Here is a 230,686-nt window from a genome sequence, read left to right on the forward strand (position 1 = left end):
TGATAATGGCACCTCAAACACATCAGCCACTTCAAACTCATCAATATTGAGAGTAAACGAAGGTTCCACAAAACCCACAATGGGAACGACTTTAAAATTAGTTACCGTTAAAAAGGGCTCGATAATTCCGGCCACTTCTATTAAGTCCTGTTGAATCCCCACTTCTTCCTCGGTTTCTCGTAACGCCGTCTGTAGTGGCGAAAGATCAATGCTGTCAGCACGTCCTCCAGGAAAACTAACCTGTCCAGCATGATTATTAAGATGTTCGGTACGCTTAGTTAGCAAAACTTGCCATTGATCACGTTCAACCAAAGGAATCAGAACAGCTGCATTACGTAAACCATCTTTACGCTGTTGCTGCGACCAACCTTGAAGGCTGCTTGCCGGCTCTAGGCATTGAATAATCTGTTCTCGTTTCATTTCACACCCATGGCTAAATGGTTAACGAGATAACGGTCTTGTAATATCTGCAGACCTAAACTTAAAACAACCGGACTGTCTATCCTGAAAATAAAACTCTAGCGATTTACGCATGGTTTCAAAAGCCAGCTCATCCCAAGGAATTTCATGCTCCGCAAATAAACGCACCTCTAAACTTTCTTCACCACTTGAAAACTCTGGCTTTAATAATACTGAACGATACATCACATACACTTGGTCAATGTGTGGCAAGTTAAAAACCGCGTATAGCTCTTCAGTTTGGACAACCGCCTCGGCTTCTTCCAAAGTTTCTCGTACAGCCGCCTGCTCGGTCGTTTCACCCAGCTCCATAAAACCTGCTGGCAATGTCCAGAATCCTTTTCTAGGATCAATAGCGCGCTTACATAACAAAATTTTATCTTCCCAAACAGGAATACAGCCGGCAATAATTCGTGGGTTTTGATAATGCACAAGGTCGCAGGCGTCACAAACATCCCGAATCTGGTTATCCCCCTCGGGCGTTTTTGACTCCGTTTTATTACCACATTCAGGGCAATACTTTATCTGTGGTCTAGGCAAGCATTTCGCCTATTAATTGATCTTCTAACTCAATTCGGTTTGCCAGATTTTCACCGACTGAGGATAAGTCGCTAGCCAATTCATTTAAAATCATTGCTGGCGTTAACGTCTGGTACTTGTCATTAAAGTCTAAAACAGTTTCAGTAGCTTTAGAGATACTTGGGTAGATGCGCTCAGCGGCGGCCAGTACAGACTTACGTCTTTCATTACCCGCTAAAATGCGTTGATACACGCCAAAATGTCCTAATGAAATATAATCAACCGTCAACTGACAAAAATCTTGAAGCAGTTCCTCGATTGGTTTTTGGCCTTTATGTTCCTCAATGCCCGATACTGCACAGTAAGAAGACCAGACTTGTTTTCGTTCTTCGAGTAACTCACGGATCAAACCACTTGTTTGGGTTCGTTCCTTCTTTTGAGCCATACTTTCGTTAGACATATCCCTATCCATCATGTTTTTTTTGTAAAGAATACTCTATGCCATTGTTTACTTTTCGACAATATATAATTCCAGTATTTAGCTTTACCGATTTATTCTTTAAAAACCCTATCTGAACTGCTCAGCGTCAGCGTTTTAGTGGCTTGTTATCGCCAATGGTTCTCATAATAGCTAGCCATAACAGCGCTAGAAACGACTACAATGGCATGCGCCTTAATCATTATTTTTCGTTAACCTTAACACTATGAATATTAAATTTCTCTCTAGCATATCTAAGGTATCAGACACACACTGGAACAGTGTATTTGAAACTGATTATCCGTTTATTCAACATGCTTTTTTATCTGCACTTGAACAAAGCGGCTGTACCCAAGCTTCTACCGGCTGGACCCCTCATCATATAATTGTCACCGATAGAGATGACATTATCGCTGCCATGCCTTGTTACCTTAAGACCCACTCGTACGGCGAATACGTTTTTGATTGGGCTTGGGCCAATGCCTATCAGCAACACCAATTACACTATTACCCTAAATTATTATCAGCCATCCCTTTCACACCATCCACAGGCCCTCGTTTAGCTTTTCACAACCGCATTCAATTGACACAAGAAAAACAGACCATCATTAAAAATATCCGACAGGCTGCTCTCGATTCAGTTTCTTCAGTGGGGTTATCGAGTTGGCATGTGCTTTTCCCTGACACCGAAATGTCTTCCTTACTGGAGGACTCCGAGTATAAACAACGCAGTGGCATTCAATACCATTGGTTCAACCATCACTACACGTCTTTCGACGATTTCCTGCAAACATTTAAATCACGTAAACGCAAAACATTACGTAAAGAACGGCTGTCAATTACTCAACAAGGTATTGAAATGACGGTGGTCGATGGTCGTGATATTAGCAAACAATTAATGGCTGAATTTTATCGTTTTTATCATTTCACATACTTAAAGCGTAGCGGGCAACAAGGCTATTTAAATTTAGAATTTTTTAACTTATTACTGTCAACCATGGCTGAGAACTTGGTGATGTTTTGCGCCCAAAAAGACAATAGGCTCATTGGTGCTGCACTGTGTTTTAAAGATCATCAAACACTGTATGGTCGCTATTGGGGCTGTGAGCAAGAATATGAGTTTTTACATTTCGAAGCTTGTTATTACCAAGGCATTGAATACTGTATTAATCATAAACTCATGCGCTTTGACCCGGGCGCTCAAGGCGAACATAAAATCTCACGTGGTTTCAAGCCCGTCAAAACCTTGTCAAACCACATGATATTACATGCCGAATTTCGTCAAGCCATTGAACAGTTTATTGACGATGAAAAAATACAGGTTAACGCACAGATAGACCACCTCACTAGTTTCCTACCTTTTAAATCGGCGTCGTTATAAACAAAACATCAAGCATTATCAATGAAATACGCGCTTTTAAAGAAGGGCTTAAACGTTTATTGCCAACCACCACTAACCTTCAAGACAAACTTGAAGGCACAAATACTGCCAACTACTTATAAATTGTGGCGATAACAAAAACCTTCACGAAAAAATAAACATTCGAGCAGATCTGACAAGCCAACAATTACAAAGAAACTTAATCTATTCTAAAGTCCGGCATATCGCTGTCTAAAAACCACTGTTTTGACTCCTCATCGAACCACCAAACTTGAGTATGTTTTACTTGATAGACACGCCCTGTTTCATTTTGAATATAACCAAATAATGCCTGCGCTATGATGGTGTCATCCTCCTCGTTGGGCACAGAACCTATCAAATCATAAGAAGTCACCGTAATTTTATTAAGCCCATCAATTGGAGCTAATTTGCGCGCTGGATTTCTATAACGAATAACACTTGCCGCCGTTTCATACGACTTCCAGCGTAACGCTTTCATAAACAGTTTTTGTTTAGCATCTAGATGCTCTAACTTTTTTTGCTCTGTTATATGCGCGCAAGCCGACAGCATCAGTATTAGGCCAACACAAACCCATTTTATATTTTTCATTCAACGCCTTACTCTATATCTAACGTCAGTCTATTATGCCTAAATTGTCCTTTTCCTGTTGCAGTCTTAGTCTATTTTTAACGGATAAACAATGTTTTTACATTAAAGAATGCTAATATTCAGTTTGAGAAGCCTTCTTTGACGGCGTATACTTAGGCCGCTAGCAATCAATTCAAGCATCATTACGGAGACCCCCTTGAGTAAAAAAATACTTTTACTAGCCATTATTATTATCGTGATATTTGGTGGCTTATTCGGTTCGAAATTCCTTCAAATCAACAAAGCAATGTCATCCCGCAAAGCACCACCGCCGCCTACAGTAACAACGGTCGAGGTGATTAAAGAGCAGTGGGAAAACACCTTGTCATCAGTCGGCACCATTAACCCTGTACGAGGCATTGTTTTAAGCAATGAAATTGCAGGCATCATTTCCGTTCTGCACGTAGACTCAGGCGCCACTGTGAAAAAAGGCGATTTGATTCTCGAGCTTGATACCTCAACAGATAGAGCAAACCTTGATGGTTTAGTCGCAGCTGAAAAGCTTGCGACAATAAAATTTAAACGTCAGGTCACTTTGTTAAAAAACAAAGCAACCTCCCTATCTAGTCATGATGAGGCCCGTGCTGAATTAGACATCGCAAAAGCGGCCGTTATTTCGCAACAAAGCATTATTAACAAAAAGAAAATACGTGCTCCATTCTCTGGTGAAATAGGTATTCGACTTGTCAGCCTTGGACAATACTTAGACAAAGGCGCTCAAATTGCCCAACTCGTGTCCTTATCGCCCATCATCGCCGATTTTTCATTTCCTGAACGCCACTTTGCACAACTTAAAACAGGGCAATTGGTAAAGGTTAAGGTTCAAGCCTACCCCGACGAAGTCTTTACAGGTAATATCCAAGCGATAAACCCAAGCCTACATCAAGAAACCCGTTCTATTGGCGTTAGAGCCACTATCGACAATCCTGATGAAAAGCTTAGAGCAGGAATGTTTGCTGAAGTAACCGCTATTACCTCAAAAGCCAGTCCCGTTTTAACATTGCCTGAAACCGCTGTTTTATTTAATACCTATGGTGAGAGCGTTTATGTCGTAAAACAACAGGACGGCCAACATAGTGTTGAGCTACGTAATATTGAAACCGGCGCCCATCAAGAAGGCCGCGTTGAAATAGTTAAAGGACTCCAACTAAACGATATAGTCGTTAATGAGGGTCACGTAAAACTCAGAAACGGTCAGGTAGTTACCCTTTCCAATAACCAACAATAGGCATTGCTTTGAACTTTACCAGCATCTTCGTTAAGCGACCTGTATTAGCCAGCGTTGTTAGTTTAATTATTTTGGTGTTGGGCTTGCGCTCAATAGCTTCACTAGAAATACGTGAGTACCCAGAAACCAAAGATACCGTCATCTCTATTACTACGTCTTACCCTGGCGCTAGTAGTGAGCTTATAAAAGGTTTTATTACCACTCCCTTACAGCAGGCCATTGCCCAAGCTGAGGGAATAGACTACCTTTTTTCTTCCAGCACACAAGGTCTCTCATCCATTGAGGCTCATATGCGCCTCAATTATGACGCTAATGCCGCAATAGCAGAAATACAAGCCAAGGTGGCTAGTCAAAGTAGTGTATTACCTCAAGAAGCACTAGACCCTATCATCACCTCCAAAACAGGGTCTACCACTTCGCTGATTTATATCGCTTTTGTTAGTGACACCATGAAAGATATTCAAATCGCCGATTATCTATTGCGTGTCGTTCAACCACGATTACAATCCATTGAAGGTGTTGGCCAAGCAAGCCTCTTAGGCAATAGCACATACGCAATGCGTATTTGGCTAAAGCCAAAAAGGATGGCTGCTTTAGGTGTGAGCGCTGAAGATGTCTCTGCCGCCTTACGCAGAAACAACTACCTTTCCAGTGTTGGTAAAACAAAAGGCACACTGGTCAGTGTTGAGATGGGCGCTACAACCGATGTCGCTAAAGAAGAAGATTTCTTAACACTGGTCGTTGGCAAACAAAACGACACCCTAATTCGTTTATCTGATATAGCCGATGTTGAACTTGGCGCCGAAGGTTACGAAAGCGAAAACCTCTACAGTGGAAAGCCTGCTGTTTTTATGACGGTAGATCAATCGCCCGACGCAAACCCGCTTGATGTAGCTAAACGGGTTAACCTTGCCATGGTAGACATTAATAATAACTTGCCCGAGGGACTTGTGTCTCACATGCCCTATGATGCGAGTAAATTTATCAGCGACTCCATCAACGAGGTAGGAAGAACCTTACTTGAAGCCATCAGCATTGTTATTGTTGTTATTTTCCTATCGCTAGGCACCATGCGTGCTGCGTTTATACCGGCAGTCACCGTTCCTTTATCACTCATTGGTGCAACTTTCATTATGCTAGCGTTTGGTTTTTCATTAAACCTACTGACCTTGCTGGCGATGATCTTAGCAATTGGCTTAGTGGTGGATGATGCTATCGTCATGGTTGAAAATATTCACCGCCATATCGACATGGGAAAACCACGTATTCAAGCAGCCATAGATGCCGCAAAAGAACTCAGCTTGCCTATCATCGCAATGACAACTACCCTTATTGCCGTCTATTTCCCTATAGGCTTTATGGGTGGATTAGTTGGTACATTGTTTACTGAATTTGCTTTTTCTTTAGCTGCTGCTGTCCTTATTTCTGGCATTGTTGCGCTAACACTCGCTCCTATGCTGAGTGCTCGCATTCTAAAAAGCTCTGAAAGTGCCGGCCGATTTGAAAAGTACGCTGAACACTTTTTTGAAAAATTAGCCAGTGGCTACAAAAAAACTGTTTCGCCTTTATTATCAACCCCATCTATTCCCGTTATATTTGGTTTGGTTGTGTTATTAAGCCTTTACCCGATGTACCTGTTATCAAAATCAGAATTAGCTCCCATTGAAGACAGGAATTTGCTTATCGCGATGGGTACGGCACCGCAGACATCTACTCTTGACTTTTTACAACAACAAGGCAAAAAGCTATCAGATATTTTTGAAGCCATGCCTGAGTATGATCATAGCTTCATCTTGCTGGGGCTAGGGAATGATACGACTAAATTACTTGGCGGCCTAAAAATGGGCCATCAATCCACCCGCGAACGTACTCAGATGGAGATACAGCCCGAGCTCCAACAAAAAGTGGCCTCGCTTACAGGTGTGAGAACAGCTGTTGTACAGCCACCAGGTCTTCCAGGCGCAGGCGGTGGATTGCCTGTACAGTTTGTTGTTATTTCTGACGCTGATTATAGTCAAATTAGTGATGTAACAGGTGAGCTGATTGGTAAAGCTATGCAAAGCGGCAACTTTATTTTCTTACAAAAAAGCATAGAATTTGACAGACCTAAGTACAATTTGATGGTTGATAAAGACCGTGCGGCAGATTTAGGGATCAGCATGGAAGAAATAGGCCGTAACTTATCGGTTTATTTTAGTGAAGGTTATGTGAATCGCTTTAGCATGCAAGAGCGAAGCTATAAAGTGATTCCGCAAGTAGCCGATATTAGTCGCTCAGATATTGAAAAACTTGATAACATTTACCTAAAAACCTCATCAGGCAAGAAGGTTCCTATCAGTTCAATCGTCACCGTATCAACGCAAGTTGAACCGGCTAAACGCACACAGTTTCAACAACTTAACAGTATAACTATTGAGGGCTTATTACGCCCAGGTGTGACCATGGGAGATGGCTTAGCTTATCTTGAAGAAGAAGCTCAAAAATCTTTCCCTAGAGGCTTTAAGTGGGACCACACGGGTAGTTCACGACAATACAAACAGCAAGGTAGCGCGCTTGTTCTAACTTTCTTTATGTCATTGTTAATTATCTACTTAGTACTAGCCGCCCAATTTGAAAGTTGGCGTGACCCGCTTATTATTTTAGTGTCGGTGCCTTTATCGTTGGCCAGTGCAATGGCTTTTATTATGCTAGGGGTCGCAACGATGAATATCTATACTCAAGTTGGGCTTATTACCTTAATTGGGCTGGTCGCTAAAAATGGTATCTTAATTGTTGAGTTTGCCAATCAATTACAAATTACGGAAAAGCTTTCTATTCGAAATGCCGTTGAGGAGGCAGCTACAGTACGTTTAAGGCCGATCCTAATGACAACTGCATCGATGATTGTTGCGATGGTTCCGCTGCTACTTGCATCAGGCCCTGGTGCGGTTAGTCGGTTTGATATTGGGTTAGTTATTGCTACTGGCTTAGGTATAGGCACTATATTTACACTTTATATTCTGCCTGCTTTTTACTTGATTTTTGCTAGGGATCACTCAAAAGGCAATGATTAGAGCCATTCTACTGCGTTGCTGGCAAATTCCTCGTCTGGTATATCAGTCGCTGTACCAGCTAAGACGGCCATCGAGCCATTTTTCAATGGCTTAACCCAGCCATGTAAACCGGCATAATGGAAAGGTAGGGTTTTATCTAGACTGATGTCTGGCATATAAATAATCGTTATGGCTTGCTGATGGTATTGATACACCATGTGCAAGCCATAACTATCTCCAATAGGGCACTTTTTTGCAAAGCTAATATTTTTAGCTAACCTCACCCGTATACCAAACTCTTTACTCAACTTTATGAGCTCTTGCTCATTAAGCGGGTAAGCCACATGCGTTGAAGATGCCCCATCGTGTGAAAAGTGTTCGTAAACTAACTGATCTATTGGCAACACTGACTCTTCGTTTTGCGTTGGTATAAACGTTACCAAGCCTACCGCTAATAGTAACGATGCCGCAAAGGCAATCGGCTTCATTTTAGTCGCACTCCAAAAAGGTGCCTTATACACATAGTCTCTTATCGAATGCTTTAAACCGCTTGGAACACCTCGGTTAACAACCTCTTTTAATTGCTGCTCAAACAAGTTTTCTTGCGCTGCAAATATTTGACACTGCTCACAGGATGCTAGGTGCTCTTTGGCCTCTGTCCCAACCTCATTTGCTGCGACTGTATATTCAAATTTAAAATCATCACATTTCATCATTCACCTGCCCGGCCCGCTTCGGGCCTTAAAACACTTCTTAACTTCTGTTTTGCCCTAAACAAACGGGTCATGGTCGCACTTTTAGAAATATGACAAACCGAGGCGATTTCTTCACAGCTTAATCCAACAATTACCTGCAACAACAGCGGCTCTTTATATTCATTCGCAAGCTCATTCAATGCCTGCTTAAGAGCAAACGCGTCAGGACTCGTATCATTGTCTACATCCCTCAAACTCAACATATCTATATCGAAATCAACTATCTCCGGCCGGAAGCGTGCATATTGACGGGCATGTTCATTTCGCAAGATCGTCATCAGCCACGCCTTACTGGATAAACTATCACGTAATTTATCCAATGACTTCCAAGCACGCATACAGGTCTCTTGAAGCAAATCTTCAGCCATGTTTTTATCGTGACATAGCCAAAGCGCGTAACGAAAAAGTTCATCACTATATGCCAACACTAAGCGCTCATATTCCAGTTTTTTACGTTTCTGTTGCAATATTAGACCTCGATAGCACCGGCTATCTTTCAAGTTAAAAAATGATGCCACACCCAGCAGAAAATTCTTCCTGATTAACTATTATCATCTTTGACAACCTTATTCTGGTACACCTACACCAATAACACAACGAATGGTCAATCTCACGCTATGGCTAATAATTAACACATTAAGCTGAACAAAAAGATAGTGATAAACATTGATAGTCTAAACAAATAACAGGAATATAAAGACATTCACGGCAACACTTAACTTGACCTTCTTATTTGTAATAATTTAGCTGAAAGGCGCCTTAAGCCCTATACACAAAGACTTCTTATTCACAAGCTAAAAACACTAGATTAGTCGCCATAAACATATTGCGACGCAATGATTAAAATAACCCTTGCATTATATAACTTGTTGTTTTTTATAGATATGTTAACAATGGTTTATTTTGTTACAATTTGATGTCAGCCCTTTTTGCATGGGCTTTGAGAGCTATTATAAATAGATAATCCACATAGTTATCCACAGAAAATGTGGATAAAATAAAAACCATAGTTAACTCATTAAGTTAGCGATTTATTGTAGATTTTTTTAATCTTTTCAGGCTAACTGATACAAAACAAATAACGCTTTTACTTGATGTCTGATTTTTACCTCAATATTGCTGTCGACACCCCCCTGCACCGTATTTTTGACTATCTCCCGATAAAAAATTCGGCTCGCTCTGATTACCAAATCGGCCAGCGTGTTTTTGTTTCCTTTGGCCGATTAAAAAAAATTGGCGTTATTCTTAACATTTCTTCGTCAACCGAACTTAGCCGAAAACAACTCAAACCCATCTCCCAATTAATTGATAGACAGCCTCTAATATCGCTTGATGACTTAAAACTATATAAATGGGCTGCTAACTACTATCATCACCCTATCGGCGAGGTGCTTGCTCAGGCCTTCCCAAAACAGCTTCGAGCCGGATTAACACCCACTATAGAGCTCACCACGCGATACGCATTATCCAAACATGGCCTGACACTCGATGAAAATTCCTTAAAACGCTCCCCAAGGCAGCTAGGCTTATGGCATCAACTAAAAAACGCCGATGCACCTGTTGATCGTGATTTCTTTTCCACACTTGACTGGAACTGGCGCTCGCCCCTTAAAAGCATGATCGAGAAAGGCTGGGTCACTGCCTCACAAGAACACAACACAGCCACACACTCTCCGACCACACCTTTATTTGACCCAAACCCGGCCCAACAAACTGCCATCGACTCAATTGCTAAGGCACTCGAAGGCTTTCAAGTATTTTTATTAGATGGCGTCACCGGTAGTGGAAAAACAGAAGTTTATCTTCGACTTATTCAGCACGTCATTAGTGCTGGAAAACAGGTGTTAATTTTATTGCCTGAAATCACCCTAACACCTCAATTAGCTCAGCGATTTAGGCAACGCCTAACAGCACAGATGGTCATTTCACATTCCGGCCTTAACGACACTCAACGAGCTCAAGCCTGGCTTAGATTAAAAGAAGGCCTTGCCAATATATTGCTGGGCACCCGCTCGGCAGTATTCACGCCGATGCGTACGCCCGGCCTGATCATTATGGACGAGGAGCATGACATATCATTCAAACAGCAAGAAGGCTTTCGCTATTCCGCTCGAGATATTGCTGTTATGCGTGCAAGAGACTACAGCATCCCTATCGTATTAGGCACTGCAACACCCTCGCTCGAAAGTCTATACAACGTACAACAAGGTCGTTTCAAACAATTAGTGTTGCCCGAGCGTACCGCAGGTGCCTCACACCCTGATATTCGTTTATTAGACTGCCGAAACCAAACGTTAGACAATCATTTAAGCCAATCGCTTTTAAAAGCGATTGGCAAAACACTTGAGCGGAACGAACAAGTCATACTCTTTGTGAATCGCCGAGGCTTTGCACCCGTGTTAATGTGTCATAGCTGTGGTTGGGTTGCACAGTGTCGTCGTTGCGACTCTCGTCTAGTCATTCATAAAAATGCCAATTTACTTCGATGCCATCATTGCGGAGTTGAACATGCCATTCCGAATACCTGCCCATCGTGTCAACAAGCAGAATTATTTCCATTAGGGCTTGGGACTGAGCGCGTTGAAGAAACATTGAGCTCGCACTTTCCTGACACCCCTGTGAGTCGAATTGACCGCGATAGCACACGACAAAAAAATGCCATGCAGTCAGTCATTGACAAAGTACATGAAGGCGGCGCTCAAATTTTAGTCGGCACGCAAATGCTTGCTAAAGGACACCACTTCCCAAATGTGACCTTAGTAGGCATTGTTGATATTGATGCAGGGCTGTTTAGTTGTGATTTCAGAGCTAGCGAACGTATGGCCCAGCTTATTACCCAAGTCGCTGGCCGTGCAGGACGCGAAGAAAAACTCGGCCGGGTACTCATTCAAACCCACCACCCCGAGCACCCCTTATTAAACACCTTAATCACGCACGGCTACACGCGTTTTGCAAAAGAGGCACTGGATGAAAGGCAGCAAGCCCAATTGCCCCCCTACCATTATCAAGCTCTATTACGAGTGAACGCCATCAATGAACAAGCGGTTCTAAACTTCCTAAACGATGCTAAGGAGTTGATCTCTACGATTCAAGCACCGCTGATTCAAATTCTAGGCCCCGTTCCAGCCCCCATGCTAAAAAGGGCGGGACGGTTTCGCTATCAATTATTAATTGAATCGGCCCAGCGAAAACCCCGCCATCAATTTTTACAGCAGCTTTTACCGAAACTTGAAAAACTCAAATCCTCGCGTAAGGTACGTTGGTCCATTGATGTTGATCCCATTGACTTGTTTTAACAGCGTTTAGACTTGCAAGTTTTACCCCACAAGCGATAATACGCAATGACAACGGTGTTCAACACCGAACAGCTATTCAGCGCATCAATCAACGATCTAAATTTACTATGAAAACACGTTTGGCCTCTTTGCTTCAGCAAGCCATTTCATCGCTACAAACTCAAGGCGAATTGCCTGAAGAGTTAACGCCTACTATCAAAATTGAGCATACTCGTGACCCATCTCATGGTGATTACGCCAGTAACGTTGCAATGATGTTGGCAAAGCCTGCAAAAAAGAACCCTCGCCAAATAGCCCAAGCTATTATCAATAGCTTGCCAGAAGACAGCGACGTATTAAGTGTTGATATAGCCGGCCCAGGCTTTATTAATTTTTTCATCAACCCGCTTAGCCAACACGCCGTCATCAAACAGATTCTTGAACAAGGTTCTCGCTTTGGCACCTCCAATATTGCCAAAGGTAAAAAGGTACAAGTTGAATTCGTTTCAGCGAACCCAACCGGGCCCCTTCACGTAGGGCACGGAAGAGGTGCGGCCTACGGTGCAACCGTTGCTAATCTACTGACAGCCATTGGTTACGATGTCCATCGCGAGTATTACGTTAATGATGCTGGCCGCCAAATGGACATCCTAGCTACCAGCGTATGGCTACGATATTTAGAACTTTGTGGTGAAAGCATCCCGTTTCCAAGTAACGGTTACAAAGGTGGCTATATTGCTGACATTGCAACGCTGATTAAACAGTCACATGGCCAAACCTTTAACATGCCTGTCAGTGATGTGTTTCTTGATATCCCCGCCGATGAGCCTGATGGCGGCGACAAGGAAAAACATATTGACGGCCTTATTGCGCGTGCTAAAGAGTCCTTAGGGGATAAAAACTACCGCATTCTTTTTGACGCCGCATTAACATCCATTCTCGGCGATATTCGTCAAGACCTTGAAGACTTTGGCGTTCATTACGACGATTGGTTTTCAGAACGCTCACTTATGGACAAAGGAGCCATTGATCGAGCCATTGAAAAGCTTAAAGCTTCTGGCTATATGTACCAAAAAGAAGGTGCTTGGTGGTTTAAATCAACCGAGTTTGGCGATGAAAAAGACCGTGTTGTTATTCGCGATAATGGCTTAACCACGTACTTTGCCTCCGATATAGCCTATCATTTACACACCCTCGAACGTGGTTACGATATCATCGATGTATGGGGCTCTGACCATCACGGCTATGTGCCACGTGTTAAGGCGGCTTTGCAAGCGATGGGCGCAGACCCCGAGCGTATGAAAGTCTTGCTGGTCCAATTTGCCGTTTTGTATAAAGGTGGCGAAAAAATGCAAATGTCGACCCGTTCTGGTCAATTTGTAACACTTAGGGAGTTACGCGATGAAATCGGCGCTGATGCTGCACGCTATTTTTACGTCATGCGTAAAGCCGAGCAGCACATGGATTTTGACCTTGATTTGGCTACCTCGCAGTCCAATGAAAACCCCTTATATTACGTTCAATATGCTCATGCGCGTGTTTGTAGTGTGATGCGATTACTGACAGAAAAAGGCCTCAGCTATAGTGCACAGGAGGGTTTAAAGCATTTAGATCAATTAGCGCAAACGCACGAAACCAACCTGATTGATACCTTAAACCGTTACCCAGAAAAACTGACGCAAGCCGCTCAGCAATACGAACCACATCAACTTAACCATTATTTACGTGAACTTTCTACGCAGTTTCACAGTTATTACAATTCACACAAATTCATTGTTGATGATGTAGCACTGATGCAAGCTCGCCTAGTTCTTATTAATGCAACAAAGCAAGTCCTAGCCAATGGTTTACAGCTACTGGGCGTTAATGCACCGGAGTCCATGTAGTGCCTAGAGATTACAAAAACCGAATTAACAGCAATAACGCGCGCAAAAAAAAACGCCCTATTCCCGGTTATTGGTGGCTAATTACTGGCCTATTAATTGGCGGTTTTGCGATGTTTTTATCTGACTTGGAAGAAGCGCCAAATAAACCCGTTACTGATGTGAAGCGACCTGTTAGCCAACAAGACGTACGTGATGTAAAAAAGCCCATCGCAACAACTGCAAAACCCATCGACAGCACTAAACCACGTTTTGATTTTTATCAAATATTGCCCGACATGGAAATTGTTATTCCTGAGCATGAAATTGAAGAAAGGCGTCGGCTAGAAGGCACTGGAAAAAGCAAACCTGGCACCTTTATTATTCAAATAGGTTCTTTTAAAAAAGCTCAGCAGGCTGATACTCTTCGCGCCCGCTTAGCATTGTTAGGTATTGAATCGACCGTACAAACAGTAAACCAAAGCGGTAGCATTTGGCACCGAGTTAAATCGGGCCCGTACACTTCCTTTAGAATGGTCGATAAAATTCAAAATCGCTTGCACCGCAACAATATAGACAGTATCGCTATCAAACTAAAATAACGTGTAAATCAATAGACCAGATGCAAGTACATTCATAACATGGATATAACAAAGGTCTTTTATCGACTGTTATTTTCCCTTAGCCTCTGTCTTTTAGGGCTGTTTGCCTTAGTGTGGTTTAGCACATACCACCCACCAGCTCTTCAACAAGAAGCGGTATACTGTGGCGAAAACACACCCCGTTTAACGGCGGGCCAAACCCTTAAGCTGTATAACCAAAATGTTCAATTTATGGCGGGGAAAAACTATGTTTTTTTCTATGACCTGCCTAATAATACCGGTCCCGACGAACGCCCTTCTAGCGACGACATCACAAAAACCCTGAAGGGTTTAGCCAACCTAATTACACAGCAAAATCCGGATATTATCCTCTTACAAGAAGTCGATGAAGGTGCTCAGCGAACAGATCATGCCGATCAATTAGCTCAATTACTTGAGTTGCTTCCCAGCGATTATGCCTGTCATACCAGTAGCTTTTATTGGCAAGCCCGTTATCTCCCTCACCCACGTATCATGGGCGCTGTGGGCACCAAGTTGAGTATTATTTCAAAATACAAAATAACCACGGCTACACGCACTCAACTCAGCCTTATCCCACAAGACCCCATCACGCAATTATTTAACCTTAAGCGTGCCTTACAGGAAGTTCACCTGCCCATAGAGGGTGCAGATAAACTGGTGCTTTTGAACACTCACTTATCCGCCTTTTCCAAAGGCTCCGACACCCTTGAACGGCAAGTAACACAAATTAATCAACAATTACATTCGCTTAACCAGACTCAAACGCCTTGGGTTCTTGCTGGCGATTTTAATTTACTGCCGCCTAATGCCTATCCATTACTCGCACAAGAACAACGTCGCAATTACGATCAACAATCTGCAATAGAAACCTTGTACCAACAACATTTAGCGGTACCCAGCCTTGCAAACACGCAATCCGAGCAACGCAAAGCATGGTTCACCTATGCCCCCAATAGTTCATCAAGCCGAGACCCTGACCGGACAATCGATTATTATTTCTACAGCCCAAATTTATCTGTACAAAATGCGTTTGTAGAACAAGCTCAGTCACTCACTTTATCTGACCACATGCCAGTAATTGCTTCCTTTACCTTGCCGTAAAAACGATTAAAATGCGCATAGCGCTTAAGTTTTTACCGCTAAGGACCCAGCCTTCTTAGTTCGTTGCAAATCAAGCACCACTAGCCGACCCACCTTAAAAAGGATATCCATGCCACAACTCAATAACTATTTCGCGACAACCGCCAAAGGCATGGAGCTGATCTTAGCCGACGAACTGGAACAAATCGGCGCCTTGCAAGTAAAACCAGCTGCCGGTGGAGTTTATTTTGAGGGTGAATTGGAAATGGCTTTACGCGTTTGCCTATGGTCTCGCCTTGCTAATCGCGTCTTAGTGCCCTTGGCTCGATATGCAGCACAAACACCTGAGCAATTGTATGCCGGTGCCTTAAAAATAGATTGGTCCAAGCACTTCGATGTCTACAACACTTTTGCCATTGACGCTTCTATTAGACGTTCAAAAATTAACCACTCGAGATATGCCGAGCAAGTTATCAAAGATGCTATTGTCGACCAATTTAAAGAAGCAACAGACGAGCGGCCAAACGTCCAGCGTGAGCAACCAGACATTCGCATTAACGCATATATCAATGAAGATAAAGTAACGCTTAGCTTAGACTTATCTGGCGACAGCTTACATCGTCGTCATTATCGTACTGAGTCTGTAGAAGCGCCATTAAAAGAGAACCTTGCCGCGGCTATTTTAATTCGCGCAGGCTGGTCAAAAATAGCCGCCGAAGGCGGTGCTTTATACGACCCCATGTGTGGGTCAGGTACCTTTTTAACAGAAGCCGCCATGATGGCCGGCGACATTGCACCTGGCTTGCTGCGTGAGTATTTTGGCTTTCAAGCCTGGAAACACTTTAACCCCACAATATGGCAACGACTGATAAAAGAAGCCGAATATCGCCGAGAAAAAGGCCTACATAACATCCCACCCATCACCGGCTCTGATATCAGCATCAAACACGCTGGCATTGCTAAAGCCAATATTAAAGCGGCTCATCTTACAGACGTTATTAAGGCCACCAGCTTACCGCTTACAAAAGTAGCCCCCGATCCGTCATGGAAACCTGGCTTGTTTATCGTTAACCCACCGTATGGTGAGCGACTCGGCGACATTAAACAACTCAAACCCTTATATCAAGAAATTGGCAGCATCCTAAAGGCCCGCTTTAACGGCTGGCAAGCCTCTGTGTTTACCGGTAATGTTGAACTTGCATTTAATGTTTCATTAAAGTCACATAAGTCGTACCAACTATTTAACGGCGCTATCGCTTGTAAAGTCTTTAACTTTTCGGTGACCCCAGAACGGCACTTTGAAGGACAGCATGCCAGTCAGCAACAACACATTGGCGACAATTTAAAAAAAGCCTTACTACCGACACCCGGTGATTGGAGCGACGGCGCTACCATGCTGGCAAACCGCCTGCGCAAAAACATTAAAAAACTCTCCCCTTGGGTGAAGAAAAACAACATCCATTGTTACCGCTTGTACGATGCAGACTTACCCGAGTACGCATTGGCCATTGATGTTTACCAAGGCGAAAAAAAGTGGGTACATGTACAAGAGTATGAAGCCCCAAAAACCATTGATGAGGCTAAATCTATTCTACGTCTTCGTGATGCCTTAGCCGTTATGCCAGAGGTATTAAACATCCCTCCCCAGCAATTATCACTGAAAATTCGTCGTCGCCAAAAAGGTCACACACAATACGAAAAACAAGGCACCGACGGTGGTTTCCATGAAGTCAGCGAAGGGCAGGCAAAGTTTCTCGTCAACTTCAAAGATTACCTCGATACAGGTTTATTCTTAGACCATCGCCCGATACGTTTTTGGATTGGCGAACACGCCGGCGGTAAACAGTTTTTAAACTTATTTGCCTACACAGGCGCGGCAACTGTACATGCGGCACTGGGCGGTGCCACCACGTCTACAACTGTGGATATGTCAAAAACCTATTTAGATTGGGCAAAAAATAATTTTGAGCTAAACCATTTAAACTTAGACAAGCACCAGCTTATTCGAGCTAACTGCATGGAATGGCTTGATACTGCCGTAGAAGAGCAAAAAAAGTACGAGCTTATCTTCATTGACCCACCCACTTTTTCCAACTCAAAACGGATGGACAATGTGTTTGATATTCAACGTGATCATGTTGAATTAATTAATAAAGCGGCAAAGTTACTAAGCAAAAAAGGCACAATGATCTTTTCAACTAACTTTCGAAAGTTTAAATTAAACGAAGCCTCGCTCACCCACTTGGCTGTTCAAAATATTAGTCAAAAAACAATATCAAAAGACTTTGAACGAAATCCAAAAATACATTATTGCTGGTCACTAACACACCGTTAACCCGTTTTAAATATTCAAAAACGTACACGATAAAACAGCTTGCTTACTCATTTTACTGTTAGGCCAGTTTATTAGTCGCTGGTTTTGGCCTGATTCTCGGTTTATAAGGCCTACTCCCAAATATCGAGTTTTTTCGTTCTTCACAACGCTTTATTCCCTTATGTAACGGTGAATAAAGCCCAGTCTCAGGGTATTTCCTCATTCTTGCGGGCTTTAGTTTATAGGCATATACTGGACAGTCCTACGGGCAAACCATGTAAAAGGTATCGCTATGACAGTTGATGTTATTTTAGATTTACAAGTTAACCCTGAAAACCGAGAAGAGCTATTAAGCGTTTTTATGTCGATCCTACCCGACACACGTGCCTTCAAAGGCTGCAAAAGTGTTTCGGTAACCAGTGATGAGGACGATAGACACCATATTGTTTTACTTGAAAAGTGGGACCAACGCAGTGACTACGAAAGCTATATGGCCTGGCGGACGGAGCGTGGCGATATTGATAAACTCGCCAATTTATTATCATCACCGCCTACTACCCACTACTTGACCACTGTCCCAATCTAACCCCACTCGACCTAGTGGCGGAATACCCTTAAGGCCGATAAATCGTTCATACGTATGAACACGATAATTTTCTGCCCGCCAGTATACAATCAACCAATAACCATTACGTTTAGCCCCTATTCTTCAAATCAATGTTTCATATATTTTTTTTAAATTCGCTCGTTGTCGCCATTGCTGTGATCATCCATTACGAATTTTTATACCGTGTTTCTCGATATATCCCAAAAATGAAATTAAAGCATCGACTGAGAATACTGTTTGGCGTTTTTACTGCGCTTATTGCGCATGCGGTAGAGGTTTGGGTCTTTGCCTTTGCGTTTTACTTTATGCATCATGCTGAAGGCTGGGGGCATTTAGAAGGCAATTTTGATGGTAGTTTGCTTGATTGCACGTATTTATCTTTCACCACCTTTACAACCTTAGGCTTTGGGGATATTCAACCCATCGGTGATTTGCGCCATTTAACCGGCTTAGAGTCATTAACCGGACTGGTATTAATCACCTGGACGGCCTCATTCTTATATTATGAAATGCAACGTTATTGGGATAATCGATGACGCAGTAATGTTAACCTTCGGTCACGCCGCTCTTTGGCAAACACAGCGTCAATAAAGCGTCTTGATGCAAGGAAGCCATCTGTTTTAATCATCTAAACTGTCAACGACCTGTATAATTGCCAGCACACCGAATATTAGGAGTACACCATGGTTACGCTAGGAAAAACACATCAATTAGAAGTCATCAAGTCGCTCGACTTCGGCTTTTATTTAGATGCTAAAGAATTAGGTGAAGTTCTCCTGCCAAACAAGCAGGCTCCAAGTGATTTAACCGTTGGTTCGTTGATTTATGTTTTTTTATACCTCGACTCAGAAGACCGCCCGATTGCCACCACAAAAAAGCCCAAAGCTCAGGTTGGTGAATTTGCCTACCTAACAGTCGTGGCACGTACACATGTGGGTGCTTTTTTGGACTGGGGGTTAGAAAAAGATGTTCTTGTACCATTTGCTGAACAACATCGACCAATGGATGTTGGCAAATCCTATTTAGTCTACTTATACCTCGACAAGAATGATGGGCGCATTGTCGCTTCATCAAAAATAGACAAGTTCATCGATGATGAAGCACCTCATGACTTTACCCCACAACAGCAAGTTGACCTTATCATTGCGAACAGCACCGACTTAGGCTTTAAAGCCATCATTAACCATTCACATTGGGGGGTTTTATACAAAAATGATGTCTTCCAAAAATTAAGTTTCGGGCAATCAAAAAAAGGGTTTATTAAACGTATTCGACCCGACGGTAAAATAGACTTAAGCCTCCAAGGCGGCAAAGAAACACGCGATAAATACAGTAAAATTATTCTTAATTATTTAAAAAAGAACCATAACTTTGCACCGGTTCACGATAAATCCAGCCCAGAAATCATCTCTGACACCTTCGGGATGAGCAAGGGTGCGTTCAAAAAAGCCATTGGTGGTTTATATAAGCAGCGCATTATCAATATCGAAAAAGATGGCATACGCTTGCTAGAAACAGATTCTTAAACTCAAGACAAACTTATACTTATGAGCATTACTAAAAAGTACACTTTTCAAACTTCCGCAGAAAAAGATAGCTGGAGAGCCGACATCATTCGTCGCGCCAGTTCAAAAAACACGGTTATTTCTAAAACCCAAACGGGGTTTAAATCAGAAGCTGAAGCCGTCCAATGGGCAGAAAAAGAACTCGCCTTGTTTTTAAAAAAGCAAAGCGCTCGAAACAAGCGCCAAGCAGATAAACGCACCTAACTAATACAGTTAACAGCGATTAGATGGGACACGATATTCAAAATATTCCTCTGTTAAATCTAGCGCTATCTTTTATCCCTGTTCTTTTCGCCTTGGCTATTTTGTTTAAATGGTCATTAGAGTCAAGCAACGCACTTTATGCCCTAGCACGCATGTTGGTTCAGTTGCTTTTAGTCGGCTACCTGTTGAGCTACATTTTTAACGCTGATAATGCTGCCATTGTTATCACTGTTCTAGCTATTATGGTCTTTGCCTCCAGCTGGATTGCTCTAGGCACGATCCCGATAAAGCGTAACCTATTGTATAAACAAGCCTTTCTCTCCATTATTGTTGGTGGTGGTTTTACCCTGCTGGTTATCACTCAAGGTGTACTTAATTTAAAACCATGGTATTTGCCTCAAATCATCATTCCATTAGCTGGAATGATTTTCGCCAATGCGATGAATAGCGTTAGTTTAGCCGCTGAGCGTATCCATGCAGAAATAGATCGCCATGTCTCTTACTTGGAGGCGCGGCGTATTGCACTTCATGCCTCACTGATCCCGGTTATAAACTCGCTATTTGCGGTTGGCCTAGTCTCTTTGCCGGGCATGATGACCGGGCAGATACTATCTGGGGTATCACCACTGATTGCTGTGCGTTATCAAATTATGGTGATGTGTATGATTTTCGCCTCTTCGGTACTCTCGGCTGCCTTTTTCCTTGTTTTGGCTAAACCAATATTTAGCACCCGTTTTACTAAACCGCAATAAAGTTCATGTTAGTCATCACCCCTCATATCACCCTTGCTGATGATGAAATTAAGCTTACAGCTATCCGCGCGCAAGGAGCTGGGGGGCAAAATGTAAATAAACTCTCATCGGCCATTCATTTACGTTTCGACATTAACGCATCCTCCCTGCCTGAGCTTTTTAAACAACGATTATTAAGTCGACAAGATCACCGTATTAATAATATGGGTATTATCATCATTAAGGCTCAGCAATACCGCACCCAAGAAAAAAATCGTGCCGATGCGCTAGAACGCCTAAAACAGATCATAAAAAGCGTAACGGTTAGTCAAAAAGCTAGGCGAGCAACCTCGCCTAGCAAAAATGCTAAGAAAAAACGGACTGATAATAAAACTCAACGCGGCCAATTAAAAAAGCTACGTGGCAAACTAACCGAATAACCTAAAATCATTAATCGCTAAACACCCCCTTAGTCCTTTTAACTGGCCAATAAGACAGGTAAAAACTTATAATGGTATTTCCCCCATTAGCTCACACAAAAGGATCTAACATGAGTGCTTTACCTAATTGCCCCCAATGCAACTCAGAATACACCTATGAAGACGGGACTGTGTATATCTGCCCTGAGTGTGCTCATGAGTGGTCCGCCAATTCAAGCGAAACCGACACTGACAAATTAGTCATAAAAGACTCAAACGGTAACCTTTTACAAGATGGTGATAGCATCACTGTTATCAAAGACTTAAAGGTTAAAGGCTCTTCATCTGTTGTAAAAGTCGGCACTAAGGTAAAAAATATTCGCTTAGTTGAAGGCGACCATGACATTGACTGTAAAATCACTGGTATTGGCCCAATGAAGCTGAAATCTATATTTGTAAAAAAAGCATAGCCGTTATATATTGCCTAGTTGTTTAGAATGACTCTAAAATCAGCTGTCGGTATTAACCTTCAGCACATATTCCATTTCAATAAATGAAAAAACGGCAACAAGTCTTAATACCTATTGCACTGATAAGCATGATGCTTATCAGTCAAATGGCTGCGCTTGCCCATTCTGTAGAGCATTCCTTTCACAAAGCCAGCCATTCGTGCACGGTATTTGTCCAGTGTGAAAAGTCTAGCAATGGACTCGTTTCGGCTATTCGACTCCCCGCTGTTCCACTATTGTCTAAAACACATGTTGATGGCATTCCCACTCAGCAAGTTCCTCTACTAAAAACAGCTTATTTCGCTCGCGCACCTCCCTTTACTTTCTTGTAAACCACATTTTAACGTTACGCGATGGACTGACCTTGCGTGACTACCTTTTTGTTACAGGAGAGTTACTTATGCGTAAAGCATTTACTATGGCTGCAATAATCGCCAGTTTAATTATTTCTACCCCGGCACTTTCTAACACTGAAATTGCCTTATTAAAACAACAGCTAGACACCCTTAAAAAGAACTATGAACAACGCATTGAGGCCCTTGAGTCTAGATTAATAGAAACCGAAAAAAGAACGCAATATGTCGAACTTAAAACACAGGAAGCAGCAGTTAAACCGAAACAGAGCAGCTTCCTGACCCAAAATTCTTTCAATCCAGCCATTAGCCTTATTCTCGATGGTCGTTTTGCCGACATGAGCAATGACCCCGATGATTACGCATTGCCCGGCTTCATGCTCGGTGGCGAATCTGGCCTAGGTAGCCAAGGGTTTGCAGTGGGCGAAAGCGAACTGGTCATGAGCGCTAATATTGACAACACGTTTTATGGCAAAGCCACTCTTGGCTTTCATAATGATGACGGTAGCACCGAAGTAGACCTAGAAGAAGCCTATATACAGACATTAGGTTTAGGGAATGGCCTAACTATCAAGGCCGGTCGTTTCTTTTCTGCCATGGGGTATCTGAATGAACACCATGTTCACACTTGGGATTTTGCCGATGCGCCGTTAATTTATCGCGGCTTATTTGGCGACCAACTTAGGGATGATGGTATTCAACTAAGTTATATAGCACCGACCGAAACTTTTTTACAGTTAGGCGCAGAAATTATGAGTGGTAGCCAATTCCCATCCGCTGGCGAGCAAAGTGGTATTGGCGCAGCAACAGTATTTGCTAACATCGGTGGTGATATCGGCATCGAACACAGTTGGCAATTGGGTTTAAGTCATTGGCAAGCTAATAACATAGAAGGTCGTACAGGTGGTGGCCATGCCCATGGTGAAGAAGATAGCGCTGAAGAAACCCCATCTTTTGATGGCGATAGCAAAATAAACGCTGTTGATTTTGTCTACAAATGGGCGCCCAATGGTAACCCTAAAAACCAACATGTTAAGGTACAGTTTGAATATTTTGACCGTAAAGAAAACGGCACCATTAGCATGCTAAACAGTGGCCCACCTCTAGAAGAAACCAGCTTCGACGGCCATCAAAAAGGCTGGTACGCACAAACTATTTATCAATTTAAACCTCGGTGGCGAGCAGGGCTTCGTTATGACCAGTTAGAAAGTGATAACACTGGCTTCGATGACGATGTGTTAATGGAAGCAGGCTTAGATAGCGACGGTTTTAAACCTAAACGTATGAGTGCAATGATCGAGTGGTTACCGAGTGAATTTTCTCGGATACGGCTGCAATTTAACCGTGATAAATCCTACCAGGAATCAGATGATCAGATTTTCTTACAATACACTACTAGCCTAGGCAGTCACGGCGCTCATCAATATTAAAAACAAATCGCACAGGCCTTTTGTGCCTGTGCGGCATTCATTTGTTTGGAGACAATTATGTTACATCCATGGAAAAAAAAATTTATTTTATTACTCACTCTGCTCAGCCCATTTTACGCCCACGCTGAACTCAATATATTTGCATGTGAACCTGAATGGGCAGCGCTAACTAAAGCTCTCGGTGGTGATAAAGTACACGTCAACAGCGCTACAACTGCGATGCAAGACCCTCATCATATACAAGCACGCCCTAGCCTGATTGCCAGAATGCGCCGCGCCGACCTGTTAGTTTGCACAGGTGCAGACCTCGAAACAGGCTGGCTTCCTTTATTACTACGTAAATCTGCTAACCCTAATGTGCAGGTCGGTCAAACAGGCTATTTTATGGCTGCTGACTACGTTAGCCTGATGGACAAACCAACCGTGCTTGATCGTAGTCTCGGTGATATTCATGCTGCCGGAAACCCTCACTTTCACCTAGATCCTAAACGCATCGCTCAAGTCTCCGTGGCCTTAGCTGACAGGCTAGCAATGATTGATCCCTCTCATCAAGCATATTACCAACACAACCTAGCAACCTTTACTCAGCAATGGCAACAGGCAATGCAGCAATGGGAACAGCGAAGCAAACCATTACGCGATAAACCTATCGTTGTAAGCCATAATAATTGGGTCTATCTATCAAGCTGGTTAGGTTTAAAGCAAGTAGCAACTCTAGAGCCAAAACCCGGTATTCCAGCAAGTAGCACTCACCTTGCTAAGGTACTAAGCACATTGAAAAAAGAACCTGCTCAGATGTTACTTTATGCTAGTTACCAAAGTGATAAATCGGCACGTTGGCTAAGCAGTAAAACGGCGCTCCCCGCCATTGCTTTACCCCTCAGCCCTGATAATAATGAAACTCTAATTAATTGGTTTGATCGACTCCTCAGTCAATTATTAAATGTTACATCATGAACATTGAAGGACTTCAACTTTCGATTATTGGGCCGGCATTTATTGTCGGCCTACTGGTCCTCGCAACGCATGTCCCCCTTGGGCAAGAAGTTCTAAAACGCGGCATTATTTTTATTGATCTAGCTATTGCACAAATGGCTGGTTTAGGGGTTATCGTAGCCTGGCATTTTGGCTGGGAAGCACATGGCTGGGAGGTTCAAGTCGCCGCTTTATCTGCTTCTTTAATCGGCGCATTAGGCTTAAGCTGGGCCGAAAAGCACTGGGGAAAACACCAAGAAGCCCTTATTGGCATTAGTTTTATCTTAGCCGCTACCGCTAGTATTTTGCTGCTTGCTAATAACCCACATGGCGGTGATTCACTGAAAGACTTACTGGTCGGTCAAATATTATGGACCACTAGTGATCAACTTTTACCTACGGCCTTGGTAACCTGCTTAATTGTCTGGCTATTATTTAACTTTCGAAACCGCTTAGGTAATCTTGTTTTTTACATTTTATTTGCGTTAGCGGTTACCAACTCTGTTCAACTGATCGGGGTGTATCTAGTGTTTGCGAGCTTAATTATTCCTGCACTGGGTAGCCTGGGGCATAAAAAACCACTCTTAATTGGTTTTCTCATTGGTGCCACCGGTTATGGGTTTGGCTTAATTGGCTCATCATTATTTGATTTACCCAGCGGTGCTGTTATCGTCTGGAGCATTGCAATAACTGCCTTATTATTCAAATTTATTGTCAAACCAGCTTCATAGCAGCTTAATTAACAATTAATCGCTCATTAAAGACCTAAAAGGTAACTGTTCTTCAGTCAGCTCTTAACTTTAACTTTCAACGGAGGCTCTAGTATTTAAAGAGCCTCCATTTCTATCAGCACAGCCGATTAACCGCCATTTAAGGCTGTGAAAACTACTGGCTAGGCTAGCCTCAGCAAGCTGTTTTCATAAGCTAACTAGAGACCCAGCACGCCAATAAAATTTATATTCTTGTGTTGACATAAAAGATATAGCATGAGATATTGTGCACCGCATCATTTAACAAAGGAACAGATTATGACAACCATAGATGAACTAGAAACCAAGTCTAAAGAGGCCATTACACACGCAACCGAGCTAAACGAAACGCTTGTTGAAGGTGCCTCTAAAGCAACAAAAGAAACAGGTATTTTCTATAAACGAATTATTGAAGGCAAACCAACAGACCTTTATCACATTACTAACGCTTTTAAGAAAATAATGGCAAACAACATTGAAGCAACTCAGCAATTTTTTAACTCATTTAAAAAATAAATGACCGCTTCGCTGTAACAATAGCTAATATGAGTCGTGTATTTCGCGACTCATGTTAGCCAATACTGTTAACCAGCCGTTGATAACGGCTTGGTTAGCTTTAGGGCTTAATCTCGTCATTGCACGACGATATAGGTCGTCCTACACCCCTTTTATAACAACTTCTTTAAAATGAGCCGCCAAACTGTTCTGCATACTGCATTTTGAGCTCATCTAGCGTCACAACATGGTTTTGCGTACCCGCATGGGCTATTTTAATCGCCCCCATTAGCCCCGCAATACGCCCTGTTACTTCCCAATCCAAGCCATTCATCAAGCCGTATAGCAAGCCACCGCGATAAGCATCACCACACCCTGTAGGGTCGACCAATGCTGTTGCTTTTGCAGGCGGAATATCGATACGCTCCGTCTTGGTATAAACCAACGACCCTTCTGCGCCTTTAGTAATAATTAATGCCTCTACTTGCTCAGCTATTTCATGTGGTGAAAGGCCCGTCTTTTCTTGCAACATCGCCGCTTCATAATCATTTAAAGTCACCCATGTTGCTTGTTCAATAAACGTTTTTAATTCATCGCTATCAAACATTGGCATACCTTGACCCGGGTCAAAAACAAATGGAATACCCGCTTCAACAAATTGCTTAGCATGTTCAATCATCCCTGCTTTACCATCCGGGGAGACTATTCCAATGCTTATATTCGCATCGCTAGGCACCTTGTTAAGCTCGGAGCGTCCCATTGCACCAGGATGAAAAGCAGTAATTTGGTTATCATCCATATCACTGGTGATATAAGCTTGACCGGTAAAGTCATCTTCCAGCACTTTTAGATAGTCTTGCTTTACGCCTGTTTTAAGCATCCATTGCGCATAAGAAGCGAAATCTTTACCCACTGTTGCCATGGGCAATGCGTTTTCACCCAACAAGTGTAAGTTATAAGCAATATTGCCTGCACACCCACCAAACTCACGGCGTAACTCAGGTACAAAAAAGGATACATTCAACATATGTACTTTATCGGGCAATATATGGTGTTGAAATTTATCAGGAAACACCATAATCGTATCAAATGCCATTGAGCCACAAATTAATGCTGATTGAGGCTTAGCGTTCATGTCAGCACCCGCTTCGGCATTTATATCCTTTGACTCTACAGCACTCATTAATTTAACTCCTGCCATACTACATCCAACTGTTTAACCGCTTTGACATCATCTAAGCGTCTTACAGGTAGACTATAAGGCGCATTTTTTAAGCTTTCTGGCTGCATTTTTGCTTCATCTAAAATTTTCGCCATCGTGTCGACAAATTTATCGAGCGTTTCTTTAGCTTCAGTTTCTGTTGGCTCAATTAACAAACACTCAGGTATTAACAATGGGAAGTAGGTTGTTGGCGCATGGAAGTCATAATCCAAGAGACGTTTCGCCACATCCATCGCCGTTACATCAAGTTCTTTTGCTTGTTTTTTAAGCGTTAGAATAAATTCGTGTGTAGCACGCCGCTCAGGGTATGCAGCGTCATAACCTGCCGCCATTAAACGTTTCAATAAATAGTTTGCATTCAAGGTCGCAAAGTCTGCAACACGTGACATCCCCTCTCTACCGAGCATTTTTGCATAGATATAAGCTCGTAACAAAACACCCGCATTACCTGCAAAAGCAGACAAGCGACCAATCGTCTTAGGGCAATCTTGTTCATCTAATAACACGTACTGCCCTTCTTTCTTACCAACAATTGGTACTGGCAAGTACGGTTTCAAGCGCTTGCTGACGCCTACTGGCCCTGCCCCTGGCCCACCACCACCATGTGGTGTAGAGAACGTTTTGTGCAAGTTCATATGAATCACATCAAAACCCATATCACCGGGGCGTACTTTACCCAAAATGGCATTCAAGTTAGCCCCATCGTAATACAACAACCCCCCGGCATCATGCACAATGCCAGCGATCTCTTTTATTTTACGATCAAAGACACCTAACGTACTTGGATTTGTCAACATAATGCCCGCAGTTTGCGGGCCAATCGCCTCTTTTAGCGCCTCAATATCAACATCACCATTCTTTCCAGTGGGAATTTCTCGCACTTTATAACCACACATAACAGCCGATGCTGGGTTAGTACCATGTGCCGCATCAGGGACTAAGATTTCACAACGCGCCGTATCGTTACGCTCATCGTGATAGGCTTTAATCATCGCCACACCCGCGAACTCACCTTGAGCACCGGCCGCAGGAGACAAAGAGACTGCCTGCATCCCTGTAACCTCTTTTAACATGCCTTGTAGTTCATACATACACGATAAAAACCCCTGACCGTGCAAGCTAGGCCCAAGTGGGTGCCGCCCAGTAAATTCAGGTAGACTCGCTAGCGTATTGCAGGCACGTGGGTTGTATTTCATCGTACAAGAACCCAACGGGTAAAAATGCGTATCTATCGAGAAGTTTTTCTGAGATAAGCGCGTAAAATGACGCACCACCTGCATTTCTGAAACCTCAGGTAAATTTGGCTTGGAGGTTCTTAAGGCGTCTGCAGGCAATGAAGCCAAAGCATCATTATCTTGCGGCAACTGAGCGTTTGACGCCCGCCCACTGTGCGATTGCTCGAATATCAGCATGTCAAATTTATCTCTTTTATAGTGCGGCTAATGCTGTCTCGTAATCCGGCTCATCGGCAATTTCAGCCACCAATTCTGACGTTTTTACATTATTGTTTTCATCTAAACTAATTAACGCTCTCGCTGTAATACCTTTCAGCGGTCCATCACCAATCAGCACACCATAATCTTTTGCAAAGTTACGATCGCGCATCATTGACAAGGTAACGACATTTTCTAAGCCCTCGTCGCCACAAAAGCGCGACATTGCAAATGGTAAATCCGCCGATACAACAAGAATCACTGTATTAGGGTGGCTCTTAGCGTATTCATTCAATTTTTTGGTTGATAGCTGACAAGTTGGTGTGTCCAAGCTTGGCACAATGCTAATTATTTTCTTTTTACCGGCATAATCTGCGAGCGATACATCGGCCAACTCTTTAGTTGTTAGGCTGAAGTCTGGCGCGTTTGAACCCACTGCAGGAACATCGCCGTTTGTATGAATCTCATTACTTTGTAGTGTAATTGTTGCCATGGTTATTTCTCCTATCCGTTTAATAATGTATCGAGCGTCGTTGCAAATTGCTCAATGTCGTTTTCTGTGCGTGTTTCAGTAGCACAAACCATCAAGGCATTACCTAATTCAGGGTAATGCGCAGACACTTCAAAACCAGCCAAAATATGGTGCTCTCGCGCCAACGTATCAATTAATTGTTTAACGTCCATGTCTAACTGAAGAACGCATTCATGAAAGTTGGGAGCATTAAACACTGTTTTCACACCCTTTATAGTTTGCAAGCAATTGCGTAAAAGTTGGGTGTTTTTATGTGAATTGAGTGCTACTTTTTTAAGTCCCTCTGGACCAAGCAAGGACATATAAATAGTTGCCGCTGTTACCAATAACCCTTGGTTTGTACAAATATTTGATGTCGCTTTTGAACGCCTAATATGCTGCTCGCGGGCCTGCAACGTTAAAGTGAACCCTTCTTTACCATCTAGATCTGTTGTCCGACCAATAATTCGACCAGGCATTTGTCTAACATGCTTTTGTTTACAGCACATAAAGCCAAAATACGGCCCGCCTGACGCCAACGGAACACCCAGTGGCTGGCCTTCCCCACAAACAATGTCAACTCCTGTTTGCCCCCACTCACCTGGTGGCTTTAACAATGCCATGGCTACTGGGTTAACCACAGCGATTGACAGCATTTTATTCTCAGCTGCCCATGCAGTTAAAGCATCTACGTTTTCTATCACACCAAAAAAGTTAGGCTGGGGAATCACCAAGGCAGAAAAATCTTCGCCTGAAAACGAGTCGAGCGCATTTAAATCAGTTTGGCCCGTTTCTGAATCATACGGCACGGCCACCAGCTCAATATCTTGATTGTTGACAATCGCCTCTGTTACTGAACGATAAACAGGGTTCGTCGTCACCGGCATTAATATTTTCCGTGATTTAGACTTTTTATTCGCACGCACCGCCATTAGGACAGCCTCAGCGAGTGCCGAAGCACCGTCATACAGCGATGCATTTGATACATCCATGCCCATTAAACTGGCCATCATCGACTGAAATTCATACAACAACTGCAAGGTTCCTTGCGAAGCTTCGGCTTGATAGGGTGTATACGCACTATAAAACTCACCGCGCGTGGTTATTTCCCAAACAGCAGCAGGTATATGGTGTTCGTAAGCACCGGCACCTAAGAAGCATAATGGCAAGCCATCTTGTGCCGCACGGTCTCGAAGTAGACGAGTCACTTCCATCTCGTTCATACCTTGTGGGATTTTCTCTAAATCACCACACCGTAAATCTGCCGGGATTTCATCAAACAAGTCTTCAATACTATCCGCGCCAATGACCGATAGCATTTGTTCGATATCTTGCTCTGAATGGGGAATAAAGGGCATATTATTACTCGTCGTCGATTAAGTTTTCGTAGCCTTCAGCAGCCAATAAATCATCCAGCTCACTGGCATCAGTTGGTTTTACGACAAAAATCCAACCCTCGTCATATGGTGACTCATTAATTGCTTCTGGACTATCTTCTAATGCGTCATTAACCGCTACAATTTCCCCTGTTACGGGGCTATAGATATCTGACGCCGCCTTTACCGACTCAACAACACTGCACTCATCGCCTTTACCAACAGCTTGGCCAACCTCAGGTAACTCAACAAAAACTAAATCCCCCAATAGTTCTTGCGCATGATCGGTTATCCCAACGCGAATATTACCATCGGCTTCCAGTAATGCCCATTCATGAGAATCCGCATATTTTCTATCATCAGGTGTATTTGACATGTTTTTTCCTCTCTTTGTCCCCAAGGGCACTTATTTCGTTTAAGCGATCATTTCGCTTGATGTTGTTATAACGTTACCTGTACGTCCCCATGACGAACAAAACAAGGGCTGACTACCCTTGCCGTTTTAAGTTTGCCACGAATATCAATTTTACATGTTTCAGCAATATTTGCTGGTACACGTGCCAGCGCAATAGAACGTTCCATTGTCGGCGAATACCCGCCACTGGTTATTTCGCCAGTAGAGCCATCTTGCAAGACGACTTTTTGATGCCCTCTGAGAATGCCTTTATCTTCTAGCAGCAGACCTACAAACTGATCGCTGACACCGTTAGCGTTTATCGTTTCAAGCGCTGAACGGCCAATAAAGTGACGGTTTTCAGGTTGAAAGGCTACCGTCCATGCTAAGCCAGACTCTAGAGGATGTTTGCTTTCATCCATATCTTGACCGTATAAATTCATACCTGCTTCCAGCCTTAACGTATCTCTTGCGCCCAAACCACACGGTTTAACACCCACTTCGATTAACTGTTTCCAAAAACCTTCTGCTTTCTCTTCGGGCAGTATAATCTCAAAGCCATCCTCTCCGGTGTAGCCGGTTCTGCCAATAAACCACTCACCATACCAACAGGCACTAAATGGTTTAATTTCAGCTGCCGACAGCCCTAACCGCTCCGGTAATAATGGGCAAACTTTTTGACGAGCCTTTGGACCTTGTACTGCAATCATTGCCAATTGAGGCCGCTCAGTCACGGTCACTTCAAATGTATCGGCTTGCTTTTCAATCCACGCTAAATCTTTCTCTCGCGTTGAAGCATTAACCACTAGACGATAATTATTATCGTCTAAAAAATAAACAATAAGGTCATCAATAATGCCCGCTGCTTCATTCAGCATGCAACTATATAAAGCTTTTCCCTGTCGAGCTAGCTTCGCCACATCATTCGCTAACAGGTATTGTAAAAAAGCTTTCGCTTGCGCGCCATTAATATCAATAACAGTCATATGCGACACATCAAACATGCCAACCGATTGTCTGACCACATGGTGTTCATCTATTTGCGAACCATAATTTACTGGCATATCCCAGCCGCCAAAATCCACCATTCGGGCACCCAGTTCACGGTGCGCATCATTTAAAATTGTCTTTTTAGTCATCTAATTTCTCCGCACAAAAAAAGGGCGGCACGCGGAAACCACATGCCGCCCCTCTGTCCAAAACCTGAAAGTTTAAGAGCTTTTGCCCTCTTGCCTCTTCGGTGGGCTAAACGTATCCGCCTAACCTCTCTCCAGAGTCAACTGATTACCGGCAAGCCGGTAAATTCTCTTATGGTCCATTTGCCTGAGCGATTCCGAGCGAATTGCGCCTTCGGCGTCGGTGTTATACCGATCTCTCCCAAAAGAGGTTAATTGATAATCCATTGTACCCTGCTAAAGTCACTATTTCCATCAACAAAAATTTTCAAGCCATCGGATCTTTTTGCCCACACTGAAAAATAGTGTTACTGTTTCACCCACATTAAAAAGAATGTATGCGGTCCAACTTAGGGGGATTAATAATGAAATTCAACCAAGAACTCATTGATGAACTTAACATCCTTATACAGTACGATCTTAGCAATACCGAGCAGGGCATAAAAATACATCACGACGCTAGCCCAGCAACTATTGATGCCGCCGCTCGCTTATTCGATAAAGGGTTAATCGACAAAAAAGATGGCGGATATTTAACGTCTATTGGCAGAAAGGCGGCCGAACACACACTGTCTATTTCGGGCCTACTGATAACTGATTGAACTTAAACCCCCATTGCATATTTGCAAATTTGGTTTTTCAATAACGCCGACTGGTTAATCAAACCCATACCCGAACTTCTAGTCAGCTTAATAAGTGATTGATCTGCAGCGAAAAGCCGTTTAAAGCCATCCATAATGCCCATCATTAACAAATTGTCGCCCTTACGCTGACGCTCATAACGTCGCAATACCTGCTGACTGGCTATATCGCGTTTTGCTATATGTGCTTTTAACACCGCATCGGCTAATACCGTAGCATCTTTGAGCCCCAAATTTGCGCCTTGCCCTGCAAGCGGATGAATGGTGTGAATCGCATCACCAATCAAAACCATTCTCTGCTGACAATATTGCGATGAAAACTGTAACGCTAATGGAAATGCTCCGCGTTGGCTTACCAACTCAAGCTTACCAAGCTGCTGCTCAGACGCCTCTACTAACGCTCTACAAAAATCCGAGTCCGACAAGGCTAAGTAACCTTCTGTTGTTTCCACCGACGATGTCCAAACAATAGAGATCAAACCATCTCGTAAAGGCAATAAAGCTAAAGGACCTTCTGGCAAGAACCGCTGCCAAGCAGTATTTTGGTGTGGTTTTTCCGGTTTAATTGTCGCCACCAGCGCTTTTTGCTGATAACTCCAACCATAGTGCTCTATTCCACTTAGTTGCCGTATTTTAGAATTTGATCCATCAGCGCCCACCAATAGCTGGGCGTTGATCTGGGTATTCTTTGACAACTGAATCGACACACCATCTTCATTAGTCTCAAAACTCATCAATTGCGTTAATTTAAAAACATCGCAGCTTTTTAACTGCTGTAGTTTTTTCCATAACGCTAAGACAGTAATGCGATTTTCCACCACCGCACCCATCTGCATTTCACCAGCCTCGGCCGAATCGATGGCTAACTCACCACTACCGAAATGATCCCACACATACATTTTTTCAATTGGTTGCTCACCCAATTGAACAATCTCGTCCCAAACCCCTAATGATTTAAACACGTTAATCGAGGCAAGGGTGAGTGCAGAAACACGTAAATCATAACTCTCCTGAGGCCATTCAGCAGATGGATCACCAGCATCCACCAGGGCAACCGAGATGCCTTTTTCAGCCAACAAACAAGCCATTGTTGCTCCCGTTATGCCGCCACCAATAATCGCTACTTGGTATTTTTTTTCGCTCATTAACTGACCTTTAACCTTGCGATTGGAGCGCCTAAGCCCATAGCCTGTCGCGCAAACTCGTTCTTCAACAAGGGGATGTTGTCCAACATTAACAAACCACTATTTCGCATCACACTCAGCGCCGCGTTATCTGTTGAAAATAATTTAATCACACTGTCGGTAAACCCTGTTATTAATGCTTGGTCTGTTTTGCGATGTCGCGCATAGACTTCAAGCACATCATCAAGCTCCTCATCTTGCTGCGCTGAGATGATCACCCCTGCTAACATGGCTGCATCACGCAGGCCAAGATTAAACCCTTGCCCTGCCACTGGATGAAGTTGGTGTGCAGCATTACCAATCAACACTACTCGATTTGAAATATTCTGCGGGACATGCGACAGACTCAATGGAAACATTTGGCAGCTTCCCGCTAGCGACAACTCCCCTAACCACTGCCCAAAGCGTAATTGCAACCTCTGCAGAAAAGCGTCCTCTGATAGGTTTTTCACCTGTTCGGCTATACTAGACGGCATTGTCCAAACTAACGAATAAAGCCCATCAAAATGCGGCAACATCGCAATTGGACCTTCGCTAGTAAACCGCTCATAAGCAACGTCATTTTCATCTGACTCAACATGTATTAAGCCCGTGATCGCTTGCTGATCGTAAGGATATTCTTTTAATTCAAAAGGGCCTAGTTGACGAACTTTTGACAGCCCGCCATCCGCACCAACTAATAGTTTGCAAGACAGTGTTTGCTCTTTCCCATTAACACTAACAATCACCTCTACACCGTTGTCATTAACCGTATAATCACTTAGCGTTGCCGGCGATAAAACATCAACCGTGGTAGCTGCCAACCTGGTCGAAACAACCGACTCAATGCACCTAGCCTCTACCACATACCCCAGCGCCTCAACCTGCTGGTTTTGTGCTGACAGTCTCGTTTTACCAAAACGTCCTTTATCGGAAACATGTATATGCCGTATTGGCATCGCTTCATCACTCAGCTCTTGCCAACTATTTAACCGTTCAAGAATTTCCCTACTACCCCAAGACAAGGCTATTGCTCTTTTCCCTACACTATCGGCTTGTTTTTCATCGATGGTCTTTGCCTCTACAATAGCAACACGGCGCGATGTCTGGCTCAGCGCCAAACCTAGACATGCACCGACCATCCCACTGCCAATAATAATAAGATCGTAATCAGTCGTCATTAACCTTGCTCATCAGCGACTCGATGTCTTTAATTTCTTTAGGCACACTATCAGTCAACACTTCATGCCCTTTTTTAGTGACAAGCACATCATCTTCAATGCGTATCCCAATCCCACGCCACTTTTTATCGACTTCATTAGCATTTGGGTGAATATACAAACCAGGCTCAACGGTCAACACCATGCCGGGCTCCAGCAAGCGCCATTGATCATCTAATTTATAATCCCCAACATCGTGTACATCCATCCCTAACCAATGCCCTGTACGATGCATATAATACGGCTTATAGGCCTCATTTTTAATCAATGTTGACAAGCTACCTTGCAATAAACCAAGCCTAACCAAACCTTTTGTTAACACCTCAACCGCAGCATCATGCGGGTCGTTCCAATGGTTACCGGGTTTAACTTGCTCTATAGCTGCGTACTGGGCATCTAACACTAATTGATAGAGCGCTTTTTGCTCTTCATTAAACACACCATTTACGGGGAAAGTTCGGGTAATGTCAGATGCATATTTTTTCCATTCACAACCCGCATCAATCAACAATAAATCACCATCATTTAATACGGCATTATTATCTATGTAATGCAGAACACATCCATTATGCCCACCACCGACAATCGCTGGGTAGGCTTCTTGCTGTGCGCCATGACTCATAAAACAGTGCTTAAGGTTTGCCTCAACTTGATATTCATACATCCCCGGACGACAAGATTGCATAGCCTTAATATGTGCTTTAACTGATATTTTTGCCGCCTTTTTCATCCATTTAATTTCTTGTGCTGACTTTATAAGCCTCATTTCATGCAAAATATGATCTGACGAAATAAACTCTGCGGGTGCTGATACCCCTGCCCTAGAGCGGCCTCTTACTTGCTGAGACCAATCCATCAATTGTTGGTCAAAATCAGGCTGTGCCCCCATTGGGAAATACAACCGATTTTTATTTTCCAATAAGCCAGGCAAAATATCATCGATATCATCAATCGGAAATGCATCATCTACAGCATAATCACGAACCGCGCCTTCTAAGCCCGCACTCGCCCCTACCCATAAAGCGGTTTTCTCATCATATTCTCGGCAAAATAAAACATACTCGCCTTGCTCCCTACCTGGTACAAACACAATCACCGATTCAGGCTCATCAAAACCGCTTAAATAAAAGAAGTCACTGTTTTGACGAAAATGAAATTCCACATCGCTATTACGTTGCATAATAGATGCGCTGGCGATCACCGCAATATTCCCTTCACCCACCATGCGTAAAAATTGCTGCCTTCTACGGGCAAATTCTTTTTGCTCTTCTATCACAAAGCCTCCTTTATATCTCGCTAGTGAAGCGTTGGTTGTTCCGTTGATGAATCGCTATCTGGTTGCAGTTCTTGCATTAAAATTTGCACGCCCATCCGCACGTATTCTTGTAACTCCATAAACGCTTGCTCATCTGACTCATCTGAGTTGTCGGCATCTAAACGTGAAATCTCCATTAAATCTCTTAATATGCCTCTACAGTCCTCACTCCAATCTTTATCATCACCGACCCCCATATAAGCCACGCCATATAAAAAACCCTGGCACCATTCACTCATGGCAACTGCCCGCACACCAATCCGTTCTTCCTCATCGGGTAGCAACAAGTCAAAAATAAACTCATCGGTTTTGAGCAATTCCAATGTACCTTGAAACAAACCAATTAAGCCTTGTTTATCCTCATTCGTTAAGGCTTTTAGCTGATCTTCCGTATCAAATATTGCACTTATCCAACGATTAAAGTCTGCATCAAATTGCACACATAGCATGCCTGACGCCAAGCCATGTGCTTCAGACACATTCATACCAGCATCATGCTCATCAAAAATTAACTGCAAATCCTCATAATTACCTAAACGTTTCACTGCCCACTCCAAACAATTTATCAATGTGGCTATGCTATCATTACGTGACCGAGGCACCAAAACTTACCGACTATATTACTAACGGTATTGACCTTCTCAGCAATCACACCTACTATTTATCTTGTGAATAAAGAACAAAACCCAGAAATTGACTTGCAACACCTTGAGCAGAAAATTGACGCACTTGTTCAAGTGTGCCAAAACCTGCATGAAGAAAACCAACAACTCAAGAGCCAGCAAGCCGATCTCATTCAACAACGCAGTGCTTTAATGGATAAAACTGAAAAAGCTAAAACGCGTATTGAGTCAATGATTTCTAGGCTTAAATTAATGGAAATATAAGCATGTCAACTTCCACGACTGTCACCTTACACCTACTAGATAAAGAATACCGAGTCAGCTGCTCTGAAAATGAGCGAGCAGGGCTTGAGTCTTCTGCTCGGTTTTTAGATGAAAAAATGCAAAGCATTAAAAAATCCGGACGAGTAGTAGGCTTAGACCGCATAGCCGTAATGGCTGGCCTCAATATCACACATGATTTTTTAGTTGAAAACCAAAAAAAAAGCGGCGCCTCTTTAAATATTAGTGACAAAATAATCGCCCTTCAAAATAAACTAGACTTTGCCATAGACGCCTTCGGTAAATAGTTTTCCTACTTTAACTTTAATTTGCCCTACTCATTAAATTAGATAGGCTTCATACGACATCAACCGCAATCTGTTTAACCTTAGCTGCAAAACGAAGCGGCTTTACACTCTTTAGAAAACATCTTGATCAGCTGTAAAATAATAAAAATATTTTTTATCTCTCTTTAAATGTAAAAAATATACTGTTAATTTTTTTTCATAGGGTTACACTGTCAGTGCGTTTCCTGCGGTGTTCGAGTTAAGGTGAAATGCCCTTGGACCTAATTACCTACCCGGGAAGACAGATCATTTTGTTGGTGTGCACGCTCTACATAGAGAAGCCTAATGCAAATGTCCGACTCCCACTTGAACCTATCGGTTCAAGGTAGAAACCTGAATACGGCACTGGCGGGAAGCGCCCTATTTTATGACCCAATTAATACCTTCCTTAAGACAATCATTACGACGCAGACGTAACACTATTTCGACCTCTGATAGAGCCCGATTTGATTACAGTATCAACCAACATTTGTTAAAAACAGGGCTTCTTCTTCGCTCCTCAAGTGTTGCGAGTTACCTCGCTAATGATGGTGAACCAACACTCGATTTATTCATACAAGCTTGCTCAAAGACCCGCTGCAAACACTATCTCCCGGCTTTAAATAAGCAAAGACTTAGATTCTCTTCTTATCTATGGGGCGATCCATTGGAAAACAATCGATTCAATATCCCCGAGCCTGCCAAACAGCTCTATTTACCTGCTAAATTATTAACCAGCATACTCATTCCTTTAGTGGGTTTTGACCAGCTAGGCCATCGCATAGGTATGGGTGGCGGCTACTATGACCGTACACTCAATTTTATGTTGAGTCCGGCATGCAAAAAAAAACCGCTCTTAGTGGGTATCGCTTATAGCCTGCAAATGGTTGATACTATTAAGCCTGAAGCCTGGGATGTTCCATTAGATGCCATCGTCACAGAGCTTGGAGTGGTCTGCTTTTCAGCCAAGGCAAAACAACGCCTACTAGGCGACTCATCCGATGCATTATAAAAAATGATGATTAAATAACTTCTAACTACGCTTAGATGCGATATATCATACGAATACTTCTTAACAACTAACGCCAATCTTTTACTCATGCAAAACGACTTAAAAAAACTAGCTGCACAAGCCGCTATCCCGTACGTAAAGAACTGCCGTATTTTAGGCGTTGGTACCGGCTCAACGGTCAACCACTTTATTGATTTATTGGTTCCTCTTAAGCATCAATTTGAAGGTGCCGTTTCAAGTTCAGAGGCCAGCACAGAAAGATTATTGGCTTTAGGCATCCCGGTTCTTGATTTAAATGCCGTGGGCACTTTAGATATTTATGTTGATGGAGCCGATGAAATTAATACGAATTTAGAACTCATAAAAGGAGGCGGTGGTGCCTTGACCCGTGAAAAGATTATTGCCGCCGCCAGCAAACACTTTATTTGTATTGCCGACCACAGCAAGTTAGTCTCTCGATTGGGCAAATTTCCGCTACCTGTAGAAGTCATTCCGATGGCTAGAAGTTATGTTGCTCGAACCATATCAGCACTTGGTGGTCAGCCCGTCTGGCGAGAAAATTTTATTACTGATAACGGCAACGTCATTTTAGATATTCACCGTTTAGATATTTTAGAGCCAATGAAACTGGAAAACACACTCAATAACATTACCGGTGTTGTAACAACAGGCCTATTCGCTAACCGGTCGGCTGATACTGTTTTGCTTGCCAGTGAACAGGGGACCCAAACCTTAACGCTTTAAACCAAAGCCTCCAGAACATTTATTTCAGGCAAAAAAAGGGGCTAAAAGCCCCCTAGTTTTTATTTTTATTATTATTTTTTATGCAGCTCTTCTAACTACAAAAGAAACTGTCTTTCCCCTCTCCTTGCTCTTAAAATGAATAATACAGTGTTTTTGCAAAAAAGCAACAATATATATTTTTTAACTGATTGATTTTATTATAATTTTATTGCATTGCAACAAAAAAAATGATTGAAGTCAATTTTAAACAACAGCTTAATAAAGTTATTATATATTTATGCTAATTTAATATACCTATAAATTCTGTCAAAGAACGTTACCCCTGCATTTAGCTCAGGTGCGTTACGAATGATAAAAATACGGCGCAATAAGGTTTTACATCATGCTTCTACCAAGCTGGATCAAGACGTACCAAACCGCTCAATTAAAGGGGGATTTAATTGCTGGCGTCATTGTTGCTATTGTCCTTATTCCTCAATCTATGGCATATGGTCTGTTGGCAGGCCTCCCCGCCGAAGTAGCCCTGTATTCATCCGTTCTTCCAATCATTTTATACGCCGCTTTCGGCAGTAGTCGAACATTGGCCATTGGGCCGGTCGGTATTATGTCGTTAATGACAGGCGCCACTATCGCCGAATTAGGCATCAGCAATATTGACGAAGTAATAAACGCAGCAAACACTCTGGCTTTATTAACTGGCATCATCTTGCTATTAATGCGAACAGCTAGGTTAGGTAGTATTATAAATTTTCTAAGTCACCCCGTTGTTTCCGGGTTTATTAGCGCCTCAGCTATCATTATCGCCTTAAGCCAAGTAAAACATATTGTTGGTTTAAACATCACCGAAGGGCTCGCCCCTTACCAGGCTATAACCCATATCGTTACCCAACTTCCCCAAGGACACCTAGTAACAAGCATCCTCGGAGTTTGCAGCTTAATGCTTCTATGGTGGTTTAAAGGCCCTTTAGCAAACCTCTTAAAGAAAAGAGCATTTAACCCAAACAGCATAAAGTTTATATCGAATTCTGGCCCTCTTATTGTTGCCGTTACTGGCACTCTTGTTGTTTATTATTTCCATTTAAATACACGATTTGAGGTATCCGTGGTTGGTTATATTCCACCAGGGCTTCCTCATATTATTCTGCCTAATTACGATGAGCAACTATTTAAACAACTCCTTCCCTCTGCTCTGCTTATCGCTTTAATTGGTTATCTAGAAAGTGTTTCTATTGCAAAATCCATGGCTGGGCAGAAACGACAAAAAATCGATGCGAATAAGGAACTCTTAGGACTCAGTGCTGCCAATGTCTCATCAGCTCTTAGTGGTGGCTATCCAGTAGCTGGAGGTTTTGGTCGTTCGATGGTTAATTTCACCGCCGGCGCTAACTCCCCCTTGGCGTCTATTATTACGGCTTGTTTAGTTGGTTTGACGCTGTCTGTTTTAACACCCTTATTCTTTTTTTTACCAAAGGCTGCACTCAGTGCAGTTATTATATTTGCCGTACTACCTCTCATTGACACACACACCCTTAAACACACATGGCGCTACGACCGTACAGAGGCCACTTTGATGTTAATAACTTTTCTTACTGTGTTATTTATTAATGTAGAAAGCGGCATTCTGGCTGGCATTATTATCTCTATTGGCTTATACCTACATAGAAGCAGCCAACCTCATATTGCTGTAGTTGGGCAAGTGGGAAACTCTGAGCATTATAGAAACATCAAGCGCTATAAAGTAAAAACGGATAAAGAAATTCTTGCCATACGCGTTGACGAAAACCTTTATTTTGCTAACACAAACTACCTTGAAGACAATATTATGGGGTTGGTTGCGGACAACCAGTCGATTAACCATATTGTACTTATTTGTCAGTCGATAAGCTTTATTGACACCAGCGCGCTACAATCCTTAAGTGACATTCTTTACCGACTTGAAAAAGCCAACATTCAGCTACACTTAGCTGAAATAAAAGGTCCGGTTATGGATAAGCTGAAAGATACTGAGTTTCTACAAAAGATAGGCACGGAAAATATTTTTTTAAGCACTCACCAAGCCATAACGACATTACAAGCGCGCCGCTAACTACGCCAAACATTTAAGGATTATATTGCCCGCTCACTCAAGCATTGGTTCCTTCCTAAACTTTTAGCTTTATACAAGGCCTGATCAGCCCTTCCATAGACATCACTTACCGTATCTCCAGGAGCAAACTCGGCACAACCAACAGACATTGTTATTGTAAGTCGTTTACCTTGATAACCAAACTTGCAATCTTCTACACTTTTTCGAAATTGCTCTAACCTTTTTAACCCACTATCAAGGTCACTACCTGTAAAAATAACAGCAAATTCTTCGCCGCCAATTCGACCAAAGAAATCACTTTCTCGTACCTGCTTATTAATTAACTGGCTAATCGTGCATAACACCTTGTCACCTACAGAGTGCCCATACGTATCATTAATTTTTTTAAAACGGTCAATATCTAACACGGCCAACACCAAAGGCTCTGCATTTCGTTTCCAGCGCTCGTACTCGAGCCTAATACGCTCATCAAACGCTCGCCTATTTGCAACCCCCGTCAACACATCAACCAGTGCTTCTTCATGTGCCTGTATTAGCGATAATTTCAGCTCTTGTACTTGTAACTCCATTTTTTTTAATTTATTCGCTACGGAAAATGCATACCCTTCGACTTCATCTACTCGACGCCTTTCTACCTCGGTAAATTCAGAGACTGTTTGACTAAACTCAGCAAGCCGTTTGGTCAGCAAGGTCTTTAATAACGCTAAATTATCTGCTTGCAACACCGACTCTTGCAATGTTTTAACCTGACCACCCATCAACTCAGTCAAACGCCATCGATCTTTTAATTCATCTGCTTCTTCAGCTCCTGCTTGCCTAAGATCTGAAGAAAGTTCAGCCAACTTATGAATAACTGTTTCAACAAGCCCAGAGAACTCAACAATGAGCTCATTCTTGTTTACAATACCGTTTCCTAGCACATCAAAAGTTTCTTTATGAAAAGTACTAAGGTCAGATAAGTTAGCAATCCTCTCAATATCTTTATGCAACCCAGCCACCTTAATCGACTCTGCAAGCCCGGCGTCTAATGCTTCAAGACTTCCTAATTGACGTGCTAGATCACCCTTTAATCCGTTTAAAGAAGCTTTAATTGAAGGACCACTATTATCAAAAAGCGCCCCAACTATTAAATTAACGACTTTTCGGGTAAAAGCTTTTAACTCATTTGGAGTACGAATCTTAGCGGCATCTTTTTGCAAGATTTCAACATCATCATCCAATACATCTGACATTTTTAAATTTTCTAACAGAATATCTAACGTGGTAATTGCTGAACGTAAATCGTCTTTATCAAAATAGCTTATCACTAAGTCTCTTACACGACTTAATGCTTCAACAGGTGCTCCTTCACCATTGGGCGTATTCCTAGGTAACGAGTTAATCGCTTTATCTATTGCCTTATGGTGCCCTTTAACTCCTTTTAATATCGACATTAGTACTTGATACAACGCCTGAATACTATCTGCCGCCTTTTGCTCGGACTCATCCAGCTCTTTTAATGCACGCCTATACTTCTCTTTATAGTCTGCCATCAATCAGTATCTAAATAATCATGTTTGAAGTATAGACCAACCTTTAAAAAGATACCAACACACCGATTTCTTTTCCTTTTGCACAAAAAAAGCCCATTTTAATAATGGGCTTTTTTTAAAACGGTAAGAACTTTCGCTCTTATTTGAAGCAATACGATTAACGTTTTGAGTACTGAGGACGTTTTCTCGCTTTGTGAAGACCAACTTTTTTACGCTCAACTTCACGTGAATCACGTGTTACAAAACCTGCTTTGCGAAGGGCAGGACGTAACTCGCCATCAAACTCCATTAATGCCCGGGTAATCCCCAATCTAATAGCACCGGCTTGACCTGATGTTCCACCACCTTTTACAGTGATAAGAAGGTCAAATTTCTCCATTGCTTCTGCTGTTTCTAGTGGCTGACGAACAATCATACGATCAGTTTCGCGGCCAAAATAAGTATCTAGCGTTGCATTGTTAATTTTAATCTCGCCTTTGCCAGGACGTGCAAAAACACGTGCAACTGAACTTTTACGACGACCAGTTCCATAATATTGGGTTTGTGCCATGATAATAAACTCTTGTTATAGTTCTAATGTTTTAGGTTGTTGGGCTTGATGCGTATGCTCAGCGCCAACAAATACTTTCATTTTCTTGAACATATTTCTACCCAATGTGTTTTTCGGCAACATGCCTCTAACAGCTGATTGGATGATACGCTCTGGGTGTGTTTCACGAAGCTTACCTAAAGAAACAGACTTTAAGTTACCAATGTAACCTGTGTGATGATAATACATCTTGTCTTTTTCTTTATTGCCTGTCACACCAATTTTTTCAGCGTTAATGACAACAATGTAATCGCCCGTATCAACGTGAGGTGTATATTCAGGCTTATGCTTACCGCGTAAACGGCGTGCTATTTCTGTGGCCAAGCGCCCCAGCGCTTTACCTTCGGCATCAACAACATACCAATCGTGTTCTACTTCTTCTGTTTTTGCGCTAAATGTTTTCATTTCTTAATTCCACTCACTCGAGATGCGGGTCTATCAAAGAGCCGCGTATTCTATCTATTTTTTATCTAAATCACAATGTTAAGTTACAAAACTTTATAAAATCGAACTAAAACCGTCTAATGCAGCACATTCGCAATAGCACATTGTGGTTTATAACCAACCACTGCTTCTGATAATACCGCTCTAATTTCAACATCATCATTGTCATTAATCGCTTGCTGCAAACGCCTAATGAGAACATTCAGCTCTTCCCAAGGAATCATACTTTCATTAGCCCGCATGATTTTTTCATGGTCTGTATTTTTCACATCATTACCGATCAATAACTCTTCATACAGCTTTTCACCCGGGCGTAACCCGGTGAACTTTATTTCGATGTCTCCGTGCGGCGTATCATCTCCTTTAACTTCTAGTCCACTTAAATGAATCATTCGCTTTGCCAATTCTAATATTTTAACAGGATCGCCCATGTCTAAAACGAACACATCGCCACCTTTTGCCATGGCACCCGCTTGTATAACCAATTGGGCTGCCTCAGGGATTGTCATAAAGTAACGAATAATTTTAGGGTCCGTCACAGTCACTGGACCACCTTCTTTTATTTGCTTCTTAAACAGAGGAATGACGGAGCCTGACGAGCCGAGCACATTGCCAAAACGCACCATCGCAAATTGTGTTGCAGATACGCCTCTATGCTTATTACTTAATGCCTGCAAAACCAATTCAGCCATTCTTTTTGAAGCCCCCATCGTATTAGTAGGCCGCACAGCCTTATCTGTTGAGATCAGTATAAAGTCCTTAACCTTCGACTTTAATGCTGCCTCAGCTGTATATAAGGTCCCCAGAATATTGTTTTTAATTGCTTCTCTTGGGTTTTGCTCAACTAATGGCACATGCTTATAGGCTGCAGCATGATATACCGTTTCAACGTGCGCCGCCTGACAAGCTAATAAAACTCGATCTGAATCCGTTACCGACCCCAAGACAGGCTTAATGACCACTTCTTCGCTGATCGGCTGATTTTTTAAATCATGCTCTATCATATAAAGTGCAAACTCACTATGTTCAAATAAAACAATCTCTTTTGGCTTTTGCTGCAAGATTTGACGACACAGCTCAGCTCCGATTGAGCCACCTGCCCCCGTTACCATCACAACTTTATTATGTATGTTTTTCGCCATCAAAGATTTATTAGGCAATACCTGATCACGGCCTAATAAATCTTCAATTTCAACGTCTCTTATATCATCAACCGTTACTTCACCCTCGGCAATTTCAGCTAATGTTGGTAACGTTTTCACAGTTACTGGGTAAGGCTCCAACAAAGCAATAACTTGGTTACGGCGAGACCGTGACACTGAGGGCATCGCCAATAACACATCCTTCACTCCATGTCGCTCAATAAGTCGGCTCAAATGTGAGAACGGGTGCACACGAACATCACCCATTTGCCGCCGATGAAGTGATGGCTCGTCATCAATAAAGGCCACTACTTTCATACCACTTTTTACATTTAGTTGCCCAAGCACTTGCATACCTGACGAGCCCGCACCATAAATGACCACATTACGAGCTGCATTTACATTCGCAGGAGCCAACCCTGCCAGCCACCAACGCACCACCATTCGACTTCCACCCACCATAAGGAGAGCCACCAACCAATTAATAATGTGAACTGAACGCGGCACAACTTCAATGTTCGCCAACACAACAAAAAAAGCAATAAGCAAGCTATAAAGAGAGACCGCCTTAACCACAACCCATAACGAGTGAAAGCCAATATATCTAATAATCGCTCGATACAAGCCCAATCTAATAAAAATAGGTGTTGCTATAAAAGGCGCAACAGCAAACAACCAAATTACGCTGCCTTCGGGCCAATAAAACTCACCTAGCCGTAGTGAGAAGGATACCCATAAAGCCAACGTAATAACAATAAAATCAAATAGCAGCGTAACCGCACGCTTTATCCGCCTGCTTCGACTAATGAACCAACCTGGAAGTGAAAAAATATCCATATTTAACTCACACCTCTACCGACCTACTCCTAAATAATAAAACCCGTGCTGTTTAACGACCTCTTTATCAAAAACATTCCTCCCATCAATGATCAAACGATCATTCATGCATTTAGCAAGTTGCTCATAATCAGGTGACCAATAAAGCGGCCATTCAGTAACGAGTAATAACGCATCAGCACCAGCTGCTGCATCCATCGGTGTTTTACAATAACGGATCAATTTTTCACCTGTATAATAACTTTTTATATTTGGTATTGCTTCTGGGTCATGGATATTAACTTGAACCCCTTGTGCAACCAGCGCATTAATTATTTTTATACTAGGTGCATTATCAATACTGGCTGTCCCTGGCTTAAATGAACACCCCCAAATTGCAACCATCTTACCGTCCAAAGCACCATTATAGTGCTGCCATAATTTCCTGAACAGCAATTCTTTTTGCACCTCATTTTCGTCAACAACTGCTTTTAAGAGTGATTGCTGCTTCTGCTGTTGAAAAATGCCAGAAAACTTAGAAACATAAGCATGGAAGTTCTGCCCTCCAAAACCACAGCCCGGCGACAAGTAATGCTCACCGATCCTTGTATCAGCCCTCATTCCTTCTTGAACAACGCTAATATCCACACCTAACTGATCTGCCAGATTAGCCAATTCATTAACATAACCTAAACGAATAGCGAGCATGCCTGTAATAGCAAATTTGGTAAATTCAGCTTCACGAGTTGTCATTAACTGCAGTGTATTCAAGCCCTCACTAAACGGCCTTAATAAAGCTCGAGCCTTAACTAATGCCTTATCATGATCTAGCCCCAAAACGATCCCGTTAGGTTGACTAAAACGCCGAACCTTCTTGTAAATTATCGGGGATATACACCACATAGCCTTTCCCTTTTAATCGAGTTTGCAGGTCACGTGTCGCTCCCACCGCAAAGTTACATTGATTAACGACCAGCATATCATTTTGAGCTGATTGAGAAAGCCGCTCCATCACTTGCTCAGCCTTGTATTGCTGGTCTGGCTGAAAGGCAAGCCAATGAATATTAGCCTCTGACTGCACTCCTTCGTTACGCCGACTAAGTCGGCCACTACTAATCTGCGCTTCTAACTGTTGCAATAAATTCGGCTCATCACGAACCGTCGGAATCTTTCCTAATTCACCTTGCGACACACCGCAAATAACTACATCGTTTCCTACTTTAGCTAGGCATGTCGCCGCAACCCAGGCAGAAAGCCCCGCACCATACACATTAACTTTCATACTGAGCCTGTTGACGTTGAACACGCTGAATCAATCCCCTAGTAGATGAATCTAGATCCCCACTCACCTGTGACTGAAACTCTGGTAATAATGATGAAGCTAGCTTTTTGCCTTTTTCCACGCCCCACTGATCAAACGGGTTTATTTCCCAAATCACCGACTGCACAAACACTTTATGCTCATATAAAGCAATCAGTCCGCCAAGCGTTTCCGGCGTTAATTCATCCAACATAATCGTGCTACTAGGCTGATTGCCGTCGTAATGCTGATAACCTAAATCATTTTCCGATTCGGCGCCCAAAGCCAGAAGCCTAGATTGCGCCAAGCAATTAGCAAGCGATAACTGATGTTGCAGCTGAAGCTCTTCACCTTCGCCTTCATAGCGTACCGCTGTGGTAATAAAGTCGCACATCACCAATTCGGTACCTTGATGTAAAAGCTGATAAAACGCGTGTTGTGCATTCGAGCCGACTTCACCCCATAACACTGGGCAGGTGCGGTAATTAAGCCGCTCTCCCTTGGTATTGACACTTTTTCCATTACTTTCCATTTCCAACTGTTGTAAATAGGATGGTAAATGTGAAAGACGCCCATCATAAGGCAAAATTGTGTGTGCATGAATATTCAAAAAGTTAATATTCCAGACGCCAACCAAGCCTAATAAAACGGGCAAATTTTTATCAAAGCTCGTTTCTCTAAAATGCCTGTCCATTGCATGAGCACCTTTAAGAATCGCACGAAAATTTTCCATACCAACTTTAAGCGCAATAGGCAACCCTATTACTGACCACAAAGAATATCGCCCACCAACCCAATCCCAAAATAATAATTGGTTTTTCTCGGGAACCCCCCATGATTGTGCCGCACGGATATTCCCAGTTGCTGCAATAAAGTGATGTTGATTAATTAAGTCAACAGACTTCCCACTTGCTTTTAACAACCATTCCCTAGCCGTATTAGCATTTGCCAAGGTGTCAATTGTGCTAAATGTTTTAGAGGCCACAATAAATAATGTTGTCGCGGGCTCTAATAAAGGCAGTAGCTTTTCTAGTTCACTCCCATCCATTGATGATACAAAATGGATATCAAGTTGCTTGCTTTCAGCAGGCGTATATTGCTCTAATGCATCACAAGCCATTAACGGCCCAAGGTTTGAACCTCCAACCCCAATATTTACAATTGACCGAATAGGTCGACCATCAAAACCTCGCCACTGAGCCTGCTGGATCTGCCTAACCAATAACGCCATTTTTTCTAAGGAAGCATGGATATCTTCCGTAATAACCCGGTCGTTAACCCTAAGGGTTTCCTCTTTGGGGAGCCGTAACGCAGTATGCAACGCAGAACGCCCCTCCGATACATTGACTTGCTCTCCAGTAAATAATTTTTCAATCCATTCGCCCAGCGCTTGCTGCTCAGCTAAGGCCATTAATTTACCCAATGTGTCTTTGGTAATCCGCTGCTTTGAAAGATCTAATAAAAAACTCTCGGTAGAAAAACTAAACTCATCAAACCTATCAGCCTCTAGACGAAATAACTCAGATAGGTGCAACCCCTTCATTTCTTCAGCGTGCGACTGAAGATCAACCCATGCTTTTACCTCACCACTATTCATGCTCATTAGCTAAGGCGTTGATAAACTGTCTCAAACCGTTGGCCGTGTCACTATGCTGTAAACCATACGCAAGATTAGCCTTTAAATAACCCAGTTTTTCCCCACAATCATACGTATCGCCCATCATTTTATAGGCCTCCACTGGCTCCAATTCTAATAGAGTATCAATAGCATCCGTGAGTTGTATTTCGCCACCCGCACCGGGCTTACCGTCAGCTAGCAAACTCATAATCTTCCCAGGTAGCACATAACGACCAATAACGGCTAAATTTGAAGGCGATTCGTCTTGCTTTGGCTTCTCGACGAGTCCTTTAATAGCTGTAGATTCGCCAAACGCTGGGGCCACACCTCCACAGTCGGCAATACCATATAGTTGAACTTTATCGTCTGGCACTTCGCCGACCATAATTTGAGCCGCACCTGTGTTTTCAAACTCAACAACCATTCTCATTAAGTCATTCGTTTTATCACCCCCGTTATTCACCAACACATCAGGTAAAATAACTACAAATGGTTCGCCGCCAACCGTGCTCGCAGCACAATGTACCGCATGACCAAGGCCTTTTGCTTCGGGTTGCCGAATTGAAATAATCGATACTTCTGGGGGGACAATATTTTGAATAGCCGCCAACAACGCCGTTTTATTTTTACGTGCTAACTCAGCCTCAAGTTCATAATGCGAATCAAAATGGTCCTCAATTGCCGATTTACCCGTGCGCGTCACCAAAATGATTTCTTTAATGCCAGCCGCAACAGCTTCTTCAACCACATATTGAATAACCGGCTTATCCACTACTGGCATCATTTCTTTTGGGATCGCTTTACTAGCGGGTAACACACGCGTGCCTAAACCTGCAACGGGGATTACTGCTTTTCGAACTTTCAACGTCCTTGCTCCTTAAAACTATCGATAATCGCTAAGTCTAGCAAAGAAAAAAGACTACCAGCTTTTTTCCTGACTAAATTCGTAAAAATAGCAACCCAGAATCACGTGCCCATTAAATTAATGGGAAACACCATCTCTTTTAAGCACCTTGAGAAACGTTAACCAAAGGATATAAATATCGAAGAAAAATGAGCGCCGATGCATGTATTCAACATCTAGCTCTACTTTTTTGGATATAGGCAGCTCATCTCGACCATTAACCTGAGCCCAACCTGTTAAACCAGGCAACATTTCATGAACACCATTTTTAGTCCGTAGGGCAATCAAGTCACCCTGATTAAACAACGCTGGACGAGGCCCCACGAAGCGCATGTCTCCTTTTAAAATACACCATAGTTGCGGCAGCTCATCTAGGCTTGATTTGCGCAAAAAACCACCAATTGGCGTTAACAAACTTTTAGGATCCTTTAGCAAATGAGTAGCAACTTCGGGCGTATCTGTTTTCATGCTACGGAATTTAGGCATTTTGAAAATAGTATTGTTAATACCTACTCGATCAGACCAATATAACGCTGGGCCTTTCGACGTTACTCTAACCAGAATAGCCACAATACAAATAGGCACTAAGAGAATAGCAGCGGCATTGATTGCCAAAAACAGGTCAAACAGTCTTTTCATTTAAGTACGCATCCGCTATTTTCTTCAACTGTTCATCCATTGTAATAACTGGCTTCCAGCCAAGTAATTCTTGAGCTTTGGAGCTATCCACCTGTAACGAACCAAACAAGCGATTCGCCACATCACCCTTACCTAGTAGCTTTGCTGCGAATGTCATCCAGGTAGCAGGAACAGGTAACAACAATGCCCTTTTACCAAAGGCATGAGCCACTTTATTTAATAACTCAGTTGTTGATACATCCTCATTATCAGAAATCAAAAATATTTCATTCGCCGCCTTTGGGTGGCCAACGCAATGAATAATGAAACTCACTAGATTATCTAACGCCACTAAAGAGCGTTGATTATTTATAGCTCCGAAGGGCAGAGGAACTCCTTTACTAATCCAGCAAAGTAGGCTCCCAAAATTGCCAGGAGCATTTGCACCGTACACTAGAGGTGGTCGAATAATTACCACGTCCATATTCGCTTCATTCGCAATAGCTCTCAGCCCCAACTCTGCCTCATACTTAGAAATAGCGTAGGGCTCTTGCGGGTTACAGCTGTCACCTTCTGTGTACGAAGAAAGACTATTATTCCCATTTACCCCTATGGAGCTTAAAAAAACAAACCTTCTAACTCCCGCATTAGCAGCCTGCCTTGCTAAAGTTAAAGTCCCTGCGGTGTTCACTTCACGAAATGCTAGCAACGGATCACAGGCATCTTCATTCATAATATGCGCACGGGCCGCACAGTGAACAACCACATCAACTTTCTTTAATGCTAAACCCCAATCTGAGCCTGAAGATACGCTATCGATAACAACCAGTTCAGCATCCTTGCTCACTAAAGGCGCGTCACTACGACTTGTTACCACAACATCATAATCGGAGGCACATAGGTAGTTGACGAGGGCCGTACCTACAAAGCCTGTCGCACCTGTTATTAATAACCTTAAACCCACAGCTTAAAGAGAAATCCCATCTAGCTTTATACCCTGATTTTAAATGTTAGCCATCATACCTTAAGCACTTTAGACGACCAACCGAAACAAAAAAGTACAGAATAGCCAAAATTTTAGCTAAGGGTGACGCTACCTTGAAAACTTATATAACAACTTCTTTACAAAGTTAGGGGACAAGCGAAGCACGGCTTTACTAACAACATTCAAGTACAATTGAAAACGGTTTATAAATCCTATTTTAGCAAGGTATCTAAATACCTTAACCTCACCTTCATAGAAAGCTCGTCCTCGCCGAGAAATAAAACCGTCACCTACACGCATCCTTACTAAAACTTCCTGCAAATTTGCCATCTTATATCCTTTGCTCAGCAATGTGCACCAAAGCGGGTAATCCTCAGGGTACAAGGAAGGGTAACCCCCAACACGCAATACGGCCTCTTTACGAAAGATAACAGCAGGGTGACTCATTGGACTGCGATATTTAGAAAACAGTAAAATTTCAGCGTGAGAAGAAGGAAGGCACCTCACATCTAGCTTTTTAGACATATCCTCACTCCATTCCTCAACAAAACCACTAGAAACTGCTATATCAGGATTATCATTCATAAATTTTATCTGTTTTTCAAAACGATCTGGCACAGATACATCATCGGTGTCCATGCGAACCACTAAATCAAACGAACACTTCAATAAACCCGCATTCAGTGCTGCTGCCAATCCTTGATTTTTATCTAATCGAACAGAAACTATATTGAGTTCGCTTTTGAATTGCTCTATTACACCTAAAAGTTCTACTGAAAGCGGGCCATCTTCTACTAATACCAACTCATCAACCATCATTGTCTGCCCAACCAAGCTATGCAAACACTCCGTCAGGTGCTGAGGTTTTTCGTTCACATAAACTGACATTAATACTGAAACCATACTGTTTATAATTCCTTGTAATGACTGCACCAAAAGTGCGCTTCCGACTTTAGTATGATTTTACTTGACCCTCACGACTAACCATAAATAAACTAACTATTAAGCCTAATTTAAAAAAACATTTACATGCAACTATCCACAAAACACGGGTTCGCATTTTTATGCATGCCCAAATGCGCATCTACCTCTATTGAAGCAGCTATAAAAGACTCATGCAATATTAGTTTTTCAGCCCCATCTAAACTTAAACACCTTAACGCTCAGCAGTTCTCTAGAATAATACTACCTGCTTTTCAAACATTACTTCCCACAATTAAGGTTGAATCGCTCTGCTTGATTAGAGAACCTTTAGAATGGATAGAAAGTTGGTATCGCTATAGATCGAGGTTAGCTTTGAAAGATAAAAGCCACCCGAATCATAAAAACTATACTGGCGACATAAGTTACAACACCTTTATAAAAGCCTATATTTCAAAAGGAAAAAGGCAGCCTTTCGCAAACATTAAGACCCAATACGACTTCATTAAGTTAAGCAACAATGACATCGGCATAGATCAAATATTTCCGATGGATAGGTTAGATTTAGTTGCTGACCTATTATCAGTAAAAACAGGCAAATTTATTTCTATTCCAAAGAAAAACACATCGAAAAAAAGACTCCTGAATCTGGATTCGAAGGTTGAAAAGCAGCTGCGACTTCATCTTGCTAGAGATATTGCTATATATGACTTTGTAAAAAAAACCAAACCTTTCATCGAAACATTCACGCAAGTAAGCTTTCAGCTATTATTCAAAACTCAACGGCCTGCTATTAAGCCAAGCTTACTATCTACATACCATCTTCTATATACCAAGGTCAAACACCTAAGCCCTAGCGACAAAGGCACTAACTAACAAAATACTTATTTCAGCTCACCATCAAGCTCCGTATCTAGCCATTTAATCAATTCAGCTCTACAATAACATCAACCTATGTACTCCCACGCACTTTTTCTATAATTAACTTTAACTCTTAAAAAAAACTAGATGGATTGGAGCAAATTAAAAAGACATAAAATATCTGGGTACTACAATCGACTAATCTACAGTGGCCACCCAAACAAATACACCGTAACTATTAGCGATAAAAGCAAATTTGTTTGGTATCAGGTAGCAAAAGTCGGAACGAGAACCATTCTTAATACTTTAAAAGACTCTGGGGTTTCTTTATCCAGAGAAGACGCATACAAAAACTATATTTCTCCTCGTAAATATAAAGACTATTACAAATTCGCATTTATCCGAAACCCTTATGATCGCTTAGTCTCTTGTTGGCTGAATAAAGTATATAGACGAAAAGACAATCGGTTTAAAGCAAGCGATGAAATCTGGCCTGCCATGCAAACATTTTCAGGCTTTATTGATTTTGTTGAAACCTTGGATTTAGACACTTGTGACGATCACATTAGGAGTCAAAGTAGTTTAATTGACCTTTCAAGTATCGATTTTATCGGTCGGATGGAGAGTTTTGAAGAAGACCTTGATGAGGTATTTAAGCTGATAGGAGTAAACCACCAAACACTGACTATCAAAAATGTAACAAAATCAAGAAAAGACTATCAGGCTTACTATACGGATACTGACATAGAAAGAGTCTTCCAATTATATAAAAAAGATATTCGCTTGTTTGGGTATGACTTTTAAGCACATATTACCGAATGCAAACAACCTTTAGACACCCATTTAAAAGCAAGAAGAATAATGTTCGAACCACCAAACAAAGACCTCCCCGTAAAGGCCGTTTTAATTTCAGGACCAAGCTGTGCTGGAAAAACGCATCTACTAAAATGTATTTCAGACGAAAATAAATTTTCGCAGATAACTATCTTTGAAATGGATTCTTTAGAATACTACCACCCAAAAAAACTAGAAGCGCAACTAGGACATGCAAAAATAAGGTTTGATTCATGGTTTCTTGCCCAAAAAAAAAGCCAGCCTTTAAATGCCCTTTATAACAACATTAAAAACTCTAAAGATGATGCACGCCTAATTAAATACACCCTGATAGAATTATGCATAATGCCGGAAAAATTCATTACTATCTTTCCTCAAACCCTAAGGAAGAATCACTCAGGTAGGAAGTTTATAGAATTAATAGAAAAGATTTTTTCGTTAAGAATTGCGCATGTTGCTGTTATTCCAAGCAATTGTAGGTATATTTTGAATTTCACCTATCGATTAAAAATACTTAACATTCCCTACATAAAACGTATGTGGAAGGGACGAAACTCTCTTTACTTACAAAAAAATAATTTCGATTATGCACACGAACCATGCCTTTTTAGTAACAAAGAACAAGTGACCATTAATGCTTTTCACCAACTATTAAAGACATAACTTGCTCTTCCTCAAAAACACTACCATCCCTAAAACCACGGCACGCACCTTTCCATCAAAGTCTCTTTTTATAGTCTTCCATTTTACGATTTATGAGCGGCCCATTAGGCCTTTTATTTTGCGCCAACTGCATCAGCTCATAGGCTTTATGGATATCAATATTTTCTAACAAAAGAGCCGCATCTCTATAAAGATTAATTTCTTGATCCGAAACTAAAGTCTTACCAGTTAAACTTTCAATTACCTCCGAAAGCGCATTAACTTGTTCTTCTTTTACAGGAGAACCACTTTCCAACGGAGGTGCATACATAAACAAGTTATCACGATAATTAAAGTATTTTTTATTTACTGCTTCGTTCGATTTTTTAAACAATGCTTGAATATTGTTATATTGTTCAAAAGTTATATTATTTTCATTCCCCTTAAAGGATTCTGATATCCGTTCAACTGCTTTTTTTCTATTTTTATTAACGAAACCATTATTATCATACCTCCCAACTTGGGCGTTTATTGCGCGCACAATCATTAATCCTATGTTTGAAAATGATTCATTGGCAACACTGACTTCCCTATTAGTGCAAGAGAGTAGACTCTGATCAATCGCTACACAAAAGTCATCTATTAGATTATTATTAAAAAACTCATCTTTTGAAAAAATTCGCACATTTAATGAGTCTGAAGAAAAAACTGTTGACCAACGATCCAATAGCTTCTCGAAATTATAATAGGTATTGTCTGGCGAGCATTTACGCAAATACGACTCAAAATCAACGAAAGAGCCCGATTTAATTGAGGTTGAATAACTGGATAATGCTAAAGCCGACTGCTCCCTAATGTAACAAATTATTTCAATGTCAGAAAAGTGCCCGTCGATTAACTCTTTAAATTTCTTAACAGCACTTATTTCCCTTAACCTTGAATGGAAGTGCTCACTAGTGACAATCACAGAATGTATAGAGCCATCTAAGGAAGCCATCTCCTTATTTAATGCTTCATACAACCCTTTTCTGAACTCCTCCTTCTTCTCCTTAGTATCAATTTTCCTATCTAAAAAGAAGTCATCAAATTCACTCTCCAGCATGCAATAAGATGGGATTGCCCGCTGGTTTTTTTTACCCCCACACTCTAAGACATGGTAACCGTTATCAGACAAGACCACCCTATTTTGATCCAAAAACTGCTGAATAGACGTTGTCCCTGTCTTTTCTATGCCTATATGTAGATAAAGTTTTCGCATTTCATTTCCAATATAAAATAATTAATAAACTAAGAATTTACACCCTAACAAACATAAGCGTCATAAAGCATTCATCTTAATAAAACCTTCTTGATCATCCAAATGCATTAATTTTTTTATATACATAAAATTCCTATACTCTTTAACTTTCCTTTCGCCTGTAAATGTCCCAGTAGACCAATGTGAAAACTCATCTTGTTTAACGTCTTTTAATTCGTAAGCTACTTGTGCTCTTAATGCCTTATTATGAATAGGAAACTCCATATGCAACTTCTCCCAATCCCAGGCTTTTACAAAAAAAACAGCTGGGCAATTAGGAAAGAACCTTATCTCTTGGTTAATTTCATTTTCTGCAATGAATTTATGGCCCTCCTTATCACTATAAACCGTTTGAACAGGAAGGCTTCCTGTAAGAAGGCGCCTTGAGTGAGCCAACCTAAGGGTATAGCGTTTAAATATCTCGCGCTGAGTCATACTAGAACTTAACAGCATATCAGCATCCCATTTACAGACTGTGTTGTATTGGCAGCGACTTACGCACCAGTTATAGTAATACGCGAGGCTACTTAACGAACTCTCCTTTGTTTCTTGATGCTCTTTACCACACTTTGCCACTTCAAAAGGATACTCATGCAAGCTAACTCGTTGACCTAGAGGATGTCCAATTTGAAAGTTTTCAACCAATGTAGCCGTCCCGTCCGTACTGCCATTATCTATAACTACAACTTCATCAAAGCACTCTACAATCGACTCTAAGCAGCTAACAATATTCACCTCTTCATTTTTCACCCGAAGCATGGCACTTACTCCACGCGGCTTAGCTTTCTTTGTTAAAGTAAAATTAAAGCTCGAAAGGCCTTCATCATTTTCAAAGATTTTATCCTGCAAGCGATAGCGCGCGAGCCTTCGCCTTAGCCCAATTTTCCCCGTCACTTTACCACTCAACCGTTTAAACTTTTTATAACCTTTTTTTGACAGACTTTTTCCTCTCCATTTGAGATAGCCAAGTCGCTTTCTAATACTACTTAAACTGGAGTCAGCTCCCTGCTTAGTTGCGAATCGACTTAAATACTCTTCCAACGAACCCAAGTCTTTTGCCAACAATAGACGCAACACTTTTTTTCCAACTGGGGACAACGACGCATTATTTAACAAATCCTCACCATCTAAATCACCTACCACATCAGAAACAAACTTCATATACTCCATCCTTTCTTTAACGCTTAAATCGTTAAAGGCCCTAGCCATCAACTTTTTACTCCAATAATGATTTAACCGAAAAGACCAGTATTTTCTATGTGCCTCTTGGTTATTCTCAATATTATTTGAAACAATTCGTGATGCTTCTTGTTCTTGCTTAAAGTTAATAAACCCCCAATGCTTACGCATTAAGCTTAAATTATCCACTCTATAAGCATAAAATGCGTTAGGGATAGACGAAATTCTATTGGCCAGCGGAAGTGCTGAAGATATGAATATAGCATCCTCCCCCAGCGTAAGGCCCGGCATAAACTGTAAGCCCCATTTATCTAAAAAGCTTTTTTTAAAAAAATACAAAAAAATGGACCTATAATTCCAAAACTCATGATTCTGAAATGTTCCGTTAACAACATTTTCCGGCGCTATAAGCAACTGATAATGCTTACCATTTGAGTAATGCAACCCATTGAACCTTAGGATTTCACACTCGTCTACTTCTGCTACACGATATAGCGTCTGCAACGCAGTTTTATCACACCAATAATCATCGCTATCCAAATGAACAAGGTATTGGCCTTGAGCAACTAAAACGCCACTGTTTCGTGCTTCAGGCAAACCCTTATTCACATCATGTTTTACATTAACGATCCGTGAATCCTTTTGTACATAACGATCTATAATCTCCGCTGAACCATCAGGAGAGCAGTCATTCACAACAATAACCTCAATATCTTCAAGTGTTTGACTTAAAACCGAATCCAAGCACTGCTCTAGATACTCCTCCGTATTATGCACAGGAATAACAACACTAACCTTTACCTTACACATAAAATCCTTCAACCTTTTGAATCCTAGTAAACAACCACCTGCTCCATTTGTTTAATAGCCTTTATATCTCGCTCGTAGATACTACGAAACTTATCTATGTCCACTTGATTAAAAGGCGCAAATTTATACCCCATATTGTTCCCATCCAACAAGTTGGAAACACCCTGAACTGCCCTAGATGACATTTTGGCAGAAAGCCCCCAACTGATTAAGGGCATCAACTGACATGCAAAATGATTCATTGATGACCGAGGCCTTTCTTCATGTAAAAAGTCCCAACCCTCATTATCACCAAAAACCCTCATTATTATTGAAGGCAAAACTGACACATAGTTTTCATAGCGCACAACATTGATCCTGGCTGTTGGAAAAACTTGACGGATAGACTTAACGACTCGAAGCCATGTTTGACTATAGTTTTGCGAATAAACCGTTTTAAACTTTTTAAATCGATGATGCCTAAGCGCTTCACAATAAATCGATGGCAAAAAACTATCCAAACTCCGAACACTGAACCACACTTCAATTTCATCAAAATTTTGCGTAAATTTTGCTAGGCTACCCACCCTTCTTTTTAAGCGTGAGTATAAAAATAAATCTTTATAAATATCAGTGGACTCTCCTATCAAATTTTCTTCAGAAATAATTACTGTTGAATTTAATTCTTTAATTTCATCCAAATATAGCCCACAAACTTCAAAATCAACTCTCCCACTCTTCCATTTTAGATTGCGCCGAAACTCTTCCATACTGACATAGCTAATGTCAGGCCGATATAAATGGCGGTTTACCTCAAGTACTTTTTGAAAATGTGTTGTCGCCGTTTTATGGGCACCTAAGTGCAAGTGTAACTTCAATGACTCCTCCTTAGTGAACGCCAACTTTATAAAGCTTCTTGCATCTTTTTAACTTTATCTTTTTTCTTTTTGAAAAAATGTCGGTAATTTTCCATTAATGTCTTTATCATCAAAATAGGGCTTGCACAAAAACAGTAAAAACACCGTCTGACTTTTATAAATAAGGAATATCTATAGTGAAAACTGGTTAAACAATATTTGTAAAGTATAATTTTTTTCGCATATTTAGTATCAATATCAGTGCACTTCTTAGTATAACGTAACAAATCCTGCATAGCTGTTTTGGCCTCTACAGCAGGCAACACATAATTTTCGTTATGCTTTTCGTGAACAAGAAAGTTGATATAACTCTGGTTTTGAAGTTTTAAGCTCTCGTTATCCAAAAATTCACTAAGAAATTCACTAACAATATCTCTACTACTGGCCATTTGAGCTTCATAATGAACCGATGAAACCTGCTCATCATGGTAACTATAAAAAAGAAGACTTTCTGCTAGATTATGCAACTTTCCATAAACAGCAAGCTCTTTCCACAGCATGTAGTCTTCTGCATGCGGGTATTTTCGTGAGTAACGAATATGGTGTTTATTAATGGTGTCAGACCGCATCATAACCCCTGGGTGTGAAATACTCCTGTGAAACAAATACAGTGCTGACATTATTTCTTCATGCGCTTTAGGGTACACAACTTTATATGGTGAAACTTTATCGCCGACGATTGTTATTGAGGACCCACATGCAACATACTCTAAATTCGCCTCCAAAAACTTAATTTGTCGCGAGAAACGCTCTGGGTGAGAGATATCATCTGCGTCCATTCTCGCAAGATACTTACCCTCTGACTTTGCAAGAGCTATGTTTAACGCATCCACTATCCCAACATTATCCGGCAAAGCAAGATACCGTATTCTATCGTCATCAAACTTCTTGGTTACAACTTCCTTTGTATTATCCGTTGAACCGTCATCGACAACAATTAATTCAAAGTTTCTATATGTTTGAGAAAGAATGCTATCAATGGAGTCACAAATATACTTTTCTGCGTTATAAACGGGGAGCAACACCGAAACCATAGGCACCTGTATAGCCGAATTATTAACTACCCTCCTCATTTTTTTTGTGACAAGGGTTTGTTATGCTCTTTCCCCCACTCATCCCAGACCGCCTCCTCTGAGTAGAAACCTCGGAGTAACTCATAATCTCTTTGATAGAAACTAAGCAGCCTTTGAACTTGAACCTCACTGAGTTCTTTTAACGTGAATTTAACCCCGCCTGTTTGAGTACGGTCAAATGAAACACTTTTCCCAAACACATTACACAATTCCACTTCAAAAGCGTGCAAATCTTCCATTTTATATACATCTGAAAAAAAACTTAAATTTTCCCCATCTAAGAACTCAACCATAGGCCGAGCGTGATGAAAAATCGTCTCCACTTTATAATAAACATCAAAATGCTCTATAAATTGATCCAATGTGGGATTATAGAAAGGAATTTTAATATTTTTATTATTTTCTAAAAACTTCCTCAGAGCATTTTCACTCAACTCATTATGAAACGTAACCCTATTAGAATATGCTGATAAGAATCGTTTAATCGGGTCCCTTATCACAACAAAGCGCCTTTCGCACTGATCAATTATCGCGACTTTTCTTTTACTTGTATACTTATGTACATGACACCCAACCAGCTCTCTAGAAAACTTTACCCCATTTTCTAACTCATAGAGTGCTCGTTTAATAGTTGTGCATGCAACTTTGGGGAAAAAACAGTAGCCAACTCTCCCATCATCTGAAACATACCCTTTCATTTAGGAACCCCCAGCTTAAACATCAAGTTTAGGGGCTTGTCAAGCTTTACAAGAGAAGAGCAAACCGAAGCAACTAACATGCTAGACTGCCTAATCAAAACCAACCCTACAATTAACTCTATAAAACTTCGGTTTACTTCATTAACAAGCACATCATAAACAATAAATAAAAATGAACCTATGAATAGAAACCTTGCTATCCCCCTAAATAATTTATAAGGAGGAACAACCTTTGCTTGAAATACAGAAAGCTTACCGTTCTTTTCCGCCAACAAAACAGTAAAAGAAACCAGCAACACAACCAGTAAAATATACACTAGGTCCCTATAGACAACTAGCTCGAACCCGACAAACAATATAAATAACACACTTGATGAACAAACTAACATGCAAGTATTAACTATGCTTGTCACTTCCTTTATTTTTATATTGTCTTCTTTTGATTTAGCAACAATCTTACGAACTTTTTTCTCAGCAATTTTGGTTACTAACTTTGAAAACCAATACGCTAAACACATAAATATAAACATACAAACACATAAAAAAATTACAAACTCTTCCTTGTTGTGAAAAAAATCAGCTACAACTTCTGGCACAGGACGGTTAGGCGCAAGAAACAAAAGTATCTTAATAGGAAGAAGTGCCGCTATAAGAGCTAACACCTGCATTAAAGACTGATACATCACACCTAATGTAAAGTCTTTGCAATCCAGCCTCAGTAAAAATTTTGAAAACATGAAAAAGAAAGCCCCCCCATTACTTAATTTTTGAAGGACAGCTTTAGATAACTCACTTTTCATATAATTCATTCCACTTTATAGCGAATAATTCAAAAAACACACCATTTGATATACTCACTTTAAATGCTGCTTTATACAAAAAAACGTGAAGACAATCATTAGCTTAACCCCTCTTTAATAACACGGCTCTTGCGTATACAACTTTCAAAAATATCATCAATATCTTCTTCGGTTTTATATTGATACCAAACTCCATCGGGGTAAATAACCAGCACAGGGCCTTGACCGCAGCGATCTAAACACCCTGCATTATTAACCCTTACACCACCTGGTCCTGCAAGGCCTGCTTCTTTAACTTTCTTTTTTAAATAATCACGCATTTCTTGTGCATTATGGTCTTGGCAAGATGCACGACCATCGCTTCGCTGGTTGGTACAAAAAAAGACATGCTGTTTATAGTAAGCCATATAAGTTTATTTGTTAGCTAATGGATGAAACAATAAAAAAAGGATTCAGTAAATTTTGCTTATTATATACAAGCGGTTTTGAGATCCCACCCTTATTAAACTCACATACCTTCATTCCAGCGCATAAAACAACCGCGTGTGCCGCAGCCGTGTCCCATTCCATTGTTGGTCCTAGTCTTGGATAAATGTCAGCTTCACCTTCTGCAACGAGACAAAGCTTTAAAGAACTACCAATGGATACTAGCTCTTTGACTTTTTCTGTTTTTATCTCATCAATGAATTGTTTTGTTTCATCAGACAGATGCGAACGACTAGCTACTACTTTATAGCTATCGCGCTGCTCAGCTCGTTTTAACGGTAGAGCCTGCCCGTCTTTAAAGGCCCCTTCGCCTTGCTTAGCCCAATACATTTGCCCCAGCGCTGGCGCATACACCACGCCTAAAACAGGCATGCCTTGATTTATTAAGGCAATATTGACGGTGAACTCACCATTTTTTTTGATAAATTCTTTAGTACCATCTACAGGGTCAACCATCCAGAAGTAGTCCCAATCCTTTCTATCCTGATAAGGAATATTTTTGCCTTCTTCTGACATCAAGGGGATTAGCCTATTATTCTTTTGATCCAGCTCTTTTAAGCCTTGTTCTATAATCTTATGCGCCGCCGTATCGGCCTCAGTCAGTGGCGATTGATCAGCCTTAAACTCAACCTCAAAATCTTTTTGATAAATATCCATAATGGCATCACCTGCTTTTTTTGCGAGTGCCACAATGTCTTCTATGTTTATATTATCTAACATTTTTAAATATATGCGTTCTTTTTAAGGTAAGCCACAACTTCCGTAGCCGCCTCTTCAATACTAATGCCGTCGTTAACAACATGCAGCTCAGGGTTTACCGGCACCTCATAAGGTGAGTCGATACCCGTAAAGTCTTTAATCTCTCCTGCACGCGCTTTTTTATATAACCCTTTAGGATCTCTCTGCTCACAAACCTCTAATGGTGCATCAATAAACACCTCCACAAACTGGCCTTGCATGGCCATATCTCGCACCATTTGACGGTCCTTAGCAAACGGGGAAATAAACGCAGTAACGACAACCAAGCCTGCATCACAAAACAAGTTAGCCACCTCACCTACGCGGCGGATATTTTCTATTCGATCTTCTTCACTAAAGCTAAGTCCTTTATTAAGCCCTTGCCTCACGTTATCGCCATCGAGCAAATAGGTGTGCTTCTTCATCGCAAACAGTTGATTTTCTACTGCATTAGCAACCGTTGATTTACCACTACCGCTTAAGCCGGTAAACCATAAAATACAAGGTTTTTGTTTTTTTAAAATAGAGCGCTGCTTTTGACTAATATGATGCTCATGCCATACCGTGTTTGTACTCATTTATTTACCCTTATTTGATGTAATGCTTTTTAACGTACTTAACAATTACTTCAACTGACTTGTCAACTGACAAAGCATCCGTATCAACGACTACTTCGGCATGCTCAGGTTCCTCATATACCTCATCGACGCCAGGAAAGTTTTTAAACTCCCCACTTAAGGCTTTTGCGTAAGCACCCTTATGATCACGCTTTTTACACGTTTCGATGTCTGCCTTTACGTAAACAATAATATTATTTCTGACCATTTCACGAATTGCTCTGCGTGATTCTTTATACGGTGAAACAAACGAGGCAACAGTTGACACTGAATTGTTCTGCAAGGTACAAACAAGGTTGCCAATACGGTGCATATGACGATTTCTATCGTCCCTTGTATAACCAATATTCGGGATGAGGTCCCGAATATCTTTTGAATCTATCCGCTCAATGGGGATATCAAGCTTTTCAAGTTGCTCAAAAACTTTATCAGCAATGGTCGTTTTGCCACTCAGTGGTAAGCCGGTAAACCAAAGATTAAAAGGCTCTATTCTTTTTTTCCCCCAGCGCACTTTTAGCCAAGCCTTTTCGTGCAGCCAAAAAAGTCCAATTTTTAAAACACTTTCCAGCAACCCCGTTGCAATAGCAAGATCCAGTCGACCAAAAAACACGTAGACAATCAGCATCGTTGTTGTTGTCGCAACAATACGCCACGTCACCCCTTTGATAAGAGAGCGCTTATTCGTTTCTTTATACATCCGTGTATTCTACGTCCTATCCCTAAGAATTTTCATTAACTATTTTCGTTAACTTATCGACCTTCGCAAGCCGGATTATGAGCCCTGCTTCCATGCAGTGACTAACACCAAGTGATTCTTTACGAGAGCAAATCATCAATCGATCGACAGCCCCATTCGGGAAAGTGCTGTCTAATCAATACATTTAAATCTTTTTCAAAAGCACTGTATTCTTTTGCTGATTGCCCGTTTGCGGCAACAGTAGATTTCTCTTGAATCATACCCGCCGCTAACGTGGCGTGAGTGTACTTATCAATCACAATAAAGCTACCCGTTCCCTTTACATCGGCATATGCGTCAAAAGCAATCGCTTGCTTCAGCGATAAGCGGCAACGAGCAATTTCATTGAGTTGCAATTCACTGGCTTCAATTTTTTCTAATGTATTAACATCGACCTTATGATGAATCTGCTCAAACCTACCTGGCACAACATTACTGGCCCTTTTGATTAGGTAATCCACCCCTGTATTCATCGCCGTTTCATTCATCCACACCAAGGTGACATCTAGCTGGTCAGCGACGTCTGGAAGATCAGTCGTTTTCACAATCATATCGCCACGACTAATATCCACTTCATCTTCAAGCGTCAAGGTGACCGCCATTGGCGCAAATGCTTCGCTAACATTCATTTCGCTTTCACTAACTGCCGGCTGAATTACCTGTTTAACCACTGACGTTTTTTGCGATGGCAGCACGGTAATACTATCACCCACCTGGATACTACCCGCCGCAATGGTGCCGCAAAAGCCTCTAAAGTCCAAGTGTGGACGGTTTACGTACTGTACTGGTAAGCGGAAGTTTTCAAGATTTACCGTATCTTCAAGCGGAATCGTATCGAGCTGCTCCATCAACGGCGCATCGGTATTCCATGGCATATTTTTGCTGGCATTAACAACGTTATCACCAGTCAACGCTGACACGGGAACAAACACAGGCGAGTTGATACCTACCTCTTTTGCAAACGACTGATACTCGTCTTTAATTTCATTAAAACGCTGTTCGCTAAATTCAACCAAATCCATCTTATTGACGGCTACCACAATATGCTTAATACCCAACAAACTTGTAATATAGCTATGACGTCGTGTTTGTGTTTGCACACCATAACGCGCATCAATGAGAATAATCGCTAAATCGGCTGTAGACGCACCGGTTGCCATATTTCGCGTGTATTGCTCATGCCCTGGGGTATCTGCAATGATGAACTTACGTTTGTCCGTGGCGAAAAAACGATATGCCACATCAATTGTAATGCCTTGCTCACGTTCAGATTGCAAGCCATCAACCAGTAAAGCCAAATCAACCGCTTCACCTGTTGTACCGTGCTTTTTAGAGTCATTATTAATTGCCGCCAACTGATCTTCAAAAATCATTTTACTGTCATGCAGTAAACGTCCAATTAACGTACTTTTCCCATCATCTACGCTACCACAGGTAATAAAACGTAATAATTCTTTGTTTTCATGTTGCTTCAAATACCCCTCGATATCAGATGCAATCAAGTTATTTTGCTCAACAGCCATTAGAAATACCCCTCAATCTTTTTCTTCTCCATCGACCCTGATTCATCATGGTCTATCAATCGCCCCTGGCGCTCGGATACTTTGGTTAGCAGCATTTCTTGAATAATTTCAGGCAATGTTTCCGCTGTAGACTCCACTGCCCCTGTTAGCGGGTAACAACCCAGCGTCCTGAAACGCACCTTCTCCATCACCGCCTTGTCACGTAACTCTTCAGGCATGCGCTCGTCATCGACCATTATTTTGGTTCCACCGTACTCAACCACTGGGCGTTCTTTTGCAAAATACAAATCAGGAATAGGTATCCCTTCAAGGTAGATATATTGCCAAATATCGAGCTCAGTCCAATTAGATAACGGAAATACCCGAATCGACTCCCCTTTTTGATGGCGCCCATTATAGGTATCCCATAATTCTGGGCGTTGCGCCTTTGGGTCCCAACGGTGATTTTTATCGCGGAATGAATAAATTCGTTCTTTAGCACGTGACTTTTCTTCGTCACGACGAGCGCCGCCAAACACCGCATCATATTGATAACTATCTAACATCTGGCGCAGGCCTTCTGTTTTCATGATATCGGTATGCATCGATGAGCCATGTTCAAATGGAGATATGTTTAGCTCCTTACCCTTTGGGTTAATATAGACAATCAAGTCCATACCCACTTCTTTGGCCCGCTTATCTCGAAACTCGATCATTTCTTTGAACTTCCAAGTGGTATCGACATGCACCAAAGGAAACGGCGGTTTGGCAGGAAAGAACGCTTTTTGTGCCAGATGCAACATCACCGAAGAATCCTTACCTACACTATAAAGCATTGCCGGGTTATCAAATTCAGCAATCACTTCACGTATAATATGCACAGACTCCGCTTCTAAGCGCTTCAAATGCGTCAGTTGTTTTTTACTTATAACCATAATGTTTATTTAAATAAAATTATATAATGTTTAATTATAACGAATTATCCGCACTCTTGCCTATTTTATTATTTTGACAAACCAAATCAACTATACCGATACAGACCTTTGCGTTAAGTGTGGATTATGCCTACCACAGTGCCCCACGTACAATTTAACTAAAAATGAAAACGAATCACCCCGTGGCCGCCTAGCCCTCATTCAAGGTTGGTCAGAAGGCCATCTCGAACTAACAAACACGCTTAGCGAGCACATTGATAACTGCTTAACGTGTAGAGCCTGCGAACAAATGTGTCCCGCCAAAGTACCATATGCTAGGCTCATCAACGACTTTCGTGGCGACACAAACACCACCGAGCATAATAAATTGAGCCTGTTAGAACGTTCATTCATTAGTCGCCTCAAAGGACAATACAGGAAAAGCCTAAACTTTTTTCTGCGTTTTTATCAGAAAGTTGGTTTAAGTAAACTCCCTTTACAACTAAATACTTATTTGCCCGCCAAAATTTCCTCTAATCAGTTTAACGAAACATACCCGACATTGGTTGCAGAAAGGCGAGGGCACGTTGCGCTCTTTACTGGTTGCGCCACAGAGGTGCTTGATTCTAAAACACTAGAAGATACTGTCTTCCTTCTTCAACATTGTGGCTTTGACGTTTCCATTCCCCCAAACCAACATTGTTGTGGCGCGATAGATTTACACGCTGGCAATCATCAGCAAGCACTAAAGCTCGCCCAAAACAACCAAAACACGTTTGATAATACACACTACGATGCCGTCATTACGGTCGCCAGTGGTTGCGGTTCTACCTTAGCCGAATATGACCATGCTCTATCAAAAAAAGTCGTTGATATCAGTGATTTTATTGCGCCTTATTTAAGCACACTCTCATTCAAACCACTGAAAGCATCGGCTTGGCTTCACACCCCTTGCACCTTAAAAAATGCTCACCCCTCAACCACCGATATTACTGAACTACTTGCTAATATCAATGAATTAAACATCCGCTCTTTCAAACCCAATCAAATGTGTTGCGGCGCGGCTGGTAGCTACATGCTCACCCACAAAGAAACCGCAACCACCCTACGCGATCAAACTATTGCTCCTTTAAAAGATCACACAACTGATTATTTACTAACCAGTAATGTAGGCTGCGCACTGCATATCCGCTCTGGTTTAAAACAAGCAGGGCTTAACACCACCACCTTGCATCCGGTATCATTACTAGCACAACAACTAAAGGTATAACCATGCAAAGAGCTTACTCCACCGCTGACAACCTCATTGCTCATGCCGACCGTGTGTTACGAACCTTAGCGGGGCATGCTAAAACAACAGGGCGAGAAAACCCGTCTGACGCCGTCGAAGATAACGACCTTAATGAAGACGAAGCTAAATTATCAGCGCAACTGATGCGTGTAAACCATGCTGGCGAAGTCGCTGCCCAAGCCTTATATCAGGGTCAGTCATTAACTGCTCGCAACAAGGCCGTGCAAGAAAAACTGACCCAAGCTGCCGAAGAAGAAAATGATCATCTTGTTTGGTGTCGCAAACGTCTTGACCAGCTTGGCGAAAAAACCAGCATTCTAGACCCTGCTTGGTATTTGGGCTCTTTAGCCATTGGCGCCACCGCCGGTTTAGCCGGCGACAAATGGAGTCTCGGCTTTTTAGCCGAAACCGAGAAACAGGTTGTTCAACATATTGAGAGCCATCTCGAAAAACTGCCCGATACCGATCACAAAACACGCGCCATCCTTAATCAGATGCACGAGGATGAAAGCCAACACGCTACCAGCGCCATCGAGCAAGGCGGGGCTGAGTTACCTGCCCCCATTAAACAAGGCATGCGGCTTATTTCAAAAATCATGACAAAAACATCTTTTTGGGTTTAGTCTTAAATGAGCAATAACTGGGAAGACCTTGTCAATTTTGACAAGCAACACATTTGGCATCCTTATACCAGCCTAAACCACCCAACACCTGTTTTCCCCGTAAAATCAGCTTCTGGCGTTCGATTAACGCTTGAAGATGGCCGTGAATTGATTGATGGCATGTCATCTTGGTGGGCGGCCATTCATGGCTACAATCACCCCACTTTAAATGCCGCTATTGAAAACCAACTCAAATCTATGTCACATGTGATGTTTGGCGGCTTAACGCACAAACCTGCTGTTGATTTAGCAAAAAAACTCATCGACATCAGCCACGATGATTTACAACATGTATTCTTTGCCGATTCTGGTTCAGTCGCCGTTGAAGTTGCAATCAAAATGGCCCTTCAGTATTGGTCATCACTAGGCCAACCGCAAAAACAACGCTTATTAACCATTAAAAATGGTTATCACGGTGATACTTTTGGTGCGATGGCCGTTTGCGATCCCGATAATGGCATGCATCATCTATTTAGTAACGTTCTCGCTCAACACCTTTTTGCAAAAAGCCCTGATTGCCGAGACCAAACTACATACGATCAAGCCGCCATTGATGATTTTGAGCATTTATTAAAAGACAATATAGGTACTATTGCAGCCGTGATTATAGAACCGCTGGTGCAGGGCGCAGGCGGCATGCGATTCTATAGCGCCGCCTATCTTAAAAAAGTACGCGAGCTGTGTGATGAGCACGATGTACTACTGATTCTGGATGAAATAGCCACTGGATTTGGCCGTACTGGAACCTTTTTCGCCTACGAACAAGCGCAAATTGCACCTGATATTTTATGCGTCGGAAAAGCGCTAACCGGTGGTTATGTAAGCCTCGCTGCCACGCTGTGCTCCAGCAAAGTAGCCGATGGTATTGGCGGAGGCCAACACCCAACCTTAATGCACGGTCCAACGTTTATGGCTAACCCTTTAGCCTGTGCAGTAGCTAATGCCAGTTTAGAGGTTTTATTGGCTTCGCCCTGGCAAACCTCGGTACAGAGGATTGAAAAACAATTACAATCTGAACTAGCGCCTTGTTCACAACTGAGCGCTGTAAAAGAGGTTCGTGTTAAAGGCGCGATTGGTGTCATTGAGCTGCATCAGCCCGTTGATATCCATTGGATACAACCCCGGTTTGTAGAACTCGGTGTATGGGTTCGTCCTTTTTCAACCCTCATCTACGTGATGCCCCCCTATATTATGACGACAGCTGATTTGTCAAAACTAACATCAGCTATGCATCAAGTGGCCTGCGACATCGATACAATTAATGACCAACCAAAGGCGGGTGGCAAATAATTTGCACCGTTACGCCGCTAGGATCATAACAATAGAAACTTTTTGCGCCATCACGGTGTTTGCGTGGTTGAGTTTTCATTTTAACGCCATGATGTTTTAAAAACTCAAACCAATCATCTACATCGTCTTCTCGGTCCAGAAAAAAGCCAATATGGTCTAACGCTGGAACCCCTGCCTCTTCTCCTGTAACAACATGCAGGGCCAAGTTATCATTCCCTGAGGTTAAATAAACGTTCTGTTCATCTGGTCGCCATTCAACAGACATTCCCATTAACTCAACATAAAAATGCTCAGCGGCTACTAAGTCTTGTACATTTAACGCAACATGCCGTAAGCCAGTTGTTGGATTAGGCCGCTTCATTAGGCAACATCCACAATTTCATAATCATGGGTTATCTCAACAGCCTTACTCAACATAATAGAGGCCGAGCAGTACTTTTCAGCTGATAAATTAACAGCACGTGCAACAGCTTTGTCGGTTAAGCCCTTACCAGACACGATAAAATGAACGTGAATTTTAGTAAACACCGCAGGGACCTCATCAGCACGCTCAGCATGAATTTCTGCCACACAATCGGTCACCTGTTGACGGGCTTTATCCAAAATCATTTTTACATCAAACGCTGTACAACCGCCCATACCAGTTAACAACATTTCCATTGGCCGAGGCCCTAAATTTCTACCTCCATTTGCTGGCGCACCATCCATTACAACGGTATGCCCACTGCCTGATTCGCCAAGAAACATCGCGCCTTCAACCCACTTTATTCTTACATCCATTTTCAAACCCTTGTTTTAATTTTAGGCGCAAAGAATATCATAAAACCAGCCAGCAACATGACGTTTGCTAAAGCGACCACCAAAAGGCTTACGACGTAGGTTATTTCAAATAATCTCTGTTACACTTTGGGGAATGAGCACAAAAAAAAACCTTCTTAATTTTTCTGGTATGTCGGATGAAACCTTTGCTAGGTTTATCCGCTTTTGCCACCGACACGAATACCCGAATAAAACAGATATTATTCAGCCCGGCGATGAGATAAACACTTTATATTATTTTATTGAAGGGTCCGCCTACGTATGCATCGATGAAGTCGATGGTCACGAATTTATTCTCGCCAATTTAAGTCGCGGAGACTTCCTTGGCGAAGCGAGTTTTTTTGAACCGACCCTGACACGTGACAAACAAAACGTTTACGTTCAAACCTCTTCTTCCTGTCAGCTTGCGGGCATTAGTTATAACCGCTTAAACTCTTTACTTAAGAATGAGCTCCAAGCAGATAGCAAAGAAATTATTACCGTACTAGGCCGCCAATTGGCCAAGCGTCTATTGCAAACCAGTCGCAAAGCTGGGCGTTTAGCATTCTTAGACGTCAGCGGCCGTGTTGCTCGAACATTAATCGACTTAACCGAGGCCCCTGAAGCGATGACCCACCCCGATGGCATGCAAATTAAAATTACGCGACAAGACCTAGGCCGAATGGTCGGCTGCTCACGTGAAATGGCTGGTCGAGTTCTAAAAACAATGGGCGAAGATGGATTGATTGAAGTCAGCGGCAAAACAATCTTGGTAAAAAAGGCTCGCTAAGCAATTAGCCTTTTTAAGGCCTCGCCAGGATCATCGCAACGCATAAAGGCCTCACCTATCAAGAAGGTATGCACCTGATGCTCTTTTAGCATGCTAATGTCTTCAGGTTTGTGCAGGCCGCTTTCACTGACAACAATAATGCCATCAGGAATATGCTCCAATAAGTCCACCGTGGTTTTTAATGACGTGTCAAAGGTTCTTAAATCCCTGTTATTTATGCCAATCAAGGCTAAATCCAACCGTAACGCACTCTCTAACTCATCCGCATCATGAACTTCTACCAGCACATCTAAACCTAACTCGCCAGCTAATTGATACAAGCCCTGTAATGTCTCATCATTAAGCGCAGCAACAATTAATAAAATACAGTCTGCGCCGATCGCACGAGCCTCATACACTTGATAAGGGTCTACAATAAAGTCTTTACGAATAACCGGCAGCTTGCACGCTGTTCTTGCTTGTTTTAAATACGCTTCTGAGCCTTGAAAAAAATCCTTATCGGTCAGTACCGACAAGCAAGCAGCACCACCTGCTTCATAGCTGGCTGCTATCTCAGCTGGGTTAAAATTCTCGCGCAACAAGCCTTTACTCGGTGACGCTTTTTTTACTTCAGCAATCACCGCGGTTTCACCGTTACTCAGTTTTTTCTTAATCGATTTAACAAAACCACGAACCGGCGAAGCCTGTGCAATTTGCTGCTTTAAATCATCAATAGAAAAACGCTCAAGCCTCTCGGCAACCTCTTGGTGCTTACGCGCTACTATTTTTTTTAGAACGTCGGGGGTATCACTCATCTTTAAAGCCTTGTGTTTTCTCTTTTAGTTCAGCCATTTTTTGCAAAGCTTTACCGTTGTTTATGGTCTCAAGCGCCAATGCAACACCAGACTTAATGCTGTCTGACTTACCACAAACATATAGTGCGGCACCCGCATTAAGCGCAAGCATGTCCGCCGCCTTTTTACCTTCTGTTGTTTTTTGTAAGCCCAGGGCATCGTTTATTAAAGCCAGTGACTCACTAGCACTGTTGACCGTTAAGCCAATTAAGCTTTGACTCGCAACCCCCATTTCTTCAGGCGTTATTTTGTATTCAACAACATGTCCATTTTTTAATTCTGCGACGTGTGTTGGAGTGGCTAAACTAATTTCGTCCAGCCCATCTTGCGCATGCACCACAAGCACACGCTCACTGCCTAATCGCTGCAAAACATTCGCGATAGGTTGGCATAAAGCTTCGTTAAACACCCCTATCACCTGCGACTTTACGCCAGCTGGGTTTGTCATTGGCCCCAACATATTAAAAATGGTTCGTTGAGATAATTCTGTACGCGGCCCAATAGTATGCTTCATCGCACTATGGTGCGCGGGGGCAAACATAAAGCCGATACCCACCTGTTGAATACACTGAGCCACCTGCTCTGGCGTTAAACTTAGGTTGATGCCGGCTGCTTCTAGCACATCCGCACTACCTGTTGAACTGGATACCGAGCGATTACCATGCTTGGCCACTTTCGCGCCGGCTGCTGACACAACAAAAGCACTTGCCGTTGAAACATTGAATAAATTTGAACCGTCACCACCTGTTCCACAGGTGTCAACTAGAAAATCACCACTCACTGGCACAGTTGCTGCCAACTCACGCATCACAATAGCGGCACCTTCAATTTCGTCGAGCGACTCCCCTTTCATTCTCAATGCGACTAGAAAACCGCCAATTTGCGCCTCTGTTGCTGCACCTGACATAATCTGGCGCATAACATCGATCATCTCATCGGTAGCAAGATCTTGATGGTTAATAGCTGTTTCAAGCCCTTGTTTAATATCCATTGTTCAGACCTTGTATAAAAAGTTGTTTAATAAATCATGCCCGTGTTCAGTCAAAATGGACTCTGGGTGAAACTGTACACCTTCAACCTCTAACTCTCGGTGCTTAAAGCCCATAATTTCATCCATTTTACCTGTCTCCGTTTCCGTCCATGCTGTTATTTCCAAACAGTCTGGTAAGGAGTCTTTTTCCACCACCAATGAATGGTAACGCGTGGCTTTAAATGGATTACTTAAACCAGTAAAAACGCCGCTATTATTGTGGTGCATATCCGATGTTTTACCATGCATAATTTTCTTTGCGTGAACAACCTTTCCACCAAAAACTTCACCAATACTCTGGTGCCCTAAACAAACGCCTAAAATCGGCACAGAACCAGCCATTTGCTTAATAAGTTCAACAGAAATACCCGCTTGGGTTGGGGTACAAGGCCCAGGTGAAATCACTAACCGGTCGGCCTGCATCGCAATTACTTCATCAATAGTCGCTTGGTCGTTGCGCACAACATGCACATCGGCGCCTAGCTCAGCAAAATATTGCACCAAGTTATAGGTAAAGGAATCATAGTTATCAATCATCACTAATTTACATGTGGCCATTAACCTTCACCTTCTTCTAAACCATGTTTTGCCATCGCCACTGCTTTAAAAATAGCCCGTCCTTTATTCATTGTTTCAGCCCACTCGTTCTCTGGCACAGAATCATGCACGATGCCTGCGCCCGCCTGAATATTCAACTGCCCATCCTTTATCACTGCTGTTCGAATAGCAATGGCTGTATCTAAATTCCCCGACCACGACAGATAACCAACAGCACCCGAATAAATGCCGCGCTTAACCGGCTCCAACTCGTCAATAATTTGCATTGCCCTCACCTTTGGCGCACCACTAACGGTACCCGCAGGAAAGGTCGCTTCCAAGACATCAATAGCATTAAGGCCAGCCTCTAGTTGCCCTGTTACATTCGATACAATGTGCATAACATGAGAATAACGCTCAATCACCATTTTATCGGTTAATTCTACGGTACCTGTTTTGCAGACACGCCCCGCATCATTACGGCCCAAGTCAATCAACATTAAATGTTCGGCGCATTCTTTAGGGTCTGCCAGCAACTCTTTCTCCAAGGCCTCATCTTCTTCACGTGTCGCACCTCTCGGGCGGGTACCGGCAATGGGTCGAACCGTTACCTGCTCATCTTCCAAGCGCGTTAAAATTTCTGGCGATGAGCCAACAACATATGTATCGTCTAAGTTTAAATGGTACATGTATGGAGATGGGTTCAAGCACCGTAGTGCACGATACAAGTCTATTGGCGGCTCTTCATAAGGGATGCTCATCCTTTGCGATAAGACCACCTGCATCACATCGCCTTCAACGATATAGTCTTTTACCGTTTTAACCGCTTCTTGAAAGCCTTCTTGGGTGAACCCCGAAACGAACCCCGACTCATCAATCGCTGGTGATTGGCTTTGCCCAAACGTAGAACGTATTTCAGTAGTATTTAATTGAAGGCTAAGCTCTTCAAGACGACTCAAACCATCTTGGTAGGCAGTCTCCAGCGTTGGATCAACGTGAGTCACAATCATTATTTGATTGTTAACGTTATCAAAAATCAACACTTCTTCAGAAATCATTAATAAGATATCTGGGGAGCCTATTGGGTCTTCTTTTTTATTTTGCTGGCTGTTTTCTGCGACTTTTGGCTCGATATAATGAATAGTCTCATAACCAAAGTAGCCAACCAAGCCGCCACTAAATCGTGGCAGGCCATCAATATCCGGTATATTAAATGTCGATGCGTACTGTCTCACCCAATCTAAAGGGGCATCACTACTGAGGCTGTTTGTTAGTCGACCATTCGATTCCAAGCGAATGTTGTTACCCGTTATTTTAATCACTTCGTTACACGGTAGGCCAATAATCGAGTAACGCCCCCAATTCTCGCCACCTTGTACAGATTCAAAAAGATAACTATAAGGCCCATTAGCCAGTTTCATATAGGCGCTTAATGGGGTTTCTAGGTCGGCCAAAATCGTTTTCATCAGGGGAATTTTGCTATAGCCCTGATCGGCATATTGTTTAAATTTTTCGGGTGTCATCACACGGTCTCTTAATTACTTCATCAATGGTTTTAATGCTTCTGCTAAATCATTCAGCCGAACCGCCATCGTTTTTTCATTAGTTTTACATCACCCATATTTGGCACCTTCTCTTATGCGGCTTTTTCCAGCAACTGTGCTATTTCTGAAAAGTGTTGTATGACAACATCAGCACCTAATTGATGCACATCATCCTCACCGTGATAACCGTAACTGACACAAATGGAATAAAAACCAGCTGCTTGGGCCGCCATAATATCATTGACCGAATCACCCACCATAATAGACTGCTCAGGTAATACGTTAAAAAACTTCGCCGTCTCTAATAGTGGCATCGGGTGTGGTTTTCGGTGCTCAAAGCTATCACCGCAGACAACTTTATCAAAAAATTGGCTCAGCCCTATTTCCTTTAATAAAGGCAGCGTAAATTGTTCTGGCTTATTAGTAATACAGGCCATAGCTATTCCTGCCCGTTTGAAAGCAGCTAATGTGTCTTCCACCCCATTATAAAGCTCACTGTCGGTATTTAGGTTATCTGCGTAGTGCTTTAGGAATATTGGATAGGCTTTATCAAACAAGTCTTTCGGTATATCGCCATTAATATCCCCCGACAAGGCACGTTTTACTAGTACGCGTGCGCCATTACCAATCCAGCCACGCACGTTGTCTTGTTGTTGCGTTGGTAAATTTAACTCCGCCAATGTTAGTTGCACTGCTTTTGCTAAGTCAGGCACGCTATCCAATAATGTGCCATCTAAATCAAAGGCCACTAACTTTGTTTGGCAATTGTCACGCAATGTTTTCAAGCAACTGCCTTTGCTATTTTCTCACGCATAGCTGCAATAGTTTTTGCATAATCATCGGTGTTAAAGATGGCCGAACCAGCGACAAACATATCTGCACCGGCAGCGGCAATTTCACCGATATTATCAATCTTTACACCACCATCTACTTCAAGCCGAATATCAGCCCCACTCACATCAATACGTTGACGAACTTGACGTAATTTCTCCAACGTAGAAGGAATAAAGCTTTGCCCGCCAAAGCCTGGGTTTACCGACATCAATAAAATCACATCGAGCTTATCCATCACGTGATCTAGATAACTTAATGGCGTTGCTGGATTAAAAACTAACCCTGCCTTGCAACCTAATTCTTTAATGAGGCCTAAACTGCGGTCTATATGTTCAGATGCCTCAGGGTGGAAGGTAATATAGCTAGCCCCTGCTTTTGCAAAATCAGGAATAATTCGGTCTACTGGTTTGACCATTAAATGGACATCAATCGGTGCAGTTACGCCATGATTGCGCAGCGCCTCACACACTAATGGCCCAATGGTTAAATTCGGCACATAATGGTTGTCCATCACATCGAAATGCACGACATCTGCGCCTGCAAATAGCACATTGTCGACCTCTTCGCCCAAACGAGCAAAATCAGCCGATAAAATAGACGGTGCAATTAAGGGTGTTTTCATTTCTTAAGCAACTTTTTAATAAAGGAAGAAGGGTACCCGAATTTGCATTTTATTTCATCTCCATTAGCCCTATAGACCTTACATCGCGGCTTATCTTAACCGCCTAATAGATAAAAACTTTTGTTCTGCAGTAATAAGCATTTCAAACACACCATAAATTCCATCATGCGTTAAAAACTGTCGCACATTATCTGCCGAAAACTCTATTCGTCTTCCGTCGCTAGCGATGGTTGAGATTTTGTTCGCATGGCCTTTATAAACAGATAAATATTTTTCTGCTGAAATAGCCAATTTAAAGATTAACCGTTGATCTTGCATGCCCGTATTTTACCCATGTAAAAACTGTTTTCATATCTGACAAAAAACCATTGTATGAATTAGCAGTGCTAATACCTGCTTTAGTCTAGATTTTTTACGTACACTAATGCACCATGAGCACTTCAATTCATTCACATAATACTTCTCAACCATGCCTAAAAAACTATTACCTTTTTTAGCATTCAGTTTTGGTCTACTTGCTAGCGGTTTTGCATTTTGCGCAGACTTAGACAGAGAAAAGCGCATCGCAGAAAACGTCAAAGACAGTATTATCATTGGCGACATACTGACTTTAAAAACCGACAGTGTCGAGTTTTTGGGGCTACTTAATAATGAAGAGCCTGATCAGTTGCGCGGTAGTATTATTATTTTGCATGGCATGGGCTCAAACCCAAATGCACCACAAATCATTCGACCATTGCGTAGTCAACTGGCACAAATGGGCTGGGTCACCGCATCCATTCAACTCCCAATGGCTTCTGATGATGCCTCTATTAACGATCATTTAGCTTTAATTAAAGAAAGCGGCCCTAGAATCGAGTCGACCTTAAACTACATGCGTGAAAACTTTGACAACCACCCTTGCGTATTAATAGCACATAGCTTGGGTGGCATTATGGCAACAAATTTTCTAGCCCAACAAGACAAAAAAGCCTGTGATGCTCTTGTACTAATTGGCTTACCCACCTTGGCCTCTGACTTACCAGAAGCTCAAGCAACTGAACATTTAAGGGACTTATCCATCCCTGTTCTCGACATCTTTGGCAGCCAAGACCTTGATAATGTAAAAAAAACCGCTCCTATGCGAAAATTAGCGCTGGTTAAGAGCAACCCTCTTAACCGTCAAGTTGAAATCTCAGGTGCCGACCATCTCTTTACTGGTTTAAATGACACATTGGTTTTATCGATACATAATTGGCTTATACACGTTTTTAAACACCCTCTTCAATCACAATAAAAAAGGAATACTCATGATCTCTCTAGCAATTAGTCTGCACGCTTTATCTTCTGTTATTTGGGTAGGCGGAATGTTTTTCGCTTACCTTGTTTTACGCCCCAGTATTGCCACCCAACTTGATTCTCCTCAACAACTCAGCTTGTGGTCCACTGTGTTTGCCAAATTCTTCCCTTGGGTCTGGGTTTGCGTTGTACTACTACTTGGCACAGGTTTTTGGCTTATTTTCAATAAATTTGGCGGCATGAAATATGTTGCACCCTATGTTCACCTCATGATGAGCATGGGTATCATTATGGTGCTTATTTTTATGCATATCTTCTTTGCACCTACACGTAAATTAAAACGTGCCGTTACTGAACAGAACTGGGAAGGCGCGGCTAAAAGCCTAGGACAAATTCGTCTGTTAATTGCCATCAACCTTATCATTGGGCTGAGTGTTATCGTTATTGCTACCGCTGGCCGATACATGGTTGGTTAACGCGGACCTTTTGAGCAAAACCCTATCAATTAAAAAAACAGCCTGTCTTATGAACAAAAGTTTAGTCACCAATTTATTGGCAGTTGGCATTATTATCGCTAGTTTTTTTACCCCGCTATACACTGAGAATATTAGAGCCATTGGTGTCTTCGCGCTTTCTGGCGCAGTTACCAATTGGATTGCGGTTCATATGCTTTTCGAAAAAGTACCTTTTCTATATGGCTCTGGCATTATTCCTGCTCATTTCGAAGAGTTCAAACGCGGCATTCAAGACCTGATCATGCGGCAATTTTTTACGCAGGAAAATATACAACGTTTTCTACAGCGTGAAGAAGATGCCGCCCAACAGCTGTTTAATGTTGAACCACTTCTTGATCGGCTTGATTATGACCAGCTCTTTCAAGGACTGGTTGATGCGATTGCCGAGTCATCCTTTGGCAGCATGCTAGCCATGGTTGGCGGCGTTGCTGCGCTCGACCCTTTGAAAGAACCTGTGTGTAAAAAGATTCGCTTAACACTTGCACAGATGACCCAAAGCCCAGCATTTATCGACGCCATACATGAAGGCATTAATGCTCAGCAAATCAGCGGTGATTTAATCGATGACATTGAAGCTATTGTCGAAAAAAGGCTAGATGAATTGACACCCGATATGGTCAAAACCATTATCCAGCAAATGATTAAAGAACATTTGGATTGGTTAGTGGTATGGGGCGGCGTTTTTGGCGCGATGATCGGTTTTGTGTTTAGCCTTTTATAACAAACCGGTCACACCAATAATAGGTTACTCAGCAACCCGTAATACTAACGCTACGCGCCTATTTTTACTGCGCCCCTCGTCCTTTATATTGCTAGCTATCGGCCGAGTATCTGCATAACCAATAGCGCTTAATCGTTGTGGAGCAATACCACGACCGATTAAATACCGCGTGACACTCGTCGCTCTTGCAGATGATAACTCCCAATTTGATAAGAACCTTGGCGTAGAAATCGGCTGATTATCTGTATGACCTTCCACCAGAATATGCCAAGGGCGCTGCTTTAACATCAGCGCTATTTCATCTAGCACCCGCTCACCAGAGCGGCTTAACGTAGCATCTGCAGGGAAAAATAAAATACTATCGCTCATTGCCAGCTTAATAATATTTTGCTCTTCTACCACGCTCACCCGGTCTTTTAAATGACTAAGGTAAACCTGATCTAAAAAGGCACCGTTATCAACAGAGGGAGATATTTGCATGGCTTTAGCTGCCCGAGACTTTTCCTCTGCCGACTGAATGCCTTGTTGTTGATACCCGAGCAGCAAAACAAACAGTGTCACCATTAATAGCAATAGATCAATATAACTTACCGCCCACGACTCATTGTCCTCTACTGGAAGCAGCGTTTCACTAGACTGTGACCTTCGTTCAATCGACATGAGAGGCCATTAAAGGTAATAATTTAGACAGTCTACTTTTAGTGGTGGCTCTTTTTGTTTCAGGTTTTGTGTCTGCTGGTATTCCGTGTGCTTCTAACATGTCACGAATCACAAAAGGGTGTTTCTTTTGATACACCATCACCAAGCCTTCTAACAATACATTAAGGTGCGCGGCATGCTCTGCCGTAACTTTTTCCAATTTAATCGCCAGTGGCTTACATACCAAATTAGCAACAACCAAACCATATAATGTTGTCAGCAGAGCAAACCCCATTGTGACACCGACTTCATCCAAGCCTACATCGCCCAAACCATAAAGCATATGTATCATACCCAGTAAGGTTCCTAGCATCCCAAACGCAGGGGCATAACTCGACATTAAACGTAAAATCTGTGATTTTTCCTGATTGACTACTAGCAAACGAGCTCGCTCTTTTCGCAGGATAGTATCAATATCTTCTAACGAGGTTCTATCAAGAATAAGCTGGACGCCTTTCCTTAATAACGGCTGTTGCGCCAATTTAATTTCTTGCTCTAGCACTCGCAGTTGAGAGGAGCGATACAACTGCGCACAACGGAGCAATTGTTTAAACTCCGCACGCCCTTGAAACGCTTTTTCTTTCCCTTGAATAATATCAGGCAATTCGCGTAACAACTGCACTACTTTATGTTTCGGTTTGCTAAGCATCACAGCACATAAAGTACCACCTAACACTACCAGCAACCCAGGGACATTGATCAACGCAAACAAATGGCTAGGGGAAATCAACACAACTACCGAACCTAACAACATCAACAGCGTTACATTAAAAACCGACAAAAATCGCATCATCTAACCCTTTATTTATTAATCTTAATAAAAACAAAGCAATTGATATGCCTATTTATTTATTACATTAAAAAACAACTAGTTAGGAATTTTATTTACTTAAATAACTTATTTTATCTAGAGCAAAGAATATAGTCGCGGCAGCCGTTTGCCGGCCAGGCAATACTAATCGCGGAAATTCTTAAACTGTAATGGAATACCTAAGTCTTCCGCTTTTAATAAAGCCATTACCGCTTGTAACTCATCGCGCTTCTTACCCGTTACACGAACTTGTTCCTTTTGAATTTGCGCTTGGACTTTTAATTTTTTTTCTTTAATTAACTTGGTTATTTTCTTAGCCGATTCGCTATCCAAGCCTTCTTTGATAATCACTTTTTGGCGCACCCTTAAGCCTGATTCTTCGGCCTTCTGTACGTCCATACAGTCAACATCAACACCCCGACGAGATAATTTTATGCGAAAAATATCCAGCATCTGACCCAATTGAAATGTTGATTCACCACTTAGAACAACCTCATGTTGAGCTAATTCAAAAGAGGCATCAGTCCCTTTAAAATCAAAACGCGTACTCACTTCTTTGTTTGCCTGATCAACCGCATTGGTTAATTCGTGTGTATCGACTTCCGAAACCACATCAAATGATGGCATAGCACCTCCTGTTCATTGGATTAAAATACATTTAATTTTAACGAGTAGAGTCGTAGAACAACAGTTTTTTATCGCCCCACAAAGGCGTTAGCTTGAAAACACCTTTAATTGCAGTTCATCCAATATCGACAGCAATTCATCTTTGATCTCACGAAGTTCTGCACACTTTTCTTTTGCTTCTTGCTTATGATGCGCTTTATACAATTGTATAACTTGGTCGCCTACGCTGTGTAAACGCCGATGCAGCTTGTCTATAGCTCCAAAGTTGGCTAAGTGACCATACTGCTTTAACCCATCTGAATGATACCAAGCCCCAAAACGGCACCTATTTTCATCACTTAGTAGCGCTTTTTCAGCAGCTAATGTTTCGTCTTCAATTGGGTTCAGTACATTATTAACCCATTCACGAATGTCGTACTGCGCTACCAATAACGGAAACACCTTGAGATCCCATTCCGTTTCTGACCAAACGCTCCATCTCGCATCAGGTGTGAATTTTTCTGACCAAGCCATTACCGCTTCTGCCGGCATTGCCTTTGCGATCCCATCCCCTTGCGCAACATCACAGCCTAAACGCATCAAGAGCCCTCCCTGCTCAGCGGTTTCGACACCCTCTGCTAGCACCTCTCGTTCAAATGTCGTCGCTAAGCTTATAATCGCCTGCACAAGCGCCAGATCTTCTTTATCATTCAAAATATCACTTACAAATGATTGGTCTATTTTTAGCCTATCGGCAGGTAATCGCTTCAAGTAACCTAACGATGAGTACCCTGTACCGAAATCATCCAACGCAAAACGCACACCTAAGCCTTTACAGTTGTTAATAGCTGCCTGTACGTGTTGAATATCCCCCAGCGCTGCCGACTCTAGTATTTCTATTTCAAACTTATTTGGCTCCACATTGGCGTATTGTTTTAAGCTATCTCTCAATCGTCTATAAAAACTAGGCAAATGAAAATGTTTTGCTGCAATATTGACGCTCACCGTCCACTGCTTACCCTGCTTTTGCCAAACCGATAGTTGCTCTAATGCTGATGCTATCACCCATTCGCCCAAGCTGATGATTAACTCATGCTGCTCGATGATTGGCAAAAATTCCATTGGTAGTATCAGGCCTTTTTCAGGGTGTCGCCATCGTAGCAAACCCTCCATACCAACAACCTCAGCGGTTCTCATATTTACTTGGGGCTGATAATGCAGCTCAAACTCACCAGCCGCTAGTGCGCGCTCAATTCGCTTAATAACTTTTTCGGAATCATGCGCTTTTTGGTTCTGCTCCACATCAAACCAATGAATTCTATTTCGGCCTGATTGTTTAGCGTCATACATCGCCTGATCAGCTTGTCGCAATAACGTATCAGCATTTACTTTTTCACCCGAATAGTTTGCCACGCCAATACTGCAAGAGATTTCTATGGTTTTATTATCAATCCGATAAGGCGCAGACACCGCAGCTTTTAAACGATACAAGGCTTGCACTAACGCTGGTTTTTGACTTACCTCACCGATCAAAATAACAAATTCATCACCACCTAACCGGGCAACAGTATCCTCCTGGCGAAGTTGTTTTTTCAGACGGCTTGCCACTTCAATTAATAGTTTATCCCCTACTTCATGGCCATAAGTATCATTGACCGGCTTAAACTCATCTAGATCCATCATACAAACAGCCAAATTAGTGCCATGTCTCGATGCCAAATGAAGCGCCTGCTCAAAACGGTCTGTTAACAAGGCCCTATTAGGCAAACGCGTCAACATATCGTGCGTTGCATGCCATATCATTTCTTCACTGTAAGCTGAATGCTCGGTTGTATCGACGAGTGTAATGACACACCCCGTAGTAAACTCACCTGCCCCCTCTAGAGTAGACACCTTCCCATGCACAGGGACTCGTTGACCGCCTTTCGTCACAAGCATGACATTACGAGGGAGCTGTTCAACACTATTAAACGACCTACCTTCATCGCTAGAGTAATAACTCAGCAACGTATTCGAGGCTTTTTTTACTAAACAAACCACACGTTTAACCGGCACGCCTATCGCTTCTGAGTAATTCCAACCGGTCAATTGACAGGCCGCCTCATTTATATACGTCACCAGACCATTTTGTGATGCCGTTATGACTGCGTTATCGACGTGCTTCAACGTTAATTCGACGTGTTTTTTTTCAACCTGAAGCGCATTTTGCCAGCGCTGCTGGTGTGATAAGTCAGCCAGCGTCACCTGATATAAGGTTTGGTCGGACAAACCTAACAAGCTCATCACCATTTCCACAGGGAACTCGTCATCGCTATCAAATCTTTTACAGATGCATTGAATATTTGCACTACCTTTTGAAGTAGCCTCTTGCAGTAAATGGCTAAAAAGTTCTTTTGAAGCAACCCCATTCGGTTGACAGTCTGGCGCCAGCGAAAACAAATGAAGACCCAGTAACACATCTCGAGAAGCTGCATTAAACATCTGCAGCGCGGCCTTATTTAATTCAATCAAGCCGTCATCACAGTACACCATCATGGGGTTAAGGTTTAAATCAAATAATTGCTGATAATGACGAACATCATCGCTAAAGTATTGCGCCCCTCTCGTTGGTATTGATTGCAGATTGAGATTTTGTTCATCCATAAACGTTAAACCCTTAGCCATTCCATGGCGAAGCCTTATATATTTAGTGTATTGTCAATTGAATATAGCTCAAACATTAAAAAGCTCAAGCTGCCTTTCGAAGGTCTCTGATGGTATCGTAAGCTTCTGTGATTTGCTGCGTCTTTTCTTTTGCTATCTTCATCATCTCATCAGGTAAGCCTTTTGATACCAATTTATCGGGATGATGTTGGCTAATTAAGCGTCGATACGCTTTTTTTACTTCCGCATCGCTTGCAGACTCACTCACTCCCAGAATAGCGTAGGCCTCCTCTGGTGTTGATCGGCTTTGTTGATGCGCCCCCCGTCGTTGACTCGCTCCCAACATACGCTTTAGCTGCTCATATGCAAACTGAGGAATACCTAAACGTCCACAAATATGCGCTAATATTTGATCTTCCGCATCATCTAGCTCTCCGTCTGCATAAGCTGCTTGAAGCTGCACTTCAATAAACATGCGAATTAAGTTCTTTTGCCGCTGGCAGGCCTGTTTAAATTCATCCAGCTCGGCATCTAAATTAAACTCAGGGGCTTTTCCGCGATTAAATTCATTAACAGCCTCTTTTTTCATCGCCGCGGATAGCTCCATTTGAGCCATTACCTGCTGAGCCATTTGAATTTCTTCTTTAGACACCTGCCCATCCGCTTTAGCAAGGTGCCCCATGATCGCGAATGTAGATTTAAAAAATATCTTTTTTGTTCGTTGCTGGCGCTCTGGATCAAATGGATTCTGTGCCATACCTGTATCAAATTTATGACCAATATAGACACCCAGTAGCGCACCTAAAGCACCAAACGTCATATAACCAAAAACAGCGCCTAATAATTTACCCGTCCATCTCATCGTTTCACACCTTTTACTTGCAAAATTCTTAATAAAATTAGATCATTAGCAGCTTTTTTACTAAGCATACTAAATCAAATGACTATTCCAGCTTCCTTACTCGATGCCAACCTAAACAGCCTGCCACTTATCCATAAAGGAAAAGTTCGCGACATTTATGATATTGATGATAAGCACATGTTAATTGTTACCACCGATCGTTTATCTGCGTTTGACGTTATTCTACCCGATCCTATTCCTGGCAAGGGGATTGTGCTAAACGAAGTCTCCAATTTTTGGTTTGAAAAATTAGCCCACCTAATCCCTAATCAATTATCTAAATTAACACTTAATCAAGTATTAGATGATGAGAAAGACTGCCAGCGCCTTGAAAAACGTGGGATCATTGTAAAAAAACTAAAACCATTACCTATTGAAGCTATCGTTCGTGGCTACCTAATAGGTTCTGGTTGGAAAGACTATCAAAAGTCAGGACAGGTATGCGGTATTCAATTACCTGAAAATTTACAACAAGCCTCACAACTCTCTGAGCCGCTTTACACACCTTCAACTAAAGCAGCAGTTGGCGATCACGATGAAAACATTTCTTACGCAGAGACTATTCAACTATTAGGTGAAGATTTAGCGAAGCAAGTGCGTGATATCAGCTTAACCTTATATAAAACGGCTGCTCAATACGCCTTAGAACGTAATATTATTATCGCTGATACTAAATTTGAATTTGGTTTAGATGACAATGGCGTGCTACACCTTATTGATGAAGTGTTAACACCTGACTCATCACGTTTTTGGGATGCAAAAGAATATAAAGTGGGCACAAGTCCTGCTAGCTTTGACAAGCAGATCGTTCGTGACTACCTAGAAACCTTAGATTGGGATAAAACAAACCCAGGACCTACCTTACCAGCGGAAATCGCAAATAAAACAGCGGCTAAATACCGCGAAGCACAAACACTATTAACTGAGTAAGGTTTCTTTCAAATACAAAAAAGGGCGCTTAAGCGCCCTTTTTTGTATCACTTAAATATGTCGTTTATTTATTAGTAAACTCTGGATATGCTTCCATACCACATTCACTAAGGTCAACACCTTCATATTCTTCTTCAGCTGAAACACGAATACCCATTACAGCTTTCAACACACCCCAAACAACAAGGCTTGCAACAAACACCCAAACAAAAATAGTTGCCGCGCCGATCAATTGACCAGAAAAGCTTGAACCATCATTTGTTAACGGCACCAATAAAAGCCCTAATAGGCCACAAGTACCGTGTACTGAGATAGCACCTACAGGATCATCTATTTTTAATCGGTCAAGTGTCACAATTGATAAGACAACCAAAACACCGCCAGCTGCACCAAATAAAGTAGCTTGCAACGCAGTCGGTGTTGAAGGCTCAGCAGTAATCGCAACAAGTCCTGCTAATGCACCGTTTAATAACATCGTTAAATCAGCTTTACCAAACATTATTCTGGCCATGATTAATGACGCCATCGCACCACCAGCGGCCGCAGCATTCGTGTTTAAAAACACCATCGCTACGGAGTTAGCACTCGCGATATCACCTAGCTTCAACACAGAACCACCGTTAAAGCCAAACCAGCCCATCCATAAAATAAATGTACCCAATGTAGCTAGGGGTAAGTTTGCTCCGGGAATAGGGTGAATTTCACCATTAGCTCCATATTTTCCTTTACGAGCACCCAGCAATAAAACACCTGCTAACGCTGCAGCTGCACCAGCCATATGTACAATGCCTGATCCTGCAAAATCTGAAAAGCCAAGGTCGCCTAGGTTATACATGCCAAAGACATCTGCACCGTTCCATGTCCATGAACCTTCCATAGGATAAATCACGCCTGTCATCACGACAGCAAAGGCCAAGAATGCCCATAACTTCATACGTTCAGCAACCGCACCTGAAACGATCGACATTGCTGTAGCAACGAACACCACTTGGAAGAAAAAGTCTGAGGCATTTGAATATACAGAACCGCCATCAAACCCGGCTTCTTTTGATTCTGCTAAAACAGTAGCTGTCAAAGCATCAGCAGTTGCAGCGCCGTCTAGCTCAATACCACTTAACATGGCACCGCCACCATACATAATTTCATAGCCATACACTAAATACATAATGCATGAAACAGCAAATAACGCTACGTTCTTAGTTAAAATTTCTGCTGTATTTTTTGAACGAACAAGACCTGCCTCTAACATTGAAAAGCCAGCTGCCATCCACATAACAAGCGCACCACACATTAAGAAATAAAACGTATCTAGCGCATATTGTAACTCTAGTATTTGATCCACGTTGAGATCCTCCAATTATTTAAATTAAAGCGCTTCAGCGCCAGTTTCACCAGTACGGATACGAACAACTTTTTCAAGCTCAGTTATGAAAATTTTGCCGTCTCCAATTTTTCCAGTGTTTGCCGCTTTAATAATTGAATCGACTGCTTCCTCAACTTGCTCATCTGACAAGGCAATCTCAACTTTTACTTTAGGCAAAAAGTCCACAACATACTCAGAACCACGATAGAGTTCCGTATGACCCTTTTGGCGACCGAAACCTTTAACTTCAGTGACGGTAATGCCGGAAACCCCAATATCAGATAACGCTTCGCGAACATCATCTAATTTAAAAGGCTTTAATACAGCTGTTACTAGTTTCATTATTGTTCCTCTTTTCTTTGATGTCTTATTGACGGGGATAATAATGCATAGGGCATGCCATATTTAAAAAAACGTTAACATTCAAATAGTTAACTGATAAAAAGCCGAGCGAGGAAAACTCTAAAATCAAATATTGCCCCATATTAGTGCAGCCAATGAACCAGCTATAACCAGTTTATTATTTACGTTGGGCATAAAAAAACACCCCTCAAGGAGGGGTGTTTTTAAACTGCTTAACTCATTACCCGTTAGGGTAAAACAAGTTAAATAAGCAGAGAAGCTCTGCTTGAACTCAGTCTTATAGAGACTTAGAAACAGTTAATACATATGCAGCATCGTCAGATGCACCACGTGCATCGCTTACATTGTCTGAGTTAGTATCAACATCTGTGTAAGCAACTTCTACATCAACACCCATGTAAGTAGTAGATGCAGCTAATTTCCAATCCCAGTAGTCACTTGAGTCAGCTTGTAAATCATAGTAGCCAACATGAGCAGCAAAAGCGATACCGTTGTACTCGCCAAGATCAAGACCTAGGTCTGTGTAGTTACCTAAACGGTAATCACCAAGGTCATCGCTGCCTAAATCAACACCAAAATACTGAGTCAAAGAAGCAGGACCCATTGAAAGACCTACATAAACTTCCGTGAAATCTGTCTCTGTTCCTGATGTTGGGTATGCGTAATGGATAGCACCAATATCAACACCAACGCCATTGAACTCACCAGCCCAACCAGCATAAACATCAAATTCCATGCTTTCGTCAGAATCAAAATCAACATTTGAACCCCAAACACCAGCATATACGCCATTACCTAAGTCCGCATCAAATCCACCTTGAATCGCTGGTGAACCGTCAGTTTGAGACATACCACGCCAGATATAGTCTGTTGTTAAAGCAACGTTGCCGCTGATTTCGATAGCACTTGCTGCACTTGAAGCAACCAATAAGCCAGCAACTGCAGTTGTTTTTAATAATTTCATTTTCATTCCTTGTTGTTGATAAATTATGATACCGTCCAAGCTTTAAAGTGTTTTTTGCATAAACGGTATTTGTTGTTATTGTAGCACAAATGGCCAAAATCAAGCTTTTTTACTAAAAAAAAACAACAAAACCGCACTAATTACGGCCTTTTTTGTTTTTCACGCACCTAACCGGTGCATTAAATAAATTTCATATACCCTATATAGCTATGATTAACCCAACTATAATTGAAAGCATTACCCAGTCGCTGATCGACCACTTACCCAACGACCTTGCAAGCATTAAAAGTGAAACCGAAAAAAACTTTAGATCAATTTTGCAACAACAGTTTGCTAAGTTAGACTTAGTTACGCGTGAAGAGTTTGATGTACAAAGTGCTGTGCTTGCGAGAACACGTGAGAAGTTAGATGCGCTTGAACAAACTCTTAATGAATTGACGGAAAACAATAACACCTAAAGCTTCCTCATTAAATCATGCTGTTAAGGAAAGGATTCCACCATGTCACTAGCTACTACTCTAACGCGCAGCTCCACTGGCATTAATGCGCCATTAGTAACCGTTGAAGCGCACCTAGCAAACGGTTTACCCAGCCTAAATATTGTTGGCTTACCTGAGGCGGCTGTTAAAGAAAGTAAAGATCGCGTACGCAGCGCTATTCTCAATTGTCAATTTGAGTTTCCTGCTAAGCGCATCACCATTAACTTAGCACCTGCTGATTTACCCAAAGAAGGCGGGCGATTCGATTTACCCATAGCGCTTAGTATTCTTGCAGCCTCTGGCCAGATACCCAACGACAAGCTGCTTGATTATGAGTTTCTTGGCGAATTATCGCTAAGCGGTGAATTAAGAGCCATTAAAGGCGCATTACCCACAGCTATAGCCTGCCAAACAAGCCATCGAACACTCTGCTTACCCACCCATAATCAACACGAAGCAGCGCTCATCTCAAGTGTTGATATTATTGGCGCCCCCCATCTGCTAGCTGTTTGCTCGCACCTTCATGGACAGCAAGAACTGCCTCTTTTTAAACCTAAAAATGATGTAACCTCTCCCTCAATAAATACTCTCGACTTTTCAGACGTTCACGGTCAGCAACACACCAAACGCGCACTAGAAATTGCCGCTGCTGGACGCCACAGCCTATTAATGCTTGGTCCCCCAGGAACCGGCAAATCAATGCTTGCTGCTCGATTACCAAGCATCTTGCCGCTACTAAGCGAAGAAGAGGCCATTGAGACCGCCTCAATTTACTCTATTAGTCAGCACAACCTGGATACTCACCAGTGGCGGATGCCTCCTTTTAGATCTCCTCACCATAGCGCTTCATCTGTTGCTTTGGTCGGTGGTGGCAGTTCGCCAAAACCCGGCGAAGTATCGCTCGCGCATCACGGCGTTTTATTTTTAGACGAACTCCCCGAATTTGACCGTAAAGTCTTAGAGGTATTACGCGAACCTATTGAAAATGGAAAAATATCCATCTCCCGCGCTAACCACCAAACAGAATTTCCTGCTCGCTTCCAACTTATCGCCGCGATGAATCCATGCCCTTGCGGTTACCTTGGTGATACTTCTCAACGATGCCAATGTAACCCTGTTCAAATCAGCCGTTATCGAAACAAAATATCCGGCCCCTTGCTCGACAGAATTGATATGCATATTGAGGTACCCCGTATTTCCAGTGAAATGCTACGTAAAGGCACTAACGGAGGTGAGCAAAGTAGTGCACAAATTGCTTTACGGGTGCATCACTCGCAAATAAAAGCACTAAAACGACAAGGTCAACTCAACGAATTATTATCCACTGCACAGATCAAACAACATTGCCAAATAAGCGATGAAGATCATCAGCTACTAGAGCAAGCAATTGAAAAACTGGGTTTATCGCACCGTGCCTATCATCGCATTTTACGTGTCTCGCGAACCATCGCCGATATGGACCATCAAACTAATATTCAACGCCACCACTTAACTGAAGCCTTAAGCTATCGCCGCATGGATAAACGCGTCACATAAAGCGCTGAAAATATCATAAAGAACGAGTAAAATTTGCTCCCAAACTCATCTTTTAAGTCGCCGTGCCCAAACTAAACCCAGAACAACACAAAGCTGTTATCACAACGGACACCCCCTTACTTGTTATTGCAGGTGCTGGCAGCGGAAAAACCCGCGTCATTACCGAAAAAATATCACACCTTATTAGTAACGGTGTTGAAGCCAAACATATTACCGCCGTTACCTTTACCAATAAGGCTGCAAGAGAAATGCGATCACGTGTTGACAAACTCTGTTCGTCAAAAAAAACAAAAGGCATTCGCATATCAACATTTCACTCCCTAGGTCTTGATATTATTCGCAAGGAGTATCAAACACTTGGCTTTAAAAAGAACATTAGCATTTTAGATGAACAGGATAAATTTAAGGTCCTACAAGATATTTTAGATAATAGCCAACATCAGTTAGATAAAGCTCAAATATCACCTCTTTCGTGGCAAATATCCGACTGGAAAAACCAAGCGATCTTGCCAGCACAAGCCATGTCTTTAGCTGAAGACGCTCAACAGCAGTTTGCTGCTGCATTATATGAACAATATCAGCAATATAACCGCGTATGCAATGCGGTCGATTTTGATGATTTAATCTTAACGCCGTTAGTCCTTTTTAACGAACACCCGTCAGTATTAGAAAAGTGGCAAAACAGTACTCGTTACCTTTTACTCGATGAATATCAAGATACAAACACCACGCAATATGAGTTTTTTAAGCATTTAGTTGGCGCCATAGGACAATTCACCGTCGTTGGTGACGACGATCAATCCATTTACGCGTGGCGAGGGGCTAACCCAGAAAACCTCTTCACACTAAAAAAGGATTTCCCTAGATTAGAGATCATTAAACTCGAACAAAACTATCGCTCTAATCAACGTATTTTAAAAGCAGCTAACCAACTCATTAGCAACAACCCGCATTTATATGAAAAGAACCTTTGGAGCAACATTAAAAGTGATGAGAAAATTAACGTCATCAGATGTAAAGATGAGTTTTCGGAGTCACAACAAATCGCGGCCGAAATTTCTCGTATAAAATTTAAACACCGGGCCAGCAATGCTGACTTTGCTATCCTCTACCGAAGCAACCACCAAGCAAGACTGTTAGAAAAAAGCCTACGGGAATTATCGTTACCGTATGCCATCAGCGGCGGCACTTCATTTTTTTCCCATGCTGAGATAAAAGACACCCTGTGTTATATCAAACTGCTTATTAACCCAGATGACAACAGTGCTTTTCTCCGAGTTATTAATACACCCCGCCGTGAAATTGGCACCAGCACTGTCGAAAAACTCGCCCTTTATGCCAATAGTCGCCACATTAGTTTATTTGATGCTTGTTTTGAAATAGGGCTTGAACAACAGTTAAACGAACGAACCTATTACAAACTGCGCTCTTTCTGCGACTGGATTGTTAGCTTATCTGATAGAACACAACAAGAAGACCCGATTGCCATCCTTCATGAAATGCTTCAACACATTGAGTATTACGATTGGATTAAAACTCATGCCAATAGCGACAAACAGGCAGAAAGAAAAATAAACAATGTATTAGAGCTAATAAAATGGATTGAAAACAGCGCTAAAAAGTCACAAGAAGAGCGCAGCTTGGGCGATATTGTGTCACGCATGATGTTGCTCGACAGCTTAGAGCGCAACGAGGAAGAAGAAAAAACTGACCAAATAAAACTCATGACCTTACACGCCGCAAAAGGACTTGAGTTCCCTTACGTCTATTTAATTGGCATGGAAGAAGGCATCCTGCCTCATCAAAACAGCATTGATACTGATCAAATTGAAGAAGAACGACGACTGGCTTACGTTGGCATTACAAGAGCCCAACAACAGCTCACCTTTAGTTATTGCGCGCAACGAAAGAAATACGGTGATGTTTCATCAACAGAACCCAGCCGTTTCTTAACCGAACTGCCCGTCGACGATTTAGATTGGGCCGCCGTCCAAAAGAAAAACCCAGAAGAACAAAAGAAAAAAGGCCAGGAAAGCCTGGCCCTTATGAAAAGTTTATTAAATTAAGTTACTGACTTCTCTCAACCATATAATCAATAGCGGCGGTCACATCTGCATCAGATAATTGAGCAGAACCACCTCGTGCAGGCATGCCTTTAAAGCCTTTTGTCGCATGCTCAAAGAGCACTGATTCACCTTGTGCAATACGAGGCGCCCAAGCTGCCACATCACCTGTTTTAGGTGCGCCCGCCACTCCTGTTGAATGGCAAGCCATACACGCCGTATTATAAACTTGCTCTGCGGACATAGGTTCCGTTGCAACCACCACTGGCGGCTCAACAATTGGACTAGCTTTTTTAGCCTCGGCTAACGTCGTTGCTAACTCACCTAAAGGTTTAATTCTATCTAAAACCTTTTTTTCTGCTGCTGCAGACATCGGTTTCTCGTCAACCAGGCCAATCGCTACAAAAGAAATTACAATAGCAATAATAACTAACACACCTATCGTGACACCTAGGTCACTTAAAATTTTCTTATCTTCACTCACGTACTAACTCCAATTTAGTGATATTTTTTCAGGATTATAAACCCTAAGCCTATAAACCCGAAGTAAAAACAGTTCAATATTTCATCAACATATCACGTTATAATACCGCAACAATATACAAAGCGCTCGTAGCTCAGCTGGATAGAGTGTCGCCCTCCGAAGGCGAAGGTCGTGGGTTCGACTCCCGCCGAGCGCGCCATTATTTGAATGACTGATACTAATATTCTTTCATAAGTTAAGGACTAATTCTCATTCAAACGTAAATCAACACCTTCTGTTTAATGTTGCTTTAACTTTCAATAAAAAACTCATCAGCCCGATTGTGATTGATCAAGATCAGCTACTCATCAAGCTATACACCCATAAAAATAACTTTTTAACCATCCTATGATGTATTACTTGAGCTGTAATAACCGCCTCATTAACCCTTTAATAACGTCATTTCTTTAACACAGTGCTTTTCAACGCATTCAAAATCTTACCTAAAACCCGTGGTTATGATTATTTGCTCTAGAAGCATGCACAAAAGCAACTTTACTCGCTTTCACTGAAGAGCCATTCCTACCGATATGGAGGGCTCTCATTATTCAATAACGCAAAAAAGAAATCATTAGCTATGATGACTTAAACTATTTATATAACAACTAACTAATATCGCCGGCCTCCCTCCGGTTTTTAAAAATGCTCACCTCTAGCTGCTTCAATCACCCCTGGCCATAAACCGCCCATAGGAGTTTACAAAAAAACCAAAAATAACTTTATACCGTTATAAAAAATGATTACTCCTCTAACAAAAAAGCCTCGACATTACTGTCGAGGCTTTTTCTATGTTAGAAATAGACTAACTTTCGTCTACTGTAATATTTGTAGCGCCAAGATAGGCTTGTAAAGATGTAATATCATTTATTGCCCCTGTACCAATCCCTTCAAGAGTGACACTTCCACCATTAGTTAGACTAACAGAGATATCTCCACCAACACCGCTATCACTAACATTACTAATAGCATCAGCTAAATTGAAATCACCTGAATTGTCTACATCCAACACGTCGATAAAGTTTAACTTATCCGTATTTACTTCGAAGTCTTTGATAATGTCATCACCCGAATTAGCTGCCATACTGAACAAGAATGAATCTTCACCTGAACCACCTGTCAGCTCGTCATCACCAAAACCGCCAATCAACAAGTCATCACCATCAAGACCAAATAAGTCATCATCACCATCACGCCCAATGATGTAATCATCACTATTCGTACCATTTAGAATATCACCCGTATCGCCACCTTCAATCGTAGCGCCATCTGGATAAAGGTTTACACCCAGTGAACCGGTCACGCTGTCACCGTCAGTATCTGTACCGATAACATCGTAATCCAGCTCTATTGGTAGCCCATCACTTCCTATACCGTAACTAAATACACCCAGTTTGATATTTCCAACATCGACTCCAACAGTCACAGCACTAAACTCATCAGTGGTCTCAATTTGGTAAATCCATTTTTCTTGCAAACCAGCAATACTTGCAGAACCATCCGCGTTTAATGTGATAGTCACATTGCTAGTTTCATCAGTCGCAGTCCCTGCTTGAACATCAGCAAGCGTTCCTGAATAGACTTTGACACTCGTAATATCAACAAACGTCTCACCTGTCGTATCACCATAAAACACCTCATCAGCATCTGCCAGTATCGCTGAAATAGTAATGTTTGCAGACGATGTACAAGCCGTTGTTCTATAGACCTGTTGAGTAAAGGCATTTGTTAGGTTGTGTGAACCACCGTATTGATAAAATGCATTACCCCCATTACCGGTTACTTCACCATTGGTAAAATCAAAACGAATCGCCTCGCCAACAGTAACCGCATTCTGCGTCCCTATACCAATTGAGTTTGCGTTGGTATTAACTGTTTCGCCCGCTTCAGTCGTCATCACCACATCTTCTGAAGTACCATCAATATTAGAGATTGCTTTTAACTCAACATTACCACCACCAACACTCGACAAGTTTGTGGCTGTAACTGCTGTACCATTAATAATGACACCCTCTGAGTGCACACTATAAGTTTGTCCGTCTGCGCTAAGCTCAATAAAAAACTTCACGTTCGCTGTATTCAACGAACCATCAGTATTTTTAGTTACAAATTGAAGCTGGGTATTGTCATCAGAAAAGTGAACAAACAACGCTTCACCTGTACCGTTAAAAGTCAGCTCGTTTCCAAGTGAGTCTATAGCCGCAGTTCCCTCCATGCTCGTATCAAATACGACCTTCTCAACACCATCAGCACCTACAGCAAAGTTAAGAAGCTGAACGACATCAGGAGACGTCGCAGCATCTTTAAGGTGAGATGTTGTTGGGTTAAGGTAGGCAGGAATATCATCGACAACACCAACCTCTAAACCAAAGCCGATTTGGCTTCCATTACCATCTTGGCCAATCACATTAAATGTAGGTAGATTATCTGTTCCTTCTAAATTATCCCCAAAAGGTGTTGAGCTAATATTGCTCAGTAAGGTAAATGTGTAGTCACCCGTCGTAGCATTCACTGTCAACGTCCACTGTGGATCACTAACAGTAATAACATTACTGCTTGGAATGACACCATTAACACTCACGATACCACCAAAACCATCAGCCCCCCAATCAGCATTATCAGAGAAGGTACCATTGATTGTGTAACTCAACCCATCATTCTCATCATTCCCATTGATAGATGGAATTGATTCTTCTTCAACGGTGATAACGTCATTAACTGGAGTATCAGGAGTACTATCAACTACCAAGCTAAAGTTTTTATTATCAGCGCCGCCTTCATCGGTCTCGCCTGCTACATTACCCGTCACTGTGCCTGACCAGTCTGCGGCAATACCAACATCCGGTACGCCAGCTGTGCTTGTTCCTGTCCAGCTATAATCACCACCACCATCGTTAGCCCAACCCGTCATCACTGAGCCTTCTGGAACACCTGATAGAGTGACGGTGACTGAGGTCACTTGCTCAGAGGTATCCGCGTCGGTCTCTTCAACCGTTAGCTTGTCACTTAAGGTGAAGGTCACAACGGCGTCGGTTTCATCTTGTGCGGCAATCGTTGCTACTTCAACATTGATGTCGCCTTCAACGCCTACGGTAATCGTGCCACTTTCACTGTCGCTGCCTTCGTTTGTGGAGACCGCTACATCGAACGTAATGTCTGCTCCATTATTCGTTGTGCTGCCAGCAACGCCTGTCGTTGAGTAGTCTGTTGGTAGGGTTAAGCCGTATGAAGCCGGTAATTCTCCTGCCGTTAAGGTCACTGTTAAGACGTTGCCCACCAAGACACCACCAAAGGCTGTTGTGCCAGCTGGCAAGCCATTAAAGGTATACTCAACACTGGTGAACTGTTCTGAACCATCCGCATCGCTGATGCTCACGGTGCCCGCTAAATCAACAGCTACGGTGCTGTCCGTTTCAACGGTGTCGATATTAAGTGCATCAAGGTTAAAGTCGATGTCTTCAGTTGGATCAACGGTTAAGCTAAAGTTTTTATTATCAGCGCCGCCTTCATCGGTCGTGCCCGCTACATTACCCGTCACTGTGCCTGACCAGTCTGCGGCAATACCAACATCCGGTACGCCAGCTGTGCTTGTTCCTGTCCAGGTGTAATGACCACTATCAACACCTACTTCAGTCCAACCCGTCATCACTGAGCCTTCTGGAACACCTGATAGGGTGACGGTGACTGAGGTCACTTGCTCAGAGGTATCCGCATCGGTCTCTTCAACCGTTAGCTTGTCACTTAAGGTGAAGGTCACAACGGCGTCGGTTTCATCTTGTGCAGCAATCGTTGCTACTTCAACATTGATGTCGCCTTCAACGCCTACGGTAATCGTGCCACTTTCACTGTCGCTGCCTTCGTTTGTGGTGACCGCCACATCGAACGTAATGTCTGCTCCATTATTCGTTGTGCTGCCAGCAACGCCTGTCGTTGAGTAGTCTGTTGGTAGGGTTAAGCCGTATGAAGCCGGTAATTCTCCTGCCGTTAAGGTCACTGTTAAGACGTTGCCCACCAAGACACCACCAAAGGCTGTTGTGCCAGCTGGCAAGCCATTAAAGGTATACTCAACACTGGTGAACTGTTCTGAACCATCCGCATCGCTGATGCTCACGGTGCCCGCTAAATCAACAGCTACGGTGCTGTCCGTTTCAACGGTGTCGATATTAAGTGCATCAAGGTTAAAGTCGATGTCTTCAGTTGGATCAACGGTTAAGCTAAAGTTTTTATTATCAGCGCCGCCTTCATCGGTCGTGCCCGCTACATTACCCGTCACTGTGCCTGACCAGTCTGCGGCAATACCAACATCCGGTACGCCAGCTGTGCTTGTTCCTGTCCAGGTGTAATGACCACTATCAACACCTACTTCAGTCCAACCCGTCATCACTGAGCCTTCTGGAACACCTGATAGGGTGACGGTGACTGAGGTCACTTGCTCAGAGGTATCCGCATCGGTCTCTTCAACCGTTAGCTTGTCACTTAAGGTGAAGGTCACAACGGCGTCGGTTTCATCTTGTGCAGCAATCGTTGCTACTTCAACATTGATGTCGCCTTCAACGCCTACGGTAATCGTGCCACTTTCACTGTCGCTGCCTTCGTTTGTGGTGACCGCCACATCGAACGTAATGTCTGCTCCATTATTCGTTGTGCTGCCAGCAACGCCTGTCGTTGAGTAGTCTGTTGGTAGGGTTAAGCCGTATGAAGCCGGTAATTCTCCTGCCGTTAAGGTCACTGTTAAGACGTTGCCCACCAAGACACCACCAAAGGCTGTTGTGCCAGCTGGCAAGCCATTAAAGGTATACTCAACACTGGTGAACTGTTCTGAACCATCCGCATCGCTGATGCTCACGGTGCCCGCTAAATCAACAGCTACGGTGCTGTCCGTTTCAACGGTGTCGATATTAAGTGCATCAAGGTTAAAGTCGATGTCTTCAGTTGAATCAACGGTTAAGCTAAAGTTTTTATTATCAGCGCCGCCTTCATCGGTCGTGCCCGCTACATTACCCGTCACTGTGCCTGACCAGTCTGCGGCAATACCAACATCCGGTACGCCAGCTGTGCTTGTTCCTGTCCAGGTGTAATGACCACTATCAACACCTACTTCAGTCCAACCCGTCATCACTGAGCCTTCTGGAACACCTGATAGGGTGGCGGTGACTGAGGTCACTTGCTCAGAGGTATCCGCATCGGTCTCTTCAACCGTTAGCTTGTCACTTAAGGTGAAGGTCACAACGGCGTCGGTTTCATCTTGTGCGGCAATCGTTGCTACTTCAACATTGATGTCGCCTTCAACGCCTACGGTAATCGTGCCACTTTCACTGTCGCTGCCTTCGTTTGTGGAGACCGCTACATCGAACGTAATGTCTGCTCCATTATTCGTTGTGCTGCCAGCAACGCCTGTCGTTGAGTAGTCTGTTGGTAGGGTTAAGCCGTATGAAGCCGGTAATTCTCCTGCCGTTAAGGTCACTGTTAAGACGTTGCCCACCAAGACACCACCAAAGGCTGTTGTGCCAGCTGGCAAGCCATTAAAGGTATACTCAACACTGGTGAACTGTTCTGAACCATCCGCATCGCTGATGCTCACGGTGCCCGCTAAATCAACAGCTACGGTGCTGTCCGTTTCAACGGTGTCGATATTAAGTGCATCAAGGTTAAAGTCGATGTCTTCAGTTGGATCAACGGTTAAGCTAAAGTTTTTATTATCAGCGCCGCCTTCATCGGTCGTGCCCGCTACATTACCCGTCACTGTGCCTGACCAGTCTGCGGCAATACCAACATCCGGTACGCCAGCTGTGCTTGTTCCTGTCCAGGTGTAATGACCACTATCAACACCTACTTCAGTCCCAACCCGTCATCACTGAGCCTTCTGGAACACCTGATAGGGTGACGGTGACTGAGGTCACTTGCTCAGAGGTATCCGCATCGGTCTCTTCAACCGTTAGCTTGTCACTTAAGGTGAAGGTCACAACGGCGTCGGTTTCATCTTGTGCAGCAATCGTTGCTACTTCAACATTGATGTCGCCTTCAACGCCTACGGTAATCGTGCCACTTTCACTGTCGCTGCCTTCGTTTGTGGTGACCGCCACATCGAACGTAATGTCTGCTCCATTATTCGTTGTGCTGCCAGCAACGCCTGTCGTTGAGTAGTCTGTTGGTAGGGTTAAGCCGTATGAAGCCGGTAATTCTCCTGCCGTTAAGGTCACTGTTAAGACGTTGCCCACCAAGACACCACCAAAGGCTGTTGTGCCAGCTGGCAAGCCATTAAAGGTATACTCAACACTGGTGAACTGTTCTGAACCATCCGCATCGCTGATGCTCACGGTGCCCCGCTAAATCAACAGCTACGGTGCTGTCCGTTTCAACGGTGTCGATATTAAGTGCATCAAGGTTAAAGTCGATGTCTTCAGTTGGATCAACGGTTAAGCTAAAGTTTTTATTATCAGCGCCGCCTTCATCGGTCGTGCCCGCTACATTACCCGTCACTGTGCCTGACCAGTCTGCGGCAATACCAACATCCGGTACGCCAGCTGTGCTTGTTCCTGTCCAGGTGTAATGACCACTATCAACACCTACTTCAGTCCAACCCGTCATCACTGAGCCTTCTGGAACACCTGATAGGGTGACGGTGACTGAGGTCACTTGCTCAGAGGTATCCGCATCGGTCTCTTCAACCGTTAGCTTGTCACTTAAGGTGAAGGTCACAACGGCGTCGGTTTCATCTTGTGCAGCAATCGTTGCTACTTCAACATTGATGTCGCCTTCAACGCCTACGGTAATCGTGCCACTTTCACTGTCGCTGCCTTCGTTTGTGGTGACCGCCACATCGAACGTAATGTCTGCTCCATTATTCGTTGTGCTGCCAGCAACGCCTGTCGTTGAGTAGTCTGTTGGTAGGGTTAAGCCGTATGAAGCCGGTAATTCTCCTGCCGTTAAGGTCACTGTTAAGACGTTGCCCACCAAGACACCACCAAAGGCTGTTGTGCCAGCTGGCAAGCCATTAAAGGTATACTCAACACTGGTGAACTGTTCTGAACCATCCGCATCGCTGATGCTCACGGTGCCCGCTAAATCAACAGCTACGGTGCTGTCCGTTTCAACGGTGTCGATATTAAGTGCATCAAGGTTAAAGTCGATGTCTTCAGTTGGATCAACGGTTAAGCTAAAGTTTTTATTATCAGCGCCGCCTTCATCGGTCGTGCCCGCTACATTACCCGTCACTGTGCCTGACCAGTCTGCGGCAATACCAACATCCGGTACGCCAGCTGTGCTTGTTCCTGTCCAGGTGTAATGACCACTATCAACACCTACTTCAGTCCAACCCGTCATCACTGAGCCTTCTGGAACACCTGATAGGGTGACGGTGACTGAGGTCACTTGCTCAGAGGTATCCGCATCGGTCTCTTCAACCGTTAGCTTGTCACTTAAGGTGAAGGTCACAACGGCGTCGGTTTCATCTTGTGCAGCAATCGTTGCTACTTCAACATTGATGTCGCCTTCAACGCCTACGGTAATCGTGCCACTTTCACTGTCGCTGCCTTCGTTTGTGGTGACCGCTACATCGAACGTAATGTCTGCTCCATTATTCGTTGTGCTGCCAGCAACGCCTGTCGTTGAGTAGTCTGTTGGTAGGGTTAAGCCGTATGAAGCCGGTAATTCTCCTGCCGTTAAGGTCACTGTTAAGACGTTGCCCACCAAGACACCACCAAAGGCTGTTGTGCCAGCTGGCAAGCCATTAAAGGTATACTCAACACTGGTGAACTGTTCTGAACCATCCGCATCGCTGATGCTGATGGTTCCGGCTAAATCAATATTCACAGAACCATCTGTTTCCACAGACTCTTCATCTAATGATTCAAAATCAATATCTTCACCTGGTGCGATATTTACAGAAAATGTTGTACTGCTACTTGATACATTGTTACCCAGCACCTCTATAGCATCAACTGCGGGGTCTTCAAAACTTACACTTAGTGTTCCATCAAAACCACCATCAAAGCCTTCAGGCACTGTTACAAACAAGCTATCAGCTATCGCTTCTAACTCACTAGCAGTGCCTGTCAAAGTATAAGTATCTGTACTGCCAGCATCCAATACTAACTCACCATCAAATGACGACAGACTTACACCATCGGGCAACCCACCTGTTACAACGATCGTTAACTCACCTGTTTCATTAGTATCCCCAGCGCCATCATTTTGACCAAACGGGCTAAACACCTCAGCGATATCGCCACCCAGTTGTATGTCTTGTTCTGTATAACTTTCATCAGCAGTTACTACAATTGCATCAGGTTCGCTATCGTCATCTTCACCATCAACAAATCGAACAGCCTCATCTAATATCGCATCAACACCTACAGTAGTCGGTCCATTACTGCTAGTCGCAGACAACCCCTCATCTGTTGCCGTTGCGTTTATTATTAGACCTACATCGACATCACTATCTGCATTTGGAGTGACATCAACGGTACCTGTTACCACCACACCCGGTGTTGCACCTGTTACAAGTATTGTTAACTCACCCGTTGAGCTGTTATAAAAAACACTATCAACTGAGCCACCGGTCAACGTTACACTGCCAGCATCAACCAACCATCCATCTGGGCCGACTGGAAAACCTTCAATTGTAATGGCTGTAATTGTGTCATCACTTTCTACTGGTGTTGCTGTAAAATGGAGCGCCCCCTGTGTATCCTCCTCTAAAACACCATCTTCATTTGCGCCCACGCCAACTGAGGCCTCTGGGGGAGACGGTAATTGCGGGAAGCCAATACTAATTACAGCCCCATCACTAACGAAACCATCTGAGTCTGTCGTGAAATAATTAAATGTAACTGGCACAGGGTCCATAAGAACCGGTGCTTCTAATTGAACCCTGTAAACTTCATCTGTGATCTGACGCTCGTCACCATACCCATAATCAGCTTGCTGAAAATAGTACACTGAATCTCCCGATAAAACACTTAAACCTCCGGCAGGGAGCGGCGAAAACCCTTCGCCATAAATTTCTTCAATCGTGCCATCATCATTACGATCTATTAGTAGTAAGCCAATTTGGTGGTCATCAGCACTAGCCGGTAGGCTTGTTATTGTGAAATCAGCTGTTACGCCATCTTCAACATCTGTGCCATGAATATTGTCGATAACATTTTCTGATTCACCAACTTGAAATTCATATATGTATCCTGCGCCTAGCTCTGGTATTCCATCATCTCCACCAATATCATAAAGTACATATATACCAGTTGTAGCTGTCGCAGGATCAGCCGATGTTCCTTCATTAATTGTTACCGTAGCAGTCGGTGAGGCTATCGTAATCACAACATCGCCAACAAGGCTATTTGAATTACCACCAGAAACAGCCTCTGAGTCCAATAAACTGTAATCACTTACGGCTAAAATATAGTTTCCAGCAGGAAGAACCCCGACCTCATCTCCCGTATTGATAATTGAATTATCAAAAGAACCAGCGCTGGGACCGTCGTCGTCGTCTGTTGCTAACCAGTCACCTAGATCTAGACTACCATCATCCCTAAACAGATGAATCTGAGGATCTATTGTTGGGCCATCTGTAGAAATAGAAACAGCTGCATCTGCATCAAGTGTAAAGTAAACATATGCAACTTGGTTTTCTCCATTATCAACAGGCACACTAATACTTGTTGCCGGCCACTCATCGCCAACACTCCCAGCTGGGTTTTCTAAATTAAATTCAAACGGTGCCTCTTCAACAAATTGCGCAGTTACACTAGCGTCATAATCAACGGGTGGGTTTAACTCTTCCTCTATAACTGGGTCATCCTCTATAACCGGAGGCAATTCCTCATCGGGCTGTAGAAACTCTTGGCTAATACCAAGGGTATCGAATCCTGACTCTACCGGTGCTTTAGGGTTTAGGTAATCCACACTGACAATGCTGTGACCGTTATTACCCTCTGTTCCGCCTGCGGCCGGCCCAGCTGCTGTAGCTGGTAGCTCCGCTGTTGGGTCAAAGTCTGGGTTATTTGCTAATGCTTCTTGCAGTGCGGCAACTTCGTCGTTGGCATCTGCTCGGTTTTGCGCTATTTGCTCACCTTCTTGATTGAGCACGTCTTCGTTTAACACGATACTTGAGTTACTACCCAAGTCTAAGACAGTACCATCGGTAAAGGCAATCACGATAACGCCGTCGCCTGTGACAATCTTTTCATTTTCAGCGACTGTATCGCCTATGCTTAAAATGCGCTCCGTTCCGTCTTCTGCGATTGCTTTAACAATCCCTGTTACTGATTGTACTGTGCCTACATTAGCCATGGTGTTTCTCCGATCCGTTGGTTTTTACATTCTTAATAATAGTGAGTATTGCTTACGTTTACTGGTTTATCTATTGTACTAAAGTACTAAATTTACTTATTTTTTATGACTCTGGTGGTATATCGACCAAACAATGAAGGTCGGTTAACGTTACACCAGTTAATGTTGATGAGTAGGTTGCCGGCTGATCTTCCACCGTGGTGACACTAATTTTTGTGCCTTCACTCAATGCTTCTAATGAAATAGACACATAATCACTCAGAATATCATTGCTTTCGTCAACCAACAGATCCAGCAGGTCTAATGCCTCTGGTTCGTTACTAGTTACATCATTTGCCATAATCTTGTCCTATTTATGCGCCCGCAATGTCTCAAGCAATGTGGCGGTCATTCGACGCGTTATCCATGCCTCACCAGCATTCATGGCCGCCAATAGTTTATTGCTATATTGCTTTAATCCGCTTAATGATTGATAGCCTTGCGCACCAGCCAGTAAGCATGCTAATACCGTCTCTTCATCAAGCTTGTCAGCGATAACAACAACCTTGCTTTTTGCGTTAGTGTTAACGATTAACTTTACATATTCTTCAGTTTGCTCTTTTCGTACATTGTAATGCAGCAATACAACGACTGATGCCGCGTTATCAATGACATTCAATGCCTTAACCTCATCATCAATCGTTTGAATGCAAGCATTATCACCTAACAACAATGAGGTGATTTGATCTGTTGTGTCGATTACCAGTGCATCTATCATTGTTGAGGCCAAACGTTTATTGCTGCTAAGTTAACCGGAATTTTAGGTCAGCCGCTTGAGACTGGCTATTGTACTAAGGTACTAATTTTGAGTTTTTATACCTTAAGACCACAAGAAATGATTACAAGATATTATCGTCATCCCCAATGAGATTACTTAAGGCATTAACATCATGGCGTAATTTTTTACGTTTATTAAGCTTATCTTGCACCGCCTCTGGCAATTCAGTAAAAACGAATACCTGCTTTTCCATTAACATATCTACCAAATCCTCAACCACACGTACCATTTCACTATCAGAGCGGCTCAAAGATTCCTTAAGCTTATTGGCTTGAGATGGTTTTCTTAGAAACTCAATAACATCCGCATGGCCGACATCAAGCCACTCTCCATTAGCCTTATCGCAGACATCTAATAATTCCGTCACTTCGCCGTGCTCGTTGCGATTAACATAAGGCATATTGGTAGCTCCGATTGCATTTTCTGAAATTTGTTCTAGTATCACTAAATCAAAAACAATAATCAAACTTAGTGCACAAAATACGGATTTTTGTGCCTTATTTCGTATCAAGTGGATAAAAGATGACCGAAGCAACTTTAAAAAAACCGTTGGATAATATGGCAGGCATAACAAACCAGGATGACCCGCTGCTGTTAGCTTTATTGTCAGTCTGCAAACTACTCAACACGCCTCATTCTGCTGACTCGCTAACCGCCGGTTTACCGTTAGTAGACAATAAACTTAATGCGTCACTTTTCATACGAGCAGCTCAACGAGCTGGATTATCAACAGGGCTTATCCGCCGCCCACTGGCTGAAATATCCAATTTAGTTTTACCTGCTATCTTGCTACTAGATGACGATAAAACCTGCGTTTTAATTTCCAAAAATGATGATAACTGCACCATTATTTTACCGGAAACAGACAGCGGTGAAAAAACAGTCCGTCTTAGCGTATTAGACGAAATTTACACTGGTTCTGCTTTTTTTATTCAAGCAGAGCACACCTTTGATAGCAGAACAGCCAACTCTGTTATCCCTAAAGCAAAGCATTGGTTTTGGGATGTTATTTTTAAATCTTGGCCAATATATAGCGAGGCGCTAGCCGCTTCGTTATTGATTAACTTATTCGCTCTGGCGTCTCCACTGTTCATTATGAATGTATACGACCGTGTCGTACCCAATCATGCACTTGAAACACTATGGGTACTGGCGATAGGCGTCGCTATTGTATTTATTTTCGACTTTATTATGAAAGCACTTCGAGGCTATTTCATTGACGTTGCAGGCAAACGATCAGACATTATTCTTTCAGCGACCATCTTCGAAAAAGTTATGGGCATTAAAATGGAAAACCGCCCTAAATCTGTCGGTGCTTTTGCCAACAATCTTAGCGAATTTGAATCATTCAGAGACTTTCTAACCTCTGCCACACTAACCACTTTAATTGACCTCCCTTTCTTATTTATTTTTATTGCGGTTATTTATATGATCGGTGGTAACTTAGCGTTTGTGCCACTAACTATTTTGCCCTTGGCTATTTTGGGTGGCATAGCTGTGCAAAAACCTCTTAAGAACACTATTAACGAGCTGTTTAAACACTCTGCTCAAAAAGGCGCCACCTTGATTGAGTCGCTTAACAATCTAGACTCGATCAAAAGCGCTGGTGCTGAAGGGCAAATGCAAAGCAAATGGGAACAAAATATTGGGCAGATTTCTCGCCTAGGCCTTAAGTCACGCTTTTACTCATCTATTGCTGTCAATTTAACCACCTTCTTAACTCAGATGGCTTCTGTATCGGTAGTGATTTTTGGTGTATATAAAATATCTGAAGGTGAACTTACAACCGGTGGATTAATTGCTTGCACCATTTTAACAGGTCGTGCATTAGCACCTATAGGACAGGTCGCCTCATTGCTAACCCGTTACCACCAAGCTCGTACATCACTGGATACACTGACTAATATGATGTCGTTGCCGGTTGAACGCGAACCGGGTAAAAAATATTTACACCGCCCAACGTTTAAGGGTGATATTGAGTTTAAAAACATCTCATTTAGCTACCCCGAACAACCGGTTAAAGCACTGGATAATATTTCATTCAAAATTAAAGCCGGTGAACGAATCGCCTTTATCGGTCGTATTGGTTCTGGCAAAAGCACTATTGAAAAACTAATGCTCAGCATGTACGAACCTCAAGAAGGGTCCATTTTGATAGACGGAACAGATATTCGTCAAATTGACCCGTCTGACCTTCGTCGCCAAATTGGTTACGTGCCGCAAGACATCTCGCTGATGTTTGGTAGCGTTAAAGACAATATTACAATGGGTTCACGCTACGCTGACGACGCTTCTATTTTACACGCTGCTGAAATCGCCGGTGTTACCCAATTTGTCAATCGTCACCCCGAGGGATTTGATATGCCCGTTGGTGAACGAGGCGCGTCTTTATCTGGCGGACAACGTCAAAGTGTAGCCGTGGCTCGGTCTTTGTTACTATCGCCACCTATTTTCATTATGGATGAACCCAGCAACTCTATGGATAATAGCACCGAGGCGCGCTTCAAAGAGAAACTATCGGAGCAATTAAACAACCAAACCCTTATTTTAGTAACTCACCGAGCTTCTTTACTATCACTTGTAGATCGCCTTATCGTACTCGATGGCGCTAAAATCATGGCCGACGGCCCGAAAGATAAAGTCCTAGAAGCATTGAAAAAAGGACAAATCAAGGTTTCAAACTAATAATGTTAAATAAAATTTCAACCGTTAAAAAGAAATACAAGCAACACGCCGAAAATCAGACCTACGTAACTGATGTAAATGCAGCCAGCCTCTATGGCGCATCCATTCAAAGCCACTTGATTTTATGGATAAGTTTTATTTTTGTCATCATTGCCCTTATTTGGGCTAATTTTGCCGAACTAGATGAAGTGACTCGTGGCTCGGGCAAAACAACCCCCTCAAGCCATATTCAAGTTATTCAAAATTTAGAGGGAGGTATTCTGGCTGAAATTTTAGTTCGTGAGGGTGAAACCGTCGAAAAAGGCCAAGCCCTGTTACAACTAGATGCAGTTAGGTTTGCCTCCTCTTTAAATGAAACAAAACTCAAATATCACGAATTACTAGCAGCAACAGCTCGGTTAACCGCTGAGGTCAACAATACAACACTGGTTATTCCTGATGATGTATTAAAAAACGCCCCTGAGATTGCTAAAAATGCAGTGCAACTCTTTAAGTCTCGACGCAAAGAATTAAATGCCGCCACCCAAACAATAAAAGAACAAATAAGCCAATATACACGTGGCTATGCGTTGTTACAGGAAGAGCTGGAAATGTCTGCGCCTTTGGTAGATGAAGGCGCCATGTCTAAAGTAGAACTCCTTCGTATCAAACGAGAAGCGAACAGCCTAAAAGGCCAATTAACAGAGGCCAGAAATAAACTCCATGAAACCAAGGTGCGCTTCCAAACAAAGGCTCTCGAAGAGCTAAACCAGACCAAAGCAGAGCTAGATAGAACCAGCGAATCGACATTTGCGCTAGAAGACCGAGTAACACGCACACGTGTACTTTCACCTGTGAAAGGTGTTATTAAACAACTAAAGGTCACCACTGTTGGTGGTGTCATCCAACCCGGCATGGATTTAGTTGAAATTGTCCCCATTGACGACCAATTGTTAATTGAAGCGCAAATTCGCCCCGCCGACATTGCTTTTCTTCACCCAGGACAAAAAGCCATGGTGAAGCTAACAGCTTATGACTTTTCTATTTATGGTGGACTTGAAGCAGAGCTAGAGCATATTAGCGCCGACAGCATTACCAATGAAGAAGATGGTGAAAATTACTATATGATTCGATTGCGCACTAAAAAGAATTACCTTGAAAGAAATGGTGTAAAGCTAAGCATTATTGCTGGCATGACAGCAGATGTCGATATTTTAACGGGCAAAAAAACTGTGTTAGATTACTTGCTTAAACCCATTTTAAAAGCGAAAGAACGCGCACTCAAGGAACGTTAACATGTGGTTGCCAGGCAACAATCTTATTTATTCCAAGCGACTAGCACTGACCACCGACTCTAAAGAGGCGAGCTAAATGCACCGCATCGCTATTTATTCAGACAACCCTGATATTGTGAAACTCTGGTCTCACGCCTTAATCAGTCATTTTGACATTTTTACGGCCACCAGCAAAAAGGAATTAAGCAACGCTTCGGTTGTCGTCATTGACTCAAAAAAGGTCGACACTGACGCAGATTTAACCTCTACATTAACCTCAACTTCAGCACGCATTTTGGTGGTAGGGAAAAATTGGTCAGAAAATAAGCAAATTAATGCCCTCGTCCATGGCGCTGCCGGGTATTGCGGTGAATCTGAACCCGCAAAGCTTCTAGTGCAGGCCGTCAACAGTATAATAAAGGGAGACATATGGATTCAGCGTCACCTTGTGCCGCGAGTGATTGGTACGTTGGTCAAAATGAAACCTCAGCCACTTGAAGCAGTTAATAACACCGAATCGATTGAATCTTCTGCTCTATTGGCAACATTGTCGTCACGAGAAAATGATGTTGCGAATATGATTCGAGATGGGGAAAGCAACAAGGCTATTGCAACAGCCCTAAACATATCAGAACGTACCGTCAAAGCTCACCTAACATCCATTTTTAAAAAACTTGGTGTCTCTGACAGGTTACACCTCGCCCTATATATTAAAGAATATAGTTGACCTAACTTGGTGCTTACGTTAAATTCAGCCGTATAATTTGGTATAGATACCTATTTTTACACCACATAATAAAGCAAGAGGGAACTATGAGTCTTAAACTAAAAATAGCTGTAAGTGGTATGTTGGCACTCAGCTTAAGCACAGCAAGTGCTGAGACATTGCAAGATGCAATTCAACACACTATCAATGAAAACCCACAAATTCAATCTGCCAAATCTGAACGTTTAGCCGTTGAGCAGGAAATCAGTCAGGCTAAAGCTGGCTACTTTCCAACTGTAGACATTGCTGTTGGTGCTGGTTGGGAGCGCTCTTTCAACTCTTCAACAAAGGCAGATGGTTCTGAGTCAAAATCTCTTGGTAGAGATGAAGCCTCTATCCAAGTCAGACAGATGATCTACGACGGGTTTGCGACGGCCAGTGAGGTTAACCGCCAAACGGCTAGAACAAACTCTCGTGCTTATACAGTTTTTGGCCAAGCAGAAATTACTGCCCTCAACGCGGTTGAAGCCTATATTAATGTTTTACGTCGCGAAGAACTATTGGCATTAGCTGAAGAAAACTTAGCGGTTCACCAAAGCACCAACGAACAAATTTCCTCACGGAGTAGTCGTGGTGTTGGGCGCAGGGCAGATGTCGAGCAATCAACAGGCCGTTTATCACTAGCGCAAAAAAATGTTTTATCAGAAGTGGGTAATTTAAAAGACGCTCAGACCGCTTATTTAAGAATAGTTGGCCGCTTACCTTCCGAGTTAGAACCTATCACTCCACCTGAAGACGCCTTACCAGCCACCTTCGACCAAGCGGTTGATAGCGCCATTGCTAACCACCCCATTTTAAAGTCAGCAAATTCAGATATTAAATCCGCTATTGCACAGCACGCAACAGCAAAAACAGCCTTTTTACCACGTGTTGATCTTGAGCTCAGCGCTACGCACAACAAAGATATTGATGGTATTGAAGAGGTCAATGAAGATGCCTCTGCAATGCTTCGCTTGCGTTACAACTTATTCAACGGTGGTAAAGATGCTGCTCGTCGTAAAGAAACCGCTCAACTGGTCAATCAGGCAAAAAGTATAAGAGATAACACATACCGCCAAGCCGTAGAAAGTATGCGACTATCATGGATTGCTCATCAAACGGTGAAAAATCAAATGGCGTTTTTTGAAAGCCACCGTGATTCAAGCATTAAAAGTAATGAAGCTTACCAAAAGCAATTTAATATTGGTCGTCGTTCGCTATTAGATTTACTAGACTCTGCTAACGAAATGTTTGTTGCTAAAAGCGCTTACACTAATGCTAAATACGACGAGCTATTCTCACAATTCAGAATCCTTGCCAGCGCAGGCGCATTAAATAATTACCTCAACATTTCATTACCTGAAGAGACTGCCATCTTACCCGAGGTTCAACCTTGGATTGGCGCTTCACAAAGAGGAAAAGTAACGCCTACTTATTCAGCAGCCACTGAGTAGTTACTAACGTAAACAAACTAAAAAGCCATTAACTTTTGTTGATGGCTTTTTTTTGACTTACTTTTAAAACATATAATCCAAATTCCTATTAGAGAACTAGAATTTATTAACTCTCATTCTGCTTTTCAAACCTCCCCATTTATTTAAACGATCCGAACCTCCCAATTTCTTTCCGGTCCCTCGCGACTTTGCCAACCATAGACCCGAACCGTTAAAGCTATAGACAGGTAATAGGTCTCGCCGCATAGATGCCGGAGAAATAGCTGGTTTTAAATTATCTAACACCGCTGGAATACTGCCTGGTTTTTCAAAGTACGTCAGCACCATATGTGCTTGATCCAACTCAATGGCCTTCACATAGGTGATTCGCATCTTGCTGTCTGGGACACCCAACTCAATAAGCGTAAAATACTTAGCAATTGAGTAATCCTCACAATCCCCCGCCCCTTTAGATAAGGCCTCTAATGGTGTTGCCCAATAATCAACTAATCCCCATAACTCATCATCATCCACAAACTCAAGCTGTTGATTAAAGAAGTCATTAACCCGCTCCAGTTTTTCTTTTTCAGGTAGATTTTTTGCCGACTGAATCAGGCCTTGCCAGGCTAACACCCTGTTTGACGCATGCTTACCATATTTCATTTCCACCTTGGCGATAAGCTCTGAACTAAAATTTAGTGCCGCTGGAGAGACCACAACAACCACCAAGCAAAACAAAAAAACGATAAGCTGTAACCAAGCGCTGCACGGACGCTTAGAACCCCTGTTGGCAACCGCTTGTTGGCAGATCGTGTTCATATAGCAGATCAATCGTTTTATAGACTAACGACTAGCGCCTAAAACACCCATTTTTGTTAAACAGGCAATGTCTTCATCGGCCTGAATATTCTCTGCTAACACCTGAATATCTAATAACTCTCCTATTTCAAGCATTGTTTTTACAAACTCACGTTTCTCAACATCCTGCGCAATACCGTTACCAAGGTCTCGGGCCAGACGAATATAGTCAGGCTTTAACTCTTTAACTGCCTGGGGCAACATTGACTGCGTCTCGAATCGCTTAATAAGAACCTTGGCATTATGTTTACGTATAAAGTGAATAAATTCTTTATACACACCGATCTCTTTATTAACGGCATACGCCGACAAGCTAAAAACTAACTGACCTGCAACCGTCTGGTTTTGATTTAACAAAACTGTCAACCAGCCCCTAAAATCACTACTCTTTACCGTTCTGCTGGATAAGTTAATGGCTATTTGATTGGAAATATTACTCTCTTTGATATGATCAATGACTCGAGACACCACCCCTTTATCGAGGTCTACAATCTTTACAAACTTTTCGGCTATCGAAACAAAGGTGCCAATTGAAAGCACATCACCATTCTTATCAAGTGCTTCAGAAAAGGCATCTTGCATCAACACATCCGCCGTCTGGAGGTTCTCCGTTGTGCTGACATAGGAGACTTTAAAGTCATCATTATCAACAATATCAAACACCAACTCCTTCCATTCAGCCATATCCTTCGCTCGATCTTTACCTTTTCGAAGGTAGTAGCTATTAGCACCAATAAGCTGCGCTTGTTCATACGCTTCATTAGCAGCCAACAAAATATTGTTTTTCGGACTAAATGGGTCAAAGGCCGCAACGCCTATATGTGCGATATCTTTTTTATTATATTGCTCGCCCAATTCAGTAAATGAAGTGCTTAATGATCGAGCTAATCTTTCTGACTGATCAACTGTTGCACCGCGCATTAACAACACAAACTCTGAACCAAAAAAACGATATGCGTCGATATCCACCGAAGAGTCAACGCTCGTTTTTGATTTTAATATTTCAGCAAAATCCTTAATAAATTGATCTATCGTATCAGGGCCTAACTCTTTGACTAAACTTGTTAAAGCATCTATTTTTATCATAAAAACAAAAGCCTCTTCATGTGAGCTTTGCACTTCTTTCAGCCTCAGTTCAAAACTGCTTTTTTTACTTAACCCAGTCAACTCATCCAGTTGAAGTTTCTTACCAATGTTCTCCAGTTTTTTGTTCAGGTTTTGAATGACACGTTCTAACTTTTTAGACATTACATTCATCGACAAAGCCACCTTTCGAACCTCAGTTGTCCAAGGTAAGCGCTTAATCATATCGAAATGCCCTGTCGATATCGTTTCTGCCATGACGCCAATTCTTTTCAGCGAAGACAAGGTTATTTGCAACACCAACAACAACAAAACAATCGATGCAGCAAAAACCATAAGCGAGTAATAGAAACTCGTTTTCACTTGCTCATAAAGTTTAAAATACGCATAGCCAGGATTAATTGTTACCGAAATAGTGCCACTGATACTCCAACCAGAACTAATTTCACTGTCGGCACGAGCTGTTTGCATGGGCACAAAATCAATAAACCACTGAGGAACTGAAGCAAATGTTTTATCATTCCTCAGTGTTACCAAACTCTGCCCTGTCACATCAACCAGCTTAATTTCCTTGTAATAACCACGATCAAATATTGCTTTCATCATTGTTTCAAGTACGGGGTCTTGAGTGTCCACCATATAGGGGCTAAGTGATAAGCCCAATGAGGTCGCCGTATCTTGCGCATGAATTTGTGACTCCCCTTCCAAATAGCTTCTTATATTGTTTACACTCAATACAAAATTCACACTGAAAATAATCAGAAATAGCGCAGAGATAAGAATCAGTAATTGTTTAGATAACGACATGCTTATACACCTTCTCAAGTAGGTTTTTGATCGGCAATGACTCAATCGTTAACGCAAGTCAACGCATCACCGCCAGACGTTCTTAACTATAGCGCAAATCTGGCATTATTCCTTAAACGTTAAGCGCCAATTGTTTCTGTTATTCTAAACAAAAGTTCAGGCTAACCCGCATTACATAGCTTATTAATCACCACTGTTTTTCAAATATGCTGACGATATGATCATTCAGCATTTATAATGCGCCCTCTACAAATTATCTGGTGATATATGACCACTAAAAATGCTTTTTACGCTCAATCTGGCGGTGTCACCGCTGTTATCAATGCAAGCGCCTGCGGGCTCATTGAAACTGCACGTCAACATGGCGATAAAATAGGCAAGGTATACGCAGGCCGTAATGGCATTATTGGCGCCTTGACCGAAGACCTTATAGACACATCGTTAGAGTCTGATGAAGATATTGCCGCCTTACGTTATACCCCTTCAGGTGCATTTGGTTCATGTCGTTATAAATTAAAAAGCTTTGAAGAAAACCGCGCTGAATACGAACGTCTTATTGCTGTTTTCAAAGCTCATAATATTGGTTATTTCTTTTACAATGGCGGCGGTGATTCACAAGACACCACGCATAAACTCTCCCAATTAAGTCAATCATTAGGACATGACTTGCGTTGTATCGGCATTCCAAAAACTGTCGACAACGATTTACCGCTTACTGATAACTGCCCAGGATTTGGCTCCGTTGCCAAATATGTGGCAGTTTCAATACGTGAGGCTGGCTTTGACGTTGCCTCAATGGCACGCACATCAACCAAGGTATTTGTACTTGAAGTAATGGGCCGGCATGCGGGTTGGATTGCCGCAGCTGGTGGGTTGGCAGCTGAAAGAGAAGGTGAGTCACCACATATTATTTTGTTTCCTGAGATTACGTTTGACCAAGAAAAATTTCTAGCCAAAGTTGAGAGCACTGTTAAAAAACATGGCTTCTGCTGCATCGTTGTTTCTGAAGGAGTTAGGAACCCTGACGGAACGTTTTTAGCGGAAGCTGGCACCCGTGATGCCTTTGGTCATGCCCAACTAGGTGGTGTCGCTCCGGTAGTTGCTGACATGATTAAAACTGCCCATGGTTACAAATACCATTGGGCTGTGGCAGATTATTTACAACGTGCCGCACGCCATATCGCCTCTAAAACCGATGTAGACCAAGCCTATGCGATGGGCAAAGCCGCGGTTGAGCTTGCGCTTAACGGAAAAACCGCTGTCATGCCAACTATTGTTCGCACCAGCAATAATCCATACCAATGGGAAATAGGTGTTGGCGAATTAAAAGACGTTGCTAATGTTGAGCAAATGCTTCCTGCGCATTACATCAGTGAAGATGGTTTTGGCATTACCCCTGAATGTGAAGAATACTTGCGACCTTTAATTATGGGTGAAGACTCTCCTCCTTACGTTAATGGCCTCCCTCAATACGTTCGCTTGAAAAACTTACCGGTTGAAAAAATACTTAACGAGCCGTTTGACCTGTAACTAACGCTACAATACTTACCTTCTATTAGACGATGACGTTACCTGCCTATTTAAGCAAACTAATTATTTCTTATTAGGCAGAAAATCACTTAGTCCTCGATTCCCTGTGAGCACTATAAGCGCTTACAGCTAGCGACTGGCCGCTCATTAACCATGCGTAATCTTGGTTACAGGATGGCGAACCAGCCCGTCAATTGATGAAGGAGGCAGCTAAATTAAGCGATAGTCTTTTAATGCCCTTATCAACCGCCTTACTCTCTATTGCATAAACCACAGTCCACATACAAAATACTATCGAACCCACACTGCTATTGCTGCGTTTAATCCATAAATAGCTGTGTTATTTGCTGCTAAACACTTATCCTTAAGCCCATGAAACTACTTAACCTCATTTCTCGCGGCATGGCGCCATTAACGCTCATATGCGCTGTGATCGCATTTTATCAACCCGCTATTTTTTTAATTTTTAAAGATTATTTTCTCTGGTTTTTTGCCGCCTCTATGTTTGCCTTGGGCGTAGTGTTAAAACCTGATGAATTAAAAACAACAATAAAAACTCCCAAACCGATCTTAATTGGTATCTTAAGCCAATACAGTATTATGCCCCTACTCGGCGCGACCGCCGCTTGGTTGGCCGGTTTACCAGCAGAAATAGCTTTAGGCGTTATTATTGTCGGTTGCGCACCCGGCGCAATGGCCAGTAATGTTATCGTATTCTTGGCCGGCGGAGCCGTCGCTTTCTCTGTCACGCTCACCACCATAGCAACATTCTTATCGCCTGCCTTAACTCCATTATTAGTTGAATGGTTAGGCGGCACTTACCTGCCAATTCCCTTTTGGCCGATGATGAGAACCATCTTACTAACGGTTTTACTGCCACTCACCTTTGGCATGCTGATTAGAAAAACCCTAGGTCAACATGCAAGGCCGCTCATTGAGTTCGCCCCTTCTATGGCTTCACTGGCCATTATTATTATCTGCGCTTATGCCGTTGCTGCTAACCACGACCGTTTAAATAGCATTACCCCTGAGTTGTTTTTAGTTATTATTTCCGTCAATGCACTGGGTTATTTACTCGGTTGGAGCATTGCAAAGTTTTCTCACTTTAGCGCCCCTTATCGCTTAACACTCGCGATAGAAATCGGCATGCAGAATGCGGGCTTAGGCGTGGCACTTGCCCTTAAACACTTTTCCCCCGAAACAGCCTTACCCGGTGCGTTGTTTGCTGTTTGGTGCATCCTAACCGGTGCGGGTGCTAGCGCTTGGCTACGCCACAAACAACGGTTAAACGCGTTAACAGACGAGGCAGAAAGAACTTAGTTTATCAATGGGTCTATTTTACTGACCGAAATAAATTAAGGACTACCCATGATTAAATGTATTAACAAACTTCAATCTGTCTTAGATAGCACTCGTTCAGTGGATTTTTTGGCACCGTTGGCATTAAGGCTCTATCTTGCACCCATTTTTTGGCTCGCTGGCACCCAAAAATTAGCGGCTTTTGATAGCACTGTCGACTGGTTTGGCAATGCTGATTATGGCTTGGGCTTACCTTTCCCCTATTTTATGGCTGCTGCTGCAACTTGGGTAGAAATTATTGGCGCCGTTCTTTTACTTATTGGGCTTGCTGTTAGGTGGGTTTCTATTCCGTTAATGATCACCATGGCTGTTGCTGCTGTGACCGTGCATTTACCCAATGGTTGGTTAGCCATTGCTGAAGGCAGCGGCTTGTTTGCCAATGAGCGAACTCGTGGCGCTGTTGAGCGTCTCAACGTTGCAAAAGAGATTCTTCATGAACACGGGAATTACAACTGGCTCACCGAGAATGGTAGTGTCGTTATCTTGAATAATGGTATTGAATTTGCGAGCACTTATTTCATCATGTTACTTGTACTATTTTTTATGGGTGCGGGAAAATACCTTAGTTTAGATTTTTGGATTGCTAAAAAATTTAAGGGATAATTAAATTATGGATAGTCTATTTTCAATGAATGTTGCACTTTATTTATCAAGATCCATTGAGTTCTTAAGTGCTGCCTTTGTCTTTGCGTTGACCGCATTCCTCATACTTTCGGTTATTCTTTACGTCAAAGACCGCACGCAAAAAAAATCAACTATTTTAAGAAACTACCCGCTTATAGGCCGCTTTAGGTTCTTGTTTGAAAAGGGAGGCGAGTTTTTTCGACAATATTTCTTTGCCATGGATCGTGAAGAACTGCCTTTTAACCGCGCTCAACGAAGTTGGGTTTATCGGGCTGCAAAAAATTTAGATGCCACTGTAGCTTTTGGTTCAACCAAAGACCTACGACAGCCCGGTGCTATTATTTTCGTTAATTGCCCCTTTCCAAAACTGGAACATGAAAACGCTGCCTTAGGCCCAATCATGATAGGCCCCTATTGCAACAAACCATATTCAACGTCATCGGTTTTTAATATTTCGGGAATGAGTTTTGGCGCTATTTCCAAGCCTGCAGTACAGGCGCTTTCACACGGCGCTAAAAAAGCCGGCTGTTGGTATAACACCGGCGAAGGTGGCCTGTCCCCTTACCATTTGGAAGGTGATTGTGACCTGGTTTTTCAAATTGGTACCGCTAAATATGGCGTTCGCGATCAGCACGGACAATTAAGTGATGAGAAACTCGAATCGATTGCCCGACACCATCAAGTTAAAATGTTTGAAATTAAGCTCAGCCAAGGGGCTAAACCAGGAAAGGGAGGCATTTTACCCGGTTTAAAAGTCAGCCAAGAAATTGCCGATATTCGTGGCATACCCGCCGGTATGGATTCAATCAGCCCAAACCGTCACGTTGATGTTAATTCAACCACTGAGCTTTTGGATTTAATTGAACATGTCCGCCATGTAACCGGCAAACCGGTTGGCTTTAAAACCGTTGTCAGTTCGTGGCAATGGCTTGAGGAGCTGTGTGAATTAATCTGTTCTCGTGGCGAAGAATCCGCTCCCGACTTTATTACTATTGATGGTGGCGATGGCGGAACCGGTGCAGCGCCTATGTCATTAATTGATAATGTCGGACTAACGCTTACTGAGTCATTACCAGCGGTTGAGAATACCCTTCTTAAATATGGCCTTCGTAAACGTATTCGTATTATCGCTTCCGGCAAACGTATTAACCCTGCTGAGGTCGCTTGGGCTTTGTGCGCAGGCGCCGACTTTATCACCTCAGCACGTGGTTTCATGTTTGCTCTCGGCTGCATACAAGCCCTGCAATGCAATAAAAACACCTGTCCAACGGGCATCACTACACACAACCGTGACCTACAACGTGGTCTCGATCCAGCGAATAAAGCAAATCGCGTTGCTAATTATCAAAAGAACTTAGTTAAAGAGGTGTCTACTATTGCTCATTCGTGCGGTGTTTCAGGGCCAAGACGCTTACACCGGCACCACGCTCGTATCGTCATGCCAGATGGCATGTCCGTTCCATTAAACGAGTTACAGCCTTACCCTGACACCGCTATTAAATTACATTAATTGGCGTAAGTAGCTTGCAACGACCTCACTTGCAGGGCCATAGATTTTTTCTTTAAACTCTGACTCAACTTGAGAGGGCTCAAGGTTAAGCTCTACTGTATGGGCTCCGGCTTGATTAGCCATTTCTACAAAACCTGCAGCAGGGTATACATTGCCCGATGTCCCTATTGACAGAAACAAGTCACATTCGATAATCGCTCTGTAAATCTCATCCATTTGATAGGGCATTTCGCCAAACCAAACGATATCTGGTCGCAGGGTCTTTTGTTGTCCGCAGCACTCACACACCGAGTCTTCATTTAAATTTTCATAAACTGTAAATCGTTTTTCGCTCTGCTTACAAAAACACTTCAATAACTCGCCGTGCATATGGATAATATTTTTTGTGCCTGCTCGCTCATGTAAATTATCTATATTCTGCGTTACCACTAATACAGACAGTTCATTGTTTTTTTCTAGCTCAGCGATTGCAAGATGCGCCTCATTTGGTTTCACCTCGCCACTTAATAACTGCTGCCGACGCATATTATAAAAACGGTGAACCAATGCCGGGTTTCTTGCAAAGCCTTCAGGCGTAGCCACCTCTTCTATTCTATGCTCTTCCCAAAGCCCATCACTGGCTCTAAAGGTTTTAATGCCTGACTCCGCCGATACCCCTGCACCGGTTAATATAACGATTGATTTAGCGTTCTTCATTCATCAAAGCCTCATAGCCTTGTTCATAGCTCGCATACTTAAACTGGTAGCCGCCCTCGGTTAATTGCCGACTATCTATTCGCTTATTACGACTAGCCGTTTTATCTAATATCTTTGCACTACAAGAGGCTAACCCTAGTTTTTTTGTGATATAGCTTGCCACATTCCATTTTTCGGCAGGATCTAGGTCAGAGGCCAAATAAATACGCTCTAAGCCTTCACCATTCAACTGCTTAGTTAGCAAAAATTCAAGTACGCCGATACAGTCTTCTCGATGAATTCGGTTTGTATAATATGGAGGGACTTTTTGAATCTCTGTGCCTCTTTTAAGCTGATTTATAAAGTAGTTTGAACGCCCATAAATTCCAGAAAACCTAATCACTGTTGCATGCTCATTAAATGCTAAAAACAGGCCTTCAGCTTGCAACAAAAGCCGCCCTCTTTCATCCATTGGCTCTGTCGCTGACTGCTCACTCACCCACTCCCCTTGTTGCTGAGCATATACCCTTGTGGATGATATAAAAAAAATCGGTAGTGTAGGGTTTTGCTGTTTTGCTGCACTTAGCACATGCTCTACCCCTGTTTTGAACACATCTTTATATGCAGAAATGTCTCGCCCTGTAGGAGACAATATATAAACAAGGCCATCAACATTAAAGTCTAACGCACCCACCTGTTCAGCGTTTGTCAGATCCGCCTGAATAAAATGAATATCTGAGGACTGAGTCTGCAAGGTTCTTCTCACCCCAGTAACTTCATGCCCTGTCGCCGCCAGCCTTTCAGCTAACCCCGTACCTACATCACCACACCCCATCACCATGATTTTCGCCATAATTATTCTTTTCTTATATTTTTTTCTTCTATCCAAAGAGACATGTATTTTGTGCTTTTCATTAAATGATGTTTCAGCATAGCACCTTGAAAGTTATGCTGACGATGGGCGGCTAACTGATCTTTCACCGATATAATCCTTTCTATTAGCGGCTGCATAAACCGTGTTGATGAATAACACTGTTGCAATATATCCATACCTTGCGATTGGCATGTTTGCCACATCGACTTATTTGTATACAGCTTCACTGCTAAGTCTGCAAACGCCTGTGGCTCATCTTCAACAAAACCGTTCCATGGCAAATCTCCATGCATAGCCTCTGCCCCTACTGATGAGGTAACGCTCGGCGTACCGTTCTCCATCGCATCTAATAATTTGCCTTTCAAGCCCGCTCCAAAACGCAACGGCGCTAAACATACTCGCGCACGTTGCATCACGGTTTCCACATTATCTGCCCGTCCTTTTATATAGAAACCATCTTTTTCTTTATTCAGCTGAAACGCTTTGGGGGGTGGATAGGCACCATAAATGAATAACTCTGCTGCCGATAACTGCTGCCTAATACGCGGCCATATTTCTTGCTTTAAATACTGCACAGAGTCCCAATTTGGCGCGTGCTTAAAATTACCAATACAGATAAAGCCGTTGCGCTCTTCATAGCTAGGCCAATTGTTAGCCTTATTCTGGGCATCTTTAGTATCTACCATAAAGGGGTGGTAATGAATCAAGGACTCATCCACTTTAAATACGGAGCTCAATAACGTCATCTCATAGCTTGAGATAATTAATGTTAGGTCTGTACGCAAAATACTCGCAATCTCTCGATAGGCGACATCGTTCATTAAATCAGCCTGCTTAAACTCCCTAGCTTTTTTTACTGCTATCTCACGTGCACTGCGTAAACAGTGTAGGTCTGATGTTTCCAGCATCGACATCGCTGTTGGGCAATGCTTTTCTACCCGCCAGGAGAATTGCTCTTCCACCATAAAGCGGTCATACAGAACGATATCTGGCGATAAATTGCTGATAAATACATCAAATGTAGCATCATTAACCGCAATACTTTGTCGTTTAATATTGAGCGACTCAAGCGGGTAACAATGCTCAGACGCCATTGCTGTGCAAGCATAGGTGATGGACCAGCCTTGCGCGTGAAACTGCTTTAATAAATCCATCATTCGCCGGCCCGCTGCAGACGATGTAGGCTCTGGCCAAAGAGCGGCGACAATTAATACCTTCATACGTTTATTTTATAGTGTTGCATAAAAAAGGGCCGGTAAAAACCAGCCCTTTTATTATTTACCGCGTACTAACTTATTTATTAGCTTCACGCTCTTTGGCTTCTTTAATCACTTCTTCAGCCACGTTTTTAGGACAAGGCATATAGTGAACAAACTCCATAGAGAACTGACCACGGCCTGATGTCATCGTACGTAAGTCACCAATGTAACCAAACATTTCGCTAAGTGGTACTTCAGCCTTAATACGTACACCTGTTGCGCCCGCATCTTGAGATTTGATCATGCCACGACGACGGTTAAGGTCACCAATAACGTCACCCACGTGATCGTCTGGTGTGAACACGTCCACTTTCATGATCGGCTCCATTAACTGCGCGCCCGCTTTAGGCATAGATTGACGGTACGCACCATTCGCTGCTAATTCAAACGCAACGGCTGATGAATCCACTGCATGGAAACCACCATCCATCAAGGTTACTTTAACGTCTACACAAGGGTAGCCCGCTAACACACCTTTTGCCATTTGCTTTTCGAAGCCTTTTTCAACCGCAGGCCAGTATTCACGAGGAACATTACCACCGGTTACTTTTGATTCAAAACTAAAGCCTTCACCGGTTTCAGCTGGTTCTAGAACATAATCAATTTTACCAAATTGGCCTGAACCACCTGATTGTTTCTTATGTGTGTAGCTATCTTCTAAGCGCTTAGTAATGGTTTCGCGGTACGCCACTTGTGGTTTACCCACGCTAACATCAACACCATGGGTACGCTTAAGAATATCGATTTTAATATCTAAGTGAAGTTCACCCATTCCTTTAAGAATGGTTTCACCACTGTCTTCGTCTGTTTCAACACGGAAGGATGGGTCTTCTTTGATCATTTTACCGATCGCAATACCCATTTTTTCTGAGCCGCCTTTATCTTTAGGTGACACAGCAATAGAGATCACTGGATCAGGGAATACCATTGGTTCTAAGGTTGCTGGGTTTTTAGGGTCACATAATGTATGACCTGTTTGTACATCTTTCATGCCTACAACAGCCACAATATCACCAGCCACAGCGCCGTCTAGCTCAATACGCTCATCGGCGTGCATCTCAACTAGACGACCAATTCGTTCCGTTTTGCCCGTGAAGGTATTTAAAACAGTATCCCCTTTATTCATTACCCCTGAGTAGATACGGATAAATGTTAAGGCACCAAAACGGTCATCCATGATTTTAAATGCTAACGCACGTAATGGACCTTTTTCGTCAACGATCGCAAAATTACCTGTTTCTTTACCTTCGTCATCTGTTTCTGGTTGAGGTTTCACTTCTGTTGGATTCGGTAAGAAGTCTACAACTGCATCCAATACTAATTGAATACCTTTGTTTTTAAAGGCAGAACCACAATATGTTGGGAAGAAGTCAAGTGCGATTGTTCCTTTACGGATACAACGTTTGATGTCGTCCATAGAAGGTTCTTCACCTTCAAGGTATGCTTCCATCAAGTCATCGTCTTGCTCAACCGCCATTTCAATAAGCTTTTCACGGTACTCTTCAACCTTATCAGCCATGTCAGCTGGAGGCTCACTCACTGTGTAGTTTTCAGGCTGACCAGAATCATCCCAAACGTATGCTTTACGTGTTAACAAATCAACAACACCTGTGAAGTCATCTTCAATACCAATTGGTAACACCATGACTAATGGATTAGCATCCAGCACATTCTCAACTTGATCAACCACACGGTAGAAATCAGCACCCATACGATCTAGCTTATTCACAAAAATAACACGAGCTACTTCAGATTCATTCGCATAACGCCAGTTTGTTTCTGACTGAGGCTCAACACCACCAGAACCACAGAAAACACCCACACCACCATCAAGCACTTTTAAAGAACGATACACTTCGATTGTGAAATCAACGTGTCCCGGTGTGTCGATAATGTTCATGCGGTGACCGTTCCACTCACAAGATGTTGCTGCAGATTGAATCGTAATTCCACGCTCAGCTTCTTGCTCCATAAAATCAGTTGTCGCTTCACCATCGTGAACCTCACCCGTTTTATGAATTTTGCCGGTTAATTTTAAGATACGTTCTGTCGTGGTGGTTTTACCCGCATCCACGTGGGCGAAAATACCAATATTTCTGTATTTGGATAAGTCAGTCATAAGTCTACGAAGGTTAAGTTAATAAAATGTTATCCAAACATCGCTTCCACGCTTACACCGAAAGTTAAGTAGTTTGAATGAACTCACTATTGTAGCACCTAAGTTAAGTCTATGAATAGACCAGAATTTATTATTAATTCGCCGCCGTCTCTCTATCCACGACTCTACCGAGTGATGGCCTTGCGCTAATTCGGTCACGGTAAGCGTCTAACTCTTTAGAGCCGGTGGGCATATCAAACGCCTTTGCCCAAAGAAGCGTCTGCGCCACTAGAATATCAATTGCAGAAAACGACTCACCTAAGGCAAACGTTTTATTCTCTAAACGCTGCGCCAATACCTTACAAGCTTTTAAAAACTCCCAACGCGCAATCTGAAGAATTTCCGGTACACGCTTCTCTTCAGGAAAAACAAACGTATGCTTTCCAGTCGTCCATAACGGCTGCTCTAACTCTGTGAGCACAAAGAAACACCATTCGTCATATTTTGCCCTTTGCTTGCTATTTGGCATTGGCACTAAATTTGACGCAGGATACTTATCTCCCAAGTACGTCATAATAGCCGCTGATTCTGTTAGTACAAAACCGTCGTCATCAATCGCTGGCACCTTGCCATCTGCGTGAACCTTTAGATAATCCTCCGCCTGCCCAGCTCCTTTTAACAACTCTATTTTGATGTACTCATAATCGACACCTAACTCTTCCAGCATCCAAACTACACGCGTGCTTCTCGACCTTGGGTAACCATATAATTTAATCATCGTGCTCTCCTAATTTTTCTTATAGCGTGTCCAGACCTCGCATAAAAAACCCGGCTAAGCCGGGCTTTTTATCTCGCTTATTTTGTTTACAGGTTGTAACCCGTTTCCTCATGCGAAACAACATCCAGTCCTTGCTGCTCCGCTTCTTCATCCACTCGCAGACCGCCGGTTAAAGCACCAACAAGTTTCAAAATAATGTAGGTGGAGACAGCTGTAAACACGATGGTTGTTACTACACCAATTGCTTGAACAGATAACTGGCCTGCTATTGTTGTAATACCATCGGCAAAACCATAACCGCTAAAAACACCTAACTGGGTGGATGCAAACACAGCAACTACTAAGGACCCTAAAATCCCCCCAACACCATGCACGGGAAAAACGTCTAATGAATCATCAATCTTCAACACACGCTTAATGTACTGTGTGGCGCCAAAACAAACCATTCCCGCCAACAAACCAATGATAAGCGCACCACCTGGGCCCACAAAACCTGACGCAGGTGTAATCGTACCTAAACCTGCAACCATCCCGGTAACGGCACCCAAAGCACTGGGTTTACCAAATCTTTTCCACTCAATAGCCATCCAGGTAAAGGCCCCCATAGAGGCGGAAATATGCGTCACAATGATGGCCATTGCTGCATCACCATTGGCAGCCAAGGCGCTACCACCATTAAAGCCAAACCAACCCACCCAGAGCATACCTGCACCAGCAATCGTCATTGTTAAATTATGAGGAGGCATTGCTGTTGCTGGGAAGCCTTTCCTAGGGCCAATAACAAGTGCTGCCACTAAGGCCGCAACACCGGCTGTGATATGCACAACAATACCACCGGCAAAGTCATAAACACCCAATGCGCTTAACCAACCACCACCCCAAACCCAATGGGTAACGGGCACATAAACAACCAACAGCCAGATAGCACTGAATAACAGCATCGCAGAAAATTTCATTCTTTCTGCGAAGGCACCCACGATCAATGCAGGAGTAATAACCGCAAAGGTCATCTGGAACATTGCAAATAATGCTTCTGGAATATCGCCCGACAACGTTTCACGGCTAATACCAGAAAACATCACCCTTGATAAATCACCAATCCACGCATTACCTTCGCCAAACGCAAGACTATAACCGACAATTAACCATAATACAGACGAGACACAGGTAATCATAAAGCACTGCATAAACACAGACAGTACATTCTTAGTACGTACCAGTCCCGCATAAAACATTGATAGGCCGGGGATGGTCATAAAAAGCACAAGTGCTGTAGACGTTAAAATCCATGCAGTATTGGCACCGTTTAATTCCTCAGCACTGGCTAAAGTCGGCAAAAACAACAGACTTAAAAAGAGACAGCTATCAATTCCCCTGATCTTCATTTACAAAGCCTCAACGCCTGTTTCTCCGGTACGAATTCGAATTGCTCTTTCTAGATTCGTTACAAAAATTTTGCCATCGCCAATTTTTCCAGTATTCGCCGCATTAATAATTGCATCAATTGCACTGTCTAACTGCTCTGTCGAAACCGCAATCTCTAACTTTACCTTTGGCAAAAAATCAACGACGTATTCAGCCCCACGATATAATTCTGTATGGCCGCGCTGACGGCCAAAACCCTTAACTTCTGTTACAGTAATTCCTTCAAATCCCGCAGCAGATAGAGCCTCTCGCACATCTTCTAATTTAAACGGCTTGATAATGGCTGTTATTAATTTCATACAAAACCTTTTATTATTAATTTAATTTTTCGATTCTGCATCAAAGCCGAGCATTCATCAACCTATTTTGGTGCAAACTGTTGATAGCCGCCTCTTAGCAAAAGCGGCTATCAATTAAAAATTGGCAACAAGGGTTGATTAAAAGTGGCGTGCAAACTCCAGTTGAATAACATCGTCCTGGCGAAAAGGTGCAAGTGCATCATTGCTAGCAGCGGATATGAATCGCGCCTCTACACTTAATACCCAACTAACACCAATACGCCGGCTTCCCTCAAGGCTATAGAACTGAGTGTTTTGGTCAACATCAGCAATAACGCCAAATAATAGCTCACTTGACGCCGCGTCATTCATTGCTAAACGAGCACCCACAAATATATCATTATCAAAAGCAACGTCTGCACCGCGATCATCGTACAAATATTCCGCTATCAGACCAACATCAGCAGCAGACTCCATAACACCCACAAAAGTATATTCAAAACCACCTGTAAACGCGTTAAATGTTTCACCCTGTCCACTACGGTGTATCAATTCAACCTTCCAAAGCCACTCATCGAGCGTTGCTTGTACGTCTAGGCCGGTTTGATTAATAAGGTCGTAAAAAGGAACCAACGCGATACCACCCGCGGTCGCTGTAGGAATAATTCTTGGCTCACGGCTCGTGCCATAAAAGTGGGAGACCCCAACATCCCAATCATCAAACGTTTGACTCCAGCGCACAGCATAATCCACATGCTTATCCTTAGAATCAGATTGATAAGCGGTATGATCGTCTATCGCCGGTGTTGGGCGAAAACGCCCCTCATTGCCTGAAAAAGTTCGCTCTCTAAAACCCGGCAGTACAAATAAATCAACTGTTCCCCAGTCTTTAATAAGCGACAAGTTAAGCATGGTTTGTCCAAGCTTATCTTCACCGTCAAAGTTTTCAACCATATCGGACTGATTAATAATATCCACTAAGTGCTGTGATTCAGTCACCCCCCAAAACACTTTGCCAACACCTAAGCGCACCTCCCAGTCTCGCTCGGCATGAATCCACATCAGCTCACGCAAATCTATATGTGTGCGTTGAGGATCTTGCTCATCCCAACGAAAAAATGAGCTAAAGATAAAGGCATCATCGCCATCATTCCAACTGTGATAAAACTCCGGCGCGGCTGAAAACGATACGCTTGCGTCATTAAACTGCTGCTGATCTAGAGCTGACTGCGTGAAATAGCGATACTCCCCCGCTACATACCCAGACCACTCGCTTGCGAAACCGGACGATAAGAAGGCGACCCCGCCTACCAACAGGCCGCCTACCATTGCTTTTTTAAAGCTCATTGACTTGTACTCAGTTATTAGCGCGCTCGTTTTAAGCTGCTTTTATTAAAGTCACGATCAGACAAACCTTTTTGAAACTCGTAGTTTGAAAAATCCAAGCGCGTCTCTTTTTTTGTTTGATGGTTCACCGTGTTTAATGAATCAGGCCGCCAATATTTACCCATGTACTGCTGGTAGCCGGTTGCTGTCGTCGTTTTTAACAAGGTATTTTTACGATCATAATATTCAATTTTTAACGGTTGATACTTTTCTTTACTAATCCAAGCAATTAAACGCGTATATCCTGAATACTTATAGTTAGGCTTAGATTCAACAACAAACACCTCTTCACCATTAATGACTTCATCGCGTAAGTACAAATAGCTGAACTTTGCCACCTCACGAGATGATAAGTCTTCAAAGGCAAACTCACTACCCATAAAAGGGCCTGATTTGTTTTTAGATGAAATACGCTTTACTCGTTTTAAAGCTGGCAAATATAACCACTGATCATCTGCCTCTAAAATATGTGTGAAGGATAAAAAAGCGGTGCCTTTAATATCAGCTGGCTCATCAAAAATAGTTAAGCCCTTATCACCATCCCCTTCTACCTCAAGGTTTTTAGATCGCATTTTTCTAATACTGACATCACCATTTGCATTCTTTAGTGTCATCACCATATCTGACGTCATATCACCAAAACCTGCATCCCTCTTATCACCTTCTACCGCTATTTCCATGCCTTTTTCTTCCGGCGTTTGCGCGCTGGCCATTAACGGCAACAAAAGCACCAATAAACTGACTAATTTTTTCATGTTTTTTCCTTATCTAGTTTGAGTAATAAAATAGGTAACAACAGCAAGTCCACCACTAACGCAATCACAATAATCCATGTAGTTAACGTGGCCATGTCTGAATTAAGCGCAAAAGGTGACATCATTAAAACACCAAAGCCAGCACTAAGGATCAGTGTACTAATAGTTAACGCTTTGCCAACGTGGGTAAACGCATAGGTAATCGATTCTTCAGTGCTATAGCCCTTTTCACGCTTGGCACGTAAGTACTTACTTAAAAAATGCACCGTGTCATCTACCACAATACCCAGAGTCATACTGACGACCGATGCCAAGGCCATGTTCACCTCAACATACAATAAGCCCCACAAACCAAAACCAATAATGACGGGGACCAAATTCGGCACCAAACTTAAAAAGCCAATTCTGATAGAACGAAGTGCAAAAACTAGAATCATCGAGATAAGCACTAACGCCAATATAGAGCCACTAAGCATGCTTTTGATGTTTTTTTCTGTCAGGTGGGCGAATATTAAAATCGCCCCTGAACCTTTTGCTTGCATACTTGCGGGCAAATGGTCCTGCATCCATTGTTGCACACGCTGTTCAAAATCTAACAGCTCAACATTACTCATCTCCTCTACACCCGCTACCAAAAGGGTAGCTGATTTATCAATGTTGACCTGATTATTTAAATCTAAACCATAGGGCAATGACATTTCATATAACAGTAAATACTGCGCAGCCATTTCTCTACTTTCTGGCAACTTATACCAAGCGGGGTCATCCCCATGCATATTCTTATTCAACCGCTTTAAGGTATCGCTTAAAACATACGTATTAATAATTTCTGGTTGTTCTTTAAGCCACTGGGCAAACAGCGCTAAATGCTCTAGATATTGCGGATCACTAATGCCGCCCTTACCTTCAGCTGGTAAAGAAAACGATATTTGAAATAGACCACCAACGGATTGATTAGCAAAATCAGAATCACCTCTAAACTCTACAGACTCATCAAAATATTTAAGAAATTGCTCTTCTGGTTTATTTAACGTAGCAGCATAAGCTGCAACCAACACAACCCCTGCTGACAAAAACAATATAATATTTTGGTAACGAATAACAAACCTAGAAAAAGAAGCTAAGCGCTCTACAGCAATATCTTCTCCCGCTTTCACGCGGACTGGCAGATAACTCATCATCGCTGGTAAAAAAGTTAGCGACAGACAAAAGGAAACAAACACACCCACTGCCACTAAGTTACCTAGATCATTAAAAGGTGGGGATTCACTAAAGTTCAAGCATAAAAAACCAATCATCGTGGTGGCGCTTGTTAAAAATATAGGTTGTAAATTAATCCGTATACTCTCAAGCAAAGCCTCTTGCTTTGGAACTTTATGCTGCAAGCCATACATAAAAGTAACCAGCAAATGAACACTATTAGCAACCGCTAGTACCATAATCATTTGCGCCGATGAAATAGAAGCGGGTGTTAATTTTATGCCGGCATAACCGCCTAAACCCAAGGCAATAACATCGGAAAAAATAACGATCAATGTAATGCCTATTACTGCACTAAGGCTGCGCAATAACACAAACATAATAACAACCATCAAAAGCAAACTTACCGGCACTAACAAGGATAAATCATTCTCCCCCGCTTCAACAAAGGCATTATTTAAAAACGCTATGCCGGTAATATAAAAATTAACATTAGGGTAAGCCTTCTCAAACTTAGCCACCATGTCACGTGTGCTAGACACAACGTCTTTTAGCTCTTTATCCGCGTCAACTTTTGGGTATTCAATGGTAATATTCAATGCCGTAACACGGCCATCGGCAGAGACTAACCTCTTCAATAGTAACGGGTCTGACAAACCGACTTGCTTAATTGTTTCGATATCCACAGCCAGTAAATCTTCGGCTTCCTCATACAAGCTCTCAACAACTAAATCATCGTCTTCTGCATAGGTATTCTGGAAATTTTGCAGCGAATCCACACGTCTAGAATGTGGGGTTTGCCAAGCGGATGTTGTCAGCTCTTCGAGAAGCTTAAGCACCTCTGGCTGAAAAACATCGCCTGTTTTTGGCTCAATTAAAATGAAGACGTTATCTGACTTTGTATAGGTATTTTCAACCTTATCGTAAGCCAATAACTCAGGGTTATCATCGGTAAAAAAAGCACGGTAATCATTATCAAACCCTAAATACTGCACACCATTGCCAGCCGCTAGCAACACCAATAGGCTAACTGCAATAATCCATCCACGATACTTAATAACCCACTGACTAAAATAGCCTTCTAAACGTTCCATCTAACGGTTTCTCTCTAACATCTTTATTAACAAATCAAACACCCTCATTAGCGTCTTGCTGCAACACCTTCTCTTTGTTGTTATCAAACTTTAACAATAGACCCGGCAAGAATAAGAAGTTTGCGGCTAGGGCGGCGACAATAATCCATACCGTTAACAGCGCCATATCAGTCGTCATCGCAAAGTGCGATGCCATCAGCACACCAAAACCAGCTATTAAAACGAGCGTACTAATGCCTAATGCTTTGCCTACATGAGTAAAGGCGTATGTAATGGACTCTTCTGTCGAATAGCCTTTTTCGCGTTTGGCACGCAAATATTTACTTAAGAAATGCACCGAGTCATCCACCACGATACCCAACGTCATACTGACCACTACCGATAGGCCCATATGAACTTCGCCGCTGAGCACGCCCCAAAGCCCAAAACCAACCCCTGCGGGCAATATATTGGTCACCAAGCTTAACAGGCCCATTTTAACCGAGCGCAAGGCCACCATTAAAATACCTGAAATAAGAATCAGTGCCAGCACCGATCCAACGATCATGCTGGTGGTATTAGTATCAGCCAAATGCGAGAACATCATCAAGGTGCCGGTACCAATGGTCGTCATTGTGCTGGGAACATTTGCTTTTAGCCAAGCCTGTGCTCTTTCCTCAAGCGCCATCAGTTCGTTATTGGTCATATCCCTGACGGTCGCGACCATCCGCGTTGCTGACTTGTCCACATTAACCTGATTATTCAAATCCAAACCATAAGGTAATGACATCTCATACAGCAGCGTATACTGCGCAGCCAAATCACGACTTTCTGGTAATTTTTGCCAAGCAGGGTCATCCCCATGCATATTTTTATTCAGCCGCAGCATGGTATCGGTAAAAACAAAGACATTGATCGTCTCTGGCTGCTCTCGATACCAATCTGCAAATGCTTTTAAATTCTTAAGATATTCTGGTTCACTCACTCCGCCCTTTTCGTTGGCGGGAAGGGAGTATGTCAGCTGAAACGTGCCCCCCATAATATCCAGAGTTGCATCCGAATCAACGCGAAACTGTACGCTATGGTCAAAATACGTAGTGAAATGCTCTTCCGATGTATTCAGCGGTATCGCTGCGGCTGACAAAATGGCCACCACACACATTAACAGTAATAATGGACGATGAAATTTAATAGAAAATCTTGAGAATTTCTCTAAATAGGGGACTGCCGCATCCTCCCCGGGCTTAATTCGTACGGGCAAAAAACTCATGATGGCTGGTAAAAAAGTCAGCGAAAAAACCATCGATGCAAAAACACCAACCGCTACCAAATTCCCTAAATCTCTATACGGTGCTGATTCATTAAAATTCATCCCCAAAAAGCCAATCATCGTGGTCACACTGGTCAAGAAAATGGGTACTAAATTAATCCGTAAGCTTTCTTTTAACGCCTCTGTTTTCGCCACATTATGTTGCAAATCAAAAATGAAGGTGACCAGCATATGCACACTATTAGCTACCGCCAACACCATAATCATTTGCCCAGACGCCACTGATGCGGGTGCCAACAGAACCCCAGCATAACCACCCAACCCAAAGGCTACGACGGTTGACATAAAAATAACCAAGGTCACCCCGAACACTGCACTAACACTGCGTAATAATATGGTTAGAAATAAAACCATCACCACAAAACTGATCGGGAAAAGTGTTTCCCCATCCCCTTGACCAGACTCAACGAAGGCATTATTCATAAATGCCATCCCTGTTATATAAAACTTTACTGTGGGGTATTTTTCTTGGTATTTTTTTACCAATTCACGTGCATGAGCCACTACTTCACGTAACTCTTCTTCAGGCTCAATATCGGGGAATTCAATCGTTACATTAACAGCTGTTGCACCACCATCTTTTGAGATAATCCGTTTATAAAGAAGTGGGTCACTTAGCGCCACCGATTTAACCCGCTGAATATCGTCCTGTTCTAATGAGCTGGCCTCTGCATACAAATCCTCTACAATAAGGTCATCATCTTCTGCATACGTATTCTGAAAATTCTGAATTGAATCAACCCTTAAAGAATAAGGAATTTGCCATGCCTCTTCCGTCAGGTCCTCAACGAGGGTTAATATTTCCTTTTCAAAAACATCGCCTGCTTCAGGCGCAATAAGAATAAACACATTATCCGATTTAGAATAGGTTGCTTCATTCTCGTTAAATGCCATCAAATGTGGGCTATCGTCTCTAAAATAAACTCTATAATCCGGCGTAAACCCAAGGTATTGAACACCAAGCCCAGAGACAATGACGACTAACACGCTTAACACTATAATCGCTACACGGTAACGTATAACCCATTCACTAAAATTTGTTTCTAAACGATGCATGATTAGTCTCTTACTTTTAAACCTATAATAATTAAATTGAGCACACTGCTCAGGCGTTCTTCTAGCTGCTCTAATGTTTGATGATGCATAAAGGTGAGTGCACAAAAATTACCCAAGAAGCCGTAGTCACCAAGCCGCTTTCTATAAATTATCTATAGAGCAGCCATGCTGCTGTTAGTTTTTTAACAAAAAAAATGTGCAAATAGATAGTTCATCTTCCTTTTTATTAACAATTTCCATATTTTTCTCGCCTTAGGCCATAACCAAGGTATTAATAGCAAGGTGAGTCCCTAGCTGGTCAACTGTTAAAAGCAACAACTTCAATAATATTTGACGTACTTGAGACATAACCATATAAATTGGAAGCATACACCCCAAAGTCTTCCGTCATCCTCCCCGTTTTTTTAAACCCTAACATTAAAAAAAACGGAAAACCTAAAACTTACAAAGGGGCGAGCCCATTCCCACTGTATAGCTCTATCCCTCTAATCTATACCCAACCAGCTTTAATATTGGCTTCCTCAGCCAACTTTTTCTCAGCTTCATTAGCCATTTTTTCATCCCAAATAGCTAATTGAGGCTTAACTATTTTAGCTTCCCAAATAGGCGGCACAAATGCGCAAATAAAGCATAGCGCTATACTCGGTAGCTGTGGTGCTTCTGGGTATGGCTGCAAGTCCGTATAAAAACGCGTAGGTTTTAAGTGGTGCTCAGAGTGATTAGATATTTCGAATGAAAGCGCTCGGCTTAATGGCTTTAGTTGATTCCATGAATGTCGCGTTTCAATAGGCTCACCAATAACTCGGATCAGGCCATAATGCTGAGTATAGTTAAAGCCACCTAGCACTAGATAAAAAATAATCATAGTTAATATATACAATGGCAAGGCTTGAATACCTGCAATCGAAAACCAAATAATCAACCAAGTCGACATTAATATAACCGATTGAAAGAAACGGCTTTGAGGCGACCAAAAAGAAGTTTTAGTTTTTTTCAGACGGCCTTTTTCAATCTCAATCGAGTCTTTCATTTGTCCCCATAAAGACCTAAAGGCAAACGTATAAACCGACTCACCTCTGCGAGGTGTATCACTGTCTTCAGAAGTAGCGACCTTCAAATGGTGACCTTTAACATGCCCGAGATCATTCATCGGGAGTAAGAACACTGTGAGATACAAAGTACAGTAAAAGCGATCCAATGTACCATGACGATGCATCAGCTCATGAGCTGGAGGCAAACCACCCAGCGCAGTTAAAAAGGACAGTGAAAAAATACCACCCATAATCTCCAGCACACTACCACTCGACGTGCTCAACATATCGGCAAACATTAACCAGAGCATGACAATTAATGGTAACTGGCAATAAAGGACGAAATGCTGCAAGCCTGTCGCCCGAACATCATGCAACTGCTCATCACGAGGCAAACTTACATCCAACACAACAAGACAAATAAACGCCGCTGTGCCTAACCAAACCCAAAGGCCACCAAGATAAAACCCTAACACGCCCAACATTAACATTAACGACCCTGAAAAATAGCGTGGGGCAACCACTTTATTTTTTGTTTTTTCCATTTTCAGCTCTCCAACATCTAATGACTTATTAAAAATAGTATTTATATCATTTTTTTCTAATATATGCTCGTAACTAATACTATTGTTTACAAATATCTACTGTCTGGGGGCTCTATGCCGCAACAAGTTAAAGGCTATATAAATAACGAAGGTTTATTGGGGATGGGAGGCACCCTATAACACTAACTAAGTAGTATTTAGCCCGCTATTATGACCGGATTATTTGACGAATTCTTATACAGGGTTAACCTAAGGCGCTGTGTTTCCAATCACTTTTTACGCCAGCTCTAACTGATTATTCAATCTTTTTTTAACTCAGCCTCTTCTTCAACGGGTTCATCCGAATCTTCCGTTGTATCAGGGCTACGCAACACCTCAACATGTCCGTCAAGCTGACCTATTTCAAGCTCTTCTTCAGCCTCTGGCTCAATGGTTGGTGTCGCCGTATTAACACTCTTTACATCTGACTCTGACTGTTCACCAGCATCATCGTCAGCACTATCTGAGTCTGCTAGCGCATCGAGATCAAGCGAGACTTCAATATCATCATTTACTTGAACCGATTCTTGTTCGCTACCAACTGTTGTCTGCACAGGTTGAACTGGCTGTACCACTGGAGCAACTGGAACTTGTGTTGATGAAAGAATCTCAGCATTTAATAACCCCACATCCAAGTGCTCTGCTGATAAGCCATAAACGGCTTCGGAAAAGGAAGCAATATCCTTCGAGTCTAAACTAAGTTGCGCTACCGCAAACTTTTTAACACAATTGGCTTCCGCACCCACCAAGCGGTCGGCGTTTTGCCCTGCTTGATCAGCTGCAATTCCCTGTGCTTTGAACGTGTTTTCTAGTGTTTCTTTTCTGCCTTGCGCTTCTTTATCGACCTTTTTAACCAGCCCTGTGATCTGACTCTGTAGGGCTTCCTTTTTCTTATAGACTTTAAACAAAAGCAAGCCAACAATCGCTGTTAAAACAAATACCAACTCAATTAATAAAATTAAAAACGACTCACTCATTTAAATACTCCGTTTATTCATCGCGTTAATATTACTCGCCGCCTGGTTTGTCACAAGCCGCCTTAAACCCCTAACGTTTTGCTCAACTGCTCATCCTTAACGGTCATTTTCTTCTTAAATAACTTAAAGCCAAAAAAACCAGCCACAGCTAACACTATATTAACAAGCAATACGACCCCGCTGGTTAAGGCCCAATTTGATGCTTCCTCTACTGACTCAACAACAGGTTCAAGCTCACCCTCTTCGCCCGCTACAATACTGGACAAATCTGGACATTGAAAAATCTGCTGCTCTGTGAGCCCCTCTTCAGGCAGCACAATACCGGCTTGCTCAAGTACTTTATCGAACACCGGGTTGATTTCCACATAATTAACTTTAGGCTTTTGTTTGACATAAAAAGACAGCGTTTCTATCCGCTCAAAGGTATTTCCAACAGCCCTAACTATTAGCTCATAAGGGCCGACCTTAAGGTTTTTTCCAATATCAACAAAAAAATCCCCGCCGTTGATCATATCTAACTGCATTGGAAGCACTTCTTTGTCCCCTCGTTGATTTATAATCTCGACCGTCGCATCGATAACATCTAACAGATTGCTATTTTTCAGAAGCTTACCTTTGTCTGTCATGAGCATTCTAATGCGTGTATCGGAACCCGAAAAAATCTCTTTTGGCATGTTTTCAACAGCCATTTGCAAATTCGTGGTGATGAAGATTTCATTGTCTGGATCAGCCGCTGCAATCAACCTCCACTCACCAGCCATTGGCTTAGTGACTGTCACAATGTCATATTTCTTTTCACGGTGCCAACTAACACCGCTTCTATTACTGCTACGTCCAAAATCCATACCCTCCGGGTCATCCAACTGGGTAGTACCAAAGCCTTTTTTTCTAAAAACAACTGCGGTGAATTGTCTTACGGTTTCATCAACTGTAAATGTATTCGCAATTAATGGGATACTATTTCTCTCAACCAAGCGTTTACTAACCCTCAGCAATGCTCGTTCTAGCTGTGCAGCTGTTTTGGCCACATCAAACCAACCGAGTGTTTCATTAGCCACTGTTTCTAAAAAACCAAGATCCGCATCATCAGAAAATCCAACCGTATGAACACTAACATCAACTTCCTTTAAACGCGCTACCTGGTAATTGAGTATTCGTTCTTTAGACGCCACATTATCTTTCATGAGTTTTCCTGACGTTACTTTTCCGTCGCTTAAAAGAACAATGTGCCGACGTGCATTCTTGTCTTTTTCTACCCAATCCAGCGAAGCCACCGCAAGCGCTTTTTCAATATCCCCTGTTTTATTAGATGATTGAATTTTTTCTACATTCTTAAGAGCCTGCGTTTTCCACGAAATACCGGATTTACCCGCTTTCATGATCTCTGTTGGCATCTCATCAAACATCCAAATACCAACGTTTGCATTATTCGGCAAGAGATTGATGAACAGTTTGAGCGCCGATATTCTATGGTTTTCTGGGTCACTTATTTTCATCCTCTCGGACACATCGACCAAGACGCGAACTTCGATGGCATTATTTTTATTAAAATCTACGGCCTGAACAGATGTGACCATCAAGGCAAAAAGTAATAAACACGTTAGGGAAAAATGCGTAATCTTTTTCATAAATTCAGTTAAGCGCTATTTAAGCAGCCGTGAAATTGGTTATGTAGGTAAAGTGTATATCGGCAAGCGTTCAAATAACTTAAATATAAACCGTGCAGCAAGAATAGGCGCTCGCTAATGGCACCAAAATATAACAAGATTTTCTGAAATAACGTTGTTAAAGGCGCAACAACGCGCCAACGGCTCTGGTTTTAGGCGCTACGTTCAGCTAAAACTGATACCGCAGGCAAGGCCTTACCCTCTAAAAATTCCAAGAAAGCACCACCACCTGTTGATATATAAGAGACCTGATCGGCAATGTCGTATTTATCCACTGCCGCTAACGTATCGCCGCCGCCTGCAATTGAAAAACCATCACTGTCTGCAATTGCCTGTGATAATACCTTTGTTCCACCTGCAAATTGGTCAAACTCGAACACGCCCAAAGGTCCATTCCAAACAATTGTTCCGGCCGCTTTAACGATACCCGCATATTGGGCAGCTGTTTGAGGGCCAACATCTAGGATTAAGTCATCCTCTTCAACATCTTTGACTGATTTGACTGTCGCTTGTGCTGCTTCTGAAAATTTTTTACCGCAAACCACATCAACCGGAACCGGGATGCTCGCACCATTCTGCTCTGCTTTTAACATTAACGCTTTCGCCTCATCAATCAAGTCTGGCTCATACAATGACTTGCCAACCGAATAACCTTGAGCGGCAATAAAAGTATTCGCTATACCACCGCCAACAATTAGTTGATCAACCTTGTCTAACATCGAGTCCAGCACCGTCAATTTAGTCGACACTTTTGCACCACCTACTATCGCCAGCATCGGCTGAGCCGGTTCAAATAGTGCCTGACCTAAAGCATCTAATTCAGCTGATAATAACGGACCTGCGCATGCAATCGGTGCAAATTTGGCAACGCCATGTGTTGAGGCTTGTGCGCGGTGAGCCGTGCCGAACGCATCCATCACAAACACATCACATAGAGCGGCCATTTTTTTCGACAACACTTCGTCATCTGCTTTTTCACCAACATTGAAACGTACATTTTCACAAAGAATAATATCACCCGGCTGACCACTGACCCCATCCAACCAATCTTTTTCTAAGCGCACTGGTTTTCCCAACAAGGTAGACAAATGCTCTGCCACTGGTTTCAAACTAAAGGTCTCATCATACTGTCCTTCAATTGGGCGCCCGATATGTGACATTAACATCACCACCGCACCTGCATTGTGCGCCTGTTGGATGGTTGGCAGACTAGCCCTAATACGCGCATCACTGGTTACTTTCCCTGCCTTAATAGGCACATTCAAATCTTCTCTGATCAGTACGCGTTTGCCAGATAAATTTATATCTTGCATCTTTATAATCGTCATCTGAGTTCCTTTATGTTTCTTAATTCGTCATCATCGCTTGCGCGGTGTCCAGCATTCGATTTGAAAAGCCCCACTCATTATCAAACCAGCCCACGACCTTAACGAGCCGACCTGATGTCACCTTAGTTTGCGTAGCATCAAAAACACACGAAGCAGGATGAGCGCTAAAGTCTGTTGACACTGCATTTTCCTCACTATAACCAAGCGCCCCTTGCAGACTAGCACTGGCTGCCTGCCGCATTCGCTCATTAACCTCAGCGACTGTTGTCTGATTTTTACTGCTAAAGGTCACATCCAGCATCGCTACATTGATAGTAGATAAGCGAATAGAAAGCCCATCTATTTTTCCTTTCATGTGCGGCAACACTAGGCCAATAGAGTTTGGTGAATTTGTTTTAGTTGGAATCATGGGTATTTGCTCAACCATTGACTCATGCCTATCATCGTAAGCATGTAAAGTTGTGCTTAAACCGTACTCAACGCCCATCGCAGCATCTAAAACACTTACCATGTGGGCTAAACAATTTAATGTGCAAGAGCCATTTGAAACGACTTTATGTTCTGCTTTTAGATCTGCCTGGTTTACACCGTACACTATCGTGGCATCAACCTTATCATCTGATAGGGCAGAAATAAGGACTTTTTTAGCCCCTGCCAAAATATGCATATGGGCGGATTCTGCTTGAGTAAATTGCCCTGTACACTCAAGCACTACATCAATATTCAGCGATTTCCAAGGCAGTTTTACAGGGTTTGCCTGTGACGAATAATGCACATCCCTACCTGCCATCAGCAGGGTATTCTTATCAGTAGACAGCTCTATGTTCAGCCCAGACAAATCATTTTTTACATGCTCGGCTACGGTGCTAAATGACTCAATGTCATTAATGGCTACCACCTGAATCTGCTCTTGACGGTTAGACGCATACAGTGCCTTGAGTACACTGCGCCCAATTCGACCAAACCCATTAATGGCTATACGAATACCCATGAGTTTAGAAACTTATATTAAGTTCTTTGCTGCTTCGACTAACTTTTCCACTGTGATGCCAAAGTATTCAAACAATTCTTTAGCCGGAGCCGATTCACCAAAACGGTCTAAGCCAATCACCGCACCTTGCAAGCCCACGTATTTATACCAAAGGCTTGTTGATCCTGCTTCTATCGCTACCCTTGCTGTTACTGAGGCAGGCAATATAGATTCTTTATACGCCATATCTTGTCTATCAAAAAGGTCTGTACACGGCATAGATAGTACGCGAACCTTAACGCCTTCTGCTGCTAATACGTCAGCAGCGGTTGTCGCTAATTCAACTTCAGACCCCGTAGCCATTAAAATAACCTGCGGCTCACCTTCACAATCTTTAAGGATATAACCCCCTTTTGAAATAGCCGCCACTTGGTCAGCTGTGCGTGGCTGGTGCTGTACGTTTTGACGAGTAAAAATTAGCGCTGACGGCGTGCTTTCATTTTCAACCGCATACTTCCATGCAACAGCAGATTCAACCGCATCACACGGACGCCATACATCTAAGTTTGGAATTAACCGTAAACTTGATACATGCTCAACCGATTGGTGTGTTGGTCCGTCTTCACCCAACCCTATCGAGTCATGCGTGAAAACAAAAATATTTCGTAATTTCATCAATGCAGCCATACGCACAGCATTACGAGCATAATCAGAAAATGTTAAAAACGTTGCGCCATAAGGAATAAAGCCGCCATGTAATGCAATGCCATTTTGAATTGCGCTCATGCCAAATTCACGCACGCCGTAATGAAGATAGTTGCCGTTGGCATTCGTCCCATCAACATCTGTACACCCTGACCATTTAGTTAAATTAGAGCCAGTTAAATCAGCTGATCCCCCTAAAAGCTCGGGCAATAAAGGACCGTAACCATTAAGTGTGTTTAATGATGCTTTACGTGAGGCAATGGTTTCACCTGCCTGCTGCGCTGCCTGCACAAATGCCTCTGATTTTTCTGCCCAATCAGCACTTAACTCACCTGATAAACGACGCAATAGTTCATCAGCTAGGTCTGGGTATTCAGCCACATAAGCTTCTAATAACTCTTCCCATTGAGCTTCTGCTTGTTCACCTTTATCGTTTGCATCCCACGCATTCTTTACCTCAGCTGGAATTTCAAAGGCAGGCGCTGCCCAACCTAATGCTTTTCTGGTAGCAGCTATTTCTTCAGCACCCAATGGAGCGCCATGTACATGATGCGTCCCTTCTTTATTAGGCGCACCAGAGCCAATCACTGTTTTACAGCAAATTAACGTGGGTTTATTCGTTTCTTTTTGTGCTTGCTCAATCGCCTGCTTAATATCATTAGCATTATGCCCATCTACATCACGAACTACTTGCCAACCATAGGCTTCAAAACGTGCTGGCGTATCATCGGTAAACCAACCTTCTACATCGCCATCAATCGAGATACCGTTATCATCCCAAAACGCTATTAATTTGCCTAAGCCAAGCGTACCCGCATAAGAACATGCTTCATGCGAAATACCCTCCATCAAGCAACCATCCCCCATAAAGGTATACGTGTAATGGTCAACCACCTTGAAGTTAGGTTGATTAAATTGTGCAGCTAATACCTTTTCAGCTAAAGCCATACCCACCGCGTTGCTAATACCTTGACCTAAAGGACCTGTCGTTGTTTCTACCCCTGGCGCATATCCGTATTCTGGGTGACCCGGTGTTTTAGAGTGCAGCTGACGAAAATTACGAATGTCTTCAATATCTAAATCGTAACCCGACAAGTGCAATAACGAATATAACAACATTGAGCCATGACCGTTCGATAATACGAAGCGATCTCTATTCACCCAGTGTGGATTGGCTGGGTTATGCGACAAAAAGTCATTCCATAGTACTTCTGCAATATCTGCCATCCCCATCGGTGCACCGGGGTGTCCTGAGTTGGCTTGTTGGACAGCATCCATACTAAGGACACGAATAGCATTCGCTAGTGTTTGACGAGAAGGTCTTGGGCTCATGATCTTTGCTTATTGTTAATCGATTGATAATCAGCGCGTAACGCACTAATTTTGAAATGGTGAATTTTACACTGAAGCGTTAAGAAGATATAGCGTTAGTCAGTCTGTCTTATCTAACGTATTATCAAGTTTTTCCTTAACTTGCTGCTCATTCCATAGATCCAGTTGATTAAAGTAGTCCTCCCAAACGCACGGGCAACAGCTCCCTCCACCACAACAATCATCATTTTCTGGGCGTTTGGGTTTTAGTATTTTTTTTGGTATCACAGCCATCACCTTAATATTATGGCAGCTTAAATTAAGTTATCGATTACTCTTTTTAGGAAAAATGCCTTGGATCAATCTTTTGCCCAACCTCATCGTTTTTACCAACCAAGCGTTAGACAAGCATTGAACGATAAATATATACTAGATGGATAGTTATTAATCATCCTTCTCAAATTCAACACATAAGGGGAACATTATGGGTAAAGTGGACGTTAGCCAACTGGTCGACAATACAACTGGTCGACAAAGTAGATCTATTTTTCATGAACAAGACATCTATGAGCAAGAACAAGAAAGAATCTTTGGCAAATGCTGGTTATTTTTAGCGCACGAAAGCCAAATACCTGATCCAGGTGACTATTTTAGGACCTTTATGGGTGAAGATGAGGTCCTCGTTATTCGCCAAAAAGACCAATCAGTCAAAGCCTTCCTTAACACCTGCACCCATCGCGGCAACCGTGTTTGTAAGGCAGATAAAGGCAATGCCAAGCAGTTTACTTGTAGCTACCATGGGTGGAGCTTTGCCGCAGATGGCACGCTTCAATCTGTCCCGCTGGAAGAGGATGCTTATTACAATGAACTCGATAAATCCAAATTTGGCTTACACCCTGTTTGCAAGGTAGATAGCTATAAAGGATTAATTTTTGGTAACTTTGATCCAGAATCACCGACTTTGGATGATTATTTGGGTGATATGAAATGGTACTTAGATGTTTGGCTCGACGCGATGCCAGAAGGCACCGAGTTAATCGGCTCAACGCAAAAAGTTGAATACCCTGTCAACTGGAAACTGCCTGTCGAAAACGCCTGCGGCGATGGCTATCATATTGGCTGGGCTCATGCAGGTGTTATGACTGTTGCTACCTCAATGGACATTGAAAGCCTTTCTCTAGGCAATACTAAAGTAGATAGTTCAACTGCTATGGCTGGTGGTGGCATGAATGGTCACTCGATTATTTCATCTCTTGATGGGCAATCAGGTTATGCGTTCTACCCTGATCCAAGCCTACCTGTTAGCTACCTTGAAGAAAACCGAGAGACTGTTATTTCACGCCTTGGCGAAACGCGTGGTAAGCAATTTTGGGGCTCGCAAATCAACATGACTATTTTCCCCAATGTGCAAATGTTACCGGGGCTTAATTGGTTCCGTGTTTATCACCCAAAAGGCCCAGGAAAAATGGAAATGTGGACGTGGGCGATGGTTGATAAAGAGATGTCAGACGAGTTAAAACAAACTGTGCTCGACAATGTTTGCCGAACATTTGGCGCCGCCGGCATGTTTGATAACGATGACGGTGAAAACTTTGCCGCCTGTACTTCACAAAACAGAGGCCTACAAACCCGCCAAAAAGATGTATACACCAATATGGGCTTAGGCAAAGAGTACTCACACCCTGAAATGCCTGGCGTCGTTAGTGACGGCCTTGTGGGTGAACAAAACCAACGATATTTCTACCGTCGCTGGCAAGAAATGATGGCAGCAAAAGATTGGAGCGCCGTTCCAAACTACAACAGCCTAGAAGAAGCAAATGCAACAAGAGGACAAAACTAATGAGTCAACCATCTCCTTTTAAAAATGCTGTTGATGCGGACACCTACCAAACCTTCCAAACACTTCTGTATAAAGAAGCGCGTCTACTTGACCATGAAGAGTATGACCAATGGCTAGCGATGCTAACGGACGATATTTATTACTATATGCCCGTACCCGCTCGCTATTTACGTGAAGAAAAAAAGCAGGCCATCAAACCTCTCGACGCAAATATTTTTAATGACTATAAAAAACAATTAGAGCTACGTATTGCTCGCTTTGCGACGAATCTCGTTTGGTCTGAGAACCCTCAAAACATGATAAACCACGCAGTGTCTAATATAGAGGTGTTCCCTACAGAGGTTGAGGGTGAATGGAACGTTCTCTCTGTTGTTACCGTTCTTAGAAGCCGACTCGATGGCGTAGAAAAGCGCATGGTGGTATCGCGCGATGATATTTGGCGCCTTGAAGACAATAGCCTCAAGCTGGCTAAAAGAAGCATGTTGTTTAATCACACTGTCGTCCCAGATAGTAACCTTAACTTCTTCTTCTAATTCACCTAAATAAAAAAACGCCTATTGTTATTTTAAAACAATAGGCGTTTCTTAGACCAGCTCATTAAGCACTGCAACCGAGCTATCTCCATTACATCATATGTGAACTCTTACTCTTTAATCCCAAGGGCCTTTCGAGTCTTTTGGAATAAAGCCCAATGCTTTAAGAAAAGGCACAAAATCGACTGCATCCCACTCTTCAATATTCAACCCATCTTTTATTCGCATAATATGAATAGCGTCTAGGTCAACATATTCATTCGTCGGTGCAACACCATTAAACTCGCCAACATGTTTCATGCGTAGTTTCATTCTGCTAACCACCTTGTCACCTTCAGCAATTTGATCATAAAAGTGTCGATCAAAATCTGTCATTGACTCTTGCAGCTTCATATTCATAATCATATGTGCATCTTTATCCAACGGTTCTTTTGCCATCGGCAAGTGGAACAAATGATCTGGGTGCAGTAAATCTCTCATATCATCAAAGCGTTTGCTGTCCATCGCTGCAAAAAACTCCCTAACAATTTTTTTATTAACCTCAGACATTCTCTCTCCTTATTTTCTTATTATTGATTCATTAGCATAAAGTAATAATAGCGTTGGGAGGGGTTATTTATTTAATAAGTCTGCCAGCCCTGCAAAGGGGTGTTGCCTTAACTCTTCTTTAGTTTTATCTTCAGTTAATGAGCCATATTGATGATCAAGTTGCCTTGAATGCTCATTGTCATGGCAGTAAACGCATAACAACTCCCAATTACTCCCGTCCTCAGGGTTATTATCATGATCGTGATCTCGATGGTGTACCGTCAACTCATGCAGCGTCTGTTGAGAAAACTCTCTTGCGCAACGACCACAAATCCAAGGGTACATTTTTAACGCTTTCGCACGGTAACCAGTATCTCGTTGCTCACGATCTTTTCGAGCATTACTAACAACCTGATCCACTGTTTTACTCAACTTATCTGTTGGCATTTATGCCTCCTCAAAAGTTCTCAACAACCGATACCAACACTGTCTTATTGAAAATACTGTTATCACTTTAATTGGTGCTTGAGTATCAGCAAACTCACCGAGGCATTCTCGCCCAAATCCAGCCTTCTTTTTCTGCTAATGCTCGTTCCTGCTTGGTTCGCGGCCCCTCACTTTCAGCACGAATAAAGTGATAACCTGCTAGCACACAAACCACTGCATCCAAAATATCATCATCGGCGATAACTAATTCTTTATCCATTTCTGATACGTTCATTAACTGACTAAGACCATCAAAAATCCAGCTTCGTTCTTTGCTGATTTCTTTCTTATAACTTGTTGCCGGAAGAAGCTGGCAAGATTTCAGAGTTACCGCAGGGTAAACCTCTATCGCACTAATAGGGTCAACTAGTTCAGCGGACCAAGCCAAAGGGATTGTCGTCCCTAACTGATCCGTTAACTCATCTATTAACATCAAGGCAGCATGCGCTGTTCTAGCAATACGGTCAGCACCCACATCTAAAGATTGCTTCCCTGCTTTTTCTTTTATAAAAAAGTCTGTTCTGCGGCGAAACATCTGGTGGGCATCGGTACTCAGCGAAGCCCCCGCCATATGGCCGATTAACTCTTCGCCCAGTTTTACTGGCCAGCCTAAGGGGGAATCAAATGCTATTAAGGTCTTAACATTGCCTTGTTCTTTTATCCAATTGGACACGACATTAGCAACAGATTCGTTTTTAGCTACCTTTCTAGCCTTCTCTATGCTTAATATGCCGTTCGAAACAGAGCCTAACGCAAGACCCACTTTATTTGATTGCGTCGCGCAATCTATACCAATGATTGATACAGAATTATTAGTAGCCGCTAAATGCTCAGAACCTCTCGTCACTAAAACCTCTTTTCGCCAACTTAAGCGCCTTGAGTAAAAATAACGTGAAAGTTTAGTCTAATGCGTTAAACAGTAATATTCCACCCAGCACACCCAAAACCCAAGTAGTTAACGGCGCATCACCCAGCATTAACGGCGAAAAACCATCTAAGCCTAAAATAACCGCAGCTGAAATCAGTAAGCTCCCACCACAAATTGCCATAATACTCTTACGGTGATTTTTAGCCATTTGCTGCTTTATTTCTTCTAGTTGCGCTGATCTCCACTTAACCTCAAGCTCACCTTTTGAAGCATCACTGAGTACTTGGTACATCATCTCTGGCAACTCTGGTAATTTTTCCCCCATCATCGGCAGGTGTTCTTTTAGCTTATTGAAGGTCGCTTTTGGCCCTACTTTATTTTTATACCATTCCTCTAAATACGGTTTAGCGGTTTGCCATAAATCCAAATCTGGATAAAGCTGTCGACCTAAGCCTTCAATATTCAATAAAGTTTTTTGTAACAAGACTAGTTGTGGCTGCACTTCCATATCGAAACGACGCGCCGTTTGAAAAAGGCGTAAGAGCAAATGACCGTACGAAATTTCTTTTAACGGCTTTTCGAATATCGGCTCACACACTGCACGAATCGCGCTTTCAAACTCATCAACACGGGTTTCTTTAGGCACCCAGCCCGATTCAATATGCAATTGCGCCACACGGAGGTAGTCACGCTGAAAAAAGGCTAGGAAATTTTCTGCTAAATAGCGCTGGTCTTCAAGCGTCACGCTTCCCATAATACCGAAATCCACCGCAAGGTATTTTGCATCATCAGAGGCGAAAATATTACCCGGATGCATATCGGCATGAAAAAAATTATCCCGAAATACTTGTGCGAAAAATATTTCCACGCCCCGTTCGGCAAGTAACTTTAAGTCAACACCTTTTTCACGCAATTGATCTATTTTGCCTATTGGTGTGCCATAGATTCGCTCCATCACCATCACATTTTGGCGCGTATAATCCCAGTACACATCGGGCACATAAAGGTGCTCTGAATTCTCAAAGTTTCGTCGTAACTGCGAGGCATTCGCGGCTTCTCGAACAAGATCCAACTCATCATGAATGGTATGGTCAAACTCTTTAACCACATCTAAGGGTTTTAACCGTTTGGCCTCACCCCAGTATTTATTAGCAAGTTCCGCTAGGGTATATAACAGACCCACATCTGAATTAATAATTTTTTCAATTCCCGGACGAAGCACTTTGACAACAACATCTTCGCCGGTATGCAATGTTGCTGTATGCACTTGCGCCACAGAGGCTGATGCCAAGGGACTAGGTGAGAAAGTCGAAAACACCTCTTCTATCGGAACCTCTAACGAGCTTTCGATAATCTGGCGCGCTAAATCATCAGCAAAGGGTGGAACATTATCTTGTAAGCGCGACAGCTCTTCGCCAATATCAGGTGGCAATAAATCTTGCCGTGTTGATAAAATTTGGCCAAACTTCACAAAAATAGGCCCCAAATCTTCTAGTGCCTTACGAAGACGTTCACCACGTGAACCCTTTCGTTTACCTAAAAAATAGCTAGGGGATAAATAGGTTAAATAACGTAACGGCCTAAATAAATGTAAATTAAATACAAACTCATCGAGACCATAACGCAACAACACACGCTGAATTCGAATGAGCCGAAAGGCCGTTGTTGGGTTTATCACGTTACTTCCTTTTTCAGTCGTTTTCTAGGTTAAGCTTCGCCGCCATCAAGCGTTGGACTTTTGCCTCTAGCCGCTCAACAGATAACCGTAAGTCATCCACACCCACTTTAAATTTATTCACTTCAAATTTAGAGGGCAATATATTTTGTTCTTCTCGAACATACTCTGATGCATTAATGGCAGTTGTCTTCGTTGTTTCTCGAACCCAACCCGATACATCACGAACGAGGTTTCCAAATTGATGAGCCAATACATCACCTGTTATCTTCGATAATGGCTCTTCCCAGTCAACCTCTATCGCCTTAAGAAATGTTTGGAATTGAGCAGCCAACTCAGTATCGCCCTCTATCACCACATCGCCCGACAATAAGCTAGAGGTTGATGACTGTATATTCATCATCGCCAATGCTAATGGTGTGCCTGAAATAGTGGCATCAGCTTTGCCCTCAAAGACCTCTCGAATATCAAGCCCATCTGCGCTGATAATCATATAAAGGCTTAACTCTAGTTGCTGAAAATGTAATTCAATAACTCGACCTTCCATCCTAGCTAGCTGCTTAGGAACCTCTGGGTCGTAATCCAAATAACGGTTCACCGCTATTTGCAATGGTTTCAAAAAAGGGCTGACCAATGACACAACAGCTACAGCTTATATCCCGTATGAACTGCCACAATACCACCCGTTAAGTTGTTCACTTGGCAACGCTCAAAGCCGGCTTCTTCCATCATACCTTTCAACGTGGATTGATCTGGGTGCATACGAATTGATTCAGCGAGGTACTGGTAGCTATCACCATCTTTCGCAACTAATTCACCAATTTTAGGCAATAATTTGAATGAATACGCATCGTAAATCTTGTCTAAAAGTGGGTTGGTTGGTTTTGAAAACTCTAAAATCAATAAGCGACCACCCGGTTTAAGTACATCAAACATCGAACGCAATGCGGCCTCTTTATCTGTAACATTTCTTAGTCCAAAACCGATACAAACTCGATCAAACTGATTAGAGGCATAGGGCAAACACTCAGCATTTGCCAAATTGTAGGTAATGTTTGAAATATGACCTTTATCGATCATTCGATCACGGCCTACCCGTAGCATTGCTTCATTTATATCTGCTAAAACAACTTTGCCGGTTTTTCCAACTCGTTTAGCAAACAGTGCTGACAGGTCTCCTGTTCCTCCGGCCAGATCAAGCACCACATGCCCCGGCTTTACGTTCGCGATCTCTACGGTGAAGCGTTTCCACAACCGGTGAACACCCATCGACATTAAATCATTCATAATGTCGTACGACGGTGCAACCGAGTCAAAAACTTCTCGAACCTTAGTTACTTTTTCTGCAACGGGAACATCTTTAAAACCAAAATGAGTTGTCGTTTTATCTACCATAGTAAAACCCTTATAACCGCGCTGATTTATGATGTCTGACGTTGATGGCCGGCTGCTTCAAGCCTGTTCAAATAATCCTGCCAGTTTTCTTCTTTATTCTCTGCCAATTCAATAAGAAATGGCCATGAATACAAGCCTGTATCATGCTCATCACTGAATACAAGGCGAACGGCATAATTACCCACTGGCTCTATCGCAACAATATTGACCGATTCTTTGCCAACTTGTAACACTTCTTGCCCAGGGCCATGCCCACGTACTTCTGCTGAGGGTGAAAATACGCGTAAGTATTCGCAACTCAATTTTATTGTTCTACCATCATCAAAACTCAATGACAGTTCCCTGTTTTTTTGGTCTAGCACCAAATCTGTTATCGCTACCATGTTTTACCTACAAAATATAACGCGAAAGATCTTCATCTGAAGCAAGCTCACCTAAGTGCTCGTCTACATACGCCGCGTCGATCACTTCATCTATCGGTGAGCCTGCCGGTGCGCGGAATGAAATCTCATCCAATAAACGCTCCAAAATTGTATGCAGACGACGAGCACCGATATTTTCAGTGCCTTCATTCACTTGCCAGGCCATTTCTGCAATCCGTGCCACCCCATCTTCTGTGAACTGCAAATTAACTTCTTCAGTTGCCAATAGGGCTGAATATTGCTCTGTTAACGAAGCATTTGGTTCTGTCAAAATACGCACAAAATCCGCTGCTACCAACGCATCTAGCTCGACTCGAATAGGGAATCGGCCTTGTAACTCGGGAATAAGATCTGAAGGCTTCGACACGTGAAACGCACCTGAGGCAATAAATAAAATGTGGTCTGTTTTAACAGGGCCATACTTAGTCGTAACGGTACTCCCTTCAACTAAGGGTAACAAATCACGCTGAACGCCATCACGAGAAACATCGGCACCGCCACTATCACCTCGTTTACACACTTTATCCAGCTCATCTAAAAATACAATCCCCGTTTGCTCTAGGTTTTCTATTGCCTTGTGCTTTAGCTCATCGTCATTAACCAGTTTTGCCGCTTCTTCCTCGACCATCGCCACCAAAGCATGCTTAATGGACATTTTACGTTTCTTCTTTTTATCACCCGACATGTTTTGAAACATCCCTTGCAACTGGTTGGTCATTTCTTCCATACCAGGAGGTGCCATAATTTCCACACCCACGCTAGGCGCACTTATCTCGACTTCAATTTCCTTATCGTCTAATTCACCTTCACGCAGCTTTTTACGAAATTTTTGTCGTGTTGCATCACCCGTTGTATCGCTTGTATCTACGCTTTCAGCACGCGGCAATAAAAGGTCTAGCACTCTGTCCTCGGCTGCATCTTCCGCTCTACGTTTGACTTTTCCCATCTCGACTTCACGGGTCATTTTAACGGCAATGTCAGCAAGATCACGTATAATAGAATCAACATCTCTACCGACATAACCCACCTCGGTAAATTTAGTTGCTTCAATTTTTATAAATGGCGCTTTGGCTAAGGTTGCTAAACGCCGCGCTATTTCTGTTTTACCAACGCCTGTTGGACCAATCATTAAAATGTTCTTGGGCGTAATTTCACTGCGTAGATTCTCGGGTACTTGTGAGCGTCTCCACCGGTTTCTTAAGGCAATAGCCACGGCTCGTTTTGCCGCATTCTGCCCTACAATATGCTTATCAAGTTCATGCACAATTTCTTTTGGTGTCATTTGGCTCATATTACTTCTTTCCCTCGGACGTTAATTCTTCTATCGTTTGGTTATGATTAGTATAAATGCAGATATCGCCGGCAATATTGAGTGATTTTTCTACAATCTCACGGGCACTCAATTCTGTATTTTCTAATAACGCTTTGGCTGCTGATTGTGCAAAGGGGCCACCTGAACCGATGGCAATAAGATCTTGCTCCGGTTGAATCACATCACCATTACCCGAAATAATCAGCGAGTCTTTACTGTCTGCAATTGCCAGTAGCGCTTCCAACTTACGCAGCATCCGGTCTGTTCGCCAATCTTTAGCCATTTCAACCGCCGCGCGGGTTAAATTACCATGATGCTTTTCAAGCATGCCTTCAAAACGCTCAAACAAGGTGAATGCATCGGCTGTTGCACCCGCGAAGCCAGCAATAACATCCCCACTTGCAAGTTTACGAACTTTTCGAGCATTTCCTTTCATAATCGTATTGCCCAAGGTGACTTGCCCATCACCACCTATTACGACACTATCACCTCGTCGCACAGAGACGATTGTTGTTCCTCTAAAATCCACGATAATCTCTCATTTAAACTATTGACCCTTTATTTTACACAATAATCATGCCTTAGCGTGCATCCCTATTTGTTTAGCTAGTATTCATAGTTCTTATGATATTCTTACCCAATGTGTAAAACAGGGAGTGATTATTGTGGATGAATTAAACCAAATTTCTCAAACACTGGCCTTGAGCATGGGCGCAGCGTGGGGGAGCGGTATCAATTTATACGCTACACTCTTAACCCTTGGTTACTTAGCGCATACTGGTCATATTGATTTGCCGCCTGATTTATTGATTGTAGCGGACCCGCTAGTAATGACCGCTGCTGGATTAATGTATGCAGTTGAGTTTTTTGCCGATAAGGTGCCCGGCGTAGATACCGGCTGGGATACCATCCATACTTTCGTGAGAATTCCTGCTGGCGCTCTGCTAGCTGCTGGTGCTATTGGTGACATTGGCCCTGCCGCTGAAATTGCAGCAGCCATCGTTGGTGGAAGCTTAGCTGGTGCGACGCATGCTACAAAAACAGGTAGCCGTGCGTTAATAAACACATCACCCGAACCGTTCACCAACTGGACCGCCTCTATTATGGAAGATATCGCCGTTTTTGCAGGTGTTTGGGCATCCATCCAACATCCGACCTTTTTTATGGTCGGTTTAGTTTTATTTATCCTCTTGATGATTTGGGCACTACCAAAATTATGGCGCGCAATAAAACGCGTATTTACATTTTTAGGCAAGCTATTTGGCCCCTCTAACAATGATATCTTAGAGACACCCTCGGATGGTAAATTGCCAAAGCCAGACTAAACCAAAACTTATTTCTTTTTCGGCTTAGCTCTTGGGTGCGCTTTATCGTAAACCGACGCTAGGTGTTGAAAATCTAAGTGGGTGTATACTTGCGTGGTACTAATATTACTGTGACCTAATAATTCTTGCACCGCTCGAAGGTCTTGGCTTGACTCCAACATATGACTCGCAAATGAGTGTCGTAACATATGTGGGTGCAAGCGCCCTTGCAAGCCTTGGCGTTTTCGCCATCGCTCTAAACGCGACTGAATACTTCTTGTACTTAAGCGCAAACCTGTCTTTCCGACAAACAACGCCATTTCACCCGTTTTAACCTTATCCATCCGCACTGCTAACCATTTACGAATAGCGTTGACAGCCTTCCGGCCCAACGGTAATAAGCGGGACTTACCTCCTTTTCCGTTGACAACATGAACCGTTCGGCTACTTAAGTCCAAGTCCATTAAATCTATATTCGCTAATTCACTGACCCGTAGACCCGACGAGTAAAGCAGTTCCCACATCGCTACATCACGAATTTCCAGGTCATCATTGGGGACCGCCTCTAACAGACTATTAATCTGGTCGACATCCAACACCTTAGGTAAGGTTTTCGCTGATTTCGGCGCTCGAATACCAGACGCAGGGTTATTCAACAGCACATTGGTTTTAATGAGATAACTAAAAAAGCTCCGACAGGCCGATAATTCGCGCTGCAAACTTCGAGCACTCAAGCCTTTTCGGTGTCGCTGTGCGACAAAACGCCGAACATGGTGTGGATCAAGTTGCGACCATGAAACGAGCTCATTCTCATCACAATAATTAACTAATTGAGATAAGTCACGCGCATAGGCTTGTAACGTATTTAAAGAGAATCTACGCTCAACGTTTAATGCATCTAAAAACTGCTGACGTGCCTCAACAGCCGCTGGTTCCATCGTTACTCTTTTATCTCTTGCAGTGAGTTAAGCCGTTTGGCAACCAGCTCCCCAAGGTGCTCTAAAAACAAGGTACCCATGGTTGTGTGAAAACGGTCTGAATCCTTACTGCCTATGGCCAATATGCCATCTTGTTGGGCGACCTTGAGTGGGATCAGCGCAGCAGACTTAACCTCATCCGCTTGTTGATTAAATAATGCCTTCGCCTGTGCGTGTGTCGGCAAGCCACACTTAATCTTCTGTGACTCAAGCAAGCGTTTAAAATGCTCTAACTGAGGATTATCTTTTTGCCAGAGAACATCACTGATGGGGAAGACACTGTCGCTATTTTCGTCTACTAAGCGAATAGCAAAAAACTCTGCACCGAAACATTCTCGCAGGGTGTCATCAAGTGTTGCGAATACATCTTCCACACAACGAGCATCAATTAATGTGGTTGTTAACTGCTGCATTCGCCCGAATAAGGCATCATTTTCACGCGCAATCGCTAATAGGCCTTCAAGTTGCTTTTGAGACTTTTCGTTTTTATCTCGTAAAATTGCTAGTTGACGCATCGTAAGAGAAACCACGCCACCGTGCTGCTCTACCACTTGAATATCGTCGAGTAACTCTGGATATTGATTAAAAAAATCTGGTGTGGCTAACAAGTATTCACGTACTTGTTCAGCCGTTAACCCTTCTGTTGTTGCAGTTGCTTGTGTACTCATATATCAATCATACCATCAAAAACAAATGTCGCCGGCCCGCTCATCATTACCGGAGCCCCTTCACCTTGCCAATCAATCGTTAATTCGCCACCGGTTAGGGCAACCGTTGTTGGCGTGGTTACTTTACCCAATCGAACTGCGGCAACAACCGCCGCACAAGCACCGCTTCCACAAGCCAAGGTTTCACCGGCGCCGCGCTCATAAACACGTAATGCGAGGCTATCCGGCCCCGTTATTTCACTAAAACCAATATTCGCCCGCTCTGGGAAAAGGCTATGACTTTCCAGCGCGGCACCCACTGCCTCGACCTCTGCTGTCGCGACATTTTCAACTTGAAGTACTGCATGAGGATTACCCATTGATAACGCTGAAAACGCTACGGTCCTATCCAATACATCAACGCTGTATTGTAATTGTTGTTGCTTCGCTATTAATGGAACATTTGCCGGATCGAGTTTTGGAACCCCCATATCAACCGTTACCAACTGTTCCTCATTAACCGTTAAAACCAACTCACCGGCGTCTGTTTCCACTCGAATTGAGCGTTTATTGGTTAAACCTTTTTGTGTCACGAATAGCGCAAAACAACGTGCGCCATTACCACACTGAGAAACCTCACTACCATCTGCGTTATAAATAACATAACGAAAGTCCGCACCCATTTTTGCCGGTTCTACTAAGAGTAGTTGGTCAAAGCCAATACCGTAGTGGCGATCGGCTAAGGCTTTAATTTGCTCGGCCGTTAGCTGAACCGTTTGGTTTATGGCATCAATAACAACAAAGTCATTACCTAAGCCATGCATTTTACTAAAGTTAATTAACAACCTGCGTCCTCAGTTTCATTCGGTAATAGTGATTCGTTTTGCCATAAGCTTTCTAACCGTTGTCGTGCGCCAATTAAGTGGATCTGCTCTCCATCCACCATAACCTCAGCAGCACTTGGTCTTGAATTGTAATTCGAGCTCATTGTGAACCCATAAGCGCCCGCAGAACGGACCGCTAATAAATCGCCTTCTTCAATAGCCAGCTCACGGTCTTTTCCTAAAAAATCACCTGTTTCACAAACTGGACCAACAATATCATAACAAGCTGTTTTAGCTGTTGACGTTAAATTAACAGGCACAATATTTTGCCACGCTTGATATAGTGCAGGGCGCATCAAGTCATTCATCGCTGCATCTACAATAGCAAACCGCTTACCTTCTACCGGTTTAATATATTCAACCTTAGTCACTAAAATACCTGCATTTCCGGCAATTGCACGGCCTGGTTCTAATAATATTTCATAGGGCAGATCGCCTAGCTTTTGGTACAAGGCTTTTACATAGTCGGCAGGCAATGGTGGTTGCTCGTCTCGATAACAAATACCAAGACCTCCACCTAAATCCAAATGATCAATACGAATACCCACACCTTGTAACCGATCCAATAAACTTAATACCCGATCCAGCGCATCCACAAACGGCGCAACATCCGTTAACTGCGAGCCTATATGGCAATCTAAGCCCGTAATATTCAAATGCGGCAACGCATTCGCGCGTTGATACTCCATAAAGGCTGTTTCAATATCTAAGCCAAATTTATTTTCTTTTAACCCCGTAGAAATATAAGGGTGCGTTTGCGCATCCACATCGGGGTTAACGCGAATAGAAATATTCGCAATATGACCTAACTCACCCGCAATTTCATTGATACGGTCTAACTCTGCAGAGACTTCCACATTAAAACAACGAATACCAACGTCTAACGCCCTGCGTATTTCATCATGCCGTTTACCAACCCCTGAGAAAACAATTTTTTCAGGCTGCCCACCCGCTGTTAACACACGTTCTAACTCACCGATAGACACAATATCAAACCCTGAACCTAAGCGTGCTAGTACATTTAGCACCGCAATGTTCGAGTTCGCTTTAACCGCATAACATATTAAGTGCGGACGTCCTTCAAAGGCTTGATCAAATGCCTTCCAGTGGCGTTCCAATGTCGCCCGGGAATAAATATAGGTGGGGCTAGAGAATTGCTCTACGATTGATTGAACCGAAACATTTTCCGCAAAAAGTTGCTTATCTTGGTACTGAAAATAATCCATTACAAACCTAATTCTTGTGCGATTTGATTACTCGGCATATACAGCGGCCCTTTCTGTCCACAAGCAGCTAGCATGGCCAGTAACCCACAAATTAGCATCATTTTTAATAAACGCGACATTTTGTACCCTTTAATTATTTCAGTAATCGACAGTATAAACGTTTGGCATTTTTTGGCATACTCTAACCCTTTCTAGAAACCAATTGAACCTATCGCCATGCTAGCTACCCGACTTCCTGCCATTATCTCAAACCCAAACACACCTATTCGTTGTTCCGTTATTTGGCTACATGGCCTAGGCGCTAATGGCAATGATTTTGCACCCATCGTATCTGAGCTAGGTATTCAAGATGAACTAGGCATACGATTCGTCTTTCCTCATGCCCCTTCCATCGCGGTAACTATCAACGGCGGCGCTGTCATGCCCGCTTGGTATGACATTACCGAAATGGACTTAATGAAACGTGCCGACAATGCTGGCATTGTATCGTCAAGCAAAACCATTACTGACATGATCAATGACGAAATCGCGACAGGCATTGAGCCTTCAAAAATTGTTATTGCTGGCTTTTCTCAAGGTGGGGTCATCGCTTTTGACGCAGGCCTACGCTTTCCTGAAACGCTTGCAGGCATTATGGCTCTTTCAACCTATATTCCTATGCAAGATACATTGCCAACCGCTGAACAAAGCGGTCACGCTAAGATTCCAATTTTCTATGGGCACGGTGACTTTGATCCTGTGATACCAATTGAACAAGCAGACTCATCACGCCGCTTTCTTGAAGCGTCAGGCTATTGTGTTGACTGGCATGCTTACCCGATGGAACACTCCGTTTGCCCACAAGAAATTCATCACATTAAAGATTGGTTAACAACCGTGCTGTCTTGACAAGCACTGACTTTTTATCAAAAAAAAATTTCCTTCGATAACAGCACAAGCCCAATAAAGACGGAGACCCTCATTCACCCATTTCATTTGGACATCGCCACACTTTCAAACAAAACCCTAATATGATTTCCCCGTTTAAGGCTTCCTTAATATTACGTCACTACAATGCAAACCATGCATCTACTGATATAGGAACCTTATGTCATCAAACTTTAGTTGGAAATCGTTAGGCAAGCTTTACCTGTATTTTTTTTATTTCTCTGGGTTAAGCCAAATCTTAATTTATGCTGCAGGCATGTCAAATACAGTTGGCATACGGCAAGCTTTATTTATATCGACTATTTGGCTGGTTCCCAATTTAATTTGGCCTCAATATACGCGCAAAATGTCAGCCTTTATTGGCCTATTAATTTGGCCTGCCTCTCTAGTTAGCCTCAGTTATTTTTACATCTACGGGCAAGATTTTTCTCAAAGCGTACTTTTCATCATTTTTGAATCAAATGTCTCAGAAAGTAAGGAATTTATAGAATCATACCTTGATTATAAAATCATTCTCTTGGCTATCACTCATGCTCTCACGGGTATCTACTTATGGCGCCAAATAACGCCCGTTTATCTACCTAGATTAAATAAGCTCATTACTATTTGTATTGTTTCACTGATCTTTGGAGGTGGTTTTTTAAAACCCCTCATCGTTTATGGCAAAAGCTGGGATTATTCTATTAAATCATTTCAAGATAAAATTGAGCCTGCGGCACCTTGGAATATGATTGCTGGTTATTTTAAATACACAAAAGTGTTAGACGCAATGAATGAACAGTTGGCGGAAAGCACTCAAATACCGCCTCTAAGTAACCTTGTTTATTCAAATAATAAGCAAACCATGGTGCTTGTCATAGGAGAGTCAACTAACTCACAAAGAATGAGTTTATATGGGTACTCTCGCCACACAACTCCTCTGTTAGATAATATGCAGCACGAATTACTGACATATACCGATGTGATTAGCCCAAGGCCTTCTACAATTGAAGCTTTACAACAAGTGCTAACGTTCGCCGACCAGAAAAACCCTGATGTTTACTTAACCAAGCCAACTCTAATAAATATGATGCGTCAAGCTGGTTATAAATCGCTTTGGATTACAAACCAACAAACACAAACAAAGCGCAACACCTTATTACTCACCTTCTCCCAGCAAGCAGATGAGCAAGTATATTTAAACAACAACCGTGTTCAAAATTCTAGCCAGCTTGATGATGGCGTCCTAGAGCCTTTCAAAAAAGCCTTAAGCAATAGTGATGGCCCAACATTTATTGTCATACATTTACTTGGGACGCACCGTAAATACAATTATCGTTACCCAGAAAGTTTCAAACAATATACTGGTCGCGCTGGTATGCCAGAGTGGGTGCCAGATGAACACGCTGAGGAATACAATGATTATGATAACGCTATCTTATTCAATGACTACGTTGTCTCAAGCTTAATTAACATTCTAAAAGACACCTCAACAAACAGCTCTTTAGTGTATTTCTCAGATCATGGAGAAGAAGTTTTCGACACAAAAGGTGATTTATTTTGTGGCAGGAATGAAGGCAAACCAACACCCGCAATGTATACCGTCCCTTTTATTGCCTGGTTATCTCCTGAATGGAAAAAAACGCATTCAACCTCTTCAATTCAAAACACACTAAACCACCCTTATCAAACGTCTGACTTTATTTATAGCTGGGCTGACTTGGCAGGCATAGATTTCAAAGGTAATGACCCGACTAGAAGTATCTTTAATAAACATTTTATTGCTAGGAAACGTATGATTGGTTCACCATTCACCCCAAAGAAAATGATTAATTTTGTTTCTATCTCTCACAAACAAGAACTTACGCTAAATTAACCGTCAAATACTAACTTTTCTTAGGAAACCACCTTGGCCGGACAAAACTTAAAGGGTATACAACGGCTAAAAGCAGCTTGGAGCAACTCGCTGGCAGGAGTAAAGGCATGTTGGGCACATGAAGAAGCCTTTAGACAGGAGGTAGTACTGACTGTACTAGCCACCCCCTTAGCCTTTTATATCACCGAGATACCTACTGAAAGAGCCTTGCTTATCGGTAGTTTGCTACTTCTCCTTATAATAGAATTAATAAATTCTGCAGTCGAAGCAACGGTAGATAGAATCGGGCTCGAGTACCACGAGTTATCTGGAAAGGCTAAAGATATAGCTTCAGCTGCCGTATTATTCGGCAGCTTATTAGTTGCTTTAACCTGGCTTTTAATTCTACTTTAAATACAATAATCTATTGTTAACTCGCCTCTTTCACTAAACATACAAACCATGAACCTTCGGGATTTAAAATACATTGTTGCTGTCGCAGAAACAAAAAGCTTTGTTAAGGCCGCCGAACAATGCTTTGTTAGCCAACCCACGTTGAGCATGCAAATTAAAAAGCTCGAAAATTCATTAAATATTAAAATTTTTGAACGTAACAACAAACATGTTTTAGTCACCGAGATAGGCAAGCAGGTTATTGAAACGGCAAAGCGTATCTTGCAAGATGCTGAACACATCAGCATTTTAGCAAAACATGAACAAGACCCTTTCGCCGGTGATTTTACATTAGGCGCATTTCCTACCATCGCCCCTTATATTCTTCCCAAACTAATTCCACTTATTAAAAAAAAGCTTCCTAACCTGCGTTTAATCTTAGTAGAAGAAAAAACTGACATCCTGCTCCATAAACTAAAAACGGGGCTCATCGATGCAGCACTACTAGCCGGCCCTATCCATGATGAAAGCTTGATCGCAGAAAAATTATTTGATGACGAATTTAAACTCGCTGTGGCAACGAACCATCCGTTAGCCGAACAAACCATCATTAATCCGGATGAATTAACCAATCAACCCTTGCTCTTATTAGACGAAGGGCACTGTCTAAGAGATCAGGCCTTACAGTTTTGCCAGCTCAGCGGTATAGATGAAGAACAAAATGTAAGGGCCACCAGCCTTGAAACATTGAGACAAATGGTCATTGCAGGCACAGGCATTACGTTTATGCCTACGATTTCGATTCAAAACAATGATGACAATATTCGCTACATACCTTTTGAAGAACCTAAACCGAAACGCACTATTTATTTAGTCAGCCGACAAACAAACCCACGCACTGAGCTTATAAAACAGCTCAAAAACCTTTGTGTTAACAAAAATCAACTATAGATAATACCTATTAAATTAATAATAACAATTGATTTTGCCTGGTAAAAAATCAAGACTAAACTATCACTTGTAGCGATAAACCAACCATTTAAACCAATAGGAGATATCTATGACACAGTTAGTACCTCAGTGCACGTTCAAAACACGCGTAAGAGATACCAGCATTGAAGGTGACAACCCTTTTCGCTGGCAAGACCTCACAACAGATGACATCTTTGCTGGTAAAAAAATTGTTCTTTTTGCATTACCCGGTGCCTTTACACCCACTTGTTCAAGCACCCATCTACCGGGCTTTGAAGCCAAGTATGCAGAGTTAAAAGCAAAAGGTGTTGACGAAGTTTACTGCTTAAGCGTGAATGACGCCTTTACCATGTACCAATGGAGTAAAAACCTTGGTATTAAAAACGTGAAAATGCTACCCGATGGTAATGGTGAATTCACACGTTTAATGAACATGCTGGTTAAAAAAGAGAACTTGGGCTTCGGTGAGCGTTCTTGGCGCTACGCTATGATCGTTGATGATGGAAAGATCACTGCTTTATTCAGTGAACCAGGAAAAGAAGACAACTGCGCAGATGACCCTTTTACCTGCAGTGATGTTGATACTGTTCTTAAGCAACTTTAAATTAAGCCTTACAAACCCCCAGCCTTTTTAAAGGCTGGGGGCTCATTTCTTTAGTCGTCGTTAATACCTTAAAGCCTTAAACGTTTAGCTTTTTCTCTATGCGTTGCTTGTAATTTAGATAATGAACCATTTGCAGCGCATCATCACTGCTTGCCCCGAGTTCATAATACGGAACATCGATATCAGTAATATATATTGGGTACTTTTCTGCAGATTTTCGTGCCTGCACGATAAACCGCGATACACTGCTATACAGTTGATCACCCTGCTCAAGGCTTGAGAACACCTGATCGTTGCAATAAATATATGTCCCTTTGGTCTGTTCATCATAAACCACCCGAACATTTATCATATCCGGTCCTACCTTATCGGACACGAACACGTGCTTATGCCCCCAATGTTGGCCAATTTTCTCCAGTTTATAACACATTATTTCCGCATCAAAAGCGGTACTACTTAATTGCTCAGCACCCAGTCCTCGGCGATGAAAAACACTATCAATTAATACCCGATACGATTGCAATAATGACGTTTCGTACACAAATGTCTGCTCGTCAAAAAACATCGAACCGTTCTCATCTAAAATATAAACTTGCGCCTTATTATCACCGAGTTGACTGTAATAAAGGTTTGTATGACCTGCCTTATGATGTCTATAAATAACAGGCAGTAAGCCTTTTGGGTCAATTTTATTATCAAAATATACTGGACTAAAAACTGGCTGAGGCCTTGCTAGCTCTTCAAACAAATGATTTTCCGCTACGCCGGTGGCTGTCATTTTGCCATCGTTAACCTGCATAATATAGAACGAGCGAGCCAGCTGAATAACAAAACGTGGTGACACACCATGCGCATATTGTCTAAAAACAATCGCCACTTCTTTAAACAACGCTTGTATTCGCTTAGCGACACTCATCGCTCTGGGCGAGTTATAACTAGCACTGACCAAACGTGGAAGCACTTGTGCAGGACCGAGTGCTTTATGGTCAAAAATATCACAAAAACAATTCATTAGACCGGTTGCTGACTCGTATTTACCAATAATAACTTCGTTCCACGAATTGCGTAGCAGCATGTCTACCGTATACACCAAGTTCCGCCGCTGAGAGCCAAAACTTAAGGCATCTGACCGCTCACTGGTTAGGTTCACCCCTTTTTCAGTGAAACTACTCATTGAATCTAAACCTGAATTAATCACTAACAGGACATCTGTCACCACTGACTCATGACAATACGCCTTCAAGTGAACCGGTTTTTTTGGCAGCGCATCAAAAAACGACTGGATCGAATGCAGTGTCTGCGCGACTTCGCGTGAACTTATCTGGCTTGCCCCCGGGTTTAAGGCAACCTTTGTTCTGCTACCGACTACGCCATTATCAACACTCCACGCTAACAAGCCAATTAAGCTAGGGGCCTGTCGTATAAATTGCTCATCGCGCCCCTCTCCCAGCCTATTTAATAGCCAGCTTGTTTGCGTATTTTTCACTACCTGCGTTAATACAACTTTAGTTTCAGGCTGTAACAAGGTGTGTTTGATCGTAGAGCGCTCTAATTTACTAGGACGTTTTTCAAACGTCGCGTTAAGCTTTCTTCCTAATAGCAGGAACTCTTCATTATCACGCCTTGATTTTTCGACTCTCTGTTTTGCAAACTTCACCAACAAGCGATAACTGTATGTCAGCTCATGAGTTAAACGCTGTTTTTCTTGTTGTGCTTGGGAAATATTCCAGCCCTTATTGTCCAACGAATGTTTAATGTAATCAGGCAACGGCTGGCATTTAGCCAGCATGTCACTAAAAACACGTTGTCGCCAATCGGGCGTAACCGCTATACGCGCATGCTCATTAAGCTTGCTGAAAAAACAATACCGCATTAAGTTCAAACGCTCAGGCTCGTCCCTTCCAATGAAGTACGCTTCAAGCACATCATACAAAATAAGGTAAGCATCGAGTTTATTAGCATCTGACTCACCTGCATACACTCGTTCCTTCATTAATAATGCAGCCCAATGAGAACTGGGGTACTGGTCAACATACGATTCCATTAACATCAGCTTTAATAGCGACTTATAAGGCGAGTCGATCGCCTTGTATAAGTGCCAAAATGAGGCCCCTAAAAACTCTTCGGCAGGAACCTTTTCAAGCCCTCCAAAATCAATGACATCATGCTGATCAATAAAGCGCTGCTTTAATAAATTATCAACAAACACTTGATAGTTGTTTTCTTCTGTTGGTGGTACCAGCCACCACACTGGGTAACGACCAGCAACATACAAGGCGGTACGGTAAAACTCTTCTAATAATAAATGATGCTGCGTACTGCCACTGCTTTCTGAGGACAAGGGCGTTGCTTCACCTTGTTTAAATTTTTCCGCATTCATCAAAAAGAAATGCACTTCAAGGCCTAGCGTTGTTGCCCACTTTTCAATACTACTGGCTTTTTCTTGCAACAGCGCCAAGGCGCTCGTTGATAAAGTTGGCGCATAGCACAGCCATAAATCCATATCACTGTCTTTAACATATGCAATACTGCCAACACTCCCCATCAAAAAAATGGACTCAATGCCGAAAGCACGTTTGGCTCGTTTGCTATAAACAAAGCCTTTACCCAACTTTTTAGCTTTATCAATGGAAAGCTTATCTGGCGAATAATCAGCAATACCGGCAGGCGTTTCGCTGGACACATAACCGGGCAACACAGGGTGATTAACGTGAAATAACAACGGTAATAATTCTAAGAATATTTTCTGCCGAGGGGTAACAGCATCTATAGCCCGTTGCATTTTTAACTTATGAAGGTTTAAAAATCGCTGCTTGACTACTTTTAAATCTTTCTTACTAATATCACCATTCGGGCCAACAAGGCTGATGCATTTTAAATGACGCCCCTGAACAGGTTTTTTTACTGAACCAACCATCCGCTACATGACTGCCGTCAGGTCGATATCATCTCGTAGTGCTTGTAACATTGCCTGAGTCGTATCCCCTTTTGACCATTCGGTTAGCCCAACCGAAAAAGAAACTGGGCGGCCATCACCTTTGGCAAACAAGGACAAATGCGGCTCTTCATTAAATTTTTTTAACAATGAAGCAGCAGATTGATAATTGGTCTCGGGCAGTATCACCAGAAAGGTATGAGGATCCAGCATGCCAATTTGATCGGCCCAGCGCAGCTGGTCTTTAAGAAAATAAGCAATGCGTTTGACGCAACGCGAGAATAGTTGGCTATCCATTTGATCTGAAAAAAAATAACTGATTCTTAACAACGATAACGGGTTATCGTAACGACGACTACGACTAATATGCCCATCCAGCATTTCAACAATCACATCATTACTCATCATCCCAGTTGTTGGGTCTTTTAAGTTTAAGCCAGACAAATCATCCTGTAGTCGTCTGCACTCATTACCAATAATGACTAAGTCCGTACAATCATGAAAAAAGTAGATATCGTACTCAGGCGTCTTGATATGTTCGCGCCTGAGCCACCGTTGCTGAGTTTGCTGCGGCGGCACAGGAAAGGGGTTACCGGCGCTCAGTAACAAAGAAGTCAACTCACTACTTTTGAACGTCGTACTATCTTGTATTTCTTCTTGTTGAAGCAAAGATAACAGGTAAGGGTTAAGCCATTGAACGCCTTGCTCATTCATTACCAACACACCAAAATCTGCAACGTCTAGTGCTTGCTGTCCCCACCCTCCTGACAATGAATCAAACATCTTTTAGCTAAAAGTTACTGTTATTAGTCGTACCCTAAGTATTGCTGATTTTTTCAAAAATACTGTTTTTTCTTAGCTTTTCTTCATTCTGCTAACAACGTCTTTGCATCCATTATTGCTTGGCGTACTTGATTTGGCGCTGTTCCACCCAAATGGTTTCGCGCACACACAGAGCCCTCTAGGGTCAGCACCTGAAAGACATCATCGCCGATGTCTTGTGAAAAGCCCTGCAACTCGTCAAGCGACAACTCCGATAAATCACGGCCCGTTTCAGTTCCTAAGCGCACTGCCAACCCTACAATTTCGTGTGCATCTCTAAATGCAATGCCTTTACCTACCAAGTAATCTGCCAAATCTGTTGCTGTGGAAAAGCCTTGTTTAGCGGCCTTCAGCATCGATGCTTTTACTGGCTTAATATTCGGCACCATATCGGCAAACGCACGCAAAGACCCTAAAACCGTATCGACGGTATCAAACAACGGCTCTTTATCTTCTTGGTTATCTTTGTTGTAGGCTAAGGGTTGGGACTTCATCAGCGTTAACAACGACACCAAGTGACCGTTTACGCGCCCTGTTTTACCGCGCACCAATTCAGGCACATCGGGGTTTTTCTTTTGCGGCATGATCGATGAACCGGTACAAAACGCGTCTGGCAAATCAACAAAATTAAATTGCGCGCTCGTCCATAAAACAATTTCTTCTGAAAAGCGAGATAAGTGCGTCATCAACAAGGCAGAGGCCGCACAAAATTCTATTGCAAAATCACGGTCACTAACACCGTCTAAAGAATTGGCTGACGGGCGAGAAAAACCCAACAATTCTGCCGTCATAAAGCGGTCAATCGGGTAACTCGTTCCGGCTAACGCGGCTGATCCCAGCGGCATAACATTAACCCGTTTTGCACAATCTGCAAACCGTTCGGCATCACGCTTTAGCATTTCAAACCACGCCATTAAGTGATGCCCAAAGGTGACCGGTTGCGCCACTTGTAGGTGTGTAAAGCCAGGCATAATCGTATCAGTATGCTGTTCGGCCAAACTAACCAGACCTTGTTGTAAACGCTTCAACTCCGATTGAATCATCCCTAGCTGGTCACGCAAAAACAAACGAATATCTGTCGCCACCTGATCATTACGTGAACGCCCTGTATGCAGCTTTTTACCTGCCATGCCGATACGTTCGGTTAACGCCGCCTCAATGTTCATGTGCACATCTTCCAATGCAACAGACCATTCAAACTCACCCGCTTGAATACAGCTTAAGATATCCGCTAAGCCTTCCTCTATCTGCTGACATTCTTGCTCAGTTAGAATCCCCACCTTGGTCAACATTTTGGCGTGAGCGACTGAGCCTTGAATATCATACGGTGCTAGACGTTGATCAAAATCAACGGAGGCTGTAAATGCCTGAACAAAGGCGTCGGTGCTTTCAGTGAAGCGGCCGCCCCACAATTTATTTTGTTTATCTAGTGACATGTCTTTAGCTACAAAAGTGAATTTTCACCTAGTATATCACTTAAGAATCGCTTACTTTAGAACGAATAGAACATAGGCTAGCACTTCCAGCATGGACAAAAGTTCTCTCACACAACAAGCTTATTTTTTGCCGGACATGTGTCTTGCTAAGAATGTCCTGTATCTCACGCTTATTTCTCAATTACTGGCCATTATTCTTGCCTTAAATACCAGCTTTATAAGTGGTGACTTTTGGGTAGCGCTTAGTTTAAATGCCTTGTTTATTTTATGGGTTGCCTTTACATGCGCTGCTTTTTTTTGCGCTTTTAAAGAAAAAATAAACCGTTGTTCTTCAACCCAGATATGTCTTCTGATGTTTTTAACCATCAACCTTACAACCTTGTTCATTACCTGGGTCATCTCTTTTTTATTACCCCAGCTAGACCTATTTACAAGTTCCCCAAATAGCTACCTTAGTATCTATTTAAGAAATACGGGTATCAGTATTATCTTTAGCCTTATTTTATTACGCTTTCTATACATTCAATTTCAATGGCGCAGACAAATAAAGGCAGAAGCCGATGCACAACTTGATGCATTACAGGCCCGTATTCGACCACATTTTTTATTTAATAGCCTAAATACCATTGCCAGCCTAACGCGAATAGACCCACCCTTGGCTGAGTCGCTGACAGAAGACTTAGCTGAATTATTTCGAGCTAATATGCAAACCTCTAAACGACTGATTCCTTTTAGCCAAGAACTTGCTTTCATTCAACAATATTTAAATATCGAGCAAACCCGTTTAGGTGATCGGTTAACCATACGGTTAGATATTTCAAACATCCCAAGCGATGCCCTCATCCCGCCGTTAAGCATTCAACCTATCATTGAAAATGCCGTTTACCATGGTATTGAAACGGTCGGTGACGGCGGCGAGCTGAATATTTCTGGCAGTATGGAAAAAAGTATTATTCGTTTACTCGTCAAAAACCCTATTGGCAATGAACACGCATCAAAGGAGCGAGGCGGAAACAAGATGGCCTTGCATAATATCCGCCTTCGAATGGAGCAATGCTTCCCAGGGCAAAGCCAGTTACTGGTCAGCTCAAGCGATTTAGAATTCCAGACCCAACTTAAATTTCCATACCAAAAGTCCCTCTTATGAAAATCTTAATTGCAGATGATGAACCACTGGCAAGGCAACGTTTAAAAAGACTAGTCGATGCAATTAGCAGCCACCACACTGTCTATGCCGATGCCAGTAATGGGGTTGACGCATTAAAGCAATGCATTGATATTCAACCTGAGCTGGCTTTACTGGATATTCGCATGCCAAAAATGGATGGTTTGCAAACCGCTACTGAAATAGCAAACGCTCAATTAAAAACACGGGTAGTCTTTGTCACCGCCTACGACGAATACGCTATTGAGGCTTTTGATAAAAATGCCATTGATTATTTGCTTAAGCCGGTTAAACAAGCTCGATTAGATCAAGCCATTGATAAAGCAGCGCAATACATGGCGCAGCCCATCGATATCAAACAAGCCGCGCCATTATTATCACGACCACGCCAACACCTTTGCGCTCATACACATCATGGCCTTAAAGTCCTGAACGTCAACGATATCTTATTCTTCAAAGCTGACCATAAATACGTTCTCGCGGCGACTGCAACAGAGTCGATATTAATCGAAGACTCGCTGAAATTACTGGAGGAAGAATTCGGCACACAATTCTTTCGCATTCATCGTAATGCCTTGGTTAATACAACTGCCATACACGCTATTACAAAATCTGCCTCGGGCCAATTCGAGCTGCAGCTTAAAGGCTATAAAGACACCTTGAGCATCAGTCGACGACACAAAGCCGAATTAAACCGTTTTCTGCGACAGAAAGACTGAGTCTCCTTAAACATGTCGTCACCGGCTGATATAATCCGTCTATCTCACAACCCTTTGTTACCGTCATGTCTCTGATTAAAATCGCAACTCGCAAAAGCCCATTAGCCCTTTGGCAAGCTGAACACGTCGCTAAATTGCTAAAAGCATCACACCCTTCACTTGAAATTGAGTTGGTTAAAATGGTCACCCAAGGTGACAAAATTCTTGACGCCCCCTTAGCAAAAATTGGTGGTAAAGGCCTTTTTATTAAAGAGCTTGAGCAGGGAATGCTAAATGGTGATGCAGACCTCGCCGTTCACTCGATGAAAGATGTACCCGCTCAAGTACCAGAGGGCTTTGAAATTGGCGCTATTTTGTCACGTGAAGACCCTCGGGATGCCTTTGTTTCCAACGCCTACTCAAGCATTAACGATTTACCCCTAGGCGCTGTTGTTGGCACCTCAAGTCTTAGGCGTCAGAGCCAGCTACTTAAAATGCGCCCTGACTTACACATCAAATCACTTCGAGGAAACGTAAATAGTCGCCTGCAAAAGCTAGATAACGGCGATTATGATGCCATTATTCTTGCTGCAGCGGGTCTGATTCGCCTTGGTTTTGAGAACAGAATAAAAATGGCCCTTCCGGTTAACACATTGTTGGCGGCTATTGGCCAAGGCGCTATCGGCATAGAATGTAGGCAGGGCGACACGGCAACACTAGCGCTCATTGAATGCTTACATGACAAGCCTACAGCTATTCGTGTGCAGGCCGAACGCGCCATGAATTTCACACTGGAAGGTGGGTGCCAAGCCCCCATCGCGGGGCACGCAAGAATTAAAGGTGATATTTTACGCCTACATGGTTTGGTCGCAGAACCTGATGGCAGTGTAATGATCACTGAACAACTAGAAGGCCCCCTTGAGGATGCAGAAAAGATTGGCGTTACCGTTGCTAACCGTCTCTTAGCTGCCGGTGCTAAGGAGATTCTAGACAAACTGTACGATCATGCAGAGTAATGAAAAAACTGTCTTAGTCACGCGGCCGGCCCATCAATCAGATCACCTATGTGGCCTGTTAACGGCAGCAGGCTTTACACCAATTCGCTACCCAACCATAGCGATTCAAGCTGTTGAAAATACAGCGCATATTAGCAACACTTTATACCAGCATAGTAACTACGATTACCTGATTTTTATCAGTGCAAATGCAGTTATACAGGCCGATCGCCTAATAGATCATCAATGGCAAAAAACACCTTCTGGCATGATTGCCATTGGGCCTAAAACAGCCGACACGCTGGACCAACTCGGTTTAAAACCTGCCATTACTGCCGCTAAACCCTTTAATTCTGAGCGCCTACTTACACAGCTTCCAAGCGACCTTAAGCAAAAAAAAGGGCTCATCATTAAAGGCAAAGGAGGCCGTACTTTATTGGCTGAACAATTACAAAAACGCGGCATGACCGTTGATACTCTTGACGTATACCAACGCACATTACCTAATAATTACAAGACAAGCCACAACAAGAAACCCGCCTACATCACTATCACTAGTCAACTGGCCTTAGACAACCTATTTCTAATCCCGCCAAGGCCTATTGGTGAGCTTAAACAACAGTGTACTTTCGTGGTCTTTAGCGAACGACTTGCCCGCTACGCCAGCAGTCTTGACTGCCAACATCTGCTCATTAGTCATGGGGCTAGCGATAAAGGCTTAGTCTCTGCCATCAACCAAGACAAAAAACGCTAACAAATTTTTTTAAGCATCGTAGCTGTTTCGGCGCTATACTGAAGAGGACCATAACTGACTTTACAACCATTAGGCTCTATGTATTGAAATGACCTAATCTTTATCACTCACGGATATCTGTCATGAATGACTCATCAAAACAGGAAGCGCACACTGAAGACAAACCTAACCCTAAGGCAAGCAGTAAGCAGCCTGAAAAGGTAGTGGCAAAGACATCATCTACTAATCAGCCCAAACAAAAATCAAGAAGTGCGATTGCTTGGCTGGCCATTTTTTTAGTTATTCTGGCCACCATGGCTGGGTACCTCGCCTTTAAGCAACTCACTCAACACATTAGTCAGCTGTCGAGCAGCATCGACGCACTTAAAAACGACACGTCCGGAGCTTCAAACGAACTCCAATCTAAAACCCGTCAAGTTAGCAATCAGTTATCAGACCTTAACTCACACGTTGAGCAGCTCGAGCAGTCGGCAGATGAAAGGATCACTTTATTACAACAACAAGTCGGCAAAAATAGGCGTCAATGGCTTATTGCTGAAGCTGAGTATTTAGTGAGTGTGGCCAATACCCGCTTACAATTAGCCGGAGACGTTGATACCGCCATTGTTGCTCTACAGACCGCTGATCAACGACTTAAAGAAAATGGCGACCCCCTAACATTTGCCATTCGTCAACAAATAGCAAAAGAAATAAACCTTCTCAACAGTACCGTCTTACCAGATACGGTAGGTCTTTCGTCGCAACTTTTGGCCCTAGAAGACGCCGTTTCTAGCATGGGTATTAAAGCGCCTCATGCCGGTACCGCTCAAGCACCTGAAATTGGTAAAGGTGATGCCTCCCCTATTCCAGAAAATATTCAAGACACCCTTAACGATGCTTGGGAGAGCTTCAGTAAATTAATCGTCGTTCGGCGCAGCGATAAACCTTTAGCCGCGTTGATGACACCAGAGCGCATTGAACTGATTAGAAAAAATTTAGCCTTAAAGCTTGAATCAGCCAGGCTAGCCTTAATTAACCAGCAACAAGCCCTTTACACTGCGAACATCGCCATTGCTAAAACTTGGCTAGGTGATTACTTTGATAATAACAACCCTGCTGTAAAAACGGCCCTTAAGCAACTTGATAAGCTTGAAAATACAGTCATCAAAGCTGAGCTTCCCTCTATTGCCTTATCGTTAAAGATGCTGCGCGATTTGCCCCTATTAAGCATGTCAGCCGAAGACAGTACCGCCCCTTCAATCACTATTGCTACCCCTGCTTCCATAGAAAAAAAGGATCTCAGCTCACAGCCACCAGCTGAAGAACCAGCCCCCCTCGCAATAGACAATAACATGCCAACTTCGGCAGCTCCGGAACCTACTAAAGCAGAGCAATAGAGGCAAGCACTATGAAACTAATACTTCTTCTCATACTCGCTCTAGTCATCGCTAGTGGACTTGCTTATCAGGTACATCTGGAACCTGGATACGCCCTTTTAACTTATGGGCACGTATCCATTGAGACGTCTCTGGCAGTCCTGTTGTTTGTTACATTGATTATTTTCATTGGTTTTTATTTCTCTTTAAGAGCCCTGCTCACTCTTAAACGTAGTCCCAAAAGCATCAGCAGATGGAACCAAAAACGTAAAACGACCCGCTCACAAAAAGAAATTAATAAAGGCCTGATTAATTCTGCCGAAGGCAATTGGCAGCGCTCTGAAAAACTCTTAGTCAAGCATGCTGAACAAAGTGACACCCCTTTATTGAACTACCTTAGCGCCGCCCATGCCGCCCAGTCTCAAGGCGCTTATAATCGCCGAGATGAATATTTATTTAAGGCAGGCAAGACGTTGCCCGACCAAATACATGCCATTCAACTAACACGTGCTAAGTTACAACTCGCCGCTGGTCAATTTGAACAGGCGCTTGCCACACTGCAACAGCTAAGAACAGCAACACCTAACCACCCTATTGTTTTAACGTTGTTAATGAAAACACACCTACAGTTAAACGAGTGGGAAGCTCTTTATCATTTACTACCATCCATAAAAAACAACCGAAAAATTGCTTCACAAGAGTGGCTGCCGGTTGAAGAAAAAGTGTTAACACAGTTATTTTCAAACAACCTTGAGTCTGGCCAATTAACGCTTAGTATGATTTGGAAGGCACTCGACAAAAAACAGAAGCTAAACCCTCGTTACCTGATCGCTTACACTTCTCAACTGATTCGCACAGGCGATAATGCCACCGCTGAAGAGCTATTGATTAAGGGCCTAAATGCACAAGCAAACCCTGACTTACTGGCTCGGTATATGCAATTAACTATTCCAGCAGAAAAAAAACAGCAGCAGCTAGAAAAATGGTTACGAAAACATGGGGCCAGCAGCGAATTTTTTAATGCACTGGCGCAACTTTGCATAGAGCAAGAGCATTGGAGCAAAGCTAAATCATACCTAGACGACAGCATTTCACTGCAACCGTCTAGCTTAGCCTATCTGCTATTAGGCCAAGTGCAAGAACAGTTAGGTGACCCTAATAACGAGGCAAGCGCCCACTATAAAACGGGGCTTGAGCTGAGCATAAACGCAAACAAACTAAACCTGGCTCCATCAACAAGCCAATCCAGCTAATCTAGCCCTAAGGTTGACCATAGTTCGTCAATCTTAAGCTTAACCGGTACGCTCATTTCAATCGGCTTACCCCATTCTCGCGTGGTTTCCCCTGGCCATTTGTTTGTCGCATCCAAACCCATTTTTGAACCTAAGCCAGAAACTGGCGACGCAAAATCTAAATAATCAATCGGCGTGTTTTCAATCAACGTCGTATCTCTGGATGGATCAACACGTGTGGTCATGGCCCAAATAACTGATTCCCAATCACGAATATCCACATCATCATCCGTCACAATAACAAACTTGGTATACATAAATTGCCGTAAAAATGACCAAATACCAAACATGATTCGTTTTGCATGCCCTGGGTATTGCTTTTTAATGCTGACTATCGCCATTCGATAAGAACAGCCTTCTGGTGGTAAGTAAAAGTCTTGAATTTCAGGAAATTGTTTTTTTAAAATCGGCACAAATACTTCATTCAACGAAACACCCAAAATAGCAGGCTCATCAGGTGGCTTGCCCGTATAGGTTGAATGATAGATAGGGTTTTTACGATGCGTTATTTTTTCAATCGTAAAAACAGGAAAACGTTCAACTTCATTGTAGTAGCCTGTATGGTCACCAAACGGCCCTTCATCTGCCATTTCATCAGGGTATAAATAGCCTTCCAGAACAATCTCAGCACTAGAAGGAACTTGTAGATCATGCGTTAAGCAATCTGCAATTTCTGTTTTAGAACCACGTAATAACCCTGCAAATGCATATTCTGATAACGCATCCGGCACAGGCGTTACCGCCGCCAAAATGGTGGCAGGGTCAGCGCCCAACACAACGGCTATTGGAAAGGGCTCCCCTGGGTGTTCTGCTTGCCATGCTTTAAAATCTAGCGCTCCGCCTCTATGCGCTAACCACCGCATAATGACTTTATTGCGCCCAATCACCTGTTGACGATAAATACCTAGGTTTTGCCGTTTTGCTAATGGCCCCTTAGTGATGACTAATGGCCACGTAATCAGTGGCCCCGCATCATCAGGCCAACATGTTTGAATCGGAAAATCAGCCAAATTAACAGCCTCTCCTTCAATAACAACCTGCTGGCACACGGGTTTTTTAACCACCTTTGGCGCCATATTAAGTACTTGCTTATAAACCGGTAATTTTGCCCAAGCATCCTTTACACCTTCTGGTGGCTCAGGTTCTTTAAGTGCTGCCAGCACTTCACCGACATCCCTTAATGCACTAACAGTATCTTGCCCCATCCCTAAAGCAACCCGTTTCGGCGTTCCGAATAAATTAGCTAAAACCGGTATCGAATAACCTTTAGGGTTTTCAAATAGTATTGCTGGTCCTTCCTGTTTCAACACCCGGTCACATATCTCTGTCATCTCAAGATGAGGGTCAACCTCTTGATTGACTCGCTTTAACTCACCTAACTGTTCAAGTTTTGAGATAAAATCACGTAAATCCTTATAATCCATACTTACTTTAGACTGTTCATTATGATGAGATTATAAAGTAACACCAATATAAAAACTAAGATATGAAATACGATATAACACTGGATGCGAAAGGCTTAAACTGCCCGCTACCGTTATTAAGACTCAAGCAACAGCTTCAAAAATCTAGCCCGGGCGACATTATTAAAATGTTAGCAACCGACCCTGCCTCTCATCTTGATGTTGGCGTGTTTATTGATAAATCAAACCATCAAATGTTAAGGCATGAACGCGATGATGATATTCAATGCTTTTACATTAAAGTGGCCGATTAATAGAACTACTGCTTACATCACCAAAATGCAACAAAGGCGCTAATCAAAGCGCCTTTGTTGTTGGAAATGCTTAAATTCTAAACCCACCATGCCGTTTCAGCTGACGGGCATCTTGAAATTTTATACCCAGATACACACCAATAAGCATACTAAGAACCAATAACAACAGACTTAGTCCTGTAAAAGAAAAGCTGACGGGCTCATTATCTGTTGGCGGCGGCACCGTTTTTGTCACATTGGCTACCAACGGGTGTTGCTCATTCTCTTGCTGTAGCTGTTGAATGGTCTTTTCCGCCTTAGCCAACGCCTCTTGTAGTTCTTCAGTGATACGTTGATCGTTCTTTTGCTCATTCGGCACAACCTCTTCAGTCGGCTGATTTAATTTCGTTAATGTCGCTTCTGCACGATCTAGCTTTTCTTGAAGCTGCCTGTATTTACTTTGAAGTGAAAGCAGCCTAACCTTTGCCGGCTTTTCTTCTGATAAAAACCGTTTTTCAACCCACCCCGTTTCACCACCCACCAACTGCACTTTTACAAAGCCCTTAGCCTCACCTATTAATTCAACAGGTGTGCCACTTGGGAGTAACTGTGTAGGTTGTTCACTATTATTAGGTTCAGCATACATGCCAGCTAATAATTTATCAGTTATATGTGCTGCATTCGCCATGGCTGGCAAAAACAACAGCAAAAAGAAAACGTGCTTTAACATCTTATGCTGCAATGCCTGAATGCTTCAAGAGAGCATCTATTGTTGGCTTTCTTCCTCTAAACGCTGTAAATAATTCAAGCGCATCATCGCTCCCTCCCTTTTCTAAAATGTTGTGTAAAAAAGAACGCCCTGTTTGCTCATCAAAGATTCCTTTTTCTTCAAACAACGAAAAAGCATCGCTAGATAGAACCTCCGCCCACTTATAACTGTAATAGCCTGCCGCATAACCTCCTGCAAAAATATGTGAAAAGCTATTCGGAAAACGATTAAATTCTGGTGTTTTAACAACACTAACATCCGCTCTAACTTGTTCCAACACATCATAAATTTGCGAATCGTTTGTTGCGTCATATTCCAAATGAATTCGAAAATCAAATATTGAAAATTCAATCTGCCTCACCATCTGCATACCCGACTGAAAGTTCTTCGCTGCCAACATTTTTTCAAATATTTCCTGTGGCAGTACCTCACCCGTTTTATAGTGACCAGAAATTAACGGCATTACCTCTGCTTGCCAGCACCAGTTTTCCATAAACTGGCTAGGTAACTCAACGGCATCCCATTCCACACCATGTATGCCGGACACACTTAAGTAATCAACTTGTGTCAGCATATGGTGCAAGCCATGTCCAAACTCATGAAAGAGCGTTTCTACTTCGCCATGAGTTAGCAACGATGGGTCTTCACCGATAGGTGGGGTGAAATTACACGTTAGATACGCAACCGGCGTTTGCACCCCGTCTTTCTTTTTAAAACGGGTCACGCACTCATCCATCCAAGCCCCTCCTCGCTTATGCGGACGAGCAAAAAGATCAATAAAGAACCGACCTCGGTGAACACCTTTTTCATCCGTAATGGAAAAAAGCTGCACATCTTTATGCCAGGTATTAACGTCTTTTACTTCTGAAATATTAAGCCCATACAGTTTCTCAACCACCTTAAACATCCCTGTTAATACACGATTTGCAGGAAAATATGGCTTCACTTCTTCTTGAGAAAACTGATACCTCTCTTGACGTAGCTTTTCTGAATAATAAGCGACATCCCACGATTCAACAGCACCTTTATGTCCTTGCTTAGCAGCGAAGTCACATAAGGTCGCATAATCTTTTTTAGCCATTGGCAAAGAGCTATCGGCCAATTGATTTAAAAATGTCAGTACATCCTCAGGCTTATCGGCCATTTTGGTGGCCAACGATAAATGAGCATAACTTTTGTAACCTAACAATTGTGCCTTTTCATGTCGCAAGCCCACGATGTCTTTCATCAACTGTGAATTATCCCAGCTTTCTTTGCCAGTTCCTCGATCAGATGCCCTTGTTACAAAAGCATGATGTATGGCATAGCGTAACTCACGGTTATCTGCATACGTCATAATTGCCATATAGCACGGGAACTCTAACGTCAGCATCCAACCGTCTTGGTCCTTTTGCTGCGCTGTTTGACGGAGTAGATCCATCGCCGATGCGGGCAAGCCTTGCAAATCAGCCTCATCTGTCACCAATTGACTCCAATCATTGGTGGCATCCATTAAATTTTCTTCAAATTGGTTCGTTAATGTCGACAATTGCTGCGATATATCCATATAACGTTGTTTTTTATCACTCGGCAAAGCCACCCCCGACAACTCAAAGTCGCGCAACGCATTATCAATAATCTTTTTTTGTGCCGTGCTCAATACCTTATACTCAGCCCCTTTTTTAATCGAAAGATAAGCAAGGTAGAGCTCTTTATTTTGGCCAATTTCTGTTGAGTATTCGCTGAGCTTAGGTAAACAATTAGAATACGCTTCACGCCACTCGTCATTGTTCATCACCGAGTTTAAGTGACTGACTGGCGACCACACTCGGTTTAAATAATCATCCATCAATTCAATCGGGTGCACCAGGTTTTCCCAGCTGTATTCTTTGCCCCCCTCAAGCAAAGAAGCTATTTCTCTTTTGTTTTTTGCTAGCACCTCATTAATAGCTGGCTCAATATCGGCTGCTGTTATTTCACTAAAGTGCGGAAGCTCAAATTCTTCTAATAAAGGGTTTGTCATATTTTTATACAGTTGAAAAATAAAGTATTTTCGCATGCTTCAGTGCAGCTTCCAAGCCTCAACACTTTGCATAACGAATACTTAAACTAAGAAGCCTAGCTGACTGCCAAAGAAAACCGACACTGGTCTTTAGAAAACTAGCCCATACGCACATTCATCATCCACAGCGCCACCCCACTTATGGCAAAAAACAAACACAGCGACACCCAAGATTTATATTGAAACCTCGCGGTAAGCACTGCCTCATTTTTTGTTGAAATTAAAAATGGTTTGCGGCTACTCATTGGTCTTTCAATTATATGCTCAACAGGTCCACGGTGCTGACGGGCTAACTCCTCTGCCAACTGGTGTTTTGCAATAAGAACAGCCTTTTCCCACTCCGCTGAATCAATGTGCCCATCGCGGTCTTCATCAAAACGGTTTAATAGCATCCGCGGGTTGCTTTTCCATTGCCTTAATATCGCCGCTAAAGACTCATCCTTTGTTGGCAACGCCAGTTCCTTAAACGACTTAAAGTCACCAAGAACATACAATTGATCACCTTCATGAATGCGTTTTTCGCTATAACGGTATCGCTTAGCAAGAGCAAACGCACTTGAACTAAAGCCTTTTGGACCTGCGGTTGGAAAAGGTGAACTGCCATACCAAGTATCAGAAACCGAATGGATTACTTCAGCATCATCTGGGTTAACAATTGCCCGCCCCGTTTTACCATGCAGAGAAAACATGCCGTCACTAATACCAGTTTCAAAAAGGCTCCAACTGGTACGGCTACGCCCCCGCACATAATGCGACTGTTTCTCTTCTACTTTATACCAATACCAAACACAGCTTTGCTTCGTTAAGGGCGCAATAATAGGCTCGCCAGGTAATAATCTAGCGATGCCAGCAAACTCGTTATAACCTTGTGATGCCGACCTGATCAGTGCCGTCGGCGTGTCCTGCATAATGCGATAACGCCACAAATAACGAAAATAAAAATATAGGCAGGCCAAGGAAATTAGGCATGTAGCAATAAAATATACCCAAAACTCATCAGCCGACAAGCGTTCAATGGCCTCTGCCCACTCATTCATTATTCAAATAATTTTTTAACATTAACATCGGCCGTTTGTGACGCTTCAAACTCTAATAAATCAAAATCATTAAAGTTAAAGAATTTTGCTATCAATACATCTGGAAATTGCTCAATACGGACATTATTTAAATTCACGCTTTCATTATAAAATTCACGTCGGTCCGCGATGTTATTCTCTAGCTGACTTATTCTATTTTGCAGCTCTTTAAACGACTCATTTGCTTTTAGTTCAGGGTAGGCTTCGGCAACGGCAAATAGGTTCATGAGACCTTGCCGCATCTGTGTTTCCGCCTTCCCTAATGCCGCCACATCTGACTCGCCTAGGGCATTTGAAACGCCCGAGCGCGCCAACATAACTTTTTCCAAGGTGTCTTGCTCATGTTTCATGTATTGCCGACACGTTTCAACCAATTTTGGTAACTCATCATGTCGCTGCTTAAGCAACACATCAATGTTTGACCACGCTTTTGATACGCTATGTTTCAAGCTCACTAAGCTGTTATACAACGCTATTCCATAGCCCACTAAGACAACAATAACGGCCAATGCCATAAATCCTGATACACTCATGTCTTTCTCCCTTTAACAAATACTCACTAAAGTATAGAACAGGAAATCGCACATGCACGTTAAATCTTTTGACTCTAAAACACCGCGAATTGAAGACTCTACCTTTATCCACGATACCGCCGTTGTTATTGGCGACGTTGAACTTGCTGCCGATGTGTCTATTTGGCCATTAGCCGTTGTTCGTGGCGACATTCATAGTATTAAAATTGGTCGTCGTTCTAATATTCAAGATGGTAGCGTTATACACGTTACCCATGCCAGTGACTTTAACCCGGGGGGCTACCCTGTTGTGATTGGAGAAGACGTAACCGTTGGGCATAAGGTGACACTGCATGGCTGCACCATTGGTAATCGTTGCCTGATTGGAATGGGCGCTATTGTGATGGATGGCGCTATCGTCAATGACCAAGTGATAATTGGTGCTGGGAGTCTTGTCCCTCCGGGAAAGGTATTAGAAAGTGGCTATTTATATATTGGCTCTCCAGTCAAAAAAGCTCGGCCCATTAATGAAAAAGAAGCCCAGTTTTTAACCTATTCACCGCAGAACTACGTTCGATTGAAAAATAAATACCTTAACGAGGCAACCTAATGCGTTTCTTCAACTAAACTGAAAGGTATCATTCATTAATTATCCTAAGGGCTACTGTCATGCGTCATTTCTCGTTTGCTCGACAACCCATACTAAACCGCTCCTTAGAACTTCACGCCTATGAATTCTTGTATCGCCCGATTGAAGATGAAAAGCAACAAACACATTCTCTTACTGCTGAGGTTATCGCTTCTTCTGCCTTAGACTTAGGGTTACAAAAAGCAGCAAACAACCACTTTGTTTTTATCAATATATCGTATGAAGATTTATTTAGCCCTCTGATTGAAGCTCTGCCTTCTGAGCAAGTTATCTTAGAGTTATTAGAAGACATTCAACCTGACGCTAGTCTTATCGAAAGAGCTCAAGAGCTTTCAGAAAAGGGGTTTACTTTCGCTCTTGATGACTTCGTGTACAGCCCAAAATGGGACCCTTTAATCGAATTAGCCTCTATTATTAAGTTTGATTTAACCCTCACCTCCATCGAGGTCAACAAAGCCTTAATTGAAAAACTCCAACCCTGTGCTATACAATTTTTAGCTGAAAAAATAGAGACCTTCGACGACTTCAATGCCTATAAGCAAATAGGCTGCGAGCTATTTCAGGGATATTTCTTTTCAAGACCAGAGTTAATAAAAGGGCGTACTGTTAGCGCTAGCACGTTTGCTATCATCCAACTTCTAGCCCATGTTAACCAGGTGGACATTTCAATGTCTGAACTCGAAAGCACCATTGAAAAGGACCCTAATCTTACCCATATGCTTTTAAAGTATTTAAACTCTGCCAGCTTCTCGTTCAAAAACCCCATTGAACGAATTAAACAAGCCATTGTTATCTTAGGTATTGATGAAACAAAGAAGTGGGCGACATTAATTAGCTTGCGCAGCATCCCTTCTAAACCCTTAGAGCTTATAAAGCATGCCTTAGTACGTGCTAAATTGGCAGAAAACATTGCCGTAAAGAACGACAAAGCACACCCAAACAGCTATTTTCTAATGGGGCTGCTGTCTACATTGGATGCCTTATTAGACATGACAATGAAGGAGGCCGTTAAACCCCTACCCTTGAAAAGTGAGATTATAGACGCCTTAGTTGAACAAAAAGGTGAGATGGGTGAGGTCTTAAAAATAATCATTAAACATGAGCAGCAACTTCATTGGCCCATAGGTGATAACTATTCAAACGACTATTTAAAAGCATGCCAATGGGCTGATGATGCTAGCTCATCAATTTAACTTTACAAGCTCAACAGCATTTCAATGCGCTTTACTTTAGCCCCTTTAAGACGGCTGAAGTCTCAGGCATAACTCCACGCCAAAGATGAAACGCATGCGCTGCTTGCTCGACTAACATACCCCGACCATCCACTGATAAGCGGGCGCCTTCTTGCATACCCCAACACACAAATGCTGTCGGCTGCTCACTATACGCCAAATCATAGCAAACCCCGTTCGGCGACAATAAGCCATTTGCTATCTCAGGCAAAGAACCACTTAAACTGGCCGATGTCGCATTAATGATCAAATCAAATTGCTTTCCTGCTAAGTCTTCATAACTTGAAGACTGAATTCGGCCCAATGAAGAAAATAAAACTTCCATTGCTTTTGCTTTTGAGACAGTTCTATTAGCCAAATAAAGTTGCCTAGGCTTTGCCTCGAGCAACGGCCCTAGTATTCCACGAGATGCTCCGCCAGCACCCAACACAAGGACTCGCTGATCATCTATCGCCACCCCTAAATTTGTGCAAAGGTCAGTTAACAGCCCTATACCATCGGTATTATCACCTAATAAAGAACCATCGTCTAAACGCTTAATCGTATTAACCGCCCCACTAAATTTAGCGCGCTGTGTTAATTGGTCTACTGCTTCATATGCGAGCTCTTTCAAAGGTACGGTGCAATTAACACCTTTTCCACCAGCCTTAAAAAAATCAGCAAGCGCTTCATTAAACACGTCGGGCTTCACTTCCTGCGCCTCATAGCTTAATTGCTGCCCAGTCTGATCAGCAAACTGTCGGTGAATAATAGGCGATAAGCTGTGCCCAATGGGAAACCCAAATACTGCGTAGCGATCCGTCATTATTTTTCTTCCGTTAGCCAGCGTGCCACATCTTTTGCAAAGTAAGTTAAAACACCCTGCGCACCTGCCCGTTTAAATGCCAGTAAAGACTCTAAAACAACAGCTCGCTCCTCAAGCCAAGCATTTTGTACCGCTGCCTTTATCATTGCGTACTCCCCACTCACCTGATAAGCAAATACGGGGGTGTCAAACGATTCAGCCACCCGACGAACAATATCTAGGTAGGGCATGCCTGGCTTGACCATTACCATGTCAGCACCTTCTTCAATATCTAAGCCGACTTCAATCAATGCCTCATCGGTATTTGCACAGTCCATTTGATAACTGTACTTATTGCCTGCTCCTAACTGAGCCGCTGAACCCACTGCATCCCTAAACGGGCCATAAAAACTGGATGCATATTTCGCCGAATAGGCCAAAATTTTAGTATTCGTATAGCCCTCTACCTCCAGTGCTTCGCGGATTGCACCCACACGGCCATCCATCATATCAGAGGGTGCCACCACATCAGCCCCCGCTTCTGCATGGGACAAGGCTTGTTTTACCAACACCTCCACCGTGTCATCGTTTAACACATAACCAGTATCGTCAATCAACCCATCCTGACCATGAGTTGTAAAAGGGTCTAAGGCGACATCGGTAATAACACCTAGCTCCGGCAATGCAGCCTTTAACGCCCGAACTGCTCTTTGCGCCAAACCTTGCGGGTTCCACGCTTCCTCTGCTGAACTTGTTTTAACACTCGCGGGCGTCACAGGAAATAAGGCAATCGCAGGCACCCCTAGTGTCACGAGTTCACGCGCTTCGTCCACCAACAAATCAATACTAAGTCGCTCAACACCCGGCATAGAATCGATTGTTTGACGTTGGCTCTCGCCCTCAATCACAAATACGGGGTAAATCAGATCATCCGTTGTTAACACTGTTTCACGCATTAAACGGCGACTAAACTGGCTTGATCGCATACGTCGTTGCCTTCTGACTAGAATCGAGTTTGTTTTATTGATCTTCATTTTACCCACCATTTCAAGCTATAATCATTTTTGACATTTTAACGACTTAGTCGACAAAACACTGTAGAAAAATTAAACTGATCGACTATACTTTTTACAAACACAGATCAAAGGCCGCTTAATTAAACACCTAATAAACTTTAATTAAGTATTGTATCTTGCCCGACAATGCCTACACTAGCGTCTTTTTACAACCCCTGCCACCAGAGAGGGGCAATGACGATAAATGAAGCTGCAATAGGACAAGAAAATAATCTATTCCAGGGGATAACCCGGCACTACAAAATAAGAACAGGATATAGACAATGAACAAACTAAAAGGTTTTTTAACCGTCGGGCTCTTCGCCTTTGCATTAACAATTAGCTCATTTGCAAGCGCTGAAGACTTAAACCCTCCTCAACAAGTCATCCAAGAAACATCTGACCTGTTACACGACATCCTTCAAAAGGATAAAAGCAAACTCGATGACCTTGATTATGTTTTTCAGTTGGTCAACGAAGTACTTGAACCTCGTGTTGATTTAAATAAAATTTCTAGACTTGTTTTAGGTAAACACTGGCGTAAAGCAAGCGAAGAGCAAAAAACCTCATTCCAAAAAGAGTTCAAGGGCTTATTGGTAAATACTTACGCAACTGCCTTTAAAGAATTTGATGAATGGACCATACATTTCATACCAATGACCTTCGACCCAACAGACACAAGGCTAATGGTTAAAACTGAAATTATTCAACCTTCTCGTCCACCCGTTGTTGTTAATTACCGAATGGCCCTTAACAAAGCTGGCGAATGGAAAGCGTATGATGTGATCATCGAAGGGATTAGCATGGTAACTAATTACAAAGCGAGCTTTTCTAAAACCATCAAAAGCGCCGGTGGACTCGATCAGGTTATTCAACAATTAGCCGAAAAAAACAAGTTATCAGAAACAGACAGCCAACTTGTTCGAGAAGAAACGAGCAACAAGTCTTAATAACAGCTCTGTTTAAGCAAGCCAATCTTTAGGCTGTAAAAAAACATCATACAGTTCGCTTTCAGCTGTCCCTGCTTCTGGGTGCCAGTTATAACGCCAGCTAACCTGTGGTGGCAATGACATTAAAATGGATTCCGTACGGCCACCTGTTTGCAACCCAAACAGGGTCCCTCTGTCATACACCAAGTTAAACTCTACATAGCGGCCTCTCCTATAGAGCTGAAAATCTCGTTCCTTGTCAGTATACGGCAAGCTTTTACGTCGCTCGACAATAGGCTGGTAGGCAGAAATATAGTGGTCACCCACGCTCTTCATCAGCTTGAAACAACGTTCGAACCCCCCTTCATTTAAATCATCAAAGAAAAGCCCTCCGATACCGCGCGGTTCATTACGATGTTTTAAAAAGAAATATTCATCACACCATTTTTTATAATCGTTATAAACATTATCACCAAAAGGTTCGCACGCTTTTTTTGCCTGCCGATGCCAATGCTTTGCATCATCTTCAAAGCCATAATAAGGCGTTAAATCAAAGCCGCCTCCAAACCACCAAATTGGTGCTTCACCGTCTTTTTCTGCGATAAAAAATCGCACATTAGCATGTGATGTCGGTACATAAGGATTACGAGGGTGTATCACCAATGAAACGCCCATTGCTTCAAAGTTTCGCCCTGCCAACTTGGGACGATTCTGTGTTGCTGATCCGGGTAAGGCGTCACCTCTTACATGCGAAAAATTAACCCCCGCCTGCTCAAACACCTTGCCATTCTCTATCAGCCTCGTACGCCCTCCGCCTGTATCGCCCCCTCTATCCCATAGGTCTTCTTTAAAACCACCCTCTTCCTCAAGGCCTTCAATACTGCTACAAATGTTGTTTTGCAAAGCCAACAGGTAGTCTTTAACACGCTGGGGATTGGGTGCAGACATCAATAAAATCTCTTAGGTTAACGTAATTGCTTATTTAAAAAGGGGTCGATGATTCGGCTGGGATTCAAAAAGCCACCTACTTGGCCACTTATTGTATAAACATTTTTCGACAAAAACTTTAGACGCGCTTGATACGCCGTTCTTACTGCCTCACAACCCGACATGTTAGCACTAGTAGACACAATCGCTGTACCAGCTAACTGGCACAGCTCTTTAGCTAGGCCATGCTGTGTCAAACGAACCGCTATATTACTCCGCCCACCTGTCAACCATGCTGGCACCGATGTTTTTGCAGGCAGTAACCAAGTTGTTGGCTCCGATACCTGGTCCTTTATTTTTGACATAAGGTCATCAGATAAAGGCTGCACATAAGGTTCAAGTTGACAAAAATCAGATGCGATAAGAATCAAGCCTTTACTAACCGATCGCCCTTTTAAATCTAACAGTCGATAAACTGCCCCTTCGTTCAATGGGTCGCAGCCTAACCCAAACACGGCCTCTGTTGGGTAGGCTACAAGACCACCGGCTTGAAGTTGAGCAACAAACCGTTTTTTTTGCCAAACCGATGGCACAACCGGATTACCCTTGTTGAAGCTTTTCTTGCAGGGCTTGGTTTTTCTTAATAACAGCTTCGCCTGACGCTTTTCTATCTGCACGTACTCGTTGTGCAACGCCCTCATCAAACAAGCCGATAATTTGAGCGGCAAGATAAGCCGCATTTTTTGCACCCGGCTTACCAATCGCTACACTAGCAACAGGGATACCTGCTGGCATTTGTACGGTCGACAATAATGCATCTTGCCCTTGTAAAGAACCCGCATCAAGCGGCACACCAATAACAGGCTTAACGGTATTAGCCGCCACTGCTCCTGCTAAATGAGCAGCCAGACCTGCTGCTGCAATAAAGACCGCGCAACCTCTCTTATCGGCATCGGTAACGTAGGCATGTGTTTCTACCGGCGTTCTATGTGCTGAGGTCACTCTCACCTCATACGGAATGTCTAATCCTTTTAATACATCCAGTGTTGCCTGCATAACAGGAAAGTCAGAGTCAGAGCCCATTAAAACGGCTACAAATGTTTTATTATCTTGCATCATTTACCTTTTAATTTATTAAGTTTTAGCCATTTCTTCGCATGGCGTTACGTATGAACATTCTTGTTGTGGACAGACTTTTTCAGTGCCACGTCTTTTAGTTGTTTTTAATGTCAAAATAGGCCAATTACAATTTGGGCATGGCTCATTAATCGGCTCATTCCATAATGCATATTTACACTTAGGATAATTAGAGCACGAGTAGAATATTTTACCCTTTCGAGATTTACGTTCAAGTATTGTTCCCTTTTTACAATCAGGACAAACAACATTCGTGTCTTTTGGTTTCTCCAAAGGTTCCATATGCTTACAATCTGGATAAGCACTACAACCTATAAATTTGCCATATCGACCGGTGCGAATAATTAAATTAGATTCACACTTTGGGCATTTTCTCCCTTCAACAACTTCAGGCTCTGCAGAAGCGGCATCATCATTCAAGTTACGCGTATAACTGCATTCGGGGTAATCCGTACAGCCAATAAACCGTCCATTTCTACCCAAGCGAATCGATAGCTGTTTACCGCACTCTGGACACTTTTCCTCCAACGCCTCTTGCGTAACATCGCTACGTTGAACACTGACTTCCTTATCATCAATCAGTGTTTTAAATGGCTGCCAAAACGTCTTCATTAATGGCAACCACTGCATTTCACCTCTTGAAACGGCATCCAGGCCATCTTCTAATTTAGCGGTGAAGTCATAATCCACATAATTCGTAAAATGCTGCGTTAAAAATTTATTTACAATTCGCCCAACATCAGTCGGATAAAAGCGTTTCGTTTCTAGCTCTACATAGTCGCGATTTTGTAATGTTGAAATAATCGATGCATAGGTCGATGGCCGGCCAATTCCGTGCTCTTCAAGCGCTTTAACTAGGCTTGCCTCACCATAACGAGGGGGCGGTTCAGTAAAATGTTGGTTCGCTATCACCTCTTGCAAATCAACTAGCGCACCTTCTTCCAGAGGTGGCAACATTTTTTCCTTATTGTCATCATCCTCTTTACTGTCATCTTTACCTTCAAGATACACTGACATGAAACCGGGTTTATTTACCGTTGAACCTGTGGCCCGAAAAACATAGCCCTTGCCGCAGGTTAGGTCTGCACTCACCCCATCAATCAACGCATGAACCATTTGGCTAGCCACCACGCGCTTCCAGATCAATAAATAGAGTTTATATTGGTCATTCGACAACGACCCTCTAATTTCATCAGGAATCCTTGCTGCTGAGCTTGGACGAATAGCCTCATGGGCTTCTTGAGCATTTTTTGATTTAGTTTTGTAAACCGGCGCTTGTTTAGGTAGATTCTCTTTACCATAACGCGATTCAATCAATTGACGAATTTCATCAACCGCTTCAGCCGCTAAGTTCACCGAATCTGTTCGCATATACGTTATCAGACCAATTGATTCTGAACCGATGGTTACCCCTTCATAAAGCTGCTGAGCAATCTGCATGGTCTTTTTAGTTGTAAAACCTAACTTTCTAGATGCTTCTTGCTGAAGTGTGGAGGTTGTAAAGGGGGCGGCTGGGTTACGTTTACGCTGTTTTTTTTGTAGCTTTTTAACCAATAATTTATTGGCGGCAACAGCCACAATATCGTCTTTTATTTTATTCGCATCCGCCGCGTTTTCGACACTAAACTGGGTCAGCTTTTCGCCATCCACATGTGTTAGCTTGGCTTTAAAAGATTGGTTAGCCGCCTTAGTTGCCGCTTCAATACTCCAATATTCACGACTATTGAAAGCTTCTATTTCTAATTCACGTTCAACAATTAATCTTAACGCTGGGCTTTGAACCCGCCCAGCAGATAAGCCGCGTCTGATTTTTTTCCATAACAACGGCGACAAATTAAAACCAACCAAATAATCGAGTGCGCGTCTAGCTTGCTGCGCATCAACCATATCCATAGATAATTCACGTGGCTCCTGTATCGCTTTTTGAATTGATTTTTTAGTAATCTCATGAAAAACCACTCGATGTACCGGCTTATCTTTGAGCAGTTTTTTTTCCTTTAATAACTCAGAAACATGCCATGAAATGGCCTCACCCTCTCTATCCGGGTCGGTTGCAAGATAAAGCTCATCGGCTTTTTTCATCGCCTTTGTAATCGCCTGCACATGACGCTGATTCCTTTCGACCAAAGAATACTTCATCGCAAAATCATGGTCCGGGTCTACCGCGCCCTCCTTCGGAACCAAGTCCCTCACGTGGCCATATGACGCTAGAACAGTAAATCCTTTGCCTAAATATTTTTCAATGGTTTTTGCTTTTGCTGGCGATTCAACAATGACAAGAGCTGACATAATAAGACCTAATGAAGTTCGAATGGAGTATCGCCGTAAACCAGCTCCTCCATTTGTGAATAATGACCTTCCATGCCAGATTGACTAAACAGCACCATTAACGCGACCCACTTCACATGATCTACAGAAAGAAGCGCATCACCCAAGGCCATCGCTCTATCAATGATCAGCTCACGGCGTGTTAAGTCGATAATCCCTGTCTGCTCTAAAAACAACAAGAAGCCTTGTGCATCAACATCAAAACGTAATCGTTCTTCGGCTGAATAAACCCGGATCGCACTTTGACCAACATAGTTTTCTATCACCTGCGATGGTTGAGTCGTTAACTCACCCATCCAATCAAAGGCTCGATCAACATAGTTTTCTGTAAATCCTGCTTCCAGCAATTCAGTTTTTAACTTGCCTTGCTCAAGGGCCTTTTCATCGCCCGCATCAATATAATGCTCGAACAAATACACAAGTACTTCAAAAATAGTTTCTTTCATTTATTTTAATTTTATCTCTATTTATTCGGCTGAACACCGATAGAAAAGGCCTCCAGGCGCAGATGACACTAAACCTTGAAGCTCCAATACCAGTAACATAGACGAAATCTCTTCGGCTGTAAAATTAGTTTCTGTTATTAGTTCATCTACGGAGGTGGGGTCAAACGCAATTTTTTCAAGTAAAACAGCATAATCACCCGTTATTGATGTCTTATTCAACCTAAGCTCTTCGTTCTGCCCATCATCTTCACTGAGAGCCGCCAACGATAAGTTACCTAACTCTTCAAGTACATCTTCAGCCGTTTCAACTAATTTAGCCCCTTGTCGGATCAAATGATGGCAGCCTTTTGCAAGCGGATTGTGAATCGACCCGGGGATTGCAAACACTTCCCGGCCTTGTTCCATTGCATGCTTTGCTGTTATCAAGGTTCCACTCTTTATCGCCGCCTCAACCACCAAAACACCCAAGCTTAAGCCGCTAATAATTCTATTCCTTCTCGGAAAATAACCCGGTTTTGGTTGTGTGCCAATTGGAAATTCCGACACCAACGCACCAGATTTAATAATTTCTTCAGCCAACGGCTTGTGGCCAGCGGGGTAAACCCTATCGAGCCCTGTAGCAGCGACAGCGATTGTTTTTCCGCCGGCCTCTAAAACACCTTCATGCGCCGCTTGATCAACGCCTAATGCTAAACCACTCGTTACTGTTAAGCCAAAGGTGGCAAAGCTTTTTGAAAATGCATGCGCTGTTTTCATGGCCATTGGTGAAGGGTTTCTTGTTCCTACCATGGCTATTTGCAAAGATCCTAACAAGCTACGATTACCACGAATAAATAAAATAGGCGGCGGGTCTGGAATTTCTTTAAGCAAAAGCGGGTAATCTTCATCGTACCAACACATAAGGTGACAATCTTCACGTTTGAGCCAGTTTAAATCTGGCTCAATTTCACGCTCATCCAGGTTTTTTATTTGCTGAATAACCGCTGAAGAAAGCCCAGCCTGCTTGAGCGATGCTGCGGAGGCGCCAAGAACATTTTCCGGCGTACCAAAGACCTCCAATAACGATAAATATGTTTTAGCACCAACGCCAGTAATTCGCCATAAAGCTAACCAAGGACGATAATCAGAAGCAAGAATGCTCGTTGAAGAAACTCGCCCGTCTTCCCCGTTGGAGCTATCCAATACTAAGGGGTATGAACAACATCGTGGCGGTGTATCACGCGAGAGCTTTCCATCACGAGACCATAGCTGACTCGGTCAAACACCCTAAATACCATTAACACGCCGGCCTTTTCATCCGGTAACGTCACTTCTGCGCCACCACCAGCAATGATGTCTCTAACCGTTTCGCCTGCTCGATCAATTTGTAACACATGACCCACTTCAACGCCGTCTTGTTCGCCACGATCAATCACCACCACATCATATTTTGCTACTTTCGACACACCATCAACGATTCCAACAATTTGCCCTCTAATATTGCTCTTTGGCGCATGAGGGAAGTAGTTTTGAACAATCGGTCCTTCGATAGCCGGTAATAAACGATCACCTTTTCGTACTTCACGCGTTGATTTAGACAACATCACAGTCGCTGGGTCTCCTTTCAGCTCTACCGTCGACTCTGCAATATAGACCGCCTCGAAACCCAATGACTCCCCAGTTTCTCCATCCAAATATTCTTCGCCCTGTCGCACAATAATGTAGCCATCGGCTATGCCGTCTTGAAATGAACGGACATACGCTTTGTAGCCCGGACTTCCGAGAATATGCTCATCATCAAATGCCACGACATAAGGCGCAGACTCATACTCCTCTTCCGTCATCACTCTTGGACTATTTAAAAAGGGTGCAATGGCATCAATCGGTATTGCAGGAATGGCATCCGCTAAACTAGAACGCCGAATTGAGGGTGATAATTTCCCATCACCTCTTTTTAAAGTCAACCTTGGCACGCCATCTACAAAAGACAACTCAACAATATCGCCGGGGTAAATTAAGTGTGGGTTCGCAATTTGATCATTCGCTTGCCATATATCTGGCCAACGCCATGGCGTTTGTAGGAAACGTGCAGAAATATCCCAAAGTGTATCTCCTTTTACAACCACGTAGCGATCCGGGTGTGATGGGTTCAGCTTAATATCGTTTGCCAGTACACTCCAACTCAACAACACTCCAACCACTAACACTAATAATTTTTTCATGGCCACGATCTTCCTTTTATTGGCGATTTAATAACACTCTAAGTCTAGCTTAAAATATTGACTATTCAAAGTTTAACCTAAATTCGTTAGAATTCACTCTAAACAATTGGCCACCGTCGCATATTTCACCCCCTTCCAATATGACAAAATTAAATATTCTGCATTTTCCTGACAAACGGCTACGAACAAAAGCCACCGATATCACCGTCTTTGATGACGAATTAAGGCAATTTATTCGCGATATGTTTGAAACCATGTACGCAGCGCCCGGTATTGGACTTGCCGCAACGCAGGTGAATTACCATAAACGCCTCATTGTCATTGACGTCTCTGAAGATAAAAACGAACAGCTTTGCCTCATTAACCCAGTCATCACTCATAAAGAAGGCATTGAAGTAATGCAAGAAGGCTGTCTATCGGTCCCTGGATTTTATGAAGACGTAGAAAGAGCAGAGTCAGTAACGATTAGCGCTCAAGATGAACATGGCAAGCCTTTCGAGCTAACAGCTGACGATTTATTGGCCGTATGCATTCAACATGAAATAGATCATTTAGACGGAAAATTATTTGTCGATTACCTGTCTCCTTTAAAACGCAATCGCATTCGAAAGAAGCTAGTGCGAATGGATAAAGAACGGGCCGAACAAACAACTCAATCCAACTCGCTATAGCTGGCCTTTAAACATGAACATTATATTTGCAGGCACGCCTGATTTTTCGGTGCCAACGCTTCAAGCGCTTATGGCTAGTCAGCACCATGTCTGCGCTGTTTATACACAACCAGACCGACCGGCCGGCAGGGGACGAAAAGTTCAACTTAGCCCCGTCAAACAATGCGCATTGGACGCTAATATACCCATTGAACAGCCCGTTAACTTCAAATCAGCAGCATCGATAACAACGCTAGAACAGTATCAGGCAGACCTTATGATTGTTGTCGCCTACGGTATTATTTTGCCAGACCTTGTCTTGAATACACCCAAATTTGGCTGCATTAACATCCATGCCTCCTTATTGCCTCGCTGGCGCGGCGCCGCACCTATTCAACGTGCTATTTTATCGGGCGATAAAGAAACCGGCATTACCTTAATGCAAATGGATACCGGCCTCGACACCGGAGATATGTTGTCAAAAACTGTTCTCCCTATTCAGCCCGAGGACACTTCCAGCAGCCTCCACAATAAATTATCGACCTTAGGCGCCAACGCCTTAATAGATTTACTGCCCCTCGTTGACGCACAACAACTTAGCCCGAGCCGCCAAAACAACAATGAAGCGACCTATGCTCACAAACTCAGTAAGCAAGAAGCCCTGATAGATTGGAGCAAACCAGCTGCTGACGTTCAACGCAGTATTCAAGGTTACAACCCATGGCCGGTAGCCCACACGCTTCTCAACAACAAACCCTTACGCATTTGGCAGGCAACCGTCACCCAACTTCCCACTTCCGGGCAGCCAGGAGAGGTTAACACTGAGAAAAATAAATTATTTGTTGCCTGTGGCGATTACTTCATTGAAGTTAACGAGCTTCAACCTGCTAATAAACGGCGCATGTCCGCGTCCGATTATCTATCTGCACATCACATCAACGCATTAACATTAGGCTAAGATGAACGCAAAGAAAAACACTAGCCACTCTGCCCGGGAAACGGCTGTTCTTGTTATATGCGCCGTTATCCAACACGGCAAATCACTCACCGATGCCTTAAGTTTAAGTGAAAATTTAGAGCCTCGTGAAAAGGCATTCTGTCGAGAACTTTGCTACGGCACTCTTCGCTGGCACAGTCGTCTCGATGCCATTCTCCACCTTTTATTGAAGAAACCCTTTAAAGCTAAAGACTTGGATATTACTGTACTGGCCTTAATCGGCTTGTACCAAATCATTTATCTCAGCACACCTGACCACGCCGCCGTATCAGAGACTGTAAGCCAATGTAAACGTGGAAAAAAAAGCTGGGCGAACGGTGTGCTTAATGGCGTTTTACGCAACTTTTTACGCAACAGAGAATCACTTGAAAAAACCGTTGACGAACAACCTAACCAACGCTTCTCTCATCCAGATTGGCTCGTCAAAGAAATATCAAAAAGTTGGGGACAGCAAACTAAAAAAATTCTTGCCGCAAACAACCAGTACCCGCCCATGTCCATTCGGGTTAATCAAAAAATAGTCACGCGAGACCACTATCTACAGCAATTAAGCGACAACGCTATTCACGCAACAAAAAACCCTTTCAACACAGTAGGTTTAACACTGGAAAAACCGGTCAATGTTGATCAACTGCCTGACTTCTGGCAGGGCGCCTCTTCAGTACAAGACGGCGCAGCTCAACTAGCGGCTGAACTGTTAGACATTAAAGGCGGGCAACGCATATTAGACGTCTGCGCAGCGCCAGGCGGTAAAGCAGCCCATATTTTAGAACAGGCCGCCGGCACCGTTTCTCTGCTAGCGCTTGATATTGATGAAAAGCGCAATCAACGTGTTCTAGAAAACCTTCAACGATTAAAGCTCAACGCTGAGGTCATGACCGTTGATGCACTAGAAGCCGACGAATGGTTTGATGAAAAACCTTTTCAACGCATTCTACTAGATGCACCCTGCTCCGCTACAGGCGTAATCAGACGCCACCCCGACATTAAAATATTACGTCAACCATCCGACATTCCTGCTCTTATCGAACTACAAAGCAAGCTATTAAAAACCATCTGGCCCTTGCTCGATAAAAAGGGTGTGCTTTTATATGCAACCTGCTCTATATTATCAGCTGAAAACAGCCAACAAATATCTACTTTTCTGGCCGAACACCCTGATGCAAAAGAAATTAAAATAAATGCTGAATGGGGTCACACTTGTGAACATGGCCAGCAAATTTTACCGGGTGATAACAATATGGATGGTTTTTATTACGCATGTTTAACAAAAATCTAATGCCGGCGATTCGCTTTTATTGTCGACGCTCCTTCTTCATGCTTTTTTTTGCTTGCCTGCTATTACCAGCAAACCTACTGGCCGATGAAAAACCCAATATCACCATAAAAACAGCCACACTAACGCAGCAAGACAGCACTTTTTTGCTCAACAGTCTTATAGTCTATAACCTCAGCGATGAAGCCATCGAAGCTTTGCACAACGGAGTCACTCTTACCTTCAACATTGACCTTTCAATCACTGAACCTAGAAAATGGCTTTGGAACAAACACCATACAAACCTCACCCTACCCTATCAACTGAGATACCATACTTTAGCTAAAATCTATCAAGTCTCTGATACCACCAATAATATACGACTTAACTTTTCCAGCCTTTCGGCAGCGCTTCACTCATTAGGCACACTGACTGACATCCCTATATACACATTAACAAACAGCCCTCACATTAATGCCAATGCTTCTTTAAACGCCTACCTAAATATTGAAGCATTACCACTTCCAATGCGCCCTTTAGCTTATATAACCCCTGGCTGGTACTTACGTAGCAATACCTTTCAATGGCCACTAGCCCAGTAAAAAAGAGAGCCTATTTTATTCCCGCAGGTGTGTTACTCAGCCTGCTATTTAGCCTGTACTTGATGAGCCATGCAACAGAGTCTAACTCTCAATTCAATGGCTTGTTTTCTGCACTTATTCTGATCAATATCGCAGGCACTATTTTCTTATTCGGACTGCTATTCTCAAACATTCGCTGGCTTTGGCAACAGTTTTCAACTCAAGCCGTTGGTTCACGTATTACGGTACACATTGTGCTGCTTTTTTTTGCCATTTCTGTGATCCCAACTGGCATTGTTTTTTACTTTTCTAGTCAGCTCCTACACCAAAGTATTGACAGTTGGTTTGATGCAAAAATAGACACCGCGATGGAAAGCTCATTAACACTGAGCCGCCGATCCCTAGATAACCGTACTCTTTCCTTAATGAAGGAGACTCGTCAATTAGCTAGTCAGCTAGAAAGCGAACCAGATATCTTTTTATCGCTAACCTTAGCCGGCCTACGCGCACAAACCAATGCCAATGAACTCACCGCCTTTTCAAGACAAGGGCAGATTATTGCCACAACTAACATTGATCCCAGCGTACTCATTCCCAATACGCCTGACAGTTCAACGCTTCTGCTCGCCAAACAAAACCGAGAATTTATTGGCTTCGAACCTAGCTCCGATAAAGGCTTAATTGTCCGCAGCATCGTGGAAATTAAAAACACCAATCCAAGGCGCTACCTACAAGCCATCTATGAGATACCCGAAGATATTAGTCAATTAGCCGACTCGGTAGAAGATGCTTATACGACCTATCAAGAATTCAGTTATTTACGAGACTCTTTAAAGTTTAGTTTCACCCTGACACTCTCTCTTGCTCTACTATTTAGCATTTTAGCTGCTAGCTGGGCAGCCTTTGTGTTTGCAAGAGAACTAGTCGCACCGATTCGCCAATTAGTTAAAGGCACTCAAGCTATTGCCGAAGGGAATTACGAAAAGAAACTAAAAACCAATCGAAAAGACGAACTTGGCTTCCTCATTAATTCTTTTAATGCCATGACATTGCGAATATCTAGCTCTCGACAAGCAGCCTATAACGCCCAACGAGACGCGGAGAACCAACATGCTCATTTAGAAACCATATTAAGCCACCTTTCTAATGGTGTTTTAGGCTTTGACCTTACATTACGACTTAAAACAACCAATTATGGTGCCAACCAGATTCTCGAACACCCCTTATCGGCCTGTATTGAGTACTCACTTGCCGACATTGCCGCTAAATTCCCAGAATTAGAAGCCTTTACCAGTTTACTGATTGATAATTTTTCCGCTAAAGAAAAAGAATGGCAACGAGAATTCATCTTCTATATTAACCATCAAAAGAAAACTCTACGTCTAAAAGGCACTCCCTTGTATGCCGCCGATAAAACATTATCTGGTTACGTGTTAATTTTTGATGATGTTACCCCTATTATCCAGTCACAAAGAAACGCGGCGTGGAGCGAAGTCGCTCAACGTCTAGCACATGAAATTAAAAACCCTTTAACCCCGATTCAATTATCTGCTGAACGGCTACAAAGAAAACTTCACTCACAGCTCAATGATGATGCCAATAAAGTACTGAAAAAATCGACAGAGACCATCGTACAACAGGTCAGCGCCTTAAAAAGCATGGTCAATGACTTTTCGAATTTCGCACGCCCACCACAGTCCAAACCCCAAGTGATATCAATAAGCCAGCTTATCGATGACATCGCTTCTTTGTATCAAGGCCAAGTTCAACACCTTATAGTAACAATTGATAACGATTTACCCAACGCCTATGCAGACCCAGTTCGATTACGACAAGTTTTCATTAACCTGATAAAAAATGCGCAAGAAGCCATTGCTGACGACGAATTTGGAGAAATCAACATATCGGCCAACTACAATAAAGCCAATGATTCAATCGAGATTTGTATTGCTGATAATGGCCCAGGCGTAGATAATTCCGATATTGAACGCATTTTCGAACCCTATGCGACGACCAAAGAGAAAGGTACTGGGCTTGGACTGGCTATTGTTAAAAAAATCATCGAGGAACATGGCGGCACGATCATTACCAAGCCGGTTACTCCACACGGGGCTAATTTCATTATTCAACTCCCTATTACGACTCCCTAAAAAAACCTAATCATTACGGATACACTTTATGAACAAACCTCATATTCTTGTTATTGACGACGAACCCGATATTCGCAGCCTAATTAGGGATATTCTCGAAGATGAAGACTATGAAGTATCTACTGCTGATAGCGCTGTAACCGCTCAGCAAGCACGTCATGAGTGTCGCCATGACTTAATTTTACTGGATATTTGGATGCCGAATACCGACGGCGTCACCTTATTAAAAGACTGGTCTACATCGGGAGATTTATCTTGCCCGGTCATTATGATGTCTGGGCACGGCACCGTTGAAACCGCTGTGGAAGCCACGCGTTTAGGCGCTTATGACTTTCTAGAAAAGCCATTATCCATTGCCAAACTATTACTGACCATTGAACGCGCACTGGAAGCTGAAAAACTTAAACAAGAGAATATCGACCTTAAACAATATTCAAACACCATTCAGGAGCCTCTTGGCAGCAGCCCACAAATTCAACAACTTCTTGAGCAGGCACGCCGACTCGGACAGCATGACACTCGCATATTATTAACGGGCGAACCTGGTAGCGGTAAAGAAACACTCGCACGATATATTCACGAACATAGCACCAGAAAACAAGGGCCTTTTATAGAGTTGAATACAGGCATTATCACTTCCCATAATGCCCTAGAAGAATTTTTTGGTCGTGAAGACGGCGACTCTATTCACTACGGTTTATTGGAGAAAGCAAATCACGGTACCTTGTTCATCGATGAAATTGGTGACATGGACAGTGAAACCCAACACCGCTTACTGAGTGCATTAGAATCTAAATCATTTCAACGCATTGGCGGCCACGAAGAGGTTAAAGCTGATGTAAGAGTTATCGCCTCGACCCGACGAGACCTTGAAGAAGCCATTCAAAATGGTCAATTTAGAAAAGACTTATACTATTTACTGAATGTCGCCTGCCTTCATTTGCCCTCGTTAAAAGATAGAAAAGAGGATATCCCTTTACTATTAGATTTCTATCTCCAGCACTACATAAAGCGAGAAAACTTACCAAAACGTAAATTCACCATTGCGGCGCAACAATTTTTAAGCGATTATACGTGGTTAGGGAATATACGCGAACTAAGGAATGTGGTTCAACGCCTCTTAATACTAGGCATTGGCGACGAGATCGGTCTAACTGAAGTCAAAACAACGCTCGGTGAATCTGCAAGATCCGTCATAACATCAAACGACATACCAATCTTTTATGATTTACCCCTTAAAGATGCTAGAGCACAATTTGAAAAAGCCTACCTTGATTACCACCTTGATCAGCACAAAGGCAGCGTTACTAAACTGGCTGAAACAACTGGCATGGAAAGAACTCACCTTTACCGCAAACTTCATGCCTTGGGCATTGAGTTTAAAGGAAAACGCTAACTCGCGCTATCGCTGTATCCTATGAGAATTATTATTTTAGGGGCCGGTCGAGTAGGCTCTACTGTTGCCAGCAACTTGTCTAGCGAAAATATCGATATCACACTGATTGATAAAGATCAAAAAGTAATCGACGCTGTCTGTGAAAGGCTTGATGTTTCAGCCATCTGCGGCAATGTCTCTCATCCAGATGTCTTAGAAAGCGCCGGCACCAAGCATGCCGATATCATCATCGCCGCAACAGACAGCGATGAAACAAATATGACCGCTTGCCAAGTCGCTCACTACTTATTTAAGGTCCCGAAAAAAATCGCGCGCGTAAGAGCAAGAACCTTCATTGACGTTCAAGAACAACTTTTTAACCCTAACGCCATCCCAATTGACGTTATTATCAACCCCGAAAATGAGATCGTACAATTTATAAAAAACCTCATTTTGCATCCCGGCTCACAGCAAGTTTTATCCTTCGCTAACGGCGTCCTCAGCCTTGTAGAAACAAAATGCAACCGAGATTGCGCATTAGTCGGAAAATCACTTGATGATTTGACCCGTTTATTACGTGGCGTTTACGCCAGAATAGCGCTCATTTATAGAGATAGCGAAATCATCATTCCCAACTATCACACCATTATTGAAGAACACGATCGCGTTTTCTTTATTGCGCCATCTAAGGATATTCAGCAAGTACTGAGCGTACTCTTCAATCAAGATAAAGCCTATAAACGATTAATTATTGCAGGTGGTGGCCGTATTGGTCTTGGTTTAGCTAAAGAGCTTGAGAACACCTTACAAGTTAAAATCATCACTAAAAGCAGCGAAAAAGCCTACGAGCTATCAGAACAGTTAGACCATAGTATCGTACTGTCCGGCGACACTACAGACGAAGCCTTTTTGCTGGATGAAAACATTGACAGAACCGATGTCTTTTGCACGCTGACAAGCGACGATGAAACGAATATTCTATGTTCCATGTTGGCCAAAAGCCTTGGCGCAAAGGTTGTCATGAGCTTGGTCGATAGAAATGCCTATATGAGCATGGTAGATAACGGGGCCATTGATAATGTCATTTACCCTCAACACACCACCATTGGAAAAATATTATCGCATATCAGACAAGGCGCTATTGCGAGTGTCCATTCTTTATTGCGGGGCAAAGCCGAAGCATTTGAAGCGATTGTCTCAAGTAGGGGACAAAAGAATAACCTCGATGGTCAAGCCATACGGGATGTTAAGCTACCTAACGGCAGCATGATTATTGGTTTAGTAAGAGAGAATATTTCCATTCCAGCAAGACAGGATGTCATTATTAAAAGTGGTGACCACCTGATTATTTTTGTTGCAGATAAGTCTTTAATTCACCAGGTAGAGGCGCTTTTTCAGCCGCCAAAATCCTTCCTTCGCCGATTTATTAATTAAACATGCATTACAACGTTATTAGACGCGTATCAGGTCTATTATTAGGCCTATTTAGCATCACCATGCTACCACCCATAGCCGTGTCTTTTATTTACGACGAACAAAACCACCAACCGTTTTTGATCGGTTTTTTTACTATTTTCCTAACCGGCTTTGTGCTCTGGTTAAGCGCCAAAAATGCTAAAGGAGATTTAAGAACACGAGATGGCTTCGTTATTGCTACTCTTTTCTGGGTTAGCCTTGGACTGTCCGGAGCCATCCCACTATATTTCTCTAGTCTGCCTTCCTTGTCATTAACCGATTCTATATTTGAATCCATTTCAGGCTTAACCACTACTGGGGCAACAGTTATTACAGGGCTCGATACGCTACCAAAGTCTATTCTTTTTTACCGTCAACAACTCCAGTGGTTTGGTGGCATGGGTATTGTCGTACTTGCCGTTGCCGTCTTACCTATGCTGGGCATCGGTGGAATGCAGCTTTATAAAACTGAGATGCCTGGGCCCGTTAAAGATGCAAAATTGACACCCCGTATCACCGAAACAGCCAAAGCACTATGGGAGATCTACCTTGGCTTAACCATCGCATGTACACTGGCCTATTGGATCGGTGGCATGACATTTTTTGACGCACTAACACATAGTTTTAGTACCGTTTCTATTGGAGGCTTTTCAACCCATGACCTGAGCTTTGCTTTTTTTGACAGTACCGCCTTAAATTATATTTGCATTGTATTTATGCTTGTTGCGGGTATAAATTTCGCACTTCACTTTAGAGCAGCCAAATCACTCAGCCTTAAAGTTTATACTCATAATAATGAGTTTCAAACCTATCTCAGCATTCTCGTTGTACACACTCTGTTGATATCGGGAGTCCTACTTTTTTTAGGTCATGTTGATATTATTGAACAAACCCTATTTCAAGTCGTCTCATTCGCCACAACGACAGGGTTTACTTCCTCCAACCACGCCAACTGGCCTTTATTCATCCCGGTGTTACTTCTTTTTATGAGTTTCTATGGTGGTTGCGGCGGATCTACAGCAGGCGGGATTAAGGTTATCCGCATTTTAATTTTGCTCAAACAGCTTGGCAAAGAGATAACACATTTGATCCATCCACATGCCGACATGCCAATAAAACTTGATCAACGTGTCGTTTCAAGGCCGGTTATCAATGCAGTTTGGAGTTTCTTTTCTGCCTATATTTTATCTTTTGGTCTGTTAATGATTTTAATGATGATGACAGGACTAGACCAAATCACCGCTTTTTCAGCCGTTGCAGCAACCCTTAACAATCTCGGACCGGGGCTAGGCGATATTAGTAGTAGCTACGCAACCCTTCCAGACACAAGCAAGTGGATTGCCTGCTTTTCCATGCTGCTTGGCCGACTAGAAATTTTCACCTTGCTGGTCTTATTTAGCCCTGTTTTTTGGCGCGATTAGTGTCGGATTTACAACACAAGTGGGACCGTATCTATAGTCAGCGAGAAGCAGCTGATCCTAAACCGGCTGCTATGTTATCTCAATATTCACACCTATTGCCCAAGCAAGGACGTGCCCTCGATCTAGCTTGTGGCGTGGGCGGCAATACGTTCTTTTTAGCTCAACGAGGACTAACTGTCGATGCTTGGGATATTTCACCGGTTGCTATCAGTCAGATCGATCAGCGCAAAGGGCCTGCAGACAATATACGCACCTCGGTTGTTAATATTAACGATGGTGTGTTTGCAAAAAATTACTACGATATTGTTACGGTCTCATACTTTCTAGACCGACAACACATTGACGACATCATCACCACACTAAAGCCACAAGGGCTGCTTTTTTATCAAACATTTACGCGTGAAAAAGCGCAACCGGGCGGGCCAAGCAACCCTGATTTTTTGCTGAAAAAAGGAGAGTTATTATCCCTTTTTTCTCAACTAACACCTATTATTTATCATGAGGAGGGCCTTATTGGCGACGCTAGTAAAGGCCTTCGAAATGAAGCCATTCTCATTGCTCAAAAGCCCGCAATGCTGAAACCCCCACTCAACTAGAAATATCATTGTATAATAAGCGGCTAACGTTAATTTAGGTCAATCCATGACTAGCATCAAAAGCACCTCGCCTACCCAGGCTTACGAAATTCTTAACAACGACTCTAATGCCGTATTGATCGACACCCGTACATTTATTGAATTTTCTTTTGTAGGCCACCCCATTGGCGCTATCCACGTACCGCTTAAAAGACCACCTAACTGGAAACCTTTACCCGATTTTGTTGAACAGGTTGAAAAGCACGTCCCTTCAAAGTCAACAACCATTGTTTTAATGTGCCGCAGTGGCGCACGCTCAATGGAAGCGGCTAAATTATTAGAAGAGGCTGGCTACCAGTCCTTATACAACATGAATGAAGGCTTTGAAGGCGATAAAGATAAAAACAACCATCGAGGCAAGCTAGGGGGCTGGCGCTATCATCAACTCCCTTGGGAACAAAGCTAACGTCGCTCTATACATAACTCATATTCATATCAACCGATACTCACCCAATCAAAGGAACCTAATTTCGTGAAACAGAACCTCCGTAATATCGCCATTATCGCCCACGTTGACCATGGCAAAACCACCCTCGTTGACAAATTACTAGAACAATCCGGCACATTAGACCGTAAAAACTCTGGTACAGAAAGAATCATGGATTCTAACGACCAAGAAAAAGAGCGCGGCATCACCATCCTCGCAAAAAACACAGCGATTGAGTGGCAAGGTCTTCATATTAATATTGTGGACACCCCGGGCCATGCCGATTTTGGTGGCGAAGTCGAGCGAGTTCTTTCAATGGTTGATTGTGTCCTATTATTGGTTGATGCAGTTGATGGCCCAATGCCACAAACACGCTTTGTAACCTCTAAAGCTTTTGAACAAGGCTTAAAGCCCATTGTTGTTATCAACAAAGTTGACAGGCCAGGCGCACGCCCTGACTGGGTTATTGACCAGGTTTTTGACCTGTTCGACAAACTTGGCGCCACCGATGAACAGCTCGATTTTCCTGTTATTTATGCCTCTGCCATTAATGGTATTGCTGGCCCAGAAGCAGATGAGCTAGCCGATGATATGACCCCATTATTTGAAATTATTAGAGACAACGTTCCCACGCCTGTTGTTGATGTAAACGCCCCATTCCAAATGCAAATTTCATCACTGGCCTACGATAGCTATGTGGGTGTTATTGGTGTTGGTCGCATTACTCGTGGCAGCTTAAAACCAGGGCAAACCGTTACTATTATTGATAGCAATGACAAACAGCGTAAAGGCAAAGTACTAAACGTAAAAGGTCATTTAGGCCTTGAACGTATAGACGTTGACGAAGCATTCGCTGGCGACATCGTTTGCATTAACGGCATCGACGGTCTTGGAATTTCTGACACACTCTGCGACCCTGATCATGTTGAAGCCATGCCTGCGCTGTCTGTAGACGAACCAACCGTTAGCATGACCTTTTCTGTTAACAACTCACCTTTTGCTGGACAAGATGGCAAGTTTGTCACTTCGCGCAATATTAAAGACCGTCTTAACCAAGAACTTATCCATAACGTTGCTCTGCGTGTTGAGCCCGGCGACTCACCTGACAAATTCATCGTATCTGGTCGAGGCGAATTGCACTTATCTGTGCTGATAGAAACCATGCGACGTGAAGGCTTTGAACTAGGTGTTGCTCGCCCTGAAGTCATCCAAAAAGAAATTGATGGCAAAATGCAGGAACCGTTCGAAATGGTTGTAATTGACATTGAAGAACAGCACCAAGGACCCATTATGGAAGAAATGGGTTTACGTAAAGCCGAGCTAACCAATATGGAGCCTGACGGTAAAGGACGCATACGACTTGAATTTATGAGCCCCTCGCGTGGTTTAATCGGCTTCCGCGGTCACTTCCTAACGCTGACGTCTGGCTCGGGTATCATGACCAGTGTCTTTGATCATTATGGTCAAGTGAAAGACGGCGAAATCACCTCTCGACAAAACGGCGTTTTAGTTTCTATGGTCAAAGGCAAAACATTGGCTTTCGGCTTATTCAACCTGCAAGAAAGAGGTAAATTATTCTTAGGTCATGCCGAAGAAGTCTACGAAGGACAAATCGTGGGGCTTCATTCACGCGGTAATGATTTAGTCGTCAACCCGACCAAAGGCAAACAGCTTACTAACGTGCGTGCATCGGGCACAGATGAAGCCTTAACACTCGTTCCTCCCGTCGTCATGACGCTAGAACAAGCGCTTGAGTTTATTGAAGATGACGAGTTAGTTGAAGTCACACCTCACCATATTCGTCTAAGAAAAAAATTACTAACCGAAAACGAACGTAAACGTGCCTCACGCGCACCAAAGTCTTAATATCAGGCACAAAAAAACCGGCGGAGTAAACTCCGCCGGTTAAGTGGTCGCATTGCTTGGTTGGCAAAAAATTTGATCCTTACCAGCATCCATACTGATTGTGTAATCCTTTACACTTCCCTAGCAAACAATCCTTGTTTGGTGAGATCCTTCTCATAAATTTTCTAGCGACGTTAAAAGTATAGACCTGACATCCCTAGTAAATAATCATCTACAACCTCAATCAGGGTAAGCATATCCTTACACCCTACAACGTTTATTTCATCAAAACATATTGTCTTTCATCCACATCAGACTTACTATACTAAACCAATTCTAATATATTCAGGGTGTAGATCATGAGCTGGACTAAAAAAGTATTACGCATAAATCTAACAAACAGGACATCTTCTGAAGAACCTCTCAATATGGAGTGGGCAGAACTTTATCTAGGCCAGAGAGGGCTAGCGACAAAGTACCTTACAGAAGAAGTGGACCCAACCGTCGAGCCTCTAGCGCCAGAAAACAAGCTGTATATGGTAACAGGCCCACTAACAGGCACCATGGCTTCAACGGGTGGTCGTTACTCTTGTGTCACTAAAAGCCCCTTAACCAATGCTCTGGCTTGCTCAAATTCAGGTGGTTTTTTTGGCAACGAAATGAAATGTGCTGGCTGGGATATGATTATCCTAGAAGGCAAAGCAAGCTCCCCAGTTTATATCAGCATCGTTGATGAAAAATGCGAGATCCTGCCGGCGGATGAAATTTGGGGCAAATCTGTTTGGGAAGCCGATGAATGGCTTCATAATAAACACCAAGACCCTCAACTAAGAATCGCTGCTATTGGCCTACCTGGTGAAAAGGGCAACCTATATTCTGCTATCGTTAATGACTTACATCGTGCTGCTGGGCGTTCCGGCGTAGGCGCTGTTATGGGTTCAAAAAATGTCAAAGCGGTGACCCTTAGAGGCAGCAAAGGTGTTGGCAATATAAAAGATCCAAAACGTTTCTTCGAAGCCACTAACAAAGCTAAAAAAATTATCGCTGACAGTGAAATGACTCAAGGCCTCAGCGCCTTAGGTACCAATGTCATGATGAACCATATGAACGAAGTGGGTGCTTTACCGGCTAGAAACTGGCAAGACAGCACCTTTGACAATGCACCTAAACTGTCAAGTGAGGCAATGGCCGTACCAAGGGAAAGTGACGGTAAGCCAAACTTAACACGAAATGCCGGCTGCTTTGCCTGCACTATATCTTGTGGACGTATCTCAACAATCGACCCAGAGCATTTCAGCATTAAAAACCGTGATGACATCCATAAGCACTTTAAAGGTAATTCTGGTGGTAATGAATATGAAGCTGCATGGGCATTAGGTTGCGATACCGGTGTAGATGATTTAGACGCCGTGACCTATGCTAACTTTGTCTGTAATGAGCAAGCTCTTGACCCCATCTCAGCAGGCGCCACTATTGCTGCAGCCATGGAGTTATATGAGCTAGGCATCCTTACAAAAGAAGATACTGGCGGCATTGAAATGAACTTTGGCAATGCTGAGGCGATGGTGGAATGTATTGAACTGATTGCAAAACATGAAGGCTTTGGACAAGAACTCGCTCAAAGTTCACTTCGTTTTTGTGAAAAATACGGCCGCCCAGACCTCGCTATTGTTGTTAAAGGGCAAGAGTTCCCAGCCTATGATGCTCGCGCTGTAAAAGGCATGGGTCTTGGATATGCCACATCAAACCGTGGCGCCTGTCACGTACGTGGTTACACTAACGGCTCAGAAACAGCCGGGATACCTTTCAAAACAGATCCATTAGCCTACGAAGGAAAAGCAGAACTACTGATGGCATTCCAAGATACAACTAGTGTGTTTGATTCTGCCGGCATCTGCACCTTCTCATCATTCGCACAAGGCATTGAAGAAGTGGCAGAACAAATTGATGCTGCCTGCGAAGGCGACTGGACAGCTGAAAGACTCGGCCAATTAGGCGAGCGCGTTTGGAACCTTGAGCGTGAGTTCAACAACAATGCTGGTTTCACAGCTGCCGATGACACGCTTCCACCTCGCTTATTAAGTGAGCCTGTCAAAGCAGGCCCTGCAAAAGGTGAAGTTTGTGAGCTAGATAGAATGTTGCCCGAATACTACGAAGTTCGTGGTTGGAATCAAGACGGCACACTTAAAGAAGCAACAAAACAACGCCTAAGTTTGTAAATTATCACTTTGTATCCGACAGAGCAGTCGTTGTGACTGCTCTGTCTTTACCATATAGAACATGCCTACAATCACCCTCAAACTTTTCGCCTCTTTAGCTAAAATAGCACCTGAAAATATAGGCGGAGAAATTAGAACGGTTCCTATTCAAGCTGGTGATACCATCACCAGCATTGCCGATCGTGAAAATTTATCGCATAAGACTCTGCATTTAGTTATTTTAAATGGCACTTATATCGACAAAGACAAACGTGACTCCACACTGCTTAAAGATGGCGACACGTTAAGTCTCTGGCCTCCGGTTGTTGGCGGCTAACAGATAAACGCCTATTTCCTGCTTGCTATCCTTTCTCGTTATTGGGAAAATGCCAGCTTACTCGCAACATAGCATATACTTTAAAAATGGATAGCAGAACAGCAACTGTTAATCGCGACACCCTAGAAACCCAAATCTCAGTTTCTATTAACTTAGACGGTAACGGTAAAACAAACTTTTCTACGGGAATCCCCTTTCTCGAACATATGCTTGACCAGATTGCTCGTCACGGCATGATAGATTTGGACATTAATGCCAAGGGCGATTTGCATATCGACGCTCATCACACCGTTGAGGACCTAGGCATTACATTAGGCAAAGCTGTTACTGACGCGCTGGGCGACCGCAAAGGCATTTATCGTTATGGTCATGCCTACGTACCACTAGACGAAGCTTTATCTAGGGTTGTAATCGATTTTTCTGGCCGCCCGGGACTTGTTTACGATGTCGAATTCCCTCGCGCAAGAATTGGAGATTTTGACGTTGATTTATTTCGTGAATTTTTCCAAGGTTTCGTAAACCATGCCAACATCTCTTTACATATAGATAATTTAAAAGGCCTTAATGCACACCACGTTGCTGAAACTATCTTTAAAGCGTTTGGCCGGGCTCTTCGTTTTTCATTAGAAAGAGACCCCCGTATGGAAGGCATCGTCCCTTCAACAAAAGGTTGCTTGTAACACTAAACGAGATCTAAATTATGGCCACCGTTGCCGTTATTGACTATGGGATGGGGAACTTACACTCCATCGAAAAAGCACTAAAAACCGCTTCCCCAAACGCTACTGTTATTGTAACGGCCGATAAAAATATTATTTTATCTGCTGATCACGTTGTTTTCCCTGGCGTAGGCGCTATTCGTGACTGTATGGCTGCACTACAAAAAACAGGTTTAGATGACATCATTAAACAAGTCGCACAGAACAAACCTTTACTCGGTATTTGTCTTGGTATGCAAGCGTTATTGCAACATAGCGATGAGAACAATGGGGTTACATGCTTAGGCATTATCCCTGGAAATGTTATAAAGTTTCCATCAGGAACATATGATGAACAGGGAAATACTATTAAAATTCCACACATGGGGTGGAATGAAGTTAATTACACAAACAAAAACCCACTTTTTAATAATATAGCTCAAAACGAACGATTTTATTTTGTTCATGGCTATCATGCTAGCGAAGTGGGCGAAGAACACACCTCTGCTACCACAAACTACCCAGCCCCCTTTCCCTGTGCGCTTATGTGTAAAAATATAGTCGCTGTACAATTCCACCCTGAAAAAAGCCAACATGCAGGATTGCAGTTACTTAGAAACTTCTTAAAATGGGATGGTACAGCTGAATCAAATGGACATGCTTAACTATTTTTCCAATCAAACAGATACCCTTTAAACGCAACCCTTAACACCACCAGGAACAACTAACATGATTCTTATTCCCGCCATTGATCTTAAAGAAGGTAAGTGCGTTCGCTTACGCCAAGGCCGCATGGATGATGAAACTATTTTTTCAGACAACCCTGTAGAGGTTGCTTCACGCTGGGTAAATGAAGGCGCTAAGCGGCTACACCTCGTTGACTTGGACGGTGCTTTTGCTGGCAAGCCTGTAAACGCAGGTGTTGTTCACGATATTGCGCAGGCTCACCCCGATTTAATCATCCAAGTTGGCGGCGGTATCCGCGACGAAGATACTATTCAGACCTACCTTAATGCTGGCGTACAATACGTCATTATCGGCACAAAGGCAGTCAGCGCCCCCCACTTTGTTGGTGATGTCTGCGCAGAGTTCCCTGGCCATATTATCGTTGGCCTAGATGCAAAGGATGGCAAAGTCGCTATTGATGGCTGGTCAAAACTATCTAATCACGATGTTATCGACCTAGCACAGCATTTTGAAAATGACGGTGTTGAGTCTATTATTTATACAGATATCGGTCGAGATGGCATGATGAAAGGCGTCAATGTTGAAGCCACCGCCAAACTTGCCCGCTCTATTCGTATTCCAGTTATTGCCTCTGGCGGTATTACCAATATGGATGACATTTATGCCCTAGGTAAGGTGGCCGATGATGGCATCATGGGCGCCATAACCGGTAGGGCTATTTACGAAGGCACGCTTGATTTTGCTGAAGGTGAAAAACTAGCCGAGACGTTTGCTTAATATGGCACTGGCCAAACGTATTATTCCTTGCCTAGATGTAGACAATGGCCGTGTTGTTAAGGGCGTCAAATTCGTTGATATTCGAGATGCTGGCGACCCCGTTGAAGTTGCCAGACGTTATGACCAAGAAGGAGCGGATGAAATCACCTTTCTTGATATTACCGCCACCTCGGATAACCGCGAAACCATTGTGCACGTTATAGAACAAGTTGCCGATGAAGTCTTTATTCCCCTAACCGTCGGTGGAGGTATTCGCGAATTAGCCGATATTAGCCGCATGCTAAAAGCAGGGGCAGACAAAGTTGGCATTAATAGCGCAGCTATTTTTAACCCTAACTTTGTTAAGGAAGCCGCCGAGAGATTTGGTTCACAATGCATTGTTGTCGCTATTGACGCTAAATGCGTTAGCGCCAACGGCGAACCCAAACGCTGGGAAATATTCACCCATGGTGGCCGAAAAGAAACCGGTATCGATGCCATCGAATGGGCAAAAAAAATGGTTGCCTTAGGCGCCGGTGAAATTTTACTCACCAGTATGGACCGTGATGGTACTAAAATTGGGTTTGATCTTGAACTCACCCGCGCCATCAGCGAAGCGGTTGAAGTACCCGTTATTGCCTCTGGCGGTGTTGGCACCTTAGACCATTTAGTCGATGGCGTCACTAAAGGTAAAGCCGATGCAGTCCTCGCTGCTAGCATATTTCACTTTGCAGAGTTTAGTATTGGTGAAGCAAAACAGCACATGCAAGATAATGGTATAGAGGTTCGATTATGAGCACCTGGCTTGACGAAATAAAATGGGATGAAAAAGGCCTTCTCCCTGCTATAGCTCAAGACCACAAAACAGGCAAAATACTTATGTTTGCTTGGATGAACCAACAAGCTTTACAGCTTACCGTTGAACAAGGGCACGCTGTTTATTGGTCGCGTTCTCGCAATAAACTTTGGCATAAAGGTGAAGAATCTGGTCACCAACAAATCATCAATGATATTCGCTTAGACTGCGATGGAGATGTTATCCTACTGTCTGTTGAACAAAAAGGCGGTATTGCTTGTCATACTGGCCGGGAACGTTGCTTTTATCGGCAATTAGTCGATGAACAATGGCAAGACACAGACCCTGTTTTAAAAGACCCCAAAAATATTTATTCAAATGAGTAACATACTGAAGCGACTTGAAACCATCTTGCAGCAGCGCAAGCAAGATGACCCCACAGCATCCTATGTTGCCAGTTTATATGATAAAGGGCTTGATACCATTCTTAAGAAAATTGGCGAAGAGGCAACAGAAACGGTCATTGCCGCCAAGTCTGGCGATAAAACACAAATTATTTACGAAACGGCAGATCTGTGGTTTCATTCACTGGTCTTATTAGCACAACAAGACTTAAGTGCTGACGATGTGCTGAAGGAACTTGAGCGCCGCTTTGGGCTATCTGGGCTAGATGAAAAAGCCAATAGAACCAAGTAGAATGATTCTTACTACAACTTTCAATTAGAGGTTACCATGGGTGGCATCGGCATTTGGCAATTAATTATTATTCTCGTTATTGTGCTTTTATTATTTGGCACGAAACGCTTACGTAACCTTGGTGGCGACTTAGGTGGCGCAATCAAAGGCTTCAAAGGCGCCATGAAGGAAGGCGAAAAAGAAAAAGACACTGATCATCAAAAATCAGTTGCTAACGACGATACTAAAAAAGACGACTCGACACAGTAATTAACGCTTTATTGGCGTTCATTGCTGATAACGTTTTACCTTATGTCAGACATTGACCCTAACGACCAAGAAACCAGCTTCGTTTCGCACTTAGTTGAATTACGAACGCGTCTTATTCACGCGATCATTGGTCTGCTCGTCGTTTTTTTGCCACTGGCTCCTTTCGCGAATGACATCTACTCACTGGTCGCTCAACCGCTGCTAACCCATATGCCAGAAGGCACTAGCATGGTCGCAATTGAAGTGATTTCACCCTTCCTAACACCGCTAAAGCTAACCCTAATGTTGTCCGTTTTTATTAGCATTCCATGGGTTTTCTACCAAGTCTGGCTGTTTGTGTCTCCTGGTCTCTATCAACATGAACAACGCATCGCCTTACCGTTAATTAGCGCTGCTACTTTCCTGTTTTATGGTGGTATGCTGTTCGCTTATTTTGTCGTCATGCCGCTGATCTTCAAGTTTCTGACAGCAACCGCGCCCGAAGGCGTTGCCGTGATGACTGATATCAGCAAATATTTAGATTTCATCCTAACGCTATTTTTTGCTTTCGGCATGGCATTTCAAGTGCCTATTGCAACGTTTTTGTTGGTTAAAACTGGCGTATCAACACCACAAAGCTTGGCTGAAAAGCGCCCTTATATCATCGTTGGCGCCTTTGTTATTGGCATGTTATTAACACCACCTGATATTATCTCTCAAACCTTATTAGCTTTACCCATGTGGTTACTTTTTGAAATAGGCCTTTTAATGTCAAAAAGGTTTGCTCGACCAACCGAACACCAAACAGCCCAATGAAAACACTATTTTTACTCCTAATTATTACTATGTGCTCACCAGCATACGCAAACATGCCTTCTTTAAAACCTTGCCCAGATAAACCCAATTGCGTCTCCAGTAAAGCAGATGACGAACATGCTATTGCACCCTTTAAATTAAAACAAAATCAGCCAGTTGATCAACAGCGATTGCTAGAGGTGCTTAACCAGCTCGACAACAATATCGCTGTTATCCATGATGAGAATCATATTCATGCAGAAATCACCAGTCGTGTTTTTGGTTTTGTTGATGATCTCGATTTAATCATAAATATAGAGCAACAAATTATTCATGTACGCTCGGCCTCCCGTACGGGTTATTACGATTTTGGTGTTAACCGACGTCGCGTTGAAAGACTTCGTTCATTATTAAAACAACACGGCATTATTCTGTGATCCCTACGGCTGAACCTTTATCCTCATACCCAAAATATTGGGCGGAGTGCTATGGCGTAGCACCCTTCTTACCGACAAGCCGCGCAGAAATGGATGCGCTAGGTTGGGATAGTTGCGATATTATCGTCGTCACCGGCGATGCCTATGTAGACCACCCAAGCTTTGGCATGGCTGTTATTGGCCGACTACTGGAAAAACAAGGCTTTCGTGTTGGCATTATCGACCAACCTGACTGGCAAAGTACCAAAGATTTTTCGGCACTAGGAAAACCAAACTTATTCTTTGGTATTGCTGCCGGCAATATGGACTCAATGATTAACCGCTATACTGCGGATAAACGCGCCCGCTCAGACGATGCATATACACCTGGTGATCAGGCAGGTCGTCGTCCAGATCGCGCCGTTATTGTGTATACACAGCGATGTAAAGAGGCCTTCCCAGATGTCCCCACGGTGCTCGGAAGCATTGAAGCGAGCCTACGAAGGATAGCCCACTACGATTACTGGGATGATGCCGTTAGGCGCTCCATTTTAATTGACTCTCAAGCCGATATTTTACTCTATGGTAATGCGGAAAGAGCTATTGCGGAGTTAGCACACCGACTATCCCAAAATGAAGCCATCGCCAATATTAAGGATATTCGCGGCACGGCGTTCGTCCGCAATACATTACCGGATGGTTGGACACTCATTGACTCCACTCGCATTGACCGGCCAGGTAAAATTGACCCACACAATAACCCTTATCAGTCAGATGAAGAATTGGCCGCAGCAACCGGCGGAAAATGTCAGGTCAACAATACAAATGATTCCGACGATGGCAGCCAAGTCGTCACACTCAGCTTTTTACCTAAACACAGCAAAACTGATCGCGCTAAAACGGTTATACGTTTACCTTCATACAAAAAGGTAAAAAGCGACCCTGTTTTATACGCCCATGCTTCACGGGTTTTACATTTAGAAACCAACCCCGGCAATGCGCGTGCATTAGTACAAAACCACGATGGCAAAGACGTTTGGTTAAATCCACCACCGATTCCTTTATCCACCGAAGAAATGGACGAGGTATTTGGCTTGCCCTTTCAACGCGTCCCTCACCCAAAATATGATGGGCAGCGTATTCCCGCTTATGAAATGATCCGTTTCTCCATCAACATCATGCGCGGTTGTTTTGGTGGCTGTACTTTTTGCTCCATTACCGAACACGAAGGGCGTATCATTCAAAATCGTTCAGAACAATCCATCTTGAACGAGATTGAAGACATTCGCGACAAAACACCGGGGTTTACCGGCACAATCTCTGATCTTGGCGGCCCAACAGCCAATATGTATCGTCTTGCTTGTAAAGACCCCAAGATTGAAGCTGCCTGTAGACGACCTTCTTGCGTCTACCCTGGCATTTGCGACAACTTAAATACAGACCATGACCCGTTAATTAAGTTATATAAAAAAGCGCGAAAAATTAAAGGTGTTAAACGGATTTTAATCGCTTCCGGCCTGCGGTATGACCTTGCAGTAGAATCACCTGAATACGTTGAAGAACTGGTAACGCATCATGTCGGAGGTTATTTGAAAATTGCCCCCGAACATACTGAACAAGCGCCTTTATCGAAAATGATGAAACCAGGTATTGGCACTTACGATCGCTTTAAAACCATGTTCGAGAAATTCACCAAAAAAGCCGGGAAAAAACAGTATCTCATTCCGTACTTTATTGCCGCTCACCCGGGCACCGAAGACGAAGACATGGTCAACCTAGCTTTATGGCTGAAAAAAAATAAATTTCAAGCCGACCAAGTGCAAACCTTCTATCCATCGCCGATGGCCACCGCAACGGCGATGTATCACACTGGGAGAAATCCGCTTAAAGGCCTCAGCTATAAAAGCGAAAAAGTGAACACCGTCAGAAAGATTGAGCAGCGTCGTTTACACAAAGCACTGCTTCGTTATCATGACCCTGCTAACTGGAAGGTCATCAAAGATTTACTGTTAAAATCTGGCAAAAAACACCTCATTGGCGAAGCCCCCAACTGCTTAATACCTAGCAAACCTGTTGGCACAAAGAACTTTAAAAAGAAAGGTGTGCAGAAGTTTGTTACTAAGCACACTAAACAAGGTTACAAACCATTGACTACTAAAAAAGGAAAAAATAAGCTTTAACCCCTTTCCTTTGGCCAAGCATTGCCAAATCTATAAAACGTACTACACTGAAAACTAATACTTTCAAGAACCGTGTTCATGGAAAGAGTACGTTTTATTATATTTTGCCTTATTTGCCAACTATCGCCCCTTTCTCAGGCGGTTGAACTTATTGCGCACCCTAGCGTACCTGTTGATACGCTATCCGCTACAGCAGCCCGTAACATCTTTACCATGCGCACCCTATATTGGCCCAGCGGCCGCCCCATAAAAGTTTTTGTGTTGAGCGATGAAAACGCTCTTCATCAACAATTTTCAAAAACAAGCCTACATGTTTTCCCTTATAAACTTAGGCGCATATGGGATAGAAACATTTATTCTGGCACAGGGGAGGCCCCCATCACCGTCGACAGTGAAGAAGAAATGCTGAAAGCCATTTCTTCTTCTCCCGGTGCCATTGGCTACGCTAACAAAGGAAATGATAATGTGCGTATTATTAAAATCGATTAAACATCGTTGCTGGGCTTTACTGGTTATTAGTAGCCAACTGCTAACCAGTTTCAGCCCCGCTCATTCTTTTGAGCCGTTAGACGACTTTCAAATACATGGCTTTGCGAGTCAAGGTTATTTTTTAACTACTGCAAATAATATATATGGTCAAAGTAGTAAACACCGTGGAACCTTAGGCCTTACAGAAACTGGCATTAATGTTTCCTTTCGCCCCCTAGATAACATACGAGTAGCTGCACAAGGGATATATCGACATGCTGGTGATGTAAGCGAAGAAGCGGGGATCGATTTTGCCTTGATCGACTGGACGATTATAGATAGTTACAGTCTGCGCATGGGTCTTCGCTTAGGGCGCATCAAAAACCCTTTTGGCTTTTATAATGAAACGCGTGACGTAGCCTTTACACGACCTTCAATAACCTTACCCGGCATAAACTACGAACGCTCTCGTAACCTACTTCTAAGCACCGATGGTGCTCAAATTTATGTCGATAAAACTCTAGATATTGGTTACTTTTCGTTTCAACTTAATGCTGGAGAATTAGGTGATGATTTAGACGAGCTTGAAATCGCTATTTTGACATTCGATGCCCCCGGCCACTTAGAAAATATGCCTAGCTACATCACTAAAATTGGCTATGAAAGTATCAGTGGCGCAACACGTTTAGCATTTAGTTATGCGAATGCTGATATGGAGTACAAACCCAGCGGGCTAGGCGACTTTTTTGACAATGGTGATTTAGATTTTGAACAGTTTATCTTGTCTGCCCAACAACGTTTTGGCGATATTACCTTAACTGGGGAATACCTTAGACAAGAAAATACTTTTAAAAACTTTGGCCCTTTCTACCCTGATGCATCGCCAGTAACTGAAAGTTACTACCTTCAAGGGGATTATTATTTCACCAACCGTGTGAAAGGCTATGCGCGTTATGATGCTTTATTCTTAGACAAAGATAACCGAAACGGCAGAACCAGCGTACCTAATTCACTTCGCAGTGCTGCTTTTACTAAAGATTATATGCTCGGCCTAGAATGGAGCCCCTCAAGCCAATGGATGATTCAAGCAGAGTATCATCGCCTCAATGGCACCGCCATTTTGTCGTTTGCCGACAACCCAGACCGACTAGCCACAAAAAAGCATTGGAGCCTGTTTGCGCTGCAAGTCTCGTATCGCTTCTAATTTAATTAGCAAAGCAGCCAAAATCTTATGCGTCGAAAAAATAACTTATTTTTTAGCATCAAATGGAAAGCTCTATTACTTTTCGGCCTGTTGCTTAGCATTACCCATGCCATCCAATATGGCACCAGTTATAAGCAAATTACTGAGCAGTTTGAACGCCAGCATCATCAGGAACAACAATACCAATTATCTATCGTTAAAGCACTCATCGGCCAATCTGCAAGGCTTATCGAACAAATAGCAGAATTGAACACCACACAGCGTAGCAACACTCCCACTCAGTTTGAAGAACAGGCTATTAAAGCTATCACTCAGCAATGGGGGAGCCTACAAACCAACTGGGGCTTAGTGTCTATATCGTTTTACAACCAAGAAAGCCAACTAAAGGCACTCTGGGGGTCAAACGTGACGGCGGTCATACCCAATGAAGACTTAACGAACGTCCTAAGACTAGAAAAACCCAGTTATAAGCTATTTTGCCAAATCCAATGCTACCAAATTGTCTACATCCCTGTCCTTGCTGATTCAATGGGCGAGCAGAACGCTTTATTTGTCTTTGTTCGCTCGTTGGCCGACATTATCATTACATTTAAAGAAGCAACACGTACAGATATCGCCATCCTAAGCCGCTCTTCAACTACTGAGGACAATGAATACGGGCCGCTCAATATTGTGGCTAGTACTAACCCATATAAGCTTAAGCAACTTCTTACAAATTTTTATAAGGCCCACCCAGAGCAAAACCTTGCCGATACCAACGGCAGTCATTTAGATCTAGGGCAGCAGCAATTTAGCTTACGCCTGTTTAATTTAGTCGAGCCTTCTCATTCAAATAGCCCACAGCTTCTAATCGCTACCGACCTTTCTGAAGACTATCTCTTAATTGAGCAATCTAAAAAAGAAGCGCTTTATGCCATCTTACTGGCGCTAATCGCCTCTGTTGTGATTCTTTTACCTATTTTGCTGAAGGCTACTCATCGATTAATAACGGTCAGCAATGCATTGCCTGCTCTATCTAAAGGGAACTTCCATCAAGCAAGAGTCTATTTGCAACAAACGCGTAGGCATAAATATAAAACTCAAGACGAGTTAGTCACACTCGAGCAATCAGCCACTATGGTGATTGATCAATTAGAAAAAGGCAGTCAGTTAATTAGAGAAAAAGAACAAAACCTTGTTTGGCTCGCAGACCATGACTCTCTCACCAAGCTCTTTAATCGCCGCCGCTTCCAACTTGAGTTTGAGCAGCAATTAAAGATTTCTCAACGTTATAGAAGCAACGGCGCTATTCTTTATTTAGATCTCGATCAGTTTAAATACATTAATGACACCAGTGGCCATGGCGCCGGCGACCTTTTATTAAAACAAGTCGCTGAGACCATACAACAAACTATCCGCTCATCCGATATCTTAGCTCGCTTAGGGGGCGATGAATTTGCCTTACTGTTACCCAATATTGATGCTCATGGCGCCACTCAATTCGCTCAAAAAATTATAGAAAAACTGCGTTTAATGCGATTTGAATACAATGGCACGCAACATAATATTAGCGCCAGTATTGGTATCGCTATGTTCCCCGAATATGGTTTGACTGTTCAGAATTTTATGTCAAATGCCGATATCGCAATGTACCAAGCTAAAGAAAGCGGCCGTAGTAAGTCACACCTATACTCCCAAAAAGAACAAACCAAAGAATTACTAAAAACACGCATTTTATGGAAAGAAAAAATTGAAGCGGCTCTTGCAGATAAGCGGCTTTGCCTACATTTTCAACCAATTTTAGATATTAAAACTAATCAAATCTCTCATGCTGAAGCTCTCGTTCGAATGATCGATTTGGACGGTGAAATTATTATGCCTAACAGCTTCATCCCCATTGCCGAACAGTCTGGACTCATCAACCAAATTGACTTAGCTGTTTTACAGCTGGCCTTTGAAACATTACGTTTCTTACAGACACAAAACAACCCTTTAAAACTATCGATTAACCTGTCGGGCAAAGCTTTTAACAATACCCTCCTTATCAGCACCCTTAAAGAGGGGCTCAAGCAGCACGATATTAACGCTAAAAAACTAATCATAGAAGTCACCGAAACCACCGCTGTGGCGAACATCAATACAGCCGTCAACCTAATGAACGATATCAAGGAAACCGGTGCTAAGTTTGCACTTGATGACTTCGGCGTTGGCTATGCGTCCTTCTTTTACCTACGCCAATTACCCGTTGATTATATAAAAATAGATGGCTCCTTCATTCAAACACTTGAAAAACATAAGGAGGATCAAGTGTTTGTTAAAGCAGTGTCTGAAATATCCCAACTATCTGGATTAAAAACCATTGCTGAGTTTGTTGAAAATCAAACCATTTTAGATTTGCTTGCATCGTATAATATTGATTATGCTCAAGGCTACCATATAGCAAAGCCCTCGGCGACGCTCCCTAATAACAAACTAATCCTCAGTCACTAATCAGCCTAATATCTATACATTGACCTCGCCCTTATCGTTAAAAACCTTAAGCTTAATCGCTGGCCCAATTCTATCTTGTGTGCTGTTTTTCAGCTTTCATGGAAAGCTGCCTGAGCCTCTTATCATTACAGCAGCTATCGCTGTTTGGTGTATTACTTGGTGGATTTTTGAACCAGTGCCGATCCCCATCACGTCACTGTTACCAATTGCTATTTTTCCACTAACAGGCGTCTTAACAAGTGAGCAAGTAGCTGCCGCTTATGGCAATAAGCTTATCTTACTATTACTAGGCGGCTTCTTACTGTCTACGGCTATTTCTCATTGTGGCGCTCATCGCCGTATAGCACTTACCATGGTCCATTGGTTTGGTAACAACAACCCGAAACGATTAGTATTGGGGTTTATGGTCGCCTCGGCCACACTTAGCATGTGGATTTCCAATACAGCTGCAACGATCATGCTACTTCCCGTTGTGCTAGCCGTCGTTGATAGCACTGACAATAAAAAGCTAGCCATTCCTTTATTACTAGGCCTCGCTTATTCTGCCAGCATCGGTGGCATCGGCACACCCATTGGTACCCCTCCAAATTTAATTTTCATGCAGGTTTATGAAGAGAACACCGGCTTGCAAATTAGCTTTACCCAATGGATGAGCTGGGCGCTACCGTTAGTAATCACTTTTATTCCCATCGTCTGGCTTTGGCTCACCCGACACCTACAGGGTACAGGCGAATTTTCCTTACCTGCTGTGGGCGCATGGACAACACACGAACGACGAGTCACACTTGTCGTTGGGCTTACCGCGTTGCTATGGATCACTCGCCGAGAGCCTTTTGGTGGTTGGAGTGGTTGGCTAAATTTACCGCACGCTAATGATGCATCTATCGCATTACTGGCCGTTATCGTCTTATTTATTACCCCAAATGGCAACAAGCAAAAACTCTTAGACTGGAAAGCAGCTCAGCAAATACCTTGGGGTATTTTATTATTGTTTAGCGGAGGCATTTGTCTGGCCAAAGCTTTTGTTGCCTCGGGTCTAAGCAACCAACTAGGTGAACAACTATCCGCTGTCACCGCCTTTAGCCTTATAGTGATGATAGCCATTATTGCGTTAAGCGTGACCTTTATGACCGAAGCGACCAGCAATACCGCCACCACAGCCATGCTGATGCCCATACTCGCCGCCACCGCCATTAACGCTGACATTGACCCCTTATTATTAATGGTTCCCGCCGCATTCAGCGCCAGCTGCGCCTTTATACTCCCTGTTGCTACTGCCCCGAACACCATTGTGTTTAGTAGTGGATACATCCATGGTGATCAGATGGCAAAAGAAGGCTTTATATTAAACTTGCTTGGCACCCTTGTTATAACAGCCATCTGTTGGTTCGTTTTACTCTAAATTGCGCCTTGCTATATTGCAGGTTCCGCCATTAAAAGGTCTACCAAAATGATGAGAGAAACACTCCAGTGATGACACTCTCTTCATTCATTGCATCGCACCGCTTAATCCTCTATAATACAACACAATAAAAACACTTACCCTACAAAGGGTATACACACCAATCAATTCACACACGGTGTCATTAAAAATAACTTGGAGGGGTGTTATGTCGGCTAATACTGACCATTACTGGACGGATAATATTCGTCTCATTTTGAAGCTGCTATTTATTTGGTTTCTTGTCTCTTTTGTGTTCGGCATCATTTTAGTTGAACCACTTAATAGCATTGAATTTGCTGGCTTTAAGTTAGGCTTTTGGTTTTCTCAGCAAGGCTCCATTATTTCTTTTGTTTTTTTAATTTTTTATTACATTAAAAAAATGAGCGCACTAGATGCTAAATACGGCGTGGATGATTGATATGGAATTACAAACACTTATTTACTTAGTGGTTGGGGCCACATTCGCGCTGTATATCGGCATTGCTATTTGGGCCAATGCAAAAACAACAGGCGATTTTTATATTGCCGGCAAAGGTGTTCACCCTATCGTTAACGGCATGGCGACCGGAGCTGATTGGATGTCAGCGGCGTCGTTTATCTCAATGGCTGGTTTAATTTCATATTTAGGCTACGAAGCCGGTGTGTATTTAATGGGTTGGACAGGTGGCTATGTACTTCTTGCCATGTTACTAGCGCCATATTTACGTAAATTCGGCAAATTTACTGTGCCTGAATTTATTAGTGATCGCTATTATTCACGTGCCGCTCGTGTCATTGCTGTCCTGTGTTTAATTTTTATTTCTTTTACCTATGTCGCAGGGCAAATGCGCGGTGTTGGTATCGTCTTTTCGCGCTTTTTAGAACTACCTATAGATCAAGGTTTATACCTTGGCATGGGCATTGTGTTTATCTATTCGGTCATTGGTGGCATGAAAGGCATCACCTACACGCAGGTTGCACAGTATATTGTGTTGATGTTTGCCTATTCTGTACCGGCTATTTTTATGGCCATACAATTTACAGGCAACCCTATTCCACAAATTGCGTTTGGTAGTCAAATGTCAGATGGCTCTGGGTTTTTATTAGATGCCTTGGATAAAACACTGCTTGATTTAGGTTTTGGTGCCTACACCGAGCCGTTTAACGATAAATCAATGATCGACGTTGCCGCTATTACCTTAGCCTTAATGGTCGGCACGGCTGGTTTACCGCATGTTATTGTGCGCTTTTTTACCGTTCCTAAAGTCTCTGATGCAAGAAAATCGGCTGGCTGGGCGCTTATTTTTATCGCCTTGTTATATACCACCGCGCCAGTTGTTGGCTCCTTAAGCCGTTTAAACATTATCAACAGTATTAATGGGCCTGATAACAGCGGCACCGCCTACACTGATATGCCTAGTTGGTTCCAAACGTGGGAAAGCTCAGGCTTACTCGGCTGGTTTGATCATAACGGCGATGGTAAATTGCAATATGCTGCAGGTAAGGCATTTGCTGGCGAAGGTAAGCCTGTATTCGATGCTGAACAACGTGGCGCTTTAGGTGAACGCATCATTACTAATCCGTCTGAAGGCAAGGTAGTGAATAACGCACCATTTGCTAATGAAATTTACGTTGATCGCGACATTATGGTATTGGCTAGCCCAGAAATCGCCCAATTACCCAATTGGGTCATTGCATTAATCGCTGCTGGTGGTGTTGCCGCTGCTTTATCCACGGCTGCTGGTTTATTATTAGTTATTTCCGCCAGTATTTCGCACGATTTATTAAAAAGCACCTTTATGCACAAGATCAGCGAGAAAAATGAATTACGCGCTAGTCGAATTACCTCGGCCTTCGCGATTCTCGTTGCTGGTTATTTAGGCTTGCACCCACCCGCTTTTGTTGCTCAAGTCGTTGCGTTTGCCTTTGGCTTAGCTGCATCGTCCTTGTTCCCGGTGCTGATTATGGGTATTTTTAGTAAGCGCATGAATAAATACGGCGCCATTTGCGGCATGCTCACCGGGCTGGTGTTCACGATGGGCTATATCATTTATTTTAAAGGCATTTTTATAGAGCCAATGGCGGCTAATACCGCTGAAAACTGGCTGTTTGGTATTTCACCGGAAGGCATTGGTGCGATTGGTATGTGCTTGAACTTCTCCGTCGCCTTTATTGTGTCCAGCCTAACGCCTGCACCGCCTCAAAGTGTACAGAATATGGTTGAACGAATTCGGCTGCCCAATGCAGCCGCTGCCGCTCACGATCACTAAGAAGCGATAATAACGATGCTTAACACTATTTGGGTAGATGCCGACGCCTGCCCTGTTGTCATAAAGGACATTTTATTCCGCGCCGCAGAGCGCACAAACACTCAAATGACCTTGGTGGCCAACCAAGCCATCCGGGTGCCGCCTTCTGCTTATATTTCTTTTTTACGCGTTAATCAGGGTTTTGATGAGGCCGATAATGAAATTGTTAAACGAATGCAAGCGGGAGACTTAGTGATTACCGGCGACATTCCGTTAGCTGCTGATGTCATAGAAAAAGGTGGCACGGCCTTAAACCCGCGTGGTGAGCTATACACAAAAGAAAACATTAAAGACCGTCTTAATATGCGCGACTTTATGGAAACCATGCGTTCCAGTGGCTTAGAAATTGGTGGCGGCCCACCGCCTTTAAATAATACCGACCGACAAGTATTTGCAAATCAACTCGATAAACTTTTAACTCAAGCCAAACGTTGACGTTCGTTTTATTGTTTTAGTTCAGGCGCTACTTAATAGAAAGCAAGCCTATAGGAAACAGCCCTCCCTTATTCAATCGATAATAAGCCGTAATAACTCACACCTAATATACCAACCGTTATTCCTAACAATACCAATTGCTGGACTAATGGTTACCATATCTGAACAAGTTATGGCAATAACGCTGAAAATAAAGAACACGGTAAATAATTCGGCCGAGTTCAAAATTCCCCGATAATTTAATCCACGCCAAAACAACTAGGCTATTATAAATACTAGGGTATATGAGCAGAATCACCAGCCACGCATAAATATCACCAACGCTTCGAAGCAATGGAAAATGAAAAAACGGATCTTTTTTATATTAATAAGCCTTATATCGTTGCCAGCTTACGCTGCTAAACCCGATATATTTTTACTTAAAAACTACCATCAAGACATTCCTGTGACAGGTTGGCTTATGAGCGAAAAACTCGATGGTGTACGCGGCTATTGGGATGGCAACAAGCTCATTAGCCGAGGGGGAAAAATACTTAGCCCACCAGCATGGTTTACCCAGAACTACCCACCTTTTCCAATAGATGGCGAACTATGGACCCAGCGAGCCGACTTTGAAAACATCAGCTCAATTGTTAACAGCCAACATGCTGGTGAACGATGGAAACATATTACCCACCAAATATTTGATGTGCCCAATCAAACAGGTAATTTACATAAACGGCTACAGGTTTTACAAAACTATCTAGATAAGAACCCTACGCCGTACATTCAGATCATTCAGCAAACAACCGTTAACAATAAAAAACAATTACAGCGCTTTTTACACTCTATTACTGCTAACCAAGGTGAAGGCGTTGTAGTTAGAGACCCTAATCAAGCCTATCAAACAGGTCGGTTATCTTCAGCATTGAAACTAAAGGAATACACCGACACAGAATGTACCGTGCTAAAAGTCCTCCCCGGCAAAGGACAATATCAAGGCAAAATGGGCTCTATACTCTGCCTGACTTCACAGGGCAAACAGTTAACCATTGGTTCTGGCTTTTCAAATAAAGACAGAACTGACCCGCCCCTTATAGGCAGTCAAATCACGTTTAAATATTATGGCCTAACCAAAAAAGGGCGCTATCGATTTCCTGTCTATTTAAGACCGTTTAACAAACCTTAGTCACCCGTAAATCAAACAAAAGAGTTTTTCATTGCGCTTTTCATGTTGGCGTATAATTACGCCTAATCAAACACATGGAACACACATGCCTAAAGCCAGCGATTTAAAATGCGGAATGGTTGTTGAAGTCAATGACGAACCTTATGCGGTTAAAAGCATCGACGTACGCAACCCATCATCTCGTGGAGCCTCTACCCTTTATAAGGTTCGCTTTAATCACCTTAAAAGCAAGCAAAAACGTGATGAAACCTTAAAAGGCGATGACTTTCTGAAGGATCTCGATTGCGAAAAAGCCAATTTACAGTTTTCTTATCAAGATGGTAACGCCTATACCTTCATGAACTTAGACACCTATGATCAATACACATTAGATGCCGAAGACATTGAAGAACAAGTTAAATACCTAAGCGAAGGGCTCGATAACCTAGTGGGTATTTTACTAGAAGAAGCCCTGGTTGCTATTGAATTACCGGCCACTATTAGCTTACAAATAGTGGATACCGCGCCCGGTTTAAAAGGTGCCTCAGCCTCTGCTCGAACCAAACCAGCTACGCTAACCACTGGGCTAGAAGTTCAAGTGCCGGAATATATCGACACTGACGAATTTATAAAAATAAATACCAGCACCGGCAAATTTATGTCACGTGCTTAACAAGGAGAAACCAATGAACCGTATTGAAGCTATCAAAAACAACCCTTCTATTGATGTTGAAACCGTCATTGAGCTGATCGACACCCTCTATGATTACCACCCTGTGGATTTTAAAAATGGAGAGGTCTCTAATGCAGCCGGCACCAATGATATTACCTGCAAATTATTTGCTTTTGCAAAGCTCAATGACTTCACGCAAGAGCAAACCCTTGCCTGTTTCGGGCATTACTACCAAGATGTTCTCAACACCCCTGATGCGGATGATCACCAAAATATTCGTAACTTTATGCAACATAGTTGGGGTGGCGTCAGTTTCTCAGGCACCGCATTAACTGAAAAATAAAAACTCATGCCAAATAAAAACTTTTCCACGTTAGCCATTGCCCCTGCTCAGCTTAAAAACTTAGCGAGCCTAGGCTATCAACAGATGACACCCATACAAGCCCAAAGCCTGCCTCAGGTCTTAAAAGGCAAGGATGTTGTTGCCCAAGCTAAAACAGGTAGCGGCAAAACCGTTGCCTTTGGGGTTGGTTTACTGGAAAAAATAAATCCGCGATTTTTTGGCACTCAGGCTTTAATACTCTGCCCTACCAGAGAATTAGCCGATCAAGTCGGTAAAGAGCTTCGTAAACTCGCCCGTAGTGTGCCTAATATAAAACTGGTACTGCTGTGTGGAGGCAAACCTTTTGGACCACAAGTCGGTTCATTAGAACATGGCGCTCATATAGTTGTTGGTACACCCGGCCGTATTCAGGATCATCTGAAAAAACGTACTTTAAATATCGGTCAGTTGAAAACCTTAGTATTAGACGAAGCCGATAGAATGCTAGACATGGGCTTTGCCGACGTGATGACAGATATCATTGGGCACACGCCTAAGTCTCGTCAAACATTACTCTTTTCAGCCACTTACCCAGATGAAATTAAGGCCATGTGCCGCTCTATTCAACGTGACCCTGTCGCCATCACCGTTGAATCAGATCATCAACAAAATGTGATTGAGCAGTTGTTCTACCAAGTTAAAAAACACGAGCGTAATAATACGTTGCTTGCACTGTTTGAGCACTACCACCCAAATACAGCCGTTGTTTTTTGCCATACCAAGGCGCAGTGTAGTGAGATGGCTGAGTTTTTACGCGAGCATAATATTGAATCATTAGCGATACACGGCGACCTTGACCAGCGTGAGCGTGACCAAGTACTGGTTCGCTTTGCTAATAATAGTTGCTCCGTACTGGTTGCAACCGATGTGGCTGCTCGTGGGCTCGATATTAAATCCATCGGCATGGTCATCAATTACGAACTGCCTCGCGATCCTGAAATTTACGTGCATCGTATCGGAAGAACCGGCCGTGCCGGCGAAACTGGGCTCGCCATGAGCTTATTTGCTGAACATGAGCAAGTGCGTGTGAAAGCAATTGAAGAATATCAACACAAACCTTGTTTAATAGATAGCCCTTTATCGTTGGACCGCGATAGTAGCTACAAGCTCTACCCGCCAATGGTTACCATTCAAATTGATGGCGGCCGTAAAGATAAAATTCGCCCCGGCGATATTTTAGGGGCACTAACCGGCGATGCTGGCTTAGAAGGCAAGCAAATCGGCAAAATAGATATTTTTGACCGCTCCAGTTATGTGGCGCTTGAACATGAGGCTGTGCGACAAGCACTGAACTACCTCGCCAATGGGAAAATTAAAGGCCGCCCGGCTAAAGCACGGAAGGTTCGCTAATTAAAACGGCTGTCTACTCTTGTATCGCGGTTAATAGCATTAACCGCCTACGTAGCGTAAACGCTTTTTAGCTTTTAGTTTATGCATATCGGTCATGATCAGCCCGTCTATACAGTGTCCAAAGTTCGCATCTACATTAAAATCAATATAGCGAACACCGCCTTCATCACATAAATCGGCGTATTGCTTGTATAAGGTTGGTACGGTGGCATTCATATGCGCTAAGTGTTCTTTCATGACTCTAAAGTCGTCACTTTGATTATTGCCAGTCAGCACATCTGCCACCTGCTTTTTTATTTCTGGCCTCATAATATAGGGCGTTCGAGAGATGGCTAAGCAATCGGCATCAGGAAAGTAATGCTGATAGAACGTCACAATCAGCGCTTTAGCTAGTTCAGGGTAAGCATCACTTAAGCTAACAGGGCCAAATAAGTAGCGTGCTGAGGGGTACTTTCTAAGATAGGCGCCAATGCCATACCATAAGTGGTCTAAGCTGCGTTTACCCCAATACTTAGGGCTGACAAAACTACGGCCAAGTTCTATACCCTGTTCAAAATAAGGAGCAACTTTCTGCATGTTATAGTCAAAAAGTTCTTGGCTATAAATGCCTCGACCCTTGTCTAAATCCATTAAGCGTTTTACTTCAGCAAGTCGGTAAGAGCCTACAATTTCAAGTTCTTGCTCATCCCACAAAATAATATGGCGATAATGCTTATCATACCGATCAAGATCTCGGCTTTTGCCTGTGCCTTCACCGACACGCCGAAAAGTCATTTCCCTTAAGCGCCCAATTTCATTCATGACCGCAGAGTCCGGTCGATAATCAAATAAGTATATTTTCTTTTCATCGGCTGTTTCGCCCAGTAACTCACCCTCTTTTAACTCATTTTTCAGGGCCTTTCGATCACGCGGGTGAATAATGGTCTGTTCTGTTTCCAGCAGGCTCTTTTTTCCTTTACCTAGCAAGTAAGCATGGCGACGAACCAATCGCGCAATTTCTTTACGTTTTAATGGCAAACTATCTATAAAACGGTATGGGATGGGAGCGCCCACCTTGAAGCTTATCGTTTTCGAGTTTTTATTAAAAACCTCATGCGCTAACAACATGCTTGATAAAGGCTTGTAGAACATTGAACTGCTATAAAAAAGAGATGAGTTCCGCGCCTTAACGTAAATTGGCAAAATAGGAGCTTGGGTTTTCTTAGCAAAACTTAAGAATCCGCTCGACCATTTTCCGTCACGTACTCCGTTCGGTCTCATTCTTGACACTTCGCCTGCAGGAAAAATAATAACGGCTTCTTCATTATTTAAACTCTGCAAAATACGCGAAATACTACTCTTTTGCGTTGATTTTCTTAAATTATCAACGGGTAATAATAGACTGTCTAGCGCCTTAAACTCCATTAACATGTCATTAACCACTATTTTTACATCGCGGCGCACCTCACCAACAAGCTTTAATAACGATAATCCATCGAGCGCACCCAGTGGGTGATTAGCAACAATAATGACGCGGCCACTGGCGGGGATATTAGCCCTGTCACTGTGTGATGCTGAGTAACTAAAGTTAAAAAATGCAAATACTTGATCAATAAAATCAAACCCCTCGTCATCTTGATGATCTTCTAGGAATTGATTCACTTCATTTTCATGCATCAGTTTTTTTAAAAAACCAACCGTTGGTTTTTTAAACCATGAGCCACGTTGCTCAAAATTTGGGAATTTTTGCTCTATTGTTTGCTCAATATTTAGCATACTGCTTAATCGTCCGTTATTTTTACTAAAATTTTCGAGGGCTAGCCAGCAAAAACGTGCTTATAAAGCATTAGCGATGGCCTCAAACCTTGATCCGTTTTCATGAAGTTTTCCTAGTTCATATCACTATTTAGTTTTTAATTTATCGCTAGAATAATCTTTGTTTATGAACGTTTTATAACAATTGCTTGACGCTTTAATGAATGCTGCAAATGCACACTCTCTGCTATAATGTTCGATTGAATGTTTCATTATGTTAATGCTCCTTATATAACTGTCTGCAAATCCCTATGTTTCAACTTATCCTTTCTCGTTCTCAAAGCCTAAAAAGTGACCTTCTTTCTGGCCTTACCGTTGCACTAGCTCTAGTACCCGAAGCCGTTGCCTTTGCTTTCGTAGCAGGGGTTGAACCCTTAGTCGGTTTATATGCTGCTTTTATGGTCGGTTTAATTACCGCGGCTATTGGCGGCCGTCCGGGAATGATTTCTGGCGCAACCGGCGCACTGGCTGTTGTTATGGTGAGCTTGGTGGCAACTCATGGGGTTGAATATCTATTTGCAACCGTTGTCTTAATGGGTGTTTTACAAGTGCTGGCTGGAGTTTTTCGCTTAGGAAAATTCATTCGCTTAGTGCCACACCCTGTGATGTTAGGCTTTGTGAATGGTTTAGCGATTGTTATTTTTATGGCTCAGCTGCAACAATTTCAATTCCTTGATCCGGTCACCGGCGAGCTTGCTTGGCTACAAGGTGAGCAGATGACATTAATGTTAGGCATGGTGGCGCTGACCATGGCCATTATCTATTTCTTACCCAAATTAACGAAGGCCATTCCATCATCATTGGCTGCGATCTTAACCATCGTTGCCATTTCTATTGGCTTAGATATGGACTTACGTACCGTTCAAGATGTGCTTGTCGATATGACTGGCGATCCGGTGGCGACTATTGCTGGCGGCTTACCGCAATTCCATTTCCCTAGCGTGCCGCTAAATCTTGAAACGCTGAAAATTATTTTCCCTTATGCACTGATTCTTGCTGCCATTGGTTTAATTGAGTCTTTATTAACCTTAACTCTGATTGATGAAATAACCGAAACGCGTGGCCGTGGAAATAAAGAATGCATTGGTCAAGGCGTTGCCAATGTGGCTACCGGTTTTTTTGGTGGAATGGGTGGCTGCGCGATGATTGGTCAAAGCATGATCAACATTAATTCTGGTGGCCGCGGACGCGCTTCGGGGATTTCCGCTGCGTTATTCTTACTCGCCTTTATTTTAGTTGGCTCATCACTGATTGAAATGATCCCCGTTGCCGCGTTAGTCGGCGTGATGTTTATGGTGGTACTGGGTACATTTGAATGGGCCAGCTTCCGCTTATTGGGCCGCATCCCAACTTCCGATACGCTTGTGGGTATTACTGTTGCGGTTGTTACCGTGCTAACTGATTTAGCCATTGCGGTTGTCGTGGGAGTCTTAATGTCTACCTTAGTGTTTGCTTGGAAACATGCCAAAAACATGCACTTTGATATTGAAGAAAAAGATGGCGTTAAGATCTATAAGCCAACTGGACCACTCTTTTTCGCTTCAATCCACCACTTTCGTGATCAGTTTGACCCCATTAACGACCCACAAGAAGTGATTGTTGATTTTGCACGTTCACGCGTGTCTGACCATTCAGGCATTGAAGCCATTGACGCCTTGGCAGAGCGGTATATGAAGCAAGGCAAAACACTGCATTTACGTCATTTAAGCCCAGAGTGCATCAAATTATTACACAAGGCTAGAAAGCTAATTGAAGTTAACGTGATTGAAGACCCAAAATATTCAATTGCTGATGATGAACTAGGCTAACAATGTTAGCCTGCCTTACATAGAGGCTTGAACGCATTTAATAATGCCGTATTCATACTCTTCATCCAAGGCCTCATAGATAGGTTTAATGCGGCCTTTTGACTCATCTTCCAAAGACTCTATAGTCATGATGATTTCTTGATATTCACTGTCGTCTAAATCGAGTACCTCTTTGACATCCAGTAGCCCTGCTTCAATTGCATCGGCTAAATGTCCATATACCGTGTTTTCTTTCATATCGCGCTGTGTTGCAATCGCCTTTATATCTAAACCCTCTTGATACAACATGAGCGTCTCATTAACCGTTGCGCTAAGCCGATTATTCAATAATTCTGCTAACGGGTACTTTGCAATTTCTGCCAAAAAAACCTGGCCATAACGCTTTATTTTTTGATCACCCACGCCACTGATATACCGCATATCGCCAATCTCAACCGGGCGCTTTTTAATCATTTCCATTAAGGTTGCATCATGAAAAATGACATAGGGCGGCACACCACTGTCTTCCGCTAGTTGCGTTCTCAAAGCTCGTAAAGCGTCCCATAACGGCTCGTCTTGTGGGCGAACAGGGCTTTTCTTCTTTTTTTCTGTTGCCAGCTTTTCTTCTTTTGTTTGCTTTCTTAGCGCCAGTTTTTGTTCACCACGTAACACTGGTCGGCATTTTTCTGTCAGTGTTAGCGAGCCATGGCTTTCTGCTTCAACATTAATAAAGCCAAGCGCTATCAACTGCCTAAAAATAGTTCGCCATTCCATCGTTGAGAATTCTTTACCAATGCCAAAGGTACTTAACTGCTCGTGCTGGTTTTGCCGGATACGGTCATCAGCCTTGCCCATTAAGACATCAATAATATAATTAACCCCAAAGCGTTGCCCTGTACGATAAATGCTCGATAAAATCTTTTGCGCCGCTTCAGAACCATCCCATTTTTCAGGCGGTGTTGTGCAATTATCACAGGCACCACATGGCTGTTCTAACCGCTCATCAAAGTAGCCTAACAAGGCTTGCCGCCGACAAGCAATCAGCTCGCAAAGCCCCAGCATAGATTCTAATTTATTATGCTCGACACGCTTATGCGCCTCATCGGCCTTGGAGTTTTGCATAAATTGTCGCAGCGTCAATACATCTTGTAGGCCATACGCCATCCAGGCATTTGCAGGCTCGCCATCACGGCCTGCACGACCGGTTTCTTGATAATACGCCTCAATACTTTTTGGTAAACTTAAGTGCGCTACAAAACGTACATCCGGCTTATCTATGCCCATACCAAAGGCGATTGTAGCGACAATAATCACCCCTTCATCGCGTAAAAAACGCTGTTGGTTTTTTTGCCTAAGCTCTTGCGATAAGCCCGCGTGATAAGGCAATGCGATACGCCCTTGTTCTGTTAACCATTCGGCAGTCGCTTCTACTTTCTTGCGTGATAGGCAATACACAATGCCTGCATCTTGCGCATGATTTTCTTGTATAAAGCGCCACAACCGTAATTTCGGGTTATTACCTTCAGAAATAGCATAGTGAATATTCGGCCGATCAAAACTATTGATGAATACCCGCGCCCCTTCAAGTTGTAATTGCGCAATAATTTCATCGCGCGTACGTTGATCAGCTGTGGCGGTTAATGCAATACGCGGCACTTGTGGAAAACGCTCATGCAGCACACGTAACTTTTGATATTCTGGCCTAAAGTCATGCCCCCATTGCGACACACAATGCGCCTCATCAATCGCAAACAAGGCAATATGACAGCGCTCCAACAACGACAGCATAATAGGGTTCAACAACCTTTCTGGCGCCACATACAATAAATCTAAAGCGCCATTTAATAATTGCGCCTCCACTTCTCGCGCCTCAGCGACATTGAGTGTTGAATTTAAATAGGCTGCTTTAATACCCAGTTGATTAAGCGCATCCACCTGATCCTGCATCAGCGCAATCAACGGCGATACAACAATCGCAGTGCCATCACGCAATACGGCTGGAATTTGGTAGCACAGCGACTTACCGCCGCCAGTGGGCATCAGCACAAAGGCATCGCGCCCTTGCTCTAACTCATGAATAATCTCACCTTGTGGCTCACGAAAAGCGTCGTAACCAAACGTTGACTGTAAAATAGATTGCGCGCGATTCATCAATTCAAGGGCTAATAAAAAATATAATTATCGCATAAACAAGCCTATCCGCAGCTAAACGAATCGGCTCACATTCAATGACATTATCAATACCAGAAGCAAATTAGGCGGTGCTTACTTGTCGTTTAAGCAGCGCTCTCAGGCTTTAGGTATAATGCCACCTTTCCCATCTGTACGACCCAAAACATGTTGAAGTTAAGCAACGTATCGCTCCGCCGAGGAACTAAAGTATTATTCGAGAATGTTTCCTTTACCGTGCACGCAGGTCAGCGCGTTGGCATTAGCGGTGCCAATGGCTGTGGTAAGTCCAGTTTATTTGCGATGGTGTTAGATAGTCTCCAGCCCGATAGCGGTGATTTTTCTATTCAATCGGGTTTTGTGATTGCACACGTTGCCCAAGAGTTGACCGCCACTGAGCAAGCGGCTATTGAATTTGTGATCGATGGCGATAAAGAACTCCGCGATATTCAGCAAAAAATAGCCCAAGCAGAAGAACAACACGACGGCCACCGTGCCGCCGAGCTGTATGCTGAACTAGAAACCATTCAAGGCTACACCGCCAACTCGCGGGCAGCTATTTTAATGAATGGACTGGGCTTTAAAGCCACCGATTTAAACAACCCTGTTACCAGCTTTTCGGGTGGCTGGCGCGTACGTTTAAACCTTGCAAAGGCACTCATGTGCCGCTCCGATCTGCTACTGTTGGACGAGCCAACCAATCACTTAGACTTAGATGCCGTTATTTGGCTACAAGAGTGGTTACAAAGTTATGCTGGAACCCTGTTACTTATTTCGCACGATAGGGACTTTTTAGACGCCGTTGTCGGCAATATTCTACATATTGAGCAACAAAGTGCGATGCTTTATAGCGGCAATTATTCTCAATTTGAACGCGTTAGGGCTGAACGCTTGGCGCAGCAACAATCTAATTTTGAACGGCAACAAAAAGAACGCGCACATATTCAAAGTTATGTTGATCGTTTTAAAGCGAAAGCTACCAAAGCCAAACAAGCTCAAAGTCGCTTAAAAGCACTGGAGCGGATGGAATTGATTTCTGCCGCACACATTGACTCTCCTTTTCACTTTGCGTTTTTCAAGCCTGAACGAGTCTCAAACCCACTGATCAAAGTTGAAAAGACAACACTGGCCTACGCTGACAAGGTCATTTTAAATAATGTGTCTTTGTCTATAAAACCCGGTGATCGTCTTGCATTATTAGGCCCAAACGGCGCCGGTAAATCGACATTAATTAAGCTTCTCGCAGAAGAAAACAAGCCAACAAGCGGCAGCATTGAATGTGCCGAAAGCCTTAAAGTTGGTTATTTCGCGCAGCACCAGTTAGAGCAATTAGATCCTAATGCATCACCCTTATTGCATTTGCAGCGATTAGATAAAAAAACCACCGAACGTGATTTAAGAAACTTTCTTGGTGGTTTCGGCTTTCATGGTGACAAAACTCTAGAAGCCATCGCGCCCTTTTCTGGAGGCGAAAAAGCAAGGCTAGCTCTCGCACTTCTGGTTTATCAAAAGCCTAATTTATTATTGCTTGATGAACCGACCAACCATTTAGATATAGAAATGCGCCATGCCTTAAGTGCCTCCTTACAAGAGTTTAGTGGCGCAATGATTATTGTTTCCCATGATCGACACTTGCTGCGCACCATCACTGATCAGTTTTTACTCGTCTCTGGCGGCAAAATAACACCCTTTGATGGCGACCTAGGTGACTACGCCGACTGGGTAAAAAATCAAGCCAAAGAAAATGACAGCACCCCCTCTAGCGACAAAAACGTTAATGCTCGTAAAGAACAAAAACAGCAGCAAGCGAATAACAGGCAACAGCAAAAACCACTACGCGACGCCCTAAGAAAAGCAGAAAAACAACTTGATAAATTGCAGGAGAAACAACAACAACTTGAAGCCAAACTGGCT

At 42.9% G+C, this 230,686-nt stretch carries 218 protein-coding genes, 1 tRNA gene, 1 other RNA gene, 1 pseudogene and 2 riboswitches (2 of these 223 cut by a window edge); of the genes and pseudogenes, 105 read left to right on the forward strand and 116 right to left on the reverse strand.

Going from position 1 to position 230,686, the window contains the following annotated elements; translation table 11 throughout:
* The 3 genes in view from Q91_RS09745 to Q91_RS09755 are tightly spaced (at most 21 nt apart) and all read right to left on the reverse strand, a layout consistent with a single transcriptional unit that may run on beyond the window.
* On the reverse strand, positions 1-420 hold the 5' portion of the coding sequence (locus Q91_RS09745) for a CoA pyrophosphatase (protein WP_015006729.1). 162 nt of this gene lie to the left of the window's left edge; the window shows 420 of its 582 coding nt (coding positions 1-420); the start codon lies at positions 418-420; its stop codon lies beyond the left edge, outside the window.
* Positions 421-441: 21 nt separating this feature from the next.
* Positions 442-999, reverse strand: a complete 558-nt coding sequence (locus Q91_RS09750) for an NUDIX hydrolase (RefSeq protein WP_015006730.1) — start codon at positions 997-999, stop codon at positions 442-444.
* A complete protein-coding gene (locus Q91_RS09755; protein WP_015006731.1) occupies positions 992-1,438 on the reverse strand; it encodes a sigma D regulator in 447 nt (148 codons plus the stop codon). The genes Q91_RS09750 and Q91_RS09755 overlap by 8 nt, the downstream gene beginning before the upstream one ends.
* 244 nt (positions 1,439-1,682) lie before the next feature.
* Between Q91_RS09755 and Q91_RS09760 the strand changes: the two genes are divergently transcribed.
* A complete protein-coding gene (locus Q91_RS09760) occupies positions 1,683-2,837 on the forward strand; it encodes a GNAT family N-acetyltransferase (protein WP_015006732.1) in 1,155 nt (384 codons plus the stop codon).
* Between the two features lie 199 nt (positions 2,838-3,036).
* Here the strand turns inward: Q91_RS09760 and Q91_RS09765 are convergent, their stop codons facing one another.
* On the reverse strand, positions 3,037-3,447 hold the full coding sequence (locus tag Q91_RS09765) for a hypothetical protein (RefSeq protein WP_015006733.1): 411 nt from the start codon (positions 3,445-3,447) through the stop codon (positions 3,037-3,039).
* Between the two features lie 196 nt (positions 3,448-3,643).
* Between Q91_RS09765 and Q91_RS09770 the strand changes: the two genes are divergently transcribed.
* Together Q91_RS09770 and Q91_RS09775 are read left to right on the forward strand one after the other, a co-directional pair.
* A complete protein-coding gene (locus Q91_RS09770) occupies positions 3,644-4,714 on the forward strand; it encodes an efflux RND transporter periplasmic adaptor subunit (protein WP_015006734.1) in 1,071 nt (356 codons plus the stop codon).
* An 8-nt stretch (positions 4,715-4,722) separates the two neighbouring features.
* Entirely contained in the window at positions 4,723-7,767 is a 3,045-nt protein-coding gene (locus Q91_RS09775; RefSeq protein WP_015006735.1) for an efflux RND transporter permease subunit, read from the forward strand.
* Here the strand turns inward: Q91_RS09775 and Q91_RS09780 are convergent.
* On the reverse strand, positions 7,764-8,462 hold the full coding sequence (locus tag Q91_RS09780) for a DUF3379 family protein (protein WP_223253216.1): 699 nt from the start codon (positions 8,460-8,462) through the stop codon (positions 7,764-7,766). The genes Q91_RS09775 and Q91_RS09780 overlap by 4 nt on opposite strands.
* Positions 8,459-8,968, reverse strand: coding sequence for a sigma-70 family RNA polymerase sigma factor (locus Q91_RS09785; RefSeq protein ID WP_015006737.1), 510 nt, complete (start codon positions 8,966-8,968; stop codon positions 8,459-8,461). The genes Q91_RS09780 and Q91_RS09785 overlap by 4 nt, the downstream gene beginning before the upstream one ends.
* A 627-nt stretch (positions 8,969-9,595) precedes the next feature.
* Here Q91_RS09785 and Q91_RS09790 point away from each other — a divergent pair.
* The 17 genes from Q91_RS09790 (at position 9,596) to Q91_RS09870 (ending at position 25,713) form a co-directional block, all read left to right on the forward strand.
* Positions 9,596-11,797 (forward strand): primosomal protein N', encoded by a 2,202-nt coding sequence (locus Q91_RS09790; RefSeq protein ID WP_015006738.1) that lies wholly within the window; start codon positions 9,596-9,598, stop codon positions 11,795-11,797.
* 107 nt (positions 11,798-11,904) lie between these two features.
* Complete coding sequence (argS, locus tag Q91_RS09795; RefSeq protein WP_015006739.1) at positions 11,905-13,662, forward strand: arginine--tRNA ligase; 1,758 nt, start codon at positions 11,905-11,907, stop codon at positions 13,660-13,662.
* On the forward strand, positions 13,662-14,240 hold the full coding sequence (locus tag Q91_RS09800; RefSeq protein ID WP_015006740.1) for an SPOR domain-containing protein: 579 nt from the start codon (positions 13,662-13,664) through the stop codon (positions 14,238-14,240). Before argS ends, Q91_RS09800 begins: the two co-directional genes overlap by 1 nt.
* 39 nt (positions 14,241-14,279) lie before the next feature.
* Positions 14,280-15,362, forward strand: a complete 1,083-nt coding sequence (locus Q91_RS09805; protein WP_041230538.1) for an endonuclease/exonuclease/phosphatase family protein — start codon at positions 14,280-14,282, stop codon at positions 15,360-15,362.
* Positions 15,363-15,471: 109 nt separating this feature from the next.
* Positions 15,472-17,676 (forward strand): bifunctional 23S rRNA (guanine(2069)-N(7))-methyltransferase RlmK/23S rRNA (guanine(2445)-N(2))-methyltransferase RlmL, encoded by a 2,205-nt coding sequence (gene rlmKL / locus Q91_RS09810; RefSeq protein ID WP_015006742.1) that lies wholly within the window; start codon positions 15,472-15,474, stop codon positions 17,674-17,676.
* A 271-nt stretch (positions 17,677-17,947) separates the two neighbouring features.
* Positions 17,948-18,241 carry a putative quinol monooxygenase gene (locus Q91_RS09815; RefSeq protein WP_015006743.1) on the forward strand — a complete coding sequence of 98 codons (294 nt, stop codon included), beginning with the start codon at positions 17,948-17,950 and terminating at the stop codon, positions 18,239-18,241.
* Between the two features lie 227 nt (positions 18,242-18,468).
* Entirely contained in the window at positions 18,469-18,798 is a 330-nt protein-coding gene (locus Q91_RS09820) for a potassium channel family protein (protein ID WP_238538328.1), read from the forward strand.
* 147 nt (positions 18,799-18,945) lie between these two features.
* Entirely contained in the window at positions 18,946-19,788 is an 843-nt protein-coding gene (locus tag Q91_RS09825) for a S1 RNA-binding domain-containing protein (RefSeq protein WP_015006745.1), read from the forward strand.
* A 21-nt stretch (positions 19,789-19,809) separates the two neighbouring features.
* Positions 19,810-20,031: a DUF3622 domain-containing protein gene (locus Q91_RS09830; protein WP_015006746.1), complete on the forward strand. Its 222-nt coding sequence runs from the start codon at positions 19,810-19,812 to the stop codon at positions 20,029-20,031.
* 23 nt (positions 20,032-20,054) lie between these two features.
* Complete coding sequence (locus Q91_RS09835) at positions 20,055-20,783, forward strand: ABC transporter permease (protein ID WP_015006747.1); 729 nt, start codon at positions 20,055-20,057, stop codon at positions 20,781-20,783.
* A gap of 5 nt (positions 20,784-20,788) precedes the next feature.
* On the forward strand, positions 20,789-21,202 hold the full coding sequence (gene arfB / locus Q91_RS09840) for an alternative ribosome rescue aminoacyl-tRNA hydrolase ArfB (protein WP_015006748.1): 414 nt from the start codon (positions 20,789-20,791) through the stop codon (positions 21,200-21,202).
* A 110-nt stretch (positions 21,203-21,312) separates the two neighbouring features.
* Entirely contained in the window at positions 21,313-21,651 is a 339-nt protein-coding gene (locus Q91_RS09845; protein ID WP_015006749.1) for a zinc ribbon domain-containing protein YjdM, read from the forward strand.
* Positions 21,652-21,734: 83 nt separating this feature from the next.
* Entirely contained in the window at positions 21,735-22,022 is a 288-nt protein-coding gene (locus Q91_RS09850) for a DUF2607 family protein (protein ID WP_020932042.1), read from the forward strand.
* A 68-nt stretch (positions 22,023-22,090) separates the two neighbouring features.
* Positions 22,091-23,473 (forward strand): carbohydrate porin, encoded by a 1,383-nt coding sequence (locus Q91_RS09855; protein WP_015006750.1) that lies wholly within the window; start codon positions 22,091-22,093, stop codon positions 23,471-23,473.
* Positions 23,474-23,530: 57 nt separating this feature from the next.
* The gene (locus Q91_RS09860; protein ID WP_015006751.1) at positions 23,531-24,430 is read left to right on the forward strand and encodes a metal ABC transporter solute-binding protein, Zn/Mn family; all 900 of its coding nucleotides are present in this window, start codon (positions 23,531-23,533) and stop codon (positions 24,428-24,430) included.
* A complete protein-coding gene (locus Q91_RS09865; RefSeq protein WP_015006752.1) occupies positions 24,427-25,179 on the forward strand; it encodes a metal ABC transporter permease in 753 nt (250 codons plus the stop codon). Before Q91_RS09860 ends, Q91_RS09865 begins: the two co-directional genes overlap by 4 nt.
* A gap of 297 nt (positions 25,180-25,476) precedes the next feature.
* Positions 25,477-25,713 (forward strand): hypothetical protein, encoded by a 237-nt coding sequence (locus Q91_RS09870; protein ID WP_015006753.1) that lies wholly within the window; start codon positions 25,477-25,479, stop codon positions 25,711-25,713.
* 166 nt (positions 25,714-25,879) lie between these two features.
* Here Q91_RS09870 and Q91_RS09875 read toward each other — a convergent pair whose 3' ends face one another.
* The 6 genes from Q91_RS09875 to gcvT form a co-directional block, all read right to left on the reverse strand.
* On the reverse strand, positions 25,880-26,875 hold the full coding sequence (locus tag Q91_RS09875) for a carbohydrate kinase family protein (protein WP_015006754.1): 996 nt from the start codon (positions 26,873-26,875) through the stop codon (positions 25,880-25,882).
* The gene (gene gcvPB, locus Q91_RS09880; RefSeq protein WP_015006755.1) at positions 26,875-28,326 is read right to left on the reverse strand and encodes an aminomethyl-transferring glycine dehydrogenase subunit GcvPB; all 1,452 of its coding nucleotides are present in this window, start codon (positions 28,324-28,326) and stop codon (positions 26,875-26,877) included. The genes Q91_RS09875 and gcvPB overlap by 1 nt, the downstream gene beginning before the upstream one ends.
* A 16-nt stretch (positions 28,327-28,342) precedes the next feature.
* Positions 28,343-28,840, reverse strand: a complete 498-nt coding sequence (tpx, locus tag Q91_RS09885) for a thiol peroxidase (protein ID WP_015006756.1) — start codon at positions 28,838-28,840, stop codon at positions 28,343-28,345.
* An 11-nt stretch (positions 28,841-28,851) separates the two neighbouring features.
* Positions 28,852-30,216: an aminomethyl-transferring glycine dehydrogenase subunit GcvPA gene (gene gcvPA, locus Q91_RS09890; protein WP_015006757.1), complete on the reverse strand. Its 1,365-nt coding sequence runs from the start codon at positions 30,214-30,216 to the stop codon at positions 28,852-28,854.
* A gap of 4 nt (positions 30,217-30,220) precedes the next feature.
* On the reverse strand, positions 30,221-30,610 hold the full coding sequence (gene gcvH / locus Q91_RS09895) for a glycine cleavage system protein GcvH (protein ID WP_015006758.1): 390 nt from the start codon (positions 30,608-30,610) through the stop codon (positions 30,221-30,223).
* A gap of 65 nt (positions 30,611-30,675) precedes the next feature.
* Positions 30,676-31,767, reverse strand: a complete 1,092-nt coding sequence (gene gcvT, locus Q91_RS09900; RefSeq protein ID WP_015006759.1) for a glycine cleavage system aminomethyltransferase GcvT — start codon at positions 31,765-31,767, stop codon at positions 30,676-30,678.
* Between the two features lie 43 nt (positions 31,768-31,810).
* A riboswitch (glycine riboswitch) is annotated at positions 31,811-31,912 on the reverse strand.
* Positions 31,913-31,929: 17 nt separating this feature from the next.
* A riboswitch (glycine riboswitch) is annotated at positions 31,930-32,018 on the reverse strand.
* A 150-nt stretch (positions 32,019-32,168) separates the two neighbouring features.
* Here gcvT and Q91_RS09905 point away from each other — a divergent pair.
* The gene (locus Q91_RS09905) at positions 32,169-32,405 is read left to right on the forward strand and encodes a TIGR02647 family protein (protein WP_015006760.1); all 237 of its coding nucleotides are present in this window, start codon (positions 32,169-32,171) and stop codon (positions 32,403-32,405) included.
* A gap of 2 nt (positions 32,406-32,407) precedes the next feature.
* Here the strand turns inward: Q91_RS09905 and Q91_RS09910 are convergent, their stop codons facing one another.
* From Q91_RS09910 to Q91_RS09925, 4 genes are read right to left on the reverse strand one after another with little or no spacing between them, the layout of a single operon-like run.
* The gene (locus Q91_RS09910) at positions 32,408-33,589 is read right to left on the reverse strand and encodes a UbiH/UbiF/VisC/COQ6 family ubiquinone biosynthesis hydroxylase (protein ID WP_015006761.1); all 1,182 of its coding nucleotides are present in this window, start codon (positions 33,587-33,589) and stop codon (positions 32,408-32,410) included.
* Positions 33,589-34,788: a 2-octaprenyl-6-methoxyphenyl hydroxylase gene (gene ubiH, locus Q91_RS09915; protein WP_015006762.1), complete on the reverse strand. Its 1,200-nt coding sequence runs from the start codon at positions 34,786-34,788 to the stop codon at positions 33,589-33,591. The genes Q91_RS09910 and ubiH overlap by 1 nt, the downstream gene beginning before the upstream one ends.
* Entirely contained in the window at positions 34,778-36,103 is a 1,326-nt protein-coding gene (pepP, locus tag Q91_RS09920) for a Xaa-Pro aminopeptidase (RefSeq protein WP_015006763.1), read from the reverse strand. The genes ubiH and pepP overlap by 11 nt, the downstream gene beginning before the upstream one ends.
* A gap of 20 nt (positions 36,104-36,123) precedes the next feature.
* Entirely contained in the window at positions 36,124-36,687 is a 564-nt protein-coding gene (locus Q91_RS09925; protein ID WP_015006764.1) for a UPF0149 family protein, read from the reverse strand.
* Positions 36,688-36,810: 123 nt separating this feature from the next.
* Between Q91_RS09925 and Q91_RS09930 the strand changes: the two genes are divergently transcribed.
* The 6 genes from Q91_RS09930 to Q91_RS09950 all read left to right on the forward strand — a co-directional run bounded on the left by Q91_RS09930 (position 36,811) and on the right by Q91_RS09950 (position 41,194).
* Positions 36,811-37,029, forward strand: coding sequence for a TIGR02449 family protein (locus Q91_RS09930; protein WP_015006765.1), 219 nt, complete (start codon positions 36,811-36,813; stop codon positions 37,027-37,029).
* A 2-nt stretch (positions 37,030-37,031) separates the two neighbouring features.
* On the forward strand, positions 37,032-37,334 hold the full coding sequence (locus Q91_RS09935) for a cell division protein ZapA (RefSeq protein ID WP_015006766.1): 303 nt from the start codon (positions 37,032-37,034) through the stop codon (positions 37,332-37,334).
* 218 nt (positions 37,335-37,552) lie between these two features.
* A non-coding RNA gene (gene ssrS / locus Q91_RS11520) (6S RNA) lies at positions 37,553-37,732 on the forward strand.
* Between the two features lie 8 nt (positions 37,733-37,740).
* Complete coding sequence (locus Q91_RS11525) at positions 37,741-38,364, forward strand: 5-formyltetrahydrofolate cyclo-ligase (protein ID WP_083856997.1); 624 nt, start codon at positions 37,741-37,743, stop codon at positions 38,362-38,364.
* Positions 38,365-38,451: 87 nt separating this feature from the next.
* The gene (gene rpiA, locus Q91_RS09945) at positions 38,452-39,108 is read left to right on the forward strand and encodes a ribose-5-phosphate isomerase RpiA (RefSeq protein ID WP_015006768.1); all 657 of its coding nucleotides are present in this window, start codon (positions 38,452-38,454) and stop codon (positions 39,106-39,108) included.
* Between the two features lie 382 nt (positions 39,109-39,490).
* Positions 39,491-41,194: a SulP family inorganic anion transporter gene (locus tag Q91_RS09950; RefSeq protein WP_015006769.1), complete on the forward strand. Its 1,704-nt coding sequence runs from the start codon at positions 39,491-39,493 to the stop codon at positions 41,192-41,194.
* Between the two features lie 20 nt (positions 41,195-41,214).
* Here Q91_RS09950 and Q91_RS09955 read toward each other — a convergent pair whose 3' ends face one another.
* The 11 genes from Q91_RS09955 to Q91_RS10000 form a co-directional block, all read right to left on the reverse strand.
* On the reverse strand, positions 41,215-42,726 hold the full coding sequence (locus Q91_RS09955; RefSeq protein WP_015006770.1) for a GGDEF domain-containing protein: 1,512 nt from the start codon (positions 42,724-42,726) through the stop codon (positions 41,215-41,217).
* A gap of 157 nt (positions 42,727-42,883) precedes the next feature.
* Entirely contained in the window at positions 42,884-43,276 is a 393-nt protein-coding gene (gene rpsI, locus Q91_RS09960; protein ID WP_015006771.1) for a 30S ribosomal protein S9, read from the reverse strand.
* A 15-nt stretch (positions 43,277-43,291) separates the two neighbouring features.
* The gene (gene rplM / locus Q91_RS09965) at positions 43,292-43,720 is read right to left on the reverse strand and encodes a 50S ribosomal protein L13 (RefSeq protein ID WP_015006772.1); all 429 of its coding nucleotides are present in this window, start codon (positions 43,718-43,720) and stop codon (positions 43,292-43,294) included.
* Positions 43,721-43,836: 116 nt separating this feature from the next.
* Positions 43,837-45,738 carry a nucleoside-diphosphate sugar epimerase/dehydratase gene (locus Q91_RS09970; protein WP_015006773.1) on the reverse strand — a complete coding sequence of 634 codons (1,902 nt, stop codon included), beginning with the start codon at positions 45,736-45,738 and terminating at the stop codon, positions 43,837-43,839.
* A 15-nt stretch (positions 45,739-45,753) separates the two neighbouring features.
* Positions 45,754-46,470 carry a UDP binding domain-containing protein gene (locus Q91_RS11670; protein ID WP_238538329.1) on the reverse strand — a complete coding sequence of 239 codons (717 nt, stop codon included), beginning with the start codon at positions 46,468-46,470 and terminating at the stop codon, positions 45,754-45,756.
* Between the two features lie 103 nt (positions 46,471-46,573).
* Positions 46,574-46,999, reverse strand: a complete 426-nt coding sequence (locus tag Q91_RS11675) for a hypothetical protein (protein ID WP_202948167.1) — start codon at positions 46,997-46,999, stop codon at positions 46,574-46,576.
* On the reverse strand, positions 46,989-48,614 hold the full coding sequence (gene pgi / locus Q91_RS09980) for a glucose-6-phosphate isomerase (RefSeq protein ID WP_015006774.1): 1,626 nt from the start codon (positions 48,612-48,614) through the stop codon (positions 46,989-46,991). Before pgi ends, Q91_RS11675 begins: the two co-directional genes overlap by 11 nt.
* Positions 48,607-49,500, reverse strand: coding sequence for a UTP--glucose-1-phosphate uridylyltransferase GalU (gene galU / locus Q91_RS09985; protein WP_015006775.1), 894 nt, complete (start codon positions 49,498-49,500; stop codon positions 48,607-48,609). The genes pgi and galU overlap by 8 nt, the downstream gene beginning before the upstream one ends.
* Before the next feature lie 117 nt (positions 49,501-49,617).
* Positions 49,618-50,178, reverse strand: coding sequence for a sugar transferase (locus Q91_RS09990; RefSeq protein ID WP_015006776.1), 561 nt, complete (start codon positions 50,176-50,178; stop codon positions 49,618-49,620).
* On the reverse strand, positions 50,162-51,121 hold the full coding sequence (locus Q91_RS09995) for an SDR family oxidoreductase (protein ID WP_015006777.1): 960 nt from the start codon (positions 51,119-51,121) through the stop codon (positions 50,162-50,164). The genes Q91_RS09990 and Q91_RS09995 overlap by 17 nt, the downstream gene beginning before the upstream one ends.
* A gap of 129 nt (positions 51,122-51,250) precedes the next feature.
* On the reverse strand, positions 51,251-52,045 hold the full coding sequence (locus tag Q91_RS10000) for a glycosyltransferase (RefSeq protein WP_015006778.1): 795 nt from the start codon (positions 52,043-52,045) through the stop codon (positions 51,251-51,253).
* A gap of 393 nt (positions 52,046-52,438) precedes the next feature.
* Here Q91_RS10000 and Q91_RS10005 point away from each other — a divergent pair, with 393 nt between their 5' ends.
* From Q91_RS10005 to Q91_RS10015, 3 genes are all read left to right on the forward strand, one after another.
* The gene (locus Q91_RS10005; RefSeq protein ID WP_190274368.1) at positions 52,439-52,939 is read left to right on the forward strand and encodes a hypothetical protein; all 501 of its coding nucleotides are present in this window, start codon (positions 52,439-52,441) and stop codon (positions 52,937-52,939) included.
* A 132-nt stretch (positions 52,940-53,071) separates the two neighbouring features.
* Positions 53,072-53,728 (forward strand): sulfotransferase family protein, encoded by a 657-nt coding sequence (locus tag Q91_RS10010; protein ID WP_015006780.1) that lies wholly within the window; start codon positions 53,072-53,074, stop codon positions 53,726-53,728.
* 57 nt (positions 53,729-53,785) lie between these two features.
* Complete coding sequence (locus tag Q91_RS10015; RefSeq protein ID WP_015006781.1) at positions 53,786-54,421, forward strand: hypothetical protein; 636 nt, start codon at positions 53,786-53,788, stop codon at positions 54,419-54,421.
* Positions 54,422-54,476: 55 nt separating this feature from the next.
* Here Q91_RS10015 and Q91_RS10020 read toward each other — a convergent pair whose 3' ends face one another.
* The 12 genes from Q91_RS10020 to cysD all read right to left on the reverse strand — a co-directional run bounded on the left by Q91_RS10020 (position 54,477) and on the right by cysD (position 66,167).
* Positions 54,477-55,658 (reverse strand): hypothetical protein, encoded by a 1,182-nt coding sequence (locus Q91_RS10020; protein WP_015006782.1) that lies wholly within the window; start codon positions 55,656-55,658, stop codon positions 54,477-54,479.
* A 60-nt stretch (positions 55,659-55,718) separates the two neighbouring features.
* Positions 55,719-57,686: a glycosyltransferase family 2 protein gene (locus Q91_RS10025; RefSeq protein WP_015006783.1), complete on the reverse strand. Its 1,968-nt coding sequence runs from the start codon at positions 57,684-57,686 to the stop codon at positions 55,719-55,721.
* A gap of 23 nt (positions 57,687-57,709) precedes the next feature.
* On the reverse strand, positions 57,710-58,543 hold the full coding sequence (locus Q91_RS10030) for a hypothetical protein (RefSeq protein ID WP_015006784.1): 834 nt from the start codon (positions 58,541-58,543) through the stop codon (positions 57,710-57,712).
* 26 nt (positions 58,544-58,569) lie between these two features.
* Positions 58,570-59,616 carry a glycosyltransferase gene (locus Q91_RS11440; RefSeq protein ID WP_015006785.1) on the reverse strand — a complete coding sequence of 349 codons (1,047 nt, stop codon included), beginning with the start codon at positions 59,614-59,616 and terminating at the stop codon, positions 58,570-58,572.
* A gap of 35 nt (positions 59,617-59,651) precedes the next feature.
* Positions 59,652-60,353: a sulfotransferase family 2 domain-containing protein gene (locus Q91_RS10040; protein WP_015006786.1), complete on the reverse strand. Its 702-nt coding sequence runs from the start codon at positions 60,351-60,353 to the stop codon at positions 59,652-59,654.
* A complete protein-coding gene (locus tag Q91_RS10045) occupies positions 60,350-61,153 on the reverse strand; it encodes a hypothetical protein (protein WP_015006787.1) in 804 nt (267 codons plus the stop codon). Before Q91_RS10045 ends, Q91_RS10040 begins: the two co-directional genes overlap by 4 nt.
* 98 nt (positions 61,154-61,251) lie before the next feature.
* Complete coding sequence (locus Q91_RS10050) at positions 61,252-61,560, reverse strand: ferredoxin (RefSeq protein WP_015006788.1); 309 nt, start codon at positions 61,558-61,560, stop codon at positions 61,252-61,254.
* Positions 61,561-61,573: 13 nt separating this feature from the next.
* Positions 61,574-62,359, reverse strand: coding sequence for a 3'(2'),5'-bisphosphate nucleotidase CysQ (cysQ, locus tag Q91_RS10055; protein WP_015006789.1), 786 nt, complete (start codon positions 62,357-62,359; stop codon positions 61,574-61,576).
* 2 nt (positions 62,360-62,361) lie between these two features.
* On the reverse strand, positions 62,362-62,955 hold the full coding sequence (gene cysC / locus Q91_RS10060) for an adenylyl-sulfate kinase (RefSeq protein ID WP_015006790.1): 594 nt from the start codon (positions 62,953-62,955) through the stop codon (positions 62,362-62,364).
* 10 nt (positions 62,956-62,965) lie between these two features.
* On the reverse strand, positions 62,966-63,691 hold the full coding sequence (gene cysC / locus Q91_RS10065) for an adenylyl-sulfate kinase (RefSeq protein WP_015006791.1): 726 nt from the start codon (positions 63,689-63,691) through the stop codon (positions 62,966-62,968).
* A gap of 119 nt (positions 63,692-63,810) precedes the next feature.
* Positions 63,811-65,253 carry a sulfate adenylyltransferase subunit CysN gene (gene cysN / locus Q91_RS10070; RefSeq protein WP_015006792.1) on the reverse strand — a complete coding sequence of 481 codons (1,443 nt, stop codon included), beginning with the start codon at positions 65,251-65,253 and terminating at the stop codon, positions 63,811-63,813.
* Positions 65,253-66,167, reverse strand: coding sequence for a sulfate adenylyltransferase subunit CysD (gene cysD, locus Q91_RS10075; RefSeq protein WP_015006793.1), 915 nt, complete (start codon positions 66,165-66,167; stop codon positions 65,253-65,255). The genes cysN and cysD overlap by 1 nt, the downstream gene beginning before the upstream one ends.
* Positions 66,168-66,240: 73 nt before the next feature.
* Between cysD and Q91_RS11870 the strand changes: the two are divergent.
* The 4 genes and pseudogenes from Q91_RS11870 to bioA all read left to right on the forward strand — a co-directional run.
* A pseudogene (locus Q91_RS11870) lies at positions 66,241-66,414 on the forward strand (4Fe-4S dicluster domain-containing protein); the annotation flags it as partial.
* A 42-nt stretch (positions 66,415-66,456) separates the two neighbouring features.
* Entirely contained in the window at positions 66,457-67,416 is a 960-nt protein-coding gene (locus Q91_RS10080; protein ID WP_015006794.1) for a (Fe-S)-binding protein, read from the forward strand.
* A gap of 2 nt (positions 67,417-67,418) precedes the next feature.
* Positions 67,419-68,060, forward strand: coding sequence for a 2-polyprenyl-3-methyl-6-methoxy-1,4-benzoquinone monooxygenase (gene coq7, locus Q91_RS10085; RefSeq protein ID WP_015006795.1), 642 nt, complete (start codon positions 67,419-67,421; stop codon positions 68,058-68,060).
* Between the two features lie 6 nt (positions 68,061-68,066).
* Positions 68,067-69,389 carry an adenosylmethionine--8-amino-7-oxononanoate transaminase gene (gene bioA, locus Q91_RS10090; protein ID WP_015006796.1) on the forward strand — a complete coding sequence of 441 codons (1,323 nt, stop codon included), beginning with the start codon at positions 68,067-68,069 and terminating at the stop codon, positions 69,387-69,389.
* Here bioA and Q91_RS10095 read toward each other — a convergent pair.
* Together Q91_RS10095 and Q91_RS10100 are read right to left on the reverse strand one after the other, a co-directional pair.
* Positions 69,358-69,750: a VOC family protein gene (locus tag Q91_RS10095; protein ID WP_015006797.1), complete on the reverse strand. Its 393-nt coding sequence runs from the start codon at positions 69,748-69,750 to the stop codon at positions 69,358-69,360. The two genes, bioA and Q91_RS10095, sit on opposite strands and share 32 nt — an antisense overlap.
* Complete coding sequence (locus Q91_RS10100; RefSeq protein ID WP_015006798.1) at positions 69,750-70,169, reverse strand: OsmC family protein; 420 nt, start codon at positions 70,167-70,169, stop codon at positions 69,750-69,752. The genes Q91_RS10095 and Q91_RS10100 overlap by 1 nt, the downstream gene beginning before the upstream one ends.
* A gap of 133 nt (positions 70,170-70,302) precedes the next feature.
* On the opposite strand from Q91_RS10100, the gene crp reads away from it, so the two are divergent.
* A complete protein-coding gene (crp, locus tag Q91_RS10105) occupies positions 70,303-70,977 on the forward strand; it encodes a cAMP-activated global transcriptional regulator CRP (RefSeq protein WP_015006799.1) in 675 nt (224 codons plus the stop codon).
* On the opposite strand, the gene trpC is transcribed toward crp, so the two are convergent.
* The 7 genes from trpC to Q91_RS10140 all read right to left on the reverse strand — a co-directional run bounded on the left by trpC (position 70,974) and on the right by Q91_RS10140 (position 76,695).
* Positions 70,974-71,771, reverse strand: coding sequence for an indole-3-glycerol phosphate synthase TrpC (gene trpC, locus Q91_RS10110; protein ID WP_015006800.1), 798 nt, complete (start codon positions 71,769-71,771; stop codon positions 70,974-70,976). The two genes, crp and trpC, sit on opposite strands and share 4 nt — an antisense overlap.
* Positions 71,764-72,801 (reverse strand): anthranilate phosphoribosyltransferase, encoded by a 1,038-nt coding sequence (gene trpD / locus Q91_RS10115; RefSeq protein WP_015006801.1) that lies wholly within the window; start codon positions 72,799-72,801, stop codon positions 71,764-71,766. Before trpD ends, trpC begins: the two co-directional genes overlap by 8 nt.
* Positions 72,802-72,804: 3 nt before the next feature.
* A complete protein-coding gene (locus tag Q91_RS10120; protein ID WP_015006802.1) occupies positions 72,805-73,398 on the reverse strand; it encodes an aminodeoxychorismate/anthranilate synthase component II in 594 nt (197 codons plus the stop codon).
* The gene (gene trpE, locus Q91_RS10125; RefSeq protein ID WP_015006803.1) at positions 73,398-74,900 is read right to left on the reverse strand and encodes an anthranilate synthase component I; all 1,503 of its coding nucleotides are present in this window, start codon (positions 74,898-74,900) and stop codon (positions 73,398-73,400) included. Before trpE ends, Q91_RS10120 begins: the two co-directional genes overlap by 1 nt.
* A gap of 113 nt (positions 74,901-75,013) precedes the next feature.
* The gene (locus tag Q91_RS10130) at positions 75,014-75,706 is read right to left on the reverse strand and encodes a phosphoglycolate phosphatase (protein ID WP_015006804.1); all 693 of its coding nucleotides are present in this window, start codon (positions 75,704-75,706) and stop codon (positions 75,014-75,016) included.
* On the reverse strand, positions 75,703-76,377 hold the full coding sequence (rpe, locus tag Q91_RS10135; protein WP_015006805.1) for a ribulose-phosphate 3-epimerase: 675 nt from the start codon (positions 76,375-76,377) through the stop codon (positions 75,703-75,705). The genes Q91_RS10130 and rpe overlap by 4 nt, the downstream gene beginning before the upstream one ends.
* 90 nt (positions 76,378-76,467) lie before the next feature.
* Positions 76,468-76,695, reverse strand: a complete 228-nt coding sequence (locus Q91_RS10140) for a DUF2835 domain-containing protein (RefSeq protein ID WP_015006806.1) — start codon at positions 76,693-76,695, stop codon at positions 76,468-76,470.
* Between the two features lie 151 nt (positions 76,696-76,846).
* On the opposite strand from Q91_RS10140, the gene Q91_RS10145 reads away from it, so the two are divergent.
* Genes Q91_RS10145 through Q91_RS10155 form a run of 3 tightly spaced genes read left to right on the forward strand, consistent with a single transcriptional unit; the run spans position 76,847 to position 78,891 of the window.
* Positions 76,847-77,653, forward strand: a complete 807-nt coding sequence (locus Q91_RS10145; protein WP_015006807.1) for an alpha/beta fold hydrolase — start codon at positions 76,847-76,849, stop codon at positions 77,651-77,653.
* A gap of 13 nt (positions 77,654-77,666) precedes the next feature.
* Entirely contained in the window at positions 77,667-78,131 is a 465-nt protein-coding gene (locus tag Q91_RS10150) for a CopD family protein (protein ID WP_015006808.1), read from the forward strand.
* 49 nt (positions 78,132-78,180) lie between these two features.
* The gene (locus tag Q91_RS10155) at positions 78,181-78,891 is read left to right on the forward strand and encodes a DUF445 family protein (RefSeq protein WP_015006809.1); all 711 of its coding nucleotides are present in this window, start codon (positions 78,181-78,183) and stop codon (positions 78,889-78,891) included.
* A 24-nt stretch (positions 78,892-78,915) separates the two neighbouring features.
* On the opposite strand, the gene Q91_RS10160 is transcribed toward Q91_RS10155, so the two are convergent.
* The 5 genes from Q91_RS10160 to djlA form a co-directional block, all read right to left on the reverse strand.
* Positions 78,916-79,551, reverse strand: coding sequence for an OmpA family protein (locus Q91_RS10160; RefSeq protein ID WP_015006810.1), 636 nt, complete (start codon positions 79,549-79,551; stop codon positions 78,916-78,918).
* Positions 79,541-80,383, reverse strand: a complete 843-nt coding sequence (locus Q91_RS10165) for a motility protein A (RefSeq protein ID WP_223253213.1) — start codon at positions 80,381-80,383, stop codon at positions 79,541-79,543. The genes Q91_RS10160 and Q91_RS10165 overlap by 11 nt, the downstream gene beginning before the upstream one ends.
* Before the next feature lie 162 nt (positions 80,384-80,545).
* Positions 80,546-81,028 (reverse strand): YajQ family cyclic di-GMP-binding protein, encoded by a 483-nt coding sequence (locus Q91_RS10170; RefSeq protein ID WP_015006812.1) that lies wholly within the window; start codon positions 81,026-81,028, stop codon positions 80,546-80,548.
* Positions 81,029-81,115: 87 nt separating this feature from the next.
* Positions 81,116-83,671, reverse strand: coding sequence for an EAL domain-containing protein (locus Q91_RS10175; RefSeq protein ID WP_015006813.1), 2,556 nt, complete (start codon positions 83,669-83,671; stop codon positions 81,116-81,118).
* Positions 83,672-83,735: 64 nt separating this feature from the next.
* Positions 83,736-84,512, reverse strand: coding sequence for a co-chaperone DjlA (djlA, locus tag Q91_RS10180; RefSeq protein WP_015006814.1), 777 nt, complete (start codon positions 84,510-84,512; stop codon positions 83,736-83,738).
* Between the two features lie 78 nt (positions 84,513-84,590).
* Here djlA and Q91_RS10185 point away from each other — a divergent pair, with 78 nt between their 5' ends.
* Positions 84,591-85,481, forward strand: coding sequence for a phosphoribosylaminoimidazolesuccinocarboxamide synthase (locus Q91_RS10185; RefSeq protein ID WP_015006815.1), 891 nt, complete (start codon positions 84,591-84,593; stop codon positions 85,479-85,481).
* Between the two features lie 64 nt (positions 85,482-85,545).
* On the opposite strand, the gene Q91_RS10190 is transcribed toward Q91_RS10185, so the two are convergent.
* The 3 genes from Q91_RS10190 to Q91_RS10200 form a co-directional block, all read right to left on the reverse strand.
* Positions 85,546-86,823, reverse strand: coding sequence for an ammonium transporter (locus tag Q91_RS10190; protein WP_015006816.1), 1,278 nt, complete (start codon positions 86,821-86,823; stop codon positions 85,546-85,548).
* Positions 86,824-86,847: 24 nt separating this feature from the next.
* Positions 86,848-87,186, reverse strand: coding sequence for a P-II family nitrogen regulator (gene glnK / locus Q91_RS10195; RefSeq protein ID WP_015006817.1), 339 nt, complete (start codon positions 87,184-87,186; stop codon positions 86,848-86,850).
* A 298-nt stretch (positions 87,187-87,484) separates the two neighbouring features.
* Positions 87,485-88,171 carry a TorF family putative porin gene (locus Q91_RS10200; RefSeq protein ID WP_015006818.1) on the reverse strand — a complete coding sequence of 229 codons (687 nt, stop codon included), beginning with the start codon at positions 88,169-88,171 and terminating at the stop codon, positions 87,485-87,487.
* A gap of 209 nt (positions 88,172-88,380) precedes the next feature.
* On the opposite strand from Q91_RS10200, the gene Q91_RS10205 reads away from it, so the two are divergent.
* The 3 genes from Q91_RS10205 (at position 88,381) to Q91_RS10215 (ending at position 92,252) form a co-directional block, all read left to right on the forward strand.
* Positions 88,381-88,629: an accessory factor UbiK family protein gene (locus Q91_RS10205; RefSeq protein ID WP_015006819.1), complete on the forward strand. Its 249-nt coding sequence runs from the start codon at positions 88,381-88,383 to the stop codon at positions 88,627-88,629.
* A gap of 42 nt (positions 88,630-88,671) precedes the next feature.
* Positions 88,672-90,186, forward strand: a complete 1,515-nt coding sequence (locus tag Q91_RS10210; RefSeq protein WP_015006820.1) for a YifB family Mg chelatase-like AAA ATPase — start codon at positions 88,672-88,674, stop codon at positions 90,184-90,186.
* 62 nt (positions 90,187-90,248) lie between these two features.
* Positions 90,249-92,252, forward strand: a complete 2,004-nt coding sequence (locus Q91_RS10215) for a UvrD-helicase domain-containing protein (RefSeq protein WP_015006821.1) — start codon at positions 90,249-90,251, stop codon at positions 92,250-92,252.
* A 1-nt stretch (position 92,253) separates the two neighbouring features.
* Here Q91_RS10215 and Q91_RS10220 read toward each other — a convergent pair whose 3' ends face one another.
* Entirely contained in the window at positions 92,254-92,733 is a 480-nt protein-coding gene (locus Q91_RS10220) for a cytochrome c5 family protein (protein WP_015006822.1), read from the reverse strand.
* A gap of 122 nt (positions 92,734-92,855) precedes the next feature.
* Between Q91_RS10220 and Q91_RS10225 the strand changes: the two genes are divergently transcribed.
* A tRNA-Arg gene (locus Q91_RS10225) sits at positions 92,856-92,932 on the forward strand.
* Positions 92,933-93,574: 642 nt separating this feature from the next.
* Here Q91_RS10225 and Q91_RS10230 read toward each other — a convergent pair.
* From Q91_RS10230 to Q91_RS10255, 6 genes are all read right to left on the reverse strand, one after another.
* A complete protein-coding gene (locus Q91_RS10230) occupies positions 93,575-98,512 on the reverse strand; it encodes a hypothetical protein (RefSeq protein ID WP_015006823.1) in 4,938 nt (1,645 codons plus the stop codon).
* A gap of 91 nt (positions 98,513-98,603) precedes the next feature.
* The gene (locus Q91_RS10235; RefSeq protein ID WP_015006824.1) at positions 98,604-99,086 is read right to left on the reverse strand and encodes a hypothetical protein; all 483 of its coding nucleotides are present in this window, start codon (positions 99,084-99,086) and stop codon (positions 98,604-98,606) included.
* Positions 99,040-103,059, reverse strand: coding sequence for a retention module-containing protein (locus Q91_RS10240; protein ID WP_015006825.1), 4,020 nt, complete (start codon positions 103,057-103,059; stop codon positions 99,040-99,042). The genes Q91_RS10235 and Q91_RS10240 overlap by 47 nt, the downstream gene beginning before the upstream one ends.
* A 103-nt stretch (positions 103,060-103,162) precedes the next feature.
* Positions 103,163-103,399: a type I secretion C-terminal target domain-containing protein gene (locus Q91_RS10245; RefSeq protein ID WP_015006826.1), complete on the reverse strand. Its 237-nt coding sequence runs from the start codon at positions 103,397-103,399 to the stop codon at positions 103,163-103,165.
* Positions 103,400-103,408: 9 nt separating this feature from the next.
* Positions 103,409-103,816 (reverse strand): response regulator transcription factor, encoded by a 408-nt coding sequence (locus Q91_RS10250; RefSeq protein ID WP_041230539.1) that lies wholly within the window; start codon positions 103,814-103,816, stop codon positions 103,409-103,411.
* A 121-nt stretch (positions 103,817-103,937) separates the two neighbouring features.
* Positions 103,938-104,276: a hypothetical protein gene (locus Q91_RS10255; protein ID WP_015006828.1), complete on the reverse strand. Its 339-nt coding sequence runs from the start codon at positions 104,274-104,276 to the stop codon at positions 103,938-103,940.
* A gap of 122 nt (positions 104,277-104,398) precedes the next feature.
* Between Q91_RS10255 and Q91_RS10260 the strand changes: the two genes are divergently transcribed.
* From Q91_RS10260 to Q91_RS10275, 4 genes are all read left to right on the forward strand, one after another.
* Positions 104,399-106,561, forward strand: a complete 2,163-nt coding sequence (locus Q91_RS10260; RefSeq protein WP_015006829.1) for a type I secretion system permease/ATPase — start codon at positions 104,399-104,401, stop codon at positions 106,559-106,561.
* 2 nt (positions 106,562-106,563) lie between these two features.
* Positions 106,564-107,835 carry an HlyD family type I secretion periplasmic adaptor subunit gene (locus Q91_RS10265; protein WP_015006830.1) on the forward strand — a complete coding sequence of 424 codons (1,272 nt, stop codon included), beginning with the start codon at positions 106,564-106,566 and terminating at the stop codon, positions 107,833-107,835.
* 76 nt (positions 107,836-107,911) lie between these two features.
* Positions 107,912-108,541: a response regulator transcription factor gene (locus Q91_RS10270; RefSeq protein ID WP_015006831.1), complete on the forward strand. Its 630-nt coding sequence runs from the start codon at positions 107,912-107,914 to the stop codon at positions 108,539-108,541.
* A gap of 86 nt (positions 108,542-108,627) precedes the next feature.
* Positions 108,628-110,013 (forward strand): TolC family outer membrane protein, encoded by a 1,386-nt coding sequence (locus Q91_RS10275; RefSeq protein WP_015006832.1) that lies wholly within the window; start codon positions 108,628-108,630, stop codon positions 110,011-110,013.
* 96 nt (positions 110,014-110,109) lie between these two features.
* Here Q91_RS10275 and Q91_RS10280 read toward each other — a convergent pair whose 3' ends face one another.
* Together Q91_RS10280 and Q91_RS10285 are read right to left on the reverse strand one after the other, a co-directional pair.
* The gene (locus Q91_RS10280) at positions 110,110-110,811 is read right to left on the reverse strand and encodes a transglutaminase-like cysteine peptidase (protein WP_015006833.1); all 702 of its coding nucleotides are present in this window, start codon (positions 110,809-110,811) and stop codon (positions 110,110-110,112) included.
* 24 nt (positions 110,812-110,835) lie between these two features.
* Positions 110,836-112,740, reverse strand: coding sequence for a LapD/MoxY N-terminal periplasmic domain-containing protein (locus Q91_RS10285; protein ID WP_015006834.1), 1,905 nt, complete (start codon positions 112,738-112,740; stop codon positions 110,836-110,838).
* A gap of 267 nt (positions 112,741-113,007) precedes the next feature.
* Here Q91_RS10285 and Q91_RS10290 point away from each other — a divergent pair, with 267 nt between their 5' ends.
* From Q91_RS10290 to Q91_RS10305, 4 genes are all read left to right on the forward strand, one after another.
* Positions 113,008-114,270 carry a 6-phosphofructokinase gene (locus Q91_RS10290; protein ID WP_015006835.1) on the forward strand — a complete coding sequence of 421 codons (1,263 nt, stop codon included), beginning with the start codon at positions 113,008-113,010 and terminating at the stop codon, positions 114,268-114,270.
* Between the two features lie 372 nt (positions 114,271-114,642).
* Positions 114,643-115,590, forward strand: a complete 948-nt coding sequence (locus Q91_RS10295; RefSeq protein WP_015006836.1) for a bile acid:sodium symporter family protein — start codon at positions 114,643-114,645, stop codon at positions 115,588-115,590.
* Between the two features lie 48 nt (positions 115,591-115,638).
* Positions 115,639-116,232: a DoxX family protein gene (locus tag Q91_RS10300; protein ID WP_015006837.1), complete on the forward strand. Its 594-nt coding sequence runs from the start codon at positions 115,639-115,641 to the stop codon at positions 116,230-116,232.
* 7 nt (positions 116,233-116,239) lie between these two features.
* Positions 116,240-117,763 (forward strand): FMN-binding glutamate synthase family protein, encoded by a 1,524-nt coding sequence (locus Q91_RS10305; protein WP_015006838.1) that lies wholly within the window; start codon positions 116,240-116,242, stop codon positions 117,761-117,763.
* Here Q91_RS10305 and cobB read toward each other — a convergent pair.
* From cobB to Q91_RS11530, 18 genes are all read right to left on the reverse strand, one after another.
* Positions 117,755-118,459 (reverse strand): Sir2 family NAD+-dependent deacetylase, encoded by a 705-nt coding sequence (gene cobB / locus Q91_RS10310; protein ID WP_015006839.1) that lies wholly within the window; start codon positions 118,457-118,459, stop codon positions 117,755-117,757. The two genes, Q91_RS10305 and cobB, sit on opposite strands and share 9 nt — an antisense overlap.
* Positions 118,446-119,291: a sugar nucleotide-binding protein gene (locus Q91_RS10315; protein ID WP_015006840.1), complete on the reverse strand. Its 846-nt coding sequence runs from the start codon at positions 119,289-119,291 to the stop codon at positions 118,446-118,448. The genes cobB and Q91_RS10315 overlap by 14 nt, the downstream gene beginning before the upstream one ends.
* A gap of 2 nt (positions 119,292-119,293) precedes the next feature.
* A complete protein-coding gene (locus Q91_RS10320; RefSeq protein WP_015006841.1) occupies positions 119,294-120,532 on the reverse strand; it encodes a glycosyltransferase in 1,239 nt (412 codons plus the stop codon).
* A gap of 73 nt (positions 120,533-120,605) precedes the next feature.
* Positions 120,606-122,690: an elongation factor G gene (gene fusA / locus Q91_RS10325; RefSeq protein ID WP_015006842.1), complete on the reverse strand. Its 2,085-nt coding sequence runs from the start codon at positions 122,688-122,690 to the stop codon at positions 120,606-120,608.
* Between the two features lie 133 nt (positions 122,691-122,823).
* A complete protein-coding gene (locus Q91_RS10330) occupies positions 122,824-123,447 on the reverse strand; it encodes a glutathione S-transferase family protein (RefSeq protein WP_015006843.1) in 624 nt (207 codons plus the stop codon).
* Positions 123,448-123,533: 86 nt separating this feature from the next.
* Positions 123,534-124,832: an ammonium transporter gene (locus tag Q91_RS10335; protein WP_015006844.1), complete on the reverse strand. Its 1,299-nt coding sequence runs from the start codon at positions 124,830-124,832 to the stop codon at positions 123,534-123,536.
* Positions 124,833-125,171, reverse strand: a complete 339-nt coding sequence (locus Q91_RS10340) for a P-II family nitrogen regulator (protein WP_015006845.1) — start codon at positions 125,169-125,171, stop codon at positions 124,833-124,835. It abuts the gene before it with no gap.
* A gap of 138 nt (positions 125,172-125,309) precedes the next feature.
* Positions 125,310-126,497, reverse strand: a complete 1,188-nt coding sequence (locus tag Q91_RS10345) for a hypothetical protein (protein WP_015006846.1) — start codon at positions 126,495-126,497, stop codon at positions 125,310-125,312.
* A 17-nt stretch (positions 126,498-126,514) separates the two neighbouring features.
* On the reverse strand, positions 126,515-127,291 hold the full coding sequence (locus Q91_RS10350; RefSeq protein WP_015006847.1) for an outer membrane lipoprotein-sorting protein: 777 nt from the start codon (positions 127,289-127,291) through the stop codon (positions 126,515-126,517).
* Positions 127,288-129,585 carry an RND family transporter gene (locus tag Q91_RS10355; protein ID WP_015006848.1) on the reverse strand — a complete coding sequence of 766 codons (2,298 nt, stop codon included), beginning with the start codon at positions 129,583-129,585 and terminating at the stop codon, positions 127,288-127,290. The genes Q91_RS10350 and Q91_RS10355 overlap by 4 nt, the downstream gene beginning before the upstream one ends.
* Before the next feature lie 34 nt (positions 129,586-129,619).
* Positions 129,620-131,950: an RND family transporter gene (locus Q91_RS10360; protein WP_015006849.1), complete on the reverse strand. Its 2,331-nt coding sequence runs from the start codon at positions 131,948-131,950 to the stop codon at positions 129,620-129,622.
* 490 nt (positions 131,951-132,440) lie between these two features.
* Positions 132,441-133,526, reverse strand: a complete 1,086-nt coding sequence (locus Q91_RS10365; protein ID WP_015006851.1) for an alkane 1-monooxygenase — start codon at positions 133,524-133,526, stop codon at positions 132,441-132,443.
* Positions 133,527-133,825: 299 nt separating this feature from the next.
* Positions 133,826-134,542 carry a hypothetical protein gene (locus Q91_RS10370; protein WP_015006852.1) on the reverse strand — a complete coding sequence of 239 codons (717 nt, stop codon included), beginning with the start codon at positions 134,540-134,542 and terminating at the stop codon, positions 133,826-133,828.
* 62 nt (positions 134,543-134,604) lie between these two features.
* A complete protein-coding gene (locus Q91_RS10375) occupies positions 134,605-136,170 on the reverse strand; it encodes a VWA domain-containing protein (RefSeq protein WP_041230540.1) in 1,566 nt (521 codons plus the stop codon).
* A gap of 191 nt (positions 136,171-136,361) precedes the next feature.
* Positions 136,362-137,537, reverse strand: a complete 1,176-nt coding sequence (locus Q91_RS10380) for a phosphoglycerate kinase (protein ID WP_015006854.1) — start codon at positions 137,535-137,537, stop codon at positions 136,362-136,364.
* Positions 137,538-137,556: 19 nt separating this feature from the next.
* Positions 137,557-138,528 (reverse strand): type I glyceraldehyde-3-phosphate dehydrogenase, encoded by a 972-nt coding sequence (locus tag Q91_RS10385; RefSeq protein WP_015006855.1) that lies wholly within the window; start codon positions 138,526-138,528, stop codon positions 137,557-137,559.
* Positions 138,529-138,540: 12 nt separating this feature from the next.
* Positions 138,541-140,544, reverse strand: a complete 2,004-nt coding sequence (gene tkt / locus Q91_RS10390) for a transketolase (protein WP_015006856.1) — start codon at positions 140,542-140,544, stop codon at positions 138,541-138,543.
* A gap of 99 nt (positions 140,545-140,643) precedes the next feature.
* Positions 140,644-140,811: an oxidoreductase-like domain-containing protein gene (locus tag Q91_RS11530; protein WP_015006857.1), complete on the reverse strand. Its 168-nt coding sequence runs from the start codon at positions 140,809-140,811 to the stop codon at positions 140,644-140,646.
* A gap of 196 nt (positions 140,812-141,007) precedes the next feature.
* On the opposite strand from Q91_RS11530, the gene Q91_RS10395 reads away from it, so the two are divergent.
* Together Q91_RS10395 and Q91_RS10400 are read left to right on the forward strand one after the other, a co-directional pair.
* Positions 141,008-142,363, forward strand: coding sequence for an aromatic ring-hydroxylating dioxygenase subunit alpha (locus tag Q91_RS10395; protein WP_015006858.1), 1,356 nt, complete (start codon positions 141,008-141,010; stop codon positions 142,361-142,363).
* Positions 142,363-142,896, forward strand: a complete 534-nt coding sequence (locus Q91_RS10400) for a 3-phenylpropionate/cinnamic acid dioxygenase subunit beta (protein WP_015006859.1) — start codon at positions 142,363-142,365, stop codon at positions 142,894-142,896. The genes Q91_RS10395 and Q91_RS10400 overlap by 1 nt, the downstream gene beginning before the upstream one ends.
* A gap of 117 nt (positions 142,897-143,013) precedes the next feature.
* Here the strand turns inward: Q91_RS10400 and Q91_RS10405 are convergent, their stop codons facing one another.
* From Q91_RS10405 to hslV, 9 genes are all read right to left on the reverse strand, one after another.
* Positions 143,014-143,445: an ester cyclase gene (locus tag Q91_RS10405; RefSeq protein ID WP_015006860.1), complete on the reverse strand. Its 432-nt coding sequence runs from the start codon at positions 143,443-143,445 to the stop codon at positions 143,014-143,016.
* Between the two features lie 63 nt (positions 143,446-143,508).
* Complete coding sequence (locus Q91_RS10410; protein ID WP_015006861.1) at positions 143,509-143,871, reverse strand: YajD family HNH nuclease; 363 nt, start codon at positions 143,869-143,871, stop codon at positions 143,509-143,511.
* A 94-nt stretch (positions 143,872-143,965) separates the two neighbouring features.
* Positions 143,966-144,757 carry a DUF429 domain-containing protein gene (locus Q91_RS10415; protein ID WP_015006862.1) on the reverse strand — a complete coding sequence of 264 codons (792 nt, stop codon included), beginning with the start codon at positions 144,755-144,757 and terminating at the stop codon, positions 143,966-143,968.
* A 52-nt stretch (positions 144,758-144,809) separates the two neighbouring features.
* A complete protein-coding gene (ubiB, locus tag Q91_RS10420; RefSeq protein ID WP_015006863.1) occupies positions 144,810-146,456 on the reverse strand; it encodes a ubiquinone biosynthesis regulatory protein kinase UbiB in 1,647 nt (548 codons plus the stop codon).
* Between the two features lie 13 nt (positions 146,457-146,469).
* Complete coding sequence (locus Q91_RS10425) at positions 146,470-147,093, reverse strand: SCP2 domain-containing protein (RefSeq protein ID WP_015006864.1); 624 nt, start codon at positions 147,091-147,093, stop codon at positions 146,470-146,472.
* Positions 147,094-147,098: 5 nt separating this feature from the next.
* A complete protein-coding gene (ubiE, locus tag Q91_RS10430; protein ID WP_015006865.1) occupies positions 147,099-147,848 on the reverse strand; it encodes a bifunctional demethylmenaquinone methyltransferase/2-methoxy-6-polyprenyl-1,4-benzoquinol methylase UbiE in 750 nt (249 codons plus the stop codon).
* Between the two features lie 26 nt (positions 147,849-147,874).
* A complete protein-coding gene (locus tag Q91_RS10435) occupies positions 147,875-148,231 on the reverse strand; it encodes a gamma-butyrobetaine hydroxylase-like domain-containing protein (RefSeq protein ID WP_015006866.1) in 357 nt (118 codons plus the stop codon).
* A 7-nt stretch (positions 148,232-148,238) separates the two neighbouring features.
* A complete protein-coding gene (gene hslU, locus Q91_RS10440; RefSeq protein WP_015006867.1) occupies positions 148,239-149,561 on the reverse strand; it encodes an ATP-dependent protease ATPase subunit HslU in 1,323 nt (440 codons plus the stop codon).
* Between the two features lies 1 nt (position 149,562).
* Positions 149,563-150,114, reverse strand: coding sequence for an ATP-dependent protease subunit HslV (hslV, locus tag Q91_RS10445; protein ID WP_035851044.1), 552 nt, complete (start codon positions 150,112-150,114; stop codon positions 149,563-149,565).
* Positions 150,115-150,247: 133 nt separating this feature from the next.
* Between hslV and Q91_RS10450 the strand changes: the two genes are divergently transcribed.
* Positions 150,248-150,907: a DUF4126 domain-containing protein gene (locus Q91_RS10450; RefSeq protein ID WP_015006869.1), complete on the forward strand. Its 660-nt coding sequence runs from the start codon at positions 150,248-150,250 to the stop codon at positions 150,905-150,907.
* Positions 150,908-150,915: 8 nt separating this feature from the next.
* On the opposite strand, the gene xerC is transcribed toward Q91_RS10450, so the two are convergent.
* The 5 genes from xerC to Q91_RS11535 are packed head-to-tail and all read right to left on the reverse strand — an operon-like array spanning position 150,916 to position 154,739.
* Entirely contained in the window at positions 150,916-151,824 is a 909-nt protein-coding gene (gene xerC, locus Q91_RS10455) for a tyrosine recombinase XerC (RefSeq protein ID WP_015006870.1), read from the reverse strand.
* A 2-nt stretch (positions 151,825-151,826) separates the two neighbouring features.
* On the reverse strand, positions 151,827-152,531 hold the full coding sequence (locus Q91_RS10460; RefSeq protein ID WP_015006871.1) for a DUF484 family protein: 705 nt from the start codon (positions 152,529-152,531) through the stop codon (positions 151,827-151,829).
* Positions 152,528-153,355 carry a diaminopimelate epimerase gene (dapF, locus tag Q91_RS10465; protein ID WP_015006872.1) on the reverse strand — a complete coding sequence of 276 codons (828 nt, stop codon included), beginning with the start codon at positions 153,353-153,355 and terminating at the stop codon, positions 152,528-152,530. Before dapF ends, Q91_RS10460 begins: the two co-directional genes overlap by 4 nt.
* Positions 153,349-154,620, reverse strand: coding sequence for a diaminopimelate decarboxylase (gene lysA / locus Q91_RS10470; protein ID WP_015006873.1), 1,272 nt, complete (start codon positions 154,618-154,620; stop codon positions 153,349-153,351). The genes dapF and lysA overlap by 7 nt, the downstream gene beginning before the upstream one ends.
* Complete coding sequence (locus Q91_RS11535) at positions 154,620-154,739, reverse strand: lipoprotein (RefSeq protein ID WP_015006874.1); 120 nt, start codon at positions 154,737-154,739, stop codon at positions 154,620-154,622. Before Q91_RS11535 ends, lysA begins: the two co-directional genes overlap by 1 nt.
* A gap of 97 nt (positions 154,740-154,836) precedes the next feature.
* Between Q91_RS11535 and Q91_RS10475 the strand changes: the two genes are divergently transcribed.
* The 5 genes from Q91_RS10475 (at position 154,837) to Q91_RS10495 (ending at position 159,350) form a co-directional block, all read left to right on the forward strand.
* The gene (locus tag Q91_RS10475; protein ID WP_015006875.1) at positions 154,837-155,508 is read left to right on the forward strand and encodes an alpha/beta hydrolase; all 672 of its coding nucleotides are present in this window, start codon (positions 154,837-154,839) and stop codon (positions 155,506-155,508) included.
* Between the two features lie 199 nt (positions 155,509-155,707).
* On the forward strand, positions 155,708-157,402 hold the full coding sequence (gene cptA / locus Q91_RS10480) for a phosphoethanolamine transferase CptA (RefSeq protein WP_015006876.1): 1,695 nt from the start codon (positions 155,708-155,710) through the stop codon (positions 157,400-157,402).
* Between the two features lie 33 nt (positions 157,403-157,435).
* Positions 157,436-157,795 carry a diacylglycerol kinase gene (locus Q91_RS10485; RefSeq protein WP_015006877.1) on the forward strand — a complete coding sequence of 120 codons (360 nt, stop codon included), beginning with the start codon at positions 157,436-157,438 and terminating at the stop codon, positions 157,793-157,795.
* A 48-nt stretch (positions 157,796-157,843) separates the two neighbouring features.
* Entirely contained in the window at positions 157,844-158,725 is an 882-nt protein-coding gene (locus Q91_RS10490) for a LysR substrate-binding domain-containing protein (RefSeq protein WP_015006878.1), read from the forward strand.
* Between the two features lie 109 nt (positions 158,726-158,834).
* Positions 158,835-159,350: a peroxiredoxin gene (locus Q91_RS10495; protein WP_015006879.1), complete on the forward strand. Its 516-nt coding sequence runs from the start codon at positions 158,835-158,837 to the stop codon at positions 159,348-159,350.
* Between the two features lie 76 nt (positions 159,351-159,426).
* On the opposite strand, the gene Q91_RS10500 is transcribed toward Q91_RS10495, so the two are convergent.
* From Q91_RS10500 to argH, 3 genes are all read right to left on the reverse strand, one after another.
* Positions 159,427-162,267, reverse strand: a complete 2,841-nt coding sequence (locus Q91_RS10500; RefSeq protein ID WP_015006880.1) for a class I adenylate cyclase — start codon at positions 162,265-162,267, stop codon at positions 159,427-159,429.
* Positions 162,268-162,270: 3 nt separating this feature from the next.
* Positions 162,271-163,068, reverse strand: coding sequence for a GGDEF domain-containing protein (locus Q91_RS10505; RefSeq protein ID WP_015006881.1), 798 nt, complete (start codon positions 163,066-163,068; stop codon positions 162,271-162,273).
* Positions 163,069-163,151: 83 nt separating this feature from the next.
* Positions 163,152-164,543 carry an argininosuccinate lyase gene (argH, locus tag Q91_RS10510; RefSeq protein ID WP_015006882.1) on the reverse strand — a complete coding sequence of 464 codons (1,392 nt, stop codon included), beginning with the start codon at positions 164,541-164,543 and terminating at the stop codon, positions 163,152-163,154.
* A gap of 91 nt (positions 164,544-164,634) precedes the next feature.
* Between argH and Q91_RS10515 the strand changes: the two genes are divergently transcribed.
* The 6 genes from Q91_RS10515 (at position 164,635) to Q91_RS10540 (ending at position 170,763) form a co-directional block, all read left to right on the forward strand.
* On the forward strand, positions 164,635-165,690 hold the full coding sequence (locus tag Q91_RS10515; protein WP_015006883.1) for a sensor histidine kinase: 1,056 nt from the start codon (positions 164,635-164,637) through the stop codon (positions 165,688-165,690).
* Complete coding sequence (locus tag Q91_RS10520) at positions 165,687-166,427, forward strand: LytTR family DNA-binding domain-containing protein (protein WP_015006884.1); 741 nt, start codon at positions 165,687-165,689, stop codon at positions 166,425-166,427. The genes Q91_RS10515 and Q91_RS10520 overlap by 4 nt, the downstream gene beginning before the upstream one ends.
* A 65-nt stretch (positions 166,428-166,492) precedes the next feature.
* On the forward strand, positions 166,493-167,422 hold the full coding sequence (hemC, locus tag Q91_RS10525) for a hydroxymethylbilane synthase (protein WP_015006885.1): 930 nt from the start codon (positions 166,493-166,495) through the stop codon (positions 167,420-167,422).
* Positions 167,412-168,155 carry a uroporphyrinogen-III synthase gene (locus tag Q91_RS10530; RefSeq protein WP_015006886.1) on the forward strand — a complete coding sequence of 248 codons (744 nt, stop codon included), beginning with the start codon at positions 167,412-167,414 and terminating at the stop codon, positions 168,153-168,155. The genes hemC and Q91_RS10530 overlap by 11 nt, the downstream gene beginning before the upstream one ends.
* A gap of 122 nt (positions 168,156-168,277) precedes the next feature.
* Positions 168,278-169,531 carry a uroporphyrinogen-III C-methyltransferase gene (locus tag Q91_RS10535; RefSeq protein ID WP_015006887.1) on the forward strand — a complete coding sequence of 418 codons (1,254 nt, stop codon included), beginning with the start codon at positions 168,278-168,280 and terminating at the stop codon, positions 169,529-169,531.
* Between the two features lie 11 nt (positions 169,532-169,542).
* Positions 169,543-170,763, forward strand: a complete 1,221-nt coding sequence (locus Q91_RS10540) for a heme biosynthesis HemY N-terminal domain-containing protein (RefSeq protein ID WP_083857001.1) — start codon at positions 169,543-169,545, stop codon at positions 170,761-170,763.
* Here Q91_RS10540 and ubiD read toward each other — a convergent pair.
* Positions 170,760-172,226: a 4-hydroxy-3-polyprenylbenzoate decarboxylase gene (gene ubiD, locus Q91_RS10545; RefSeq protein ID WP_015006889.1), complete on the reverse strand. Its 1,467-nt coding sequence runs from the start codon at positions 172,224-172,226 to the stop codon at positions 170,760-170,762. The genes Q91_RS10540 and ubiD overlap by 4 nt on opposite strands.
* A gap of 62 nt (positions 172,227-172,288) precedes the next feature.
* On the opposite strand from ubiD, the gene Q91_RS10550 reads away from it, so the two are divergent.
* Positions 172,289-172,519, forward strand: a complete 231-nt coding sequence (locus Q91_RS10550; protein ID WP_015006890.1) for a sulfurtransferase TusA family protein — start codon at positions 172,289-172,291, stop codon at positions 172,517-172,519.
* A gap of 70 nt (positions 172,520-172,589) precedes the next feature.
* Here Q91_RS10550 and Q91_RS10555 read toward each other — a convergent pair whose 3' ends face one another.
* The 4 genes from Q91_RS10555 to Q91_RS10570 form a co-directional block, all read right to left on the reverse strand.
* Complete coding sequence (locus tag Q91_RS10555; protein WP_015006891.1) at positions 172,590-173,228, reverse strand: TIGR04211 family SH3 domain-containing protein; 639 nt, start codon at positions 173,226-173,228, stop codon at positions 172,590-172,592.
* Position 173,229: 1 nt separating this feature from the next.
* A complete protein-coding gene (gene prlC, locus Q91_RS10560; protein ID WP_015006892.1) occupies positions 173,230-175,305 on the reverse strand; it encodes an oligopeptidase A in 2,076 nt (691 codons plus the stop codon).
* Positions 175,306-175,406: 101 nt separating this feature from the next.
* Positions 175,407-176,345, reverse strand: coding sequence for a hypothetical protein (locus tag Q91_RS10565; RefSeq protein WP_015006893.1), 939 nt, complete (start codon positions 176,343-176,345; stop codon positions 175,407-175,409).
* Entirely contained in the window at positions 176,345-176,917 is a 573-nt protein-coding gene (locus tag Q91_RS10570; RefSeq protein WP_015006894.1) for a LemA family protein, read from the reverse strand. The genes Q91_RS10565 and Q91_RS10570 overlap by 1 nt, the downstream gene beginning before the upstream one ends.
* Before the next feature lie 52 nt (positions 176,918-176,969).
* Between Q91_RS10570 and Q91_RS10575 the strand changes: the two genes are divergently transcribed.
* Positions 176,970-177,506: a gamma carbonic anhydrase family protein gene (locus Q91_RS10575; protein WP_015006895.1), complete on the forward strand. Its 537-nt coding sequence runs from the start codon at positions 176,970-176,972 to the stop codon at positions 177,504-177,506.
* Positions 177,507-177,565: 59 nt separating this feature from the next.
* The gene (locus Q91_RS10580; RefSeq protein ID WP_015006896.1) at positions 177,566-178,738 is read left to right on the forward strand and encodes an EAL and HDOD domain-containing protein; all 1,173 of its coding nucleotides are present in this window, start codon (positions 177,566-177,568) and stop codon (positions 178,736-178,738) included.
* A gap of 31 nt (positions 178,739-178,769) precedes the next feature.
* On the opposite strand, the gene aroE is transcribed toward Q91_RS10580, so the two are convergent.
* Together aroE and hemB are read right to left on the reverse strand one after the other, a co-directional pair.
* Entirely contained in the window at positions 178,770-179,582 is an 813-nt protein-coding gene (gene aroE, locus Q91_RS10585; protein ID WP_015006897.1) for a shikimate dehydrogenase, read from the reverse strand.
* Entirely contained in the window at positions 179,582-180,595 is a 1,014-nt protein-coding gene (hemB, locus tag Q91_RS10590; RefSeq protein ID WP_016390856.1) for a porphobilinogen synthase, read from the reverse strand. Before hemB ends, aroE begins: the two co-directional genes overlap by 1 nt.
* A 305-nt stretch (positions 180,596-180,900) precedes the next feature.
* Between hemB and Q91_RS10595 the strand changes: the two genes are divergently transcribed.
* Entirely contained in the window at positions 180,901-181,566 is a 666-nt protein-coding gene (locus tag Q91_RS10595; protein ID WP_015006899.1) for a phospholipid-binding protein MlaC, read from the forward strand.
* A 12-nt stretch (positions 181,567-181,578) separates the two neighbouring features.
* On the opposite strand, the gene hemF is transcribed toward Q91_RS10595, so the two are convergent.
* Genes hemF through Q91_RS10630 form a run of 7 tightly spaced genes read right to left on the reverse strand, consistent with a single transcriptional unit; the run spans position 181,579 to position 188,584 of the window.
* Positions 181,579-182,493 carry an oxygen-dependent coproporphyrinogen oxidase gene (gene hemF, locus Q91_RS10600; protein WP_015006900.1) on the reverse strand — a complete coding sequence of 305 codons (915 nt, stop codon included), beginning with the start codon at positions 182,491-182,493 and terminating at the stop codon, positions 181,579-181,581.
* A 17-nt stretch (positions 182,494-182,510) separates the two neighbouring features.
* A complete protein-coding gene (locus Q91_RS10605; RefSeq protein WP_015006901.1) occupies positions 182,511-183,065 on the reverse strand; it encodes an L-threonylcarbamoyladenylate synthase in 555 nt (184 codons plus the stop codon).
* Between the two features lie 7 nt (positions 183,066-183,072).
* Positions 183,073-183,588 carry a 5-(carboxyamino)imidazole ribonucleotide mutase gene (purE, locus tag Q91_RS10610; RefSeq protein ID WP_015006902.1) on the reverse strand — a complete coding sequence of 172 codons (516 nt, stop codon included), beginning with the start codon at positions 183,586-183,588 and terminating at the stop codon, positions 183,073-183,075.
* Positions 183,589-183,606: 18 nt separating this feature from the next.
* Entirely contained in the window at positions 183,607-185,898 is a 2,292-nt protein-coding gene (gene topA / locus Q91_RS10615) for a type I DNA topoisomerase (RefSeq protein WP_015006903.1), read from the reverse strand.
* Between the two features lie 8 nt (positions 185,899-185,906).
* Positions 185,907-186,383 (reverse strand): DUF494 family protein, encoded by a 477-nt coding sequence (locus Q91_RS10620; protein ID WP_015006904.1) that lies wholly within the window; start codon positions 186,381-186,383, stop codon positions 185,907-185,909.
* Positions 186,384-186,404: 21 nt separating this feature from the next.
* Positions 186,405-187,565: a DNA-processing protein DprA gene (dprA, locus tag Q91_RS10625; protein WP_015006905.1), complete on the reverse strand. Its 1,161-nt coding sequence runs from the start codon at positions 187,563-187,565 to the stop codon at positions 186,405-186,407.
* Between the two features lie 2 nt (positions 187,566-187,567).
* Positions 187,568-188,584 carry a LysM peptidoglycan-binding domain-containing protein gene (locus tag Q91_RS10630; RefSeq protein WP_015006906.1) on the reverse strand — a complete coding sequence of 339 codons (1,017 nt, stop codon included), beginning with the start codon at positions 188,582-188,584 and terminating at the stop codon, positions 187,568-187,570.
* A 140-nt stretch (positions 188,585-188,724) separates the two neighbouring features.
* On the opposite strand from Q91_RS10630, the gene def reads away from it, so the two are divergent.
* The 34 genes from def (at position 188,725) to dbpA (ending at position 223,022) form a co-directional block, all read left to right on the forward strand.
* Positions 188,725-189,255: a peptide deformylase gene (gene def, locus Q91_RS10635; RefSeq protein WP_015006907.1), complete on the forward strand. Its 531-nt coding sequence runs from the start codon at positions 188,725-188,727 to the stop codon at positions 189,253-189,255.
* A 13-nt stretch (positions 189,256-189,268) separates the two neighbouring features.
* Positions 189,269-190,192, forward strand: a complete 924-nt coding sequence (fmt, locus tag Q91_RS10640) for a methionyl-tRNA formyltransferase (RefSeq protein ID WP_015006908.1) — start codon at positions 189,269-189,271, stop codon at positions 190,190-190,192.
* A gap of 1 nt (position 190,193) precedes the next feature.
* Positions 190,194-191,510 carry a 16S rRNA (cytosine(967)-C(5))-methyltransferase RsmB gene (rsmB, locus tag Q91_RS10645; RefSeq protein ID WP_015006909.1) on the forward strand — a complete coding sequence of 439 codons (1,317 nt, stop codon included), beginning with the start codon at positions 190,194-190,196 and terminating at the stop codon, positions 191,508-191,510.
* A complete protein-coding gene (locus tag Q91_RS10650; protein WP_015006910.1) occupies positions 191,492-192,088 on the forward strand; it encodes a DUF4390 domain-containing protein in 597 nt (198 codons plus the stop codon). The genes rsmB and Q91_RS10650 overlap by 19 nt, the downstream gene beginning before the upstream one ends.
* Positions 192,070-194,217, forward strand: coding sequence for an ATP-binding protein (locus Q91_RS10655; RefSeq protein ID WP_015006911.1), 2,148 nt, complete (start codon positions 192,070-192,072; stop codon positions 194,215-194,217). Before Q91_RS10650 ends, Q91_RS10655 begins: the two co-directional genes overlap by 19 nt.
* Before the next feature lie 28 nt (positions 194,218-194,245).
* Positions 194,246-195,613 carry a sigma-54 dependent transcriptional regulator gene (locus tag Q91_RS10660; protein ID WP_015006912.1) on the forward strand — a complete coding sequence of 456 codons (1,368 nt, stop codon included), beginning with the start codon at positions 194,246-194,248 and terminating at the stop codon, positions 195,611-195,613.
* A 21-nt stretch (positions 195,614-195,634) separates the two neighbouring features.
* Positions 195,635-197,026: a Trk system potassium transporter TrkA gene (trkA, locus tag Q91_RS10665; RefSeq protein ID WP_015006913.1), complete on the forward strand. Its 1,392-nt coding sequence runs from the start codon at positions 195,635-195,637 to the stop codon at positions 197,024-197,026.
* A 2-nt stretch (positions 197,027-197,028) separates the two neighbouring features.
* Entirely contained in the window at positions 197,029-198,468 is a 1,440-nt protein-coding gene (locus Q91_RS10670; RefSeq protein ID WP_015006914.1) for a TrkH family potassium uptake protein, read from the forward strand.
* On the forward strand, positions 198,468-199,064 hold the full coding sequence (locus Q91_RS10675; protein ID WP_015006915.1) for a bifunctional 2-polyprenyl-6-hydroxyphenol methylase/3-demethylubiquinol 3-O-methyltransferase UbiG: 597 nt from the start codon (positions 198,468-198,470) through the stop codon (positions 199,062-199,064). The genes Q91_RS10670 and Q91_RS10675 overlap by 1 nt, the downstream gene beginning before the upstream one ends.
* A gap of 46 nt (positions 199,065-199,110) precedes the next feature.
* Positions 199,111-199,509: a rhodanese-like domain-containing protein gene (locus Q91_RS10680; RefSeq protein WP_015006916.1), complete on the forward strand. Its 399-nt coding sequence runs from the start codon at positions 199,111-199,113 to the stop codon at positions 199,507-199,509.
* Between the two features lie 66 nt (positions 199,510-199,575).
* A complete protein-coding gene (typA, locus tag Q91_RS10685; protein WP_015006917.1) occupies positions 199,576-201,396 on the forward strand; it encodes a translational GTPase TypA in 1,821 nt (606 codons plus the stop codon).
* Between the two features lie 338 nt (positions 201,397-201,734).
* A complete protein-coding gene (locus Q91_RS10690) occupies positions 201,735-203,594 on the forward strand; it encodes an aldehyde ferredoxin oxidoreductase family protein (RefSeq protein WP_015006918.1) in 1,860 nt (619 codons plus the stop codon).
* 61 nt (positions 203,595-203,655) lie between these two features.
* Complete coding sequence (locus Q91_RS10695; RefSeq protein WP_015006919.1) at positions 203,656-203,910, forward strand: MoaD/ThiS family protein; 255 nt, start codon at positions 203,656-203,658, stop codon at positions 203,908-203,910.
* 86 nt (positions 203,911-203,996) lie between these two features.
* A complete protein-coding gene (hisB, locus tag Q91_RS10700) occupies positions 203,997-204,590 on the forward strand; it encodes an imidazoleglycerol-phosphate dehydratase HisB (protein ID WP_015006920.1) in 594 nt (197 codons plus the stop codon).
* A gap of 20 nt (positions 204,591-204,610) precedes the next feature.
* Positions 204,611-205,273, forward strand: coding sequence for an imidazole glycerol phosphate synthase subunit HisH (hisH, locus tag Q91_RS10705; protein ID WP_015006921.1), 663 nt, complete (start codon positions 204,611-204,613; stop codon positions 205,271-205,273).
* A 64-nt stretch (positions 205,274-205,337) separates the two neighbouring features.
* Positions 205,338-206,072, forward strand: coding sequence for a 1-(5-phosphoribosyl)-5-[(5-phosphoribosylamino)methylideneamino]imidazole-4-carboxamide isomerase (gene hisA / locus Q91_RS10710; RefSeq protein WP_015006922.1), 735 nt, complete (start codon positions 205,338-205,340; stop codon positions 206,070-206,072).
* A gap of 1 nt (position 206,073) precedes the next feature.
* Positions 206,074-206,847 carry an imidazole glycerol phosphate synthase subunit HisF gene (hisF, locus tag Q91_RS10715; protein WP_015006923.1) on the forward strand — a complete coding sequence of 258 codons (774 nt, stop codon included), beginning with the start codon at positions 206,074-206,076 and terminating at the stop codon, positions 206,845-206,847.
* Entirely contained in the window at positions 206,844-207,233 is a 390-nt protein-coding gene (gene hisI / locus Q91_RS10720; RefSeq protein WP_015006924.1) for a phosphoribosyl-AMP cyclohydrolase, read from the forward strand. The genes hisF and hisI overlap by 4 nt, the downstream gene beginning before the upstream one ends.
* Positions 207,226-207,543, forward strand: coding sequence for a phosphoribosyl-ATP diphosphatase (locus Q91_RS10725; RefSeq protein WP_015006925.1), 318 nt, complete (start codon positions 207,226-207,228; stop codon positions 207,541-207,543). Before hisI ends, Q91_RS10725 begins: the two co-directional genes overlap by 8 nt.
* Positions 207,544-207,579: 36 nt before the next feature.
* Positions 207,580-207,792 (forward strand): Sec-independent protein translocase subunit TatA, encoded by a 213-nt coding sequence (gene tatA / locus Q91_RS10730; RefSeq protein WP_015006926.1) that lies wholly within the window; start codon positions 207,580-207,582, stop codon positions 207,790-207,792.
* 42 nt (positions 207,793-207,834) lie between these two features.
* Positions 207,835-208,587, forward strand: coding sequence for a twin-arginine translocase subunit TatC (gene tatC / locus Q91_RS10735; RefSeq protein ID WP_015006927.1), 753 nt, complete (start codon positions 207,835-207,837; stop codon positions 208,585-208,587).
* A 53-nt stretch (positions 208,588-208,640) separates the two neighbouring features.
* Positions 208,641-209,003 carry a DUF1499 domain-containing protein gene (locus Q91_RS10740; protein ID WP_015006928.1) on the forward strand — a complete coding sequence of 121 codons (363 nt, stop codon included), beginning with the start codon at positions 208,641-208,643 and terminating at the stop codon, positions 209,001-209,003.
* Positions 209,003-211,162, forward strand: a complete 2,160-nt coding sequence (locus tag Q91_RS10745) for a YgiQ family radical SAM protein (protein ID WP_148271156.1) — start codon at positions 209,003-209,005, stop codon at positions 211,160-211,162. The genes Q91_RS10740 and Q91_RS10745 overlap by 1 nt, the downstream gene beginning before the upstream one ends.
* 78 nt (positions 211,163-211,240) lie before the next feature.
* The gene (locus Q91_RS10750) at positions 211,241-211,651 is read left to right on the forward strand and encodes a hypothetical protein (protein ID WP_015006930.1); all 411 of its coding nucleotides are present in this window, start codon (positions 211,241-211,243) and stop codon (positions 211,649-211,651) included.
* Complete coding sequence (locus Q91_RS10755) at positions 211,626-212,834, forward strand: hypothetical protein (protein WP_015006931.1); 1,209 nt, start codon at positions 211,626-211,628, stop codon at positions 212,832-212,834. The genes Q91_RS10750 and Q91_RS10755 overlap by 26 nt, the downstream gene beginning before the upstream one ends.
* 27 nt (positions 212,835-212,861) lie before the next feature.
* Positions 212,862-215,303 (forward strand): EAL domain-containing protein, encoded by a 2,442-nt coding sequence (locus tag Q91_RS10760; protein WP_015006932.1) that lies wholly within the window; start codon positions 212,862-212,864, stop codon positions 215,301-215,303.
* 19 nt (positions 215,304-215,322) lie between these two features.
* Positions 215,323-216,705, forward strand: coding sequence for a DASS family sodium-coupled anion symporter (locus tag Q91_RS10765; RefSeq protein ID WP_015006933.1), 1,383 nt, complete (start codon positions 215,323-215,325; stop codon positions 216,703-216,705).
* Between the two features lie 208 nt (positions 216,706-216,913).
* Complete coding sequence (locus Q91_RS10770; RefSeq protein ID WP_015006934.1) at positions 216,914-217,165, forward strand: DUF4212 domain-containing protein; 252 nt, start codon at positions 216,914-216,916, stop codon at positions 217,163-217,165.
* Positions 217,140-218,996, forward strand: coding sequence for a sodium:solute symporter family protein (locus Q91_RS10775; protein ID WP_238538331.1), 1,857 nt, complete (start codon positions 217,140-217,142; stop codon positions 218,994-218,996). The genes Q91_RS10770 and Q91_RS10775 overlap by 26 nt, the downstream gene beginning before the upstream one ends.
* A gap of 15 nt (positions 218,997-219,011) precedes the next feature.
* Positions 219,012-219,470: a YaiI/YqxD family protein gene (locus Q91_RS10780; RefSeq protein ID WP_015006936.1), complete on the forward strand. Its 459-nt coding sequence runs from the start codon at positions 219,012-219,014 to the stop codon at positions 219,468-219,470.
* A 340-nt stretch (positions 219,471-219,810) separates the two neighbouring features.
* Complete coding sequence (locus tag Q91_RS10785) at positions 219,811-220,638, forward strand: DNA ligase (protein WP_015006937.1); 828 nt, start codon at positions 219,811-219,813, stop codon at positions 220,636-220,638.
* An 85-nt stretch (positions 220,639-220,723) separates the two neighbouring features.
* Positions 220,724-221,290, forward strand: a complete 567-nt coding sequence (gene yeiP / locus Q91_RS10790) for an elongation factor P-like protein YeiP (RefSeq protein ID WP_015006938.1) — start codon at positions 220,724-220,726, stop codon at positions 221,288-221,290.
* 13 nt (positions 221,291-221,303) lie between these two features.
* Complete coding sequence (locus tag Q91_RS10795; protein ID WP_015006939.1) at positions 221,304-221,633, forward strand: HopJ type III effector protein; 330 nt, start codon at positions 221,304-221,306, stop codon at positions 221,631-221,633.
* Positions 221,634-221,639: 6 nt separating this feature from the next.
* Complete coding sequence (dbpA, locus tag Q91_RS10800) at positions 221,640-223,022, forward strand: ATP-dependent RNA helicase DbpA (protein WP_015006940.1); 1,383 nt, start codon at positions 221,640-221,642, stop codon at positions 223,020-223,022.
* Positions 223,023-223,061: 39 nt separating this feature from the next.
* Here dbpA and Q91_RS10805 read toward each other — a convergent pair whose 3' ends face one another.
* Positions 223,062-224,777 carry a lysophospholipid acyltransferase family protein gene (locus tag Q91_RS10805; RefSeq protein ID WP_015006941.1) on the reverse strand — a complete coding sequence of 572 codons (1,716 nt, stop codon included), beginning with the start codon at positions 224,775-224,777 and terminating at the stop codon, positions 223,062-223,064.
* Between the two features lie 290 nt (positions 224,778-225,067).
* Between Q91_RS10805 and Q91_RS10810 the strand changes: the two genes are divergently transcribed.
* Complete coding sequence (locus Q91_RS10810) at positions 225,068-226,624, forward strand: SulP family inorganic anion transporter (RefSeq protein ID WP_015006942.1); 1,557 nt, start codon at positions 225,068-225,070, stop codon at positions 226,622-226,624.
* A gap of 15 nt (positions 226,625-226,639) precedes the next feature.
* Here Q91_RS10810 and recQ read toward each other — a convergent pair whose 3' ends face one another.
* Positions 226,640-228,754 (reverse strand): DNA helicase RecQ, encoded by a 2,115-nt coding sequence (gene recQ / locus Q91_RS10815; protein WP_015006943.1) that lies wholly within the window; start codon positions 228,752-228,754, stop codon positions 226,640-226,642.
* A gap of 186 nt (positions 228,755-228,940) precedes the next feature.
* On the opposite strand from recQ, the gene Q91_RS10820 reads away from it, so the two are divergent.
* On the forward strand, positions 228,941-230,686 hold the 5' portion of the coding sequence (locus Q91_RS10820; protein WP_083857002.1) for an ATP-binding cassette domain-containing protein. It continues 138 nt past the right edge of the window; the window shows 1,746 of its 1,884 coding nt (coding positions 1-1,746); its start codon is at positions 228,941-228,943; its stop codon lies off the right edge, out of view.

Origin of the sequence: Cycloclasticus sp. P1 (assembly GCF_000299965.1) — a bacterium.
Lineage (GTDB): Bacteria > Pseudomonadota > Gammaproteobacteria > Methylococcales > Cycloclasticaceae > Cycloclasticus > Cycloclasticus pugetii.

Excerpts from the sequence above, each read along its gene's own strand:
- Q91_RS09755 (WP_015006731.1), bottom strand. The coding sequence starts at position 1,438 with ATGTCTAACGAAAGTATGGCTCAAAAGAAGGAACGAACCCAAACAAGT.
- Q91_RS09760 (WP_015006732.1), top strand. The coding sequence starts at position 1,683 with ATGAATATTAAATTTCTCTCTAGCATATCTAAGGTATCAGACACACAC.
- Q91_RS09765 (WP_015006733.1), bottom strand. The coding sequence starts at position 3,447 with ATGAAAAATATAAAATGGGTTTGTGTTGGCCTAATACTGATGCTGTCG.
- Q91_RS09780 (WP_223253216.1), bottom strand. The coding sequence starts at position 8,462 with ATGATGAAATGTGATGATTTTAAATTTGAATATACAGTCGCAGCAAAT.
- Q91_RS09790 (WP_015006738.1), top strand. The coding sequence starts at position 9,596 with ATGTCTGATTTTTACCTCAATATTGCTGTCGACACCCCCCTGCACCGT.
- argS (WP_015006739.1), top strand. The coding sequence starts at position 11,905 with ATGAAAACACGTTTGGCCTCTTTGCTTCAGCAAGCCATTTCATCGCTA.
- Q91_RS09805 (WP_041230538.1), top strand. The coding sequence starts at position 14,280 with ATGGATATAACAAAGGTCTTTTATCGACTGTTATTTTCCCTTAGCCTC.
- rlmKL (WP_015006742.1), top strand. The coding sequence starts at position 15,472 with ATGCCACAACTCAATAACTATTTCGCGACAACCGCCAAAGGCATGGAG.
- Q91_RS09815 (WP_015006743.1), top strand. The coding sequence starts at position 17,948 with ATGACAGTTGATGTTATTTTAGATTTACAAGTTAACCCTGAAAACCGA.
- Q91_RS09820 (WP_238538328.1), top strand. The coding sequence starts at position 18,469 with ATGAAATTAAAGCATCGACTGAGAATACTGTTTGGCGTTTTTACTGCG.
- Q91_RS09825 (WP_015006745.1), top strand. The coding sequence starts at position 18,946 with ATGGTTACGCTAGGAAAAACACATCAATTAGAAGTCATCAAGTCGCTC.
- Q91_RS09830 (WP_015006746.1), top strand. The coding sequence starts at position 19,810 with ATGAGCATTACTAAAAAGTACACTTTTCAAACTTCCGCAGAAAAAGAT.
- Q91_RS09835 (WP_015006747.1), top strand. The coding sequence starts at position 20,055 with ATGGGACACGATATTCAAAATATTCCTCTGTTAAATCTAGCGCTATCT.
- arfB (WP_015006748.1), top strand. The coding sequence starts at position 20,789 with ATGTTAGTCATCACCCCTCATATCACCCTTGCTGATGATGAAATTAAG.
- Q91_RS09845 (WP_015006749.1), top strand. The coding sequence starts at position 21,313 with ATGAGTGCTTTACCTAATTGCCCCCAATGCAACTCAGAATACACCTAT.
- Q91_RS09850 (WP_020932042.1), top strand. The coding sequence starts at position 21,735 with ATGAAAAAACGGCAACAAGTCTTAATACCTATTGCACTGATAAGCATG.
- Q91_RS09855 (WP_015006750.1), top strand. The coding sequence starts at position 22,091 with ATGCGTAAAGCATTTACTATGGCTGCAATAATCGCCAGTTTAATTATT.
- Q91_RS09860 (WP_015006751.1), top strand. The coding sequence starts at position 23,531 with ATGTTACATCCATGGAAAAAAAAATTTATTTTATTACTCACTCTGCTC.
- Q91_RS09865 (WP_015006752.1), top strand. The coding sequence starts at position 24,427 with ATGAACATTGAAGGACTTCAACTTTCGATTATTGGGCCGGCATTTATT.
- Q91_RS09870 (WP_015006753.1), top strand. The coding sequence starts at position 25,477 with ATGACAACCATAGATGAACTAGAAACCAAGTCTAAAGAGGCCATTACA.
- Q91_RS09875 (WP_015006754.1), bottom strand. The coding sequence starts at position 26,875 with ATGAGTGCTGTAGAGTCAAAGGATATAAATGCCGAAGCGGGTGCTGAC.
- gcvPB (WP_015006755.1), bottom strand. The coding sequence starts at position 28,326 with ATGCTGATATTCGAGCAATCGCACAGTGGGCGGGCGTCAAACGCTCAG.
- tpx (WP_015006756.1), bottom strand. The coding sequence starts at position 28,840 with ATGGCAACAATTACACTACAAAGTAATGAGATTCATACAAACGGCGAT.
- gcvPA (WP_015006757.1), bottom strand. The coding sequence starts at position 30,216 with ATGCCCTTTATTCCCCATTCAGAGCAAGATATCGAACAAATGCTATCG.
- gcvH (WP_015006758.1), bottom strand. The coding sequence starts at position 30,610 with ATGTCAAATACACCTGATGATAGAAAATATGCGGATTCTCATGAATGG.
- gcvT (WP_015006759.1), bottom strand. The coding sequence starts at position 31,767 with ATGACTAAAAAGACAATTTTAAATGATGCGCACCGTGAACTGGGTGCC.
- Q91_RS09905 (WP_015006760.1), top strand. The coding sequence starts at position 32,169 with ATGAAATTCAACCAAGAACTCATTGATGAACTTAACATCCTTATACAG.
- Q91_RS09910 (WP_015006761.1), bottom strand. The coding sequence starts at position 33,589 with ATGAGCGAAAAAAAATACCAAGTAGCGATTATTGGTGGCGGCATAACG.
- ubiH (WP_015006762.1), bottom strand. The coding sequence starts at position 34,788 with ATGACGACTGATTACGATCTTATTATTATTGGCAGTGGGATGGTCGGT.
- Q91_RS09935 (WP_015006766.1), top strand. The coding sequence starts at position 37,032 with ATGTCAACTTCCACGACTGTCACCTTACACCTACTAGATAAAGAATAC.
- Q91_RS11525 (WP_083856997.1), top strand. The coding sequence starts at position 37,741 with ATGACCCAATTAATACCTTCCTTAAGACAATCATTACGACGCAGACGT.
- rpiA (WP_015006768.1), top strand. The coding sequence starts at position 38,452 with ATGCAAAACGACTTAAAAAAACTAGCTGCACAAGCCGCTATCCCGTAC.
- Q91_RS09950 (WP_015006769.1), top strand. The coding sequence starts at position 39,491 with ATGCTTCTACCAAGCTGGATCAAGACGTACCAAACCGCTCAATTAAAG.
- Q91_RS09955 (WP_015006770.1), bottom strand. The coding sequence starts at position 42,726 with ATGGCAGACTATAAAGAGAAGTATAGGCGTGCATTAAAAGAGCTGGAT.
- rpsI (WP_015006771.1), bottom strand. The coding sequence starts at position 43,276 with ATGGCACAAACCCAATATTATGGAACTGGTCGTCGTAAAAGTTCAGTT.
- rplM (WP_015006772.1), bottom strand. The coding sequence starts at position 43,720 with ATGAAAACATTTAGCGCAAAAACAGAAGAAGTAGAACACGATTGGTAT.
- Q91_RS09970 (WP_015006773.1), bottom strand. The coding sequence starts at position 45,738 with ATGGATATTTTTTCACTTCCAGGTTGGTTCATTAGTCGAAGCAGGCGG.
- Q91_RS11670 (WP_238538329.1), bottom strand. The coding sequence starts at position 46,470 with ATGACAACTCGTGAAGCTGAATTTACCAAATTTGCTATTACAGGCATG.
- Q91_RS11675 (WP_202948167.1), bottom strand. The coding sequence starts at position 46,999 with ATGAAAGTTAATGTGTATGGTGCGGGGCTTTCTGCCTGGGTTGCGGCG.
- pgi (WP_015006774.1), bottom strand. The coding sequence starts at position 48,614 with ATGAATAGTGGTGAGGTAAAAGCATGGGTTGATCTTCAGTCGCACGCT.
- Q91_RS09990 (WP_015006776.1), bottom strand. The coding sequence starts at position 50,178 with ATGAAAAGACTGTTTGACCTGTTTTTGGCAATCAATGCCGCTGCTATT.
- Q91_RS10000 (WP_015006778.1), bottom strand. The coding sequence starts at position 52,045 with ATGGTTTCAGTATTAATGTCAGTTTATGTGAACGAAAAACCTCAGCAC.
- Q91_RS10010 (WP_015006780.1), top strand. The coding sequence starts at position 53,072 with ATGGATTGGAGCAAATTAAAAAGACATAAAATATCTGGGTACTACAAT.
- Q91_RS10015 (WP_015006781.1), top strand. The coding sequence starts at position 53,786 with ATGTTCGAACCACCAAACAAAGACCTCCCCGTAAAGGCCGTTTTAATT.
- Q91_RS10020 (WP_015006782.1), bottom strand. The coding sequence starts at position 55,658 with ATGCGAAAACTTTATCTACATATAGGCATAGAAAAGACAGGGACAACG.
- Q91_RS10025 (WP_015006783.1), bottom strand. The coding sequence starts at position 57,686 with ATGTGTAAGGTAAAGGTTAGTGTTGTTATTCCTGTGCATAATACGGAG.
- Q91_RS11440 (WP_015006785.1), bottom strand. The coding sequence starts at position 59,616 with ATGGTTTCGGTGTTGCTCCCCGTTTATAACGCAGAAAAGTATATTTGT.
- Q91_RS10040 (WP_015006786.1), bottom strand. The coding sequence starts at position 60,353 with ATGAAAGGGTATGTTTCAGATGATGGGAGAGTTGGCTACTGTTTTTTC.
- Q91_RS10045 (WP_015006787.1), bottom strand. The coding sequence starts at position 61,153 with ATGAAAAGTGAGTTATCTAAAGCTGTCCTTCAAAAATTAAGTAATGGG.
- Q91_RS10050 (WP_015006788.1), bottom strand. The coding sequence starts at position 61,560 with ATGGCTTACTATAAACAGCATGTCTTTTTTTGTACCAACCAGCGAAGC.
- cysQ (WP_015006789.1), bottom strand. The coding sequence starts at position 62,359 with ATGTTAGATAATATAAACATAGAAGACATTGTGGCACTCGCAAAAAAA.
- cysC (WP_015006790.1), bottom strand. The coding sequence starts at position 62,955 with ATGAGTACAAACACGGTATGGCATGAGCATCATATTAGTCAAAAGCAG.
- cysC (WP_015006791.1), bottom strand. The coding sequence starts at position 63,691 with ATGTATAAAGAAACGAATAAGCGCTCTCTTATCAAAGGGGTGACGTGG.
- cysN (WP_015006792.1), bottom strand. The coding sequence starts at position 65,253 with ATGGCTGTTGAGCAAAATAACTTGATTGCATCTGATATCGAGGGGTAT.
- cysD (WP_015006793.1), bottom strand. The coding sequence starts at position 66,167 with ATGGTTATAAGTAAAAAACAACTGACGCATTTGAAGCGCTTAGAAGCG.
- Q91_RS10080 (WP_015006794.1), top strand. The coding sequence starts at position 66,457 with ATGTGTCCCGCCAAAGTACCATATGCTAGGCTCATCAACGACTTTCGT.
- coq7 (WP_015006795.1), top strand. The coding sequence starts at position 67,419 with ATGCAAAGAGCTTACTCCACCGCTGACAACCTCATTGCTCATGCCGAC.
- bioA (WP_015006796.1), top strand. The coding sequence starts at position 68,067 with ATGAGCAATAACTGGGAAGACCTTGTCAATTTTGACAAGCAACACATT.
- Q91_RS10095 (WP_015006797.1), bottom strand. The coding sequence starts at position 69,750 with ATGAAGCGGCCTAATCCAACAACTGGCTTACGGCATGTTGCGTTAAAT.
- Q91_RS10100 (WP_015006798.1), bottom strand. The coding sequence starts at position 70,169 with ATGGATGTAAGAATAAAGTGGGTTGAAGGCGCGATGTTTCTTGGCGAA.
- crp (WP_015006799.1), top strand. The coding sequence starts at position 70,303 with ATGAGCACAAAAAAAAACCTTCTTAATTTTTCTGGTATGTCGGATGAA.
- trpC (WP_015006800.1), bottom strand. The coding sequence starts at position 71,771 with ATGAGTGATACCCCCGACGTTCTAAAAAAAATAGTAGCGCGTAAGCAC.
- trpD (WP_015006801.1), bottom strand. The coding sequence starts at position 72,801 with ATGGATATTAAACAAGGGCTTGAAACAGCTATTAACCATCAAGATCTT.
- Q91_RS10120 (WP_015006802.1), bottom strand. The coding sequence starts at position 73,398 with ATGGCCACATGTAAATTAGTGATGATTGATAACTATGATTCCTTTACC.
- trpE (WP_015006803.1), bottom strand. The coding sequence starts at position 74,900 with ATGACACCCGAAAAATTTAAACAATATGCCGATCAGGGCTATAGCAAA.
- rpe (WP_015006805.1), bottom strand. The coding sequence starts at position 76,377 with ATGAAAACACCCTTAATTGCACCGTCTATTTTATCGGCTGATTTTGCT.
- Q91_RS10140 (WP_015006806.1), bottom strand. The coding sequence starts at position 76,695 with ATGCAAGATCAACGGTTAATCTTTAAATTGGCTATTTCAGCAGAAAAA.
- Q91_RS10145 (WP_015006807.1), top strand. The coding sequence starts at position 76,847 with ATGCCTAAAAAACTATTACCTTTTTTAGCATTCAGTTTTGGTCTACTT.
- Q91_RS10150 (WP_015006808.1), top strand. The coding sequence starts at position 77,667 with ATGATCTCTCTAGCAATTAGTCTGCACGCTTTATCTTCTGTTATTTGG.
- Q91_RS10155 (WP_015006809.1), top strand. The coding sequence starts at position 78,181 with ATGAACAAAAGTTTAGTCACCAATTTATTGGCAGTTGGCATTATTATC.
- Q91_RS10160 (WP_015006810.1), bottom strand. The coding sequence starts at position 79,551 with ATGTCGATTGAACGAAGGTCACAGTCTAGTGAAACGCTGCTTCCAGTA.
- Q91_RS10165 (WP_223253213.1), bottom strand. The coding sequence starts at position 80,383 with ATGATGCGATTTTTGTCGGTTTTTAATGTAACGCTGTTGATGTTGTTA.
- Q91_RS10170 (WP_015006812.1), bottom strand. The coding sequence starts at position 81,028 with ATGCCATCATTTGATGTGGTTTCGGAAGTCGATACACACGAATTAACC.
- Q91_RS10175 (WP_015006813.1), bottom strand. The coding sequence starts at position 83,671 with ATGGCTAAGGGTTTAACGTTTATGGATGAACAAAATCTCAATCTGCAA.
- djlA (WP_015006814.1), bottom strand. The coding sequence starts at position 84,512 with ATGAGATGGACGGGTAAATTATTAGGCGCTGTTTTTGGTTATATGACG.
- Q91_RS10185 (WP_015006815.1), top strand. The coding sequence starts at position 84,591 with ATGACTATTCCAGCTTCCTTACTCGATGCCAACCTAAACAGCCTGCCA.
- glnK (WP_015006817.1), bottom strand. The coding sequence starts at position 87,186 with ATGAAACTAGTAACAGCTGTATTAAAGCCTTTTAAATTAGATGATGTT.
- Q91_RS10200 (WP_015006818.1), bottom strand. The coding sequence starts at position 88,171 with ATGAAATTATTAAAAACAACTGCAGTTGCTGGCTTATTGGTTGCTTCA.
- Q91_RS10205 (WP_015006819.1), top strand. The coding sequence starts at position 88,381 with ATGATTAACCCAACTATAATTGAAAGCATTACCCAGTCGCTGATCGAC.
- Q91_RS10210 (WP_015006820.1), top strand. The coding sequence starts at position 88,672 with ATGTCACTAGCTACTACTCTAACGCGCAGCTCCACTGGCATTAATGCG.
- Q91_RS10240 (WP_015006825.1), bottom strand. The coding sequence starts at position 103,059 with ATGGCTAATGTAGGCACAGTACAATCAGTAACAGGGATTGTTAAAGCA.
- Q91_RS10245 (WP_015006826.1), bottom strand. The coding sequence starts at position 103,399 with ATGGCAAATGATGTAACTAGTAACGAACCAGAGGCATTAGACCTGCTG.
- Q91_RS10250 (WP_041230539.1), bottom strand. The coding sequence starts at position 103,816 with ATGATAGATGCACTGGTAATCGACACAACAGATCAAATCACCTCATTG.
- Q91_RS10255 (WP_015006828.1), bottom strand. The coding sequence starts at position 104,276 with ATGCCTTATGTTAATCGCAACGAGCACGGCGAAGTGACGGAATTATTA.
- Q91_RS10260 (WP_015006829.1), top strand. The coding sequence starts at position 104,399 with ATGACCGAAGCAACTTTAAAAAAACCGTTGGATAATATGGCAGGCATA.
- Q91_RS10265 (WP_015006830.1), top strand. The coding sequence starts at position 106,564 with ATGTTAAATAAAATTTCAACCGTTAAAAAGAAATACAAGCAACACGCC.
- Q91_RS10270 (WP_015006831.1), top strand. The coding sequence starts at position 107,912 with ATGCACCGCATCGCTATTTATTCAGACAACCCTGATATTGTGAAACTC.
- Q91_RS10275 (WP_015006832.1), top strand. The coding sequence starts at position 108,628 with ATGAGTCTTAAACTAAAAATAGCTGTAAGTGGTATGTTGGCACTCAGC.
- Q91_RS10280 (WP_015006833.1), bottom strand. The coding sequence starts at position 110,811 with ATGAACACGATCTGCCAACAAGCGGTTGCCAACAGGGGTTCTAAGCGT.
- Q91_RS10285 (WP_015006834.1), bottom strand. The coding sequence starts at position 112,740 with ATGTCGTTATCTAAACAATTACTGATTCTTATCTCTGCGCTATTTCTG.
- Q91_RS10290 (WP_015006835.1), top strand. The coding sequence starts at position 113,008 with ATGACCACTAAAAATGCTTTTTACGCTCAATCTGGCGGTGTCACCGCT.
- Q91_RS10295 (WP_015006836.1), top strand. The coding sequence starts at position 114,643 with ATGAAACTACTTAACCTCATTTCTCGCGGCATGGCGCCATTAACGCTC.
- Q91_RS10300 (WP_015006837.1), top strand. The coding sequence starts at position 115,639 with ATGATTAAATGTATTAACAAACTTCAATCTGTCTTAGATAGCACTCGT.
- Q91_RS10305 (WP_015006838.1), top strand. The coding sequence starts at position 116,240 with ATGGATAGTCTATTTTCAATGAATGTTGCACTTTATTTATCAAGATCC.
- cobB (WP_015006839.1), bottom strand. The coding sequence starts at position 118,459 with ATGAAGAACGCTAAATCAATCGTTATATTAACCGGTGCAGGGGTATCG.
- Q91_RS10315 (WP_015006840.1), bottom strand. The coding sequence starts at position 119,291 with ATGGCGAAAATCATGGTGATGGGGTGTGGTGATGTAGGTACGGGGTTA.
- Q91_RS10320 (WP_015006841.1), bottom strand. The coding sequence starts at position 120,532 with ATGAAGGTATTAATTGTCGCCGCTCTTTGGCCAGAGCCTACATCGTCT.
- fusA (WP_015006842.1), bottom strand. The coding sequence starts at position 122,690 with ATGACTGACTTATCCAAATACAGAAATATTGGTATTTTCGCCCACGTG.
- Q91_RS10330 (WP_015006843.1), bottom strand. The coding sequence starts at position 123,447 with ATGATTAAATTATATGGTTACCCAAGGTCGAGAAGCACGCGTGTAGTT.
- Q91_RS10335 (WP_015006844.1), bottom strand. The coding sequence starts at position 124,832 with ATGAAGATCAGGGGAATTGATAGCTGTCTCTTTTTAAGTCTGTTGTTT.
- Q91_RS10340 (WP_015006845.1), bottom strand. The coding sequence starts at position 125,171 with ATGAAATTAATAACAGCCATTATCAAGCCGTTTAAATTAGAAGATGTG.
- Q91_RS10345 (WP_015006846.1), bottom strand. The coding sequence starts at position 126,497 with ATGAGCTTTAAAAAAGCAATGGTAGGCGGCCTGTTGGTAGGCGGGGTC.
- Q91_RS10350 (WP_015006847.1), bottom strand. The coding sequence starts at position 127,291 with ATGAAAAAATTAGTCAGTTTATTGGTGCTTTTGTTGCCGTTAATGGCC.
- Q91_RS10355 (WP_015006848.1), bottom strand. The coding sequence starts at position 129,585 with ATGGAACGTTTAGAAGGCTATTTTAGTCAGTGGGTTATTAAGTATCGT.
- Q91_RS10360 (WP_015006849.1), bottom strand. The coding sequence starts at position 131,950 with ATGCATCGTTTAGAAACAAATTTTAGTGAATGGGTTATACGTTACCGT.
- Q91_RS10365 (WP_015006851.1), bottom strand. The coding sequence starts at position 133,526 with ATGGAAAAAACAAAAAATAAAGTGGTTGCCCCACGCTATTTTTCAGGG.
- Q91_RS10370 (WP_015006852.1), bottom strand. The coding sequence starts at position 134,542 with ATGAGTGAGTCGTTTTTAATTTTATTAATTGAGTTGGTATTTGTTTTA.
- Q91_RS10375 (WP_041230540.1), bottom strand. The coding sequence starts at position 136,170 with ATGAAAAAGATTACGCATTTTTCCCTAACGTGTTTATTACTTTTTGCC.
- Q91_RS10380 (WP_015006854.1), bottom strand. The coding sequence starts at position 137,537 with ATGACGATTATAAAGATGCAAGATATAAATTTATCTGGCAAACGCGTA.
- Q91_RS10385 (WP_015006855.1), bottom strand. The coding sequence starts at position 138,528 with ATGGGTATTCGTATAGCCATTAATGGGTTTGGTCGAATTGGGCGCAGT.
- tkt (WP_015006856.1), bottom strand. The coding sequence starts at position 140,544 with ATGAGCCCAAGACCTTCTCGTCAAACACTAGCGAATGCTATTCGTGTC.
- Q91_RS10395 (WP_015006858.1), top strand. The coding sequence starts at position 141,008 with ATGGGTAAAGTGGACGTTAGCCAACTGGTCGACAATACAACTGGTCGA.
- Q91_RS10400 (WP_015006859.1), top strand. The coding sequence starts at position 142,363 with ATGAGTCAACCATCTCCTTTTAAAAATGCTGTTGATGCGGACACCTAC.
- Q91_RS10405 (WP_015006860.1), bottom strand. The coding sequence starts at position 143,445 with ATGTCTGAGGTTAATAAAAAAATTGTTAGGGAGTTTTTTGCAGCGATG.
- Q91_RS10410 (WP_015006861.1), bottom strand. The coding sequence starts at position 143,871 with ATGCCAACAGATAAGTTGAGTAAAACAGTGGATCAGGTTGTTAGTAAT.
- ubiE (WP_015006865.1), bottom strand. The coding sequence starts at position 147,848 with ATGGTAGATAAAACGACAACTCATTTTGGTTTTAAAGATGTTCCCGTT.
- Q91_RS10435 (WP_015006866.1), bottom strand. The coding sequence starts at position 148,231 with ATGGTAGCGATAACAGATTTGGTGCTAGACCAAAAAAACAGGGAACTG.
- hslU (WP_015006867.1), bottom strand. The coding sequence starts at position 149,561 with ATGAGCCAAATGACACCAAAAGAAATTGTGCATGAACTTGATAAGCAT.
- xerC (WP_015006870.1), bottom strand. The coding sequence starts at position 151,824 with ATGGAACCAGCGGCTGTTGAGGCACGTCAGCAGTTTTTAGATGCATTA.
- Q91_RS10460 (WP_015006871.1), bottom strand. The coding sequence starts at position 152,531 with ATGAGTACACAAGCAACTGCAACAACAGAAGGGTTAACGGCTGAACAA.
- lysA (WP_015006873.1), bottom strand. The coding sequence starts at position 154,620 with ATGGATTATTTTCAGTACCAAGATAAGCAACTTTTTGCGGAAAATGTT.
- Q91_RS11535 (WP_015006874.1), bottom strand. The coding sequence starts at position 154,739 with ATGTCGCGTTTATTAAAAATGATGCTAATTTGTGGGTTACTGGCCATG.
- Q91_RS10475 (WP_015006875.1), top strand. The coding sequence starts at position 154,837 with ATGCTAGCTACCCGACTTCCTGCCATTATCTCAAACCCAAACACACCT.
- cptA (WP_015006876.1), top strand. The coding sequence starts at position 155,708 with ATGTCATCAAACTTTAGTTGGAAATCGTTAGGCAAGCTTTACCTGTAT.
- Q91_RS10490 (WP_015006878.1), top strand. The coding sequence starts at position 157,844 with ATGAACCTTCGGGATTTAAAATACATTGTTGCTGTCGCAGAAACAAAA.
- Q91_RS10495 (WP_015006879.1), top strand. The coding sequence starts at position 158,835 with ATGACACAGTTAGTACCTCAGTGCACGTTCAAAACACGCGTAAGAGAT.
- Q91_RS10500 (WP_015006880.1), bottom strand. The coding sequence starts at position 162,267 with ATGGTTGGTTCAGTAAAAAAACCTGTTCAGGGGCGTCATTTAAAATGC.
- Q91_RS10505 (WP_015006881.1), bottom strand. The coding sequence starts at position 163,068 with ATGTTTGATTCATTGTCAGGAGGGTGGGGACAGCAAGCACTAGACGTT.
- argH (WP_015006882.1), bottom strand. The coding sequence starts at position 164,543 with ATGTCACTAGATAAACAAAATAAATTGTGGGGCGGCCGCTTCACTGAA.
- Q91_RS10515 (WP_015006883.1), top strand. The coding sequence starts at position 164,635 with ATGGACAAAAGTTCTCTCACACAACAAGCTTATTTTTTGCCGGACATG.
- Q91_RS10520 (WP_015006884.1), top strand. The coding sequence starts at position 165,687 with ATGAAAATCTTAATTGCAGATGATGAACCACTGGCAAGGCAACGTTTA.
- hemC (WP_015006885.1), top strand. The coding sequence starts at position 166,493 with ATGTCTCTGATTAAAATCGCAACTCGCAAAAGCCCATTAGCCCTTTGG.
- Q91_RS10530 (WP_015006886.1), top strand. The coding sequence starts at position 167,412 with ATGCAGAGTAATGAAAAAACTGTCTTAGTCACGCGGCCGGCCCATCAA.
- Q91_RS10535 (WP_015006887.1), top strand. The coding sequence starts at position 168,278 with ATGAATGACTCATCAAAACAGGAAGCGCACACTGAAGACAAACCTAAC.
- Q91_RS10540 (WP_083857001.1), top strand. The coding sequence starts at position 169,543 with ATGAAACTAATACTTCTTCTCATACTCGCTCTAGTCATCGCTAGTGGA.
- ubiD (WP_015006889.1), bottom strand. The coding sequence starts at position 172,226 with ATGGATTATAAGGATTTACGTGATTTTATCTCAAAACTTGAACAGTTA.
- Q91_RS10550 (WP_015006890.1), top strand. The coding sequence starts at position 172,289 with ATGAAATACGATATAACACTGGATGCGAAAGGCTTAAACTGCCCGCTA.
- Q91_RS10555 (WP_015006891.1), bottom strand. The coding sequence starts at position 173,228 with ATGTTAAAGCACGTTTTCTTTTTGCTGTTGTTTTTGCCAGCCATGGCG.
- prlC (WP_015006892.1), bottom strand. The coding sequence starts at position 175,305 with ATGCGAAAATACTTTATTTTTCAACTGTATAAAAATATGACAAACCCT.
- Q91_RS10565 (WP_015006893.1), bottom strand. The coding sequence starts at position 176,345 with ATGAATGAGTGGGCAGAGGCCATTGAACGCTTGTCGGCTGATGAGTTT.
- Q91_RS10570 (WP_015006894.1), bottom strand. The coding sequence starts at position 176,917 with ATGAGTGTATCAGGATTTATGGCATTGGCCGTTATTGTTGTCTTAGTG.
- Q91_RS10575 (WP_015006895.1), top strand. The coding sequence starts at position 176,970 with ATGCACGTTAAATCTTTTGACTCTAAAACACCGCGAATTGAAGACTCT.
- Q91_RS10580 (WP_015006896.1), top strand. The coding sequence starts at position 177,566 with ATGCGTCATTTCTCGTTTGCTCGACAACCCATACTAAACCGCTCCTTA.
- aroE (WP_015006897.1), bottom strand. The coding sequence starts at position 179,582 with ATGACGGATCGCTACGCAGTATTTGGGTTTCCCATTGGGCACAGCTTA.
- hemB (WP_016390856.1), bottom strand. The coding sequence starts at position 180,595 with ATGAAGATCAATAAAACAAACTCGATTCTAGTCAGAAGGCAACGACGT.
- Q91_RS10595 (WP_015006899.1), top strand. The coding sequence starts at position 180,901 with ATGAACAAACTAAAAGGTTTTTTAACCGTCGGGCTCTTCGCCTTTGCA.
- hemF (WP_015006900.1), bottom strand. The coding sequence starts at position 182,493 with ATGTCTGCACCCAATCCCCAGCGTGTTAAAGACTACCTGTTGGCTTTG.
- purE (WP_015006902.1), bottom strand. The coding sequence starts at position 183,588 with ATGCAAGATAATAAAACATTTGTAGCCGTTTTAATGGGCTCTGACTCT.
- topA (WP_015006903.1), bottom strand. The coding sequence starts at position 185,898 with ATGTCAGCTCTTGTCATTGTTGAATCGCCAGCAAAAGCAAAAACCATT.
- Q91_RS10620 (WP_015006904.1), bottom strand. The coding sequence starts at position 186,383 with ATGAAAGAAACTATTTTTGAAGTACTTGTGTATTTGTTCGAGCATTAT.
- Q91_RS10630 (WP_015006906.1), bottom strand. The coding sequence starts at position 188,584 with ATGAAAAAATTATTAGTGTTAGTGGTTGGAGTGTTGTTGAGTTGGAGT.
- def (WP_015006907.1), top strand. The coding sequence starts at position 188,725 with ATGACAAAATTAAATATTCTGCATTTTCCTGACAAACGGCTACGAACA.
- fmt (WP_015006908.1), top strand. The coding sequence starts at position 189,269 with ATGAACATTATATTTGCAGGCACGCCTGATTTTTCGGTGCCAACGCTT.
- rsmB (WP_015006909.1), top strand. The coding sequence starts at position 190,194 with ATGAACGCAAAGAAAAACACTAGCCACTCTGCCCGGGAAACGGCTGTT.
- Q91_RS10650 (WP_015006910.1), top strand. The coding sequence starts at position 191,492 with ATGTTTAACAAAAATCTAATGCCGGCGATTCGCTTTTATTGTCGACGC.
- Q91_RS10655 (WP_015006911.1), top strand. The coding sequence starts at position 192,070 with ATGGCCACTAGCCCAGTAAAAAAGAGAGCCTATTTTATTCCCGCAGGT.
- Q91_RS10660 (WP_015006912.1), top strand. The coding sequence starts at position 194,246 with ATGAACAAACCTCATATTCTTGTTATTGACGACGAACCCGATATTCGC.
- trkA (WP_015006913.1), top strand. The coding sequence starts at position 195,635 with ATGAGAATTATTATTTTAGGGGCCGGTCGAGTAGGCTCTACTGTTGCC.
- Q91_RS10670 (WP_015006914.1), top strand. The coding sequence starts at position 197,029 with ATGCATTACAACGTTATTAGACGCGTATCAGGTCTATTATTAGGCCTA.
- Q91_RS10680 (WP_015006916.1), top strand. The coding sequence starts at position 199,111 with ATGACTAGCATCAAAAGCACCTCGCCTACCCAGGCTTACGAAATTCTT.
- Q91_RS10690 (WP_015006918.1), top strand. The coding sequence starts at position 201,735 with ATGAGCTGGACTAAAAAAGTATTACGCATAAATCTAACAAACAGGACA.
- Q91_RS10695 (WP_015006919.1), top strand. The coding sequence starts at position 203,656 with ATGCCTACAATCACCCTCAAACTTTTCGCCTCTTTAGCTAAAATAGCA.
- hisB (WP_015006920.1), top strand. The coding sequence starts at position 203,997 with ATGGATAGCAGAACAGCAACTGTTAATCGCGACACCCTAGAAACCCAA.
- hisH (WP_015006921.1), top strand. The coding sequence starts at position 204,611 with ATGGCCACCGTTGCCGTTATTGACTATGGGATGGGGAACTTACACTCC.
- hisA (WP_015006922.1), top strand. The coding sequence starts at position 205,338 with ATGATTCTTATTCCCGCCATTGATCTTAAAGAAGGTAAGTGCGTTCGC.
- hisF (WP_015006923.1), top strand. The coding sequence starts at position 206,074 with ATGGCACTGGCCAAACGTATTATTCCTTGCCTAGATGTAGACAATGGC.
- hisI (WP_015006924.1), top strand. The coding sequence starts at position 206,844 with ATGAGCACCTGGCTTGACGAAATAAAATGGGATGAAAAAGGCCTTCTC.
- Q91_RS10725 (WP_015006925.1), top strand. The coding sequence starts at position 207,226 with ATGAGTAACATACTGAAGCGACTTGAAACCATCTTGCAGCAGCGCAAG.
- tatA (WP_015006926.1), top strand. The coding sequence starts at position 207,580 with ATGGGTGGCATCGGCATTTGGCAATTAATTATTATTCTCGTTATTGTG.
- tatC (WP_015006927.1), top strand. The coding sequence starts at position 207,835 with ATGTCAGACATTGACCCTAACGACCAAGAAACCAGCTTCGTTTCGCAC.
- Q91_RS10740 (WP_015006928.1), top strand. The coding sequence starts at position 208,641 with ATGCCTTCTTTAAAACCTTGCCCAGATAAACCCAATTGCGTCTCCAGT.
- Q91_RS10750 (WP_015006930.1), top strand. The coding sequence starts at position 211,241 with ATGGAAAGAGTACGTTTTATTATATTTTGCCTTATTTGCCAACTATCG.
- Q91_RS10755 (WP_015006931.1), top strand. The coding sequence starts at position 211,626 with ATGTGCGTATTATTAAAATCGATTAAACATCGTTGCTGGGCTTTACTG.
- Q91_RS10760 (WP_015006932.1), top strand. The coding sequence starts at position 212,862 with ATGCGTCGAAAAAATAACTTATTTTTTAGCATCAAATGGAAAGCTCTA.
- Q91_RS10770 (WP_015006934.1), top strand. The coding sequence starts at position 216,914 with ATGTCGGCTAATACTGACCATTACTGGACGGATAATATTCGTCTCATT.
- Q91_RS10775 (WP_238538331.1), top strand. The coding sequence starts at position 217,140 with ATGCTAAATACGGCGTGGATGATTGATATGGAATTACAAACACTTATT.
- Q91_RS10780 (WP_015006936.1), top strand. The coding sequence starts at position 219,012 with ATGCTTAACACTATTTGGGTAGATGCCGACGCCTGCCCTGTTGTCATA.
- Q91_RS10785 (WP_015006937.1), top strand. The coding sequence starts at position 219,811 with ATGAAAAAACGGATCTTTTTTATATTAATAAGCCTTATATCGTTGCCA.
- yeiP (WP_015006938.1), top strand. The coding sequence starts at position 220,724 with ATGCCTAAAGCCAGCGATTTAAAATGCGGAATGGTTGTTGAAGTCAAT.
- Q91_RS10795 (WP_015006939.1), top strand. The coding sequence starts at position 221,304 with ATGAACCGTATTGAAGCTATCAAAAACAACCCTTCTATTGATGTTGAA.
- dbpA (WP_015006940.1), top strand. The coding sequence starts at position 221,640 with ATGCCAAATAAAAACTTTTCCACGTTAGCCATTGCCCCTGCTCAGCTT.
- Q91_RS10805 (WP_015006941.1), bottom strand. The coding sequence starts at position 224,777 with ATGCTAAATATTGAGCAAACAATAGAGCAAAAATTCCCAAATTTTGAG.
- Q91_RS10810 (WP_015006942.1), top strand. The coding sequence starts at position 225,068 with ATGTTTCAACTTATCCTTTCTCGTTCTCAAAGCCTAAAAAGTGACCTT.
- recQ (WP_015006943.1), bottom strand. The coding sequence starts at position 228,754 with ATGAATCGCGCGCAATCTATTTTACAGTCAACGTTTGGTTACGACGCT.